General features: G+C 60.9%; 189 protein-coding genes, 2 tRNA genes, 4 pseudogenes and 1 riboswitch (2 of these 196 only partly in view). Of the genes and pseudogenes, 91 read left to right on the forward strand and 104 right to left on the reverse strand.

What is annotated here, in order from left to right:
- The 5 genes from HF257_RS03865 to HF257_RS03885 all read right to left on the reverse strand — a co-directional run.
- Positions 1-229 carry the start of an alpha/beta hydrolase gene (locus HF257_RS03865; RefSeq protein ID WP_185705256.1) on the reverse strand. Its footprint begins 665 nt before the window's first position, so the window shows 229 of its 894 coding nt (coding positions 1-229); it begins with the start codon at positions 227-229; its stop codon lies off the left edge, out of view.
- Between the two features lie 94 nt (positions 230-323).
- Positions 324-2,237, reverse strand: coding sequence for an arginine decarboxylase (gene speA / locus HF257_RS03870; RefSeq protein WP_185705254.1), 1,914 nt, complete (start codon positions 2,235-2,237; stop codon positions 324-326).
- Positions 2,238-2,381: 144 nt separating this feature from the next.
- Entirely contained in the window at positions 2,382-2,753 is a 372-nt protein-coding gene (locus tag HF257_RS03875; protein WP_005784408.1) for a translation initiation factor Sui1, read from the reverse strand.
- Between the two features lie 194 nt (positions 2,754-2,947).
- Positions 2,948-3,484, reverse strand: coding sequence for an NUDIX hydrolase (locus tag HF257_RS03880; protein ID WP_185705252.1), 537 nt, complete (start codon positions 3,482-3,484; stop codon positions 2,948-2,950).
- A 2-nt stretch (positions 3,485-3,486) separates the two neighbouring features.
- Positions 3,487-4,464 carry a DUF2333 family protein gene (locus tag HF257_RS03885; protein WP_376750077.1) on the reverse strand — a complete coding sequence of 326 codons (978 nt, stop codon included), beginning with the start codon at positions 4,462-4,464 and terminating at the stop codon, positions 3,487-3,489.
- 390 nt (positions 4,465-4,854) lie between these two features.
- Between HF257_RS03885 and HF257_RS03890 the strand changes: the two genes are divergently transcribed.
- The 13 genes from HF257_RS03890 to HF257_RS03950 all read left to right on the forward strand — a co-directional run bounded on the left by HF257_RS03890 (position 4,855) and on the right by HF257_RS03950 (position 21,837).
- Entirely contained in the window at positions 4,855-6,525 is a 1,671-nt protein-coding gene (locus HF257_RS03890; protein WP_185705248.1) for a diguanylate cyclase, read from the forward strand.
- 971 nt (positions 6,526-7,496) lie between these two features.
- Positions 7,497-8,540, forward strand: a complete 1,044-nt coding sequence (locus HF257_RS33505; protein ID WP_408635608.1) for a methyl-accepting chemotaxis protein — start codon at positions 7,497-7,499, stop codon at positions 8,538-8,540.
- A 297-nt stretch (positions 8,541-8,837) separates the two neighbouring features.
- Positions 8,838-9,293, forward strand: a complete 456-nt coding sequence (gene aroQ / locus HF257_RS03900) for a type II 3-dehydroquinate dehydratase (protein ID WP_056860456.1) — start codon at positions 8,838-8,840, stop codon at positions 9,291-9,293.
- A 24-nt stretch (positions 9,294-9,317) separates the two neighbouring features.
- Entirely contained in the window at positions 9,318-9,779 is a 462-nt protein-coding gene (accB, locus tag HF257_RS03905; RefSeq protein WP_185705244.1) for an acetyl-CoA carboxylase biotin carboxyl carrier protein, read from the forward strand.
- A gap of 17 nt (positions 9,780-9,796) precedes the next feature.
- A complete protein-coding gene (gene accC / locus HF257_RS03910; protein ID WP_135291444.1) occupies positions 9,797-11,158 on the forward strand; it encodes an acetyl-CoA carboxylase biotin carboxylase subunit in 1,362 nt (453 codons plus the stop codon).
- A 273-nt stretch (positions 11,159-11,431) separates the two neighbouring features.
- On the forward strand, positions 11,432-12,310 hold the full coding sequence (gene prmA / locus HF257_RS03915) for a 50S ribosomal protein L11 methyltransferase (protein WP_185712021.1): 879 nt from the start codon (positions 11,432-11,434) through the stop codon (positions 12,308-12,310).
- Positions 12,311-12,340: 30 nt separating this feature from the next.
- Positions 12,341-13,579 carry a DUF3426 domain-containing protein gene (locus tag HF257_RS03920; protein WP_185705240.1) on the forward strand — a complete coding sequence of 413 codons (1,239 nt, stop codon included), beginning with the start codon at positions 12,341-12,343 and terminating at the stop codon, positions 13,577-13,579.
- A 185-nt stretch (positions 13,580-13,764) separates the two neighbouring features.
- A complete protein-coding gene (gene dusB, locus HF257_RS03925; RefSeq protein ID WP_185705238.1) occupies positions 13,765-14,778 on the forward strand; it encodes a tRNA dihydrouridine synthase DusB in 1,014 nt (337 codons plus the stop codon).
- Positions 14,775-15,095: a DNA-binding transcriptional regulator Fis gene (gene fis, locus HF257_RS03930; protein ID WP_002555375.1), complete on the forward strand. Its 321-nt coding sequence runs from the start codon at positions 14,775-14,777 to the stop codon at positions 15,093-15,095. The genes dusB and fis overlap by 4 nt, the downstream gene beginning before the upstream one ends.
- Before the next feature lie 82 nt (positions 15,096-15,177).
- Positions 15,178-16,785 carry a bifunctional phosphoribosylaminoimidazolecarboxamide formyltransferase/IMP cyclohydrolase gene (purH, locus tag HF257_RS03935; RefSeq protein ID WP_185705236.1) on the forward strand — a complete coding sequence of 536 codons (1,608 nt, stop codon included), beginning with the start codon at positions 15,178-15,180 and terminating at the stop codon, positions 16,783-16,785.
- A gap of 171 nt (positions 16,786-16,956) precedes the next feature.
- Positions 16,957-18,249 carry a phosphoribosylamine--glycine ligase gene (gene purD / locus HF257_RS03940; protein ID WP_185705234.1) on the forward strand — a complete coding sequence of 431 codons (1,293 nt, stop codon included), beginning with the start codon at positions 16,957-16,959 and terminating at the stop codon, positions 18,247-18,249.
- Positions 18,250-18,363: 114 nt separating this feature from the next.
- Positions 18,364-21,138, forward strand: a complete 2,775-nt coding sequence (locus HF257_RS03945) for a hybrid sensor histidine kinase/response regulator (protein ID WP_185705232.1) — start codon at positions 18,364-18,366, stop codon at positions 21,136-21,138.
- Between the two features lie 102 nt (positions 21,139-21,240).
- On the forward strand, positions 21,241-21,837 hold the full coding sequence (locus HF257_RS03950) for a MarC family protein (protein ID WP_185705230.1): 597 nt from the start codon (positions 21,241-21,243) through the stop codon (positions 21,835-21,837).
- Here HF257_RS03950 and HF257_RS03955 read toward each other — a convergent pair.
- The 5 genes from HF257_RS03955 to cobG form a co-directional block, all read right to left on the reverse strand.
- Positions 21,834-22,613 (reverse strand): hypothetical protein, encoded by a 780-nt coding sequence (locus tag HF257_RS03955; RefSeq protein ID WP_185705228.1) that lies wholly within the window; start codon positions 22,611-22,613, stop codon positions 21,834-21,836. The two genes, HF257_RS03950 and HF257_RS03955, sit on opposite strands and share 4 nt — an antisense overlap.
- A gap of 236 nt (positions 22,614-22,849) precedes the next feature.
- Positions 22,850-24,487 carry a precorrin-3B C(17)-methyltransferase gene (cobJ, locus tag HF257_RS03960; RefSeq protein WP_185705226.1) on the reverse strand — a complete coding sequence of 546 codons (1,638 nt, stop codon included), beginning with the start codon at positions 24,485-24,487 and terminating at the stop codon, positions 22,850-22,852.
- Positions 24,487-25,218 carry a precorrin-2 C(20)-methyltransferase gene (locus HF257_RS03965; protein WP_185705224.1) on the reverse strand — a complete coding sequence of 244 codons (732 nt, stop codon included), beginning with the start codon at positions 25,216-25,218 and terminating at the stop codon, positions 24,487-24,489. The genes cobJ and HF257_RS03965 overlap by 1 nt, the downstream gene beginning before the upstream one ends.
- The gene (locus HF257_RS03970; protein WP_176997058.1) at positions 25,218-25,844 is read right to left on the reverse strand and encodes a precorrin-8X methylmutase; all 627 of its coding nucleotides are present in this window, start codon (positions 25,842-25,844) and stop codon (positions 25,218-25,220) included. The genes HF257_RS03965 and HF257_RS03970 overlap by 1 nt, the downstream gene beginning before the upstream one ends.
- Complete coding sequence (gene cobG, locus HF257_RS03975) at positions 25,837-27,183, reverse strand: precorrin-3B synthase (protein WP_185705222.1); 1,347 nt, start codon at positions 27,181-27,183, stop codon at positions 25,837-25,839. Before cobG ends, HF257_RS03970 begins: the two co-directional genes overlap by 8 nt.
- 38 nt (positions 27,184-27,221) lie before the next feature.
- Between cobG and cbiE the strand changes: the two genes are divergently transcribed.
- Complete coding sequence (cbiE, locus tag HF257_RS03980; protein ID WP_185705219.1) at positions 27,222-28,427, forward strand: precorrin-6y C5,15-methyltransferase (decarboxylating) subunit CbiE; 1,206 nt, start codon at positions 27,222-27,224, stop codon at positions 28,425-28,427.
- A complete protein-coding gene (locus HF257_RS03985) occupies positions 28,424-29,143 on the forward strand; it encodes a cobalt-precorrin-6A reductase (protein ID WP_185705216.1) in 720 nt (239 codons plus the stop codon). The genes cbiE and HF257_RS03985 overlap by 4 nt, the downstream gene beginning before the upstream one ends.
- Before the next feature lie 119 nt (positions 29,144-29,262).
- Here HF257_RS03985 and HF257_RS03990 read toward each other — a convergent pair whose 3' ends face one another.
- Positions 29,263-29,511 (reverse strand): DUF6124 family protein, encoded by a 249-nt coding sequence (locus tag HF257_RS03990; protein ID WP_185705214.1) that lies wholly within the window; start codon positions 29,509-29,511, stop codon positions 29,263-29,265.
- 522 nt (positions 29,512-30,033) lie between these two features.
- On the opposite strand from HF257_RS03990, the gene HF257_RS03995 reads away from it, so the two are divergent.
- From HF257_RS03995 to HF257_RS04045, 11 genes are all read left to right on the forward strand, one after another.
- Positions 30,034-30,342, forward strand: a complete 309-nt coding sequence (locus HF257_RS03995) for a type II toxin-antitoxin system RelE/ParE family toxin (protein WP_185705212.1) — start codon at positions 30,034-30,036, stop codon at positions 30,340-30,342.
- Entirely contained in the window at positions 30,339-30,626 is a 288-nt protein-coding gene (locus HF257_RS04000) for an addiction module antidote protein (protein WP_185705210.1), read from the forward strand. Before HF257_RS03995 ends, HF257_RS04000 begins: the two co-directional genes overlap by 4 nt.
- A gap of 97 nt (positions 30,627-30,723) precedes the next feature.
- A complete protein-coding gene (locus tag HF257_RS04005) occupies positions 30,724-31,119 on the forward strand; it encodes a DUF2946 domain-containing protein (RefSeq protein WP_185705208.1) in 396 nt (131 codons plus the stop codon).
- Between the two features lie 46 nt (positions 31,120-31,165).
- The gene (locus HF257_RS04010; protein ID WP_185705206.1) at positions 31,166-31,648 is read left to right on the forward strand and encodes a copper chaperone PCu(A)C; all 483 of its coding nucleotides are present in this window, start codon (positions 31,166-31,168) and stop codon (positions 31,646-31,648) included.
- An 11-nt stretch (positions 31,649-31,659) separates the two neighbouring features.
- Positions 31,660-32,049, forward strand: coding sequence for a DUF2946 domain-containing protein (locus tag HF257_RS04015; RefSeq protein ID WP_185705204.1), 390 nt, complete (start codon positions 31,660-31,662; stop codon positions 32,047-32,049).
- 93 nt (positions 32,050-32,142) lie between these two features.
- Positions 32,143-34,161 (forward strand): TonB-dependent copper receptor, encoded by a 2,019-nt coding sequence (locus HF257_RS04020; RefSeq protein ID WP_185705202.1) that lies wholly within the window; start codon positions 32,143-32,145, stop codon positions 34,159-34,161.
- A gap of 115 nt (positions 34,162-34,276) precedes the next feature.
- Complete coding sequence (locus HF257_RS04025; protein ID WP_185705200.1) at positions 34,277-35,659, forward strand: PepSY-associated TM helix domain-containing protein; 1,383 nt, start codon at positions 34,277-34,279, stop codon at positions 35,657-35,659.
- 149 nt (positions 35,660-35,808) lie between these two features.
- Entirely contained in the window at positions 35,809-37,917 is a 2,109-nt protein-coding gene (locus tag HF257_RS04030; RefSeq protein ID WP_185705198.1) for a TonB-dependent receptor, read from the forward strand.
- A gap of 140 nt (positions 37,918-38,057) precedes the next feature.
- Entirely contained in the window at positions 38,058-38,840 is a 783-nt protein-coding gene (locus tag HF257_RS04035; protein WP_185705196.1) for an ABC transporter ATP-binding protein, read from the forward strand.
- On the forward strand, positions 38,837-39,784 hold the full coding sequence (locus HF257_RS04040) for an ABC transporter substrate-binding protein (RefSeq protein WP_185705194.1): 948 nt from the start codon (positions 38,837-38,839) through the stop codon (positions 39,782-39,784). Before HF257_RS04035 ends, HF257_RS04040 begins: the two co-directional genes overlap by 4 nt.
- The gene (locus HF257_RS04045; RefSeq protein ID WP_185705192.1) at positions 39,781-40,791 is read left to right on the forward strand and encodes a FecCD family ABC transporter permease; all 1,011 of its coding nucleotides are present in this window, start codon (positions 39,781-39,783) and stop codon (positions 40,789-40,791) included. Before HF257_RS04040 ends, HF257_RS04045 begins: the two co-directional genes overlap by 4 nt.
- 2 nt (positions 40,792-40,793) lie before the next feature.
- Here the strand turns inward: HF257_RS04045 and HF257_RS04050 are convergent, their stop codons facing one another.
- Positions 40,794-45,395 carry a DUF4329 domain-containing protein gene (locus tag HF257_RS04050; RefSeq protein ID WP_185705190.1) on the reverse strand — a complete coding sequence of 1,534 codons (4,602 nt, stop codon included), beginning with the start codon at positions 45,393-45,395 and terminating at the stop codon, positions 40,794-40,796.
- A gap of 312 nt (positions 45,396-45,707) precedes the next feature.
- Between HF257_RS04050 and urtA the strand changes: the two genes are divergently transcribed.
- The 11 genes from urtA to ureC all read left to right on the forward strand — a co-directional run bounded on the left by urtA (position 45,708) and on the right by ureC (position 55,857).
- Positions 45,708-46,973, forward strand: coding sequence for an urea ABC transporter substrate-binding protein (urtA, locus tag HF257_RS04055; protein WP_185705187.1), 1,266 nt, complete (start codon positions 45,708-45,710; stop codon positions 46,971-46,973).
- Positions 46,974-47,117: 144 nt separating this feature from the next.
- The gene (gene urtB, locus HF257_RS04060; RefSeq protein WP_185705185.1) at positions 47,118-48,620 is read left to right on the forward strand and encodes an urea ABC transporter permease subunit UrtB; all 1,503 of its coding nucleotides are present in this window, start codon (positions 47,118-47,120) and stop codon (positions 48,618-48,620) included.
- Complete coding sequence (gene urtC, locus HF257_RS04065) at positions 48,620-49,687, forward strand: urea ABC transporter permease subunit UrtC (protein ID WP_185705183.1); 1,068 nt, start codon at positions 48,620-48,622, stop codon at positions 49,685-49,687. The genes urtB and urtC overlap by 1 nt, the downstream gene beginning before the upstream one ends.
- A complete protein-coding gene (gene urtD / locus HF257_RS04070) occupies positions 49,684-50,517 on the forward strand; it encodes an urea ABC transporter ATP-binding protein UrtD (protein WP_185705181.1) in 834 nt (277 codons plus the stop codon). Before urtC ends, urtD begins: the two co-directional genes overlap by 4 nt.
- A gap of 148 nt (positions 50,518-50,665) precedes the next feature.
- Entirely contained in the window at positions 50,666-51,364 is a 699-nt protein-coding gene (gene urtE / locus HF257_RS04075) for an urea ABC transporter ATP-binding subunit UrtE (protein ID WP_185705179.1), read from the forward strand.
- Positions 51,365-51,394: 30 nt separating this feature from the next.
- A complete protein-coding gene (locus tag HF257_RS04080; RefSeq protein WP_185705177.1) occupies positions 51,395-52,234 on the forward strand; it encodes an urease accessory protein UreD in 840 nt (279 codons plus the stop codon).
- Positions 52,235-52,379: 145 nt separating this feature from the next.
- Positions 52,380-52,682 carry an urease subunit gamma gene (locus tag HF257_RS04085; protein ID WP_010213535.1) on the forward strand — a complete coding sequence of 101 codons (303 nt, stop codon included), beginning with the start codon at positions 52,380-52,382 and terminating at the stop codon, positions 52,680-52,682.
- Between the two features lie 9 nt (positions 52,683-52,691).
- Positions 52,692-53,204 carry a GNAT family N-acetyltransferase gene (locus tag HF257_RS04090; RefSeq protein WP_269835748.1) on the forward strand — a complete coding sequence of 171 codons (513 nt, stop codon included), beginning with the start codon at positions 52,692-52,694 and terminating at the stop codon, positions 53,202-53,204.
- Positions 53,205-53,209: 5 nt separating this feature from the next.
- Positions 53,210-53,743 (forward strand): GNAT family N-acetyltransferase, encoded by a 534-nt coding sequence (locus HF257_RS04095; RefSeq protein ID WP_185705173.1) that lies wholly within the window; start codon positions 53,210-53,212, stop codon positions 53,741-53,743.
- A complete protein-coding gene (locus HF257_RS04100) occupies positions 53,740-54,045 on the forward strand; it encodes an urease subunit beta (RefSeq protein WP_185705172.1) in 306 nt (101 codons plus the stop codon). The genes HF257_RS04095 and HF257_RS04100 overlap by 4 nt, the downstream gene beginning before the upstream one ends.
- Positions 54,046-54,156: 111 nt before the next feature.
- Positions 54,157-55,857 (forward strand): urease subunit alpha, encoded by a 1,701-nt coding sequence (gene ureC / locus HF257_RS04105; protein ID WP_185705170.1) that lies wholly within the window; start codon positions 54,157-54,159, stop codon positions 55,855-55,857.
- A 62-nt stretch (positions 55,858-55,919) separates the two neighbouring features.
- Here ureC and HF257_RS04110 read toward each other — a convergent pair whose 3' ends face one another.
- Both HF257_RS04110 and HF257_RS04115 read right to left on the reverse strand, forming a co-directional pair.
- Positions 55,920-62,768 (reverse strand): NEL-type E3 ubiquitin ligase domain-containing protein, encoded by a 6,849-nt coding sequence (locus HF257_RS04110; RefSeq protein ID WP_185705167.1) that lies wholly within the window; start codon positions 62,766-62,768, stop codon positions 55,920-55,922.
- Between the two features lie 85 nt (positions 62,769-62,853).
- Complete coding sequence (locus HF257_RS04115; RefSeq protein ID WP_185705165.1) at positions 62,854-63,792, reverse strand: DnaJ C-terminal domain-containing protein; 939 nt, start codon at positions 63,790-63,792, stop codon at positions 62,854-62,856.
- A 238-nt stretch (positions 63,793-64,030) separates the two neighbouring features.
- On the opposite strand from HF257_RS04115, the gene HF257_RS04120 reads away from it, so the two are divergent.
- Complete coding sequence (locus tag HF257_RS04120) at positions 64,031-65,299, forward strand: Hsp70 family protein (protein ID WP_185705162.1); 1,269 nt, start codon at positions 64,031-64,033, stop codon at positions 65,297-65,299.
- A 143-nt stretch (positions 65,300-65,442) separates the two neighbouring features.
- Here HF257_RS04120 and HF257_RS04125 read toward each other — a convergent pair whose 3' ends face one another.
- The 3 genes from HF257_RS04125 to HF257_RS04135 form a co-directional block, all read right to left on the reverse strand.
- On the reverse strand, positions 65,443-66,456 hold the full coding sequence (locus HF257_RS04125; protein WP_025857321.1) for an AI-2E family transporter: 1,014 nt from the start codon (positions 66,454-66,456) through the stop codon (positions 65,443-65,445).
- A 176-nt stretch (positions 66,457-66,632) separates the two neighbouring features.
- Entirely contained in the window at positions 66,633-66,923 is a 291-nt protein-coding gene (locus HF257_RS04130) for a PsiF family protein (RefSeq protein ID WP_185705160.1), read from the reverse strand.
- A 72-nt stretch (positions 66,924-66,995) separates the two neighbouring features.
- Positions 66,996-67,784, reverse strand: a complete 789-nt coding sequence (locus HF257_RS04135) for an AraC family transcriptional regulator (RefSeq protein WP_185705158.1) — start codon at positions 67,782-67,784, stop codon at positions 66,996-66,998.
- Between the two features lie 97 nt (positions 67,785-67,881).
- On the opposite strand from HF257_RS04135, the gene HF257_RS04140 reads away from it, so the two are divergent.
- The gene (locus HF257_RS04140; RefSeq protein ID WP_185705156.1) at positions 67,882-68,757 is read left to right on the forward strand and encodes a DMT family transporter; all 876 of its coding nucleotides are present in this window, start codon (positions 67,882-67,884) and stop codon (positions 68,755-68,757) included.
- Positions 68,758-68,875: 118 nt separating this feature from the next.
- Here HF257_RS04140 and HF257_RS04145 read toward each other — a convergent pair whose 3' ends face one another.
- Positions 68,876-69,766 (reverse strand): esterase/lipase family protein, encoded by an 891-nt coding sequence (locus HF257_RS04145; protein ID WP_185705154.1) that lies wholly within the window; start codon positions 69,764-69,766, stop codon positions 68,876-68,878.
- Positions 69,767-69,933: 167 nt separating this feature from the next.
- On the opposite strand from HF257_RS04145, the gene HF257_RS04150 reads away from it, so the two are divergent.
- Positions 69,934-70,464 (forward strand): ferritin-like domain-containing protein, encoded by a 531-nt coding sequence (locus tag HF257_RS04150; RefSeq protein ID WP_185705152.1) that lies wholly within the window; start codon positions 69,934-69,936, stop codon positions 70,462-70,464.
- A gap of 133 nt (positions 70,465-70,597) precedes the next feature.
- Here HF257_RS04150 and HF257_RS04155 read toward each other — a convergent pair whose 3' ends face one another.
- Positions 70,598-72,667 (reverse strand): AsmA family protein, encoded by a 2,070-nt coding sequence (locus HF257_RS04155; protein ID WP_185705150.1) that lies wholly within the window; start codon positions 72,665-72,667, stop codon positions 70,598-70,600.
- Positions 72,668-73,017: 350 nt separating this feature from the next.
- Between HF257_RS04155 and HF257_RS04160 the strand changes: the two genes are divergently transcribed.
- Together HF257_RS04160 and HF257_RS04165 are read left to right on the forward strand one after the other, a co-directional pair.
- Positions 73,018-73,389 (forward strand): hypothetical protein, encoded by a 372-nt coding sequence (locus tag HF257_RS04160; RefSeq protein WP_185705148.1) that lies wholly within the window; start codon positions 73,018-73,020, stop codon positions 73,387-73,389.
- A gap of 151 nt (positions 73,390-73,540) precedes the next feature.
- Positions 73,541-74,173, forward strand: coding sequence for a TetR family transcriptional regulator (locus tag HF257_RS04165; protein WP_065900186.1), 633 nt, complete (start codon positions 73,541-73,543; stop codon positions 74,171-74,173).
- A 5-nt stretch (positions 74,174-74,178) separates the two neighbouring features.
- On the opposite strand, the gene HF257_RS04170 is transcribed toward HF257_RS04165, so the two are convergent.
- On the reverse strand, positions 74,179-74,688 hold the full coding sequence (locus HF257_RS04170) for a C40 family peptidase (protein ID WP_185705146.1): 510 nt from the start codon (positions 74,686-74,688) through the stop codon (positions 74,179-74,181).
- Positions 74,689-74,965: 277 nt separating this feature from the next.
- Between HF257_RS04170 and ureE the strand changes: the two genes are divergently transcribed.
- The 5 genes from ureE to HF257_RS04195 all read left to right on the forward strand — a co-directional run bounded on the left by ureE (position 74,966) and on the right by HF257_RS04195 (position 78,652).
- Complete coding sequence (gene ureE / locus HF257_RS04175) at positions 74,966-75,466, forward strand: urease accessory protein UreE (protein WP_185705144.1); 501 nt, start codon at positions 74,966-74,968, stop codon at positions 75,464-75,466.
- Positions 75,463-76,137 carry an urease accessory protein UreF gene (locus tag HF257_RS04180; protein WP_185705142.1) on the forward strand — a complete coding sequence of 225 codons (675 nt, stop codon included), beginning with the start codon at positions 75,463-75,465 and terminating at the stop codon, positions 76,135-76,137. The genes ureE and HF257_RS04180 overlap by 4 nt, the downstream gene beginning before the upstream one ends.
- 12 nt (positions 76,138-76,149) lie before the next feature.
- Positions 76,150-76,764 (forward strand): urease accessory protein UreG, encoded by a 615-nt coding sequence (ureG, locus tag HF257_RS04185; RefSeq protein ID WP_017136796.1) that lies wholly within the window; start codon positions 76,150-76,152, stop codon positions 76,762-76,764.
- A 22-nt stretch (positions 76,765-76,786) separates the two neighbouring features.
- Positions 76,787-77,359, forward strand: coding sequence for a HupE/UreJ family protein (locus HF257_RS04190; protein ID WP_185705140.1), 573 nt, complete (start codon positions 76,787-76,789; stop codon positions 77,357-77,359).
- Positions 77,360-77,542: 183 nt separating this feature from the next.
- Positions 77,543-78,652, forward strand: a complete 1,110-nt coding sequence (locus HF257_RS04195; protein ID WP_185705138.1) for an AGE family epimerase/isomerase — start codon at positions 77,543-77,545, stop codon at positions 78,650-78,652.
- Positions 78,653-78,772: 120 nt separating this feature from the next.
- On the opposite strand, the gene HF257_RS04200 is transcribed toward HF257_RS04195, so the two are convergent.
- The 9 genes from HF257_RS04200 to amaB form a co-directional block, all read right to left on the reverse strand.
- Entirely contained in the window at positions 78,773-79,678 is a 906-nt protein-coding gene (locus HF257_RS04200; RefSeq protein ID WP_185705135.1) for a cation diffusion facilitator family transporter, read from the reverse strand.
- Between the two features lie 197 nt (positions 79,679-79,875).
- Positions 79,876-80,640: an SDR family oxidoreductase gene (locus tag HF257_RS04205; RefSeq protein WP_185705133.1), complete on the reverse strand. Its 765-nt coding sequence runs from the start codon at positions 80,638-80,640 to the stop codon at positions 79,876-79,878.
- A 787-nt stretch (positions 80,641-81,427) separates the two neighbouring features.
- On the reverse strand, positions 81,428-82,144 hold the full coding sequence (locus HF257_RS04210) for an ABC transporter ATP-binding protein (RefSeq protein WP_185705131.1): 717 nt from the start codon (positions 82,142-82,144) through the stop codon (positions 81,428-81,430).
- A complete protein-coding gene (locus tag HF257_RS04215; protein WP_124525577.1) occupies positions 82,141-83,016 on the reverse strand; it encodes an ABC transporter ATP-binding protein in 876 nt (291 codons plus the stop codon). Before HF257_RS04215 ends, HF257_RS04210 begins: the two co-directional genes overlap by 4 nt.
- Complete coding sequence (livM, locus tag HF257_RS04220; protein ID WP_185705129.1) at positions 83,013-84,290, reverse strand: high-affinity branched-chain amino acid ABC transporter permease LivM; 1,278 nt, start codon at positions 84,288-84,290, stop codon at positions 83,013-83,015. Before livM ends, HF257_RS04215 begins: the two co-directional genes overlap by 4 nt.
- 2 nt (positions 84,291-84,292) lie before the next feature.
- Complete coding sequence (locus HF257_RS04225; protein ID WP_010213575.1) at positions 84,293-85,207, reverse strand: ABC transporter permease subunit; 915 nt, start codon at positions 85,205-85,207, stop codon at positions 84,293-84,295.
- A 201-nt stretch (positions 85,208-85,408) separates the two neighbouring features.
- Positions 85,409-86,545, reverse strand: coding sequence for a branched-chain amino acid ABC transporter substrate-binding protein (locus tag HF257_RS04230; RefSeq protein ID WP_185705127.1), 1,137 nt, complete (start codon positions 86,543-86,545; stop codon positions 85,409-85,411).
- A gap of 374 nt (positions 86,546-86,919) precedes the next feature.
- A complete protein-coding gene (gene amaA / locus HF257_RS04235) occupies positions 86,920-88,203 on the reverse strand; it encodes an L-pipecolate oxidase (protein ID WP_185705125.1) in 1,284 nt (427 codons plus the stop codon).
- 158 nt (positions 88,204-88,361) lie between these two features.
- Positions 88,362-89,852, reverse strand: a complete 1,491-nt coding sequence (amaB, locus tag HF257_RS04240) for an L-piperidine-6-carboxylate dehydrogenase (protein ID WP_185705123.1) — start codon at positions 89,850-89,852, stop codon at positions 88,362-88,364.
- A 154-nt stretch (positions 89,853-90,006) separates the two neighbouring features.
- Here amaB and HF257_RS04245 point away from each other — a divergent pair, with 154 nt between their 5' ends.
- The 3 genes from HF257_RS04245 (at position 90,007) to nadE (ending at position 93,151) form a co-directional block, all read left to right on the forward strand.
- Positions 90,007-90,897 carry a LysR family transcriptional regulator gene (locus HF257_RS04245; protein ID WP_185705121.1) on the forward strand — a complete coding sequence of 297 codons (891 nt, stop codon included), beginning with the start codon at positions 90,007-90,009 and terminating at the stop codon, positions 90,895-90,897.
- A gap of 208 nt (positions 90,898-91,105) precedes the next feature.
- Positions 91,106-92,320 carry a nicotinate phosphoribosyltransferase gene (pncB, locus tag HF257_RS04250; protein ID WP_185705119.1) on the forward strand — a complete coding sequence of 405 codons (1,215 nt, stop codon included), beginning with the start codon at positions 91,106-91,108 and terminating at the stop codon, positions 92,318-92,320.
- Positions 92,321-92,323: 3 nt separating this feature from the next.
- On the forward strand, positions 92,324-93,151 hold the full coding sequence (nadE, locus tag HF257_RS04255; RefSeq protein ID WP_185705117.1) for an ammonia-dependent NAD(+) synthetase: 828 nt from the start codon (positions 92,324-92,326) through the stop codon (positions 93,149-93,151).
- A gap of 137 nt (positions 93,152-93,288) precedes the next feature.
- On the opposite strand, the gene azu is transcribed toward nadE, so the two are convergent.
- Complete coding sequence (azu, locus tag HF257_RS04260; RefSeq protein ID WP_185705114.1) at positions 93,289-93,735, reverse strand: azurin; 447 nt, start codon at positions 93,733-93,735, stop codon at positions 93,289-93,291.
- A 332-nt stretch (positions 93,736-94,067) separates the two neighbouring features.
- On the opposite strand from azu, the gene HF257_RS04265 reads away from it, so the two are divergent.
- Positions 94,068-94,250 (forward strand): hypothetical protein, encoded by a 183-nt coding sequence (locus tag HF257_RS04265; protein WP_016976924.1) that lies wholly within the window; start codon positions 94,068-94,070, stop codon positions 94,248-94,250.
- A gap of 46 nt (positions 94,251-94,296) precedes the next feature.
- Here HF257_RS04265 and HF257_RS04270 read toward each other — a convergent pair whose 3' ends face one another.
- From HF257_RS04270 to rnr, 11 genes are all read right to left on the reverse strand, one after another.
- A complete protein-coding gene (locus HF257_RS04270; RefSeq protein WP_185705112.1) occupies positions 94,297-95,187 on the reverse strand; it encodes a transglutaminase family protein in 891 nt (296 codons plus the stop codon).
- Positions 95,187-97,673, reverse strand: a complete 2,487-nt coding sequence (locus HF257_RS04275; RefSeq protein WP_185705110.1) for a circularly permuted type 2 ATP-grasp protein — start codon at positions 97,671-97,673, stop codon at positions 95,187-95,189. The genes HF257_RS04270 and HF257_RS04275 overlap by 1 nt, the downstream gene beginning before the upstream one ends.
- Positions 97,674-97,760: 87 nt before the next feature.
- Positions 97,761-101,051, reverse strand: a complete 3,291-nt coding sequence (locus HF257_RS04280; protein ID WP_185705108.1) for a transglutaminase family protein — start codon at positions 101,049-101,051, stop codon at positions 97,761-97,763.
- 289 nt (positions 101,052-101,340) lie between these two features.
- Positions 101,341-103,644: a YgiQ family radical SAM protein gene (locus HF257_RS04285; RefSeq protein ID WP_185705106.1), complete on the reverse strand. Its 2,304-nt coding sequence runs from the start codon at positions 103,642-103,644 to the stop codon at positions 101,341-101,343.
- A 99-nt stretch (positions 103,645-103,743) separates the two neighbouring features.
- Positions 103,744-105,141: a replicative DNA helicase gene (dnaB, locus tag HF257_RS04290; protein ID WP_065900140.1), complete on the reverse strand. Its 1,398-nt coding sequence runs from the start codon at positions 105,139-105,141 to the stop codon at positions 103,744-103,746.
- Positions 105,142-105,251: 110 nt separating this feature from the next.
- A complete protein-coding gene (gene rplI, locus HF257_RS04295; protein ID WP_003171376.1) occupies positions 105,252-105,698 on the reverse strand; it encodes a 50S ribosomal protein L9 in 447 nt (148 codons plus the stop codon).
- Between the two features lie 18 nt (positions 105,699-105,716).
- The gene (locus HF257_RS04300; RefSeq protein ID WP_185705104.1) at positions 105,717-106,610 is read right to left on the reverse strand and encodes a YybS family protein; all 894 of its coding nucleotides are present in this window, start codon (positions 106,608-106,610) and stop codon (positions 105,717-105,719) included.
- Positions 106,611-106,646: 36 nt separating this feature from the next.
- Positions 106,647-106,877: a 30S ribosomal protein S18 gene (gene rpsR, locus HF257_RS04305; protein ID WP_002551829.1), complete on the reverse strand. Its 231-nt coding sequence runs from the start codon at positions 106,875-106,877 to the stop codon at positions 106,647-106,649.
- Positions 106,878-106,905: 28 nt separating this feature from the next.
- Positions 106,906-107,328 (reverse strand): 30S ribosomal protein S6, encoded by a 423-nt coding sequence (gene rpsF / locus HF257_RS04310; RefSeq protein WP_008035342.1) that lies wholly within the window; start codon positions 107,326-107,328, stop codon positions 106,906-106,908.
- Between the two features lie 251 nt (positions 107,329-107,579).
- The gene (gene rlmB / locus HF257_RS04315; protein ID WP_003188074.1) at positions 107,580-108,341 is read right to left on the reverse strand and encodes a 23S rRNA (guanosine(2251)-2'-O)-methyltransferase RlmB; all 762 of its coding nucleotides are present in this window, start codon (positions 108,339-108,341) and stop codon (positions 107,580-107,582) included.
- A complete protein-coding gene (rnr, locus tag HF257_RS04320) occupies positions 108,338-110,968 on the reverse strand; it encodes a ribonuclease R (RefSeq protein ID WP_185705102.1) in 2,631 nt (876 codons plus the stop codon). Before rnr ends, rlmB begins: the two co-directional genes overlap by 4 nt.
- A 224-nt stretch (positions 110,969-111,192) precedes the next feature.
- Here rnr and HF257_RS04325 point away from each other — a divergent pair.
- The 4 genes from HF257_RS04325 (at position 111,193) to HF257_RS04340 (ending at position 114,254) form a co-directional block, all read left to right on the forward strand.
- Positions 111,193-111,279, forward strand: a tRNA-Leu gene (locus tag HF257_RS04325).
- 153 nt (positions 111,280-111,432) lie between these two features.
- Positions 111,433-111,519, forward strand: a tRNA-Leu gene (locus tag HF257_RS04330).
- Positions 111,520-111,663: 144 nt separating this feature from the next.
- A complete protein-coding gene (locus HF257_RS04335) occupies positions 111,664-112,689 on the forward strand; it encodes an iron ABC transporter substrate-binding protein (protein ID WP_185705101.1) in 1,026 nt (341 codons plus the stop codon).
- A complete protein-coding gene (locus tag HF257_RS04340; protein ID WP_185705099.1) occupies positions 112,689-114,254 on the forward strand; it encodes an ABC transporter permease in 1,566 nt (521 codons plus the stop codon). Before HF257_RS04335 ends, HF257_RS04340 begins: the two co-directional genes overlap by 1 nt.
- A gap of 110 nt (positions 114,255-114,364) precedes the next feature.
- On the opposite strand, the pseudogene HF257_RS33510 reads toward HF257_RS04340, so the two are convergent.
- The 13 genes and pseudogenes from HF257_RS33510 to HF257_RS04400 all read right to left on the reverse strand — a co-directional run.
- A pseudogene (locus HF257_RS33510) lies at positions 114,365-114,880 on the reverse strand (methyl-accepting chemotaxis protein); the annotation flags it as partial.
- A 390-nt stretch (positions 114,881-115,270) separates the two neighbouring features.
- A pseudogene (locus HF257_RS33515) lies at positions 115,271-116,326 on the reverse strand (methyl-accepting chemotaxis protein); the annotation flags it as partial.
- A gap of 112 nt (positions 116,327-116,438) precedes the next feature.
- On the reverse strand, positions 116,439-117,728 hold the full coding sequence (locus tag HF257_RS04350) for an adenylosuccinate synthase (RefSeq protein ID WP_010213605.1): 1,290 nt from the start codon (positions 117,726-117,728) through the stop codon (positions 116,439-116,441).
- 54 nt (positions 117,729-117,782) lie between these two features.
- Positions 117,783-118,970 carry an ATP phosphoribosyltransferase regulatory subunit gene (locus HF257_RS04355; protein WP_185705095.1) on the reverse strand — a complete coding sequence of 396 codons (1,188 nt, stop codon included), beginning with the start codon at positions 118,968-118,970 and terminating at the stop codon, positions 117,783-117,785.
- A 293-nt stretch (positions 118,971-119,263) separates the two neighbouring features.
- Complete coding sequence (gene hflC, locus HF257_RS04360) at positions 119,264-120,130, reverse strand: protease modulator HflC (RefSeq protein WP_065900122.1); 867 nt, start codon at positions 120,128-120,130, stop codon at positions 119,264-119,266.
- A complete protein-coding gene (gene hflK / locus HF257_RS04365) occupies positions 120,130-121,305 on the reverse strand; it encodes an FtsH protease activity modulator HflK (RefSeq protein WP_185705093.1) in 1,176 nt (391 codons plus the stop codon). The genes hflC and hflK overlap by 1 nt, the downstream gene beginning before the upstream one ends.
- A 96-nt stretch (positions 121,306-121,401) precedes the next feature.
- Positions 121,402-122,703 carry a ribosome rescue GTPase HflX gene (gene hflX / locus HF257_RS04370; RefSeq protein WP_185705091.1) on the reverse strand — a complete coding sequence of 434 codons (1,302 nt, stop codon included), beginning with the start codon at positions 122,701-122,703 and terminating at the stop codon, positions 121,402-121,404.
- Positions 122,704-122,715: 12 nt separating this feature from the next.
- Entirely contained in the window at positions 122,716-122,976 is a 261-nt protein-coding gene (gene hfq / locus HF257_RS04375; RefSeq protein ID WP_071482778.1) for an RNA chaperone Hfq, read from the reverse strand.
- Between the two features lie 94 nt (positions 122,977-123,070).
- Complete coding sequence (gene miaA / locus HF257_RS04380) at positions 123,071-124,042, reverse strand: tRNA (adenosine(37)-N6)-dimethylallyltransferase MiaA (protein WP_185705089.1); 972 nt, start codon at positions 124,040-124,042, stop codon at positions 123,071-123,073.
- A complete protein-coding gene (mutL, locus tag HF257_RS04385) occupies positions 124,042-125,955 on the reverse strand; it encodes a DNA mismatch repair endonuclease MutL (RefSeq protein ID WP_408635594.1) in 1,914 nt (637 codons plus the stop codon). The genes miaA and mutL overlap by 1 nt, the downstream gene beginning before the upstream one ends.
- Positions 125,955-127,376, reverse strand: coding sequence for an N-acetylmuramoyl-L-alanine amidase (locus HF257_RS04390; protein WP_185705087.1), 1,422 nt, complete (start codon positions 127,374-127,376; stop codon positions 125,955-125,957). The genes mutL and HF257_RS04390 overlap by 1 nt, the downstream gene beginning before the upstream one ends.
- A gap of 15 nt (positions 127,377-127,391) precedes the next feature.
- Entirely contained in the window at positions 127,392-127,862 is a 471-nt protein-coding gene (gene tsaE / locus HF257_RS04395) for a tRNA (adenosine(37)-N6)-threonylcarbamoyltransferase complex ATPase subunit type 1 TsaE (protein WP_185705085.1), read from the reverse strand.
- A complete protein-coding gene (locus tag HF257_RS04400) occupies positions 127,850-128,710 on the reverse strand; it encodes an NAD(P)H-hydrate dehydratase (RefSeq protein WP_185705083.1) in 861 nt (286 codons plus the stop codon). The genes tsaE and HF257_RS04400 overlap by 13 nt, the downstream gene beginning before the upstream one ends.
- Before the next feature lie 63 nt (positions 128,711-128,773).
- Between HF257_RS04400 and queG the strand changes: the two genes are divergently transcribed.
- Positions 128,774-129,838, forward strand: a complete 1,065-nt coding sequence (queG, locus tag HF257_RS04405; RefSeq protein WP_185705081.1) for a tRNA epoxyqueuosine(34) reductase QueG — start codon at positions 128,774-128,776, stop codon at positions 129,836-129,838.
- On the opposite strand, the gene HF257_RS04410 is transcribed toward queG, so the two are convergent.
- On the reverse strand, positions 129,835-130,452 hold the full coding sequence (locus tag HF257_RS04410) for a trimeric intracellular cation channel family protein (protein ID WP_185705381.1): 618 nt from the start codon (positions 130,450-130,452) through the stop codon (positions 129,835-129,837). The two genes, queG and HF257_RS04410, sit on opposite strands and share 4 nt — an antisense overlap.
- Positions 130,453-130,644: 192 nt before the next feature.
- On the reverse strand, positions 130,645-131,187 hold the full coding sequence (gene orn / locus HF257_RS04415) for an oligoribonuclease (protein ID WP_185705079.1): 543 nt from the start codon (positions 131,185-131,187) through the stop codon (positions 130,645-130,647).
- Between the two features lie 108 nt (positions 131,188-131,295).
- Here orn and rsgA point away from each other — a divergent pair, with 108 nt between their 5' ends.
- On the forward strand, positions 131,296-132,327 hold the full coding sequence (gene rsgA / locus HF257_RS04420) for a small ribosomal subunit biogenesis GTPase RsgA (RefSeq protein ID WP_033898469.1): 1,032 nt from the start codon (positions 131,296-131,298) through the stop codon (positions 132,325-132,327).
- A 92-nt stretch (positions 132,328-132,419) separates the two neighbouring features.
- Here rsgA and motB read toward each other — a convergent pair whose 3' ends face one another.
- On the reverse strand, positions 132,420-133,436 hold the full coding sequence (gene motB / locus HF257_RS04425; RefSeq protein WP_185705077.1) for a flagellar motor protein MotB: 1,017 nt from the start codon (positions 133,434-133,436) through the stop codon (positions 132,420-132,422).
- A 3-nt stretch (positions 133,437-133,439) separates the two neighbouring features.
- A complete protein-coding gene (gene motA, locus HF257_RS04430; protein WP_010213623.1) occupies positions 133,440-134,291 on the reverse strand; it encodes a flagellar motor stator protein MotA in 852 nt (283 codons plus the stop codon).
- A gap of 167 nt (positions 134,292-134,458) precedes the next feature.
- On the opposite strand from motA, the gene HF257_RS04435 reads away from it, so the two are divergent.
- From HF257_RS04435 to asd, 3 genes are read left to right on the forward strand one after another with little or no spacing between them, the layout of a single operon-like run.
- Positions 134,459-135,994: an HDOD domain-containing protein gene (locus tag HF257_RS04435; protein ID WP_185705075.1), complete on the forward strand. Its 1,536-nt coding sequence runs from the start codon at positions 134,459-134,461 to the stop codon at positions 135,992-135,994.
- A 57-nt stretch (positions 135,995-136,051) separates the two neighbouring features.
- Complete coding sequence (gene rhdA / locus HF257_RS04440) at positions 136,052-136,867, forward strand: thiosulfate sulfurtransferase (RefSeq protein WP_185705073.1); 816 nt, start codon at positions 136,052-136,054, stop codon at positions 136,865-136,867.
- 17 nt (positions 136,868-136,884) lie between these two features.
- Positions 136,885-137,745: an archaetidylserine decarboxylase gene (asd, locus tag HF257_RS04445; protein WP_185705071.1), complete on the forward strand. Its 861-nt coding sequence runs from the start codon at positions 136,885-136,887 to the stop codon at positions 137,743-137,745.
- Positions 137,746-137,870: 125 nt separating this feature from the next.
- Here the strand turns inward: asd and serB are convergent, their stop codons facing one another.
- Positions 137,871-139,085 carry a phosphoserine phosphatase SerB gene (gene serB / locus HF257_RS04450; protein WP_185705069.1) on the reverse strand — a complete coding sequence of 405 codons (1,215 nt, stop codon included), beginning with the start codon at positions 139,083-139,085 and terminating at the stop codon, positions 137,871-137,873.
- Between the two features lie 133 nt (positions 139,086-139,218).
- Between serB and HF257_RS04455 the strand changes: the two genes are divergently transcribed.
- On the forward strand, positions 139,219-140,757 hold the full coding sequence (locus tag HF257_RS04455; RefSeq protein ID WP_185705067.1) for an AhpA/YtjB family protein: 1,539 nt from the start codon (positions 139,219-139,221) through the stop codon (positions 140,755-140,757).
- A 203-nt stretch (positions 140,758-140,960) separates the two neighbouring features.
- Here HF257_RS04455 and HF257_RS04460 read toward each other — a convergent pair whose 3' ends face one another.
- From HF257_RS04460 to HF257_RS04495, 8 genes are all read right to left on the reverse strand, one after another.
- On the reverse strand, positions 140,961-141,668 hold the full coding sequence (locus HF257_RS04460) for a PqiC family protein (RefSeq protein WP_185705063.1): 708 nt from the start codon (positions 141,666-141,668) through the stop codon (positions 140,961-140,963).
- A 176-nt stretch (positions 141,669-141,844) separates the two neighbouring features.
- Positions 141,845-144,109, reverse strand: coding sequence for a DNA topoisomerase IV subunit A (gene parC / locus HF257_RS04465; RefSeq protein WP_038844463.1), 2,265 nt, complete (start codon positions 144,107-144,109; stop codon positions 141,845-141,847).
- Between the two features lie 73 nt (positions 144,110-144,182).
- Entirely contained in the window at positions 144,183-145,178 is a 996-nt protein-coding gene (locus tag HF257_RS04470) for an esterase-like activity of phytase family protein (protein WP_185705061.1), read from the reverse strand.
- Positions 145,178-147,082, reverse strand: coding sequence for a DNA topoisomerase IV subunit B (gene parE / locus HF257_RS04475; protein ID WP_135291879.1), 1,905 nt, complete (start codon positions 147,080-147,082; stop codon positions 145,178-145,180). Before parE ends, HF257_RS04470 begins: the two co-directional genes overlap by 1 nt.
- Positions 147,083-147,127: 45 nt before the next feature.
- The gene (locus HF257_RS04480; RefSeq protein WP_185705059.1) at positions 147,128-147,736 is read right to left on the reverse strand and encodes a YqiA/YcfP family alpha/beta fold hydrolase; all 609 of its coding nucleotides are present in this window, start codon (positions 147,734-147,736) and stop codon (positions 147,128-147,130) included.
- 205 nt (positions 147,737-147,941) lie between these two features.
- Complete coding sequence (cpdA, locus tag HF257_RS04485) at positions 147,942-148,757, reverse strand: 3',5'-cyclic-AMP phosphodiesterase (protein WP_185705058.1); 816 nt, start codon at positions 148,755-148,757, stop codon at positions 147,942-147,944.
- Positions 148,758-148,855: 98 nt separating this feature from the next.
- Complete coding sequence (locus HF257_RS04490; RefSeq protein ID WP_105695145.1) at positions 148,856-149,305, reverse strand: DUF1249 domain-containing protein; 450 nt, start codon at positions 149,303-149,305, stop codon at positions 148,856-148,858.
- On the reverse strand, positions 149,296-149,913 hold the full coding sequence (locus HF257_RS04495; RefSeq protein ID WP_185705056.1) for an NUDIX domain-containing protein: 618 nt from the start codon (positions 149,911-149,913) through the stop codon (positions 149,296-149,298). Before HF257_RS04495 ends, HF257_RS04490 begins: the two co-directional genes overlap by 10 nt.
- A gap of 193 nt (positions 149,914-150,106) precedes the next feature.
- Between HF257_RS04495 and HF257_RS04500 the strand changes: the two genes are divergently transcribed.
- A complete protein-coding gene (locus tag HF257_RS04500) occupies positions 150,107-150,853 on the forward strand; it encodes an RsiV family protein (protein WP_185705054.1) in 747 nt (248 codons plus the stop codon).
- On the opposite strand, the gene cytX is transcribed toward HF257_RS04500, so the two are convergent.
- Together cytX and thiC are read right to left on the reverse strand one after the other, a co-directional pair.
- On the reverse strand, positions 150,822-152,111 hold the full coding sequence (cytX, locus tag HF257_RS04505; protein ID WP_185705052.1) for a putative hydroxymethylpyrimidine transporter CytX: 1,290 nt from the start codon (positions 152,109-152,111) through the stop codon (positions 150,822-150,824). The genes HF257_RS04500 and cytX overlap by 32 nt on opposite strands.
- Before the next feature lie 139 nt (positions 152,112-152,250).
- A complete protein-coding gene (gene thiC, locus HF257_RS04510; RefSeq protein WP_185705050.1) occupies positions 152,251-154,140 on the reverse strand; it encodes a phosphomethylpyrimidine synthase ThiC in 1,890 nt (629 codons plus the stop codon).
- Positions 154,141-154,289: 149 nt separating this feature from the next.
- Positions 154,290-154,395, reverse strand: a riboswitch (TPP riboswitch).
- Between the two features lie 196 nt (positions 154,396-154,591).
- Here thiC and HF257_RS04515 point away from each other — a divergent pair.
- A complete protein-coding gene (locus HF257_RS04515; protein ID WP_185705048.1) occupies positions 154,592-156,031 on the forward strand; it encodes a TolC family outer membrane protein in 1,440 nt (479 codons plus the stop codon).
- A gap of 112 nt (positions 156,032-156,143) precedes the next feature.
- Here the strand turns inward: HF257_RS04515 and waaA are convergent, their stop codons facing one another.
- Together waaA and HF257_RS04525 are read right to left on the reverse strand one after the other, a co-directional pair.
- Positions 156,144-157,424, reverse strand: coding sequence for a lipid IV(A) 3-deoxy-D-manno-octulosonic acid transferase (waaA, locus tag HF257_RS04520; RefSeq protein WP_185705046.1), 1,281 nt, complete (start codon positions 157,422-157,424; stop codon positions 156,144-156,146).
- A 23-nt stretch (positions 157,425-157,447) separates the two neighbouring features.
- Positions 157,448-158,338: a LysR family transcriptional regulator gene (locus HF257_RS04525; protein ID WP_185705044.1), complete on the reverse strand. Its 891-nt coding sequence runs from the start codon at positions 158,336-158,338 to the stop codon at positions 157,448-157,450.
- Positions 158,339-158,441: 103 nt separating this feature from the next.
- On the opposite strand from HF257_RS04525, the gene HF257_RS04530 reads away from it, so the two are divergent.
- From HF257_RS04530 to HF257_RS04545, 4 genes are read left to right on the forward strand one after another with little or no spacing between them, the layout of a single operon-like run.
- The gene (locus tag HF257_RS04530) at positions 158,442-158,777 is read left to right on the forward strand and encodes a DMT family transporter (RefSeq protein ID WP_185705042.1); all 336 of its coding nucleotides are present in this window, start codon (positions 158,442-158,444) and stop codon (positions 158,775-158,777) included.
- Between the two features lie 55 nt (positions 158,778-158,832).
- Positions 158,833-160,008, forward strand: coding sequence for an NAD(P)/FAD-dependent oxidoreductase (locus tag HF257_RS04535; RefSeq protein ID WP_185705040.1), 1,176 nt, complete (start codon positions 158,833-158,835; stop codon positions 160,006-160,008).
- Positions 160,005-160,817: an aldo/keto reductase gene (locus tag HF257_RS04540; RefSeq protein WP_185705038.1), complete on the forward strand. Its 813-nt coding sequence runs from the start codon at positions 160,005-160,007 to the stop codon at positions 160,815-160,817. The genes HF257_RS04535 and HF257_RS04540 overlap by 4 nt, the downstream gene beginning before the upstream one ends.
- 41 nt (positions 160,818-160,858) lie before the next feature.
- Positions 160,859-161,818, forward strand: a complete 960-nt coding sequence (locus tag HF257_RS04545) for a metal ABC transporter ATPase (protein WP_185705036.1) — start codon at positions 160,859-160,861, stop codon at positions 161,816-161,818.
- Between the two features lie 44 nt (positions 161,819-161,862).
- Here HF257_RS04545 and HF257_RS04550 read toward each other — a convergent pair whose 3' ends face one another.
- The 6 genes from HF257_RS04550 to HF257_RS04575 form a co-directional block, all read right to left on the reverse strand.
- A complete protein-coding gene (locus tag HF257_RS04550; RefSeq protein WP_185705034.1) occupies positions 161,863-162,789 on the reverse strand; it encodes an NAD-dependent epimerase/dehydratase family protein in 927 nt (308 codons plus the stop codon).
- A complete protein-coding gene (gene hldE, locus HF257_RS04555) occupies positions 162,782-164,206 on the reverse strand; it encodes a bifunctional D-glycero-beta-D-manno-heptose-7-phosphate kinase/D-glycero-beta-D-manno-heptose 1-phosphate adenylyltransferase HldE (RefSeq protein ID WP_185705032.1) in 1,425 nt (474 codons plus the stop codon). The genes HF257_RS04550 and hldE overlap by 8 nt, the downstream gene beginning before the upstream one ends.
- A gap of 103 nt (positions 164,207-164,309) precedes the next feature.
- On the reverse strand, positions 164,310-164,918 hold the full coding sequence (cysC, locus tag HF257_RS04560; protein WP_185705030.1) for an adenylyl-sulfate kinase: 609 nt from the start codon (positions 164,916-164,918) through the stop codon (positions 164,310-164,312).
- Positions 164,911-165,615, reverse strand: a complete 705-nt coding sequence (locus HF257_RS04565) for a sulfotransferase family 2 domain-containing protein (protein WP_185705028.1) — start codon at positions 165,613-165,615, stop codon at positions 164,911-164,913. The genes cysC and HF257_RS04565 overlap by 8 nt, the downstream gene beginning before the upstream one ends.
- 152 nt (positions 165,616-165,767) lie before the next feature.
- Complete coding sequence (gene msbA / locus HF257_RS04570) at positions 165,768-167,576, reverse strand: lipid A export permease/ATP-binding protein MsbA (protein ID WP_185705026.1); 1,809 nt, start codon at positions 167,574-167,576, stop codon at positions 165,768-165,770.
- Between the two features lie 8 nt (positions 167,577-167,584).
- Positions 167,585-168,763: an O-antigen ligase family protein gene (locus HF257_RS04575; RefSeq protein WP_185705024.1), complete on the reverse strand. Its 1,179-nt coding sequence runs from the start codon at positions 168,761-168,763 to the stop codon at positions 167,585-167,587.
- Positions 168,764-168,911: 148 nt separating this feature from the next.
- Between HF257_RS04575 and HF257_RS04580 the strand changes: the two genes are divergently transcribed.
- Positions 168,912-169,478, forward strand: a complete 567-nt coding sequence (locus HF257_RS04580; RefSeq protein ID WP_185705022.1) for a BUD32 family EKC/KEOPS complex subunit — start codon at positions 168,912-168,914, stop codon at positions 169,476-169,478.
- On the opposite strand, the gene HF257_RS04585 is transcribed toward HF257_RS04580, so the two are convergent.
- The 8 genes from HF257_RS04585 to HF257_RS04620 form a co-directional block, all read right to left on the reverse strand.
- Positions 169,467-170,552 (reverse strand): glycosyltransferase, encoded by a 1,086-nt coding sequence (locus tag HF257_RS04585; RefSeq protein WP_185705020.1) that lies wholly within the window; start codon positions 170,550-170,552, stop codon positions 169,467-169,469. The two genes, HF257_RS04580 and HF257_RS04585, sit on opposite strands and share 12 nt — an antisense overlap.
- Positions 170,553-170,601: 49 nt before the next feature.
- On the reverse strand, positions 170,602-171,363 hold the full coding sequence (locus HF257_RS04590; protein WP_185705018.1) for a glycosyltransferase family 2 protein: 762 nt from the start codon (positions 171,361-171,363) through the stop codon (positions 170,602-170,604).
- 48 nt (positions 171,364-171,411) lie between these two features.
- Positions 171,412-172,368, reverse strand: a complete 957-nt coding sequence (locus tag HF257_RS04595) for a glycosyltransferase family protein (RefSeq protein WP_185705016.1) — start codon at positions 172,366-172,368, stop codon at positions 171,412-171,414.
- A gap of 17 nt (positions 172,369-172,385) precedes the next feature.
- Positions 172,386-173,759, reverse strand: coding sequence for a PIG-L deacetylase family protein (locus HF257_RS04600; RefSeq protein ID WP_185705014.1), 1,374 nt, complete (start codon positions 173,757-173,759; stop codon positions 172,386-172,388).
- Positions 173,756-174,652 (reverse strand): GNAT family N-acetyltransferase, encoded by an 897-nt coding sequence (locus tag HF257_RS04605; protein ID WP_185705012.1) that lies wholly within the window; start codon positions 174,650-174,652, stop codon positions 173,756-173,758. Before HF257_RS04605 ends, HF257_RS04600 begins: the two co-directional genes overlap by 4 nt.
- On the reverse strand, positions 174,652-175,782 hold the full coding sequence (locus HF257_RS04610) for a glycosyltransferase (protein ID WP_185705010.1): 1,131 nt from the start codon (positions 175,780-175,782) through the stop codon (positions 174,652-174,654). The genes HF257_RS04605 and HF257_RS04610 overlap by 1 nt, the downstream gene beginning before the upstream one ends.
- Positions 175,766-177,523 (reverse strand): carbamoyltransferase family protein, encoded by a 1,758-nt coding sequence (locus tag HF257_RS04615; RefSeq protein ID WP_185705008.1) that lies wholly within the window; start codon positions 177,521-177,523, stop codon positions 175,766-175,768. Before HF257_RS04615 ends, HF257_RS04610 begins: the two co-directional genes overlap by 17 nt.
- A 142-nt stretch (positions 177,524-177,665) precedes the next feature.
- Positions 177,666-177,983: a YceK/YidQ family lipoprotein gene (locus HF257_RS04620; RefSeq protein ID WP_185705379.1), complete on the reverse strand. Its 318-nt coding sequence runs from the start codon at positions 177,981-177,983 to the stop codon at positions 177,666-177,668.
- 235 nt (positions 177,984-178,218) lie between these two features.
- Between HF257_RS04620 and HF257_RS04625 the strand changes: the two genes are divergently transcribed.
- Positions 178,219-180,324 (forward strand): TonB-dependent receptor family protein, encoded by a 2,106-nt coding sequence (locus HF257_RS04625; protein ID WP_185705006.1) that lies wholly within the window; start codon positions 178,219-178,221, stop codon positions 180,322-180,324.
- A gap of 80 nt (positions 180,325-180,404) precedes the next feature.
- Here HF257_RS04625 and HF257_RS04630 read toward each other — a convergent pair whose 3' ends face one another.
- The 8 genes from HF257_RS04630 to glnE are packed head-to-tail and all read right to left on the reverse strand — an operon-like array spanning position 180,405 to position 190,342.
- Positions 180,405-181,841 carry a lipopolysaccharide kinase InaA family protein gene (locus tag HF257_RS04630; protein WP_185705004.1) on the reverse strand — a complete coding sequence of 479 codons (1,437 nt, stop codon included), beginning with the start codon at positions 181,839-181,841 and terminating at the stop codon, positions 180,405-180,407.
- Positions 181,841-182,593 carry a lipopolysaccharide kinase InaA family protein gene (locus HF257_RS04635; RefSeq protein WP_185705002.1) on the reverse strand — a complete coding sequence of 251 codons (753 nt, stop codon included), beginning with the start codon at positions 182,591-182,593 and terminating at the stop codon, positions 181,841-181,843. Before HF257_RS04635 ends, HF257_RS04630 begins: the two co-directional genes overlap by 1 nt.
- Positions 182,590-183,324 carry a lipopolysaccharide kinase InaA family protein gene (locus HF257_RS04640; protein ID WP_185705000.1) on the reverse strand — a complete coding sequence of 245 codons (735 nt, stop codon included), beginning with the start codon at positions 183,322-183,324 and terminating at the stop codon, positions 182,590-182,592. Before HF257_RS04640 ends, HF257_RS04635 begins: the two co-directional genes overlap by 4 nt.
- Positions 183,324-184,130, reverse strand: a complete 807-nt coding sequence (rfaP, locus tag HF257_RS04645) for a lipopolysaccharide core heptose(I) kinase RfaP (protein WP_185704998.1) — start codon at positions 184,128-184,130, stop codon at positions 183,324-183,326. The genes HF257_RS04640 and rfaP overlap by 1 nt, the downstream gene beginning before the upstream one ends.
- Positions 184,127-185,251: a glycosyltransferase family 4 protein gene (locus tag HF257_RS04650; protein ID WP_185704996.1), complete on the reverse strand. Its 1,125-nt coding sequence runs from the start codon at positions 185,249-185,251 to the stop codon at positions 184,127-184,129. The genes rfaP and HF257_RS04650 overlap by 4 nt, the downstream gene beginning before the upstream one ends.
- Positions 185,251-186,312 carry a lipopolysaccharide heptosyltransferase I gene (gene waaC / locus HF257_RS04655; RefSeq protein ID WP_185704993.1) on the reverse strand — a complete coding sequence of 354 codons (1,062 nt, stop codon included), beginning with the start codon at positions 186,310-186,312 and terminating at the stop codon, positions 185,251-185,253. Before waaC ends, HF257_RS04650 begins: the two co-directional genes overlap by 1 nt.
- A 1-nt stretch (position 186,313) precedes the next feature.
- On the reverse strand, positions 186,314-187,348 hold the full coding sequence (gene waaF / locus HF257_RS04660) for a lipopolysaccharide heptosyltransferase II (protein WP_185704991.1): 1,035 nt from the start codon (positions 187,346-187,348) through the stop codon (positions 186,314-186,316).
- Positions 187,349-187,402: 54 nt separating this feature from the next.
- The gene (glnE, locus tag HF257_RS04665; protein WP_185704989.1) at positions 187,403-190,342 is read right to left on the reverse strand and encodes a bifunctional [glutamate--ammonia ligase]-adenylyl-L-tyrosine phosphorylase/[glutamate--ammonia-ligase] adenylyltransferase; all 2,940 of its coding nucleotides are present in this window, start codon (positions 190,340-190,342) and stop codon (positions 187,403-187,405) included.
- A 383-nt stretch (positions 190,343-190,725) separates the two neighbouring features.
- On the opposite strand from glnE, the gene aceE reads away from it, so the two are divergent.
- From aceE to msrA, 4 genes are all read left to right on the forward strand, one after another.
- Positions 190,726-193,371, forward strand: coding sequence for a pyruvate dehydrogenase (acetyl-transferring), homodimeric type (aceE, locus tag HF257_RS04670; RefSeq protein WP_185704987.1), 2,646 nt, complete (start codon positions 190,726-190,728; stop codon positions 193,369-193,371).
- Positions 193,372-193,382: 11 nt separating this feature from the next.
- A complete protein-coding gene (aceF, locus tag HF257_RS04675; protein ID WP_185704985.1) occupies positions 193,383-195,023 on the forward strand; it encodes a dihydrolipoyllysine-residue acetyltransferase in 1,641 nt (546 codons plus the stop codon).
- 317 nt (positions 195,024-195,340) lie between these two features.
- Positions 195,341-198,034: a putative bifunctional diguanylate cyclase/phosphodiesterase gene (locus tag HF257_RS04680; protein ID WP_185704983.1), complete on the forward strand. Its 2,694-nt coding sequence runs from the start codon at positions 195,341-195,343 to the stop codon at positions 198,032-198,034.
- A gap of 73 nt (positions 198,035-198,107) precedes the next feature.
- A complete protein-coding gene (gene msrA, locus HF257_RS04685) occupies positions 198,108-198,755 on the forward strand; it encodes a peptide-methionine (S)-S-oxide reductase MsrA (RefSeq protein ID WP_185704981.1) in 648 nt (215 codons plus the stop codon).
- Between the two features lie 155 nt (positions 198,756-198,910).
- Here msrA and HF257_RS04690 read toward each other — a convergent pair whose 3' ends face one another.
- Entirely contained in the window at positions 198,911-199,747 is an 837-nt protein-coding gene (locus HF257_RS04690; RefSeq protein WP_185704979.1) for a 23S rRNA (adenine(2030)-N(6))-methyltransferase RlmJ, read from the reverse strand.
- Positions 199,748-199,921: 174 nt separating this feature from the next.
- Between HF257_RS04690 and HF257_RS04695 the strand changes: the two genes are divergently transcribed.
- The gene (locus HF257_RS04695; RefSeq protein ID WP_185704977.1) at positions 199,922-201,199 is read left to right on the forward strand and encodes an O-acetylhomoserine aminocarboxypropyltransferase/cysteine synthase family protein; all 1,278 of its coding nucleotides are present in this window, start codon (positions 199,922-199,924) and stop codon (positions 201,197-201,199) included.
- Here the strand turns inward: HF257_RS04695 and HF257_RS04700 are convergent.
- The 4 genes from HF257_RS04700 to HF257_RS04715 form a co-directional block, all read right to left on the reverse strand.
- Entirely contained in the window at positions 201,185-201,868 is a 684-nt protein-coding gene (locus tag HF257_RS04700; protein WP_185704975.1) for a DUF4123 domain-containing protein, read from the reverse strand. The genes HF257_RS04695 and HF257_RS04700 overlap by 15 nt on opposite strands.
- A gap of 28 nt (positions 201,869-201,896) precedes the next feature.
- Positions 201,897-203,729 (reverse strand): type VI secretion system Vgr family protein, encoded by a 1,833-nt coding sequence (locus HF257_RS04705; RefSeq protein ID WP_185704973.1) that lies wholly within the window; start codon positions 203,727-203,729, stop codon positions 201,897-201,899.
- A 204-nt stretch (positions 203,730-203,933) separates the two neighbouring features.
- Entirely contained in the window at positions 203,934-205,418 is a 1,485-nt protein-coding gene (gene putP / locus HF257_RS04710; RefSeq protein WP_185704971.1) for a sodium/proline symporter PutP, read from the reverse strand.
- Between the two features lie 122 nt (positions 205,419-205,540).
- Positions 205,541-205,849: a hypothetical protein gene (locus tag HF257_RS04715; RefSeq protein WP_185704969.1), complete on the reverse strand. Its 309-nt coding sequence runs from the start codon at positions 205,847-205,849 to the stop codon at positions 205,541-205,543.
- A 29-nt stretch (positions 205,850-205,878) separates the two neighbouring features.
- On the opposite strand from HF257_RS04715, the gene putA reads away from it, so the two are divergent.
- Both putA and HF257_RS04725 read left to right on the forward strand, forming a co-directional pair.
- On the forward strand, positions 205,879-209,832 hold the full coding sequence (gene putA / locus HF257_RS04720) for a trifunctional transcriptional regulator/proline dehydrogenase/L-glutamate gamma-semialdehyde dehydrogenase (RefSeq protein WP_185704967.1): 3,954 nt from the start codon (positions 205,879-205,881) through the stop codon (positions 209,830-209,832).
- Positions 209,833-210,063: 231 nt separating this feature from the next.
- The gene (locus HF257_RS04725; protein WP_185704965.1) at positions 210,064-211,866 is read left to right on the forward strand and encodes an acyl-CoA dehydrogenase; all 1,803 of its coding nucleotides are present in this window, start codon (positions 210,064-210,066) and stop codon (positions 211,864-211,866) included.
- On the opposite strand, the gene HF257_RS04730 is transcribed toward HF257_RS04725, so the two are convergent.
- Positions 211,863-212,156, reverse strand: coding sequence for a cell division protein ZapA (locus tag HF257_RS04730; RefSeq protein WP_185704963.1), 294 nt, complete (start codon positions 212,154-212,156; stop codon positions 211,863-211,865). The genes HF257_RS04725 and HF257_RS04730 overlap by 4 nt on opposite strands.
- Entirely contained in the window at positions 212,153-212,383 is a 231-nt protein-coding gene (locus HF257_RS04735) for a hypothetical protein (protein WP_034136607.1), read from the reverse strand. Before HF257_RS04735 ends, HF257_RS04730 begins: the two co-directional genes overlap by 4 nt.
- Positions 212,384-212,726: 343 nt before the next feature.
- On the opposite strand from HF257_RS04735, the pseudogene HF257_RS33520 reads away from it, so the two are divergent.
- The 5 genes and pseudogenes from HF257_RS33520 to selO all read left to right on the forward strand — a co-directional run.
- Positions 212,727-213,383, forward strand: a pseudogene (locus HF257_RS33520) (MCP four helix bundle domain-containing protein); the annotation flags it as partial.
- 303 nt (positions 213,384-213,686) lie between these two features.
- Positions 213,687-214,286 (forward strand): annotated as a pseudogene (locus HF257_RS33525) (methyl-accepting chemotaxis protein); the annotation flags it as partial.
- 233 nt (positions 214,287-214,519) lie between these two features.
- Complete coding sequence (locus tag HF257_RS04745) at positions 214,520-216,262, forward strand: potassium/proton antiporter (RefSeq protein WP_058423526.1); 1,743 nt, start codon at positions 214,520-214,522, stop codon at positions 216,260-216,262.
- 49 nt (positions 216,263-216,311) lie between these two features.
- A complete protein-coding gene (gene mscK, locus HF257_RS04750; RefSeq protein WP_185704959.1) occupies positions 216,312-219,650 on the forward strand; it encodes a mechanosensitive channel MscK in 3,339 nt (1,112 codons plus the stop codon).
- Between the two features lie 48 nt (positions 219,651-219,698).
- Positions 219,699-221,162, forward strand: a complete 1,464-nt coding sequence (selO, locus tag HF257_RS04755) for a protein adenylyltransferase SelO (protein ID WP_185704957.1) — start codon at positions 219,699-219,701, stop codon at positions 221,160-221,162.
- A gap of 30 nt (positions 221,163-221,192) precedes the next feature.
- Here the strand turns inward: selO and HF257_RS04760 are convergent, their stop codons facing one another.
- Positions 221,193-221,594, reverse strand: coding sequence for a helix-turn-helix domain-containing protein (locus HF257_RS04760; RefSeq protein ID WP_185704955.1), 402 nt, complete (start codon positions 221,592-221,594; stop codon positions 221,193-221,195).
- A gap of 5 nt (positions 221,595-221,599) precedes the next feature.
- Positions 221,600-221,887 (reverse strand): type II toxin-antitoxin system HigB family toxin, encoded by a 288-nt coding sequence (locus HF257_RS04765; RefSeq protein WP_185704953.1) that lies wholly within the window; start codon positions 221,885-221,887, stop codon positions 221,600-221,602.
- Between the two features lie 234 nt (positions 221,888-222,121).
- Here HF257_RS04765 and trxC point away from each other — a divergent pair, with 234 nt between their 5' ends.
- On the forward strand, positions 222,122-222,556 hold the full coding sequence (gene trxC / locus HF257_RS04770; protein WP_185704951.1) for a thioredoxin TrxC: 435 nt from the start codon (positions 222,122-222,124) through the stop codon (positions 222,554-222,556).
- Positions 222,557-222,654: 98 nt separating this feature from the next.
- On the opposite strand, the gene HF257_RS04775 is transcribed toward trxC, so the two are convergent.
- Complete coding sequence (locus HF257_RS04775) at positions 222,655-222,864, reverse strand: DUF6124 family protein (protein WP_185704949.1); 210 nt, start codon at positions 222,862-222,864, stop codon at positions 222,655-222,657.
- Positions 222,865-223,327: 463 nt separating this feature from the next.
- A complete protein-coding gene (locus HF257_RS04780; protein WP_185704947.1) occupies positions 223,328-224,098 on the reverse strand; it encodes a ParA family protein in 771 nt (256 codons plus the stop codon).
- A 348-nt stretch (positions 224,099-224,446) separates the two neighbouring features.
- Between HF257_RS04780 and HF257_RS04785 the strand changes: the two genes are divergently transcribed.
- The 9 genes in view from HF257_RS04785 to HF257_RS04825 are tightly spaced (at most 9 nt apart) and all read left to right on the forward strand, a layout consistent with a single transcriptional unit that may run on beyond the window.
- Positions 224,447-225,166 carry a beta-ketoacyl synthase chain length factor gene (locus HF257_RS04785; protein WP_185704945.1) on the forward strand — a complete coding sequence of 240 codons (720 nt, stop codon included), beginning with the start codon at positions 224,447-224,449 and terminating at the stop codon, positions 225,164-225,166.
- Positions 225,142-225,954, forward strand: a complete 813-nt coding sequence (locus HF257_RS04790) for a lysophospholipid acyltransferase family protein (protein WP_185704943.1) — start codon at positions 225,142-225,144, stop codon at positions 225,952-225,954. The genes HF257_RS04785 and HF257_RS04790 overlap by 25 nt, the downstream gene beginning before the upstream one ends.
- Positions 225,932-226,201, forward strand: a complete 270-nt coding sequence (locus HF257_RS04795) for a phosphopantetheine-binding protein (protein ID WP_185704941.1) — start codon at positions 225,932-225,934, stop codon at positions 226,199-226,201. Before HF257_RS04790 ends, HF257_RS04795 begins: the two co-directional genes overlap by 23 nt.
- 9 nt (positions 226,202-226,210) lie before the next feature.
- Positions 226,211-226,465, forward strand: coding sequence for an acyl carrier protein (locus HF257_RS04800; RefSeq protein ID WP_016979215.1), 255 nt, complete (start codon positions 226,211-226,213; stop codon positions 226,463-226,465).
- A complete protein-coding gene (locus HF257_RS04805) occupies positions 226,462-227,007 on the forward strand; it encodes a COG4648 family protein (RefSeq protein WP_185704939.1) in 546 nt (181 codons plus the stop codon). The genes HF257_RS04800 and HF257_RS04805 overlap by 4 nt, the downstream gene beginning before the upstream one ends.
- Positions 227,004-228,674: an ApeI family dehydratase gene (locus HF257_RS04810; RefSeq protein ID WP_185704937.1), complete on the forward strand. Its 1,671-nt coding sequence runs from the start codon at positions 227,004-227,006 to the stop codon at positions 228,672-228,674. Before HF257_RS04805 ends, HF257_RS04810 begins: the two co-directional genes overlap by 4 nt.
- Positions 228,667-229,401: a glycosyltransferase family 2 protein gene (locus tag HF257_RS04815; RefSeq protein WP_185704936.1), complete on the forward strand. Its 735-nt coding sequence runs from the start codon at positions 228,667-228,669 to the stop codon at positions 229,399-229,401. Before HF257_RS04810 ends, HF257_RS04815 begins: the two co-directional genes overlap by 8 nt.
- Positions 229,398-230,333 (forward strand): LpxL/LpxP family acyltransferase, encoded by a 936-nt coding sequence (locus HF257_RS04820; protein ID WP_185704933.1) that lies wholly within the window; start codon positions 229,398-229,400, stop codon positions 230,331-230,333. Before HF257_RS04815 ends, HF257_RS04820 begins: the two co-directional genes overlap by 4 nt.
- Positions 230,317-230,686 carry the 5' portion of an HAL/PAL/TAL family ammonia-lyase gene (locus tag HF257_RS04825; RefSeq protein ID WP_185704931.1) on the forward strand. 1,172 nt of this gene lie beyond the right edge of the window, so only the first 370 of its 1,542 coding nucleotides appear in the window; it begins with the start codon at positions 230,317-230,319; its stop codon lies off the right edge, out of view. The genes HF257_RS04820 and HF257_RS04825 overlap by 17 nt, the downstream gene beginning before the upstream one ends.

Genomic DNA, 230,686 nt, shown 5'->3' on the forward strand with positions numbered 1-230,686 from the left:
CTGAGTTCCAACTGCCACCGTAGAAAAACACCACCACGGGCGCATTGGAGATAGCCGGTACAGGGCGGTAGATATCGAGTTTCTGGCGAGGATCATCGCCGTAAGCGATGGCCGAGGTTTTGGTGAAGGTGCTGGAGGGGGTGAGTGCGTTGAGCACTTTGATGGGGGAGCAGGCCGCAAGGAGTGCGGCGATTGCCAGGGTGAATGCTTGTAAGAGTTTGCTCGACATCTCTCAGCCCCCACACAGAAGGTACTACCAAGATGGAGATCCAAATGTGGGAGCGGGCTTGCTCGCTCCCACATTGGATTACCGTCAGCTCAGGTTATGAGGACAGGTACGAAGACCGCGTCAGGCCCAGGCGCAATGCATCCAGGAACTGGGTACGCTCCGACGCACTGATCTTCGCGCTCGCGCACTTGTCACGGTAGTGAGTCATCAACTCCTCCGGCGACAAGTGCACATAGCGCAGCATGTCTTCGATGGTGTCGTGGGTCTCGATACCGGCGCTGTACACCGAACCGTCTTCACGCTGGTAAATGTTCACCGAGTCGGTGTCACCGAACAGGTTATGCATGTCGCCGAGGATTTCCTGGTAGGCACCCACCAGGAAGATACCCAGCAAGTAGTCTTCGCCTTCGTTCAAGGCGTGCACCGGCAAGCTGGTCTCGATGGACTGCTCGTCGACGTACTGCTTGATCTTGCCGTCGGAGTCGCAGGTCAGATCCTGCAATACCGCACGACGCAACGGCTCTTCATCCAGGCGGTGCAGCGGCAGGATCGGCAAGACCTGGCCGATGGCCCAGGTGTCGGGCAGGCTCTGGAAAACCGAGAAGTTGCAGATGTACTTGTCGGCCAGCTTGTCGTTGAGTTCGTCCAGCACTTGGCGGTGCGAACGCTGGCGGGCTTTCAACGAGTTGTGCAGGCGACGGCACACCGCGAAGTAGCATTGCTCGGCCAGGGCTTTTTCCGCCAGGGTCAGCTTGCCATCGGCGTATTGGGTGGCCACGTCACTCATGTAGTGGGTGGCGCGCCAGTAGGTTTCGGTAACCATCTCGATGTCGGTCGGGCCCAGCAGGTCCACCAGCCATTGCACGGTTTCCGGCAGGGCTTCCTTGTTCTCGATCAACGGCACGTCGTCGTTGTGCTTCTCGACGTCGGTGACTTGCACCACCAGCATGGCGTGGTGGGCGGTCAGCGAACGGCCACTTTCGGAGAAGATGTGCGGGTGCGGCAGGCTCTGCGCGTCGCAGAATTCCTTGAGCATGCCCACCACCACGCCGGCGTAGTCGTCCATGTCGTAGTTGATGGAGCTGGCGTTACGCGAGTGAGTACCGTCGTAGTCCACGCCCAGGCCGCCACCGACGTCGATGTGGTCCACCGGCAAGCCGAGGTTGCGCAGTTCGCCGTAGTAACGAATGGCTTCCTTGAAACCGTGCTGGTAGTCGGCCAGGTTGGCGATCTGCGAGCCCATGTGGAAGTGCAGCAGGCGAATGCCCTGGTCCAGGCCCGCAGCGCGGAAGCGCTCGACCACCGACAGCAGTTGCGCCGCCGACAAACCGAACTTGGACTTCTCGCCACCGGTGTCCGCCCACTTGCTCGACGCCAGCGACGACAAACGCACGCGCAGCCCGACCTGCGGCTTGACCTTGAGGCTGGCAGCCTCTTCGATCACCAGGCCGACTTCGGATTCTTTCTCGATCACGATGAACACGTTATGGCCCAGCTTCTGGCCCATCAGCGCCAGGCGGATGAACTCACGGTCCTTGTAACCGTTGCAGACGATGGTGCCGCCCTTCGGTGCCAGCGCCAGCACGGCCAGCAGCTCGGGCTTGGAACCGGCTTCGAGGCCGATGGACACGTTCTGGGTGGCGATGATGTTCTCGATCACCGCTTCCTGCTGGTTCACCTTGATCGGGTACAGCGCGGTGTACTTGCTCTGGTATTCCAGGCGTTCGATGTTCGCATCGAACGCGCCGGTCAGCTGGCGTACACGGTCTTGCAGGATATCGGGGAAGCGCACCAGCAATGGCAGCGACAGACCGCTTTTGCGCAGTTCGTCGACTTGCTCGTACAAATCAACGGGCGTGCTGTTCGGGCCGTTCGGACGGACTTCAACGCGACCGGCATCATTGATCGCGAAATACCCGGCCCCCCAATGGCGAATCCCGTAAACACTGCGGCTGTCCGCAACTGTCCATTGGCTGCCATCGTCTTTGCGTGTGCGTCGTACGGACATCGAAGTCCCCTATAAATGAAGTCGAAGGCACCGCCCCCTATCAGAGGCTGGCGCAGTCTAAAGAATGAAAATGACGATTTGCCTGCGTGCAAGGTAGGACCCCACGCGCAGGACAGAGTTTAGACACAGGTCGGGAAGAGGCTTTCAGCCGCCGGACTTCTTGGCCTTGTACCCGAGCTTGATCAGCTCGGCCAACAGCAACTCGACGTGATCGCCCTGGATCTCGATGACGCCGTCTTTCAACGCGCCACCGGTGCCACAACGTTTTTTCAGCGTGGTGGCCAGCTCCTTCAGGGCATCTTCGGCCAACGGCACGCCGGTGATGGTGGTCACCGTCTTGCCGCCACGGCCTTTGCTCTCGCGTCGCACGCGGGCAATACCGTCGCCTTCAGGGATCAGGGTCTGTTTGCAGGTACACGAATCCACGGGCTGACGACAGTCCGGGCAGTGTCGACCTGCGTCGGTGGAAAATACCAGGCCACCAAGGGCGGCGAAGGATGCGGCTTTTTTGGCCACCGGCAATCCTCTTGGGAGGACAAAGACTGATCGGCACCCGCGAAGGGGAACACCGACCGCGAAGCCCCACTCAGGCAGGGGCAGCGCTACCGGACCGGCCTGCTCCATAGCAGGACGGCTCGGGTGAAAAGTCGCGCAGTGTAACGGCAAAAAGCCGACTTGCTAAGGGCCAAATGGCGCCAATTTATGCAACTTTAGCGACGCGAGGCCAGATAGCGGCGCAAGCCCTCTTGGGCGTCGGGGCAGTAAGGCTTTTGCTCCGCTTCTTGCAGAACGCTTTCGATGGGCAAAAAGCGCGCTTCCATGACTTCTTCGGGCTGTAAATGCAGGGCGCCGTCCCACACGGCCGAGTAGGACGTACACCAGAGCCGGCTGTCGCCATCCTCAAAGTAGAAGTGGTCATGTTCGACCAGCTCCACCCCGCCAACCCCCAGCTCCTCTTCCAGCTCACGGGCTGCCGAATCGGCATAACTCTCCCCCGCCGCCACCATGCCTCCCGCCGCCGTGTCCCAAAAACCGGGGTACATGGCTTTGCTCAGGGTGCGCCGATGCACGCACAGCTCGCCGGCCGAGTTGAACAGGAAGATAAAGGTGCAGCGGCCGATCAAGCCGCGCTGGCGCAAGTCCGACCGGACCAGGGCGCCGAGCAGGTTGTCCTGTTCGTCTACCCAGCAGATCAGTTCAGCATCGGAGGCCGCACGGTGTGCGGCCTCTTTTTGAGTAGCGTCCATCATCAACCCTGGTTGAGGAGCTGACGCAAGTCGATCACTGCAGCGTTTGCCCGGGAAATATAGTTGGCCATCACCAGCGAATGGTTCGCCAGTACGCCGAAGCCACTGCCGTTAAGAATCATAGGACTCCATACCGGTTCCTGCGATGCTTCCAGCTCACGAATGATCTGGCGCACGCTGACGGTCGCGTTCTTTTTCGCCAGTACATCGGCGAAGTCGACTTCAATGGCGCGCAACAGGTGGGACAAGGCCCACGCCTGGCCACGGGCTTCGTAGAACACGTTGTCGATCTGCATCCATGGGGTTTCCACCACTTCTTCATCGACCTGCGGCACTTCACCCGGCGCCAGGGCTTCGGTTTTCAGCGCGGTGTTCAGCTTCACCCGGCCCACGCTGGCCGATAGGCGTTGCGACAGCGAACCCAAACGGGTGGCGACGTCGCCCAGCCAGTTGTTCAGGTTGTCGGCGCGGGCATAGAACAGCGCGCCTTTCTGGTTCGGATCAGACAGGCGCGCTTCATAGCGGCTCAGGGAATTGATGCCTTCCTGATACTCCGATTCGCTGGACGGCAACACCCAGCTTTTATTATCGAAGTTGAAACGCGGCTCGGCCTTGGCCAGATCGGCGTCTTCGGCCGACTGCGACTGCGAACGTGCGAAGTCTTTACGCAGGGCACGGGTCAAGTCTCGCACCTGTACCAGCACGCCGTACTCCCAGCTCGGCATGTTGTCCATCCACAGGCCCGGCGGGAAACGGTCGTTGGAAATGTAGCCACCCGGCTTGTTCAGCAAGGTGCCGACCACGGTCTTGAGGGTTTCGACGGTGGTAAAGCCCACCACCATTTGCTTGCCGTCTTTCTCGGCAGCAATCTGCGCATTTTGCTGGACCGGAAACAGCGCCGGTTCTTCGCTCCAGTACCAACCCAGGGCACCGGTGACCAACAGGTACAAACCCAACACGCTGAGCAAGGCTTTGCTCATCAGCAGGTTGCGAAAGTAGCCACGGTTGGCCGACTTGGGCTCAGGGGCGGGGCCTTTGGCACTGCCTGCACGGTTTTTCCAGTCCAGCATGGCGATATCCTTTCAATCACTTGAGTTCATGCACATCAATTGTCCGGGTGCGTTCAAACACTCCGACCACAACCCTACCCCATCGTGCCCACAGGTGCGGGGCTTTTATAACGAAACGGGCCAGCGTTGGCGTTCGACTATAAAGGATGCAGGTTTTTTACGCAGTTCGACCAGCCAGTCACTAACTGAATTAGGCTGACACGCAGTTTATTGACGTACGACACTCATCCTTTGGAAAAGAGGTGCTAGCATAGAGCCATCAGTTCGACCTCAGCATGCACCCTAACTAGTAGTCAGGATATGACCGAGCCAGAAGACCCCAGCCGTGAGCGCCTCAAGCACCATTTTGCCCAGCGGGTAATTCATCAGGCACGTCAAATTCTTGAGATCTGGCAGCGCCTGCAACGCAGTGAATGGTCCAACACCGACCTCGCCGAACTCAGCGAAGCCAACTTGCGCCTGCTGCGCTTTGCCGAGCGCTTCGAACAACCGGAACATGGCCAGTTGGCACGCAATATCGGTGAATCGCTCAAAGCGGTGGACGAAAACCGCGGGCGCCTCAGCAGCCACCTGATCACCGAACTCAATCGCTTGATGCAACGCCTGTCCCGCACCGGCCTGCGCCAGGGCGACCAGCTTGAGCAAACCTTCCTGCCGCCTATGCGCAAGCCGATCTACGTGATGCTGGCCGATCACGATCGCGCCGAACGCCTGGCCAAGCAGCTGGAATTTTTTGGCATGAGCGCCCAATCCCTCGACAGTGTTCAGGCGTTTCAGGCTTCCATGGCTGAGCGGCTACCGTCAGCAATTGTCATGGATGTGGACTTCTGCGGCGCTGGCCTGGGCCTCAAGCTTGCAGCGCAAGCCCAGGAAGGCCTGGAGCAAAGGCTACCGCTGCTGTTTTTCAGCCTGCATGAAACCGATACTCCGACCCGTCTGGCCGCCGTGCGCGCCGGGGGTCAGGAATTTCTGACCGGTACGTTGGAAGCTTCCAGCCTGCTGGAAAAAATCGAAGTACTGACCTGCGTCGCCCAGTACGACCCCTACAAAGTGCTGATCATCGACGACTCGCGCGCCCAGGCGCTGCACACCGAGCGGCTGCTCAACAGCGCCGGCATCGTCACACGTACCTTGATCGAACCGATCCAGGCCATGGCCGAGCTGGCGGATTTCCAGCCCGACCTGATCATTCTCGACATGTACATGCCGGCCTGCACCGGTACCGAACTGGCCAAGGTGATTCGCCATAACGACCGCTACGTCAGTGTGCCCATCATCTACCTGTCAGCCGAAGACGACCTGGACAAGCAACTGGACGCCATGAGCGAAGGCGGCGACGACTTCCTCACCAAGCCGATCAAGCCACGTCACCTGATCACCACCGTGCGCAACCGTGCCGCCCGTGCGCGCCACCTCAAGGCACGGATGGTGCGCGACAGCCTGACCGGGCTGTACAACCACACCCATATCCTGCAATTGCTCGAAGACTGCAGCTTCCGCGCACGCCGCGAGAAAAAGCCATTGAGCTTTGCCATGCTCGACATCGACCATTTCAAGCGGGTCAATGACAGCCACGGCCACCCCATGGGCGATCGCGTGATCAAGAGCCTCGCGCTGTTCCTCAAGCAACGCTTGCGCAAGACCGACTATATCGGGCGCTACGGCGGTGAAGAGTTCGCCATCGTGATGCCCGACACGGACCTGGACGCAGCCTGCAAAGTGCTGGATGAAATTCGCGGGCGCTTTGCCGAGATTCACTACCCCGCGCAGCCTCAGGATTTGTGGTGCACCTTCAGCGCTGGGTTGGTAGAGCTGTGCGACGGTTCCGACAGCCTGATGATGGCCGCCCAAGCCGACGAGGCGCTGTACCGCGCCAAGGATGCCGGACGCAACCGCGTACAAGCCGCACGCACGTCAAAGCAAAGTGCCACCTTTTCACCGGAATCCACTGATTCCGTCATAACTCTGTAACGGAAACGCAATAACTTCAGGCACTTATCTTTTGCTGTCGGTTGAAACCACGCATGCGCCTGAAGCTGCTGACCAATCTCAACACCCTTCTTCTGGTGGCCGTGTGCCTGGCACTTGGGGCGACGCTCTGGTGGTCGCAACAAGCGCTGGAACGGCCGTATCTGCTGATGGAGCGTTACCTGGGCCTGTCCCAGTCCTTCCAGAACCAAGCCGCGCGTAACATCGACGATTACCTGGCCAGCGGCGACGCCCTGCGTTTGAGCAGTGCCAGCCAGAGCCTGGAAAGCCTGCTGCAACACTTGGACGATCTGCCCGCCGAGCTGGCGCAAAACCTGCGCCCGAGCCTGGTGGACCTGGATACCTTCAGCAAGACCGACCTGCTGGCCGCCGGCAAGCTGGCCGGCGACCCGCAAGCGCTGCTGTTGCAGGCCGAGCGCGAGTTGGGCGCGAACCTGGAGCAACTGAGTCAGTACGCCCTAGGCGTGAATTCCGCTGATGCGGCACGTTATCTGCCGCCACTGCTGGCCGCCTCTCAACACTTGGGCAAGCTGTCCCTGGCCCGCGACAAACTGGTGAGCAGCGGCCGCGCGGAACTGGCCGACGATGTGGAACGCGAAGTCAGCAATATCCGCAGCCAGGCCGACCTGCTGGAACACCTGCCGCTGCTCGGCGTGAAGGCCAGCGCCGAATCCAGCGCCGATGATTTCTCCGCCCTGATGGGCCTGGAAAACAGCGAAAAAGCTGAAACCCAGGACACCGCCGTCGACCTCAAGCGCGAACTCAACAGCCTGCTGACCCGCTACCCCGCCGAACTCAAGCGCACCCGCGAGCAGATCCAGCAACGCGCCGACCTGGCCAACGCCACCCACCTGAAAATCAACGCTGTGCAACACGCCATCGCCGGCCTGGAGCCGGTGGTGCGCGCCCAGCACGGAAAGATCCAGGGCGAAGTGCGGGTAATGCAAGGGGTGATGATCGGCCTGATCCTGCTGATCGCGCTGCTCATCGACACCTTGCAACGCCGCCTGGCCCGCGTGCTGACCAACCTGGCACCCGCCCTGTCGACCTGGGCCGAAGGCGACTTCAGCCAGCCGATTGCCTTGGGCAAGACCAACCGTGAACTGCACGATATCGAAGCCTCCCTGAATCGCCTGCGCGCCTACCTGGTGGACTTGGTTGGGACCATTCGCGGCAACGCCGAGGAAGTCGCCGGCAGTAGCCGCGCATTGGCCGAACTGAGCAGCGGCCTGCACGACGGTGCCGAGCGCCAGGCTGGGGACACTGCGCAGATCCGCGATTCACTCGGCGAACTGGAGGCGACCATCCAACAAGTAGCGGGCGATGCCAGCCAAGCCGCCGATGCCAGCCGCAGCGCGGGTGAAGCGGTTGAACAAGGCCAACGCGTGATAGGCCTGAGCCTGACCGGACTGCACGCACTGGTGGGTGAAGTTCAGCAAAATGCGCAGATGATCGAAAAGCTCGCCGAAGAATCCGCCACCATCGGCGGCGTGCTCACGGTGATTCGTTCGATTGCCGACCAGACCAACCTGCTGGCCCTCAACGCGGCGATTGAAGCCGCCCGCGCAGGCGAGGCAGGACGAGGGTTTGCAGTGGTTGCCGACGAGGTACGCTCGCTGGCGCAGCGCACTGCCGGTGCCACAGCGGAAATTCAGACGCTGATCGCCGGCCTGCAAAGCGCGGCGCACCAATCGGTGCAAGGCATGCGCGCGCAAGTCGAACACGCCGAAGCCACCGCCCAGCAGGCCCAGGCGGCGGACGGTGCGCTGGATGAGATCGTCGGTGCGATCCAGACCATCTCCGACACAGCAGTGCGGATTGCCGATGTGACCGCACAGCAAAGTGGCGCCGTCAGTGAGATTCGCGACAACAGCGAGCGGATTCATCGGCTGGGTGAGGACAACCTGCTACGTATTGGCCAGGGGCGAAACCAGGGGGAACACCTATTGGTGCTCGGCGGCCAGCTCAATACGGCGGTGCAGGCGTTTCGCGTTTAGCCAGATCCATTGCCAAGTGAAGATCAAAATGTGGGAGCGGGCTTGCTCGCGAATGCGGTGGGTCAGTGATGGATGTGTTGACTGATACACCGCATTCGCGAGCAAGCCCGCTCCCACATTTGATCTCCTGCATGTTCAGAACCGTGTTGCCAATGACCGGATCGAGGGCCGTAGTCACAAATTTTGCGCTATCCTCGCTAATCGTGCTGCCTACTGCATAGAACTGGACAGTCACAAAGGCTTTGCGGCATAGTCGCCGGGTTCTGCCGTACCCACATCAATAACAAGGAACAGCCGATGGCGACCTTTCTGGTTCTACACGGACCCAACCTGAACCTGCTCGGCACCCGCGAACCGGGCGTCTACGGGGCAGTGACCCTGGAACAGATCAACCTCGATCTGGAACGCAGGGCCCGTGAAGCCGGCCACCATCTGCTCTACCTGCAAAGCAATGCCGAGTACGAATTGATTGATCGCATCCATGCCGCGCGCGGCGAAGGTGTGGACTTTATTCTGATCAATCCCGCCGCTTTTACGCACACAAGCGTTGCATTACGTGACGCGCTGCTGGCGGTGAGCATCCCATTCATCGAAGTGCATTTGTCGAACGTGCACAAACGCGAAGCTTTCCGCCATCACTCCTACTTCTCCGACGTAGCGGTAGGTGTGATCTGCGGCCTTGGCGCCAGCGGTTACCGACTGGCCCTGGAGGCCGCCCTGGAACAACTTGAACAACCGGCCAAGCGCCCCTGACCGACCCTTGGGAGTTGATGATTCATGGATATCCGTAAAGTTAAGAAACTGATCGAACTGCTGGAAGAATCCGGTATCGACGAGCTGGAAATCAAGGAAGGCGAAGAGTCCGTACGGATCAGCCGCCACAGCAAGACCCCGGCCCAGCAGTTCTACGCGCCGCAAATGCAAGCTCCGGCGCCTGCTGCTGCCCCGGCCGCTGCACCTGCCGCCGCCGCTGCTCCAGCCGTACCAGCCGCTCCAGTGCTGAACGGTTTCGTGGTCAAGTCGCCAATGGTCGGTACCTTCTACCGTACCCCGGCACCGACCTCGCCAGCCTTCGTAGAAGTTGGCCAGACCGTGAAAGTGGGCGACACCATCTGCATCGTTGAAGCGATGAAGATGATGAACCACATCACTGCTGAAAAAGCCGGCGTCATCGAATCCATCCTGGTAGAAAACGGTCAGCCGGTTGAGTACGACCAGCCGCTGTTCACCATCGTTTGAACCGCGGAGCGCCTTCGATGTTGAAACCTGCGAAGAAACTGCAAAAAGTCCTGATCGCCAACCGCGGCGAGATCGCGCTGCGTATCCTGCGCGCCTGTAAGGAAGAGGGCATCAAGACCGTCGCTGTTTACTCGACGGCCGATACCGAATTGATGCACGTGAAACTGGCGGACGAAAGCATCTGCATCGGCCCGCCACTGGCGACGAACTCGTACCTGAAAGTCTCGAACATCATCGCGGCCGCGGAAGTGACCGGCGCTGATGGCATCCACCCTGGCTACGGCTTCCTTGCGGAAAACGCCGATTTCGCCGAACAGGTGGAAAAATCCGGTTTTGCCTTCATCGGCCCGAAAGCCGAGACCATTCGCCTGATGGGCGACAAGGTATCGGCCAAGGACGCGATGATCGCAGCCGGCGTGCCAACCGTTCCTGGTTCCGACGGCCCGCTGCCGGAAGACGAGGAAACCGCTCTGCGCATTGGTCGTGAAGTCGGTTACCCGGTGATCATCAAGGCCGCCGGTGGCGGTGGTGGTCGCGGCATGCGCGTTGTGCACAAGGAAGAAGACCTGATCGAAGCGGCCAAGCAGACGCGCTCCGAAGCGGGTGCCTGGTTTGGCAACCCGATGGTCTACCTGGAAAAGTACCTGACCAACCCACGTCACGTGGAAGTGCAAGTACTGTCCGACGGCCAAGGCCACGCCATCCACCTGGGCGACCGCGATTGCTCGCTGCAACGTCGTCACCAGAAGGTACTGGAAGAAGCACCGGCACCGGGCCTGGACGAAAAAGCACGCGCCGAAGTACTGGCTCGCTGCGTCAAGGCGTGCATCGACATCAACTACCGTGGCGCCGGTACCTTTGAGTTCCTCTACGAGAACGGTCGTTTCTACTTCATCGAGATGAACACTCGCGTGCAAGTAGAGCACCCGGTTTCGGAGATGGTCACCGGTATCGACATCGTCAAGGAGATGCTGAGCATCGCCGCTGGCAACCCGCTGTCCTTCACCCAGGACGACGTGAAGATGCATGGCCACTCCCTGGAGTGCCGCATCAACGCCGAAGACCCGAAAACCTTCATACCAAGTCCAGGCCTGGTCAAGCATTTCCATGCTCCGGGCGGCAACGGCGTTCGCGTCGATTCGCACCTGTACAGCGGCTACAAGGTTCCGTCCAACTACGACTCGCTGATCGGCAAGCTGATCACCTGGGGCGCTACCCGTGACGAGGCCATGGCCCGCATGCGTAACGCCCTGGACGAAATCGTGGTCGACGGCATCAAGACCAACATCCCGCTGCACCGGGACCTGGTCCGTGATGAAGGCTTCTGCGAAGGTGGTGTGAACATTCACTACCTGGAACACAAGCTGGCCAACCAGTAAGTGCTCCACCCGACAAAGCCGCCTTCGGGCGGTTTTGTTGTTTGTAGAGCAGTAAAAAACACCGCTGCCCCCCTGTGGGAGCGGGCTTGCTCGCGAATGCGGTGGGTCAGTGATGGATGTGTTGACTGACACACCGCATTCGCGAGCAAGCCCGCTCCCACATTTGATCGGTGTACTCCCGCTGGACGGTCGTCTTCTTCCTTGCTCTCGCGTAAACTTGCGCGCTTTCGCGACTCACCCGTCGCACATTCAATTTTTTCAAAGGTGCCCGCCATGCCTTGGCTGCAAGTCCGTCTCGCCATCAGCCCAGAACAAGCCGAAACCTACGAAGACGCTTTCCTCGAAGTGGGTGCTGTGTCGGTGACCTTCATGGACGCCGAAGACCAGCCGATCTTCGAACCCGAACTCAACACCACCCCGCTGTGGTCCCACACCCATTTGCTGGCCCTGTTCGAAGACGGCACCGATGCCGCCAGCGTCCTGGCCCATATGGAACTGCTTACAGGCGGCCCGCTGCCGGAGCATCACAGCGAAGTGATCGAAGACCAGGACTGGGAACGCAGCTGGATGGACAACTTCCAACCAATGCGTTTTGGCCAACGCCTGTGGATCGTGCCGAGCTGGCACGCAGCGCCCGAGCCTGACGCGGTCAACCTGTTGCTGGACCCGGGCCTGGCGTTCGGCACCGGCACCCACCCCACCACCGCCCTGTGCCTGGAATGGCTGGACGGCCAGGACCTGACCGACAGCCACGTGCTGGACTTCGGTTGCGGCTCTGGGATCCTCGCGATTGCTGCCCTGCTGCTAGGCGCCAAAGAAGCGGTCGGTACCGATATCGATGTGCAAGCCCTGGAAGCCTCACGCGATAACGCCGGACGCAACAACATTCCTGAAGCCAAATTCCCACTCTACCTGCCGGAGCAACTGCCCCAGGTGCAGGCCGACGTGCTGGTGGCGAACATCCTCGCCGGGCCGCTGGTGTCCCTGGCACCGCAGCTGTCGAGCCTGGTCAAGCCGGGCGGCCGCCTGGCGCTGTCGGGCATCCTCGCCGAGCAAGGTGAAGACGTGGCCGCTGCCTACGCGAAGGATTTCGAGCTGGACCCGATCGCCAACCGCGATGGTTGGGTACGCATCAGCGGTCGTCGGCGCTAGAATGAGCGCTTGCCTGAATCGGATGGCCGCATGACCGACAGTTTCGTCACCCAGTGCCCGCATTGCCAAACCCGCTTCCGCGTCAGCCACGGTCAATTGAACGTGGCCCGTGGCGTGGTGCGCTGCGGCTCGTGCCTGCAAGTCTTCAATGCCGTTCGCCAGTTGATGGAGCAACGTGCTGGCGAAGCAACAGCGCCGGAGCCTGAGCTGCCGCCAGCGATTGAGCCTGAGCCGCCACGGGCAATCAGCCAGAAGCAGTGGACAGCGCAAGAGCTGGACCTGGACAACCTGGACCTGGACGAAGAACTGGCCAAGCTGGAACGCCGCGAGATTCAGCACACGCTACCGGCAGGCGCGGAACGCCGCCAACCCGGCGCCGACCGTCGGCAAAAAGAAGAGTCCTTCAGCGCCAGCCGCGACACGGTCAAGGCCGAAGAGGAAAAGTGGGCCGCCAGCCTCTTCAGCGAACCGCCTGAAGAGCGCGACCACATCGTCGCGGATGAACCCGAGTCGACGAAAGCCCCTGCGACCAAGCAGCGCACCGAACCCTCGATGTCATTCCACATCGACGACATCGATGACGAACCGCCCCTGCGCTCAACGCTGGAAGATGAAGAGATCGACCCGCCGTTCACGCCGCTGACCCAGGCGGCGCAAGAAGCCGAGCCTCAAGAACGCCCCCAACCCCGCCGCAAGCGCGCCCGCGTCGAAGCCAACATTCACGACGATGTACTCCAGGACCTGGAAGACGACCCGCTGCACCTCTACGCGCAAAAACGCCCGTCGAGCTGGGGCCGTCGCCTGATCTGGCTCCTGCTGGTGCTGATCGCTGCCGCGGGTCTCGCCGGCCAGTACATCGCCTATCAATTCGATGACCTGGCCCGCCAGGACGCCTATCGCCCGTGGTTCCAGCAACTGTGCCCGACACTAGGCTGCACCGTGCCATCACGGGTGGATATCGCGCACATCAAGAGCAGCAACCTGGTGGTGCGCAGCCACCCGGATTTCGCCGGGGCGCTGGTAGTGGATGCAATCATCTATAACCGCGCGACATTCTCCCAGCCATTTCCGCTGCTGGAGCTACGCTTTGCCGATCTGAACGGCAACCTGATCGCCAGTCGTCGCTTCAAACCCGCTGAATACCTCAGCGGCGAACTGGCCGGTGTGAGCGAAATGCCATCGCAAACGCCGATCCATATCTCGCTGGATATCCTCGATCCGGGCAATAAAGCCGTGAATTACAGCCTGAGCTTTCACTCGCCCGAGTGAATCGGCTGATGCATCAAGGTTTGACGGCAGATTCTTGACTGGGTCCCGCGCAACCAAACCGGCGGCGATAAAGAAATAACTGTTCAGATTTTATCCAATTCAGCCTTTATCCAGTCATCGAGAGCGGGTATCATGCCAACCCTTTTTCGAACTCTAATGATCCGGCCCCACAACAGGGAAGTCCTATGTCGGCGGTACGCATCGGCCCATACACATTGCAAAACGGCTTGATTCTCGCCCCGATGGCGGGCGTCACCGACCAGCCCTTTCGTCAGCTGTGCAAGCGTTTGGGCGCAGGTCTTGTAGTCTCGGAAATGGTCACCAGCGACATGAGCTTGTGGAACACCCGCAAATCGCGGATGCGCATGATCCACGAAGGTGATCCCGAGCCCCGCTCGGTACAGATCGCCGGGGGTGATGCACAGATGCTGGCGGATGCGGCCCGGGCCAACGTGGAGTTGGGGGCGCAGATCATCGACATCAACATGGGCTGCCCGGCCAAGAAGGTCTGCAACAAGGCCGCCGGTTCCGCCCTGCTGAAAGATGAGCAGTTGGTTGCCGAGATCCTGCAGGCCGTTGTCGCCGCAGTCGATGTGCCGGTCACCCTGAAGATCCGTACCGGTTGGGACCGGGACAACAAGAACGGCCTGACGGTGGCGAAGATCGCTGAGCAGGCAGGAATTACAGCGCTGGCAGTGCATGGCCGCACCCGCGCCGACCTTTATACCGGTGAAGCCGAGTACGACACCATTGCTGCGATCAAGCAGGCAGTGTCGATGCCGGTGTTTGCCAATGGCGACATCGATTCAGCCGAGAAAGCCCGGCGCGTGCTGCACGCCACCGGTGCCGATGGCTTGTTGATTGGCCGGGCCGCCCAGGGGCGGCCGTGGATTTTCCGTGAGATCGAGCATTTTCTGCGTACCGGTGAAGTCATGCCGGCACCGGAGCTGATCGAGGTGGAACGTATTCTGCTAGAGCATCTGGCCGCCCTGCACGCTTTCTACGGAGACGTGATGGGAGTACGCATTGCTCGCAAGCATGTCGGCTGGTATCTCGCAACCCTGCCGGGCGCCAGGGAGTTTCGCGCCCACTTCAATCGTTTGGATGATACGGAAGCACAGTGCGCCAACGTTCGTGAGTTCTTCAGCGAGCGTTACAAGAGCCTGGGGACAGGGGACGGAGAGGGGGTGGCCGCATGACGATGATGACCGAGACTTTAGTGAGTGGAACAACACCCGTGAGCGACAACGTCAATTTGAAACAGCACCTCAACACGCCGAGCGAAGAAGGCCAGACCCTTCGCGGGAGTGTCGAGAAGGCGCTGCACAATTATTTCGCCCACCTAGAGGGCGCTTCCGTCACGGACGTGTACAACCTGGTGCTCTCCGAAGTCGAGGCGCCCTTGCTCGAAAGCGTGATGAACTACGTCAAGGGCAACCAGACCAAAGCCAGTGAGCTGCTGGGCCTCAACCGTGGCACCTTGCGCAAAAAGCTCAAGCAGTACGATTTGTTGTAAGCATTCAATCAAACCAGAAAGGCGCCCGCGTAAAAAACGGTCGCCTTTTTTGCTGACTCCTTTGCTTTTGATGGAAATTGAAATGACCGACCAGACTACCCGCCTGCCGATCCGCCGCGCCTTGATCAGCGTCTCCGACAAGACCGGCATCCTCGAATTTGCCCGGGAGCTGGAAGCCCTGGGCGTGGAAATCCTCTCCACAGGCGGGACCTTCAAACTGCTGCAGGACAACGGCGTGGCCGCAGTGGAAGTGGCGGACTACACCGGTTTCGCAGAAATGATGGACGGTCGGGTCAAGACCCTGCACCCGAAAATCCACGGCGGCATCCTTGGCCGTCGCGGTACCGACGACGCGATCATGGCCGAGCACGGCATCAAGCCAATCGACCTGGTAGCCGTTAACCTCTACCCGTTCGAAGCCACCATCAACAAGCCAGGCTGCGACCTGCCGACCGCCATCGAAAACATCGATATCGGCGGCCCGACCATGGTTCGCTCGGCAGCCAAAAACCACAAAGACGTGGCCATCGTGGTTAACGCCAGCGACTACGCCAACGTGCTGGAAGGCCTGAAAGCCGGCGGCCTGACCTACGCACAGCGTTTCGACCTGATGCTCAAGGCGTTCGAACACACCGCCGCCTACGACGGCATGATCGCCAACTACATGGGCACCGTTAACCAAACGGCTGAAACCTTGAGCACCGAAGGCCGCAGCCAGTTCCCGCGCACCTTCAACAGCCAGTTCATCAAGGCCCAGGAAATGCGCTACGGCGAGAACCCGCACCAGAGCGCGGCGTTCTACGTAGAAGCCAAGCCCGCCGAAGTGGGCATCGCCACCGCGACCCAACTGCAAGGCAAGGAACTGTCCTACAACAACGTGGCCGACACCGACGCCGCGCTGGAATGTGTGAAGAGCTTCGTCAAGCCGGCCTGCGTGATCGTCAAGCACGCCAACCCATGCGGCGTGGCCGTGAGCCCGGACGCTGAAGGCGGTATCCGCCAGGCGTACGAACTGGCCTACGCAACTGACACTGAATCGGCCTTTGGCGGCATCATCGCCTTCAACCGTGAACTGGATGCCGAGACCGCCAAGGCGATCGTCGAGCGTCAGTTCGTTGAAGTGATCATCGCGCCATCCGTAAGCGAGGAGGCTCGCGCCATCGTGGCGGCCAAGGCCAACGTGCGCCTGCTGGCCTGCGGCGAGTGGTCGGCTGACCGCGCTGCTGCCTGGGACTACAAGCGCGTCAATGGCGGCTTGCTGGTACAGAGCCGCGACATCGGCATGATCAGCAGCGAAGACCTGAAAGTGGTGACCAAGCGCGCCCCGACCGAGCAAGAGATCAACGACCTGATCTTCGCCTGGAAAGTGGCCAAGTACGTTAAGTCCAACGCTATCGTCTACGCCAAGAACCGCCAAACCATCGGTGTCGGCGCCGGCCAGATGAGCCGCGTGAACTCGGCACGTATCGCCGCGATCAAGGCTGAGCACGCTGGCTTGCAGGTAGTGGGTTCGGTGATGGCTTCCGATGCGTTCTTCCCGTTCCGTGATGGTTTGGATAACGCCGCCAAAGCCGGTGTGACCGCCGTGATCCAACCGGGTGGTTCGATGCGCGACGCTGAAGTCATCGCTGCTGCTGATGAAGCCGGCATCGCCATGGTCTTCACCGGCATGCGCCACTTCCGCCACTGATCCAAATGTGGGAGTGGCTTTTTGTAGTGAGCGGGCTTGCCCCGCGCTGGGCTGCGCAGCAGCCCCGCTGGATCTCCAGTGAACCTGGCGGGGGACAAGCCCCCTCACTACAAAGAACCTCCCACATTTAAAAGCGCTCCAGCAGCGCCAACAGAATTTGAGGTTTTTGAAATGAATGTTTTGATCATTGGCAGCGGTGGCCGTGAACACGCCCTGGCCTGGAAAGTTGCCCAGGACCCACGCGTCCAGAAAGTTTTCGTAGCACCCGGCAACGCCGGTACCGCCATTGAAGCCAAGTGCGAGAACGTCGCTATCGACGTGCTGGCCCTTGAGCAACTGGCCGATTTTGCTGAAAAGAATGTATCCCTGACCATCGTCGGCCCGGAAGTCCCACTGGTTGCCGGCGTCGTGGACCTGTTCCGCAGCCGTGGTCTGGACTGCTTCGGCCCAACCGCAGGCGCTGCCCAGCTGGAAGGTTCCAAAGCGTTCACCAAGGACTTCCTGGCACGCCACAAGATTCCGACCGCCGACTACCAGAACTTCACCGAGATCGAGCCGGCCCTGGCTTACCTGCGTGAAAAAGGTGCGCCGATCGTGATCAAGGCCGATGGCCTGGCCGCCGGTAAAGGCGTGATCGTGGCGATGACCTTGCAGGAAGCCGAAGACGCCGTGCGCGACATGCTCGCCGGCAACGCCTTTGGTGACGCAGGCTCGCGCGTTGTGATCGAAGAGTTCCTCGACGGCGAAGAAGCCAGCTTTATCGTGATGGTCGACGGCAAGAACGTACTGCCGATGGCCACCAGCCAAGACCACAAACGCGTCGGCGACGCTGACACTGGCCCGAACACCGGCGGCATGGGTGCCTACTCCCCTGCCCCGGTCGTCACCAGCGACGTGCACAAGCGCGTGATGGACCTGGTGATCTGGCCGACCGTGCGGGGCATGGCCGACGAAGGCAATGTGTACACCGGTTTCCTGTACGCCGGCCTGATGATCGACAAAGCGGGTAACCCGAAAGTCATCGAATTCAACTGCCGCTTCGGCGACCCGGAAACCCAACCGGTGATGCTGCGTCTGCAGTCGAGCCTGGTACTGCTAGTGGAAGCCGCCCTGGCCCAGGCCCTGGACAAGGTTGAAGCTCAATGGGACCCGCGTCCGAGCGTCGGCGTGGTGCTGGCAGCCGGTGGTTACCCTGCCGATTACGCCAAGGGCGATGTGATTGAAGGCCTGGACGCGGCTGCTACGCTGGAAGGCAAGGTGTTCCATGCAGGCACCGCGTTGAAGGATGGCAAGGTTGTGACCGCAGGTGGCCGTGTGCTGTGTGCCACCGCGATGGGTGCCAGTGTCGACGCCGCGCAACAACAGGCGTACAAGCTGGCCGCAAAAATCAACTGGAATGGCTGTTTCTACCGCAAGGACATCGGCTACCGCGCCATCGCCCGTGAACGTGGCGAGAACCAGTAAGTAGCAGGCGTCAGTAGCTATCCGTTCGGCTAGGCAAGGGCCTTGGGCCCTTGCCGTACACAAGCCTCCCCGCGCATAGTTAACCCGTGCATCAACCTACGAAGGGATTTCGCCGTGCGCTGGCTCAGGATCGCCATAGGTTTTACTGTCAGTCTGCTGACGCTGCTCTGCCTGTTCCCGGCCCAGGCCGCCGCGCAAGGCAGTGGCTGGGCAGTATTGCTTGATGAGCAGGCCGACCTGCAACTGAGCGACATCCGCTCCCCCCGCTACACCAATCAATTCAGCCCCATCGAACTGGACCGGATTACCGCCGCGCAACCGGACGGAGCGTTGTGGGTACGTTTCAAGCTGCAACCCGGCAAGCACGAACAAGTGTTGCGCGTGTTCGCCCCGGACCTGTCCAACCTGAGCCTGTACGTTCTGGACGGCGACATGCTGGTGGAGCAACAAACCACCGGTACCCACCAGCCCCAGGCTGAACGCCCGTTACCCAGCAGCGACTTCATGCTGCCGATGCCTCAGAGCCAGAGACCCCTTGAGGTCTACCTGCGCCTTGTTTCGGAACACGAGCTGCGCCCCTATATCACCCTGGAGCCGGCGGTACTGGCGGCCGCCGACCAGACCCAGACGCTGATCTACGGCCTGCTGTTTGGCGTCTTGCTGATGCTGATCCTGCATAACCTCACACGCTTCGCCTACCATCGCTCGCGCAGCAGCCTGTGGCTGGCAGCCTGCGAGGTGCTGTTGATGCTCAGCCTGGCGCTGCTGCTCAACCTGGTGGGCCCGTGGTTGCCGAACTGGCACGCGATCCAGACCCCTGGCGCCTACCTGGCCCTGCTGCTCACCGCGCCATGCGGGCTGATGTTTGCCTATCGTTTCTTCATGCCCCTGGGCCCGCACCCGCTGAACAAGCTGTTGATGGCCGATATCTTGGTTACCGTGCTGTGTGGCCTGCTGCTGTTGTTCGTCAACACCTTGCCGCTGAACATCATCACTTACGCCCTGGTGGCATTGGCCGGCCTGAGCATGTTGTTTGTCTCGGCCTATCACTGGCAGAAGGGCTACCGCCCGGCGCGCTTGTTCGTGGCGGCGATGGTGGTGTTCAACATCGGTACCTTGATCATCCTGCCCGCCCTGCTCGGCCTTACGCTGTTGGCGCCACAAGGTTTGATCATGACCCTGCTGGGCTTTATCTGCCTCAGCGGCCTGTTGATGAGCCTGGCCCTGGGCGAGCGTCAGCGCGCGATTGTCGAGGCGCGTTTCAGCCTGAGTCGCGACCTGGCTGCCAGCAATGCCGAGATCGCGGCCAAGGCCGAGTTCCTGGCCAAGATCAGCCACGAAATCCGCACCCCCATGAACGGCGTACTGGGCATGACCGAGTTGCTGCTGGGCACGCCGCTTTCGGTGAAACAACGCGACTATGTGCAGACCATCCACAGCGCCGGCAATGAATTGCTCACGCTGATCAACGAAATCCTCGATATCTCCAAGCTCGAGTCCGGGCAGATCGAACTGGACGACGTGCAGTTCGACCTCAATGCACTGATCGAAGACTGCCTGAGCATCTTCCGCGCCAAGGCCGAGCAACAGAACGTCGAACTGATCAGCTTTATCCAGCCGCAGGTGCCACGCGTCATCAGTGGCGACCCGACCCGTCTGCGTCAGGCGCTGCTGAGCCTGCTGGAAAACGCCCTGCAAAAAACCGATGAAGGCGAAGTGCTGATCGTGGTTGCCCTGGACGACCGCAGCAATAAGCCGCGCCTGCGCATCGCCGTACAAGACAGCGGCCTGCCGATGGAAGCGGCCGAACGTGACGCGTTGCTGCACAGCGAACTGCACAGCAAGAACTTCCTCTCGGCCACCCGCTTGAGCGGTCACCTGGGCCTGGTCATCGCCCGGCAGTTGATCCTGTTGATGAACGGCGAGTTCGGCATCAAGAGCGGCAGCCATCAGGGCAGCACGTTATGGCTGACCTTACCGCTGGACCCGGAACGCCTGGAGCACCCGACCTCCGACCTCGACGGCCCGCTCAAGGATGCGCGCGTGTTGGTGGTGGACGACAACGACACCTGCCGCAAAGTGCTGGTGCAGCAATGCACCGCCTGGGGCCTGAATGTGAGTGCCGTGCCTTCGGGCAAGGAAGCCCTGGCGCTGCTGCGCACCAAGGCGCACCTGCGCGACTACTTCGACGTGGTGCTGCTGGACCAGAACATGCCCGGCATGACCGGCATGCAGCTGGCGGCGAAGATCAAGGAAGACCCGAGCCTGAACCACGACATCCTGCTGATCATGCTCACCGGCATCAGCAATGCGCCGAGCAAGATCATCGCGCGCAACTGCGGGATCAAGCGCATCCTTGCCAAGCCGGTGGCCGGGTATACGCTCAAGACCACCCTGGCCGACGAGTTGACCCAGCGCAGCAAGGGCGGCGCCCCGCAACGTCCGGTCCTCACCGCACCGGCGGCCGTTGCCGTGCCGGCGGACTTCCGCATCCTGGTGGCTGAAGACAACAGCATCTCCACCAAAGTGATTCGCGGCATGCTCGGCAAGCTCAACCTCAACCCGGACACCGCCAGCAACGGCGAGGAAGCGTTGGAGGCGATGAAGGCCCAGCGTTACGACCTGGTATTGATGGACTGCGAAATGCCGATCCTCGATGGTTTCTCGGCAACCCAGCAACTGCGGGCGTGGGAAGTCAGCCACCAGCGTATCCGCACGCCGATCGTGGCGCTGACGGCGCACATCCTCTCGGAACATAAAGAACGCGCGCGCCAGGCCGGGATGGACGGGCATATGGCCAAGCCGGTGGAGTTGTCGCAGTTGCGTGAGCTGGTGGAGTTTTGGGTGGCGCAGCGCCAACAGAAACAAGAGCACAGCCCCGTCTCCTGACCCGAAATATAAATCCCCTGTGGGAGCTGGCTTGCCTGCTCCCACATTTGATCGGTTTCGCCTGATAGACTCTCCACACTTATCCCCCAACGAGCCGTCCCCATGCTCCACGTGTTATTCAGCGTCTACCTGAAAATGCTGGTGCTCTACAGCCCGTTCTTCGTGCTGTCCTGCTTTATCAGCCTCACCCGTGGCTACTCCAACAAAGAGCGGCGGCGGTTGGCCTGGAAGGTGGCATTGGCAACGCTGGTATCGAGCGTATTGCTCTATCTGTTTGGGCGAGTGATTTTCAGTGTGTTCGGCATCACGGTGGATGCCTTCCGCATCGGCGCCGGCAGCGTGCTGTTCATTTCCGCCCTGGGCATGGCCCAGGGCAAGTCGGCGGTGCAGTCCGACAACGTGCAGCAGGATGTGACCATCGTGCCGCTGACCATCCCCCTCACCGTTGGCCCCGGTACCATCGGCGCGCTGTTGGTGATGGGCGTAAGCCAGCCACACTGGGATGACAAGCTTACTGCCATCCTTAGCATCGCCCTGGCCAGCTTTACGGTTGGCGTAGTGTTGTACTTGTCCAACCGTATCGAACGCATTCTCGGTGACCAGGGCTTGCAGATTGTCAGCCGCTTGATGGGCCTGTTCGTGTGCGCCCTCGCCGCGCAAATCATCTTCACTGGGGTGCGCGGTTACCTGGTCCCTTAGATCCGGTACTTGGCGATTGCCAACTGCACCTTGTCGCCGGCGCTCTCACGCATCAGCTGGATGGTTTTCTCGTTGACCACCGAGGTATTCAACACCAGGCAGGTTTGCCCGCTGAAGGCCTCGGAGGACGAGCTGTCCCACTCAAGAAACGGCAGGCCAACTTGCTTGCTCACTCCGTAGGAGCTGTAAGTCACCAGCACCATGGTGACCTCACCCGCGCTTTCAACACAGGAGGCCAGGCCAAAATCCCCGCCCTGATGCACCGTGCTATTACGCTTGAATAACTCAAACGACGCAGGCTGCTGCTTCATGGTCTCCAGCGCGTCCGCCGCCAGCTTGGGCAGCGCCGCGAGCACGGGCCCGGCCAGTGATGTCGAGGCGAGCATTGCTGTAATCATGTTCAGCACCGCCAATTGCACGGTCAGGCCCTTGCCGGAGCGCGAGACCCGCTCAAAACTGCTGCGCATTGGCAGCCAGCCCAGGCTGACCATGACCTTGATAAACTCGTCATACCACGCCTCGGTCCCTCGATGGATCTTCAGCACATCGCTGACGTAACTGCTCGCCAACAAATAACTCTTGCGAATGTATTCCCGGTTCAACGCCGACATGCCCTCGACGAAGGAAATCACGCCGTTGTTGACCACCGCCGCATTAGAGTCATCCGCCATGTCCATCGGCATTGCGCTATTCACTCCCCGTGACCCTGGCAGCTTGTAGGCGGCAATCAACTTGCGCCGTTTCGCACTGATGATCCTTTTGTGATGTCGCTCCATTTTCAGTTCTCCACAAGCACCCCACATGGGGCTTGCTTCCACACTAGTCCAGTGGCCGCCGGGCTTTCCACGCGACAAACATGTCTTGACCGACCTTGCCAGAACCCGGCACCCAGCAATCTCGCAGCACATCCGTGGGCCTTCCGGTTTTCCTTGTACAAAAAAGAAAAAGCCCCGAATAACCACAGGTAAATCCCTGGGCCATTCGGAGCTTTCCGACTGCTGCGAGGCGGTTTTCAGGAGGCTGGTTTTTCGCCATACCAGCGCGGTGTGTACACCCACTCGCCACCACCGGCGCGCGGGAACACGCAGGTCGTGGACGAGCCGATCAATACCATGGTGCGCATGTCCACTTGGTCCGGGGTGAGCAACCCCAAGGTAGTGACACGCAAGGTCTGGCCTGGACGACCGACATCACGGCCCAGTACTACCGGCGTTTCCGGCGTGCGGTGCAGCGCGACAATTTCCAGCGCGCGGCCCAACTGCCAGGGCCGCGAACGGGAGATCGGGTTATAGAACGCCAACGCCAGGTCCGCCTGGGACGCGAGGTCCAGGCGCTTTTCGATGATCGACCACGGCTTGAGGTTGTCCGACAGCGACATCACGCAGAAGTCATGCCCCAACGGTGCCCCCGCCTGGGCGGCGGTGGCCAGCGAAGCCGAGACACCCGGCAGGATCTCCAGGTCAACCTGATGCCAGGCCGGATCGCCGGACTCATGCAGCGCTTCGATCACCGCAGCAGCCATGGCAAACACACCCGGATCGCCGGACGACACCACCACCACCGAACGGCCCTGGGCCGCCAGCTCAAAGGCGTGGCGTGCCCGCTGCATTTCTTCGCGGTTATCCGTGCAGTGTTGCACTTGATCATCGCGAAACGGCCCGGCCATGCGCACATAGGTTTCGTAACCCAACACGTCGGTGCAGCGCGCCAGCTCGGCCTTCACCGCCGGCACCATCAGCTCGGCAGCGCCGGGCCCCAGGCCGATCACGGCGAGACGGCCACGCACACGCCCGACTTGGGACAGGTCCAACGGCTGCTCGGCCACATCGATGACGAGATCTGCTTCCTGATTGACCTCGGTGAAACGCAGCGGCACACCCAGTGCCAACGCGGCTTCATGCAACGACGCTTCGGCCATTTGCGCATCACTGGCCAGCAGGCACGCCAGTGATTGCACGGCGATACCCGCCTCATGCAGCGCCGTACGTACACGCTCAGCCAAGTGCGCACCTGGTTTGCAGGTCACGCTCACATTTTTTGGGTAGATCAGCAATTCATTGGCCGCAGGCGCGCGTTCGGCACTGCCCACGTGAATCGCCAGGCGTGCCTGCTGATCCTGCGGCAGATTGGCCTGGTCCAGCCACGGCGCGGCCCCTTCAATGCGCACGCTTTCGCCAGCCAGCAGGTCGGAGACAAAGCGCTTGCCCAGTTCCAGATCCGCCAATTCATAACCATTCGGCGGGTTGAGCAAGCAAGTGCCAAAACGCAGTTCGCCACTGGTAGTGATGGCAGCCGCCACGTCCAAGGCCGCAGCGATTTCCCGCGCCATGACGTTCACACCGCCCAGACCGCCGAGCAGAGGCACCACGGCACTGCCGTCTTCGGCAACGGCCAACACAGCGGGTTCTTCGCCTTTCTCCAACAGCAGCGGCGCCAGCGTGCGAATGACGATGCCTGCCGCGCACAGGGCAATCAGCGGCGTGCCTTGTTGATACAGCTGACGCAGGGTCGCACCGAATTCGTTGTAGGCCTGGTCCGCACCTTCGACACGGCCCACCAGGCCATGGATCAACGCACCAGGGTAAACCTGCTGGATCCTGCGCGCAGTGGCCAGGCTGCCCTGGCCGAGGATGACAATCGCCGGGCTCATCAACCTTGCCACCGTTCACCGGGCACGATGATCAGCGAGAAGTACGGCGACGACGAAGGATCCACCTGATCCAGCGGCACGATTTTCTGGTTGGCCATGGTCGCGCGCTCCACATACAGCGCGCGTTCGGCCAGGCCAAGTTCTTCAAGTACCTGGCGCACCTTCGGGAAGTTGCGACCCAGCTTCATGATCACTGCCGCATCGGCATCCGCCAGGCGACGCTTGAGATCAACATGGGGCAACACGCCCGAGAGCACCGACAAGCTCTGGTTGCGGTACACCAGCGGTGCGCCGAGTACCGAAGCGCCGCCGAGCATCGAGCACACGCCCGGAATCACTTGGGCTTCGTAGCGCTCGGCCAGACGGTCATGCAGGTACATGTAGGAGCCGTAGAAGAACGGGTCACCTTCGCAGATCACCGCCACATCGCGGCCAGCATCCAGGTGCGCGGCAACATCGACACTGGCGGCGTCGTAGAAGTCGCTGATCACTTGCTCATAGGACATCGGCGCCGGCAATACCTCGGTGGTCACCGGGTACACCAGCGGCATCAAGGTCTGCTGCGGCACCAAGTGGTCTTCGATGATGCCGAACGCGTTGCCCTTCTTGCCCTTGGCCACGAAGTACGCCACTACCGGCGACTCACGCAGCAGGCGCAGGGCCTTGAGGGTGATCAACTCCGGGTCGCCGGGGCCTACGCCCAGGCCAATCAAACGTCCGCGAGCCTGCATTATTCGACCTCCGTGGCCAAGGCATTCACCGCAGCAGCGGCCATCGCACTGCCGCCCAGGCGGCCCTGCATGATCACGAACGGCACGCCACGGCTGTCGGCGGCCAGCATCGCCTTGGACTCGGCGGCGCCGACAAAACCGACCGGGAAACCGAGGATCAGCGCAGGTTTCGGCGCGCCCGCGTCGAGCATTTCCAGCAGGTAAAAAAGTGCAGTCGGCGCGTTGCCGATCACCACCACGCTGCCTTCCAAGTGCGGGCGCCACAGTTCCAGTGCGGCGGCGGAACGGGTGTTGCCCAGTTCACGTGCCAACTCCGGCACGCTGTCGTCGCGCAGGGTGCAGATCACCTCGTTATTGGCCGGCAGGCGTGCGCGGGTCACGCCTTCGGAAACCATCCGCGCATCGCACAGGATCGGCGCGCCAGCAGCCAGCGCATCACGCCCGGCCTTGCCTGCGCCTTCGGAGAATTGCAGGCCGTCGATGGCCTCGACCATGCCACAAGCATGAATCACCCGCACCGCGAGTTTTTCCAAGTCAGCCGGAATACGGTCCAACTTGGCTTCCGCGCGAATAATGGCGAAGGAGTTGCGATAGATCTCCTGACCGTCGCGGATGTAATCAATCATCGGTGTTGCTCCGTGGGCGAGCCCGCAGCAAGGCGCCCGTCGCTTCAATAGAAAGGGTGCGCGCGTGCAGCCGGCCAAAACCTGGGTAGGCTGCATCGCGAAAATAGAGGTCGTAGTGGCCGGGGCTCACCGCCAGTAACGTGACCGGAGCGGTGTGTGCGGCGGCGCAGGAACGCGGGCAGCCCGATAAATGCACGTCTTCACCGGGTTGCAACGCGGCCAGTTGCACGGCGTCGGTCTTGGTGTCGGCCAGGGCCTTGCCGCAGCCGCTGGAACCGGTGCAGGCGGTCATGCGCGCCAGGGGTTGGTCGACTGAACAAAGAAAACCAAGCTGCGCCAGGCGCTCGGTCACCGCGTGAGGTTTTTCGACGTTGGGCAGCAGCACGCCCTGCCAAGGTGTGAAACGCAGCGTACCGTCGCCGTACTCGCTGGCGAGGTGCGCGGCGCCATTGAGCATCGTCGAATCCAAGCGGCCCAAGGGAACAACAGCGGCGACGTAGAACTGATTTTTCTGGACCTGTGGATAAGTTCCCAGGTGCAGCAAAGCGCCGCTGGGCGGACGTTTGAAGCCGTCGATCGGCAGCAGCGGCAGGTCTAAACGGCTCAGTAACTTATCCACAGGCAGCTGGCGCATGCGGGTCTGTTGCGGGGTAGCGACGTCTAGAAACGCCTCCAGCACCGCTACTACCAGTGCATGGCCTTGGTCCAGCGGTACAGACGCCAACGGCGCATCCAGCCCCGGACAACCGGCCAAGCCGAACGCGAGGAGCGTCTGGCCATTGCGTAGGAACGCCGACAGCCACAGGTCATGGTGATGTTCGAGCATCGCCAGGGCCTCGCCGCCATCCAGTTGCACGGCGAACTTGGCCGACAACTCGTGAAAACGCGGGTGGTTTTGCAGGGTGGCCAGGATCTGGTCCGCCAGCGGGCGGGTGTCGAACAGCATCTGCGGGTCGATGCCGGCGCTGGGGCTGAGCATCAGGTTGCGCACGTCGTCACCGGCGGCGTTGCTGGGGCCGAGGCCTGCGGCCAGCAGCATCGCAATCAGGGCATGTTCTTCAGCGCCGATCCCGCGAATCTGCAGGTTGGCCCGGTTGGTCGCCTCGATCACGCCGCCCGCATAGGCCTGGGCTGCGTCTGCGACCGCATGGGCCTGCACGGCGGTGATCGAACCACCGGCCAATTTGATCCGGCAAATCCCGCCATCCAACGCCTGGACAATACGCAGCAACCCCGGACAAGCCGAGGGGCGCAAGGTATTCACAGCGGGCGTTGGGTTCACAGGGCTACCGGTTGACGGGTAAAGGCGCGGTATTATGCCTGCTTTGTCCGGCGGCATGAAAAGCCTGCCCGTCGGATGTCGTTCAAGGAATCTTTATGTCGCCCTGGCTGACGGTTGTAGGCATCGGTGAAGACGGCTTCAAGGGGCTGGGCAAAAATGCCCGGCATGCCCTGTTGCGCGCCACGCGGATTATAGGTGCTCAGCGCCAGTTGGACCTGTTGCCGGTGTGTATTCGTGGCGAACGCGAGTTGTGGCCGAGCCCGTTTTCGCTGGAGGCGGTGCTGTCGCGGCACGGGGAGCCTGTGTGTGTGCTGGCCAGCGGCGATCCGATGTTCTATGGCGTGGGCGCCAGTTTGGCGCGGAAGGTGGCAGCGGATGAGTTGCTGATCTTGCCTGCGCCGTCGTCGGTGTCGTTGGCGGCGGCGCGGTTGGGGTGGCCGTTGCAGGAGGTAGTGACGCTGTCCGTGGTAGCTCGACCGTTGGCGGCGTTGATTGCGCATCTGGCCAGTGGGGTGCGGTTGTTGGTGTTGAGTAATGACGGCGCAAGCCCGGCGTTGATTGCTGCGTTGTTGGCTGAAGCCGGGTTTGGGCCGAGCCGGTTGAGTGTGTTTGAACATCTAGGCGGCACGGACGAGCGGCGCATCGACGGGCTGGCTGTTGATTGGCAACACGCATCAGTCGCCGATTTGAATCTGGTTGCCATCGACTGCGTGGCCGACTCGCAAACTCAGCGTCTGTCACGTCTGGCGGGGATGCCCGACTCAGCCTTCAAACACGACGGCCAACTGACCAAACGCGATGTACGCGCCATGACCCTCGCCCGCCTCGCCCCCATGCCCGGCGAACTGCTGTGGGACGTGGGCGCGGGCAGCGGCTCCATCGGTATCGAGTGGATGCGTGCTCATCCAAGTTGCCGTGCGTTGGCGATTGAAGCCGATGAAGGTCGCCAAGGCCTGATCGAACACAACCGTGATGCGCTCGGCGTGCCTGGGCTGCAACTGATTCGTGGCAAGGCGCCGGACGCGTTGCAGGGTTTGGAAGCGCCAGACGCCATCTTCATCGGCGGCGGCGTTACCCGCGACGGCGTGCTCGACACCTGCTGGCAACACCTGAAGCCGGGCGGCCGGTTGGTCGCCAACGCCGTGACCCTGCAAAGCGAAATGACCTTGATGGACTGGCGGGTGCGTTATGGCGGCGAACTGACGCGCATTCACGTGGCCCAGGCGCAGCCGCTGGGGGAGTTTGATACGTGGCGGCAGGCGTTGCCGATCACGTTGCTGGAAGTGGTCAAGCCGCTATGAAGCGCATCCTGCTGCTGGGCGGCGTGACCGAAGCCCTGGCCATCGCCCGCACCTTGGGCCCGGAACATATCTACAGCCTGGCTGGCGTTGGGCGGGTGCCGACTGACCTGACGTGCCAGTTGCGAGTGGGTGGTTATGGTGGGGCTGAGGGGTTGGCGCAGTTTGTTCGGGATGAAGGGATTGGCCTGATTCTCGACGCAACCCATCCGTATGCCGCGCAGATCAGTCGCAATGCGGCCGAGGCTGCGCAATTGAGCGGCGTGCCGTGTTGGGCATTGCGCCGACCGGCGTGGCAACCGCAGGCGGGAGATGATTGGCGCGAGGTCAGCGATTGGACCTCGTTGATTGAAGCGCTCAAACCCTTCAAGCGTCCGCTGTTCACGTTGGGGCGTGAGCCGTTGCAGCACCTGGATGAAATCCCACCGGAGCAATTCTGGACGCTGCGCGCGCTGGATGTGTATCCGGGGAATGAGCGTTGCGAAGTGATCGGCGCGCGTGGGCCGTTCTTGATTGAGGATGAACGGGCATTGTTTGCACGGCGTGGCATTGATGTGTTGATCAGCAAGAACAGTGGCAGCACCGCGACGGAACCTAAGCTTGAAGTGGCGCGGGAGCTTGGGGTGCCGGTGTTGGTGTTGAAGCGGCCAGTGTTGGCGGCGGTGGAGCGGGAGTTCACCAGCGTGGCTGCGGTGCTACAGGCAATCACCGTTTTCTGAACGACGACTATCCCCTGTGGGAGCGGGCTTGCTCGCGAATGCGCTGTATCAGTCACCTGATGTATTGGCTGACACACCGCTTTCGCGAGCAAGCCCGCTCCCACATTTGACCTGTGTTGTCAGGCTGCGGTTGTCGCCGGTCCGAAACCCGTGTGCACACGATCCGCGAGCAACTGCGCCAGCTCAATCAATTGCGCAACGCCCAGCAACTCCTCTCGTTTCGAGCTTTCCAGGTTGAATGCGAGATCGCAGCTCAGAGCATTGGCCGAGGCAAGGGTTTCGCTGAGGTTGACCAGTAGGTCTTCGGTGCTGATGCCGTTGGCTACGGTGAATAGCCGCTGGGGGGGATTGGGGGTGGGTTTGATCATTGTGAAGCTCCTTAGGAAAGTGGAGCTGCCACTGATTCGCCGCGACGCGATAGGTGGTGGCAGCTGTACGCAGGTTCGCGGACCGGTCCTAAGGAAACCCGGCATACCCGAAGGTATCCCGCGCACAGCCGCCATAGCGCCGCACAGTAGACGATAAAAAAGCGCCAACTGAAAGCAGACGATGACGCTTGGCGTCCATAGGAACCCGGGCCGCGACGCCCGACCGCTGAGTTTGCAGCGGTGTACGGAGACTAGAGATCAAGTGTCCTAGGGACAACCTCAAAGACTTGTCGGAAATTTCTGCTTATTCAATTAACCCGCCTAACCGACACCCACTTGGCCTCGCCTCGAAAAGCCGAATTCCCCTACAAACCCTTCCGAACTAGCTGGCTAGCTCAGCCAAAAGCCCTCGCCCTAACCTCCCCGCTCGCGGTTTTGAGTCAACCAGCCGCAGTGGGGATGCCTGTTTTTTTGCAGCGCGTCGCAACTTGCCATCGTGTATCCCAAGGAATACGATCAAAGATGATTCATTTCAAGAAATCCAAGGAGTTTCAGGAGTGGCTCGTTTCATTACGCAGAAATCCTGCCCGCGCCCGCGTGATGACAAGGTTAGATAACGCAACGTATGGCAATTTCGGCGACTGCGTTTCAGTAGGCAACGGCGTATCAGAAATGCGCATCCACTATGGTCCTGGGTATCGGATTTACTTCACGCGTAAGGGCGATGTGGTTTACCTACTGCTGATAGGAGGCGATAAATCAACACAGAAGCGCGACATCCAACACGCGAAAAAAATTGCTGAAGACTTTGAAAAAAGGAGTAACCCATGACCGAATTTACTGATTTCGACGTCGCGGAATACCTCAAGACCCCCGAAGACATGGCCGAGTATCTTGAAGCCGCTTTCGAAGAGGATTGCGGGGATGGACTGCTGATTCGTACGGCCCTGAACAACATCGCCCGCGCCCAAGGCATGACCCAAGTAGCCCGCGACGCCGGCCTCGGACGAGAAAGCCTATACAAAGCCCTATCCACCACTGGCAATCCCGAGTTCGCGACTATCATGAAAGTCATGAAAGCTTTGGGCCTCAAGCTCCACGCCACAGCGATCTGATAGCACTGCGACACCAAACCACATCACCCCTTTTTACTTATCCCCTACGATCAGGCTAAATACCCCCCTGATCGTTTAACCCTACGGATTGTCCGCCATGGCCCGTCAACGCTTTGCAATCGTCTGGATCGCCTGCTTTGCAGTGCTGTTCAACGCCTTTGCCATGCCGATGGCCGGTGCGATGCAACAGTCCCAGGACCCGGTGCAGCAATTGCTGTGGGGCAGTTTCTGCTCCTCTAATGGCGCCAGCCTGAAGACGATTGCGCTGGGCAAGCTGGATATTCCGGCGCCGCAGCAGGACGACCATTCGGCCATGCAGCATTGCTGGTGTTGCTCAGGTTCGGCGCCGTTGGTGGCGTTGCCGGGGCATGTGCCGCAGTTGTATGTCACGCGGTTCGAAGCCCTGCAGAGCTTGCCGCCCCCCTCACTGCAAAACCCTACACCGCGCCAGCAATGGCCAAGCCTCAACCCCCGCGCCTCTCCTACGGTCTGATTTCTTCGCAAGTGAACTGCGTTTAGAACCGTTCTGGAGAACTGCCATGCTCAAATCTTCCCTGCTTCTGGCCGCGTTGTTGCTGCCGGTGTGCGTTGCTGCCAATGCCGATGACTACAAGGCCGGCGACCTGCTGGTCAGCGATCCCTGGTCCCAGGAGTTGCCGCCGAATGCGCCCACCGTCGCGGCGTATTTCGTGATTCACAACACCGGCGAAACGCCGGATCGCCTACTTAGCGTCGACACGCCCGTGGCCGACAAGGCCGAGCTGCATGAGCATGTGATGCAGGGCGACCTGATGAAGATGCAGCAAGTGCCCAGCGTGACTGTACCGGCCAAGGGAGAGCTGACGTTTGCGCCCATGGCTTATCACGTGATGCTGCTGGGTCTTAAAGACCGCAGCCTGCTGGCCGATGGCAAGCAATTCCCGCTGACCCTCACCTTCGAAAAAGCCGGCAAGGTCGAGGTCGAAGTGTCGGTGCAAAAGGTGCCGCCAATGGCCAGCCACGAGCACAAGCACCCGCAATAGACTGACACTCGATGGGCGCCCCTCGCGCCAGGTTCTCTCCACACGCCCGCTTGAGACGCGGCAGTTGGATCAGCCTGTTCGCCATGTTGATGATCTTTATCGGTCCGCTGATTTCCCAAGCGATGCCGATGGACCATCACGCCGGTATGTCGATGGACATGCCGATGGAGCACTGCGAACCGCATACCCCAAAAGCGCCTGACGAACACCACGCGCTCTGGTCCAAGTGCGGCTATTGCGACCTGCTCTACAGTTGCCCTGCCCTGCCTGGCGGCATTTCAACGTTCACCCTGAGCAGCCCACCGCCGGCCAACGCCCTCACCCCTGCCACACGCCTGGGCCATGCCCGGCAGAGCATCTTCCCCGGCGCCCGCAGCCGCGCGCCGCCCATCATCGCGTAAGCACTTCACAGCGTTACTTCACCCCGGCCGACTCTAGACAGACAGCCGCAGGCTGCTGGCCGTGTTGTTTACGATTGATTGATGGAATTTTTCATGTCCAGGTTTTCTGCTGACACCCGTTTAGCCGTACTGTGCGGCGCACTGTTGGTCCCTTTGGCCCACGCTGACGAGCACGACGAGCATGAACTGAGCCCCACAGTGATCACCGCGATCGCCCCCAGTTCACCGCTGACCGTGATCACCAACCCCAAAGACCCGCGCCAACCGGTGCCCGCCAGCGATGGCGGCGACTACCTCAAGACCATCCCCGGCTTTGCCCTGGTGCGAAACGGCGGCACCAATGGCGACCCGGTGCTGCGCGGCATGTTCGGCTCGCGCCTGAACATCCTCACCAACGGCAGCATGATGCTCGGCGCCTGCCCCGGCCGCATGGATGCGCCTACCTCATACATTTCCCCGGAAACCTACGACAAGCTCACCGTGATCAAAGGCCCGCAAACCGTGCTCTGGGGGCCGGGTGCATCGGCCGGCACGATTCTGTTCGAACGCGAGCCTGAGCAGTTCGGCGAGTTGGGCACACGCCTCAACGCCAGTGTGCTGGCCGGCTCGAACGGGCGCTTCGACAAAGTCATCGACGCCGCCGCCGGCGGGCCATTGGGCTACGTGCGCGTGATCGGCAACCAGGCCCATGCCGACGACTACAAGGACGGCAACAACGACACCGTGGCCTCGCGCTACGACAAGTGGAACGGCGACGTGGCCGTCGGCTTCACCCCCGACGCCGACACCCTGCTGGAGCTCACCGCCGGCCGTGGCGATGGCGAAGCGCGCTATGCCGGACGCGGCATGGACGGCTCGCAGTTCCTGCGCGAAAGCCTCGGCCTGCGTTTCGAGAAATCCAACATCGGCGAAGTACTGGACAAGGTCGAAGCCCAGGTCTACTACAACTACGCCGACCACGTGATGGACAACTACAGCCTGCGCACGCCGTCCGGCACCGGGATGATGGCCGGGCCCATGGCCTCCAACGTCGACCGTCGTACCCTTGGCGCACGGGTCAAGGCCACCTGGCGATGGGAGGATGTGCAACTGATCGGCGGCCTGGATGCCCAGACCAACGAACACCGCCAGCGCAGCAGCATGGGCATCGACACTTACAAGGACCTGCCCCGGGTCAAGGACGCCAACTTCCATAACTACGGCGTGTTCGGCGAACTCACCTGGTACGCCGCCGACCGCGAGCGCCTGATTACTGGCGCCCGTTTGGACCGCGCCTCGGCCAAAGACTTTCGGCAAACCAGCGCCACCGTCGACAAGACCCGTGCCGATACGCTGCCCTCAGGCTTTGTGCGCTATGAGCACGATATCGACAACACCACCCTCTACGCCGGTCTCGGCCACTCCGAACGTTTCCCCGACTACTGGGAGCTGTTTTCGCCAAACACTGGCGCAGTCGGCTCGGTGAATGCCTTCGACGGTGTAAAGCCGGAGAAGACCACCCAACTCGACTTCGGCGCGCAGTACAAAGCTGACGACCTCGAAGCCTGGGCTTCGGGCTATATCGGCCGGGTGCAGGACTTCATCCTGTTCGACTATAAGCCCGGGATGATGGGCACCACCTCCCAAGCCCGCAACGTCGACGCCCGCATCATGGGCGGCGAATTGGGCGCCGCGTACAAGCTGACGCGCAACTGGAAAACCGACGCCACCCTCGCCTACGCCTGGGGCAAGAACAGCAGCGACGGCAAGGCCCTGCCACAAATCCCGCCGCTTGATGCTCGCCTGGGCCTCACCTACAGCGAAGACGACTGGAGTGCCGGCGCCTTGTGGCGGCTGGTCGCGGCGCAAAACCGCATCGACCAGAACAAGGGCAACGTCGTCGGCAAGGACTTCGACAAGAGCGCGGGCTTTGGCGTGTTCTCGCTGAACGCGGCGTACCGCATCAACAAAAATTTCAAGGTCAGCACCGGCGTCGACAACCTGTTCGGCAAGGCCTACGCCGAGCACTTGAACCTGGCCGGCAACGCCGGGTTCGGCTACCCGGCCAACGACCCGCAGTCCATCAAAGAGCCCGGGCGAACCCTGTGGACCAAAGTTGATATGAGCTTCTAAAAGCTTCGCGAGCAAGCCCGCTCCCACAGTTGGAATGCATTTCAACTGTGGGAGCGGGCTTGCTCGCGAAGGCGGCATAACAGACAAAAATTCTTAAAGCCTTGCGGAGCCCCTGATGAACACTCAAAAAGTCTCTTTCTACAACCTGGCCTGGCGCTGGCACTTCTACGCCGGGCTCTTCGTCGCCCCTTTCATGGTGCTGCTGGCCCTGACCGGCATCATCTACCTGTTCAAACCTCAACTCGATCCGCTGATGTACGGCGACTTGCTCACCGTCCCGGCAGCCGAACACTCATTCACCGCCGACGAGCTGTTGCAACGCGCCCAGGCCGCCTACCCCCAAGGCGCGATCAGCAAATACCTGCCACCGGCCACCGCCACCAGCAGTGCGCAATTCGTGATGCATAACGAAGGCCGCGAAGTGACGGTATTCGTCGACCCGTATCGCGGCACCGTGCTCGGCGAGCAAGACGCCAAATACAACCTGCAAGCCATCGCCCGCGCCCTGCACGGTGAGCTGATGATCGGCACCGTGGGCGACCGCCTGGTAGAACTCGCCGCCGGTTGGGGCGTGATGCTGGTGGTGTCCGGCGTGTACCTGTGGTGGCCGCGCGGCAAGTCATCGGCGGGAGTGTTGTGGCCACGCTTCAACACGCGTGGCCGGGTGTTCTGGCGTGACCTGCACGCCGTCACCGGTTTCTGGGGCGCAGCCTTGCTGTTGGTGATGCTGCTCAGCGGCATGACCTGGACCGGCTTCTGGGGCAAGCAGTACGCCGAGTTGTGGAATAAATTCCCAGCCGCCATGTGGAACGACGTGCCGCAGTCTGACCAACAGGCGCGCGTGCTCAACACGGCGAGCCAACAGACCGTGCCGTGGGCCATGGAAAACACGCCCATGCCGATGTCCGGCGACCATGCCGAGCACATGAATCACGGCGCCATGCACGCGGGCCCCGCCGCGCCCAACGTGCGCCTGCAACAGGTGGTGGACCTGGCCACCGCGCGCAACGTCGAACCCGGCTACAGCATCACCTTCCCCACCACCGCCACCGGCGTGTTCACCATCGCCGTGTTCGCCGACGACCCGCGCAATGACGCCACCCTGCATGTCGACCAATACACCGGCAAGGTCCTCGCCGATGTACGTTGGGAGCACTACAACCTCGTGGCGCGGGCCACCGAGACCGGCGTGATGCTGCACGAGGGCAAGATGTTCGGCGTGGTTAACCAGATCATCGTGTTGCTGATTTGCCTGATGATTTTGCTCAGCGCCGTCAGCGGCGTGGTGATCTGGTGGAAGCGCCGCCCCCAAGGCGCACTTGGTGTTCCGCCGTTGCGCCATGACCTGCCGAAGTGGAAAACCGCCATGGTGATCATGCTCGGCCTGGCGATCATTTTCCCTCTGGTGGGCGCGTCGCTGATTGCGGTGTGGGCGTTGGATCGCCTGATCCTGTCGCGTTTTTTCCGCCAACATGAATCTGCCTCAGGTTCGGCATGAACGCAGTGAGATGCCCGAGACAGAGCACTTCTGTAGCCTTGCGCGACTTTCGCCGCGCAGCGAATAAGTGTTAACTTATAACACTTTCTGCGTTATCGTTGCTCGCCGCCATCAGCGGCGAGCATCCCTCCAAGAAGACTGATTGCCCCATGAACAAGTACCTCGCGTCCGGGCTGTGCCTGCTCGCCTTGCATAACAACGCCCAGGCCCTGACCCTGCCCGCCAGCTCCGTCAACGCAGTGGCCGTGGATGACGAACGCGTCGACCCCAAGACCCCGACCACTGCGGGTTCACGCCTGAACCTCACCGCCCTGCAAACCCCGGGCAGCGTCGAAAGCCTGACCGGTACGCAGATCCGCGAGCGTGGCGACGCCAGCGTGCAGGACGCGATTTCCCGCGCCACCGGCATCAGCCGCACCGGCACACCGGGCGATGGCGGTACCTCGTTGTCGGCCCGTGGTTTCACCGGCCAAGGCTCGGTGATGCAGTTGTATGACGGCAACCGCATGTACATGGGCATGGGCACCTCGACCTTCCCGGTGGACACCTGGTCGGTGGAACGCGTCGATGTGTTGCGCGGCCCAGCGTCGGTTCTGTACGGCGAAGGCGCCACCGGTGCGGTGGTCAATACGTTGCCGAAAAAGCCGTTTGAAGGCGAAATCGAAAACCACATCCGCCTGGGCTACGGCTCTTATGACCGCCAGCAACAGGCTCTGGACAGCGGCGGCTCGCTGACCGACACCCTGAGCTATCGCCTGAACCTCAATCGCCTGCGCAGCAACGGTTTCATCGACCATGGCGACTCCAGCAGTGATTTCGTCAGCGGCGCCCTGCGCTGGCAAGCGGCCGATAACCTGAGTTTCACGTTGGCCAGTGACTACGGTGACCAGCGACCGCAAAACTACTTCGGCACACCGTTGATCAACGGCCAATTGCACAAGGGCCTGCGCGACAAGAACTACAACGTCAGCGACGACATCCAGCACTACAACGATCAATGGACACGCTTGACCAGCGAGTGGCAGATCAACGATAGCGTCAGCGCTACCAACGAGTTGTTCTACCTGAAAAACCAGCGCCGCTGGCAGAACGCCGAGAACTACAACTTCACCGACGGCCAGCTCACCCGCAGTGGCAACTTCGGCATCAAGCACAACCAGGAACAAGTGGGCGACCGCCAGACCTTCACCTTCAAGCACGCCCTGTTTGGCCTCGACAGCCAGACGGTGGCCGGCGTGGAATACAACCGTATCCGCTTCCGCCTGGCCAGCAACACGCCGTTCAAGGATGTGCTGGAAGATGGCCAACCCATCGATATCAACCACCCGGCGCCCGCCGCGTTCGACAGCCAAAGTGCGTTCAGTCCGGTCTTCGCCACCACCACCAAAACCGTCGCCGGCTTCGCGGAAAACCGTCTGCAACTCACCGACCAGTTGTCGTTGATCACCGGTATCCGCCGCGACTACGCCCACGTCGACCGCGATGATTTGCGCACTGGCGCCCAGTCCGACAAGACCCTCACCGGCAATAACTGGAAGGCTGGACTGGTTTACGCGATTACCCCGGACACCTCGATCTACGGGCAATACTCCACCAGCACCGACGGTGTCGGCGGCCTGATTTCCCTGAGCCCGAGCCAGCAACAGTTCGACCTGTCGACTGCCAAGCAGACCGAAATCGGTATCAAGCAAGCGTTCTGGAACCAGCGTGGCGAATGGACGTTAGCTGCGTATCACATCGTCAAGAAGAAGCTGCTCACCGACATACCGGGCGACCCGATCCATCAGCAGCAAGTCGGCCAACAATCGTCTCGCGGCCTGGAAGCCAGCCTCGACCTGCAACTGCCGGATGCCTGGCAGTTGCAAGCCAACGCGGCCATCGTTCACGCGCAGTACGACGACTTCAATCAGGACGTCGACGGCGTGCAAGTCTCTCGCGATGGCAACCGCCCAGTCGACGTTCCGCGCCGTACCGCCAACCTGTGGCTGAGCAAGGCCGTGACCGACGACATCCGCGCCGGTGCCGGCGTGCGTTATGTGGATGCGCGTTACGCCGACATGGCCAACCAGAACGAGCTGCCGAGCTACACCGTGGTCGACGCGACGGTATCGTGGAAGGCGATGCGCAACACCACGTTGGGCCTGCAACTGAACAACCTGTTTGACCGCACGTACGCGGTAAGCCAATACAATGACGGCCAACAGTGGATCCTGGGCGAACCGCGCTCGTTCTTTGTGACGGCGGACTACACCTTCTAACCAAACAAAACACAGACCCCATGTGGGAGCGGGCTTGCTCGCGAATGCGGTGGATCAGTGACGAATGTATTGGCTGACACACCGCATTCGCGAGCAAGCCCGCTCCCACATTTTGATCGGTGTTGAACCTGAGAGTATTGATGACTTCACTCACCCTAAGCGACCTCAACTGGTCCCCCGTGGAGCACTGCCATCACCAGTTCCACTTGCGTGACGCCAGCCTGCAGGTCGGAGCGGGTGAGTTCGTCGGGCTGATCGGGCCCAACGGCAGCGGCAAGACCAGCCTGTTGCGCTGCGCCTATCGCTTCACCAAACCCGAAAAAGGCGACGTGCTGCTCGACCATCAGAACGTGTGGAAGCAAAGCGCCAAATGGTGCGCGCAACGCATCGCCGTGGTGCTGCAGGAATTCCCCGATGCCTTCGGCCTGCGGGTGGATGAAGTCGTCGCCATGGGCCGTACGCCGCACAAGGGCTTGTTCGACAGCGACACCTTGCACGACCAGCAACTGATCCAGCAGGCGCTGGAGTCGGTGGGCATGCAGGGCTTCGAAGACCACGCTTTCGCCACCCTCTCCGGCGGTGAGAAACAACGCGTCATCCTCGCCCGCGCCCTGGCCCAACAACCGCAGTTGCTGATCCTCGACGAACCCACCAACCACCTCGACCCGCACTATCAGCTGGAGTTGTTGCGGCTGGTCAAGCGCCTGAATATCGGCACCCTCGCCAGCATCCACGATCTCAACCTGGCCGCCGCGTTCTGTGATCGCCTGTACGTGATCAACCACGGGCGCATCGTCGCCAGCGGCACGCCCCATGACGTGCTCACTGCTGAGCTGCTGCGCGATGTGTTCGGCGTCGAAGCACTGATCGACACTCACCCCCTTTCCGGCTACCCCCGAATCACCTGGATAACCCAACCATGATCCTGCGCGCCCTGTTGTCCCTGACGTTGCTGCTCGGTACGGCGCAAGCCTTCGCCGAAGCGACTCATTACCCGGTCACTATCAAAAGCTGCAACCGTAACGTGACCTTCCAGGAAGCGCCCAAACACGCGGTCAGCCACGACATCAACATGACCCAAATGATGCTCGCCCTGGGCCTCAAGCCACGCATGGCCGGCTACAGCGGTGTGACGGGTTGGAAGTCGGTGTCCCCGGAAATGGCCAGCACCCTCGACGGCCTGCCGGAGCTGGCGAGCAAGTATCCCTCGCCGGAAACCCTGCTCAACGCCAACGTGGATTTCTTCTTCGCAGGCTGGGACTACGGCATGCGCGTAGGCGGCGACCTCACGCCTGCCACCCTGCAACCCTTGGGCATCAACGTGTACGAGTTGACCGAATCGTGCGCCTTCGTCATGAAGCGTCCGGCGGCAACGCTGGAAGACACCTATAACGACCTGCGCAACCTGGGCAAGATCTTCGACGTGCAAGACCGCGCCAACGCCCTGATCGCGCAGATGCAGGCGAAAATTGCCGAGGTGCAAAAGGACCTGCCCGCCGACAAGCCACGGGTGTTCCTCTACGACAGCGGTGAAGACCGCGCGATGACATCAGGTCGGCTGGGCATGCCGCAAGCGCTGATCGAGGCAGCCGGAGGGCACAATATTCTCGATGACGTGGATGCCAGCTGGACCCGCGTCAACTGGGAGACGGTGGTGGAGCGCAACCCGCAGGTGATCGTGATTGTCGACTACAGCGAGATCACCGCCGAGCAGAAGCAGGCATTCCTGATGAACAACCCGGCGCTGCAAGCCGTGGATGCCATTAAGAACCAACGCTTCATCGTGATCCCTTACGTGCAAGCCACGCCGGGCATCGACAACGTGTTGGCGGTCGAGACCCTGGCCAAGGGGTTCCACGGCGAATGATCACGCGTCGCTATGCCTTGCTGCTGGCCGCCCTGGCTGCGGTGTTGCTGGTCTCTTGCGTCATCTCGCTGGGCTTCGGCCCTGCGCGGGTGCCGGTGGATGTGGTGTGGCGGATCGTGCTGTACAAGGCCTTTGGGATTGGCGAGGTGAACTGGCCGGCCGGGCAGGAACATATCGTCTGGCTTATTCGTGTGCCGCGCATGTTGCTCGGCGCGCTGGTGGGGGCCGGGCTGGCGCTGATCGGCGCAGTGTTGCAGGCAGTCACGCGCAACCCGCTGGCGGATCCACACCTGCTCGGCGTCACGTCCGGCGCCACATTGGGCGCGGTGATCGTGGTGCTGCATGTGGGTGAAATCGTCGGCCTGCTGACCTTGCCCATCGCCGCCTTTATTGGCGCCTTGATGAGCATGCTGGTAGTGCTGGCGGTGGCCAGTCGTAATGGTCGGCTGGAGAGTGATCGCCTGTTGCTATGCGGCGTGGCGGTGTCGTTCGTGATGATGGCGGCGGCCAATCTGTTGCTGTTCATGGGCGATCATCGCGCAGCGTCGGCGGTGATGTTCTGGATGCTCGGCGGCCTGGGCCTGGCGCGTTGGGAACTGCTGGCGATTCCCGCCGCCACAGTGCTGCTGGGCCTGTTGGTGCTGCTGGGCATGGCCCGCCCGCTGAATGCACTGATGGCCGGCGAACAGACCGCCGTGACCCTGGGCCTGAATGCGCGCAACGTGCGGCTGAAGGTATTTTTGGTGGCCTCGCTGATGACCGGTGTGCTGGTCTCCATCAGCGGTTCCATCGGCTTTGTCGGCCTGATGATCCCGCACATTGCCCGGCGCCTGGTGGGCGCCGAGCATCGGCGGTTACTGCCGGTGTGCGGGCTGCTCGGCAGCCTGTTCTTGGTCTGGGTCGATGTGGCTGCGCGCACGCTGATCGCCCCCGAAGACCTGCCCATCGGCGTGGCCACGGCAGCGATCGGCGGGCTGTTTTTTATCGGGCTGATGCGCAGGCACTGAGATTAGAGTTCGTCTTTTGCACGCCCATACCAGGGCTCGCCGACCTCCCCACTGACCGTTGCCCATTCGACCCCCAGCACCCCTCGCCTTTTCCAGAACGTGTCAGTGATCAATACCGACAAGCTGCCCACACGGCACAGATGACTGACCAATGCACTGGGCGCAGGCTCCGGCCGAGCGCTAAGCAGTGTCGACTCCGCGCTCGACACTGCGGGTACGTACTTGAGCAGGCCACCCCCCCGGCAAGACAGGTAGATGCATTGGGCATCAGGGAGATTGCTGATGACCACCGACAGGTAGTTGTTCAGATCCTGCGTGGAGACAAAATTGGGTAGCAGGCTGATGTCCAGTGGTTTGAGACTGCTGGTGTACGGGATTGATTTGAAGAACGCATGCACCGCAGCAATTTTGTAGTCATGCAGGTCGTGACTCGCCGGTACGTCGAACCCGGCATGCCCAGGCCAGAAGAACCACTCCAGCGAACTGTTGCCAAGCCCGGGCCGATCTTCCACCGGCTCAATCGCAACAAACCCCGATAGGCGCGGGGGCACCAGCAAGGCCCCCAGATACGTCTTGGCCTGAAACGGTGCGATCAACTGCTGGGCATAACGCGCGGCGTCGTCGGCAAAGAAAAACAGCGGCCCGCAGAACGAATGGAAATAGGGATCGCTGGTAAACGTGTGGGCCACCCGCTTGGGCTGCCACTGCGTAGTGACGCGCTCCTTGCGCCCCCATATTTCACTGGTGAGCCTGACTTGCAACTCACCCAGTTCAGCCAACTTGACGACATAGTCACGCACCGTCAGCGTGCCATCTCGCAGTTGCGTGGCGTCCTGACTCACCTTGCTCAGGCGTTCCGACACGGACGCCGTCTTGGGCACCGTATACCAAAGCAGTGCGCCGTCAGCACATAGCAGGTACAACGGCAACGTGTTCCCGTTGCGAGGCGTGGTCATGAACTGCAGCGCTTGGGCAATCCTCGCTGGTGCGAAAAAATGCTGGGCCATTGCATCGTCAGCCGTCGCGATCGTTTCGGTCGACGCACACAAATACACGCCAGTAATCGAATAACCCTGAGGTACTTTTCCTTCGAGGAAAATCGCCCTCAAATTCTCATAGCTATCTCTGAGCAGGGGCTGGGTTGCCATGTAAAACTCCCGCCCGAAGGCCTTGAGTACATAACCGATAGCAACACGCGCCTGTGGCTGCCAATGGCGCTGAATATGCCGCACAGCATCCAAGGCACGGGTAAAAATCGGACCGCACGGCGCATCAGCAACTGCCGAGATAACCTCCCATGGCTTGGCCTGATATTGATTCAGTGCAAACCTGGATCTTAATAGCCTGGGGCTACCCCACAAGGTATCGCCCTGCACCACGCGCAACTCGCCGGCGCGGACCACACTCTCGACGAAGTCCTGAGGCAGCAGGGCTTGGGTACGCATTTTCTGTTCGGCGAAATTGTCAACGAAGTCGCCGGTGTAGCGGCCATTCAGATTCAGGCTTTTTTTGAGCTGCGCCTCATCAATAGTGTCTGACAACTGATAGCTGAGTATCGAACCGGTGGGGCCGAATACGTATTGACGTTTGATCTTAGTGGTCTGGCGCAGTAGATGAGCCAGTACCTCAGTGGGCATCATGCTTTGGTAAACGGCCTTTTGCGTCGGCGACAGCAGTATGGGCACCTCTCGCTCCGGCAAAGACCGGTAGTTGGCAACGAGGGTACTGCCGCCAGGGTAAAGCCCGGTAGCAATCGTAGCATCGGGGTAGACCCAACTCAGTGTCGCGCCCTGAGAAGGAATCAGCAGGGGCTCTGTCGCTACAAACAGCCCATTGACCAACTGCAGGACGACGCCGCCATACGTGCGTTTGTGCCCATTACCGACCAATGTCTGGGCGTGGCGCACGGCATCATCGGCAAACGCGAAACACGGGGTCAAACGGCGCGGCGCAATGTGCTCATAGCCGTTCCACTCAGTACCGACCAGCCCGACCTTGTCCCAGTAAAGGCTGACACGCACCACATGCAGGTCGCCCCTGGCCGCCCAGTCCTGGATAAACGCCTGCGGTGTCTTCGCACCGGAAGCCAGTTGGGTTTTTGCCTCCCCCAGTAACCGGTCGGCCTCGCCACCCTTTTCCAGGTTTATAGGTGAGGGTCTGTACCGTAACAGCGCGCCGTCAAGTGTGGAAAAGTAAATCGCCATGCGTGCATTTTCATCCTCCAGGGCGCGAGTGAGCGCGGCCATCAATACGTCGGGCATGACGAAATGTTGTGTTAACCAGCCAGAGGCGCCGGACAGCCAGTGAGGCGACCATTGCTGCGAGCGGAATAAGGAATGCAGCCTAAACCCCTCGGGCAGTTGGTAGAGGTCCCGCCGGTGTACACGGGGAAACAGACGGTTCAGTTTGAACAGATGTTCTACAGTGCGCGCGCCAACCACTTCGGTGGCGATGAACTGTGGCCGGCTTTCATGCTTGAGCACAAAGGCAAAGCACGCCTCTTGCGGCAACCGACGCCCCTGCACGCGCGCTTGCAGGTCTCGAGCCGCTTCATCGGCGCTGGTAAAGATACCGCCATAGGTTATGTAATCAGGCGGGCCGGATGGTGGAGCATAGGTAAAATTGGGCGACCAATCGCTGTAGACCACCGAGCGTGGACCCCACAATGCATTGCCCTGAACGATCTTGAACTCCCCAGCCACGGCCAGGCGCCGCACCCAATCGCCCGGCCGGATCTCGCCGCGATCGAGGCGCCGCCCCAGGCTGTTCTCCCCGGCACCAGGCGCGATATTGGCCAGCAGCAACGCTTCTTCAGGCGACTGATTCGGCGTGTACTCCAACAGGCAGTCCTCAGCCCCGGACACGTACGCCACCCGTCGATCCTGAATGATCGAGTACATCTCATCGGTGGAAAACACCTGCAAGTTAATCAAGGCTTCGTCCCGTGACCAGCCCCGCTGTTTGACCCACTCGGGGTCGACCATCGACAGCGCCGTGTGGGAGCCGTAGCGAGCATGCAATTCGTAAGGCTCTGGCGGAATCAGCGGGCCGGGTTCGTTCACTGGGAAAAACAGCGTGGACGCAAAAGGATGCACCACACTTTCCAGCGGTTGGGTGATCACAAAACGGCCATCCGTGCCCTTTAGTACATAGCCTCCGTAGTAGAAGCTGCGTTGATGACCGACTTGCTCATGGGCATACACCGCCGCATCACGGGCGGAGAAAAACGAGTGACTCAGTGTGGCCGAGTAAAGTGGGCTCAACAACGCCGAGCGATTGTCCACCCTGCCCACTTCATGCCACAGCCCTCCGGACTGCACCACCCACAGCGGCGTGGCGTCGATCACCCTGCGCACATAGTTGCGTGGGCTCAAGGTGCCTGCGGTCAGCGCCGCCTGGGCGCCGTTGTCATTGATCGTGCCGTCACTCCCGCGCTTGAACAACTCGGTAGACAACGCCGCCGAAGGAACCTTGAGTTGAAGTAGGGTGTGGTCCAAGGCTCGCATGTACAGGTCCAGCCCGCGGCTGGGAGCGTGCAACTTCTCAGTGCTTTGCCCCTGTTGAATCGCCGCGACCACCTGTGCCGGGGAGAAAAACACACTGGCGAGCCAGTCTTCCCGGGCCGACACCTCCTCTTGGGCATACCAGTCGCTGAAGTAAATGGCTTCCAGGCGATAGTCGATCGGCATTTGCGGTGTACCGTCAGGGCCTTTTGGGAACACGGCATCCAGCGCAAACAACGGCGCATGCCTGGGGGCTGCCACGGTAGCCACGTAGCGTTCCTGGGTGAGGTGCTTGAGCACAAAACCCACCTGAGCCTCTGGCGCCGGCGAAGGTAGCGCCCTCATCACCGCCAGCTTCGCCTGATCAAAGACACTTGAACACAACGGCTGCTCGGTGACGTCGGAGGAGGTAAAGGGTTCGAACACCACCCAATCCGCCGGTACGCGCCCGACGGAGCCGCCCCACCACTCGGTTGACACGATAAAGCTCAGCGAACCGAAGCTGGAAACCTTCTTGATGAATTCATCAAAAGGACCATAAACCCCGACAGGGTTGTTGGCTGGTTTACCGGCCTGCACCCACAATGCAAAACTGAATTCCGCCGGCGAACCGCTGGGGGTGTGACGAATCAGGGAACCGTCCGGGCCGGACAAATAAGCAGAGGGAAAAAAATTGCGCTCATACACATCCGAGTAAAAGTCCGTACCGGAGAAAAACCCAAGAAATGCCTTGGTCATGCGCTCATCGAAACTGGGGTTTCGACTGCTGATATGCGCATGTTGAGCAGGATGGGAGTGGTAACTGGCCACACAGGTATAGCCCGGCGGCTGTAGAAAGAGGCCATCGTCTCCCAACGCCAATATATCGCGCAGATCAAACTGCATGGTCCCACCTTGGAACGGGTAACTCGCGAAATACAGGCCGGCTGAATCGCGCACGATCACCCCGCCGTACTCCACATCACGGCGTTCGCCGATGTGCATATGCGCCCAGTAGGCCGCATCGGTTTCCTTGATAAACGCCGGGCTTAGCGTGGGCAACTTTGCAGCCCCACGGTTCGAGCTGGCTGCCCGCTCTTCGCGTGACAATCTGATAGCCATGACCACTCCTTGAGATGATGCCAGGACACAATGTCCTGGCGCTTCATTCTCGGCACGGGCGCGACGTTAAATCGGTAGATAAGTAGTCCGGTTGTTCGTGGGGCTGCTGGCGTGCGCTACACAACGCCAGCAGGCACCACAACAGCCCATCGCCATGCACACGAGCGTTCAACAGGCTCCACAATGGTGCGCACCATGGTCCTTCCCGCCCCTCTCTGCCCCTCACCTGCCAGGCTTTGACAACTTCGGCACAGCCTTTGCTATCTCCTCTGTAACAGCCATCCAAGAAAAATCGGTCACGGAGATCGCACCATGAAGCGTCGCAGCTTGATCAAGGCTTTCACTCTTTCGGCATCCATTGCCGCCATGGGCATGACCTGGTCGATCCAGGCCGCCGAGACCATCAAGGTCGGCATCCTGCACTCGCTGTCGGGCACCATGGCCATCTCCGAAACGTCGCTCAAAGACATGGCGCTGATGACCATCGACGAGATCAACGCCAAGGGCGGGGTGAACGGCAAGATGCTTGAACCAGTGGTGGTCGACCCTGCCTCGAACTGGCCGCTGTTCGCCGAAAAAGGCCGCCAGTTGCTGACCCAGGACAAGGTCGCCGTGGTGTTCGGTTGCTGGACATCGGTGTCGCGCAAATCCGTGCTTCCCGTGTTCGAAGAACTCAACGGCCTGCTGTTCTACCCGGTGCAATACGAAGGTGAAGAGATGTCGCCGAACGTGTTCTATACCGGTGCAGCGCCGAACCAGCAGGCGATCCCTGCCGTTGAATACCTGATGAGCGAAGAAGGCGGTGCAGCCAAGCGTTTCTTCCTGTTGGGCACCGACTACGTGTACCCGCGCACCACCAACAAGATCCTGCGTTCGTTCCTGCACTCCAAGGGCGTAGCCGATAAAGACATCGAAGAGGTCTACACCCCGTTCGGCCATGCCGACTACCAGACCATCGTGGCCAACATCAAAAAGTTCTCGGCCGGCGGCAAGACAGCCGTGATCTCCACTGTGAACGGAGACTCCAACGTACCGTTCTACAAAGAGCTGGCCAACCAAGGCTTGAAGGCCACCGACGTGCCGGTGGTGGCGTTCTCGGTGGGTGAAGAAGAGCTGCGTGGCATCGACACCAAGCCGCTGGTAGGCAACCTCGCCGCCTGGAACTACTTCCAGTCGGTAGAGAACCCGGTGAACAAGAAATTCGTCGCCGACTGGAAAGCCTACGCCAAGAAACACAACCTGCCGGGCGCCGACAAAGCCGTGACCAACGACCCGATGGAAGCCACCTATGTGGGCATCCATATGTGGGCGCAGGCGGCGGAGAAAGCCAAGTCCACTGACGTCGACAAAGTGCGTGAAGCGCTGGCCGGGCAGACCTTCGCTGCGCCGTCAGGCTTTACCTTGACCATGGACAAGACCAACCACCACCTGCACAAGCCGGTGATGATTGGCGAGATCCAGGCCGACGGGCAGTTCTCGGTGGTGTGGCAGACAGACGAGCCGATCCGTGCACAGCCGTGGAGCCCGTACATTCCGGGCAATGACAAGAAGCCGGATTACGCCGTCAAGAGCAACTAAGCCCGACCCGGTTTAAAAAATGTGGGAGCGGGCTTGCTCGCGAATGCAGTGTGTCAGCCAATGCATCTGTCACTGAGCCACCGCATTCGCGAGCAAGCCCGCTCCCACATAAAGCCAGTCCGCGCATGATCAGGACACTTTGTTATGCCCACTGCCCTGTACCGTTTCATCCTCACGGCCTTGCTGTTGCTGCCCTTGGCCGCACACGCCAGCGACGCCGAAGACTTCCTGGCCGCCAACCCGAGCCAACAAGCCAAGCTGCTGCAAGACTGGGCCGCCCAGCCAGATCCTGCACGCATCGAGTTGGTAGACGCCCTGCAACAAGGTCAGCTCACGGTCAACGGTGAGACCAAGACCGTGCGCCTGAACAACCGCCTGCGCAGCCTGATCGACAACGTCCAGGCCAGCCAACAACTGCTCGCCGCCGACCCCAAGGTACGCCTGGCCGCAGCGCAAACCCTGCAAAAAAGCGCACAACCTGCGCAGCTCAAATTCCTCGACCAACAGGTTGCCAGTGAGACCAACGAGGACGTACACACCGCCCTAAGCCTGGCCTTGGCAAACCTGCAATTGGTGGACCCCGACCCGGCGGTGCGCCTCGCCGCCGTGCGCTTGCTGGGCAGTACCGGCGACCCATTGGCCCGCACACGCCTCGAAGCGCTGCTCGCCCCCGGCGTCGAATCAGACGCTGCCGTGCACACCGCCGCCGAAACCAGCCTGGCCCAGGTAAAACGTAAACTGATGCTGGGTGAAATCCTCGGCCAAGCCTTCAGCGGCATGTCCCTGGGTTCTATCCTGCTGCTGGCGGCGTTGGGCCTGGCGATCACCTTTGGCCTGCTCGGCGTGATCAACATGGCCCATGGGGAGATGCTGATGCTCGGCGCGTACTCCACTTACGTGGTGCAGTTATTGATGCAGCGTTATGTGCCGCTGGCCATCGAGCTCTACCCGCTGGTCGCGCTGCCGGTGGCGTTTTTTGTCACCGCCGCCATCGGCATGGCGTTGGAACGTACGGTGATCCGCCACTTGTATGGCCGACCGCTGGAGACCCTGCTCGCCACCTGGGGCATCAGCTTGATGCTGATCCAGCTGGTGCGCCTGGTGTTCGGCGCGCAGAACGTCGAAGTGTCCAACCCAGCGTGGTTGTCTGGCGGCATTCAAGTGCTGCCCAACCTGGTGCTGCCATACAACCGCATCGTGATCATCGCCTTCGCGCTGTGCGTGGTGGTGCTCACCTGGCTGCTGCTGAACAAGACGCGCTTGGGACTCAACGTGCGCGCCGTCACCCAAAACCGCAACATGGCGGCCTGCTGCGGCGTGCCCACCGGGCGTGTGGACATGCTCGCGTTTGGCCTCGGTTCCGGCATCGCCGGTTTAGGCGGCGTGGCGCTGAGCCAAATCGGCAACGTCGGCCCAGACCTGGGCCAGAGCTACATCATCGACTCGTTCCTGGTCGTGGTGCTTGGCGGCGTCGGCCAACTGGCCGGTAGCGTCATGGCCGCCTTTGGCTTGGGCATCGCCAACAAAATCCTCGAACCGCAGATCGGTGCCGTGCTCGGCAAGATCCTGATCCTCGCGCTGATCATTCTGTTTATCCAGAAACGCCCGCAGGGACTCTTCGCACTGAAAGGACGGGTGATCGACTGATGAACCAACCATTGATGCTGACGGCCGCGCAAAAGGCCGGCCCCAAGGTGACGATTGCAGTGGGCGCGGTGATCCTGATCCTGCTGCTGGTGCTGCCATTGTTTTCGTTGTTGTCGCCGGATAATCCGCTGCATGTGTCGGCCTACACGCTGACGCTGGTGGGCAAGATCCTCTGCTACGCCATCGTCGCCCTCGCGTTGGACCTGGTGTGGGGGTATGCGGGGATGTTGTCCCTCGGCCACGGTTTGTTCTTCGCCCTCGGCGGCTATGCGATGGGCATGTACCTGATGCGCCAGGCCTCGGGCGATGAGTTGCCGGCGTTCATGACCTTTTTATCGTGGACCGAATTGCCCTGGTACTGGGTGGGCACCGAGCACTTCCTCTGGGCGATGTGCCTGGTGGTGTTGGCGCCGGGATTGCTGGCGTTAGTGTTCGGCTTCTTCGCTTTCCGCTCGCGAATCAAGGGCGTGTATTTCTCGATCATGACCCAGGCCCTGACGTTTGCCGGGATGTTGTTGTTTTTTCGCAACGAGACCGGTTTTGGCGGCAATAACGGCTTCACTAACTTTCGCAGCATCCTCGGCTTTGGCATCACTGAGCCGGGCACGAGGGCGGTGCTGTTCGTGGCCACGGTATTACTGTTGGTGGCGAGCTTGTACATCGGCTGGCGTCTGGCCCAGAGCAAATTCGGCCGCGTGCTGACGGCGCTGCGCGATGCAGAAAACCGCCTGATGTTCTGCGGTTACGACCCGCGCGGCTTCAAGCTGTTCGTGTGGGTGTTGAGCGCAGTGTTGTGCGGCTTGGCCGGGGCGTTGTATGTGCCGCAGGTGGGCATTATCAACCCCAGCGAAATGTCGCCGACCAATTCGATCGAAGCGGCTGTGTGGGTCGCGCTCGGCGGGCGCGGCACCTTGATCGGCCCGCTGCTCGGCGCTGGCGTAGTCAATGGCATGAAGAGCTGGTTCACCGTGGCCTTCCCGGAATACTGGCTGTTCTTCCTTGGGGCGCTGTTCATCATCGTCACGCTGTACCTGCCCAAGGGCGTTATCGGCCTGCTGAAGAAATGAGGAACGTCATGCTTGAACCTATTTTCGACGCAGGTACTGGCCGCGATGCCATCGGTATTGGCCAGGCGGCGGGCAAGGGCCTCAATACCCGCCACGGCACCATCCTGACCCTGGAAGACATCAGCGTCAGCTTCGACGGCTTCAAGGCGCTCAACAACCTGAACCTGTACATCGGCGTCGGCGAACTGCGCTGCATCATCGGCCCCAACGGCGCGGGCAAGACCACGCTGATGGACGTGATCACCGGCAAGACCCGGCCCAGCCACGGCAGCGCCTGGTTTGGTGAAAGCCTCGACCTCACAAGCATGAGTGAAGTGCAGATCGCCCAGGCCGGCATTGGTCGCAAGTTCCAAAAACCCACGGTGTTCGAAGCCCTCAGCGTGTTCGAAAACCTGGAGCTGGCGCAGAAGACCGACAAGTCCGTATTGGCCAGCCTGCGCGCACGCCTGAGCGGCGAGCAGAAGGACCGTATCGACGAGGTACTCGACACCATCCGCCTGACGGCCTCGGTGCAGCGCCCGGCCGGGCTGCTGTCCCACGGGCAAAAACAGTTCCTGGAAATCGGCATGCTGCTGATGCAAGACCCACAGCTGTTGCTGCTGGACGAACCGGTGGCAGGCATGACCGACGCCGAAACCGAATTTACCGCCGAACTGTTCAAGGGCCTGGCGGGCAAGCATTCGCTGATGGTGGTGGAGCACGACATGGGGTTTGTCGGCTCGATTGCCGACCATGTGACCGTGTTGCACCAGGGCAGTGTGCTGGCCGAAGGGTCGTTGGAGCAGGTGCAGGACAATGAGCGGGTGATCGAGGTTTACCTTGGTCGCTGACCCAGACACGCACTTGCTTTATGTGGGAGCGGGCTTGCTCGCGAATGCGGTCGGTCAGTAACAGATGTATGAACTGACACACCGCATTCGCGAGCAAGTCGAATCGTCGCACCGCCGCTCCCACAAGGGAATTGAGGAGAATTTGGAAATGCTGCAAGTCGACAAGCTGCACCAGTACTACGGCGGTAGCCACATCCTGCGTGGGCTGTCTTTTGACGTGAAGGTCGGCGAAGTCACCTGTCTGCTCGGCCGTAACGGCGTGGGTAAGACCACCCTGCTCAAATGCCTGATGGGCTTGCTGCCCTCCAAGGAAGGTGTGGTGAATTGGGAGGGCAAGGCCATTACCGGTTACAAGCCGCACCAACGGGTGCACGCCGGTATTGCCTATGTGCCCCAGGGCCGGGAGATTTTCGGGCGGCTCACCGTTGAAGAAAACCTGCTGATGGGCCTGGCCCGCTTCCCCGGCTCCGAAGCTAAGGAAGTGCCTGCATTCATCTACGAACTGTTCCCGGTGCTGCTGCAAATGAAACACCGGCGCGGCGGCGACTTGTCCGGCGGCCAGCAACAACAATTGGCGATTGGCCGCGCCCTGGCCAGCCGCCCACGCTTGCTGATCCTCGATGAGCCCACCGAAGGCATCCAGCCCTCGGTGATCAAGGAGATCGGCGCGGTGATCAAGAAGCTCGCCGCCCGTGGCGACATGGCGATCCTGCTGGTGGAGCAGTTCTACGATTTTGCCGCCGAACTGGCCGACCAGTACCTGGTGATGTCACGTGGCGAGATCGTGCAGCAGGGCCGTGGAGAAAATATGGAAAGCGAAGGTGTACGCGGCCTCGTAACGATCTAATCTGTAGCGTCCTAACGATAAGCACAAACCATGAACCTGCCCGTTACCCCTGCCCTGTTCACCCCCAGCTGGCACGCCGAGCTGGAACTCGGCTACGCGCGTTTCGGCGACACCACACGCCCGGTGATGCGCCGTCACCTGGGCCCGCTGCGGGTGCAAAAGCACCTGTACGCCGAAGGCCCCGAGGTGTGCCAGCACATCATCGTGCACCCGCCTGGCGGCATTGCCGGTGGTGATCGCCTGGACATCCGCGCCCATGTCGGTTGCGGCGCCTGGGCCCAATTGACCAGCCCCGGCGCGGCCAAGTGGTACCGCGCCAGCGGCCCGGCGTATCAGCAACTGGACCTCAAGGTGGAAGCCGGCGCCACGCTGGAATGGCTGCCCCAGGAGACCATCGTGTTCAGCGCAGCCCAAGCCGAACTCAGCACACGCATCGAGCTGCAAGGCGATGCGCGACTGTTCTACTGGGACGTGATCGCCCTCGGCCGCCCCGCCAGTGGCGAGCGTTTTAACCTGGGCCACTTTCAATCCCACTTGGATATCCGCCGCGACGGCCAATTGCTCTGGCATGAACGCCAGCGCATTGTGGGTGCCGATGGCTTGCTCGACTCGCCCATCGGCCTGGACGGACAGCCGGTGTTTGCCACCTTGCTGCTGACCGGCGATATCGACCCTGAGCTGCTCGAACAATGCCGCGCCCTGCCCCATGCGGTGCGTGGCGACCTGAGCCAATTGCCAGGTTTGCTGGTGGCCCGTTGTCTGGCAGGTGAAGCGCTGTTGGCGAGGGCTTGGTTGATTGCTTTATGGAAACTGCTACGCCCTGCCGTACTGGGCCGAGAAGCGGTACCACCCCGAATCTGGAGCACATGAAGATCAAAATGTGGGAGCGGGCTTGCTCGCGAATGCGGTGGGTCAGCAACAGATGTATCGCCTGATACACCGCGTTCGCGAGCAAGCCCGCTCCCACATTGGATCTCCAGTGTTTTTATGAATGTTGTTTGAAGGATCTTGAACCATGGACCTGACCCCACGGGAAAAAGACAAACTGCTGATCTTCACCGCTGGCCTGGTGGCCGAGCGTCGCCTTGCGCGGGGCGTGAAGCTTAATTACCCGGAAACCATCGCCTACATCTCCGCCGCGCTGATGGAAGGCGCTCGCGATGGCCGCACCGTGGCCGACCTGATGCACTTCGGCACCACCCTGCTCAGCCGCGAGCAAGTGATGGAAGGCATCCCGGAGATGATCCCGGACATCCAAGTGGAAGCCACCTTCCCCGACGGCACCAAGCTGGTCACCGTCCACCAGCCGATTGCGTGAGGTTTGATGATGATTCGTGACGCAACCCAAAACGACTTGCCGGCGATCCGGGCGATCTACAACGACGCGGTGCTCAACACCACGGCGATCTGGAACGAGCAGCCGGTCGACCTGGGCAACCGCCAGGCCTGGTTCAGCGCGCGGCATGCCCAGGGTTATCCGATCCTGGTCTCAGTGGAAAACGATGAAGTCACCGGCTACGCCTCGTTCGGCGATTGGCGCCCCTTCGAAGGCTTCCGCTACAGCGTCGAGCACTCGGTGTACGTGCGCAGCGACCAACGTGGCAAGGGTGTAGGACCGCGCCTGATGGAAGCCTTGATCGAACGTGCACGCACCTGTGGCAAACACGTGATGGTCGCGGCCATCGAAAGCGGTAACCACGCCTCGATCCGCCTGCATGAACGCCAAGGTTTCATCACCACCGGGCAGATGCCGCAGGTTGGCATCAAGTTTGGCCGCTGGCTGGACCTGACCTTTATGCAACTGACCTTGAACCCGGGCGCCGAACCGCCCAAGGAGTGACGTTGATGAACACCGCGCAACTGCGTCGAGTCAATGCTGAAAGTTTTGCCCACTACCGCGTGGGCTTGATCGAGCTGTTGCTGGACGCGGTCAAGCACGGCGCCTCTGTCGGCTTCATGGCCGACTTCGACGAGGCCCAGGCCCGCGCGTACTTGGCGGGCGTGCAGGCGAGCATCGAAGACACCAGCCTGTTGCTGTGGGTGGTGGTGCGCGATGAGCAGGTGATCGCCAGCGTGCAATTGGCGCTGTGCCAGAAAGCCAACGGCCTGAACCGCGCCGAGGTGCAAAAGCTGCTGGTCCACACCCGCGCACGCCGCCATGGCCTGGGCCAGCAATTGATGAATACCCTGGAACTCGCCGCACGCCAGCACAAACGCGGCCTGCTGTACCTGGACACCGAAGCCGGCTCACCCGCCGAAGCCTTCTACCAGTCGCTGCGCTACACCAAGATTGGTGAGCTGCCTGACTACTGCCAAAGCCCGGACGGGCGCTACACCCCGACCGCCATTTACTTCAAGACCCTGGGGCAACCCTCATGATTCCTGGTGAATATCAGATCCAGCCTGGCGACATCGAGCTCAATGTGGGCCGTCGCACCATCAGCCTGAGCGTGGCCAACAGCGGCGACCGGCCAATCCAGGTGGGCTCGCATTATCATTTTTTCGAGACCAATGACGCGCTGACGTTTGATCGTGCGGCGAGCCGAGGCATGCGTTTGAATATCCCGGCGGGGACGGCGGTGCGGTTTGAGCCGGGGCAGAGCCGGGAGGTTGAGTTGGTGGATTTGAGTGGGGGCAGGCGGGTGTTTGGGTTTGCCGGCCGAATCATGGGTGATCTTTAGGGCCTCATCGCAGGCAAGCCAGCTCCCACAGGTGAACGCATTCCAAATGTGGGAGCGGGCTTGCTCGCGAAAGCGGTCTCACATTCAACACAAATTTCTCAGGGCAAACACATGAAAATCAGCCGCCAAGCCTACGCCGACATGTACGGCCCCACCGTCGGTGACAAGGTCCGCCTGGCCGATACCGAGCTGTTCGTCGAAGTCGAACAGGATTTCACCGTCTACGGAGAAGAAGTCAAATTCGGCGGCGGCAAGGTCATCCGCGACGGCCAGGGCCAAAGCCAATTGCTTGCCCATGAAGTAGTCGACACCCTGATCACTAACGCACTGATCATCGACCACTGGGGCATCGTCAAAGCCGACGTCGGCCTCAAGAATGGTCGCATCCACGCCATCGGCAAGGCCGGCAACCCAGACATCCAGCCCGGCGTGACCATGGCCATCGGCGCCAGCACCGAAGTGATCGCCGGCGAAGGCATGATCCTCACCGCCGGCGGTATCGACAGCCACGTGCACTTCATCTGCCCGCAACAAATCGAAGAAGCGTTGACTAGCGGCGTCACCACCATGATCGGCGGTGGCACCGGCCCGGCAACCGGCACTAACGCCACCACCTGCACCTCCGGACCGTGGCACCTGGCGCGCATGCTCCAGGCCAGCGACTCGTTCCCGATGAACATCGGTTTCACCGGCAAGGGCAACGCCAGCTTGCCGGAGCCGTTGATCGAGCAGGTCAAGGCCGGCGCTATCGGTTTGAAGCTGCATGAAGACTGGGGCACTACCCCGGCGAGCATCGACAACTGCCTCAGCGTCGCCGACGAATACGACGTGCAGGTGGCGATCCACAGCGACACCCTCAACGAATCGGGCTTCGTCGAAACCACCCTCGCCGCCCTCAAGGGCCGCACCATCCACACCTACCACACCGAAGGTGCTGGTGGCGGCCATGCGCCAGACATTATCAAGGCCTGCGGCTTTGCGAACGTGCTGCCCAGCTCGACCAACCCGACGCGGCCGTTCACCCGCAACACCATCGACGAACACCTCGACATGTTGATGGTCTGCCATCACCTGGACCCGAGCATTGCCGAGGACGTAGCCTTCGCCGAAAGCCGCATCCGCCGCGAGACCATCGCTGCCGAAGATATTCTGCACGACCTCGGCGCGTTCTCGATGATCAGCTCCGACAGCCAGGCCATGGGCCGCGTGGGCGAGGTGATTACGCGCACCTGGCAGACCGCCGACAAGATGAAAAAACAGCGCGGCGCCCTACCCGGCGACGGCCCTGGCAACGACAATTTCCGCGCAAAGCGCTACATCGCCAAGTACACCATCAACCCTGCGATCACGCACGGCGTGAGCCATATCGTCGGTTCAATCGAGGTGGGTAAATGGGCCGACCTGGTGCTGTGGCGCCCGGCATTTTTTGGCATCAAACCGACCCTGATCCTCAAGGGCGGCGCCATTGCTTCAAGCCTGATGGGCGATGCCAACGCGTCGATCCCGACGCCACAGCCGGTGCATTACCGCCCGATGTTCGCCAGCTTCGGCAGCTCACTGCACGCCACCAGCCTGACCTTTATCAGCCAGGCGGCGCAGGACGCCGGACTGCCCGCAGCCCTGGGTTTGAAAAAGCAGATCGCCGTGGTCAAGGGTTGCCGCAACGTGCAGAAAACCGACTTGATCCACAACGATTACCTGCCAGACATTGAGGTCGACCCACAGACCTACCAGGTCAAGGCCGACGGGGTATTGCTGTGGTGTGAGCCGGCCGAGGTGCTGCCGATGGCGCAGCGGTATTTCCTGTTTTAACCCCCGTGCCCGCTCGCCGAAAGACCGGGCTGGAGATAGTCATCCAGCTCGGTCGTCGCCAACTACCCGACAAAACTTGTGCTCGGCTGGTTGGGGTCTAGCGCGGCCGGATTTAACGCTGCGTCCGCCCTGCGCGAAAGGGCCATCAGGGTTTGGGTTTCATCCGCCAGCAATTGCACATTGAGGGTCTCCAGCCCCGTGACATAGCCCGGCTCGTTGACACTGTCATAAGCGTCTTCAAGGGCATCGCGTCTCTGCGCGTTGCGTTGCTCCAGCGCGACAAAATCCTCTGGGTATTGCTCCTTGAGGTAGTCCACCCAGTAGTCACGACTGATCAGGTTTTCATGAAACACATCGGTCTTTTCCATGGCCTCGATGGCGCGCGCCTCGGTTTCCATGGCGGCGCCGCTGATGGGAATGGCAAAGCGCATTTTTTCCGGCACGCCTTGCAGGTCAAGGCGCCGTCGCAGGCCGATCAGGTATTGCAGACGCACCTCGGCGGCATCGGACTGAGGTCTGATGTGCCTGGCCGCGAGCTTTTCAACCTGCTCCAGACGGAACAGGTTACGCGATAACGACAACAGTGCCGGCCCCTTGCGCGAGAGGTCAGCCGGGTCAATTCCGCTCAAGGTATCGAACTCCAGCACCTTGATCTCGAGGGCACTGAACGTCAGGATCCGCCCGTCACTGCAGGTGCCATGCGTATTGGACATGCCGAACAGCGTCTCACGCAATGAGGTATCGCTGGCCGCTGCTTCAACCACCCGCCATACCCGCGTGGTCAGCGAGGCACGGGCCAGATCGAAGTCTTTGGTCTGGGGCAACAACGACAGAAGGTTGAAGAACGCCGCATTGTCCGGCTCTCTCGCCAATGCGTCCCATAGAATGGCCAACCGCACCTGCTCGTCAGACGACAGGTTCTGCAACCAGGGCGCGCGCGCGCCAGCGTCGGAGGATGCGCTCCCAAGTACCTCATCGGGCAACGCCAGGGCAACGTCATCGTCCTCACTGGCGCTGTCGCTATCACCGCTGGAAGGCTGTTCAAGTTCGTTGATTTGCTGCTGCATGTCCGCGCGGCTCATACCCAGCGCCGCATCAGTTTCAAGGCGTCGCGAATACGCCTGCAGCCGACGGAGGTCTTCAAGAGACAGGCCGAAGTTATCGGAAAGATCCGTACCGGCCATCAGTGCATCATGCTCACCCTCCAACGCTTGCGGCGGGATCGATTCAAGCTGGTTGCTGCTCGGGTCAAGGGTACGCAGCGTCCTCGCCTCCAGCACACCGTCGGGCCACTGGGTCAGCTCATTGTTGTTCAGGTTCAGGGATTCAAGGTTACTCAGGGCGTCGACCCGGAAAGTCTCCAGGCTGCAATAGCTCACGTCCAGCCAGCGCAAATGCTCGATGCGTGCCAGCGTCGGGTACAACCGCTCAGGGTCACTGATGCCTACCGCCGATAAGTCCAGCCTCTTCAGAAGGTACATGTCCTCAAGTGCCGCAGGCAGTGACTCAAGGCCGTTGCTGCTGAGGGTCAGGGTTTCCACCTCGGGGAAAGCTCGCAAAAAAGCGTCGGAGCCCGGCCCTGTGAGCTGAACCCCACTGAGATTCAAGCGCTCGACGTGCCTCAAGACGACCGGCAGCGCCGGCATTTCGCCCAGTGTCAGGCCATGGAAGCTCAGCTCTCTGGCAGCGGCTCCCGGCGGCACGGTCAAGCCCGCCCGCCAGGTGTCGAGAATGCGTTGAGCTGCGATATGACGCGTGCTGGCCGTCACTTTCACGTCACGACGCGGGGTGAACTCACGAATAAACAGCCAACTGTTCAAACGCCGAGTCAACACTACTTCGGTGGGGTCGGTGGAAGTCAGCGGCAACAGTTCACGAGCGATGGTGCTGCCACTTCCGTAGGCCGGAAACACGTCACTCGGCGGTTGCTGTTCGAAACGGCTCAACGTGCCGTCCTCCAGCCCCATGCTCTGCTCAACGCGTTGGCGCGCGGCGATCAGCTCAGCTTGCGCCTGCGGTGTCAGGGGCAAGCCCGCCAATTGGCTGTCGAGCAGCAGGCGGTCGTCGGCCAAAGCCGACGCTGGCAGTTGGATTATGCGCGTGTCGCGCAGATCCAGCCAGGTCAAATGCGGCAATTGCTCTGCTCCTGTTGGCCAGGCGCGCAAAGGGGTACCGCGAAGGTTGATGGCCTGCAGTTGGCTAAGTCCGCTGATATCCAGCGATGTCAGCGCGGTGCTACCCAGGTTCAGCACTTCAAGTTCCGGCCATTCGCCGGGCGCCAGAGCGAGCTCGGTCAGGCCGCTGCCATGTACATCCAGGCTGCGCAGCCCCCTGAAGCCACGAACAAAACGGCCCAGTTGCGACGATGGCACCGTGGTGTTGGGCATACGCAGCTCCATCACATGGTCGAACGCGCCAGCAGGCAGTTGAGGCAATTCGCTGACCACCAGGCTGGGCAAGCTCAAGGAGGTAGATCCGGCCCCCCCGTAACGCTGCATCAGCCCTTCGTTCCACCCTCTGCGCAGCGCAACGGCAAGCTCGGTGCGGGCAAAAAACTCCTGATGACGGGTGTCACGGATGAACCAGCTGTCGAGGCTTTGAGTCAACTCGGCATACTCGTCGCTCAGAGCCTCAATGGCGTCGTACTGTGCCTGGGCAGTGGTAAAACGCCCGAAAAACAGATTTTTGAGCGGTCCGCTAAGCGGTGTATTGAAGGTGAGCGTGCGGCCAAGCCCCTCATTGAGCAGCCCGGTGCAGTATTCGCGCACCATTTGATCCTGGTCCACCAGGTGTTCCGGCTGGCTGCGCACGTAGTCGTAAGCCGCCCTGAAGCGTTCGCGGCTAAAGCGCGACCAACTCATCGACAGCCCGGACCACACGCGCTCATGGCCTGGCGCAAACAGCTGCGCCGGCAACTGGTCGATGGACGATGCTTGCAGGTCCAGGCGGTTCAACTCGGGAAGATCAAGCATACCCAGCGGGAAATCCCGTTGCCCGCCACCCGACAGCCTCAGGCTGCGCAACGCGGTCAAGCGGCTGAGGTCCAGCGGGCGAGTGGACGAGAGGGATGAATGTACCTGCAGCTCCTCGAGGCCGGTCAAGCCCTCCAACCGGGTCAGCTCTTCGGGGGTCAATTCAGTGCCGGAGACCAGTTTCAGACGCCTCAGCCCACCCATCCTTTCCAGCGCTTGAGGGACGCTGGACGATGGCCGGTCGGCGCCTGCCAATGTCAGTTCCTGCACCTCTGGGAAGTACCCCAAGACCTGCTCGATATGCCCTTCGATCATCCCGCGCCCACTGACACTCAACGTACGCACATGTGAAAAGTCTGCACTCAATGGCGGTAACGGCACCTCCCCCGCCAAGCGTAGTTCAGCGCGTCCGGGCAATTCAGCTAAAGGTGCGTTGCGCCAACAGGCCTTGAGCGCATGCACGATGCCTGGGCGTGAATCCAACTCTGGATAGCGGCGGATAAACGGATCTGCCAGCTCAGTCATCATCCAGCCGTTGAGCGTCGACTCCAACGCCTGCCACTCCCTCAGCCGATTGTTGAGCAAGCTGAAGATCTGTGTATCCGTCCTGTCTGCAAGTATTTGCTTGAAAATAAAACCGTTGGCCTGGTCGTCAGTCATTTGTGGGTAGACGTCCCGCACACGACTGACCAGCGAGGGCGACACCCCCTCGCCGCGACCACTGGCCGGATAGCCCAGCAATTTCGGTGTAATGCGTTGCGGCGGCTTGAACCAACGCGCTGGAGATACACGCTGCTCAACGATTCGCGCTGACGCTTGGCGATGTTCGGTGGCGTAATCGATGATTGCGCGGCGTAGGTCAAGGCTCTGCCCCACATGGGGAATACCGAGTGCCTGGCGTGTTTCGTCGGGCATCGCGTGCATCAGCGATGCGTAGAAGTTGTCGCCGTCGCGCGGCAGGTTGTTCAGTGCCTCGCCACGCTCGTTGAACGCCTGGTACTGCGGGCCACGCTTGACCAGGTATTTGCGCGGGGTAGCTGTTTCGTTGCCAATGCCGTCAAGCAGCTCGCCGCTGATACCGCCCTCGCGCACTTCCAGGCGCAGTTGATCCGACCAGCCGGGCAGTTTGCTCAGCGACTGCAGGGCCAGGCACTTGCTGTCGGCCGAGGTGAGGCTTTCCATATGCAGGCCAGCATAGGCGCGCGCCAAGCGGCCCTGACTGACGTGCCAGCGAGCGTGTTCCTGCATGGCCAGCGGCACGCGGCCGGTGGCGCGCAGACGGCCGAGCTGCTCGGCATCGGCCTCGGCGAGCAATTGTTGCGCGGAGTACTCACTCAGGCCGGGATACAGGCGTTGCAGCTTGGCAACCAAGGCACCGGTCACCTCCGTGCCCTTGTAGAGGCTGTCAAACAATGCCGGCTGACGGGTTCGAGCATAGTCGGCCAGTTGCAGGCGTAACTCCTGGGGGCGATTTTCACGCACGCGCGCCGGCTCCCCACCGAGCATCGCAACGATTTCCGATTCATCCAGCGCCGCCAGAACCTGCGCTGGCAACTGGCTGCTCAGCACATCGGCGCGGCTGACACGGATCGGCGCCCTAAGTTTGACCCCGTGATACAGGCGTTCGGTGCCATAGCGCTGTACGCGGCCGGTGAGACCCGGCCCCTCAAAGACTTCCAATACCCGGCCCACAGGCCAACGCGGCATTTCCGTCAGCAACGGCAAGGCGTAAAAGTAACGACCATCTACCGCTTTGCCGGAGCTGACTTGCTCGAGTACCTGCGCCACCTCCTGGTCGGCTTTGAACAACCGCAGCGTGTCGGCCAATGCAGGCGGTGGCGGTGCGTCGTCGAGGTGCATCTGGCGCAAGGTGCCATCTTGGACGCCGCTGATATCGGCTATTTTCAGTAATTGGGTATCGTCGAACGTATCCGTCACCGGCCCCAAACGACGCATCAAAGTCGGGCGGTCCCAGGCTTGCGGTCGCTCCAGGGTGAGGCGCCAGGCACCCATGCCGTTATGGCTCAGCGGTGGCTGGTAGGCGCCGGGGTCGGTGGGATGGCGGATACGCCAACGACCAAGGGCTTCGTCGTAAGTTTTTTCATAGAACTTGCCAGATTGACGAATGTAGGTTTTGCCGGCGTGCAGGTATTGACCCTGGGTATTCGGTGCAGCACTCGTCGGCAGGCTATCGGGGCTTTCGTAGCCGCTGAGGTCGGGCTTCCATAAACGGGTTTGGCCATTGGGCAACGTGACGGGGTCAAGGGCTTCAATCAGCGGCTCAGGCTTGGCAGCCGCCAGCGTTGACAGGCCTTTGCCCACACCCGCCATCACCGCCAGGAACGCCAGGTTCTCGGCAACGTCCAGCAGATGCCCTTTGGCCGCACGGCGGTCGCCTTCGGCCCATTCAAGGCTGCCTTCTAAGGTTTCGTACAACAACTGGCCAGCCATCACCACCATCATCACCTCGCCCAGCACCGGGACAAACATCGACGCTACGTTCAATATCAGCAGGCCGATACCCAGCAGCCTGGCGATTTTTTCGGAACGCACCCGCGCGTCCACTTCGGCGGTGGGCACCGCATGGCTGCTGGCGTCGGCAATTAGCTTGTCGCGATGCCGCTCAAAGTGGTAATCCCACAGGTCAAGGTTATCTTCCCAGCCGATTCGCCCTTTTTGATTCATCGTGCTCGGGTGCAGGAATGGGTCCGGGTTAAGCCGCTTGATCGGTGCAGGGTCGGGTGGCAGGTCACGGACAACCGCGAACATCGAAAATGGATTCAAGCCCCTGAGAAAATCATCCAACAACGGAAAATAAGGCTTCATTCCGGCAACGGATCCAGGCGCTGGAGTGACGGTGGTAAGCTCAGTGAAATACCCAGGCAAGTCACCGTACCTGACGAATCTGCTGAAAAAGCGCTGGTACGCCGTCGGGCGGCCATCATCAGGAGCCGAGGTATCGCGCGCGGCGAAACGCGCTTTGAAGATCGCCTGCATCTCGTCCCAGGTGACACGTTTCAACGGGTGATGCGGGTCTTGGGGAATGTAAAGGATCAGGTCGTTACTGTAGCGATACTTCTCGCAAATTACGAAGGCCATGCATCCGGTCATGCGCTTCCTCATCAGCCCGAGATCGCGGAACCACACCTGCCGTTTGCCCATCCACGGATGATTTTCGCCATTGATCACCGAGACAATCATCTGGTAATCGTCAGGCCCAATATCCTTTGTCAGCAATGCCTGCTCCGCCGCCGCCGCCAGGTCGGCTTTGCGTGCCGCAATGAATGTGTGTCGTAGCGCCTGCTCGGTCGCCGAGTCGGCGGGGTGCACGAAGTCTTTGAGATAGCGTTGATACTGCGCGCCAATATCCAGCGAGCGACATAGCCCGGTGAATTGCGCAATGGTCAGTGAGGTCTTGACCGCCTCAAAGGTATCCGCCTGCGATGTCTCAATAACAAACCCCGACGACGAATCAAACGCCCCGTCTTTGCATTCCCACTCTTCAAAGTTGTGCAACGCCGCCTGCAGCAGAGGCAGGCGTACGACATCAAAGGTGCGAAAAGTAACAGCCGGCAGCCGGACTTCGACCCGCGTGCGCAGTTGCAGGATCGTCTTGTTGACATCCAACTGCACCTTGAATTGTTCCCGCAGCGCTTTGACCAGCAACGGTTCGGCGAAGGCGTCGATGTCTTGCAGCGATGCAAAAGCCTTGTCGAGCGCCGTTTGGGCGGTGAGGCTGGCGGTGTACTTCTCAGCCAGCACTTTTTGCTGTGTCGGTGATGCGCGCAGGTACCAGTCCGGCATCTGCGAAGGAGCCGCCTTGAGTTGCTGACGCCGAGACGACGTTGCGCTGACCAGCCAAGACGGGCTGGAACGTTCGAGAAACTCTCGGTGAATACTCTGCGTTGCCGCCGGGATGGCGGAGGGAAGATCGGCCATGATGTCGCTCCTGTCAAAGGGAGCGTCAGCACATCATGACCGATGCGGGCAGCCGCGCTAGATAGTTAGCGCAGGGCCGCTATTTTCAGAAGCTTTCGCGTGGGTTGAACGCGGCTTTTTTCGCCAGCTCCTGCCACAGGGCGATGGTTTCGTCATCGGCTTGCTTGGGCATCACAGCCTTGAGCTGGATGTACAAGAACCCTCGCTCGCCAGCTTTGTTCAGCAAGCCGTGACCCTTGGCGCGCATGCGCTGGCCGTTCTGGCTACCGGCGGGCACCTTGAGGTTGATCTTGCCGGTCAGGGTCGGCACTGCCACTTCTGCGCCCAACGCCAATTCCCACGGTGCCAGCGGCAACGTGATCACCAGGTTCTCGCCTTCTACTTCGAACTTAGAATGCGGCGCAAACTTGATGATCAGATACAGGTCGCCATTGGCCCCACCGCCAATGCCCGGCGCACCCTGGCCTTTGAGTCGGATGCGCTCACCGTCGGCCACGCCGGCGGGGATCTTCACGTTCAGGCTCTTGGTTGTGTTGCTCACGTGTCGGCCCGACGCGTCGTATTGCGGCACCTGGAAGCTGATCTGCTTGGACTCGGTAGACAGCGTCTCTTCAAGCGACACGGTCAGCTGCATCTCCACGTCCTGGCCCTTACGCCCGGTTGGACGACGCTGGCCGCCACCAAAGGCATCGCCACGCGAGCCGAAGATCGAGCTGAAGAAGTCCGAGAAGTCGCCCGCGTCCTGACCGCCGCCAAAGCCGCCACGGCTCTGCCAGCCCGGTGGCCCCTGGAACGGTTGGCCATGCTGGCCGTATTTGCGCAGTTCGTCGTATTCGGCGCGCTTGTCGGCACTTTTGAGCGCCTCGTAGGCTTCGGACGCGTCCTTGAATTTCTCTTCGGCGTCTTTTTCCTTGCTGACATCCGGGTGATATTTACGCGCGAGCTTGCGGTAAGCCGCCTTGATTTCCTTGTCATCGGCGCTCGGCTCAACACCCAATATCTTGTAGTAGTCTTTGAAATCCATCGGCGGTTCACCATCCTTAATCGAGATCGCACAGCCCAGGGCACAACGTGCGCTGCTTTGCACCTGTTGAGTGGTGTGGCCTGGGGGTGCGTCAAAGTGTTATCGGCACTTGCCGTATGCATCAGATGTGGGGGCGAATCGCCAGGTTTCAAGCAAGATTTAACGGATGGTCGGCCTACGCATCCGCTCTCGACTGGAATACACTGCGCGGCCGTTTTTCAACCGGAACCTGATTGTCATGGAAAACCCATCCCCAGCCCGTGCCTGCGGCATCGACTTTGGCACGTCCAACTCCACCGTCGGCTGGATCCGCCCCGGCGAGGAGACGCTTATTGCGCTGGAGGACGACAAAATCACGCTGCCGTCGGTGGTGTTCTTCAACTTCGAGGAACGCCGCCCGGTGTACGGTCGCCTAGCGCTGCACGAGTACCTGGAAAACTACGAAGGCCGGCTGATGCGCTCGCTCAAGAGCCTGCTGGGTTCCAAGCTGATCAAGCACGACACCAGCGTGCTCGGCACGGCGATGCCGTTCACTGACCTGCTGGCGCTGTTTATCGGCCAACTCAAGAGCCGTGCCGAAGCCAACGCCGGCCGCGAGTTCGAAGAGGTGGTACTGGGCCGCCCGGTGTTTTTCGTCGATGACGACCCGCTGGCCGACCAGGAAGCCGAGAACACCCTGGTCGACGTAGCCCGCAAGATCGGCTTCAAGGACATCTCGTTCCAATACGAGCCGATTGCGGCGGCATTCGACTACGAGTCGACCATCGAGAAGGAAGAACTGGTACTGATCGTCGACATCGGCGGCGGTACCTCCGACTTCTCCCTGGTGCGCCTGTCCCCGGACCGTCGTCACAACGACAACCGCCACGATGACATCCTCGCCACTGGCGGCGTGCACATCGGCGGGACCGACTTCGACAAACAGCTCTCGCTGGCCGGCATGATGCCGCTGTTCGGCTACGGCAGCCGCATGAAAAGCGGCGCCTACATGCCCACCAGCCACCACATGAACCTGGCCACCTGGCACACCATCAACTCGGTGTACTCGCAAAAATCCCAGCTGGCCCTGGGCAGCATGCGCTACGACATCGAAGACACTGGCGGTATCGATCGCCTGTTCAAGCTGATTGAAGAGCGCGCCGGGCACTGGTTGGCCATGGAAGTGGAAGAAACCAAGATCCAGCTGACCCACGAAGACAGCCGCCATGTACCACTGGACCGGATTGAAGCAGGCCTGAGCGTAGACCTCAGCCGGTCGCTGTTCGAGTCGTCCATCGATAACTTGCTGGAGCGTGTGCGCGGCAGTGTCACGCAGTTGCTCAACGACGCCTCGGTGAGCGTGGAGCAGGTGGACACGGTGTTCTTTACTGGGGGCTCCAGCGGGATCCCGGCCCTGCGCCACAGCATTTCGGCGATGCTGCCCAAGGCTCGGCATGTGGAAGGGAATATCTTTGGCAGTATCGGCAGTGGTCTGGCGATTGAGGCCAGCAAGCGGTATGGCTACTGAGTTTTAACTCAAACACCGCGGCGCCCCTATCGCGGGCAAGCCCGGCTCCCACACTGACTGCGTTCACAAATCCAAATGTGTAAACCCAGTCAATGTGGGAGCCGGGCTTGCCCGCGATGGCGTCAGCCGAGGCAACACAAGCCTTAAACCATCCCGCCGAGCTTCAGCTCACTCTTGAGATACGCATAATAAATCGGCCCCGCCACTACACCGGGCAGCCCGAATGCCGCCTCAAACACCAGCATCGCCAACAACAACTCCCACGATTTGGCACTGATCTGCCCGCCCACGATCCGCGCGTTGAGGAAGTACTCGACCTTGTGGATAACAATCAAATACCCCAGTGCCGCCACCGCCACCCAGATCGACAGCGACAGCGCGACGATGGTGATCAGCGTGTTGGACATCAGGTTGCCGATCACCGGCAGCAGGCCGAGCAGGAAGGTCAGCACGATCAGGGTTTTGGTCAACGGCAAGTGAATCCCGCACAGCGGCAGCACCACGGCGAGGAACACGGCGGTGAAGGCCGTGTTGAGCGCGGCGATCTTGATCTGGGCGAAGACGATGTTGCGAAAGGCTTGGACCAGCAGGTGCAGGCGGTCGAACAGCGCGGCGGCCAGGGGTTTGCGTTTGGTCAGGTCGGGCACGCGCTGCAGGGCGATGATCGCGCCCAGCACCATGCCGATCAGCAGGGTGACGAACATGTGGGCGGCATCTTTGCCCACCAGTTGCAGTTCGCTCAGGTGCTTGCTCAGCCAGTCGCCAATGGCCACGCGGAACTCGGCAGCGCTGGCGGGCAGGTAGGCGTCGAGGAACGGCGGCAATTGGCCGCGCGCGCGGTCGACCACGCCCATGAATTTGTCGAGGGAAGCCCCGGGGTTTTCCGCTTCGTGGAGCAGGAAGCTGATGGCACCGGCGAAGATCAGCGTCAGCACGCTGACGATCAAGGTGCCGAGCAAGGCCACCGCCAGCCAACGCGCGCGCCGGCCTTCGATCAGCCGTTGCAGTTGGGGAGTGAGCATGTTGACCAGCTCAAAGACCAACAGGCCGGCCAGCAGGCTGGGCAGCAACTTGAGCGGCAGCACCAGCAGCAGTCCGCCGAAAATGATGATGTAGCTGGCCAGCAATATCACGTGACGCTGAGAAAACGTTGGCATACAGCCTCAAAACGAACGGCGTTAAAGGATGTGTAGGAGCGAGCTTGCTCGCGAAAAACGCAAGAACGCCGCGATTTAGTCTGAGTACACGCGTTATCGTTCAGGTTTTTCGCGAGCAAGCTCGCTCCTACAGGCGGCTGTGTGCGAGTGTCGCAGCCTTCTATGGCCTGGGGCTATTATTTCTTCAGGCAAGTGCTCATAAAGGTTTTACGCGCGTCGCCCGCCAATGCTTTGGTCTTGGCGTCGGCATTGCAGTCTTTCATCTTCTGCTGCTGCGGCGTCAGGGTCTTGGCGGGAGCCGCCTTGAGGCACGTACTCATGAAGGCTTTGCGTTCATCGCCTTTGAGGGCCTTGGTGGTGGCGTCGGCATTGCAGGTGGTCATTTTATTTTGCTGGGCGGTGTCAGCGAAGCTTTGGGAACACAGCAGCAGGCCGACCATCAACAGCGGAATACGCAGCATCTTCATGGAGTTTTCTCCCTGTTACCGTGCCGAAGGGGCACGGCCTGCCCAGAAGTGTAGTCAAAGCCTGTTACATCTTCACCGCCCGCGAATATTCGACCGGCGGTATTGCTCCGGCGTGCAGCCGGCGTGGCGTTGGAACATGGCGATAAAGGCCGAGGCGGTGCTGTAGCCCAGGTCGAACGCCACGTGTTGCACGCTGTGCTCACTGTCCAGCGCTTCGATGGCCGCGAGGTAGCGCAGGCGCTGGCGCCATTCGCCGAAGCTCATGCCCAACTCCCGCACGAACTGGCGTGCGAGGGTGCGCTCACTCACATGAACCTGCTCGGCCCAGTGCGCCAACGGGCGGTTGTCGGCTGGATCCGCCTGCATGCCTTCCAGCACACCGAGCAGACCGGGGTGGCGTGCGTAAGGCAAAAAGCAATCGTGGATCGGCGCCTGTTTGAGTTGGTCCACCAGCACGTGGGCCAGGCGGATATCGGCTTCGGTCTGCGGGATATTCACGTCACGCTTGGCAAAGTCGCTGAGGATGGCCTTGAGGATGTCACTGATGGCCAGGGTGCAGGGCTGCGGTGGCAGTTGCTCACACAGCTCCGGCGCCAGTCCTACCGAGTGGTAGACGATTGCCTCGGCGTTATACGAACTGTGTTCCGTATGGGGAGGCACCCACACTGCATACTGCGGCGGCGACATGAAGCGGTTGCCGGCCACTTCCATGCGCATGACACCGCTGGCGGAATAATCCAGCGAGCCCCAGAAATGCTGGTGCGGCGTGCACTCGGTGTCGGGGGCAAAATCCGAATAACGAAAGTACACCGGGCTTGGCAGCTGGCGGAAATCCGGGAGGCGTACGTTGTGCTTGGCCATATTGTCTGGATACAACGGTCGTTTGTCTGGATCGCAGTATAGGCTTCGATCCAGACAATGGATAATCCTGCCTCAACAACACACCTGGTTCCTTGCGATGCAATACGCTTATCCCCTGCTGGCCATTCTTATCTGGGCTGGCAACACCGTCGTCAACAAGTTGGCCGTGGGGTCGATCTTCCCTGCAGAGATCGGCTTTTACCGCTGGCTGCTGGCGGCGCTGCTGTTTACGCCGTTCATGCTCAAGCCGGTGATCGCCAACTGGGCGCTGATTCGCCCGAACCTGGGCAAGATCACCCTCCTGGGTGTGCTGGGCATGGCGGTTTACCAAAGCCTGGCGTACTACGCCGCGTCACTGACCACCGCCACCAACATGGGCATCATCCTGTCGCTGATGCCGCTGATGGCGCTGACGGCCGCAATCATCAGCCTCGGCCAGCGCCTGACCTACGGCGCCCTCACGGGTGCGGTGCTGTCGTTTGGCGGCGTGGTTGTGGTGGTGTCCGCCGGCAGCCTGGATGCGCTGTTGCAACACGGGGTCAACCTCGGCGACGGCATGATGCTGGTGGCCACCCTGGCCTACGCCGTCTACAGCACCCTGTTGAAAAAATGGCAGCTGCGCCTGCCGCCGTTGGTGTTGCTGTATTTGCAGATACTAGTGGCGGTGGTGGTGCTGTTTCCGCTGTACCTGTTTTCGTCGAAGGCTGGCCTGGGTTGGGCGAATATCCCGCTGGTGTTATATGCGTGCTTGCTGGCGTCGATGTTGGCACCGTTGGCGTGGATGCATTCGGTGAAAACGTTGGGCCCGAGCCGGACCACGCTGTTTTTCAACTTGCTGCCGCTGATTACGGCACTGATTGCCGCCGCGGTGTTGAAGGAAGAATTGGCGCTGTATCACCTGGTGGGCGGTTTGCTGACGTTGGGCGGGGTAATTCTTTCGGAGCGTTGGACTACACCCGTACGTGCGGGCTGAATGCAGTCCCTGTGGGAGCGGGCTTGCTCGCGAATGCGGTGGTTCAGCGAGCTCATTCGTTATTGACACACCGCATTCGCGAGCAAGCCCGCTCCCACAATTGGACCGCACCCGCCTCCTAAACACCTGCCGCCTTCAGCCTTTGCGCATGCTCGACAAACAGCCTGATCGGCTCAGCGCCCTTGCCCACCAGTCCCAGGGACTGGTTGACGATATCGAAGTGATCCAGCGGATAGTCATCACCGATCACCACCCCCAAGTGCGAGCTATAGCGCCCGACCATCCCGTCGCACTGGCCTTTCTCACGCACAAAGCTGCGGGCGAACAGGCGACAGCTGCGGTTCGTGCCGTCGAACAGGTTGCGGCCCCGGTCGGTAATGCCCGGCTGCAACGTGCCGGACCACGAGTAGTAGCGCACGCCATTGACCTCTTCTGCGCCCTGCCCGCCCCACGTCTGCGGCAAGCCCTGCGGATAATCGCGATTGAACAGCGCAACCCCTTCGCTGGTCAGCGAGCGGTGGGAGGCATGCAAATCAGCCTTGAATCGCGGCCCGCGATAGCCGGTTTCCAGCAGCCCCATCACCCAGGCCGACAGGTAAAACACCGCACTCAGGATCCGGCCTTTCACACTGTGAGTCGGGTAGTGGGTGTGGATATGGTCGGCCAGCTCCGAGCCATGGTTGGGCCCGGCCACGGAGGTCACCGAGGCCACCCACTCCGGGCGTTTTGCCGCCGCGTATCGCGCAGTGAGCGAGCCCTGGCTATGGCCGATCAGGTTGACCTTGTCGGCACCGGTCTCGCGGCGAATCCGTTCGATCTGCACCAGCAACTGCTCGCCGCGCACCTCACTGGAATCCAGCGGCGCCACCTGCACCGGAAATACCTGCGCCCCGCCTTTGCGCAGCGCAGGGACAATACCGTACCAATAGGGGAACCACCCCAGCCGCACAAAACCGAGCATGCCGGGCACCAGGACCAGGGGGTAACGCGTGGCTAATGACTGCGGCATGGGCCGAACGTCCTTGTTCAAGAAGGATCCCTGGAGGCTAGCGCAGTCCCGCGACGAGCTTGTGACATAAATCCGATAAAACTTTTTGCGTTGCGCGGGACTCACAACTTGGAGCGATCACGCCGGCAGAGCGTGGCGTAAAACCGGATTAGCACCAGGAGATTGAGATGACTGAAGCACACCTGACTGACGTTGCAACCCTGCGCAGCCGCGCCCGCCAGAACGTCGAAAATGGCGCCGTGACCGAAGGTTATGACGCTGACCGAGAAGAAATCATCCGCTTGCTCAACGAGTCGCTGGCCACTGAGTTGGTCTGCGTGCTGCGCTACAAGCGTCACTACTTCATGGCTAGCGGCATCAAAGCCTCCGTTGCCGCCGATGAGTTCCTCGAACACGCCACCCAAGAGGCCGAGCACGCCGACAAGCTTGCCGAGCGCATTGTGCAGTTGGGTGGTGAACCAGAGTTCAACCCGGACCTGCTGACAAAAAACTCCCACGCTCAATACGTAGCGGGCAAAGATCTAAAGGAAATGGTCTACGAAGACCTGGTGGCCGAACGGATTGCGGTAGACAGCTATCGCGAGATCATCCAGTACATCGGTGATAAAGACCCGACTACCCGCCGTCTCTTTGAAGAAATCCTGGCCCAGGAAGAAGAACACGCCGACGACATGGCGGACATCCTGGAAAGCCTGTAACTAACAACACTGCGAGCCCCCTGTGGGAGCGGGCTTGCTCGCGAAAGTGGAGTTTCAGTCAACACATTCATCGACTGATCCACCATTTTCGCGAGCAAGCCCGCTCCCACATTTCAGGCCCTGGTTTATTCAGTTAGCCTTTCACAGTTTTCGGCGCCTTGCCCTCACGCATCTGCTGCAACAACGGCGCACACTGGTTCGGCTCATCGCCACTTGGGGCCACCAACGCCAGCAATCCGGCTGCAGGCCCTGCTATCACACCCAGCGCCACCATCCCCGCACCTCGCAGCATCAACGGCACGGCTTTCACGCCCGCATTGGGCTTGATAAACGGCCCGTTGACGTACAACGGTGAACGCAGGGAGAACAACCGAAAGCCTTTCGATTCTGGCGTGATGGTCAGGTCCAATTGCTCCGTGGCCATGTTCGCCGTGCCATCGATGTAGATAATCGCGTTCTCGGTGTCGAACACAAACAACCGCGTCGTGGCCAAGCCGGTCTTGATCCCGAAGTCGGCCGCCGCGCAGTTGATCTTCACTTCCTTGTCGCCAAACAGGCGACCCACCACGTAGTTACCCACATTGAGCCCGGCGATTTCCATCAGGCCACGGCTGATGGCGCCGTCATTGATCAGCATCTTCAAGTCGCCGTTGGAGGTGCCCAGCAGTGCCGCCACAGAGTTGCCGCGACCGGAAATATCGGCATCGCCATTGAGCTCACCGAAGCTGGTTTTCATCGGTTCGAAGGTCGGGAACAGCTGTTTGAGCTTGAAGTTGCGCGCCGTCAGTTTGGCGCGGCCTTCCATCGGCGTGGTGCGACCGTTCAGGCGAATTTGCGCATCCAGCTTGCCACCCGCCACGCCAAATCGCAGGGGCTCAAGGCTCAGCTCGCCGTCGTTGAGCACCAGGTGGGTGTAAAGGTCGGTAAAGGGCAACTCGGCGCTGTGCACGATGCGTTTGCCGGTGAATTCCACATCGGCATCCATGTCACGCCAGCGCTCGGTACGAAACTCTTCCACCGGCAGCACTTTGGTCGCCGGCTGTTTGCTTTCACCGCCCCGCGCCTTTTGCTTGGCATTGGAGTCGGCGCCGATCAGCGGTGCGAGGTCGGTCATCAGCAGTTGGTTGGACACCAGCGCGCCGGTGAGCTTGGGCCGAGGCTGGCTGGCGACGTAACCCAGGTTGCCGTGGATATCACTGTTGCCGATCTTGCCGTTGAAGTTTTCATAGCTGAATGATGCGCCAGTGGGCTCGTGCAGCTTGGCGATCAAGTGACCATCGGTAGAGTAGGCCGGCGAATCCGGCAGGGTCACGCCGGTGAGCGGATACAGGTTGCCAAGGCTGCTACCCGCAAGTTTCAGGCGCAGGTCGAGGGCGCCAAGATTAAGCGGATCGGTGAGGGTACCGGCGAGCGCAATGCTGGTGTCGGCGATCTTGACCTGGGCCTGCAACGGAAACGGCTTGGCCGCGTCCTGCAGGGCCAGCAGGCCGCCGATCTTGCCAGTGCCATCAAGCTTCTGTCCGTGGTATTGGCCTTTGACCTTGAGACCAAACGCGTAGTCCTGCGGCGCCGAACCTTTTTCCAGGGCCTTCTTGGCATCGGCGTCGCCGACGATTTCACCAAACGGGATCGGTTTGCCGAGCGGATCGATGATCACGTCCAGCTGTGTCTTGAGGGTCTGGTCGTCGAGGGTCACGTGGCCTTTGTCGAAGCCAATGGCGCCAATGTCCACGACCCAGTTGGAAGGCTCGGCATTCGGGTCCTTGGGGTCGAACTTGAAGGTCCAGTTGGCGCGCCCATCCGCCAGACGCTGCAACTGTGCACTCGGTTCGGTGAGGTCGATACGCGGGATCACCACGCGCTGCACCAGCAAGGCCAGCGGCGAGATGCGCAGCTCCACTTTCTTGAGCGTGACCATTTGCGGGGTTTTCGACCAATCCGGATTGCCCAGTGTCAGGTCTTCGGCAATCACATGGGGCCACGGCACCCAGGCGCGCCAGCCACCTTCATCGGGCTCCCGCGCCCACACCACGGCCAGGTTGCCATTGATGGCAAACGGGCGATGCAGTTCTTCGGAGACCTTGGCGTTGAGGGGCGGCTTGATGCGGTTCCAGTCAAAGAACACCAGGACCAGCACCACCACGGCGATTAACAGAACGAAGCTGGCGCAGCTCCAAGCGACAATTTTACGAGTGCGCGTCATTGCACAGGACTCCTGAATACGACTACGTAGCTGAACTACAGCTCATATGGGTACGACTGGCAAACCGCCTGGGGGTTTAACCCGATCACCGATTTAACCGCAAAAATCTATTTTCCTGACCATCTAGACAGGTTAAAGCCATCGACGGCGCACCATTGTTACCCAGCTCCGTGTCGAAAATACCCACCACGGTGCAAAACCGCGGGCTTGAGAGGCGCGTGCTAGAGCCTCCGCAGCGAACAATCAATTCTGTTGATTATTACCATTGTATTTATGAACTTTTATATCGACTTATCGAGAGTAGCATTAGCCCTGTACCCACTTTATCGCCCTCCCAAGGAGCAACCATCATGAAACGCCAATTACTCGCTACCGTCCTCTTGTCTGTCCTGGCTTCCAGCGCTTTTGCCCTGCCAGCCGCAGAACAAGCGACCCCACAGAATAAAGCCCAAGCCGTTCAATCCAGCCAAACCCTGGCTCGCAGCGGTTCGCAAGAAGAAGAGAACCGTGACTACGCCAAAGGCGGCGTTGCTGAAAACGGCTCGGAACAAGCCAACAAACGCGCTTACACCGAAGGCGTTGCTGAAGGTGGCCGTGATCGCCTGGAACAGAAAGGCCTGGTTGAAGGCGGTGCTGAACAAGCCAACAAACGCGCCTACACCGAAGGTGTTGCCGAAGGTGGTGCTGACCGCCTGAAAGAACTGCACGAAGCACAGAGCTAAGCCTGTGGAGGCCGATAAAAAAGCCCGATCTACCGATCGGGCTTTTGCTTAGCTGTAGACCCACTCACGCACATCCCCCGCCAAGTTCGACGCCGATGAAGCTGTTTTGCTAGAGTGCGTCGCTGTACTTGTCGACTAAGCCTGCCCGCCAATGCTGCCCCGTGCCGAACAGAAGCAACAGACCCGCCTCGCCCTGATGGACGCAGCCCGCCATCTGATGGAGTGTGGCCGAGGGTTTGGCAGCTTGAGCCTGCGGGAAGTGGCAAAGACTGCGGGTATCGTACCCACCGGTTTCTATCGTCATTTTGCCGACATGGACCAGTTGGGCCTGGTGCTGGTGAGTGAAGTCGGCCAGACCTTCCGCGCCACGATTCGCCTGGTACGCCACAACGAATTCGTGATGGGCGGCATCATCGATGCCTCGGTGCGGATCTTTCTCGATGTGGTCTCGGCCAACCGCTCACAATTCCTGTTCCTGGCTCGCGAGCAATACGGCGGCTGCCTCGCGGTGCGTCAGGCCATCGGCGCCCTGCGCGAAGACATCACCCGCGACCTGGCGGCCGACCTGACATTGATGCCAAAGCTGCAGCACCTGGATGCCGAAGGCCTGCACGTCATGGCCGACCTGATCGTCAAAAGCGTGTTTGCCACCCTCCCCGACATCATCGACCCTCCGGCTCAGGCCCTGCCTGCCCACCTTACGCCCCAGGCGAAAATCACCCAGCAACTGCGCTTTATCTTTATCGGATTGAAACACTGGCAAGGCCTGGGTAGCACCGAATAGGCCAATCAGCCCGCCGAATGGAAGCGCTTGGCGGTGGTGTAGTTTTTGTTCCAGTAAGTGTTGTTCAACGAGTCGATGCGCACGTTCTTGCCGGTACGCGGCGAGTGAATGAATTTGCCCTCGCCGATATAGAGCCCCACATGGCTGACCTGGCCGCGACCATTGCCCTTGAAAAACACCGCGTCGCCAGGTTTCAGAGCGTTGCGCTTGATCGTTGCGGCCTTGGAGCGATGCATCGCCACCGTGATGCGCGGGAGGTGGATGTTGGCTTCGGTCTTGAACAGATAAACCAGGAAACTGCTGCAATCAAAGCCCTGGTCCTCCGAGGTCCCTCCCCATTTATAAGGTGTGCCCAGCAACTCGTGGGCGCGGTCGACCACATTGTCGATCACATCGGTGATCGCAGGCTCGTTTAGCGACTCGATGAACATAGGACGGGGTTGCAGACTGGCCGAAGCCGATGAAATAACCAAAGACAGGCTGACAATGACTAAACAATAAAATGACTTGAGCATGATGAACGTCGCAGTGAATTGAACACGGCGCAAAGCCTACTTTTCCTGCACGTAACGTAATGAACGGCGAATCCTCAGGTCGCGTAGGACAAATCCGAAAACGCTCGCCGCGAGTGCAACGAACGGAACCGCGCACCATGTTGACGCACGAAAACAGACCTCCCGCGCCCTATTTAGTGGCGCTTGCACAAAGACCTACAGGCAATTCCTACTCTCCCGCGGGGTTGGCAAGCCCCTTGCTCTAGCACTTGCATCGCTCATCGCTGGAAGCTTCCTCATGCTGGTGATCCATCGCCGAATCGCCCCCCAAGCCCTCTGGGCCGCCGAGCTGCTGCTGAATTTCGAAGCACGCAGCAAAAGCCGCCTGCGCTGTTTCAGTGCTGACGGTGAAGACGTCGGCCTTTTCCTGGAGCGCGGTCAACCACCGTTGCACGATGGTGAATTCCTACAAGCGGAAGACGGACGTGTCGTACGCGTCTGTGCCCGTCCTGAACAGTTGCTGCACGTCACCTGCAACAGCGCGTTTGAACTGACCCGCGCCGCCTATCACCTGGGCAATCGTCACGTCGCCTTGCAAGTCGGGGATGGCTGGCTACGCCTGCTCGATGACTACGTACTCAAGGCCATGCTGGATCAGTTGGGCGCCACCACAGAGACCCTTGAAGCGCCGTTCCAACCGGAACACGGTGCCTATGGGGGCGGCCATCATCATTCACGGCATGGCGACGAGGATTTCAACTACCCACCCAAGCTGCATCAGTTCGGCGTGCGCCCATGAACCCAGCCTGGGCGCTGCTGCGTCTGGCCAGTCCGCAATTGCCGATTGGCGGCTACAGCTATTCCCAGGGCCTGGAGATGGCCGTGGAAAATGGTCGCGTTAACGACGCAGCCACTGCCCGCCGCTGGATCAGCGATCAGTTGCTGCTCAACCTCGCCCGCTTCGAAGCACCGCTACTGCTCGCCCATTGCCGCGCTGCCGCTGATGAGGACTGGTCGTGCCTGGCGCAATTGTGCGAAGAGCACCGCGCCAGCCGTGAGACCCGTGAGCTGTATCAAGAGAGCCGGCAAATGGGCTACTCGTTGCAACAATTGCTCAACGGTCTGCCGGAATTGGACGGCGCCGCCCGCGCCCTTCTTGAGCAGTGCAGCGAACCCCACCTTGCGCTGGGCTGGGCCCTCGCCGCACGCGCCTGGAACATCAAGCCCGACGATGCGCTAGCCGCTTGGCTGTGGAGTTGGCTGGAGAATCAACTCGCGGTGCTGATGAAAACCCTGCCCCTGGGCCAGCAAGCCGCCCAGCGCCTGACCAGCGAACTGCTGCCACTGCTGCAACAAGCCCAGCAGGACGCCGCTCGCATCGACCTCAACCATTTAGGCAGCGCCGCGTTTGGCCTGTCGCTGGCGTGCATGGCCCATGAGCGCCAGTACAGCCGCCTGTTCCGTTCCTAGGAGAAGAAGCACATGAACACTCAACCTCTGCGCGTAGGCATCGGCGGCCCGGTGGGTTCGGGCAAGACCGCCCTGACCCTGGCCCTGTGCCTCGCCCTGCGCGACCGCTACAACCTCGCCGTGGTCACCAACGACATTTACACCCGCGAAGATGCCGACTTCCTGGTGCGCAACCAGGCCCTCGCGCCCGAACGAATCATTGGTGTGGAAACCGGTGGCTGCCCGCACACCGCGATCCGCGAAGACGCCTCGATCAACCTCGAAGCGGTGGACCAACTCAACCGCCGCTTCCCCGGCCTGGACCTGATCCTGGTGGAGTCCGGCGGCGACAACCTGTCGGCAACCTTCAGCCCGGAACTCTCGGACCTGACCATCTACGTGATCGATGTCTCCGCCGGCGACAAGCTGCCGCGCAAGGGTGGGCCCGGCATTTGCAAATCCGACTTGCTGGTGATCAACAAGATCGACCTCGCGCCACTGGTGGGCGCCTCGCTGGAACTGATGAACAGCGACACCACCCGCATGCGCAACGGCAAACCCTTTGTGTTCAGCAACCAGAAAACCGGGATCGGCCTGGATGAGATCGTCGCTTTCATCGAACGCCAAGGCCTGCTGACCGCTGCCTGATCAACCCATAAGGAACCTGTCCATGAGCCTCAAGAAACTCTTCGCCGCCGCCACCCTATTGCTCGCCCCGGCCCTGGCCTTCGCGCATCCGGGCCATGGCGACAACGGCCTGGTGGCCGGTATCAGCCACCCACTCAGCGGCATCGACCACTTGCTAGCGATGATTGCCGTCGGTTTGTGGGCTGCACAACAGAAAGGCTCTGCCCGCTGGGCGCTGCCGTGCACGTTCGTCGGCACCATGCTGATTGGCGGTGTGCTCGGTTTTGAAGGGATGCAATTGCCAGCGATGGAAAGCGGCATCGCTGCATCGGTATTGGCCCTGGGCCTGGCAGTGGCACTGGCGGTGCGGCCGCCGTTGTTCGTGGCGGTGGGTGCGACCGCATTGTTCGCGCTGTTCCACGGTGTGGCGCATGGTTTGGAGCTGCCGGACATGTCCAGCCCTTGGGCGTATGCGGCTGGGTTTGTGGCGGCAACGGCGGTGTTGCACGCGGCCGGTTATGCAGTGGTGCGCTTTCTGCCGGCGGCGGCAGCACCGTTGGTGCGGATTGCCGGGGCAGCTTCGGCGGCGACTGGGGTTTGGTTGCTGGCGGGCTGAGTATTGCAGCGCTTGTGAGGGCCTCTTCGCGAGCAAGCCCGCTCCCACAGTTGACCGAGTACATCCTTGGAATACGGTCAAACTGTGGCAGCGGGCTTGCTCGCGAAAGCGCTCGACCAGACACCACAGTTCCCAAGCCTGCTACCATGCGCGCCTACACCCCTGCCGTGACGACGCCAGCCAATGCCCACCGCTCCAAACTCCGCCCTGAACGCCGTGCTCACGCACTTCCACAGCCTTATCGTGCCGCTCTGGCAGGGCCCGGGCTGGAACGCCGAACTGGCGTTGCCTTATGAAGCACTGGACGCCGATCACCGTCCATTGCCCCCACAACGTTACCGCGCCATGGCTTGCGCCCGGCAGTTGTACCTGTTCGCCAGCCTGATCGGCGAGCCCGGTGCAGCCTTCGCCGAAGAGCGCGCAGCCGCGCTGTTCCGCTCCCTGCAACGGCACTTCCACGACGCCGAGCACGGCGGCTGGTTCTACAGCATCGACCCGGCCGGGCAGCCGCTGGACAAGCGCAAAGACCTCTATACCCACGCTTTCATCATCTTCGCCTGCGCCCATTACTGGGCCAAAGTGCGCGAGCCGTTGGTGGAGTCGGTGCTCAACGCCGCCCTTGAAGTGGTCGCCCAACGCTTTTCCACAGGCGACGGCCTGTTTGAGGCGGAGTTGGAGCGCAATTGGTCATCCTTGAAGTCCGGCCCGCTGCAAAACCCGTTGATGCACCTGGCCGAAGGCTTCCTCGCCACCCTCGCGGTGCGTGAAGACGCTGACGTACAAGCGGCCCTGCTGGCCTTGGCGAAGGCGATGCAGCAGCGCTTCATCGACCGCCAGCAAGGCGTGATGATGGAAAAACCGCTAGGTGCTGTGGATAACTGGTTTGAACCGGGGCACCAGTTTGAGTGGTTCTTTTTGCTGGAGTCTTCGGATGTGCTGCGTGGCACGCCGCTGCATGCTTCGCTGACGCGGGCGTTTGCCTATGCCGAGCAAACCGGTGTGGATAAGTCGAGCGGCGCGGTCAGCGGCATGCTGGCGTTGGACGGCAGCGTACGCGACGGCACCCAGCGGATCTGGGCCCAGGCGGAATACCTGCGAGCACTGACCTTGCGGCCCAATAGCGAAGCCGTGTTGCAGCGCCAATTGCTGGCGCTGCAACGGCACTTCTTGCATGAGAAAGGCTGGAATGAATGCCTGGATGCCAAGGGTGTGGTGAGCCGTCGGGATATGCCGTCGACTACGCCTTATCACTTGGCGACTTGCTATCAGGGTCTGATCCAGCATCTCGGGTGACTTCAAGGGCCTCTTCGCGAGCAAGCCCGCTCCCACAGTTGACCGCATTCCAAGGATGTACTCGGTCGAAATGTAGGAGCGGGCTTGCTCGCGAACGCCTCACCTCGGTCTAACTGCCTGTCACGCAATCCACTTACGATCCCCGGTAAAGCTGATCGTCAGCCACCTCGCCGCATCCGCTTTGCCCAGCCCTGTGGATATCTCCTCGCGCAACCCATCCAGGGTCGCAACGCTGTCCACCGGGTAATCCGCCGGCAGCACCACGTGAATCTCGATAAACCGCGCCCGTCCGTGCTTTTGCACGTAGGACACATAATCGTCAAACCCATGCTTGGCCTGGGCCGCATCCATCACTTCGCGCACCTTGTCGTCCAACTGGTCCGGAGCAATCCCCAACACCTCGCGCAACGCCGGGCGCAGGATCTTGAACGCCGGCGCCAGCATGCTCAGGGCCAACAGGATCAGGATCAATGGGTCGACATACACCGCCCACTCACCGTAGCCCTGGGACTTGAGCAACAGTGCCGCCAGAAAGCTGATCAGCAAGCCCACCGACAACATCGCATCCACCAGCCAACTGATGTTGTCGAACTGGATCAGCGATGACTTGAGCGTGCGATTGCGATAACGCACGTAGAAGAAGTAGGCGAACTCGACGACGGTAAACACCGCCGCATAAATGATCACCAGCCCCAACTCGATCTCGCGTCCGCCATTGATAATGCCGAACACACCGTTGAGGAACGCATAGATGGCAATCAGCAACAGGAAGCTGCCTTCGATCAGCAGCACCATGGGCTCCAGGTGCCAATAACCGAACTGGAAACGCTCGTTGCTTTTCTTGGCGATCAGCTTGGCCGTGATCAGCATCAACACCTTGATGGCGGTGGCGATCAGCGAGAAAAAGCCATCGAACAGAATGGATTGGGCGCCGGATATCACACCCGTGACAATCCCGGCGATCGCGACTGCGAACATCAGGATGGTCGATTGTTTGAGCAGGGACTGCTCACCTCGGTTACTCACATTTCCTCCCGTCAAAACCTTAAAACCGCACAGTGCGGAGGGGTTTTCAGGAGGAGAGTGTACCTTATGGCCTGTTTTGGCCGATCTGACGCCTTCGCGAGCAAGCCCGCTCCCACATTTTGACCGAGTACATCCTTGAAATGCGGCCAAATGTGGGAGCGGGCTTGCTCGCGAAGCAGGCGACGCGGTTTAAAGCCTTACTTCGCGCCACGCTCAATCGCAAACCCAGCCCAGGTCTGGCTCACCGGCATCAGCTCCAGGCGGTTGATGTTCACATGCGCCGGGGTGTTCATGACCCAGAAGATCGTGTCCGCAATGTCCTGCGGCTGGATCGGCTCGGCACCGGCATACGTCGCGTCGTAACGCGCCTGGTCACCACCAAAGCGCACCAGCGAGAACTCGCTCTCACACAAGCCTGGCTCGATGTTGGTCACACGCACGCCGGTACCTTGCAGGTCGCAACGCAGGTTCAGCGAGAACTGCTTCACGAACGCCTTGGAGCCGCCGTACACGTGGCTGCCCGGGTACGGGTAGTTACCGGCGATGGAGCCCAGGTTGATGATGCCCGCGCCACGGCCGTGTGCAATAAGGCGTGGCAGCAGCAAGTTGGTGGTGGTCAGCAGGCCCTTGATGTTGGTGTCGACCATGGTTTCCCAATCGTCGAGGTTGCACTTGGGTGCTGGGTCGGTGCCTACGGCCAGGCCCGCGTTGTTGATCAGCCCGCGCAGCTTGGCAAACGATGGCGGCAGGTTGGCAATGGCCTCTTCCATGCCTTTGCGATCACGCACGTCCACTACCAGGCCGTGCACTTCGGTCTGCTTGGAGAGTTCTTCGACCAACGCATTCAGGCGGTCGGCACGACGGCCAGTGAGCACCAGTTTCCAGCCGGCTTCGGCAAAACGACGGGCGCAGGCTTCGCCGAAACCTGAGGTTGCGCCAGTAATAAACAGCGTGTCGGACATGGTGTTCTCCTTGCGGGCATCGGGAAAAAAATCAGCCAGCAGAATGCCCGTACGCCGCGGTTGCGGCAACCGCTATGCGCAGAACTTCATGTGTTGCTGATCAGTTTTTAACCATATCTCGCAAAGCCTTACAGAACGTGGTCTGCAGCCATGTGCGCGCAGGTTATCCACAACTGCGCCCACAGTCTTTGGGGGCAAGTGCGAAACACCTGAAGCCTCTGTATACGGGGCTTGCAGGCGATTTTAGAAAGTTTTTTGCTTGACCTGCAGAGGGGCGTATGTAGCCCCATGGGCAAGAGGTAAATCCGAACGATGGCTACAGGCCAGACATTCCGGCCTCTGCGGCAGTCTTTCCAGAGTTTAATCACAGACTTATCCACAGGCTCAAGCGACATAAATCAGTCATATACCTGTGTCTTTAAACAGGTTGACAAACCCCTTCGCCGGTCGCGTAAAACCCACTGATCAAAAAACAACCACGCTGCTGGAGGCCACGGTTTTAAAGGCGTTCAGCCAGCTACTACCACGTTACCCACAGCCGGTTCCACAGTGGATGGGGACAAGTCAAAACTGTGACAAAACAGGGATTTGCGGCGGCTATATGTCGCGCTTTGGGAGGTGGCTGGATTTGTTTTCCACAATTTGGTATCGGCCTTATGAACACCGTAAAACAAGTGTGGGAGCGGGCTTGCTCGCGAAAGCGGTGGGTCAGCTGCAGATGTACTGACTGACACATCGCTTTCGCGAGCAAGCCCGCTCCCACAGGGGTTTTGCGTCAAGCTTTAGATCAGTGCCCGCCGAGGTAGGCGTTGCGCACTTCCTCGTTCACCAACAGCTCTTTACCGGTACCGGTGAGGCGAATCTCCCCGTTAACCATCACATACGCCCGGTCCGACAGGCGCAACGCATGGTTGGCGTTCTGCTCCACCAGGAAGATGGTCATCCCGGTAGCCGCCAGCTCACGCAAGGTCGAGAAGATCTGCTTCACCACAATCGGCGCCAAGCCCAGGCTGGGTTCGTCCAACAGCAACAGCTTGGGCCGGCTCATCAGCGCACGAGCGATGGCGAGCATTTGCTGCTCGCCACCGGACATGGTCATGGCCCGCTGGGTGCGCCGTTCCTTGAGCCGTGGGAACAGCTCGAACATGCGCTGCATGTCTTCCTGCGCAAACTTGTCGCCAATGGGGATAGTGCCCATCAGCAGGTTTTCCTCAACCGTCATGTCGGGGAACACCCGTCGCCCTTCCGGCGACTGCGCAATGCCGTTGGAGGCGATGTAGTGGGAGGATTTGTGGGTAATGTCGACGCCGTTGTACAGAATCTGCCCCGACTCGGCCCGTGGCTGGCCGAAGATCGACATCAGCAACGTGGATTTACCCGCGCCGTTGGAGCCGATCAGGCTCACCGTTTCGCCTTCGTTGATGTGCAGCGAGACTTTTTTCAGGGCCTGGATCGGGCCGTAGTACACGTCCAGGTCCTTCATTTCGAGGATAGGTGCACTCATACCAGCTCCTCTTCGTCTGCGCCCAGGTAGGCAGCAATCACTTTCGGGTCGTTGCGGATCGCGTCCGGCCCACCCTCGGCAATCACGTTGCCGTGGTCCAGCACCACAATGTGGTCGGAAATACTCATCACCATGCCCATGTCGTGTTCGATCAGCACGACCGTGAGGTCGTGTTCGTCGCGCAGCAGGCGAATCATCGCGCTGAGCGCTTCGGTTTCCTGGGGGTTGAGGCCGGCTGCCGGTTCGTCCAGGCAGATGATCTGCGGACGGGTGCACATGGCGCGGGCGATTTCCAGACGGCGCTGTTGGCCGTACGAGAGTTCACCGGCCAGGCGGTTGGCGCAGTCCACCAGGTCCACTACTTCCAGCCAGTAGAAGGCGTGGTCGAGGGCGTCGCTTTCGGCCTTGCGGTAGCCCTTGGTGTTGAGGATGCCTGCAAGCATGTTGCGGTTGACCCACATGTGTTGGGCCACCAGCAGGTTTTCCACCACGGACATTTCCTTGAACAGGCGAATGTTCTGGAACGTACGGGCCAAGCCTGCGCGGTTGACCAGGTGGGTGCCGCCGAACATCTTGTAGTACACCCGGCTGAGGAAGCTTTTGGGCGAGACAAAGTCGGTGGGCTGGAAACGCTCGCCGAGCAATTGGATCACGTCGGTCTGCTTGCCGCGTACGTTGAGATTGATCTTGCCGCCGCTGGCTTTGTAGAAGCCGGTGAGGCAGTTGAACACGGTGGTCTTGCCGGCGCCGTTGGGGCCGATCAGGGCGAAGATCGAGTTGCGTTCGACCTTGAGGCTCACATCGCTCAAAGCCTTGATGCCACCGAAGTGCATCATCAGGTGTTCCACAGAGAGCACGACTTCCTTGCTCATGGCGCCACTCCTTTACGTGGGGTCACACCGGTACGGCTGATGCGGATCAGGCCGCGTGGGCGCCAGATCATCATCACCACCATCAACACGCCAAACAGCAGCACGCGGTACTCGGAGAAGCTGCGCAGCAGTTCCGGCGCAACGGTCAACACGAACGCCGCGATCACCACGCCCACCGTCGAGCCCATGCCGCCCAAGACCACGATGGCCAGGATTAGCGCCGACTCGAAGAACGTGAATGACGACGGGTTGACGAACCCTTGGTAACTGGCAAAGAACACCCCGGCCAAACCGGCGGTGGAGGCACCGATGGTGAACGCCGAGAGCTTGACCAGCACGTGGTTCAGGCCCATGGAGCGGCAGGCGATTTCATCTTCGCGCAAGGCTTCCCAGGCACGGCCCACCGGCATGCGGGTCAGGCGATGCTTGATGTACAACACGGCCAGCACCACCAGGAACAGCACGATGTAGATGAACATGAACTTGATGTTGGGGTTGTAATCAATGCCGAAGAACTCGTGGAACGGAATCCCGCCGTCCTTGGCCTTGCGCCCGAATTCCAGGCCGAGGAAGGTCGGTGAAGGCACCGGCATACCGTTCGGGCCGCCGGTAAACGACAGCCAGTTATTGAGCACCAGGCGGATGATTTCACCGAAACCCAGGGTCACGATGGCCAGGTAGTCACCGTGCATTCGCAACACCGGGAACCCGAGTATGCACCCCGCCAACGCCGCCGCGATGGCCGCCAGTGGCAGCACGGTCCAGAAGCCCAGGCCGAGGTATTGATAACCCAGCGCCAGGCCGTAGGCGCCGATGGCGTAGAACGCCACGTAACCCAGGTCGAGCAGGCCCGCCAGGCCGACCACGATGTTGAGGCCCAGGCCGAGCAATACGTAGATCAGCCCGAGGATCACCACGGTCAGCAGGTACTTGTTGGCGAAGATCGGGAACACGATGGCGATCACGATCAGTGCCGGGATGATCCAGCGCAGGCGCGACTTGTAGTCCGGCGCCAGCACGTGCACACCCGAGCCACTGCTCTCGAAGCCCTGCAGAATCTTCAGGCCTTTGGGGGTTTGCAGGAACAGGCTCATGGCGAAGCGGCCGACCATCACGATGGCCACCAGCAGGCCCACACGGGCCGGTTCCAGGTTGAAGCTGTAGCCGTCGAGGACCACGCCGACGATCGGACCGAACACGATCAGCGAAATCAGCCCGGCGAGGACCGTATCGACCACACTTTTCTTGATATCGATGGGTTTGGCAGCAGACATGTTTACACCTTAGCCACGAGTGGGCGACCCAGCAGGCCCTGGGGACGGAAAATCAGAATCACCACCAGCAGGGAGAAACTGAACACGTCTTTGTAGTCAGAGTTGATCAACCCCGAGAACAGCGACTCGGAGATGCCGAGGATGATCCCGCCGAGCATCGCCCCAGGCAGGGAACCGATGCCACCGAGTACCGCCGCGGTAAATGCCTTGATGCCAATGATGAAGCCGGCATAGAAGTCGAAAGTGCCGTAGTTGAGGGTGATGAGCACGCCGGCCAATGCCGCCATGGCCGCACCGATGACGAATACATAGGAGATCACCCGGTCGGTGTTGATACCGAGGATCGACGCCATCTTGCGGTCTTGTTGGGTCGCGCGGCACATGCGGCCGAGCTTGGTGTACTTGATCACGTAGGTCAGCAGGGCCATGCCCGCGAAGGCGGCGACCAGGATGAACACCTTGGTGTACGTCAACTGCACGAAGCCGCTGCCGATGTCGACACGCCAGGCCCCGGCCAGCAGGGTGGGAATACCTTGTTGCTTGGCGCCCTGGGCGATCTGCGCGTAGTTCTGCAGGATCAGCGAGATGCCGATGGCGCTGATCAGCGGTGCCAAGCGGGTGGAGTTGCGCAGCGGTTTGTAGGCGACACGCTCGATGACCCAACCGTATACGCCGGTGACGACCACGGTGAAGATCAAGGTGCCGAGAATGAGCAGCGGGAAGGATTCGATGCCGAAGTAAGCCAGCAGTGCCAGACTGATCGCCGCGAGGTAAGCGGAAATCATATAAACCTCGCCGTGGGCGAAGTTGATCATGCCGATGATGCCATAGACCATTGTGTAGCCGATGGCGATCAGGCCATAGACCGACCCGAGGGTCAGGCCGTTGACCAGTTGCTGCAGGAAAATACCATCCATAACGCAATCTCACGCGGTGAGCACCTGCACACCTGTGGGTGTGCGGCGCTTCTGGAGGAAAAGACAGATCTCGATCACAGCACAGTCCCCCTGTGGGAGCGGGCTTGCTCGCGAATGCGGTGTGTCAGAAACACATTCAGAGACTGACACTCCGCTTTCGCGAGCAAGCCCGCTCCCACATTGGGTCCGTGGTGCTTGTAATTACTTCTGTTTTTCCAGCTGATGGTATTTACCGTCTTTGTCCCACTGGTAAACCACGTAGTCGGAGACTTTCAGGTCGCCCTTGCCGTCCCAGGCTTTTTCACCCATGACGGTTTTCACCGGGTGAGCCTTGAGCCACTTGGCGGCGTCTTCGCCCTTGTTGGACTTGGCACCGTTGAAACCAGCGGCCAGGGCCTGGATCGAGGCGTAGGCGTACAGGGTGTAGCCTTCCGGCTCGACGCCCGCCTTGCGGAATTGCTCAACGACGGCCTTGCTGTCTGGCAGCAGGCGCGGGTCGGCGCCGAAGGTCATGTAGACGCCGTCGACGTACTGCGCGCCGCCAGCGGTGGCAACCAGTTCGTCGGTGACAACGCCGTCATCGGACATGAACTTGACGTCTTTCAAACCGGCTTCACGGATCTGGCGAACCAGTGGACCGGCTTCTGGGTGCAGGCCGCCGAAGTACACGACGTCAGCACCGGTGGAGCGGATCTTGGTGACCAGGGCGCTGAAGTCTTTTTCGCCACGGGTCAGGCCTTCTTCCAGCACCGGCTTCACGCCGCGCTTGGTCAACTGGGCAGCGGTAGCGTCGGCCAGGCCTTTGCCGTAGGTGTCCTTGTCATTGATGACTGCGACTTTCTTGCCCTTGAGCACGTCGACGATGTAGTCGCCGGCGACGATGCCTTGCTGGTCGTCACGCCCGCACATACGGAACACAGCGCCCAGGCCACGCTCGGTCACCTGTGGGTTGGTGGAGCCCGGGGTGATCATGATGATGCCCGCTTCGTCGTACACCTCGGAAGCCGGGATGGTGTTCGACGAGCAGAAGTGCCCGACCACGCCGATCACTTTGTCCTGGTCAGCCAGGCGGTTGGCCACGGCCACCGCTTGCTTGGGTTCGCAGGCATCGTCACCGGCAACCAGCTTGATCTGCTCGCCGTTGACGCCACCGGCCTTGTTGATTACATCGGCTGCCGCCTGGGCACCCTTCATGTACTGCTCACCGAAAGCAGCGTTGGCACCCGTCATGGGCCCCGCGACGCCAATCTTCACATCAGCTTGAACAAACGTAGAAACACCCAGTGCCGCTGCAACGGCGAGGGCCAGAAAACCTTTCTTGTAAAACGTCTGGGACATGAGTGGTGCTCCGATATTTTTGATTTTAGGCACTACAACTTGCGTTCAAACTTTCCACTGAAAGCCCAGAGCAAGCCTCGTGCCATTACGTTTTTATTCTTCAAAAAGACACGGTGTCATTGTTATTACGGGCGTTTCGGCTCCGCTTGCCAGGACGTGCAACCCTCTAGCCTCAGGAGGTGCAACCGACAAGCCAAAAAAGTACAACCCTGACAGGTCGCACCTGCAACCAGACGGAGAAACGACAGTTCCTACAGCTGTAACAGACTGCGTAACGGAACTGCACATTTACAGTGCGTGATTGCTACGACTTGCACCAATACAGATTAGTAGCCTGCTAAGAAAATGCAGGCTTTTGAAGGGTATTTCGCTGATCAGATCACGATCCTCAGGCATTGCCCGGCGTGATAGAGCGAGAATCCAGCCTCATAAAGACAGCTGCGCAGGCCAACGCCGGCCAACGGCTGCATCGGCGCGAAGGGAATCGGCAAGGCCTGGGGATTCTGGTGACACAAGTAGTCGGCAAACGCCTTGCCGACCACACTGCCGGTGGTGACGCCGCGCCCGTTATAGCCCGTAACGGCCACGAGGCCCGGCGCCGGTTCGAACAGACGCATGAGGTGATCGGGGGTAAAGGCGATGCAGCCAGTCCAGGTGTATTCCCATTGCACCGATTTGAGGTACGGGAAGTAATGCTGCTGCACCCGATCGGCCCACGCCTTGAGGAACCACGCCGGTTTCTGGTTGCCATTGCCCAGGCTGCCGAGCAACAGGCGGCCATCGGCGTCGCGGCGAATACTGCTCAACACTTGGCGTGTATCCCAAGAGCCTTGACCGCCAGGCAGGATCTGCTGGGCGGCGTCATCTGTCAGCGGGGCCGACGCGACTTGGTAGTAGTAACCGGGGAAGAAATTGCGCCGAAGCTCGGTCCACTCTCCTTCGGTGTAGGCGTTGGAGGCGATTACCACTTGTGCAGCCTGCACCGAACCCTGAGCAGTTTGCACCGACCACTGCGCGCCTTGGCGCTCCAACTGAGTCACCGGGGAATGGTCAAACAGCTGCCCGCCAAGGCCTGCGGCAGCGTTGGCCAAACCACTGGTATAGGCCATCGGGTTTAGGGTGCCAGCACGCCGATCCAGCAAGGCCGCTGCAATTTTTTTTGTGCCCGTGGCGTGCTCGCATGCCTGGCCGGTGAGCAATTCTACCGGCGCGCCACGGCGCTTCCATTGTTCTTCACGGCTGCGTAAATCCGCCTCGCCACGCGCGTTGTGCGCCATGTGCAAGGTGCCCTCGCGGCGCAATTGGCAATCGATGCTGTATTTGTCGATCAGGCTGAACACCAACGAGGGTGCCGCGCCCAACATGCGGTTGAGCTGACTGCCCACCTCTGTGCCGAAACCGGCTTCGATGTCATCCGGCGGGATCCACAGGCCGGCGTTCACCAAGCCGACATTGCGCCCCGAACCACCGTGGCCGGTACGATGCGCTTCCAGCACGGCGACGCTTTTGCCCTGCTCCAGCAGATGAATGGCCGCCGACAAGCCGGTGATGCCGGCGCCGATCACGCACACATCCACCTTGAGTTCGCCCTTGAGTGCGGCGCGATCAGGCCGACTGGGGGTGAGGTGTTCCCATAAACATGTTTCGCGTAATGCCATTGCCAGACTCCGATGAGACCTAACAAACATCTATTCCGAACGGTAAATGCAATCAAATGTGGGAGCGGGCTTGCTCGCGAACGCGGTGTGTCAGTCAACAGATGTACAACTGATCTACCGCATTCGCGAGCAAGCCCGCTCCCACATTTTTAACCGCGTTAGTCGAACGTGATGCCCTGCGCCAGCGGCAACTCCAGCGAGTAGTTCACGGTATTGGTCTGGCGACGCATATACCCACGCCATGCATCCGACCCCGATTCGCGCCCGCCACCGGTCTCTTTCTCGCCACCAAACGCGCCGCCGATTTCCGCACCGCTTGGGCCGATATTGACGTTGGCGATGCCGCAGTCACTGCCCACCGCCGACATGAACTGCTCGGCTTCACGCACATCGGTGGTGAAGATGCACGACGACAAACCTTGAGGCACCGCGTTGTTCAGGCGCAGGGCTTCGGCGAAGTCGGTGTACCCGACCACGTACAGGATCGGCGCGAAGGTTTCGGTACAAACCACGTCGCTTTGCTCGGGCATTTCCACGATGGCCGGCGACACGTAGTAGGCATTCGGGAACTTGTCTTCCAGTTGGCGCTTGCCGCCGAACACCTTGCCGCCTTCGCTCAAGGCTTGCTCCAAGGCATCCTGCATGTTTTCGAAACCATGCTTGTCAATCAGCGGGCCGATCAGGTTGCCTTCCAGCGGATGGCCAATGCGCACTTTGGAATAGGCGGCCTTGAGGCGGGTAACGATCTCCTCCTTCACCGACTCATGGGCGATCAGGCGACGCAGGGTGGTGCAGCGCTGGCCGGCGGTGCCGACCGCACTGAACAGGATGGCGCGCACGGCCATGTCCAGGTCAGCGCTTGGGCCGAGGATCATCGCGTTGTTGCCGCCCAGTTCGAGGATGCTGCGGGCAAAACGTGCAGCGACCTTCGGCGCGACTTCGCGGCCCATACGAGTACTGCCGGTGGCGCTGATCAGGGCCACACGCGGGTCATCGACCAACGCGGCGCCGGCATCGCGGCCGCCGATGATGACTTGACTGAGGTATTGCGGGGCATCGTTGAAATTCTTCAGCACACGTTCGAACAGCGCCTGGCAGGCCAGGGCGGTGAGCGGGGTCTTTTCCGAGGGTTTCCAGATCACGGCGTTGCCGCACACCAGCGCCAGGGTGGTGTTCCACGCCCACACGGCCACCGGAAAGTTGAAGGCGCTGATCACGCCGACCACGCCCAACGGGTGCCAGGTTTCACGCATGTGGTGGCCTGGACGCTCGGAGGCGATGGTCAAGCCGTAGAGCTGGCGGGACAGGCCGACGGCGAAGTCGCAGATGTCGATCATTTCCTGCACTTCGCCCAGGCCTTCCTGGGTGATCTTGCCGGCTTCCCACGACACCAGTTCGCCGAGATCAGCCTTGTATTCGCGCAGCACGTCGCCGAACTGGCGCACCAGCTCACCGCGACGCGGGGCCGGCACTTTGCGCCAGGCGTCGAATGCATGCTCAGCGCGACTGACCTGTTGCTCCACTTCGGCGGCACCCTCCCACTGCACACTGCCGATACGGCTGCCGTCAATCGGCGAATGCACGGGGTGTTTGCCCGACTGGTACAACGCTGGGTTTACCCCGAGACGATCAAGCAATGCGGCAACCATGGGTCACTCCTTCAATCTGCAAACAGAAAATTCGCGCCGCGGCCCGCACGGCGATCCAGACCTTATTTGTAGCTGGCCCAAGACTTGCCAACAAACGACGATTAGGCGAGATATCATTCCGTTTATTCATGCAAAGCATAAAAAGAGGCACGCCGTGCTGAACAAAAGACATTTGCCCTCGATCACCGCCCTGCAGTGCTTCGAAGCCGCCACCCGCCACCTGAGCTTCACCCGCGCCGCCGAGGAGCTGAACCTCACGCAGAGCGCGGTGAGCAAGCAGGTGGCGCAGTTGGAAGAATTACTCCAGCACCTGCTGTTTCGCCGCGTGCGTCGCCGCTTGCAGATGACCCCTGCGGGCGATTTGTACTTGGTGGAAGTGAGAAAAATCCTCACGCAGGTGGAGATGTCCACCCACTACCTGCGCTCCTACGGTGGCGAGACCGAAGTGCTGCGCGTCTCTACGCCCTACACCTTCGGCGCACGCTGGCTGGTGCCGCGCCTCAAAGGCTGGCGGCTGCGTCACCCGCAAATCCACCTAGACCTGTGCAACGAACAGGAACCGGACGAACTGCTGCAAGGCAAGGCCGACATGGCCTTCTACTTTGGCCAGGGCTCACGCCCCGGTACCGAGAGCCTCAAGCTGTTCAGCGAAGAGCTGGTGCCGGTGTGTGCGCCGGAGAGCCTGCCTGCGCGGCCATTTACGGACCCAACGCAACTGAGCGACCTGGTGCTGCTGCAAAATGCCTCACGGCCTCAGGGCTGGCATGACTGGTTTGCCAGCCAGGGTTACCAGACCGAGCACAGTTACCACGGGCCGCGTTTCGATACGTTCTATATGTGCATTCGTGCGGCGCAGGTGGGCTGTGGCGTGGCGTTGTTGCCACGATTCCTGGTGGAAGAGGAATTGGCGGACGGCAAGCTGGTGATCCCGTGGCAGCATGCGATGCCGAGCCAGGATGCGTATTACTTGGCTTACCCCGAGCATTCGGCGGAGGTGCCCAAGGTGCGCGAATTTGTGAAGTGGATGATGGAGCAAGTGATTTAGCGCCTGAAATATCGCCTTCGCGAGCAAGCCCGCTCCCACACTTGGAATGCATTCCAAAATGTGGGAGCGGGCTTGCTCGCGAAAGCGTCAGCAGCCACAACGCAAAAAATCACTGGCAAAACCCTACAGGTCTATGCGCCACTAGCCCCCTTCCTTAATTGTGCGTAAAGGTCGGCGCCCATCGCCGACTCGTCTGGAGATTCCCGTTATGAGCGAGAGTGTGTTTGCCGATCGCATCGTGCAGAACCTGCTCGACACCGACTTCTACAAGCTGACCATGATGCAGGCGGTGCTGCACAACTACCCGAACGTGGAAGTTGAATGGGAGTTTCGTTGCCGCAACAGTGAGGACCTGCGCCCGTACCTGGCGGAAATCCGCTACCAGATCGAGCGCCTCGCCGAGTTGAGCCTGAGCCCCGATCAACTGGGTTTCCTGGAGCGCATCAGCTTCATGAAGCCGGACTTTCTGCGCTTCCTCGGGCTGTTCCGTTTCAACCTTCGTTATGTGCAGACCGGCATCGAGAACGGCGAATTATTTATCCGCCTGCGCGGGCCGTGGCTGCATGTGATCCTGTTTGAAGTGCCGATGCTGGCCATCGTCAGCGAAGTGCGTAACCGCTACCGCTACCAGACCGTGATCCTCGAACAAGCCCGCGAGCAGCTGTACCGCAAGTTCGATTGGCTGACGGCCAATGCCAGCAGCGAAGAACTGTCCGAGCTGCAAGTAGCCGACTTCGGCACCCGCCGACGCTTCTCGTACCGGGTGCAGGAAGAAGTGGTCAGCGTGCTCAAGCACGATTTCCCCGGGCGTTTTGTCGGCACCAGCAACGTGCACCTGGCACGAGAGCTGGACATGAAGCCGCTCGGCACCATGGCCCACGAGTGGATCATGGCCCACCAGCAATTGGGCCCACGCCTGATCGACAGCCAGATCGCCGCCCTCGACTGCTGGGTCCGCGAATACCGTGGCCTGCTGGGCATCGCCCTGACCGACTGCATCACCACCGACGCGTTCCTCGGCGACTTCGACCTGTACTTCGCCAAGCTGTTCGACGGCCTGCGCCACGACTCCGGTGATCCGGTGCAGTGGGCAGAAAAAGCCATCGCCCACTACCATAAGCTCGGCATCGAGCCGATGAGCAAGACGTTGGTGTTCTCCGACAGCCTGTCGCTGCCCAAGGCCTTGGAGATCTTCCGGGCGCTGCGCGGGCGCATCAATGTGAGCTTCGGCATCGGCACCAACCTGACCTGCGATATTCCAGGTGTGGAGCCCATGAGCATCGTGCTTAAAATGACTGCCTGCAATGGCCAGCCTGTCGCCAAGATCTCCGACGAAGCGGGCAAGACCCATTGCACCGACCCGAATTTTGTCGCCTATTTGCGGCACGTTTTCAAAGTACCTGCCCTTTCCAGCAAGGAGTGAATCATGCAAGCCGTACAGCGTGAAATTGCGCAGCAGCTCAAGGTTCAAGCACCGTTCCAGGACCAGGCCGCCCTCGAGGCCGAGGTTGCCCGGCGCATCACCTTTATCCAGGATTGCCTGCGCAATTCCGGGCTCAAGACCTTGGTGCTGGGCATCAGCGGCGGCGTCGACTCCCTGACCGCAGGCCTGTTGGCCCAACGCGCGATGCAGGAACTGCGCGCCAGCACCGGTGATGAGGCCTACCGTTTTATCGCGGTACGCCTGCCTTACGAAACCCAGTTCGATGAGATAGATGCCCAGGCCTCGGTGGACTTTATCGAGCCGGACGAGCGCCACACCGTGAATATCGGCCCGGCGGTAAAAGCCCTGGCCAGTGAAGTGGCGGCGTTTGAAGGCAAGGCGGCGGTGTCCCGTGATTTCGTGCTGGGCAACACCAAGGCACGCATGCGCATGGTCGCGCAGTACACCATCGCGGGCGCGGCCAGCGGCCTGGTGATTGGTACTGACCATGCGGCGGAAGCGGTGATGGGCTTTTTCACCAAGTTCGGTGATGGCGCGTGCGATCTGGCGCCGTTGAGCGGGCTGGTGAAGAACCAGGTGCGGTCGATTGCACGGCACTTTGGTGCACCGGAATCGCTGGTGGAGAAGGTGCCAACGGCGGATTTGGAAGACCTGTCGCCGGGCAAGCCGGACGAAGCGTCACATGGGGTGACCTATGCCGAGATCGATGCGTTTTTGCATGGGGAACCGGTGCGCGAGGAAGCGTTCCGGATTATCTGTGAGACGTATCGCAAGACTGAGCACAAGCGGGTCATGCCGTTCGCGCCGTGAGGTGAGCCTGGTAGTTATGCGTTGATTGCCAGGCCGTCTTCGCGAGCAAGCCCGCTCCCACATTTTGACCGCATTCTCATGTTGGAACTCGGTCGAATGTGGGAGCGGGCTTGCTCGCGAAGAACGATAACGCGGTCTTACTTCAGAACCACCGCGCCTTTCATCATCGAGTTGTGGCCTGGGAACGAGCAGAAGAACTCGTATTCAGTGCCCGCCGCCAGCTTGGACACATCGAAGGTCACCGAATCTTTCTCACCAGCACCAATGATCTTGGTGTGGGCAATCACGCGGGTGTCGCCTTCCTTCAGGTAGTTCTTGTCGATGCCAGCGGCCATGCCGTCGGTGGCAACGCCAGCCATGTCGGCTTTGGTGGTCAGCACCCAGTTATGGCCCATGACGTTTTTCGGCAAGCTGCCCGAGTGTTCCAGGTTCACGGTGAAGGTCTTGCAGCTCTTGTCGATCGTGATTTCCTTGGTGTTGAAGGACATCTGGTCGGTGGAGTCGACGGTGACTGCGCACTCTGCAGCAAGCAACTGGCCGCTAGCCAGAGTCAGCAGGGAAACAGCAACGAGTTTGGCGAACATGTGAATCTCCAAGGCAGGGTTTAGAAAACGCGTATTGCGACAAGGGTGCCCGATACGGGCGTGAATTCTTATGATCTGAGTCAACGGATTGTATACAACTTTAGGCTATCAGACTTATCAACACAATCTAACAGCCAAAGTAGTACGACCTTCCTATGATCGGCCCATCCCCCACTGGAGTCCGAGCCATGCACCTCGACCAACTGTTCAACGGCCTGCTGGCCGCGTACGCCTGCGGTAAGTGAAGGCCAAGCGCGCTGCTAAGCTGCTACCATAGCGACCCAAGGCAGCTGCGCGCCGCCACCCTCACCTTCGACCCTAGAGGATCGCCCATGGCCAAACCTAATTACTCCTTCGCCAAACGTCAGAGAGACTTGGCCAAGGAGCAGAAGAAAGAGGAAAAACTGCAACGCAAGAAAGCCGCTGCAGAAGAAGAGGCCAATGGGCTGAACGCAGATGTTGATGGTGAAGAAACGAGCGACGAGACCGAAACACCAAAAGATCCGGCTGAATAATTTCCTTTGTGGTGAACCGGCTTGCCCGGTTCGCCACAATCTGCCGTTATTGCAGCGGCATCACCGTCACCCGAACCTCCGGGTCATGGTTCCCTCCCCCCAGAATCACCCCCCGCAACGGCGACACATCAGAGAAATCCCGGCCCCAGGCCAAGGTGATGTGCTCCAGTGCCGGCTGCACATTATTCGTCGGATCAAAATCCACCCAACCCGACACCGGGCAATACACCGAGACCCACGCATGGGATGCATCGGCACCGATCAGCCGTGGCTGGCCGGGCGGTGGCTGGGTGAGCAGGTAGCCGCTGATGTAACGCGCCGCCAGCCCGCGTGAGCGCAGGCAGGCGAGCATCAGGTGAGCGAAGTCCTGGCACACGCCACGACGGCGCTCCAGCACTTCCACCAACGGTGTGGCGACCTGGGTGGCCTCGGCATCAAAGGTGAACTCGTCAAAGATTTTCTCCATCAATGCCTGCACACCCAACAACAGCGGGCGTCCCGGCGGGAAGCAGCTTTCGGAGAATTCGACGAAGGTTTTTTTCAGGTGTACGTAGGGCGACTCGAAGCGGTAGCGACAGGCTTCGATCAGCTCATCGGTCATCGGCTGGCTGCTGTAGGTCAGGCGGTCACGGGTCTGGTCCCAGGCTGGCGACTGTTGGAAGTCCAGCGCAGGCCGAGCCAGCACTTCAACGGTCAGGCCCGCATTCACCAATAATTCATCGTGGGGCCGTTCGAACGCCAGCCGCGTGATCGGGTTGCCAAACACGTCCAGCTCATCCCGCCGAGAGGACGGCTGCGGGCTGATATCCAGTTGCTGCGCGCTGCAACGCTGCCAGGCACACGGCCGTGGCCACAGGTGCGCCAACTGCTGCGCCAGGGACACCGGGCTGTCGTAGTGGTAATGGGTATCGTGGAAAATCTGGTAGCGCGCACTCATCACACCGACACCGTTTGCTGGCTGACATCATCCACATGGGCAAAATGGCGCAGCGCCAGGCGATCCGACACTTGCCCACTCTCATCGGCCACCGCTTGCAGCAGGTCGGCCAGACCGTCCAACGCGGCACGCACGCTGGACTCGCCAAACAGCGGGTTCTCCAGGCAACCGAGGTCGAACCGCGCCAAGCGCTCCACCAACGGCCCAAGACCGGTTTCCCGGGGCACGCCAAAATCATCGTTGAGACGGCGCAACGTACGGCTCACCAGTTTCAACTGGAACAACACCGCATGGGGGTTCTGCTCGTCCAACAGCAACAGGTCGAGCACCGGGATCAACTGCGGCACCGCCAAGTAGCGCGAGCGATAGGTGATGCTGCTGTTGCCCAGTTCCAGCAACCACTCCAGCCCCGCCTGATCGAACACCGCCACGCCACGCAGGAACGCTGCGAGGCTGCTGCTGAGGAATTGCAGGCGCTCGATGCGCCGCCCCATCATCAAAAAGCGCCAGCCTTCATCGCGGGTCATGTCGTCCAGGGCAAACCCGGACAACGCCGCCAGGGACATCACCAGGCGGTTGAGGAAGTCCAGCAACTCGCCAAAATCCGGGGTTTCACTTTCCAGCTCCATGGCTTCGCGTTGCAACTCCACCAGGGCCTGCCAGTTCTCGCGGGACAACTTGCCGCGCACTTGGGAAGCCGCCCACTGCAAGCGCTGCAGGTTGGCGCGCAGGCTCGACGGCCAGTCATCGCCCAGCAGCGCTGCCAACAGACGCTCGGGCAACTCGCCCTCCTCCGGCAGCAAGCGCAGGGTTTCGCCCAGTTCGACAGCGGCCTGCAACGCCAATGGGTCATCACCATCCACATAGCGTGCCAGCACGATACGCAGCCAGCGCGCGCTGTCATCGCAGCGCTCGCAATAACGACCAAACCAGAACAGGTTCTCCACCACGCGGGATGGCAAGTACGGATCGCGGCGCACCAGGTCATGGGCGCCAATCGCGCGTTGCGCACGCCAATGCTCGCCACCGGTGGCGCGTTCGCCGAGCACCCAAGTGTCTTTGCTGGCCCCGCCGCGCTGCATCGACACCACTTCGGCATCGGCTTCTGCGGCTACGCGGGTGAGCCCACCGGGCAGCACGCGATACCCTTCATCGCTGGCCACGGCGTACACCCGCATGCCAATGGCGCGGTGTTGCAGATGATCTTCCACGGTGTGCCACACCGGCGCCTGGGACAACTGCGCCAGCTCCTGGGCAACATAGGCGTAAGGCCGTGCGCGCATGCGTTCAGCCAGGGCCTCGCGTTGTTTTTCGTCCAGGTCGCGACCGAACACCGGGCTAAAGCTCTGCGACGGAAACGCTGGCTTGATCAGCAGTTCGGGCAGTTTTTCCAAGGCTTCGGCAAGCACCGGCGCTTCACCGCACCACCAGGTGGCGATGGACGGCAGGATCAGTTCCTCGCCGAACAAAAATTCGTTGATCTTGGGAAGAAAACCAAGCAAACCGGGGGACTCCAGCACGCCGCTGCCCAAAGCATTGGCCACTAGCACGTTGCCCTGGCGCACGGCATCCAGCAGCCCCGGCACGCCGAGGGCTGAGTCAGTGCGCAGCTCCAGAGGGTCGCAGAAATCGTCGTCGAGGCGCCGCATGATCGCGTGCACGCGGCGCAGCCCGCTGAGGGTTTTCAGGAACACGCAGCTGTCGCGCACCGTGAGGTCGCCCCCTTCTACCAACGGGTAGCCGAGTTGGCGGGCGAGGTAGAGGTGTTCGAAATAGCTTTCGTTGAAACGCCCCGGTGTGAGCAACACGATCAACGGCGGCTGGTCATCGACGGGCGCCTGGCGGGCCAGGGTTTCCTGCAAGGTACGGAAGAAACCCGTGAGGTGCTGCACCTGCAAGTCACGGTACAGGTCCGGGAACGCGCGGGACACGATGGTACGGTTTTCCAACGCGTAACCGGCACCCGACGGGGCCTGGGTACGGTCGGCGGTGACCCACCAGCGACCATCCGGCGTGCGCGCGAGGTCCACGGCGTAGAGGTGCAAAAACGCTCCATCCGGCGGCTGGATGCCCTGACACGGCCACAGGAAATTGTTGTGACCGAACACCAGCTCAGCCGGCAACAGGCCTTCCTTGATCAAGCGTTGCGGGCCATACAGATCGGCCAACACGGCATTGAGCAAGCGCGCGCGCTGGGCGATCCCCGCCGACAGCTGCTGCCATTCTTCGGCCGCCAGCACGTGGGGCAGCAAATCCAGCTCCCATGGGCGGTCGGCGCCCTTTGGGTCGGCGTAGACGTTGTAGGTCACGCCGTTTTCCTGGATCTGCCGGGTCAGCAGCGCTTGGCGCTGGGCCAGTTGCGCGGGAGTGCTGCGTTGCAGGTGGTCAAGCAGGCGCTGCCAATGGGCACGCACCGCACCGCTGTCATCGAGCAGTTCGTGATAAGTGCCCGCGGTCAGCGGGTAACGGTCGAGCAAGTCGGACATGGAACGCTCGGCAGAGGCAAAGAAGGTCAAGGTCAGCACAGTCTAATGTGGGAGCTGGCTTGCCAGCTCCCACATTTTGGATCGTGTTCAATCATTTTTATGGGGGAAACGCCGCAAGTCTAATGTCATCGGCAACTCATCATTGATGACAACCTGTGGCACCGGCTGCTTGCCGGGCGTATGCCCCAACCGGAAAAACCGCGCCATCCGCCGGCTCTCCGCTTCATTGGCATTCACCGGCAAGCTGTTGTAATTACGACCACCTGGATGGGCAACGTGGTACTGGCAACCACCCAAAGAGCGCTGCATCCAGGTATCCAACAGATCAAATACCAACGGCGCATGCACCGGGATGGTCGGTTGCAGGCAGTTGGCCGGCTGCCAGGCGCGGTAGCGCACACCAGCGACAAACTCGCCCACCCGGCCAGTGGCTTGCAGCGGCACGGGGACGCCATTGCACGTCAGCAGATAGCGTTGCGGTGCCAACCCGGTCAACTTCACTTGCAGGCGCTCCAGGGACGAGTCCACGTAGCGCACCGTGCCGCCCACTGCGCCCTCCTCGCCCAGTACGTGCCAGGGCTCCAAGGCCTGGCGCAGTTCCAGTTCGATGCCGCTGACGGCGTAGTCGCCCACCTTGGGGAAACGGAACTCCAGGTGCGCAGCAAACCATTCGGCGCGCAATGGGTAGCCAGCGGCATTGAGTTCGACGATCACGTCGGCAAAGTCCTGCTCGATGAAGTGCGGCAACAGGAAACGGTCATGCAACTCAGTGCCCCAACGCGCCAGTTTCTGCGGCGCATAGGGTTCGCGCCAGAACCGCGCGACCAGGGAACGCAGCAACAATTGTTGGGTAAGGCTCATGCGCGCATGCGGCGGCATTTCAAACGCGCGCAGTTCCAGCAGGCCCAGTCGGCCCGTGGCGCCATCCGGTGAGTAGAGCTTGTCGATGCAGAACTCGGCGCGGTGGGTGTTGCCCGTCACGTCGATCAGCAGGTTGCGCAGCAAACGGTCCACCAACCACGGCGGGCATTCCTCGCCCGGCTCGGGCATTTGTGCGAAGGCGATTTCCAGCTCGTACAGCGCGTCGTTGCGGGCTTCGTCCACCCGCGGTGCCTGGGAAGTCGGGCCGATAAACAGACCGGAAAACAGGTACGACAGCGAGGGATGGTTGTGCCAGTAACTGATCAAACTGCGCAGCAAATCCGGGCGGCGCAAAAACGGTGAATCCTTGGGCGTCGCCCCCCCGAGTACAAAGTGGTTGCCGCCGCCGGTGCCCGTATGGCGCCCGTCGATCATGAATTTTTCAGTGGTGAGGCGGGTTTGCCGCGCTTCTTCGTAAAGAAACTCGGTGCGTTCGACCAACTCATCCCAGGTGGCGGACGGCTGCACATTCACCTCGATCACACCGGGGTCCGGCGTGACACGGAAGTTGCTCAACCGCGTATCGGCCGGTGGCTCGTAGCCTTCCAGCAACACCGGGCAGTGCAGTTCTTCGGCGGTGCCTTCGATAGCAGCGACCAGCTCAAGATAATCCTCGACCCGCTCCAGCGGCGGCATAAACAGGTACAGCCGGCCTTCCCGCGCTTCGGCACACAGGGCGGTGCGGGTGAGCCAATCGGCGGACTGGTCCACCTTCGGCACACGCTCATCGACGGGCGCGGCTTCATCATGGCGCTGCAGTTGTGCGGTGGTCGGCAGTTCCGGCTGATCCTGGTTAGGATCGGTGGGGTGCACAAACGGATATTCCGCCGCCGTCACCCAAGGCTGCGACGCCAATGGCAAGCGATAGCCTAGCGGCGAATCGCCGGGCACCAAGCGGCAGTGATTGTCGCGCAGGTACCAGCGCCCGCTCTGCCAGCGGTCATTGGCGGCAGTACGCGCCAGCGGCAGCACCTGACCGATGATTTTATCCAAGCCCTGGCTGAATACTTTGCGCAGGCGCTCGCGCTCCAGCTCATCGCTCAGGCGCGGGTCCTGGGCGGTGACGTTTTGCGGCAGTGCGCCCTCACGCCACAGATAGTAAAAATTGTCTTCGAAGGCCGGGAATACAAAGCGTGCCGGTAGCTTCAAGCGTTCAGCAACGCTCGCCAGGAAACGCCCGGCCATCGTGCCGTCCGCGCCATAGTCTTCTCGCTCGTCGGCGATCAGCGCGCTGTTATGCCAGATCGGCACACCGTCGCGGCGCCAGTAGCAATTAAGCGACCATCGCGGCAATTGCTCGCCGGGGTACCACTTGCCCTGGCCGAAGTGCACCAAGCCTTTTGGCGCGTAGTGCTTGCGCATACGCTGGAACAGCTCGGCGGACAGGCGACGTTTATCCGGCCCAAGCGCCGCGGTGTTCCATTCGGCGCCATCAGGGTCGTCAATGGACACGAAGGTGGGCTCGCCGCCCATGGTCAGGCGCACGTCATCCTTGAGCAGGTCGCCGTCGATCTGCCGGCCCAGGGCCTGGATCGCCAGCCATTGTTCTTCGGTGTAGGGCTTGGTGACGCGTGGCGCTTCCCAAATCCGCTCTACCGACATTTCGTGGGTGAATTCACACTCGCAAGGCTCCACCAGCCCACTGATTGGCGCAGCAGACGATGGATCGGGACTACAGGCCAATGGGATGTGGCCTTCACCGGCAAACAGACCGGACGTGGCGTCCAGGCCGATCCAGCCGGCACCGGGTAGATACACCTCACACCAGGCGTGCAGGTCGGTGAAGTCCACCTCGGTACCGGACGGACCGTCGAGGGCTTCGACATCAGCGGTGAGCTGGATCAGGTAACCCGACACAAACCGTGCCGCCAGCCCCAGATTGCGCAGAATCTGCACCAACAGCCAAGCCGAGTCGCGGCACGAACCGGAAGCGTTTTCCAGGGTGAATTCCGGGGTCTGCACGCCCGGCTCCATGCGGATCAGGTAACCGATATCGGCGGCCAGGCGCTGGTTGAGACCCACCAGGAAATCCACCGCCGGCAGTGGCGTACGGTCGATACCCGCCAGGTAGGCGGCAAACTTTGGCGTGAGCGGCAAGGTTTCCAGGTAGGGCGCCAGCTCACGCTGTTCATCGGCGGCGTAGCTGAAGGGGATTTTTTCAGCGTACGGTTCCAGGAAAAAGTCAAACGGATTGAACACCGCCATCTCGGCGACCAGGTCAACTTCGATACGCAGCTCGTCGGTCTTTTCCGGGAATACCAACCGCGCCAGATAATTGCCCTGGGGGTCCTGCTGCCAGTTGATGAAATGCTGTTCGGGCAGCACTTTCAACGCGTAGGACAAAATCCGCGTGCGGCTATGGGCCGCCGGGCGCAAGCGCACGATCTGTGGGCCGAGCTCAACGGCGCGGTCGTAGCGGTAATGCGTAACGTGGTGCAACGCGACATGAATCGACACGGCGGCCTCCTGCGAGCCAGGGCATGGGCTTGACGCGCGCAAGACTTATGCCAGAGCGGCAGTCATTGCGCTTTATCGTAAGACCCGGTGCAGTACAGCACCAAAACGGCGCGAACGGTGGCGCCATGGTGCAAGCGTCGCACCTATTTGTACCGTCTGTGTGACGGCGGGTGGTGAATCTACCCAACCACATGCGTGGGTAGCCTGGCGCAACCGACGCACTGTCACTGGAAAGCACGCCAAAAAAAAACGCCAGCATCAGGCTGGCGTTTTTTTGTTCAGGCTGCGATCAACGCGGCACCACGGGCTTGCGCGCAGGTTTGCCGCCCTTGCCCTTCGCGGCATCGCTACGTTCCTTGGCAGCCTGCTTGTTACGTGCCTGGGCCGCAGCCTTGGCTTGCTCACGCTTGTCCCATGGGTTGCTGCCATCGCTACCGCGCGGAGGCAAACCGGTGTGCTGAGTGAGGATCTTGGTGGTGGTTTCCTTGGCGACCTTATGGCTGCCAGCCGGCGTCGAGTTCTTGCGACGGGCGCTCTGGTAGCTGTCGGTGGACGGCTGGTGCAGCGGGATCAACTGGTCCTTGCCCGGGCCGATCAGATCACCGCGCCCCATGCGGGTCAACGCTTCACGCAGCATCGGCCAGCCTTTCGGGTCGTGGTAGCGCAGGAACGCCTTGTGCAGACGGCGCTGCTCTTCGCTCTTGACGATGGTCACCGCGTCGCTCTTGTAGGTGACCTTGCGCAACGGGTTCTTGCCCGAGTGGTACATCGCGGTGGCAGTGGCCATTGGCGACGGGTAGAACGCTTGCACCTGGTCGGCGCGGAAGCCGTTGCCCTTGAGCCACAGGGCCAGGTTCATCATGTCTTCATCGGTGGTGCCTGGGTGGGCGGCGATGAAGTACGGGATCAGGTACTGCTCCTTGCCCGCTTCCTTGGTGTACTTCTCGAACATGCGCTTGAACTTGTCATAGCTGCCAATGCCCGGCTTCATCATCTGGTTGAGCGGACCTTCCTCGGTGTGTTCCGGGGCGATCTTGAGGTAACCACCGACGTGGTGGGTGACCAGTTCCTTGACGTATTCCGGCGACTCGACGGCGAGGTCATAGCGCAGGCCGGACGCGATCAGGATTTTCTTCACCCCCGGCAATGCACGGGCGCTACGGTACAGCTGGATCAACGAGGAGTGGTCGGTGTTCAGGTTCGGGCAAATGCCCGGGAACACGCACGATGGCTTGCGGCACGCGGATTCGATTTCCGGGCTCTTGCAGGCGATGCGGTACATGTTCGCGGTCGGGCCGCCGAGGTCGGAGATCACACCGGTAAAGCCCGGGACTTTGTCGCGAATCTCTTCGATTTCGCGAATGATCGACTCTTCGGAACGGTTCTGGATGATGCGACCTTCGTGCTCGGTGATGGAGCAGAAGGTACAGCCGCCAAAGCAGCCACGCATGATGTTCACCGAGAAACGGATCATGTCGTAGGCCGGGATCTTTTCCTTGCCGTACGCCGGGTGCGGGATACGTGCGTAAGGCATACCAAACACGTAGTCCATTTCTTCGGTAGTCATCGGGATGGGCGGCGGGTTGAACCACACGTCCACTTCACCGTGTTTTTGCACCAGGGCGCGGGCGTTGCCTGGGTTGGTTTCCAGGTGCAACACGCGGTTGGCGTGGGCGTAGAGCACGGCGTCGCCGCGGACTTTTTCCACCGATGGCAGGCGGATCACGGTCTTGTCGCGGGTCATTTTCGGGCTGGCCAGGATCTGTACGACCTTGGCTTCTTCCGGGTCATCCACCGGGCCTTTCTCTTGCTCGATGGCGCAGGCCTGGGTGTCCTGGGTGTTGACGTACGGGTTGATGATCTTGTCGATCTTGCCCGGGCGGTCGATACGGGTGGAGTCCACTTCGTACCAGCCCGCCGGAGTATCGCGGCGAATGAACGCGGTGCCGCGCACATCGGTAATGTCTTCGATCTTGTGGCCCCACGACAGGCGTTGGGCAACCTCGACGATAGCCCGCTCGGCGTTGCCGTACAGCAGGATATCGGCGCTGGCGTCGATCAGGATCGAGTTGCGCACGCGGTCCTGCCAGTAGTCGTAGTGGGCGATACGGCGCAGGGAGGCTTCGATGCCGCCGAGTACGATCGGCACGTGCTTGTAGGCTTCCTTGCAACGCTGGCTGTACACCAGGCTCGCGCGGTCCGGGCGTTTGCCGGCCATGCCGCCAGGGGTGTAGGCGTCGTCGGAGCGAATCTTTTTGTCGGCGGTGTAGCGGTTGATCATCGAGTCCATGTTGCCGGCCGCGACGCCGAAGAACAGGTTCGGCTCGCCGAGCTTCATGAAGTCGTCTTTGGACTGCCAGTTCGGCTGGGCAATGATCCCGACGCGAAAGCCCTGGGACTCCAGCAGCCGGCCGATAATCGCCATGCCGAACGACGGATGGTCAACGTAGGCATCACCGGTAACGATGATGATGTCGCAGGAATCCCAGCCAAGCTGATCCATCTCCTCCCTGCTCATCGGCAGGAATGGCGCAGGACCGAAACATTCGGCCCAGTACTTGGGATAGTCAAATAACGGCTTGGCTGTTTGCATGACGGTGACCGGTGTTGAGATGAAAAATCGCGGGCGCGGAATATAGCACAATTTTTGACCAATTCCGACGGTAGTAGTCGGAATTATGGAGAGCTAAAACTACTCGTCGTCGTCGAAGTTGTAGCTGCCCGGCGCGAGGTTTTCGAAACGTGTGTACTTACCGATGAACGCCAGGCGGATAAAGCCGATCGGCCCGTTCCGCTGCTTGCCGATGATGATCTCGGCAATGCCTTTGTGTTCCGTTTCGGGGTGATAAACCTCGTCGCGGTACACGAACATGATGACGTCGGCGTCCTGCTCGATCGCACCCGACTCCCGCAAGTCGGAGTTCACCGGGCGCTTGTTGGGACGTTGTTCCAGGGAACGGTTGAGCTGGGACAGCGCCACTACCGGACAGTTGAATTCCTTGGCCAGGGCCTTGAGGGACCGGGAAATCTCGGAAATTTCGTTGGTGCGGTTGTCACCGCTGGAACCCGGAATCTGCATCAACTGCAGGTAGTCGATCATGATCAGGGCGATGTCGCCATGCTCACGCACCAGGCGGCGGGTACGCGCGCGCATCTCCGACGGGCTGATGCCAGCTGTGTCATCGATGAACAACTTGCGGTCGTTGAGCAGGTTGACCGCGGAGGTCAGGCGCGGCCAATCGTCGTCTTCCAGGCGGCCGGCACGGACCTTGGTCTGGTCGATTCGACCGAGGGACGAGAGCATCCGCATGACCAGCGATTCACCTGGCATCTCCAGGGAGTACACCAGAACGGTCTTGTCGCTGCGCAGTACAGCGTTTTCCACCAGGTTCATCGCAAAGGTGGTCTTACCCATGGATGGACGGCCGGCGACGATGATCAGGTCAGCCGGCTGCAGGCCACTGGTCTTCTCGTCGAGGTCGGTGTAGCCGGTGGAAATACCGGTGATGGCGTTGTCGGTGTTGAACAGGGTGTCGATACGGTCGATAGCCTTGGTCAACAACTCGTTGACGCCCACCGGGCCGCCGGTTTTCGGACGGGCTTCGGCAATCTGGAAGATCTGGCGCTCGGCTTCGTCAAGGATCTCGGCAGCGGTGCGGCCTTCGGGGTTGAAGGCGCTGTCGGCGATTTCGGTGCTGATGCCGATCAATTGGCGCAGGGTGGCCCGCTCGCGGACGATCTGCGCATACGCCTTGATGTTGGCCACGGACGGCGTGTTTTTTGCCAGCTCACCGAGGTAACCCAGGCCGCCGACTTGGGAGGTCTGGCCTTCCTTATCGAGCTGCTCGGCCAGGGTCACCACGTCGATCGGTGAGTTCTGGTCGGCCAGCTTGGCAATGGCGCGGAAGATCAGGCGATGGTCATGGCGATAGAAATCACCGTCCGAGACTTGATCCAGCACGCGTTCCCAGGCGTTGTTGTCCAGCATCAGGCCACCGAGCACGGCCTGTTCGGCCTCGATGGAATGCGGCGGCACCTTCAGGGCAGCGGTTTGCAGATCGTATTGCTCAGGAGCTGAAATATCGTTCATGGCCACTTGGAATTAGGGATTTGTAGAAAAACAAAAGGCACGACCTGTAAACAGGATCGTGCCCGATGTTAACCGCCTGGCACGCGAGGTGCCAGTCAGTTAGGTGTTGCTTAAGCTGCTACCACGACAACGCGTACGGTGGCTTCAACTTCGGCGTGCAGGTGCACGGCTACGTCGAATTCGCCTACGTTGCGGATGGTGCCGTTCGGCAGACGAACTTCGCTCTTCTGCACTTCAACGCCGGAGGCGGTCAGTGCATCAGCGATGTCGTGAGTACCGATCGAACCGAACAGCTTGCCTTCGTCACCGGCGGTGGCAGTGATAGTCACTTCCAGCTCAGCCAGTTGGGCAGCGCGAGTTTCGGCCGAAGCTTTTTTGTCTGCTGCTGCTTTTTCCAGCTCAGCACGACGCTCTTCAAACGCAGCCAGGTTGGCAGCGGTTGCAGCGGTGGCTTTGCCGTATGGCAGCAGGTAGTTACGACCGTAACCGGCCTTAACGTTCACTTTGTCGCCCAGGTTGCCCAGGTTGGCGACTTTTTCCAGAAGGATCAGTTGCATGTGAAAATCCTCTAACTTTTAACCTTCACCGTTCGCGTTATCGGCGTCTTTCGACGCCAGACGACCGCGAAAATCAATCAGGCCGTCGACAATGGCCAAAACCACGAGTAACGGATAGATCAGCTGCATGAACAGCAACAGCGTGACGTACAACCCCACCAGCCAAAATTTGGCCAGGCGCTTTCGCGCAACGAGCCCATGAATCAGGGCCAACCCGGCAAACACCAGCGGTACGCTGCAAATCGGCGCCAGCAAGGCCATCTGAGGGCCGAAGTTCGGCCCGACAACCATGCACGCCAGCAGCAACATCGCCGGCCCCGCGGGGATTCTGATACTGCGAAACTCGCGACCAAAACCACCCGGGTTGTACAACAACGCCTGCCAATAACGCCCAAGAATCAGGCTCAGCACGCTGACGACCTGCAACAATGCCGCAATCAGGCCGGTCAAGACCGGGGCAATCAGTGACGCAAACCGCGCTCGCTCATCTACCGTCAACTGCTGGTAGAGATCCCCGAGAGCCAGCGGCAGGATCTTGACGATCTCTTGCGCCAGCGCCTCGATTTGCGGGCGGAAAGCCGCGCCAAGCATCACTGAGTACACCAACCCCAATGCCACGCTGACCAGCAGCGTGCGGACCCAGGACTCACTTGCGCGTAAAACCAACGCAAGGCTCGATGACCCCAGCAGTACCAGAAGTACCCGTGGATCACCCAATTGCAGCCACCAGATCAAGGCCGGCAACAATCCCAGGGCAAGAACGCCAAGAGCGTCCTTCAAACCGCGCCGCAGCAGCACAAGGCAACCTGCGGCAGCACCCAACCAATAAAGCAACGGCAATGCCGCACATCCAGCCACTACCAGAGTGGCCTGCACACGACCGCGCATGATGAACTCAGCTAAGGCGCGCATGCATTCAATCCCTTACTACTTGTCGACTGCCCGGTCTCAGCGGCCGTGGCTGTCGGTGTAGGCCAGCAGGGCCAGGAAGCGGGCGCGCTTGATAGCGGTGGCCAGCTGACGCTGATAACGTGCTTTGGTACCGGTGATACGGCTTGGAACGATTTTGCCGGTCTCGGATACGTAGGCTTTCAGAGTGTTGAGATCTTTGTAATCGATCTCTTTCACGTCTTCAGCGGTGAAGCGGCAGAATTTACGACGACGGAAGAAACGTGCCATTTGATAGGCTCCTTAAAAGGTCCGTGGATTACTCGTCAGCGTTATCGCTGTTGTCGCTGTCATCACCATCAACGCCTTCGGCGTCGGAGTGCTCAGGACGGTCGCGACGCTCACGGCGCTCACTGCGGTTTTCTTCAGCCTTGAGCATCTCGGATTGGCCGGTAACGGCTTCTTCGCGACGGATGACCAGGTTACGGATCACTGCATCGTTGTAGCGGAAGTTGTCTTCCAGCTCGGCCAGGGCCTTGCCAGTGCACTCAACGTTCAGCATCACGTAGTGAGCCTTGTGAACATTGTTGATTGCGTAGGCCAGTTGACGACGGCCCCAATCTTCCAGACGGTGGATTTTGCCGCCGTCTTCTTCGATCAGCTTGGTGTAACGCTCAACCATGCCGCCGACTTGCTCGCTTTGATCCGGGTGGACCAAAAAGATGATTTCGTAATGACGCATGAATGCTCCTTACGGGTTGTAGCCTGCCGCTCAAAAACGGTCAGACAAGGAGTGAATGACACTTATGGATCTTGCCGCAGGGAGGCACATCAGTGCCTGCCAGGAAGGCAAGGGGCGCAATTGTAGAGAAGGGGGAGGATGCGTGCAAGGTGATTGGTGATTATTTGAACAATCACCCTATCTGGCTAAACACAAAACCAATGTGGGAGCGAGCAAGCCCGCTCCCACATTTTGAACTGCGCCAGACGTTGTTACTTCTTCGGCTTGGCCTTGGCCTTTGCGCCACGCTGACGCTGGGCCTCAAACAGGCACACGCCGGTGGCAACCGACACGTTCAAGCTGCTGACGCTACCGGCCATCGGCAAATGCACCAGGTAATCGCAATGCTCGCGGGTCAGACGACGCATGCCCTTGCCCTCAGCACCCATGATCAGAATGGTCGGGCCGGTGAGGTCCTGGTCATAAATGCTGACCTCGGCCTCCCCCGCCGTGCCCACGACCCACAGGCCGCGCTGCTGGAGTTTCTCCAGGGTGCGCGCCAGGTTGGTCACGGCCACCAGCGGAATCACTTCCGCCGCGCCGCAGGCGACTTTACGCACCACAGGCGTCAAGGTAGCCGACTTGTCTTTAGGCACGATCACCGCCAGCGCGCCGGCAGCATCCGCCGAACGCAGGCAGGCGCCTAGGTTGTGCGGGTCGGTCACGCCGTCGAGTACCAGCAGCAACGGCGCGCCCTCAGTACGGTCGAGCAGCTCGTCAAGCATTGCCTCGCCCCAGACCTGGCTCGGACTTACGTCCGCCACCACGCCCTGGTGAACGCCTTCAACCCATACGTCCATTTCACGACGCTCAGCCTGGCCGATGGCAACCTTGTTTTGGGTGGCCAGCTCAACCAGCGCTTGTACACGCGGCTCGCTGCGACCTTCTGCCAACCACACCTGCTTGACGCGTTTCGGGTGGTGACGCAGCAGTGCTTCTACGGCGTGCACGCCGTAGATTTTTTCCAGACTCATGACTTGGCCTTAGGTTTGCGCGACCCACCGCTTTTCGCGGGAGCCGAACCCGCTTTTGGCGGGCCTTTACGGTGTTTACTGGGCTTGCTCGACGGTTTTTCCGCCCCGTGGGACTTTCCCCCAGACGCCGCTTTACCACCGCTTTTGGCTTCGTTGAGCAGCTGCTGCTTCAACTCACGGCTCTTGCGCAGCTCGGCGTTTTTCGCCGCAGCGTCGCTTGGGCGGTAGGCTTCGGGGGCCTTGTCCTTGGCAGACGAGCGACGACCCGCCTTGGCTGGCTCGGGCTCAGCCGCTTTCGCGGGAGCGCCCTTGCCTTTGCTGGCAGGTGCGGTCGGTGTGCTGCCACGCTTCTTACGGTTGCCCGGCGACTCAGCAGGTTTGTCGGACATACCGAAATCGATCTTGCGCTCGTCGAGGTCGACGCGCATGACCTGCACTTCCACGGTGTCGCCCAAACGGAAGCTGCGACCGGTGCGCTCGCCCGCCAAGCGGTGATGCACAGGGTCGAAGTGGTAGTAGTCACCCGGCAAAGCGGTAACGTGCACCAGACCTTCGACGTAGATATCGGTCAGTTCGACGAACAGACCAAAACCAGTCACCGCAGTGATCACACCAGGGAACGACTCGCCCACGCGATCCTTCATGAACTCGCACTTGAGCCAGTTCACCACATCGCGGGTGGCCTCATCGGCACGGCGCTCGCTCATGGAGCACTGTTCGCCCAGCTGTTCCAGGGCCGCTTCGTCGTACGGATAGATCCGCGCCTTCGGAATGGTCATGGCACCGGCGCGCTTGACGTGCGGGGTGTTCTGCTTGGAATGGATCACGCTGCGGATCGCCCGGTGCGTGAGCAGGTCCGGGTAACGGCGAATTGGCGAGGTGAAGTGGGTGTACGCCTCGTAATTCAGGCCGAAGTGGCCCTGGTTGTCGGCGCTGTACACCGCCTGGCTCAGCGAGCGCAGCATGACGGTCTGGATCACGTGGTAATCCGGACGGTCCTTGATGCTCGCCAGCAATGCCTGGTAGTCCTTCGGCGTCGGGCCGTCCTTGCCTTTGTGCAGGGACAGACCCAGCTCGCCGAGGAACGCGCGCAGCTTCTCCAGACGCTCCGGCGGCGGGCCATCGTGCACCCGGTACAACGCAGGAATTTCGTGCTTTTTCAGGAATTCAGCGGTGGCCACGTTGGCCGCCAGCATGCATTCCTCGATCAGCTTGTGTGCATCGTTACGCGTGGTCGGGGTGATTGCGGCGATCTTGCGCTCGGAACCGAAGACAATCCGGGTTTCCTGAGTTTCAAAATCGATCGCGCCACGGGTGTGACGTGCGCCCAGCAACACCTTGTACAGCGAGTAAAGCTGCTTGAGGTGCGGCACCACGCCAGCGTATTCAGTACGCAAGGCCTTGGCCTCGCTGGTCTTCGGCGTTTCCAGGATGGTGCTGACCTTGTTGTAGGTCAGACGTGCCTGGGAGTGGATCACCGCTTCGTAGAACTGGTAGTCGGTCATTTCGCCGGTTTTCGAGATGGTCATCTCGCACACCATGGCCAAACGGTCGACTTTCGGGTTCAGGGAGCACAGGCCGTTGGACAGCTGCTCAGGCAGCATCGGAATCACGCGCTCAGGGAAGTACACCGAGTTGCCGCGCACCTGGGCTTCGTTGTCCAGGGCCGAACCGATCTTCACGTAGCTGGACACGTCGGCAATCGCGACGAACAACTTCCAGCCGCCGGAGAACAGGCGCAACTTGCCAGGCTTGGCTTCGCAGTAGACCGCATCGTCGAAGTCGCGTGCATCTTCACCGTCGATGGTGACGAACGGCAGATGGCGCAGGTCGATGCGTTTTTCTTTGTCTTTCTCTTCCACTTCCGGCTTGAGCTTGCCGGCTTCCTTGAGCACGGCTTCAGGCCAGACGTGAGGAATATCGTAGGTGCGCAGTGCAACGTCGATTTCCATGCCTGGCGCCATGTAGTTGCCGACCACTTCGACGATATCGCCCTGTGGCTGGAAACGCGCGGTTGGCCAGTGGGTGATCTTCACCTCGACGAACTGACCGACCTTGGCGGCGCCATTGCGGCCCGGGGTGATCAGCACTTCTTGCTGGACCTTCGGGTTATCCGGCACAACAAAGCCGATGCCGCCCTCTTCGAAGTATCGACCGACGATGGACTCGTGAGCACGGGAAACGACTTCGACGATCACGCCTTCACGGCGACCACGACGGTCGAGGCCGGAAACGCGCGCCAGGGCACGGTCGCCATCGAACACCAGGCGCATTTGCGCCGGGCTCATGAACAGGTCGTCGCTGCCGTCGTCCGGGATCAGGAAACCGAAGCCGTCACGGTGACCGGCGATGCGGCCCAGGATCAGGTCAAGTTTATCCACAGGCGCGTAGGTGCCACGGCGGGTGTAGATCAGTTGAGCGTCGCGCTCCATGGCACGCAGACGGCGGCGCAGGGCTTCGAGCTGGTCTTCGGTGGTCAGACCGAATTCTTCAACCAGCTGCTCACGGCTAGCAGGCGAACCCCGATCGGCGAGATGCGCCAGGATCAGTTCACGGCTAGGAATAGGGTTTTCATATTTTTCCGCTTCACGAGCGGCCTCGGGATCGAGGGACTGCCAATCGGCCATTAGAGAGTTTTCACCTTGTCTATATGCGGGTTAGTTTGGCATACGCGTATTGAAACGGGAAATTTCAGACGTCAACAAGCCTTTAAAAGCCCTTTGCAGCCCCCGATGAACACCTTGCACGACCATTGGCGAAATTTTCCAGGATTTTTTCATGGCGGGGGTTTACAGCTTAATATGCCCTCCGTATAGTGCGCGCCATCGACGACAGCAACGTTGTTGATGTTGCCCAGGTGGTGAAATTGGTAGACACGCCAGCTTCAGGTGCTGGTGATCGCAAGGTCGTGGAAGTTCGAGTCTTCTCCTGGGCACCAAATTCAGATCAAACCCGCGAAAGCGGGTTTTTTCGTTTCAGGCCTTTGATTTATAACGCGAAACTCGATTTATTTTTTTGAATCAGGGGTTTACAGATCAAAAAGGCCTCCGTATAGTTCGTCCCATCAACAGCGGCAACGTTGCTTGATAATGCCCAGGTGGTGAAATTGGTAGACACGCCAGCTTCAGGTGCTGGTGATCGCAAGGTCGTGGAAGTTCGAGTCTTCTCCTGGGCACCAAATTCAGATCAAACCCGCGAAAGCGGGTTTTTTCGTTTCCGGGGTTTAAAAACTTCCCCATCGATTTCCCCCTCGTCCGCACCTGAGAAACTTTATCGTTTATCCTTGCAATGATTTGTTGCACTCAAGTGAGGAAAACCCCGGATGATGATCCGCGATACCCGTCTCAAGACATCCCTTCTGCGTGGCTTGACCATCACCCTGCTCGGCCTGACCCTGCTCTCGCCCGCCGCTTATTCCGCCGACAAGATCTCCCTGACCTTGTACAACGGCCAACACAAAGAAGTCGGCGACGAACTCGCCAAGGCCTTCGAAGCCAAGACCGGCATCCACGTCAACGTACGTAAAGGCAGCAGCAACCAGCTCGCGAGCCAAGTCGTGGAAGAAGGCGACCGCTCCCCGGCCGATGTGATCTACACCGAAGAATCGCCGCCGCTGAACAAACTTGGCGAACAAGGCCTGCTGGCCAAGATTGACGCCAGCACCCTCGACGTACTGCCCAAGGATTATGTCGGCAGCAACGGCGACTGGATGGGCGTGACCGCCCGCACCCGCGTCGTAGCCTTCAACCCGAAATTGATCGCCGAGAAAGACCTGCCCAAGTCGGTACTCGATTTCGCCAACCCCGAGTGGCAAGGCAAGGTCGGCTTCGTGCCCACCAGCGGCGCGTTCCAGGAACAAGCCGTGGCGATCATCAAGCTGCACGGTCGCGAAGCTGCCGAAGAATGGCTAACCGGCCTGCGCGCATTCGGCAAGGTGTACAGCAACAACATGGTCGCCCTCAAAGCCGTCGAGAATGGTGAAGTGGCCACGGTGCTGGTGAACAACTACTACTGGTTCGCACTGAAGAAAGAAAAAACCAACCTGGACTCCCAGCTGCATTACTTCACCGACGGCGATGTCGGCGGCCTGATCACCGTGTCTTCGGCTGCCGCACTGAAATCCAGCAAGCACCCGAAAGAAGCCCAGCAACTGCTGGCGTTCATGGCCAGCGAAGAAGGCCAACGCGTGATCACCAATACCTCAGCTGAATACCCACTGCGCAAAGGCATGGAATCGAATCGAGGCCTCAAGCCATTCAGCGAGCTGCAACCACCGAAAGTCACCCCCGCCGACCTGGGCAACGCCGAAGAAGCCCTGGACCTGGAACGTGACGTTGGCTTGAACTGATGAACCCATCGCTACCCGCCCCCGCCCTGCGCGGGGGTTTCAGCCCGAGGCGCAAACGGCCTTCGATCTGGCTGCTGCTTCCCGTCCTTTTCCTGGTGGGCTTGAGCCTGCTGCCGTTGGCGTATGTCGCCACTAAAGCCTGGCAAGCGGGCTGGGCCGAAGCGGTGCACCTGCTATGGCGGCCTTACGTGTTCGGGCTGCTGCGCAACACGTTGGCGTTGATGGTCGGCGTAACGGTGGCGTGCGGCGTGATCGGCCTGTCGCTGGCCTGGCTGCTGGAACGCAGCAACCTGCCGGGACGACGCATTTGGGGCGTGATCCTGTGCCTGCCGTTTGCGGTGCCTGCGTTCGTAAGTAGCTTTACCTGGGTCTCGCTGAGCGCCAATTTCGAAGGGCTCGGCGGGGCGATCCTGGTGATGACCCTGTCCAAATACCCCTTAGTGTTTTTGCCAGTGGCAGCAACCCTGCGCAATCTCGACCCCTCCCTTGAAGAGTCGGCCCGCACGCTGGGCCTGAATCGTTGGGGTGTTTTTTTCCGCATCACCTTGCCGCTTTTATGGCCGTCGCTGCTGGCCGGGGCATTGCTGATCGCACTGCATATGCTGGTGGAATTCGGCGCACTGTCGATCATCGGCCTGCAGACGTTTACCACGGCGATCTATCAACAATTCGAACTGGAGTTCAGCAACGCGAATGCCGCGATGCTTTCGGCGGTGCTGCTGGTGATGTGCTTGACCCTGTTATGGCTGGAGCTGCGCGCACGCGGCAAAGGTCGACACGTACGCATCGGCCAGGGCGCGGCGCGGCATGCCGAGCAGGTTCGCCTGGGCAAGTGGACCCCGCTCGGCCAGGCGTATTGCCTGGTGTTGGCGATCATCGGCAGCGGGATTCCGCTGGGGATGCTCGGCTACTGGCTGGCAGTGGGCTCGTCGGCAGCATTCCCGGTGGCCGAGATTGGTGAGGCGCTGCTGTCTTCCCTGGCGCTGTCCTTGGGCGGCGCAGCACTGTGCCTGGTACTGGCGGTGCCAGTCGGGCTGCTGGTCGTGCGCTACAAGGGCCAGCTGGCGATCTGGGCCGAACGCCTGCCTTACCTGCTGCACGCCCTGCCCGGCCTGGTGATTGCGCTGACCTTGGTGTATTTCGCCCTGCACTACGTACCAGCGCTGTACCAGACCTCCGCTTTGTTGCTGATCGCTTATGCATTGCTGTTTTTGCCGCTGGCCCAGGCGCCGATCCGCACGGCGCTGAACAAGGCGGCACCGCAGCTGGAAGAGGCTGCGCGCACGCTGGGCGCGTCGTCTTTCAGCGCGTTTTGCCGGGTCACGTTGCCGATTATCTTCCCGGCATTGGGGGCGGCGTTTGCGCTGGTGTTCCTGGATGCGATGAAGGAGTTGACGGCGACGTTGCTGCTCAGCCCGACGGGGTTGAATACCTTGGCGACGGCCGTGTGGGCGCACACCTCGAATGTGGAGTTCGCGGCGGCCGCGCCTTATGCGGCGTTGTTGATTTTGGTGTCGGGGTTGCCGGTGTATCTGCTTACGACTCGGATGTATCTGAGCCGCTGAGACCGTCTTCGCGAGCAAGCCCGCTCCCACATTTTGACTGCATTCCATAGTTGGAACTCGGTCAAAATGTGGGAGCGGGCTTGCTCGCGAAGGGGCCGGCACAAACGACGCTAAGCCCTAAACTGCCCCAAGCTCGCCTTCAACTGCGCCGCCAACCCGTCCAGCACTTTGCCACTGGCGGTCGTCTCCACCACTGCCTGCGCTGCACGCTCGGCCTGTGCATGGATCACCTCGACCCGGCCACGCACCGCATGCGCGCCTTGCGCTTGATGCTCGGCAGCGCGAGTCGCCAAACCAATCGCCGCGTGCACCTGCTCAACCGAGGCCTGCACCGTCTGCTGCAAGCGCACGCTGTCGCGCAGCACCAGCAAACCTTCATTGGCCTGGCGCCCGGCCTTGCCAATGGTTTCCACGGCTTCACGCGCGCCCTGCTGCAACGCCACGATATGCGCCTGGATATCACCGGTGGAGCTTTGGGTTTTGCTGGCCAGGGCGCGCACCTCATCCGCCACCACCGCAAAACCACGCCCGGTCTCACCTGCGCGTGCCGCCTCGATAGCGGCGTTCAGCGCGAGCAAGTTGGTTTGCTCGGCAATGCCGTGGATGACCGTCAGCACCACCTCAATCTGCTCGCTTTGCTGGGCCAACCGCTCGATGACCTTGGATCCCGCCTGCACCTGCCCCGCCAACGCCTCGATCAAGCCACCGACTTCCGCCGAGGTGCGCGAGTTCTCATCCGTGGCCTGGCGAATATCCACCACCTGCTGTAACGCTGCCTGCATGGCATGACTTTCGGCCTGAGCCTCATCGGCCATCTGCGATAACGCACGCAAGCTCTCTGCAACCTCGTCGCGCTGCAAGCCTGCCGCCGCATCCGCGCCGGCGTTGCGCAAGGTCATCGCGCCGATTTCCACGCCAGTGCGCTGGGCCACATCGCCCGCCTCACGCACGATGGGCTGCAACTTATCCACAAAGCGATTGACCGCCGAGGCCATGTCGCCGATTTCGTCCTTGCTGTTGATCTGCACGCGCTTGGTGAGGTCGCCCTCGCCCGCTGCCAGGTCATCCATGGCTGCAATCAGCAACTTCAGGCGATTGACCACGCGGCGCCCCAGCACGATGGCGATCAGCAGCAATACGCCAAACCCGACGACAGCGAGCCCCATGCCGATACGCCAGCGCAGCGTGCCGGCGGCTTCCTGTACGGCGCCGGTGGTATTGGCGGTCATCTGGGTCGCTGTCGCTTGGGCCGACTGCAGGCGCGCGCCCATGGCCGTCGCGCTGTCTGCGGCGGCGCCCTTGAGGCTGTCGCCGACCAACTGATCACTGCTGGCGATGAGTGCCGCAAAACGCTTGTCCAACTCGACCAGGTCGGCCTCTACCGAGGCCGTCGACACCCCCATGATCACTTTGCCGATTTCCACGCCATTGGGGCTGATGGACGCTTCGACGTAGTACACCGACGGATCGCTCTTGGCCGCGCTCAAGACTTTGTCCAGGGCGCGGTCGCCCTGGCCTTTTTCCAACAGGGCCTTGTTGATCGGATTTTCGCGGTTCAGGTAGCGGGTCAAATGCTCGCCCGCCGCATCGTCATAGACCACGAACAACACATTGGGATTGCGCTGCGCGCGCCGGGCAAACTCCGACAGAGTCGGCACATCGCTGTCCCACATGGCACGCGGCGCCACTGAAGCCAGCAGTTGAGCCATGTCATTGGCGGAGTCTTTCAGGTCTTTTTCCAGGGTTGCACGCAGCTGCTTCTGCTCGTCCTGCAAACGGGCCGAAAGCCCCGCCGTCAAACGCTGACGGGTGCTGGTGGAAAGACTATCCAGGCTCGACGTGACTTCCTTGCCCGCTTGCGCCAACTCGCCAGACAGCCTCTGGCTATCAACGCCCAGGCGATTGCCCAAATCAGCCTCCAGTGCAGTCACTGTGCTCCGCGTCAGAGCGACCGCAACCAACACCTGCACCAAAAGGGCGATACCTAGGGTAACGAACACCGGCCGCAACAGACGGCTTTGTAACAATGAGAGAACGGCAGACATCGGGAATCCCTCCACCACGGGTGCCATTAATTTGATAGCACCGCGAAAGAGAGAACCCAAGCAAGGGGCGTGCCGCTTGGCAAGCGAAAACGACAAAGGGCTCCCGAAGGAGCCCTTTGCTTTTTACATCAACAGCTTATTAAGCGAACGGGTGACGCAAGACGATGGTTTCGTTGCGGTCCGGACCTGTCGAAATAATGTCGATCGGCGCGCCGATCAGTTCTTCAACACGCTTGATGTAGGCACGAGCGTTAGCTGGCAGTTCTTCCAGGGTCTTGGCACCCACGGTCGATTCAGTCCAGCCCGGCACTTCTTCGTACACAGGCTGTAGGCCTACGTAGCTGTCCGCGTCAGTCGGAGCGACGTCCTTACCTTCTGCATCTTTGTAGCCGATGCAGATATTGATGGTTTCCAGGCCGTCGAGTACGTCCAGCTTGGTCAGGCAGATGCCCGAGATGCTGTTCACATCGATAGCGCGACGCAGGATAACGGCGTCAAACCAGCCGCAACGACGCGCACGGCCGGTGGTTGCACCGAACTCGTGACCTTGCTTGGCCAGGTGAGCACCCACTTCGTCGAACAGTTCAGTCGGGAATGGACCCGAACCTACACGAGTGGTGTAGGCCTTGGTGATGCCCAGGATGTAGTCCAGGAACATCGGGCCAACGCCCGAACCCGTTGCAACGCCGCCAGCGGTGGTGTTGGAGCTGGTCACGTACGGGTAGGTACCGTGGTCGATGTCCAGCAGGGAGCCTTGGGCGCCTTCGAACATGATGTCCTTGCCAGCGCGACGCAGGTCGTGCAGCTCGGCCGTCACGTCCAGCATCAACGGCTTGAGCAGCTCAGCGTATTCCTTGCACTCGGCCAGGGTCTTTTCGAACTCGATGGCCGGCTCTTTGTAGTAACCCACCAGCATGAAGTTGTGGTAATCCACCAGCTCACGCAGCTTGTCTTCAAAGCGCGGCATGTTGAGCAGGTCGCCCACACGCAGGCCACGACGTGCAACCTTGTCTTCGTAGGCCGGGCCGATACCGCGACCGGTGGTGCCGATCTTCAGCTCGCCACGGGCCTTTTCACGAGCCTGGTCCAGCGCAACGTGGAAGGACAGGATCAGCGGGCAGGACGGGCTGATACGCAGGCGCTCACGCACCGGTACGCCTTTCTCTTCCAGCTTGGTGATCTCGCGCAGCAGGGCGTCAGGTGCGACCACCACGCCGTTGCCGATCAGGCACTGCACGCCTTCGCGCAGTACGCCCGACGGGATCAGGTGCAAGACGGTTTTTTCGCCATCGATGACCAGGGTGTGGCCAGCGTTGTGGCCACCTTGGTAGCGCACTACGGCAGCGGCATGTTCGGTCAGCAGATCAACGATCTTGCCTTTGCCCTCATCACCCCATTGGGTGCCCAGGACTACGACATTCTTACCCATAACACTTGTCCTCATTCGCGCAAACTTGGTGCCGGCGATGGCCGGCAGGAAAACTCAAGAAGCCAGTGGCGATACTTGCCAAAGCCCGTTCTGCAGAATCAATTGCTGGTCGCAGTCCGCTTCACGGGCGGCGGCCAATGGCTGTCCAGGCAAGGCCTGGACGACACGCTGACCCTCACTGCGCAACTGGCAAACCTGCTGCCAGAGTGCTGCGTCCGTACTGTCGGGCATCCAGATGCCACCAGACGGCAGCTCGACCTCAGCACGCCCCAGGGTCACCAGGGTTTTCAAATCGGTGGAAAAACCGGTGGCCGGACGCGCACGACCGAAGTCGGCGCCGATGTCGTCGTAACGACCACCTTGGGCGATGGCTTGGCCAACACCCGGCACAAACACGGCGAACACCACACCCGTGTGGTAGTGGTACCCGCGCAATTCACCCAGGTCAAAATACAGCGGCAACTGCGGGAAACGCGCCGACAACTGCTCGGCAATCGCCAGCACGTCGTCCAATGCAGCCAGAACCGGGGCCGGTGCATTCGCCAGGCGCTCACGCGCAGCCACCAGCACTTCACGGCCGCCGCACAGGTTCACCAGCGCACGCAGCATGCCGGCGAGATCCGCAGGCACGCCTTCGGTCAGGGCGATGACTTCGTCGATGGCCTTACGCTGCAGGGCATCGAACAACTGTTGCTCCACTTCTCCGGACAAACCAGCCGCACGGGCCAGGCCGCGGTAGATACCCACGTGGCCCAGGTCCATGTGCACATCCGGCACATCAGCCAATTGCAGCATGGCCAGCATCAAGCTGATCACTTCAACGTCACTGCTCGGGCTGGCATCGCCGTACAACTCGGCGCCCAACTGGATCGGGCTACGGGAAGACGACAACGCGCGCGGCTGTGCATGCAGCACGCTGCCGGCGTAGCAAAGGCGGCTCGGGCCTTCGCGACGCAAGGTGTGCGCATCGATGCGCGCCACTTGCGGCGTGATGTCAGCACGGAAACCCATTTGCCGGCCCGATTGCGGGTCGATGACCTTGAAGGTGCGCAGATCCAGGTCCTGGCCCGCGCCGGTCAGCAGGGATTCCAGGTACTCGATATGGGGGGTCACGACAAACTCGTAACCCCAGCTCTGGAACAGATCCAACACCTGGCGGCGCGCTACTTCAATGCGCGCAGCTTCTGGTGGCAGTACTTCTTCGATGCCATCTGGCAGCAGCCAGCGGTCTACCGTTGCCATTACGCCATTCCCCTTTGATCCGGGCGGCCAGCCCTCGGCCGAGCCTTGAGTGAAGCAGAAAATGCCCGCCCCCTGCATAAACCACGCGCAAGAGCGACGTGACGAACGGCCTGCTAGCGGCCTCGTCGGGCACTTTCCTCGAAAAACCTGTCACGCCTGCCGAATCAAACATGCAGACGCAAAAAAGCCGGGAATTTCCCGGCTGCCGCATCATACACCCGTTTTCTGAAAGGATCACCCCGCCAGGCGTTTTAGCCGCCCGACGGAGTGCGTCCTACAGAGTCACAGGCTGGTTACTTGGACTTTTCCAGGTAGCGGAAGAAGTCGCTGCTTGGGTCCAGCACCATGACGTCGGTTTTGTTCGCGAAGCTTTCACGGTAGGCACGCAGGCTACGGTAGAACGCGTAGAACTCCTGGTCCTGGCCATAAGCCTTGGCGTAGATCGCCGCAGCCTGGGCATCACCATCACCACGGGCCTCTTCAGACTCGCGATAGGCTTCTGCCAGCAGTACACGACGCTGACGGTCGGCATCCGCACGGATACCTTCAGCCAACTCGTTACCCTTGGCGCGGTGCTCACGGGCCTCACGTTCACGCTCGGTGCTCATACGTTCGAACACGCTGCGGTTCACTTCCTTCGGCAGGTCGATGGCCTTGACCCGAACATCGATCACTTCGATGCCCAGCTCTTTTTCTGCCATGGCGTTCAATGAACGCGTGATGTCAGCCATCAGCGCGTCACGCTCGCCAGAGACCACCTCGTGCAGGGTGCGCTTACCAAACTGGTCGCGCAGACCCGATTCCAGACGGCGCGACAAACGCTCGTCGGCAATCTGCTTGAGGCCGGAGGTCGCGGTGTAGAAGCGCTCGGCATCCTTGACGCGCCACTTGGCGTAGGCGTCAACCATCACGGCTTTCTTTTCCAGGGTCAGGAAGCGTTGTGTCGGTGCATCCAGGGTCATCAGGCGGCCATCGAACTTGCGCACCTGGTTGACGTAGGGGACTTTCACATGCAAACCCGGCTGGACATCCGCCTGGACCACACGACCGAATTGCAGCAACACCGCGCGCTCGGTCTGAGACACGATGTAGAAGCAGTTCCAGGCAGCGATGACCACGACGACACCCACAATCAGGGCTGTCAGCGATTTATTGCTCATCAACGACTCTCCCTGGTACGTGTTTGCTGTTGCAGCAAGTCAGCGGCCGCACGTGCGCTCGCTTCATTGGCAGCGGCATTCGAACTGGTCGACGGCGCACTGGTGCTGCTACGACCACCTTCGATCATCTTGTCCAGCGGCAGGTACAGCAGGTTGTTCTGCCCACCTTTGCTGCCGGTCACGAGAACCTTGCTGGTGTTGCTGAAGACTTCCTGCATGGTGTCCAGGTACAGACGCTCACGGGTAACTTCAGGTGCCTTGCGGTACTCGGCAACCAGTTTGGTAAAGCGGTCCGCCTCACCCTTGGCGCGGGAGACCACTTCGTCACGATAACCGTTGGCATCCTCAAGGATACGCTGGGCCTGACCACGAGCTTCCGGCACAACACCGTTGGCGTAGGTTTCAGCCTGGTTACGCGAACGCTGCTCGTCTTCACGGGCGCGGATCACGTCATCGAAGGCTTCCTGTACTTCGCGCGGTGCAGCTGCGCTCTGTACGTTGACCTGGGTCACGGTGATACCGGTGCGATAAGTGTCGAGGAACCGTTGCAGGCGCTCCTTGATCTCGCTGGCCATCAACTCACGACCTTCGGTCAGCACCTGGTCCATGGCGGTAGAACCCACCACGTGGCGCAAGGCGCTTTCGGTTGCGTGTTGCAGGCTGATTTCCGGCTGATCAACATTCAGCACGAAGTCCTGCAGGTTGCTGATCTTGTACTGCACGGTCAGCGGCACTTCGACGATGTTCTCGTCTTCGGTCAGCATCTGGCCCTGCTTGGTGTAGGCACGCTCACGCGTGACGTTTTCCATGTACTTCTTGTCGATCGGCGGGAAGTAGATATTCAGGCCCGGGCCGACAGTCTCGTAGTACTTGCCGAAGCGCAGCACCACGGCTTGCTCCTGCTCGTCCACCACGTATACGGCGCTGTACAGCCAGACCGCCGCCAGTACCACAAGACCAAGACCCAGCAGGCCGTAGCCGCCGCCCTTGCTTGTGCGACCGCCGTCGTCACCACCACGTTTTTTTCCACCACCGAACAACCCATTCAGGCTTTCCTGCAGCTTTCGGAAGGCCTCGTCGAGATCTGGTGGCCCCTTGCGGTCGCCATTATTGCGGCGTTTACCACCCCAAGGATCCTGATTATTCGAGTTGCCACCCGGCTCATTCCAAGCCATAGCGCTCTCCATCTGATAAAGCAAAGACGCACCCACGGCGCGCCGACCAATGCTACAGAATGCCTGCTACTGCGGCACAACCGCTTTCGGAGGCTTTTATTGCAAAGTGTGTTGTTCGATGAACTCTGTCGGTACAACGCCTTCACGGCTAACCAGCCGATTCAGCTCCGAGCGCGGCAATCGAACGGCCAGCAAGCTGACACCTTCTTCGTCATGTTCTTCTTTCTGTACCGCGCCTAACTCGAAAAACTGTGCACGCAGTCGAGCAAAACGCTGGGGCAAGCGCAAGGTGCCGACGAACAAATCGCTGCCAAGCAACTCGGCAATGGCTTGTTCAAGCAGCTCCAAACCACTGCCATCACGCGCCGACAACCAAACCCGCTGGGGCTTGCCGTTCTCGTCACGCTGGATTTGTGGCTCAACGCCTTCAAGCAAATCGAGTTTGTTATAGACCTCAAGGATCGGCAAGTCCTGGGCACCAATCTCGCCCAACACCAACATCACCTGCTCAATCTGCAACATGCGATCCGGTTCGGCCGCATCGATCACGTGCAACAGCAAGTCGGAATTGCTCGACTCTTCGAGCGTAGACCGAAATGCCTCGACCAGCTTGTGCGGCAAGTGACGAATGAAGCCCACGGTGTCCGCCAGGACTATCGGCCCCAGATCGGCCAGGTCCAGGCGGCGCAAGGTCGGGTCGAGGGTGGCGAACAGTTGGTCGGCCGCGTACACGTCGGACTTGGTCACGTTGTTGAACAGCGTGGATTTGCCGGCGTTGGTATAGCCCACCAGAGACACGGTCGGGATATCCGCACGGGAACGGCCACGTCGCGATTGCTCGCGCTGGCTGCGGACTTTTTCCAGGCGGCCCTTGATCTGGCGCAGGCGAACCCGCAGCAGGCGCCGGTCGGTTTCGAGCTGGGTTTCACCCGGACCACGCATGCCGATACCGCCACCCTGACGCTCAAGGTGAGTCCAGCCGCGGACCAGCCGGGTGCTCATGTGGTCAAGCTGGGCCAGTTCGACCTGGAGCTTGCCTTCATGGGTACGGGCGCGCTGGGCGAAAATATCGAGAATCAGGCCGGTACGGTCGATCACGCGACACTCGAAAACACGTTCGAGGTTACGTTCCTGACTGGGCGTGAGGATGTGATTGAAGATCACCAGATCGGCTTCTTCGGCGTGGACCAGGTCGCGAAGCTCCTCGACCTTGCCGCTGCCAATCAGGAATTTGGCGGTTGGCCGATGACGCGGTACGTTAAAAAACGCAACGGTCTCGGCGCCGGCCGAATTTGCCAACTCCTGAAACTCCTGCGGATCTTCGCGCGCCTCAGGGTCCTGTCCATCCAAGTGAACGAGGATTACCCGCTCACCACCACCGTGGCGCTCAAAGAACAAAGGAGACTCCTATCAGGCGTTACCTGGCTCAGCGTCACCCACTTCGTCACCGGCTGCGCTAGGCAGGCGAATCGGACGAACTGGAACCACTGTCGAGATAGCGTGCTTGTAAACCATCTGGCTGACGGTGTTTTTCAGCAGGATCACGAACTGGTCGAACGACTCGATCGTGCCTTGCAGCTTGATACCGTTGACCAGGTAGATGGAAACCCCCACTTTCTCTTTACGTAAAGTATTCAAGTAAGGGTCTTGTAGCGAATGCCCTTTTGACATGTGCCGCACTCCTTTAAGGATCAATAATAAAAAATCGGAAAATAGATAGCTTATGACCGTCACACCCCCAAGGATAGACGGCAATTGCAAGGACTCAGCTCAATATGGAGACCGTTCCCAAGTATTTCAAGGCGCGTGACAGATTGTCGCTGTCCAGGCTGTCCAACCAGTGCAAATCGCTCCAGCTGCGCAGCCAGGTGAACTGGCGCTTCGCCAATTGGCGCGTGGCGATGATGCCGCGCTCCTGCATCTCGGCTGACGACAGCTTGCCATCCAGATGATCCCAGACTTGGCGATAGCCTACAGCACGTATCGAAGGCAACCCTGGGTGCAGGTCACCTCTGGAACGCAGTGCTACGACCTCGTCCACGAACCCCTGTTCCAACATAATTGTGAATCTTTGTGCAATTCGGTCATGCAGCACCTGGCGATTTGCCGGGGCAATGGCCAGATTCGCCACAGTATAGGGCAATTGTGACTGTCCAGATGCGCCTGCGTCGGCACTTTGCGCAGTTTGTTTCAGCCTATGTTCAGTCATCGTCTGGCCACTTACACGCCAGACTTCCAACGCGCGCGTGAGGCGCTGGGGGTCATTGGGATGAATTCGCGCAGCCGACACCGGGTCCACGGCGGCCAACTGGTCGTGCAGGGCTTGCCAGCCAAGGCGCGCAGCCTCTTCTTCAAGCTCGGCACGTACCTGTGCATCGGCTGGCGGCATGTCCGCCAGACCTTCCTGCAAAGCCTTGTAGTAGAGCATCGTACCGCCCACCAGCAGCGGAATATTGCCGCGTGCGGTGATCTCGGCCATGGCGGCCAAGGCATCGGTACGGAAATCGGCCGCCGAATAGCTCTCGGACGGGTCGATGATATCGATCAGCTTGTGCGGATACTGCGCCAACAACGCTTTGGAAGGCTTGGCCGTACCAATATCCATGCCCCGGTAAACCAGGGCAGAATCGACACTGATCAGCTCGCACGGCAGCACCTTGGTCAGCTCGATGGCCAGGTCGGTCTTGCCAGCGGCCGTAGGGCCCATCAAGAAAATCGCGGGGGGCAAGGCACTCATCAGCGACCGCGCAAGAACAGTTTGTCCAGATCGTCCAGGCCCATCTGGGTCCAGGTCGGCCGGCCATGGTTGCATTGACCGCTGCGTTCGGTGTTCTCCATGTCGCGTAGCAGGCCGTTCATTTCTGGCAAGGCCAGCCGGCGATTGGCGCGGATTGCACCGTGGCAGGCCATGGTGCCGAGCAGCTCGTTGATATGGGCCTGGACGCGGTCACTGGTGCCGTACTCCATCAGGTCGGCCAGTACGTCGGCAACGAGCCGGTTGGCCTCGGCCTGCTTGAGCAGCGCGGGAATCTGGCGGATGGCCAGGGTTTCCGGGCCCAGGCGCTGCAATTCAAAGCCAAGGCTCTGGAATACGCCGGCATGCTCTTCGGCGCAATCGGCTTCACGCTGGCTGACCGCCAGGGATTCGGGCACCAGCAGCGGCTGGCCGCTGAGACCTTCGCTGGCCATAGCGATCTTGAGTCGCTCGTACATAATCCGCTCGTGGGCGGCGTGCATATCTACCAGCACCAGGCCGTGGGCGTTTTCGGCCAGGATGTAGATACCCTTGAGCTGCGCCAGCGCATAGCCCAGCGGCGGAATATCACCGCCGCCTTCCGGCAACGCCACCGCACCAGGCTCGGCACCCGGCAGCGGCGCGAAAAACTCGCGATAGGCCGCCTGGGCCTCCGCCACCGGAACCGCCGATTGCGGACGCGGCGTGTATTGATACTGGTAGCCGGCCCCCGAACCCGAACCCGGTGCTGTATACGCAGGCTGTGGCTGCGGCGACTGCAACAGGTTGCCCGCCAGGCTCATCTCGCCCTGAGGCCCGAACTCGCCAGCCTCCGGGCCGCTTGGCCGCACCACTGCCGTCACAATCGGCGCAGACAGCTGGTCATCAGGGCGCACATCGCCCAAGGCGCGGTGCAAGGTGCCGTAGAGGAAGTCGTGCACCATGCGCCCATCACGGAAGCGCACTTCGTGCTTGGTCGGGTGCACATTGACGTCGACCACCGACGGGTCAACCTCGAAAAACAGCACAAACGTGGGATGACGACCGTTGAACAGCACATCGCGATACGCCTGGCGTACCGCGTGCGCCACCAGTTTGTCGCGCACCGCACGGCCATTCACAAAGAAGTACTGCAAGTCCGCCTGGCTGCGGGAGAAGGTCGGCAAACCAACCCAACCCCATAAACGCAGGCCATTGCGCTCGATTTCGATCGGCAGCGCCTGCTCCAGGAAACCCGAGCCACAGATAGCCGAGACACGGCGCGCGCGCGCGGCATCATCATGGGCTTCGTGCAGGCTGAGGATGGTCTTGCCGTTGTGACGCAGATGAAACGCCACGTCAAAACGCGCCAAGGCCAGGCGCTTGATGACTTCTTGCAGGTGATCGAATTCGGTTTTTTCAGCCTTGAGGAATTTGCGCCGCGCCGGGGTGTTGAAGAACAGGTCGCGCACTTCCACCGAAGTGCCCACCGGGTGGGCGGCCGGCTGGACCCGAGGCGCCATATCGCGGCCTTCGGTTTCCACTTGCCAGGCCTGTTCGGCGCTGCGGGTGCGCGAGGTAAGAGTCAGGCGTGCCACGGAGCTGATGGAGGCCAGGGCCTCACCGCGAAAACCGAGGCTCATTACCCGCTCAAGGTCTTCCAGGTCGCGAATCTTGCTGGTGGCGTGACGGGCCAAGGCCAGCGGCAGATCATCGGAGGAGATGCCGCTGCCGTCGTCACGCACCCGCAGCAGCTTGACGCCGCCCTGCTCCACATCCACGTCAATGCGCTTGGCGCCGGAGTCGATGCTGTTTTCCAGCAACTCCTTGATCACCGATGCCGGGCGCTCAACCACCTCGCCTGCAGCGATCTGGTTGGCAAGGCGCGGGCTGAGCAGCTCAATGCGCGAGCCGTTGTTCAATACGGATTCGCTCATTACTGCGCCGCCAGTTCAGTGCCAGGGATGGTCAGCACCTGACCCACTTTCAACTCATCGGTTTTCAAGTTGTTGGCGCTGCGCAAGGTAGCCGCCGAGACCTGGAAACGCACCGCCAGCATGGCCAGTGTGTCGCCGGGCTGCACGCGATGGTCACGCGGGCCCTGGGCAATCTTGCCGGAGTCGCGCAGCCAGGCGATATACGTGCCTGGCGGTGGGTTCTGCTGGAAGAACTGCCGGACACCGGCGCTGATGGAGCGCGCCAGGGCCTGCTGGTGGCTGGCACTGGCCAGCTTGGACGCTTCGTTGGCGTTGGAAATAAACCCGGTTTCCACCAGGATCGACGGGATGTCCGGCGACTTCAACACCATGAACCCGGCCTGTTCCACACGCTGCTTGTGCAGCGAGGTCACGCGACCGATATTGCTCAGGACCTTCTGGCCCACGTTGAGGCTGGAGGTCAGCGAAGCAGTCATCGACAGGTCGAGCAGTACGCCAGCCAGCATCTTGTCCTTGTCATCCAACGATACGTTGCCGGCCCCGCCGATCAAGTCTGAACGGTTTTCGCTGTCGGCCAACCAACGAGCGGTCTCGGAGGTAGCACCGCGATCCGACAGGGCAAACACCGAGGCACCAAATGCAGCGGTGGACGGTGCCGCGTCGGCGTGGATCGAGACGAACAGGTCGGCGCCCTTCTTCCGGGCGATTTCGGTACGGCCGCGCAACGGGATGAAGTAGTCACCGGTACGCGTCAGCTCGGCGCGATAGCCTTTCATGGCGTTGACCTGGCGTTGCAGCTCACGGGCAATCGCCAGCACCACGTCTTTTTCGTGCTGGCCACGGGAGCCGGAGGCGCCTGGGTCTTCACCGCCGTGGCCGGCGTCGATCACCACGATAATGTCGCGCTTGCCTGCCGGAGCTGGTGGCGGCGGAGGCAATTTGACCTGCGGCTGCGATGGGTTGACCGGCACCGCTGGCACCGTCGCGACGCTCGGGGGCGGTGCTGGCGGCGGGTTGGCATCGGCGGCGTTGTCGAACAGATCGACCACCAGGCGGTTGCCGTACTGGGCGTTCGGCGCCAGCACAAAGCTTTTCGGGGTCACGGTCTTTTTCAGGTCGATCACGACGCGCAGGTCGGTCGGCGTACGTTGGGCCGAGCGCATGGCGGTAATCGGCGTGTTAGCGGTGGACACTTTGAGCGGCGCGGCCAGGGTCGCACCGTTGATGTCGATCACCAGGCGATCAGGCGCCGTCAGGGTAAAGACACTGTGCTGGACCGGGCCAGACAGGTCGAACACCAGTCGCGTGTTATCCGGCGCTCGCCACAGGCGAACACTCTTCACCTGTGAAGCAGCCAGAGCATTGACAGTCATTGCCGCAAGCAACACCCCTACGACAGCAACCAACGCGCGAAAGCGCATACCTAACCCCACCAATTATTTGAATTCCAATGCCAAAGCGGCGCACCACGACTGGCCTCGCGCGCCCTGGGGCAACAACTTCAGCTGACGTCCTGATTCATGCGGCGTAATGGTAATGGTCAGGTCCGGCTTTGGCAAAAAGCCTGTGCCTTTATCTGGCCACTCGATCAGGCACAACGCATCTTCATCGAAGTAATCACGGATGCCCATGTACTCCAGCTCTTCGGGGTCTACCAAGCGATAGAGATCGAAGTGAAAGGCGCGAACGTCGCCAATCTCGTAGGGCTCTACCAGGGTGAACGTCGGGCTTTTTACCGCGCCTGAGTGGCCCAATCCGCGAATGATTCCCCGGGACAACGTGGTCTTGCCCGCCCCCAGGTCACCTTCGAGAAAGATCAGCCCCGTTCCGGCCGTGACCTGAGCGATGCGATGACCGAACGCCACCATGGCCTCTTCATCGGCCAGGAATAGGATTACTTCAGGCACGGCGACTGCTCCTCCAATAATTGACGAATGGCAGGTATCAGGTCACTGGCCGCCAGCCCGCGACCAAAGGTGCCCTGGCGATCCCCGGCGGTGGCGTGCAACCACACGGCCAGACAGCTGGCCTCGTAAGCCGGCATGCCTTGGGCCAGCAAGGCACCCACCAGGCCGGCCAGGACATCCCCCAGACCTGCCGTTGCCATCGCCGGATGACCTTGGTCGCATCGCGAAACACGCCCGTCCGGGCTGGCGATCAAACTGCCAGCACCCTTGAGGATAGCCACTGCATTGAATTTCTGGCTGAGCGCGCGCGCAACCTTAAGGCGATCGGCCTGAACTTCGGCTGTCGAGATGCCCATCAAACGGGCGGCTTCGCCTGGATGCGGCGTAATCACCGAGTTGGCCGGCAGGCTGATACCGCCCTTGGCCAGTTGATTCAGCGCGTCGGCATCCCACACTTGCGGCTGCCCGGCGTTGGCGGCGGCGGATAACAGGCTTTTGCCCCAGGAGGCCTCACCGAGCCCTGGGCCGATGACAATCACCGAGATTTTTTCGAGCAACCCCATTAACTGGTTGGCCGAGCTCACGCCCACGGTCATGACCTCTGGCAAACGGGCCAGCGCAGCGGGCACATGCTCAGCTCGCGTCGCCAGGGAAACCATGCCGGCCCCACTGCGCAAGGCGCTCTCGGCGCTCAGCAGCGCGGCGCCGCCAAAGCCGCGATCACCGCCGATGACCAATAGGTGGCCGAACTGGCCTTTGTGAGCGTCTGGGGAACGGGCAACCAGCTGCGGCAGATGGCCGTGCAACAACGGTTGAACGTCGGGAATTTCGTGTTTTGTGTGCGGCATGCGTCTTCAAGCTCCGATGTCTGGCAGAATTATACGCATCTAACCTGTGGTTTCCCGTGTCTCATGCCTGCTATTACGTCCGATCTGCCCGCCCTCGCCCAATCGATCAAAGACTGGGGTCGCGAACTGGGTTTTCAACAAGTCGGCATCAGCGGCCTGGACCTGGCTGAGCATGAACAGCACCTGCAACGCTGGCTCGACGCGGGCTACCACGGCGAGATGGAATACATGGGCGCCCACGGCAGCAAACGTTCGCACCCGGATGAACTGGTGCCAGGCACCTTGCGCGTGGTCTCGCTGCGCATGGACTACCTGCCGGGTGACACGCAAATGGCCCAGTTGCTGGCCAAGCCGGAGAAGGCCTACATCTCGCGCTACGCCCTGGGCCGCGACTATCACAAACTGATCCGCAAGCGCGTGCAGCAACTGGCCGACCGCATCCAGGCACAGATCGGCCCATTCGGCTTTCGCGCGTTTGTCGACAGTGCACCGGTGCTGGAAAAAGCCATCGCCGAACAGGCCGGCCTGGGTTGGATCGGCAAAAATACCCTGGTGCTCAATCGCAAGGCTGGCAGCTATTTCTTTTTGAGTGAGCTGTTTGTCGACTTGCCACTGCCGGTGGACGCCCCCCACAGCACCGAACACTGCGGCCGCTGCACCGCGTGCCTGGACATCTGCCCCACCAATGCCTTCGTCGGCCCTTATGTGCTGGACGCCCGGCGCTGCATTTCGTACCTGACCATCGAACTCAAGAGCGCGATCCCGGAAGACTTGCGCCCACTCATCGGCAACCGCGTATTCGGCTGCGATGACTGTCAGATCGTGTGCCCGTGGAATCGTTTCGCTCGCGCTACCGCCGAAAGCGATTTCAAGCCACGGCACAACCTGGACAACGCCGAGCTGGCCGAGCTGTTCATGTGGGACGAAGATAAATTCCTCAGCAGCACCGAAGGCTCGCCCCTGCGTCGCGCCGGTTATGAGCGCTGGCTGCGCAACCTGGCGGTCGGCCTGGGCAACGCGCCGTCAAGCATACCCGTGCTGGAAGCCTTGAAGGCGCGCAGGGATTACCCTTCTGAACTGGTACGCGAACACGTCGAGTGGGCACTGAACCAGCACGCCACGCGCTAGTGCACGTCGTCGCTGTAGACAAACTTGGGCATTTCCCAGTGAAAGCGGATCGCCAGCAAACGCAATAGAAAGCCGCTGAACAGGGTCAGCAGAATCGATTGCTCACTGGGCAATTCGAGGTAGAGACACAGCATGTAGAACCAGGCGGCGAGGAACGACACGCTGGCGTAGAGCTCACGGCGGAAGATCAGCGGAATATCGTTGCAGAAGATATCCCGCAGGATGCCGCCAAACACCCCAGTGATCACCCCACTGACCGAGGCCACCAGCATGCCGTGGCCCATCTCTAGCGCGGTCATGCAGCCGATCAGGGTGAATGCCACCAGTCCCACGGCATCGAGCGCCAGGAACAGCGAGCGCAAGCGGCGCATCAACGGGGCAATAAAGATCGTCACCAGCGCCGCGATAGAGGTCAACACCAGGTATTCCGGGTGTTTGACCCAGGTCAACGGGTAGTGCCCCAGCAGTACATCGCGCACCGAACCGCCGCCCAGTGCCGTCACGCAGGCAATCAGCACTACGCCAAACCAGTCCATGCCGCGCCGCCCAGCAGACAGCGCGCCCGTCATGGCTTCGGCGGTGATGGCGATGAGGTAGAGCATCAACAGCATGATGGCGATCCTTGCGATTAGGCCGGCAGTCTAATCATTTGGTGAGGGCACCAAAAGGGGGCGCTAGGCGAAAGACCGAGTAGCGCCCTTCGCGAGCAAGCCCGCTCCCACACTTGACCGCGTTTATCCTGGCGAAACGTGGTCAAGTGTGGGAGCGGGCTTGCTCGCGAAGGCGTAAGGCCAGGCGCCGCTCAATCAAGCCTTGATGAAGTGCTTGCGGTAATGCTGCAACTCGGCGATCGACTCACGAATATCATCCAGCGCCAAATGCGTGCTGCCTTTATGGAAGCTGTCTTTGATTTCCGGCGCCCAACGCGCAGCCAACTCCTTGAGCGTGGACACATCCAGGTTGCGGTAGTGGAAGTAGCTTTCCAGCCCCTTCATATGGGTATAGAGGAAGCGGCGATCCTGGCAGATGCTGTTACCACAGATCGGCGACTTGCCCTTTGGCACCCATTTTTCCAGGAAAGCGATGGTTTCGGCCTCGGCCTCGGCCATGCTGATACGGCTGTCGCGCACGCGCTGGGTCAGGCCGGAATTACCGTGGGTGCGGGTGTTCCACTCATCCATGGTGGCGAGCACGGCGTCGTTGTGGTGGATCGCGATCACTGGACCTTCGGCCAAGGTATTGAGGTTGCTGTCGGTGACAATCGTGGCCATCTCAATGATGACGTCGGTGTCAGGGTTCAGACCGGTCATTTCCAGATCGATCCAAATCAGGTTCTGTGGGTTTTGCATGGTTTGATTCTCTTGGCACCTTGGCGTAGCTGCGCAGTTTAGCAGGCAGGGGCGTGCTAGACTCGCGACCGTTTTACCTAACCTTTGCATTATCGACACGGAACACCAATGGCCAAACGCCAGCTCAATCGTCGCCAAAACTGGCGCATCGAAAAGATTCAGGGTGAACGCGCCGCTCGCGCCGCCAAACGTGAATCCTCCGCCGTGGAAGCGCTTGAAGGCGGCGACCTGGGGCCTGAACAAACGGGCCTGGTAATCGCGCACTTTGGCGTGCAGGTTGAAGTCGAGGCGCTGGAAGGCGAACTCGCAGGCCAGGTGTTCCGCTGCCACCTACGTGCCAACCTGCCGGCGCTGGTCACCGGCGACCAAGTGGTATGGCGTGCCGGCAACCAAGGCATCGGCGTGATCGTCGCCCAGCTACCGCGCACCACCGAACTGCGCCGCCCGGACAGCCGGGGCCAGCTCAAGCCAGTGGCGGCCAACGTCGACATGATCGTGATCGTGTTCGCGCCGCTGCCCGAGCCTCATGCCAACCTGATCGACCGCTACCTGGTGGCAGCCGAACATGCTGGCATTCGCCCGTTGTTGCTGCTGAACAAATTCGACCTGATCGACGAGCAGAACGCCCCGGCGCTCAACGCGTTGCTGGCGGTGTATCGCACCTTGGGTTATCCGGTGCTGGAAGTGTCGGCCCATCACGGTAATGGCATGGAACAACTGCAACAGCAGTTGGACGGACGCATCAGCGTATTTGTCGGCCAGTCCGGCGTGGGCAAGTCCTCGCTGGTCAACAGCCTGCTACCGGAAGTCGAAACCCGCGTGGGCCCACTGTCGGAACTGTCCGGCCAGGGCACCCACACCACCACCACCGCGCGGCTGTTCCACTTCCCCGGCGGCGGCGAGCTGATCGACTCCCCGGGCATTCGTGAATTCGGCCTCGGCCACGTCAGCCGCAGCGATGTGGAAGCGGGCTTTATCGAGTTCAACGACCTGATCGGCACCTGCCGTTTCCGCGACTGCAAACACGACCGCGAGCCGGGTTGTGCATTGCTCAAGGCCTTGGAAGATGGGCGCGTGCAGCAGCAACGGATGAACAGCTATCGGTCGATTATTGCGAGCTTGCCAGAGAGCAGTTACTGAGCCTTGTGGCGAGGGAGCAAGCTCCCTCGCCACAAAAAGCTCACTCACAAACAGCAAGGCCGCGATGATCGCGGCCTTGTTGTTTGTGTGGCTTAGGAACCCGTCTTAGGCGCCGTAGGATCCTTCACCCCACCATCATCAAACAGGTTCAGCTTCTGCCGCAGCTCATGAGCCGGCAGCGGTTCCTGGCCTGGCGGAATGGCGTTCGGGTCGGCTGGCACTTCACCTGGCGCGCCTGCACCTGGTGTCGGCGCCGGCGGCGGTTGATCACCCTCGATGGCACGCTGGGCCTTTTTGGTCAGCACTACGATATCGATTCGACGGTTGACCGGGTTGTAAGGGTCCGCATGATCAAACAGCTGCGAGGACGCAAACCCCACCACCCGCGCCACTTGCGGATCAGGATAGCTGCCCGCTACCAGCGCGCGGCGTGCGGCGTTGGCGCGGTTGGCCGAGAGTTCCCAGTTGCCGAAGTCGCCCTGACCCGCATAAGGCTTGGCGTCGGTGTGGCCACTGATGCTGATCTTGTTCGGCACCGCCTTGATGGTGTCGGCCATGGCCAGCAGGATGTCTTCGAAGTACGGCTTCAGGCGCGCACTGCCAGAATCGAACATCGGCCGGTTGGCGGCGTCGGTGATCTGAATGCGCAAGCCTTCAGGCGTGATTTCGAAGGAGATCTGATCCTTGAACTTCAGCAGTTGCGGGTTTTCCTCAACCTTGGTCTGCAGCTCTTGTAGCAGCAGCTCAAGGCGCTCCTGCTCGACTTGCTCGGCCATGGCCTCGACGGTGTCGCGCTCGATCGGGATTTTTTCCTGGGGCGCTTCGGTCTTGATTTCCGGGTTGATGGTGCGCTCAGGCGACAACTGCGGGGAACCGCCGAGGTCGATCACAAAGGGTGTACCGCTCTCCGAGAAACCAATCGGGTCTTTGAAGTAGCCGGCGATGGCGATCTTCTGTTCCGGAGTGGCGGTGGACATCAGCCACAACACCAGGAAGAACGCCATCATCGCCGTCGCAAAGTCGGCGAAGGCGATTTTCCAGGCGCCACCATGGTGCCCCGCAGCGAAGCGCTTGACGCGCTTGATGATTATCGGCTGGTTGTTTTCCATGGCTTAGCGACCGCGAACCGCTTGTTCCAGCTCGGCGAAGCTTGGGCGATGTTTCGGGTATAGCACCTTGCGACCGAACTCCACCGCCAACGACGGTGGCATGCCGGAAGCGGAGGCTACCAGACTGGCCTTGATCGATTCATACAGGTTGATTTCTTCCTTGGCGTCATGCGCCAGGGAGGTCGCCAGCGGACCGAAGAAGCCGTAGGCCGCGAGAATACCGAAGAAGGTACCCACCAGTGCCGCACCTACGTGCATACCGATGGCTGCCTGGTCGCCCTCACCCAGGGAGGCCATGGTCACCACAATACCGAGTACCGCCGCCACGATACCGAAGCCGGGCATGCCGTCGGCAATACCAGTGACGGCGTGGGACGGGTGCTCCAGTTCTTCTTTTAGGCTGAACAGTTCCATGTCGAACAAGCCTTCCAGCTCATGGGGGGCCATGTTGCCGGAGGACATGATGCGCAGGTAGTCACAGATGTAGGCGGTCATGCGCTCATCTTTGAGCACGGCCGGGTACTTGGCGAAAATCGGGCTGGCGGCGGCGTCTTCAATATCAGCCTCAATGGCCATCATGCCTTCGCGGCGGCTCTTGTTGAGGATCTCGTAGACCAGGCCCAGCACCTCTAGATAGAAGGTGTGGGTGAAGCGTGAGCCGAACATGCCCAGCGACTTCTTGATCACGTGCATGGTCATGTAGCCGGGGTTCGCCTGCAGGAACGCACCCAGTGCCGCGCCACCGATGATCATCACCTCGAAGGGCTGGATCAGCGCAGCAATTTTGCCGTGGGACAGGACGTACCCGCCGAGCACGCTTGCGAAGACGACGATGATGCCGATAATTTTAGCCATAGGAGATGAGTACTTGCGCCGTCGGGTTCATGGACATATTTGGGGGAACTGAAAAACTCTTGTTCTACTTATCGGCAAAACTGCGCCAGACTATAGCCCGTTAAGGCGAAAAGCCAGTTCGGCCCGTTCCGGGCGTGTTGACCGCAAGTGATGATCGCGCCCCTACCATGGCTAATGAAACGACAGTCCTATCTGTAAGACCTTTCTCTCTCGCCGCTTGGATCAAGCGCCTGGACGACGTGTTGCTGCCTGTGCCGCAGGCAAGCCACGACCGCGTAAGCAAAGCCATCCGCGATAACCGCAGCTCATTACGAGATATTGCCGAGCTGATGCAAAGTAGCCCGGCGCTGGTGCTCAGCGTGATGCGTGAGGCCAACAGCCACACTCAAGGCAGCCTGGCGGAGCCAGCGGAAAACCTTGAAGTAGCGCTCAATCGACTGGGCCTAAAGCGGGCCGAAGAACTGCTGGCGCGCCTGCCCTCAGTGCCAGCCCAAGAAATTCCCGTTGCGCTGCGCCAGCTATTGCTGGTGAGCCAGCATGCCTCGCAGCAAGCCAACGGCTTGTTCGGTAGTCGCCTGGCGCGACTGTGGCAAGACATTCACTGGGGCAGCCTCCTGTTCTTGTCGCCACTGTGGCCGATGGCGGTGGCCTATCCCAAGCTCCTCGAAGAGTGGGAGTTGCGGGTTATCCACAAGGGCCAGTCGGCGCGCGAGGTCGAGCAAGAACTGTTCGGCGTACGCCTGCTGGACCTGTGCGTGGGCCTGACCGAGGCCTGGCACCTGCCGATCTGGGTTTCCCAGGGCTATAACCTGTTGCTGAACGAACAGCGCTTGCTGGTCAAGGCGCTGCATATCGCTCGCGAAGACGACCCACTGCGCCACCAGCAATTGCTCGATGCCGAACCCAACCTGCGCCGCTGGCTGAACCAGCCCGCCAATACAGTGCTGCTGGCAAACGGCTTGGCAATGTCAGCCCAGGAGTCCTGGACCTGCCCGCACACCGAACGCTGGCAATACCTGACCGCCCTGTACCTGCAACAGCCACTGGGTGAAGTGCAGCAACAGGTTCACCAGCAAGCCGTGACCAGCGCGCGCACCACCGTGATGCCCGACCTTTGGCACCCCGCGCTGTCGCTGATCTGGCCGTGGCATGTGCAAAAGATTCATCGCGGCCTGCTGCCTGCACCGCCGCCCACCGCCGAAGCCTTGGCCATCTGGCGCAAACGCTGCACCGAGCTGCTGGTAGAACCCAGCCGCTTCGCCAACGCCATGCACCTGACCACCTGCGCCAAGGAAGCCCTGGTGGCCAGCGGCATGCAGCGAGTCATGCTGCTGATGACCGATCGCGCCCAGAGCACCTTGCGCGTGCATCAGGTAGACGGGCTGCCGAAGGACGCTGCCAACCTGAGCCTGGATGTGGTCCACAGCACGCTATTGCAGCGCTTGCTGGAAAAGTCCGCCCAAGTGCGCCTCAACCCCGACAACCACGCGCAGTTCTCCGCACTGCTGCCGCCGATCCTGCGACGCCTATTCAACGGCGAACACCTGCTACTGCGCTCCCTGAGCTGCAACGGCAAAGTCGTGATGCTGATGGTGGCCGACCAAGGTGGCGGGCCGTTCTCGGAAACCACCGTGCAGGCCTTCGGCAAAACCGCCCAATGCATCGAAAAAGCCCTGCACTGCTTTACCAACCGCAGCGCCTGATGCTTGCGCTACAATCGCGGTCCTTTATCGCCAACATTTGTGCCCAGGAGACCTCACATGCCTGACTTCTCTGGCTTGCCGCTGGTGATCGAATCCAGCGACCTGGTCGGTCGCCTCGATGCCGAACACCTGATTCTGGTGGACCTCACCAGTGCCGCCCGCTACGCCGAAGGGCATATCCCCGGCGCGCATTTCGTTGACCCCAAGCGCACCCAACTGGGCCAGCCGCCGGCCCCCGGCCTGCTGCCGCACAAGGCTGACCTGGAAAAACTCTTCGGCGAACTGGGCCACACACCCGACGCGACCTACGTGGTCTACGACGACGAAGGCGGCGGCTGGGCCGGCCGTTTTATCTGGATGCTCGACGTGATCGGCCACCAGAAATATCACTACCTCGACGGCGGCCTGTTGGCTTGGCTGGAAGAAAAGCACCCGGTCTCCACCGAGGTGCCCGCTCCGGTCGGTGGCCCGGTCAGCCTCACGCTGCATGACGGCCCAACGGCTACCCGCGAATACCTGCAAAGCCGCCTCGGCGCTGCTGACCTGGGTATCTGGGACGCACGCGGCCCACTGGAATATTCCGGTGAAAAGGTGCTCGCAGCCAAAGGCGGGCACATCCCCGGCGCCGTGAACTTCGAATGGACCGCTGGCATGGACAAGGCACGCAACCTGCGCATCCGCCGTGACATGCAGCAGATCCTCGAAGACCTCGGGCTGACCAAAGACAAAGAAATCATCACCCACTGCCAGACTCACCACCGCTCTGGCTTCACCTACCTGGTGGCCAAGGCGCTCGGTTATCCGCGAGTCAAAGGTTATGCCGGTTCCTGGGGCGAATGGGGCAACCACCCCGACACCCCCGTTGAGATTTAAGGTTTAAAGGACAGTCAATGAAAAAGCAGTTGTTCATCCTCAGCCAGTACTTGCTGCCACACCACTTGCTATCGCGCCTGGCCGGCTGCGTTGCCGAGTGCCGTGTGCGTTGGTTCAAGAACGCCTTCACCACGTGGTTCGCCAAACGCTATCAAGTGGATATGTCCCAGGCCCTGGTTGAAGACGTGACCGCCTACGAGCACTTCAATGCGTTCTTCACCCGTGCCCTGAAAGACGGCGCCCGCCCGCTGGACCAAACCCCTGGCGCGGTGTTGAGCCCTGCCGATGGCGCGGTCAGCCAACTGGGCCCGATCGAACATGGTCGCGTGTTCCAGGCCAAGGGCCACAGTTTCAGCGTGCTGGAACTGCTGGGTGGTGATACCGCCGTGGCAGCACCGTTCATGGGCGGCGACTTCGCAACAGTTTACTTGTCGCCGAAGGACTACCACCGCGTGCATATGCCACTGGCCGGTACCCTGCGCGAGATGATCTACATTCCGGGGCGCATCTTCTCGGTGAACCAGACCACTGCGGAAAACGTACCGGAGCTGTTCGCACGCAACGAACGTGTTGCCTGCATTTTCGACACCGAACGCGGCCCGATGGCCGTAGTGTTGGTGGGCGCGATGATTGTCGCCTCGATTGAGACCGTGTGGGCTGGCTTGGTGACGCCGCCCAAGCGTGAGCTGAAAACCTTCCGCTATGACGAAGCCGCGCGTGCGCCGATCCATTTGGAGAAAGGTGCAGAGCTGGGTCGCTTCAAGCTGGGTTCGACCGCGATTGTGCTGTTTGGGCCGGATCAGGTTAAGTGGGCCGAAGAACTGGCGGCGGGCACTGCGGTGCAGATGGGTCAGGGTATCGCTGCACCTAAAGCCTGACGCAAAACCCAATGTGGGAGCGGGCTTGCTCGCGAAAGCGGAGTATCAGTCGACACATCTGTGACTGAACCACCGTATTCGCGAGCAAGCCCGCTCCCACATTTTTTTCCGCGTTTCTTCAGTGACTAAAGCTGACCATCCCGGTCGCGAAAGCCCAGCAGATACAACACCCCATCCAACCCCAACGTCGAAATCGCCTGCTTGGCCGACTGCTTCACCAACGGCTTGGCGCGGAACGCCACACCCAGCCCGGCAATCGCCAGCATCGGCAAGTCATTCGCGCCGTCACCGACCGCAATGGTCTGCTCCAGACGCAAGCCTTCCTTGTGGGCCAATTCCTTTAGCAAATCGGCTTTACGCTGTGCGTCGACAATCGGCTCCACCGCCACGCCCGTCACTTTGCCATCCACCACTTCCAGTTCGTTGGCGAACACATAGTCGATGCCCAACTTGGCCTGCAATTGCTTGGCGAAGTAGGTGAAGCCGCCAGACAGGATGGCGGTCTTGTAGCCCAGGCGCTTGAGTTCGGCGAACAGGGTTTCGGCGCCTTCGGTCAGGCGCAGCGAGGCGCCAATGGAGTCCAGTACGCTGACGTCCAGCCCCTTGAGCAGCGCCAGGCGCTCCTTGAAACTGGCGCGGAAGTCCAGCTCACCGGCCATGGCGCGCTCGGTAATCTCGGAGACTTGCTCGCCCACACCGGCGGCCTTGGCCAACTCGTCGATGACCTCGGCCTCGATCAGCGTGGAGTCCATGTCGAACACCGCCAGGCGGCGGTTGCGACGGAACAGCGAGTCTTCCTGGAAGGCGATGTCGACATTCAGCTCCTGGGCCACGCTGAGAAACTCGGCGCGCAGGGCCTGTGGGTCAGCGGGCTCGCCGCGCACGGAGAACTCGATGCAACCCTTGCCTTTGTCGGCTGGCGTATCCAACGGCATGCGACCCGACAGACGGTCGATATGGTCGATATTCAAACCGTATTGCGCGGTAATCGAGCTGACTCGCTGCAACTGCTCGGCCGTGACCTTGCGGGTCAACAGCGTCACGATGTGGCGTTTCTTGCCTTGGCCGGCGACCCATTGCTGGTAATCGGCTTCGGACACCGGGGTGAACCGCACCTGTTGATCCAGCTTGTACGCCGTAAACAGGATGTCCTTGAGGACCGAGGACGCCTGTTCATTGCTCGGGATCTCGACCAGGATGCCGAACGACAGCGTGTCGTGGATCACCGCCTGGCCAATGTCGAGAATGTTCACACCACCTTGGGCCAGAACGCCGGTAATGGCGGCGGTGAGACCCGGGCGATCTTCACCGGTGATGTTAATCAGGACAATTTCGCGCAAGGCGCACCCCCAGGCTGGAAAAAAACCGCATTCTACCCACTTTCAGTGACCATCGGGCACAGCCAGCGCTTTGCCGGTTCTAGGGCTGTCGCTATACTGCGCGTCAACTTCACGGACCAAGAGCCGAGCGCAAGTGAACCGGCCCACGCCAGTAAAAACCGATAACTTCTTCCTGCTGATCTTCCGGGCACTGCGCCACCGCCGTGTACCGATCGCATTACGCATCGCCAGCCATAACGTGATCCTGGTCGCCTTGGCCCTGGTGATCTATGCCTGCGTGATGGGCTTGCAGTTCAAACAGGCCATGCACGAGCAAGCCGACGCCCTGGGCGAGAGCCTGACCACGCAAACTGCCACCTCGGCGACCGAGCTGTTGGTGTCCAACGACATCCTCAGCCTCAACGTGCTGCTCAACAACCTGACCAAGAACCCGCTGGTGGCCCACGCCGCCATCTACAGCGTGGACAACCGGATCATGGCCGAAGCCGGGCAGCGCCCGAAGAACGGCCTGCTGGGTGAAGCGGAAGGGTTGTATCAGAGCAACATCACGTTCCAGGACGTGAAGGCCGGCCAACTGCGCATCAGCCTCGACATGCAGCAATTCCAGCAGCCAATGACCATCAGCCTACAAAGCATGGGCATTCTCAGTGCAATCCTGCTGGCATTGGCCCTGGCGTTGAGCCTGCGCCTGGGTCGACATATCTCCACGCCATTGATGCAATTGCGCATCTGGCTGCGGGACATCGACGAACACACCCCGGCCACCGACCGCCAGGATGAGATCGGCGACCTCGCCCGCCAGCTTCACGCCAGCTTTGCCCCAGAGCCTGTGGTGCGCGAGGTTGAGCCCGAGCCTGAGTTCGACGACACCGACTACGACGACGAGCCCGAGTTTGAAGTGCGCGACCTGCGCGAGCCGGGTTTCGACGAAGCCCCTCCTGTGGCGGGCCTCAAGCCAGCAACCCGCAAGGCGATCCAGGCCGAAGAAGACGAATTAGACGACGAAGACCCGTTCGCCGATTTGCGCGACACCTCGGACGGCAACCCTGCCACCGCCCCCAAAGCCGCGCCGGTACCGGTGAGGAACGCCGAGCCCCAGCACAGCGCCGTGCTGGCCGTGCAACTGGGCGCTCAGGACCAACTGCGCCGCCTGCCGCGCGCACGCCTGACCGAGTTGCTGGAGCGCTACCGTGACTGCCTCGACCAGGCCGCCTCGCTCTACCAGAGCGAACTGCACACCCTGAACGACGGCAGCACGCTGATGCTGTTCCACAGCGAAGACAGCGGCGAAGATTACCTGACCAATGCCATCTGCTGCGGCGAGCTATTGCGCGCCTTGGGCCATGCCCTGCAGATCGAAGTAGCGGACAGCGGCATCACCCTACAACTGCAACTCGGGCTGACGGTGAGTGATGACCTGTTCGGCATGAGCCAGATCGACCTGCTGCTCACCGAGAGTGCACAGGACGCCCTGGCCCTGTCCCAGCACAGCCGCAACCTGTTGTTGGTGGAGCGCAAGATCAGTGAAGACTCGCTGATCCGCCAGCGCGCCCGTATCCGCCCGATTGCCAGCCCCGAGGGTGCAAGCTGTGTGGAGCGGTTGATGGAGCCTTATCCGTCGATGCTGGAACGACAGCTGGCACGGATGCACGAGACCCGCACAAAAAGTTAACTATGCGGGCTCTGTAGTGAGCGGGCTTGCCCCGCGCTGGGTGGCGCAGCCGCCCTAAAACCTGACACCTGGTTCTAGCGGGACAAACTCAGTGCCCGGATTGGGGCGACTGCGCCACCCAGCGCGGGGCAAGCCCGCTCACTACACCCCCCAACAAAAAGGCCCGCTGAGTCAGCGGGCCTTTTTTGTATCTGCGGTTCGGCTTAGAACCTGAACACTTCCATATCCGTACGGATCGGCGTGGCCATCGGCATCTTCGGCTTCTGTGGTTCAGCCGGCTTGGCCTGGACCGGAGCCTGCTTGCGTGGCGCCTCGGCAATCGGCGGTTGGTTGGCCAATGGCTTGAGAGCCACCGACAACTGCTGCGCCAAGTGCTGCAACAACACGCCCTGGGCCTGGACCTGGGACGCAGTGGTGCCGGTGTGTTCTTCCTGCAAGTGTACGATGCGGTTATCGCGCACCTGGCCACGGCGGTCGATCAAGCGCCATTGCGCATCGAGGATCGCTGGCTGCGACGTGCCGGAGTCGAGCCTGGTAATGGTCAACAAGACCTGCACATCCGGCGTAAAACCCGCTGGCGCAGGCGACAGGACCACACGCTGGCTGTCCAGTTGACCAGCCACCTGACGCAACATCAATTGGTTGATGTCGGACGATAAGCTGCCCGCCCAACGACCATCAGTGGAACCTTGCAGGCTGCCGTCGTTCTGACGTTGCAGCAGGGTTTCGCGTTGCAGGTAGTCAGCAACGACCACCGGACCCAGCAAGACAGCCATGCCAGCTGTTTGTGCTGGCTGAGCCGGACTTCCGCTGTCCAACTGGTACAGCGACACCGGTTGGTGTGTGCTGCAACCCGCCAGCCCCAGAAGGCCAGCGAGCATAAAAATTAAAGGAAGGCGTGGAGCAGTCATCATCCCATCCAGGTGGCTGCCACAAGGCGAACCACAATGTAATACTAAAAATAACCTAAACACGCTCGGCCACGCCGGCGCTGGAAAGGCCATATCATCCGTGAATATGCGCCATGACTCCAGCGCCAAAGCGCCGATCTACGCGTTAAATCGTAGATCGGGGGCTCTAATACGCCTTAAACCGGCGTTTCCACTAACAACGCATCCACTCGTTGGAAACCACGTGGCAATTTGTTACCACGTCGACCGCGCTCGCCCTTGTAGTGCTCCAGGTCGTCCGGCCGCAGCGAGAGCGTGCGTTTACCGGCTTGCAGCACCAGGGTGGCGCCCTCTGGGATCACCGCAATGTCAGTCACATACTCCTCGCGACTGGCCACCCGCTCCCCGGGAATACCAATAATCTTGTTGCCCTTGCCTTTGCCCAACTGCGGCAGGTCGCTGATCTTGAACACCAACAAACGCCCTTCGGTGGTGACCGATGCCAGCCAGTTGCTCTCGCGGTCGTCTACCGGACGCGGCAGGATGACCTTGGCGTTATTCGGCAGGCTCAACAGCGCCTTGCCTGCCTTGTTCTTGGCCTGCAGGTCCTCGCCCTTGACCACAAAGCCGTAACCCGCATCAGAGGCAATCACGTACAGCGCGTCATCGTCCGGCAGCAGCACGCACTCGAAGTTCGCCCCCGGAGGTGGCGTAAGGCGTCCGGTCAACGGCTCGCCCTGCCCCCGTGCGGAAGGCAAGGTGTGTGCCGGCACCGAATAGCTACGCCCGGTGGAGTCAATAAACACCGCAAACTGGTTGGAACGCCCGGCCGCAGCGGTTTTAAAGCCGTCGCCCGCCTTGTACGACAAGCCAGTGGCGTCAATATCATGCCCCTTGGCGGAACGAACCCAACCCTTTTCCGACAGAACGACGGTAATTTTCTCGTTTGGCAGCAGCTCGGTTTCTGTCAGCGCTTTCGCTTCCGCGCGCTGGACGATCGGCGACCGACGGTCATCGCCGTAGGTTTCGGCGTCTTTGATCAGCTCACTGCGTACCAGCTTCTTGAGCTTGGCTTCGCTGCCCAACAGGGCTTGCAGCTTGGCTTGTTCCTTGAGCAGCGCGTCTTGTTCGTCGCGCAACTTCATTTCTTCCAGTCGCGCCAACTGGCGCAAGCGCGTGTCGAGGATGTAGTCAGCCTGGATCTCGCTCAGCTCGAAACGCGCGATCAGCTCGGCTTTCGGGTGCTCGGCGGTACGGATGATGTGAATCACTTCATCCAGGTTGAGGTAGGCGATCAACAAACCGTCCAACAGGTGCAGACGACGCTCGACCTTGTCCAGCCGGAATTGCAGGCGGCGGCGTACGGTTTGTACGCGGAACTCCAGCCACTCCACCAGCAGGTTGCGCAGGTTTTTCAACTGCGGCTTGCCGTCCAGGCCAATGATGTTGACGTTGACCCGGTAGCTCGACTCAAGGTCGGTACTGGCAAAAAGGTGCTGCATCAGCACTTCGTGGTCAACCCGGCTGTTGGTCGGGATGATCACGATGCGGCAGGGGTTTTCGTGGTCGGACTCGTCACGCAGGTCGGCGACTTGCGGCAATTTCGACGGCTTGGCCTGCATCAACGCGGCGATCTGCTCCAGCACCTTGGCGCCAGACACCTGGTGCGGCAGTGCGGTGACGATAATGTCGCCATCTTCAACGTGGTACACGGCGCGCATGCGCACCGAGCCCTTGCCGGTTTCGTACATTTTCAACAGGTCGGCGCGCGGCGTGATGATTTCCGCTTCGGTCGGGTAGTCCGGGCCCTGGATATGCTCGCAGAGCTGTTCCACCGTGGCCTTGGGCTCATCGAGCAAACGCACGCAGGCCGTGGCGACTTCCCGCAGGTTGTGCGGCGGTACGTCAGTGGCCATGCCCACGGCGATACCGGTGGTGCCATTGAGCAGGATATTCGGCAAACGTGCTGGCAATACCAGCGGCTCATCGAGGGTGCCGTCGAAGTTCGGACCCCAGTCCGCAGTGCCCTGCCCCAGTTCGCTCAGCAAGACTTCCGAGTAACGCGACAGGCGCGCCTCGGTGTATCGCATGGCGGCGAAGGACTTGGGATCATCCGGCGCACCCCAGTTACCCTGGCCGTCCACCAGTGTGTAGCGGTAGCTGAACGGCTGCGCCATCAGCACCATGGCTTCGTAGCAGGCTGAGTCGCCGTGGGGGTGGAACTTACCGAGCACGTCGCCGACGGTACGCGCCGACTTCTTGTGCTTGGAATCGGCGTCCAGGCCCAACTCACTCATGGCGTAGATGATGCGCCGCTGTACCGGCTTCAGGCCGTCGCCGATATGCGGCAAGGCACGGTCCATGATCACGTACATGGAGTAGTTGAGGTAGGCATTTTCGGTGAAGTCAGCCAGCGACCGGCGTTCTACGCCATCTAAGCTGTCTGCGAGGATGTCACTCATGCGGGCCTCATCATTGTTTGGTAAGACGCAGCGCAAATGTCGCGGCGTCGGGTCAATTCAAGAAATTCAAACGTCATGGCCGGGCACTCCAGCCACCGGCCGGGGCGGCGAAACGATAGACCACCGGACGCTTTTCACCATCGGCACGCGGGCCGAAGTTGTTGTCGATACCCAGCCAGGCACCGTCTGCGTCTACCACCAGGGCTTCGGCCAAGCCATAAGGCTGGGGATACCTGCGTTCAGGCGTCAGGGTCTCGTCGGCAAACGACCAGCACAGCTCGACCTTGGCCGTGACCGCATCACGCCGGCAAATCTGGAACGCATTGCGCTCCAGGGTAAACAGCTTGCCGTTGAACAGCGCCAAGTCGGCAAAATCCTTGGATACGGCCTTGGCGTTGGGAAACTGGGCCGGTTGCATTTCCTGGCCGGCCTCGCTTAACAACACACAGGGGCCATCGCAATTCCACAGGCTTTGCCCGCGCTTGATCGAAACAAGCCCGCGCCGCTCACGCTCCGCTGCCAGCCATATCTGATTGCCCTCGGGGTTGATCGCCAAGCCTTCGAACAGGGCATTGAAGTGCAGCAACATGCCACTGGCGCGCGCTTCACGCACCATGCCCGGAGCAATCTTCAACCACTCGGGTGCGCCACTCACCGGCACTTGCAGCACCGCCGCGTGGGCTTCGCTGACAATGTAGCGATTACCGGCGGCATCGCAGGTGATGCCTTCAAAATCCAGGTCGCCACCGCGAATGAACGAAGCGGCCTTGGTGCGCGAACGCAGCCCCCAGGGCAGCCCGGACTCCGGCACCGGTGGTACCTCGATTTTCACCGTTTCGGCCTGCCAGGTCGGCGCACTGATATCCAGGCGATAGATCTGGTCGTCATCGCGGTCAGAAACCGTCCACAACGCCTTGCCACATTGTGCAAGGCCTGACAGGTTCCCGCCGCGCATGCCGTCCACCGGGTGTTCGGACACCAGTTTCAACTCAGCCACGGGCGCGGCGGCCACCTCGGTGGCCGCCAACACGCTGAACATCAGGATCGCCAGGGCGAAACCTGTGCGCATCAGCCCAGAACCTCGGCCAGGTTGCCTTTGGATTCCAGCCAGGACTTGCGGTCCGGCGCGCGCTTCTTCGCCAGCAGCATGTCCATCATTTCCGACGTTGCGGCGTAGTCTTCCAAGGTCAGCTGTACCAGGCGCCGGGTGTTCGGGTCCATGGTGGTTTCGCGCAGTTGCGGCGGGTTCATTTCACCCAGGCCTTTGAATCGCGTGACCTGTGGCTTGCCGCGTTTCTTCTCGGCCACCAGGCGGTCGAGGATGCCATCGCGCTCGGCTTCATCGAGGGCGTAGAAAATCTCCTTGCCCAAGTCGATGCGGTACAGCGGCGGCATGGCGACGTAGACGTGACCGGCATCCACCAACGGGCGGAAGTGCTGGACGAACAGCGCGCAGAGCAAGGTGGCGATGTGCAAACCGTCGGAGTCGGCGTCGGCGAGGATGCAGATCTTGCCGTAACGCAGCTGGCTCATGTCCGCTGCGCCCGGGTCAACACCAATGGCAACGGCGATGTTGTGCACTTCCTGGCTGGCCAGGACTTCGCTGCCATCGACTTCCCAGGTGTTGAGGATCTTGCCGCGCAACGGCAGGATCGCCTGGAACTCCTTGTCCCGCGCTTGCTTGGCGGAACCACCGGCGGAGTCACCCTCTACCAGGAACAGTTCGGAGCGCATCGGGTCTTGCCCGGCGCAATCGGCCAGCTTGCCAGGCAATGCCGGACCCTGGGTGATGCGCTTGCGCTCGACCTTCTTGCTGGCCTTCAGGCGACGGCCGGCGTTGTTGATCGCCAGCTCTGCCAGAGCCAGGCCCAATTCAGGGTGCTCGTTGAGCCACAGGCTGAACGCGTCCTTGACCACACCGGAAACAAACGCCGCGGCCTCGCGAGACGACAGGCGCTCTTTGGTCTGACCGGAAAATTGCGGCTCCTGCATCTTCATCGACAGCACGAACGCAATGCGCTCCCACACGTCTTCCGGCGCCAGCTTCACACCGCGCGGCAACAGGCTGCGGTATTCGCAGAATTCGCGCATGGCATCCAGCAAACCCTGGCGCAAACCGTTGACGTGGGTGCCACCCTGAGCTGTCGGGATCAGGTTGACGTAGCTTTCCTGCACGCTGTCGCCGCCTTCGGGCAGCCACAGCAGCGCCCAGTCGACGGCTTCTTTATTACCCGCCAGGCTGCCGCAGAACGGCTCGTTGGGCAGGCGTTCAAAGTCGCTGACGGAGTCTTCCAGGTAGGAGCGCAGGCCGTCTTCGTAGTGCCACTCAACCTTCTCGCCGGTGCCTTTGTCTTCAAAGGTCACCAGCAGGCCTGGGCACAACACAGCCTTGGCCTTGAGCACGTGCTTGAGGCGACTAATGGAGAATTTCGGCGAATCGAAGTATTTCGGGTCCGGCGCGAAGTACACGCTGGTGCCGGTATTGCGCTTGCCAACGGTGCCGATCACCTCCAGGTCGGTGGCTTTGTAGCCATCGGCGAAGGTCATCTGATACTCGTTGCCGTCGCGCTTGACCTTCACCCGTACCAGTGTGGACAGGGCGTTGACCACCGAGATACCCACCCCGTGCAAACCACCGGAGAACTGGTAGTTCTTGTTCGAGAACTTACCGCCGGCGTGAAGTTTGGTGAGGATCAGCTCGACGCCCGGCACACCCTCTTCCGGGTGGATGTCCACCGGCATGCCGCGACCATCGTCGGACACTTCCAGGGAATGGTCAGCGTGAAGAATGACATGCACCGACTTGGCGTGGCCCGCCAGGGCTTCGTCGACGCTGTTGTCGATGACTTCCTGGGCAAGGTGGTTCGGCCGGCTGGTATCGGTGTACATGCCGGGGCGTTTGCGCACCGGGTCGAGGCCCGAGAGGACTTCGATGGCGTCGGCGTTATAAGAGCTAGCGCTGGGAGTGGCCATGGGGTCTCGTCGTGAGTCGTTCGATTAAAAAGTGACCTGCGATTTTTACAGTGACGAAAAATCGAAGGATTGATACTGATCTGCGCCAATGCCGGCAAAGCTGAGCAGCGCCGGCAGTTGCTGGGCGAACCCTTGGTAACCATGGTCGCCACCGGCCTGGATGCGCAACGCGCAGGCCCGGTAATACTGCTGGGCGAGGCGATAGTCCAGCGTTTCATCGCCGGTCTGCAGCCACACCTGATAACGCGCCGCATCCTGGGGCGCCGCCACTTCCAGCTCGGCCAATGCCGTGACGTGGTCGTGGGTCAATTCCCAGGTTTCATCGGTGTAGAGGTTCTTCTGGGTGCCCAGGTAACCGTCGAACATCCGATGAGGGCTGACCGCCGGGTTGACCAGCAGCGCCTTGAGGCCATGGCGTTCGGCAAGATGGGTTGCATAGTAGCCGCCGAGTGAGCTGCCGACCAGCAGTGGCCGCCCCAGTTCAGCGATAGCCGCCTCCAACTGAGGAATTGCCTGACGGGGATGGTGATGCAGGGCCGGCACGCGCAGCTGGTCGGCCAGGCCGAGGGTGTCCATCACCGTGATCAACTGGCAGGCCTTGTTGGACGCAGGCGCACTGTTGAAGCCGTGGATATACAGGATCGAAGCGGACATGCCGGGCTCTCCGTGCTTCAGCCAAAGAGGCGCAGTTTACAGGGATCGAGGTTGAGTGTGAGCACCCTATCGTCCAGCCAAAACAGAACCCATGTGGGAGCGGACTTGCTCGCGAAAGCGGTGGGTCAGCCAGCACATCTGTCAACTGTTACACCGCATTCGCGAGCAAGCCCGCTCCCACATTTTTGATCAGTGTTTACGCAGGTTAATAACCGTTGCTACCGTAATCCACGGTAAAGGCGAAGCCCTGGACCCGCTCTACCCCTGTCTCCAACCGTCCGTCGGCATGCAGGCGCAGCCAGCGATAGCCCGGCGCCTGTTCGCTGACTTTGAAGTCCTCGCTGCCCGGCGCGAACTGGATGCAGGTGGACGGCGACGCCAATAAACGCACGCCGTTACGCTCGCGGTCGATTTCCTGGTGCACGTGCCCCCAGAGTACCGCCCGCACCTGCGGAAAACGGTCGAGCACGGCAAACAGAGCCTCAGGGTTGCGCAGGCCGATGGGTTCCATCCACGCACACCCGATAGGCACCGGGTGATGGTGAAAACACACCAGATGATGACGACTTGGCGCTTCGCTGAGCGCCTGGGCGAGCAATTGCAGTTGCTGGTCTTGCAGATAACCCGGCACCGAACCCGGCACGGCGGAATCCAGCAAAGTGATGCGCCAGTTACCAATATCGACCACCGGCTCCAAAAAATCACTGTGCATAGCAGCGAGGGCCATGACCTGCGGTTCGTCGTGATTGCCAGGAATCCAGCGTGCCGGCACGCCGATTTGCTGGGTCATATCGCGAAATTGCTGATACGACTCCAGCGTACCGTCCTGGGACAGGTCCCCTGTGGCCAGCATCAAGTCGATCTGCGGCTGCTGCGCACGCACCAAGTCGATCACCCGTTGCAGGCTTTCATGGGTGTTCATGCCCAGCAGCGTGCCGTCGGCCTCGGCAAACAGGTGGCTGTCGGACAGTTGCACCAGCAACGCCGGCGCATCGGGGGTCACGGTGGATACGCTCGGCAAGGCGCTCTCCCAAGGCAATCACAGGAATGGACGTGTGGCGTGATTATGCTGGGCAGCACACCAAAGAGGAAATACAAGGAATCAGATGCAGTTCACATCTACCGCACGACTTCGAACTCATGGCCCAAGGCCAAGCAATGGCTCAACCATTCACCGAGGAACACATTGAGCTGTGCTTTCTCATCGGGCTGGTGCATGAACACGTTCGGGTAAGGATAGATGCTGCGAAAGCGTCGTGCATGCTCGGCGCTGATCACTTCGGCCATCCGCGCGTCGTGGTACACCTGCACTTCCAGTTGCGGCACCGGCAGCCATGGCAGGCTGTGTTCCTGGCGCACGCGCAGGGTCGTGGTGTACGGGCAGTTGACGATCACTTCCAGGGTCAGCACGCCGAGCATCTGGTCGCCATGGGTCACGCCAATACGCCGCGCCGCAGGGGCATGGCGCATGTCCGGCAGCAGACGCATCAGCCGTGCATAGTTGGCCTCGCAGGCCGCTTGCAACCCAATGAGGTCAACTCGATAACGTTCCCGTGCCTTTACTGCCATAACCCCCTCACTTCCGCGCGATTAAGCGCAAGCCATTGCAGGGCGATAATGCTGGCTGCGTTGGAAATTCTGCCGTCGCGCACCGCTTGCAGGGCATCTTCGAACGCCCAGGTGGTTACGCGGATATCTTCTGCCTCTTCTTCCAGTCCATGGACGCCACCCACCCCTGTGCTGTCGCAACGGCCCAGGTACAAGTGCACATATTCGGTACTGCCGCCCGGCGATGGGAAATACTTGGTGATCGGCCACAGCGCGGAGAACGTCAGCCCAGCTTCCTCCTCGGCTTCGCGGTGCGCAACCTCCTCCGGTTCTTCATCCCTGTCGATCAGGCCGGCAACCATTTCGATCAACCAAGGGTTGTCGGTACGGCCCATGGCGCCAACGCGAAACTGCTCGTTCAACACCACTTCGTCGCGTTGCGGGTCGTAGGGCAATACGCATACGGCATCATGACGAACGAAGACTTCGCGGTTGATCACCCGACTCATGCCGCCCACGAATTTTTCGTGGCGCAGTTGCACGCGATCAAGCTTGTAGAAGCCTGTGTAAGCATTGTCGCGCTGAACGATTTCAATCTTGCTCGGCGTCGATTTTGCGAAATCCGTCATGTCCCTTCCTCGTTGTGCCTGCGCATTTGGCGCCATCCTAACGCGCTCGCACCCGTTGGTGCAGCCCCTTTCCGGTTGCCGGGATAGACGGCGGGCGTCAAACTCACTCTAATCAGCTTAGTGGCGAACTGACTGCTTTGTTGATAGTCGAAGCTCCACAAATTTCGCTCTTATCGCTAGACGAAGGACATCCATGTCGCTTTTAAAAATCGCCTCCGTGGCCTGTGTTGCCTTGACCCTGGGTGCTTGCCAGAGCCTGTTCCAACCCAGCTACCTCAAGCCGCTGGACACCCAGCCGGATGCCTCGGAGCAGATCAAGCCCGGCTGCGACAGCCCTGACTGCCCGCTGGTGAACATCGACACCGTGCACTTCCCCTCCGAGCCGCAACTGGACACCCTGGTGGAGCAGCGCCTGCTGCAAATGACCCGCACCACGCCAGGCGCCAGCGTACCGGCCACCTTGAATGCCTATCGGGACAAGTTCTTGCGTGAGTCGGCCGACCGCAACAGCATGTACTTGCAGGCCAAGGTACGTGAGCAGCATGACGGACTGGTGATCGTTGAAGTCTCCAGCTACCTGGACACCGGTGCCGCCCATGGCGAGCCTGGCCGGGGATTCATCAATTATTCACGCATCTTGCACAAAGAGCTAAGCCTGACCGACATGTTGCTGCCGGGCCAGGAGCAAGCCTTTTGGAATACCGCCAAAGTCGCCCACAACAGTTGGCTGATCAACTCGCAGATGGACCGCGACCCGGAGTTCGTGAAGAACTGGCCATTCCAGAAAACCCCTAACGTGGCCCTGACCAGCAACGGCGTGGTGCTCAAGTACAACGTCGCGACCATCGCACCGTATGCATTGGGGCTGATCGAGATGACCATCCCCTATGCGCGCCTCACCGGTGTGCTCAAGCCTGAGCTGGCGCCCGCGCGGCACTGAAAACCCGGCCAAGGATGAACTGCAACAGCCCTGCCAGCACAAGCGCCGGCAGGGTCGCGCCAACATCCGGGTACAGGTTGGCCAGCAGGTGGTAGGTTGCGATGCCACCCAGCCAGGCCAACAGCGCCGACCAATGCAGGTTCGCGACCAAGCCCTGGCCACGGCGACGCAGGATGAAATGATCCACCAGCACCACGCCAAACAATGGCGCGAACACCGAGCCGATCAGCAGCAGGAAGTTCTGGTACTGGGCCAACGGCGCAAAGCAGGCAATCAGGGTGCAGATCACACCGATAGCCAGGGCCAGGTGCTCGACCTTCAGGCGCAACAGAATGCCGCTGGACACTGCCGCCGAGTGAATATCGGCAAAGGCATTTTCCGACTCGTCCAACAGGATCAGCAACAGCGGAATTCCCAGGCCCGCACCGGCCAACGCCAGCAACAGCGCATTCACTTCACCGCTTGGCGCAAATGCCAGGGTGTAGGCCACGCCCAGGCTCATCAGCCAGAAGTTACCGATAAAGAAGCCCAATGCGGTCCCGCCGAACACGCTTTTTGCACGTTTGCCGAAACGCGAGTAATCGGCGATCAGCGGCAGCCACGACAGCGGCATCGCGATGGCAATATCAAAACCCACTGCAAACGGCATCGAACCGTCACCGGCCTGGGCCCAGAGCGTAGCGAGGTCAGCTTTGGCAAACAGGTTCCAGGTCAGCCATAGGCAAGCGGCGAGCAGCAACCAGATACCCCATTTGCGCAGGATCTGGCGCACGAAGGTCAGCGGACCACTCACGGCCAGCAGTGTGGCCAAACCACCAAAAAACAGTGTCCACAGCAACGGGCTGGCCAGCAGGCTACCGTCGCTGAACGCGCGTGCGCCCAACAAGCTGGCGGCGTCGCGCATCACGATGATCTCGAACGAACCCCAGCCGACCAGTTGCAGCAGGTTCAACAGCGCCGGCAGGCTCGCGCCTTTGGCGCCTAGGCTGAGTTTCAGGGCAGCCATGGCAGACAGGCCGGTGTCGCTGCCGATCACACCGACGGCGGCCAACAGCAATACGCCGACCAGCGTACCGAGGAAGATGGCCAGCAACGAGCCCGACAAGCCCAGGCCCGGCGCGAGCAAGGCACCGGTTTGCAGGACCATCAGGCCGATGCCGAGGGAGAACCACAGGGAGAACAGGTCGCGGGCGCCGAAGACTCGTTTGTCACTCGGCACTGCAATGTCGGGGGAGTAGGTACTCGGTTGAATGCTCAAGGGGGTCATCTCTGATGGGACATGTGTTGTTTGGGAGATTGCTTTCGCGAGCAAGCCCGCTCCCACATTTGGAATGCGTTTCAAATGTGGGAGCGGGCTTGCTCGCGAAGAGGCCGGTACAGGGGCCGACAATCCCGGGTCAGACCTTTTTGTACAGCTGGCTCCCTTCCTGCTTGAACCGCTCCGCCTGCTCCGCCAAGCCCTTGGCCACATCCACATCCACCGCCTCAATGCGCTGGTTGGCCGCGTACTCACGCACTTCCTGGGTGATCTTCATCGAGCAGAACTTCGGCCCGCACATCGAGCAGAAATGCGCGACCTTGGCCGAATCTTTCGGCAGGGTTTCATCGTGGTATGAACGCGCCGTGTCCGGGTCCAGGCCGAGGTTGAACTGGTCTTCCCAACGGAACTCGAAGCGCGCCTTGCTCAAGGCGTTATCGCGAATCTGTGCGCCCGGATGCCCCTTGGCCAAGTCCGCCGCGTGGGCCGCAATCTTGTAGGTGATGATCCCGGTCTTCACGTCATCCTTGTTCGGCAGCCCCAAGTGCTCCTTCGGCGTCACGTAGCAAAGCATCGCGCAGCCGAACCAGCCGATCATCGCCGCACCGATACCGGAGGTGATGTGGTCGTAGCCCGGTGCAATGTCGGTGGTCAGCGGGCCGAGGGTGTAGAACGGCGCCTCGTCGCAGCACTCCAACTGCTTGTCCATGTTCTCCTTGATCAACTGCATCGGCACGTGGCCCGGGCCTTCGATCATGGTTTGCACGTCGTGCTTCCAGGCGGTCTTGGTCAGCTCGCCGAGGGTTTCCAGCTCGCCGAATTGCGCGGCGTCGTTGGCGTCGGCAATCGAGCCCGGGCGCAGGCCGTCACCGAGGGAGAAGCTGACGTCATAGGCCTTCATGATTTCGCAGATTTCGTCGAAATGCGTGTAGGTGAAGTTCTCTTTGTGGTGCGCCAGGCACCACTTGGCCATGATCGAACCGCCACGGGAAACAATGCCGGTCACGCGCTTGGCGGTCAGCGGCACATAGCGCAGCAAGACGCCGGCGTGGATGGTGAAGTAGTCGACGCCCTGCTCAGCCTGCTCCACCAGCGTGTCGCGGAACAGCTCCCAGGTCAGGTCTTCGGCCGCGCCGCCGACTTTTTCCAGTGCCTGGTAAATCGGTACGGTGCCGATCGGCACCGGCGAGTTGCGGATGATCCACTCGCGGGTTTCGTGGATGTGCTTGCCGGTGGACAAGTCCATCACGGTATCCGAACCCCAGCGGATGCCCCAGGTCAGTTTCGCCACTTCTTCTTCGATGGACGAGCCCAAGGCGCTGTTGCCGATGTTGCCGTTGATCTTCACCAGGAAGTTACGGCCGATGATCATCGGTTCCAGTTCGGTGTGGTTGATGTTGGCCGGGATAATCGCGCGGCCGCGGGCGATTTCTTCGCGCACGAATTCCGGCGTGATGATCTTCGGCACGCTGGCGCCAAAGCTGTGGCCGGCATGTTGCTGGTCCAGAAGGCCGGTGGCGCGGGCTTCTTCGAGCTTCATGTTTTCGCGGATGGCGACGTATTCCATCTCGGCGGTGATGATGCCTTTGCGCGCGTAGTGCATCTGCGTGACGTTGGCGCCGGCCTTGGCACGGCGCGGGTTCTTCACGTGGGCAAAACGCAGTGCGGTCAGTTCAGCATCGCTGAGACGCTGCTGGCCGAAGTGCGAGCTGAGGCCCGGCAGGCGCTCGGTGTCGTTGCGCACTTCGATCCACGGCGAGCGCACGTCGGCCAAGCCTTTGCGCACATCGATGATCACATTGGGGTCGGTGTAGGGGCCGGAGGTGTCGTACACAGTGACCGGCGCGTTGATTTCACCGCCGAAATCGGTGGGAGTCACGTCCAGGCTGATTTCTCGCATGGGCACGCGGATGTCCGGGCGAGTGCCCTGCACGTAGACTTTTTGCGAACGGGTAAACGGCTGCACGGAACCGGAGTCGACCTTGGCCGATTCACTCAAATGCACGGTATTTTTTAGTTTTGTCGTCATCACGGGCTCTCCAACTTATCCAGGCGGTGGATTTTTGTCGGAGCGAACCTGTGACGGATGGACGCACTGAAACCAGTGCTGTGCTTGGCGCACGAGGGCTGTTCATTTTTTGAACAGCATCCCGGACGAAGCACAAGAGGACTCGCCGGGTGACGAGAAATCTTGTTCCCTACGCAGGCGCTAACCTGATCAGGTTCAACGGGATCCGGTATTTACCGATCTCAGCCTTCCAACAAGGCACCCCGACAAGAACGCGGCCAGTCTAGACCATGCCGTGGGCAAATTGCCAATAGCGGTGCATTCAGCGTGATGAATGGCGTGATTGCGGGATTGTTGCGCAGGGTCAGCGCCACTACACTCGGGCACTGCCACAATGCTTGACGCCAGGAATGGCCAGCCTTAGCCTTGGGCGCTAAATTATCGCCGTAATATTAAAACTAGGGATCGACTCATGCTGCGCAAACTCTCACTGGCGCTCGCCGTGTCTTGTGCGACCAACGGAATGGTCTGGGCAGCAGAAGCGCCCTTGTCCGCCAAAACTGACCTGGTCAGCGTCTATCAGGAAGCAGTAGACAACAACGCCGACCTGGCCGCCGCCCGCGCCCAATACGGCGCGCAAAAAGAAGTGGTGCCCCAGGCCCGCGCCGGTTTGCTGCCGAATTTGTCGGCAGGCGCTGACAGCAACAACGTACGTACCCAGATCTCGCAGCCTGCGGCCACGGCCAATCGCGATGCCCACTCGTGGCGCGCAACCTTGAGCCAGCCGCTGTTTCGCGCCGACCGCTGGTTCCAATTGCAAGCAGCCGAAGCTGTCAACGAACAGGCGGCCCTGCAACTGTCGGCCACCGAGCAGAACCTGATCCTGCAGAGCGCCGAAAACTACTTCGCCGTGCTGCGTGCCCAGGACAACTTGGCGTCGACCAAGGCCGAAGAAAACGCTTTCAAGCGTCAGCTCGATCAGTCCAATGAGCGCTTTGACGTTGGCCTTTCGGACAAGACCGACGTGCTGCAATCCCAGGCCAGCTATGACACCGCCCGCGCCAACCGGATCCTGGCGCAGCGCCAGGTGGAAGACGCCTTTGAAGCGCTGATCACCCTGACCAACCGCCAGTACAACTCGATCCAGGGCATCGTCCACACCTTGCCGGTGCTACCGCCGGCGCCGAACGACGCCAAGGCGTGGGTCGAAACTGCCGGTCGCCAGAATCTCAACCTGTTGGCCAGTAACTATGCGGTAACCGCCGCCGAAGAAACCCTGAAACAGCGCAAGGCCGGCCACGCACCGACCCTCGACGCCGTGGCGCAGTACGAAAAAGGTGACAACGACGCCCTCGGTTTCAGCAACCCGAACCAGTTGCCGGTGCCCTACGGCGGTGATGTGTCCCAACGCACCATCGGCTTGCGCCTGAGCATCCCGATCTACAGTGGCGGCCTCACCAGCTCGCAAGTGCGCGAATCCTATTCGCGCCTGGACCAGACCGAACAGCAACGCGAAGGCCTGCGCCGCCAGGTGGTGGAAAACACCCGTAACCTGCACCGCGCGGTGAACACCGATGTGGAACAGGTACAGGCGCGCCGCCAGTCGATCATCTCCAACCAGAGCGCGGTGGAAGCTACGGAAATCGGTTATCAGGTGGGCACGCGCAATATCGTCGATGTGCTGGATTCACAGCGCCAGCTGTACTCGTCGGTGCGCAACTACAACAACAGCCGTTATGACTACATCCTCGACAACCTGCGTTTGAAGCAGGCGGCGGGCACGTTGAACCCGGGGGATCTGCAGGATCTGGCGCGATATCTGAAGGCGGACTACAACCCGGATCGGGACTTCCTGCCGCCGGACCTGGCCAAGGCTGCGGCTGAGCAACTTAAAGCCCGCCCAAGCTATTAAGTACAACGCATAACCCATGTGGGAGCGGGCTTGCTCGCGAACGCGGTGTATCAGCACCCGATGTACTGGCTGACACACTGAATTCGCGAGCAAGCCCGCTCCCACATTTGTTTCAGTGTGGCTTCAGGAGTTTGCCCAAGCCATCCAGTAAACGCTTGAGCGCCCCCTGGTTGGCTTGCATCACCTTCAACCCCGCCTGCCCCATCTTGCGTGCATCCTGCGGCAGTTCGAACAATTGCCGCACCGCCTCGGCCAGCCCTTCGGCGTCATCCACGGCTCGCAATGCCCCGGCTTCGCGCATCATCGCGGTGATTTCGAGGAAGTTGAACACGTGCGGCCCCATGATCACCGGCAAGGCCAATGCCGCCGGTTCCAGCGGGTTGTGCCCTCCGGTGGGCACCAGGCTACCGCCGACAAAAGCGCTGTCGGCCAGGGCATAGAGGAACAGCAATTCGCCCATGGTGTCGCCGAGCAACACCGAGGTAAGCGCGGTCACCGGCTCACCACTGGAGCGGCGCACAGTCGCAAAACCTTCCCGCTCGCTCAGCTCGAACATCGGACCGAATCGCTCCTGATGCCGTGGCACCAGGATCAGCAATGCGTTGGGGTAGCTGTCGAGCAATTGGCGATGGGCCGCCAACACCACTTGATCTTCGCCTTCATGGGTACTGGCCGCGATCCACACCGGGCGCTCGCTGGCGCCCCACTGTTCGCGCAGCGCTGCGGCGCGTAAGGGCAATTGAGGGTCGATGGTCAGGTCGAACTTGATCGAACCGGTGACGTCCACGGCTTCCGGGCGGGCGCCCAGGCTGAGGAAGCGTTGGGCTTCAGTTTGCGTCTGCACGGCAAGCAGGCTCATCTCTGCCAGCATCGGCGCGGTCAGTTTGGCAAAACGCCCGTAGCCCTTGGCCGAACGTGCCGACAACCGCCCATTGGCCAGTGCCACGGGAATCCCGCGCTGAGCGCAAGCGTGGATATGGTTGGGCCACAGCTCGGTTTCCATGATCACCGCCAACTTCGGTTGCACGCGATCAAGAAAGCGCTTGGCGGCGCACGGCAAGTCATACGGCAAATAGCAGTGCTGGATGCGCGGCTCGTTGGCGAACAACGCCTGGATCCGCTCGGAACCGGTGGGTGTCATGCAAGTGACGGTGATGGGTAGGGTCGGATAACGCTCCAGCAACCCGCGCACCATCGGTGCGGCGGCGATGCTTTCGCCCACCGACACAGCGTGCACCCAGATCCCGCCCGGCTGCAGCACCGGCAAGCCATAGGAAAACCGCTCGCCGACGCGCTTGGCGTAGGCCGGCGCCTTGCGTGCGCGCAGCCAAAGACGTAAAGCCACCAACGGCAGCGCCAGGTAAAACAGACAGCTGTAGAGTGTTCTATTCATGGCGGCGGAGTTTATCGGCTTTTTCAGTCAATCGCGCGCAAGCACTCGGCAAAACGTTCGGCCAGGAAGCGCGCAGCCGGGCCCAGATGCTCGTCGCGCCGCCAAACCAGCTCCACCACCAGGGCCGGAGGGGTCCACTCGCTGTCCAGTTCGATCATTTGTTGTTGGTAAGTCGGGTACTGCACGATATGCCGGGGAAGCCAGGCCCAGCCCAGGCCACTCATCAGCCATTCGGCCAACACGTAGAAACTGTCGGCACGCCACACCAAGGGGCTGGCGGCTTCGCTGCCGGGGTAGACACTGGTCTGGGTCGACATCAACAACTGGCGAAACTGCGCCAAGCGTTTGCAGTCCACATATGTCTCCTTGGCCAGCGGGTGATTCACCCCGCACACCGTGACCATTTCCACACTGCCGACCACCCGTCGCTCAAGGGCTTCGGGGATCTGGTCGTGATAGAACAACAGCCCCAGATCGGCCTTGCGCTCCACCAGCTTGCGCGCCACATCGCCCTGGGCGGCGCTGGAAAGCTGTACTTCCAGATGGGGAAATTGACCAGCAAGCGCTTCAAGGCTGTCGAGCACCGGCTGGAACAGCATGGCTTCATCTTGGGCCAGGCGCAGGCAGGCTTCTTCGCCGCGAGTCAGTGACAAGGCCCGGCCATTAAGCCGCTCACACTGGCGCAACACCTCACGCGCCTCCTCCAGCAGCACGCTGCCGGCTTCGGTCAGGCGCGGCTGACGGCCGCTGCTACGCTCAAACAGGCTCAGGCCCAGGTCAGCTTCCAGCAAGGCAATGCCAGTGCTGACCGCCGACTGCGCCTTGCGCTGTTCCCGCGCTACCGCCGAAAACGAACGCTGCTCAGCGACGCTGACAAATAGGCGCATCTGCTCCAGATTCCACTGCACGCTCATGGTTCAACCCATCTTCAATCCAGATAGGTAATGACTTTATCCCATCTTCTGAAGCGTTAGAATGGCGACCTTATTAAGCACGACCCACACCGAGGATTACCCCATGAATGCCGCCTACCTCTATCTGGCCATTGCCATCTGCTCGGAAGTGATCGCGACCGTCTCCATGAAAGCCATCAAGGGCTGGAGCACGCCGATCCCGCTGTTGCTGGTGATCGTCGGGTATGCCACGGCCTTTTGGATGCTGACCCTGGTGGTGCGCACCATTCCCGTAGGCGTGGCGTATGCGGTGTGGGCCGGGATGGGGATCGTGATGGTCAGCATCGCCGCGCTGTTTATCTACGGGCAGAAGCTCGACACTCCGGCGATCATGGGCATGGGCCTGATCGTGCTGGGCGTCGTGGTGATTCAACTGTTCTCGAAAACCGCCGGGCACTGACCGCCACTCAACAGCCTGTATACTGCGCCTCTTGTCTTGAACACTGAGGTCGCCCATGCCATCCGTTATTTCCACCGACGTCCTGATTGTCGGCGCCGGGGTTGCTGGCCTTTGGCTGAACGCGCGCTTGCGTCGCCAGGGGTTTTCCACGGTACTGGTGGAAAACGCCACCTTGGGCGGCGGGCAAAGCGTGAAGTCCCAGGGGATCATTCACGGCGGGGCGAAGTACGCCCTGCATGGCGCCCTCACCGGCGCATCCGAAGCCATTGCCGACATGCCGCGCCGCTGGCGTGAAGCGTTGGCGGGCACCGGAGAACTGGACCTGGCCGGCGTGCGCGTATTGTCCCAAGCCCATTACCTGTGGTCGCCCGGCACCCTCGCCGGCAACCTCACCAGCTTCTTTGCGAGCAAGGCCGTGCGCGGTCGCGTCGACCAGGTCAAGGGCGATGACCTGCCCCCTGCCCTGCAAGACCGGCGCTTCAAGGGCAAGGTCTATCGGCTGGCGGAACTGGTGGTGGACGTGCCCAGCGTGATCGAACGCCTCGCACAACTGGCTGGCGACGGCCTGCTTGCCGGTCAGCGCATCGAACCGCTGCTGGAAGGCAACAAGCTAGTGGGCTTGAAGGCGGATGGCCGCGAGATCCGCGCCCAACGCATTGTGCTGAGCGCCGGGGGTGGCACCGCCGATTTGCTCAGCGACCTGGGCCTGAGCAAGCCGGCCATGCAAAAACGCCCGCTGCACATGATCATCGCCAAGGGCCCCGGCCTTAAACCGCTGTACGCACACTGCCTGGGCGGCGGTACCAAACCACGTATCACCGTCACCACCCATCCGGCCGCCGATGGCAATTGGGTGTGGTACATGGGTGGCGACATTGCCGAGGCTGATGGCGTGGCACGCACGCCAGCAGAACAGATCGCCACTGCGCAGAAAGAGTTGGCGCAGTTGCTGCCATGGATCGACATGAGCCAGACCCAATGGGCCACCCTGCGCGTGGACCGCGCCGAGCCCCTGCAATCGGGCCTGACGCGTCCCGACAATGCCTTCGTCTTTGAAGAAGGCCGCCTATTGGTGGGATGGCCTACCAAACTGGCCTTGGCACCGGATTTCGCCGATCGCGTGATCAACAGCCTGGAACGTGACGGCATTCGCCCAAGCGTCGCCGAGCCGTTGCCGGAGCTGCCAAAACCCGCCATTGGCGTACCGGCCTGGGAGCAATTGCTTCCATGAGCCTGCCAACCTTGCACGACCTACATCGCCCCCTGGGCAGCACTGGCCTGTTGGTATCACCGCTGGGCCTCGGCACCGTCAAACTGGGCCGTGATCAGGGGGTTAAATACCCCAATGGCTTCCAGATTCCCGATGATGACGCCGCACGCATGCTGTTGCGCCAGGCTCGCGAGCTGGGCATCAACCTGATCGACACTGCGCCGGCCTATGGCATGAGTGAAGAACGCCTGGGGCCGCTGCTGCGCGACCAACGCAAGGATTGGGTGATCGTCAGCAAAGTGGGCGAAGAGTTCGAGAATGGCGTGTCCAGCCACGATTTCAGCGCCGCCCATACCCGGATGTCGATTGAACGCAGCTTGAAACGACTTGAAACTGATTTTATCGATCTGGTGCTGGTGCACTCCGACGGCAACGACCTGCACATCCTCAACGACTGCGAGGTCTACCAGACCCTGGCGGCATTGAAACAGGAAGGCAAAATCCGTGGCTTCGGCTTCTCCGGCAAAACCGTCGAAGGCGGCGTGAAGGCTCTAGAACAGGGCGATTGCGCGATGGTGACCTACAATTTGAACGAACAGGCCGAGAAAGCCGTCATTGACTATGCAGCGGCGAACGGCAAGGGCATCCTAGTGAAAAAGGCGCTGGCCAGTGGCCACGTTTGCCTGGAGCCCGGGGTGGATCCAATACACGCCAGTTTCATGTTGTTGTTTGCGCAAACAGGTGTCGCCAGTGCTATTGTCGGGACCATTAATCCGCTGCACCTGGCCCACAACGTGGCGACTGCTGCCAAGGTCATTCGTCAACTCTGATGCCGCCGACGCGGCCGACCCCGTCGCAAGAAGGAGCCGACATGCCGCGAACGCTCATAAGAAAAAACCCCAGTAACTTTAAAACACTGCCGCTGCACGTCGAAGCCACCCCCGAAGGCCTGAGTTACCAGAGCGTCGGCATGCCGCTCAACTTTGCCCAGACCCTGCAACGGCGCAAGCCGGTGGAGGTGGCCGACCCCGAGCGTTTCGCACTGGAGTTGGCGAACCTGGGCGTGTCGGTACGACTGACCCTGCATTGGCAAAACAAGGATTACTGGGTGCTGGTGCGCCAACGTCGCCAGGACCGTGGCGACGTAGTGCTCAAGCTGATCTCCGGCTACGTCCCCGCCCACGAACTGAACCTGCCACTGCACACCGCCATCCAGGAAATCGCCGAAGAATGCCTGCTGGAGACGCCTGAGGGCTGGCTCAGCGGGCGCTTCAACGACACTTGGCTGCCCGCGCCCTATTCCGCCGCGTTGCATTACCGCGAAGCCCTGCCATTTCGCCTGAGCCCGCTGTCCGGCGCCGCGCGCCCGGTGCGTTGCGCCACCACTCAATTGATCGAGCGCCCACGGGCCTACGTGCACCTGCCCACGGCGTCGTTGCAGTTGATCTATGACCTGCGCCTGGAGGTGCCCAAGGAAGCCAAATCCTTGAGCCTGTTCCATGTGGACGAGCGCCTGGAAGGCGACCAACTGGTCGCGCGCCTGGACCGCCAGCGTCCGGACCTGTACCTGATGCCACTTAAGGACGGCCAACCGCTGGCTGAGCTGTACACCGTCAAGAAAGACCAACTGTACCCAGCCAGCACACGGGGTTTGTACCTGGCGGAAAGCTTCGCCCAACAGGAAGGCTGGCTGGTGCGTGAGGAGCGGATTCGCTGGAAGGATTGGCTGCGCCAGCAAGGCTTGGCGGAGCCGGAGAAAGAGTCGAAATTGAAGCGCCTGGCACAGCGGGTGCTGCGCAAGATCGTGCCGAAGAAAAAAGCCAGTCGCTAAAACCAATGTGGAAGCTGGCTTGCCTGCTCCCACATTCGATTGCATCAACCCTTGAGCAAGCGCTCCAGGCCGACCTTTAGAGGTGTCGGCTCGGGCAACGTGAAACTTGCCAACAGCCGCTGGTTATTCGCCCGCGAATGCTTGATGTCTCCCGAACGTGGCGGGCCGTAAGTCACGGTGGGCAAGCTGCCGACCGCTTCTTCCAGCGCCTGCAATACCTGCTTGAGGGTAGTCGTGCGGTTCCAGCCCACGTTGATCGCCCCCAAAGGCGCTTCTTGCGCTTCGATGGCCTGCACCAACACCTTCACCAAGTCCTCCACATACATGAAGTCTCGGGTTTGCTCGCCATCGCCAAACACGGTGATCGGCAGGCCCTGTTGCGCACGCTCGCTGAAGATACTGATCACGCCGGAGTACGGCGATGACGGATCCTGGCGCGGGCCAAATATATTGAAGAAGCGGAAAATCACCGGCTCCAGGCCATGCTGGCGGCGGTAGAAATCAAAGTAGTGCTCACCGGCCAACTTGTCGGACGCATAGGGCGTCAACGGTGCCTTGGTGGTCGCTTCATCAATCGAAGCGCCTTCACCGTTGTTGCCGTACACCGCCGCGCTGGAGGCGTACACCACGCGCTTGACGCCGGCTTTGCGCATGGCTTCGCAGAGGTTCAAGGTGCCAATGAAGTTGCTCTGGTGCGTGCTGACCGGATCGTCCACCGAAGCCTGCACCGACGCCACCGCGGCCAAGTGCACGACCGCGGTCATACCCACGGCAGCACGCGCCACCCGCTCGGCATCGGCCACGTCACCTTCCAGCAACTCGACGCGAGGATTGTCCAACGGCAGGTTGCTGCGCTTGCCGGTGGAAAGATTATCCAGCACCCGCACTTCATAACCCAAGGCGAGCAACGCATCCACCAGGTGCGAGCCGATAAAGCCCGCACCACCGGTGATGAGCACCCGCTTAGTCATTACCGCGGATCTTCTCGACAATTGCCGTGGTCGAGCTGTTTTCAACCAGCCCCAGCACTTTGACCTTGCCGCCATAGGCGCTGACGATATCGGCACCGACCACTTGGTCGACGGAATAGTCACCGCCCTTGACCAGTACGTCCGGCTTGACCTGGGCCAGCAGGTTTTCCGGGGTCGCTTCAGGGAAGCTGATCACCCAGTCCACCGCGCCCAGGCCTGCCAGCACCGCCATGCGTCGGTCGACGCTGTTGATCGGACGACCCGGCCCTTTCAGGCGGCTGACCGACGCATCGTCGTTGACCGCAACGATCAGGCGATCGCCTTGGGCGCGCGCTTGCTCCAGGTAGGTCACGTGACCGGCGTGCAGAATGTCGAAGCAGCCGTTGGTGAACACAATGCTTTCGTTGTGGGCACGCGCATCGTCAATGGCCAGCAACAATTGTTCGATGGTCAGTACACCGCGCTCCGAGCCTTCGGAACGCTGGATAGCCCGGCGCAATTCAGGCGCGCTGATCGCAGCGGTACCCAACTTGCCGACCACGATACCCGCCGCCAAATTGGCCAGGGCCACGGCGTGGGGCAGCTCTTCGCCGGCCGCAATCGAGGCGGCCAGGGTGGAGATTACGGTATCACCGGCACCGGTGACGTCGAACACTTCACGGGCCCGCGCTGGCAGGTGCATCGCCGGGTGGCCGGGACGCAGCAGGGTCATGCCGTGCTCGCCACGGGTTACCAGCAAGGCGCCAAGGTCGAGATCGGCCATCAGTGCCGCGCCCTTGCTCACCAGTTCATGCTCGTCGGCGCAACCGCCAACGATGGCTTCGAACTCACTGAGGTTCGGGGTGATCAGGCTGGCTCCGCGATAAATCGAGAAGTCCTTGCCCTTGGGATCGGCCAGCACAGGAATACCCTTGGCCTTGGCGGCCTGGATCAACACCTGGTGGTTCCTCAAGGCGCCTTTGCCGTAGTCGGACAAGACCAGCACCTTGATGCCTTCGAGCAGCTCGTCGACCTGGCCACTGAGGGCCAGGGCGTCGGTGGCGAAGGGTTCTTCGAAATCGATACGCAGCAATTGCTGGTGACGGCTCATGACCCGCAGCTTGACGATGGTCGGCTGATGGGCGATGCGCTGGAACAGCGCGCGCACACCAGCACCGCGCAGGCTGTTGGCCAGGCTGTCGGCGGCTTCGTCGTCGCCGGTCACACCCACCAGGGAAGCCGGGGCGCCGAGCGCGGCAATGTTAAGGGCAACGTTGGCAGCGCCACCTGGACGGTCTTCGATTTGCTCGACCTTGACTACCGGTACCGGTGCCTCAGGGGAAATCCGTGAGGTACCGCCATGCCAGTAACGGTCGAGCATGACATCGCCGACCACCAAGACAGGGGCTTGATCGAATCGCGGCATGGACAACTTCATGGAGCAACCCACATACAAAATGAACAGGGGCGCGATATTAGCACAGGGTGAGCGCCGCCTAGTTCGAGAGCTTTATCTGTAAAGCATCGGGCGGCGCAACTGATCATTTTTTAAACAAGGTCGCCAGAATATGCTCCACGGCGTCGGCCAGTTCGACCTCGTCAGTGTTGACCTCGCAGTCGGCCTTGATCGGCGCCTCATAGGGGCTGTCCAGGCCGGTAAACGCTTTGATGCGCCCTTCCAGTGCCAAGCGGTACAGGCCCTTGGGGTCGCGCCGTGCGCACACCTCGAACGGCGTGCTGATGTAGACCTCGTGGAATTGCCCCGGTCCGAACAATGCCTTGGCGGTCGCCCGGTCGGCGCTGAACGGCGAGATGGCCGAGACGATCACGATCAGCCCCGCATCCACCATCAGCCGTGCGACTTCGCCAATACGCCGGATATTTTCCTTGCGCGCGGCATCGGTCATGCCCAGGTCATTGCACAAACCAGTGCGCAAATTATCGCCGTCGAGCACAAAGGTGTGACGCCCCTGCTCGTTAAGTTGCACCTCCAGGGCATTGGCCAGTGTCGACTTGCCGGACCCGGACAACCCAGTTAGCCACAGGCAGCAAGGTTGCTGGTGCTTGAGCGCCGCCCGTGCAGCCACCGACAACGACAAGGCAAAAGGACGGATGGAAGCAGACCCCAAGGAAAGCGACTGACTATTCATAACCCAGGACCTCGTAGTCACGTTGATAGGCACGCCTGACCAGACGGCGCGTACGCAGGGTGCAAAAATCCCTGACCGGCTCGTTGCGACGCGCCAGGGAAACATTCAAATGTGGCAGGGAGCCGTCCACGCCAAGGCGCTCGCACAGGTGTTGGAAGTCCTGTTGCAAGGACTCCTGGCGCCCAAGGAAATCCATGGCCATCTGGCCCATGTGATCGACCAGGAAGTCGGTCTGGGGTGCGAAGTGCAATTGGCGGCGCAGGTTGTCCGGGTGCAGCCAACCTGCAACAAAATGGTCGAAATCACGGTAATGGGAAACCAGCGCCTGGGCTTGCAGGTCGCGCTCGCCCATGCGGTTGTTGCGCAAGTAGGTGTACGCCGAATAGGCACGCTCAAGCGGATCACGCACGAAGGCAAACTTGAAACTGCGTGCGCAGTGCTCGGGGAATTGTTGCTGGTACCAGTAGTACGGCAGGTGCCCCGGCCAGCGCCCGTCCATCAACACCGAACACACGCTGCTGCCGGCGCATTTGGGCACGTGGATAAACACGCATTTGTGCCGCTCGAAAGCCGCGGGAAGTGTGGTGACTGCCGACAGGGATTTGTTCACCGCCTGCCGATCCACCACCGACAAACGCCCCAGCAGGAACACCCTCTGATGTTTGGGAAGCAGTTTCCAGAACAGACGTTGCAACATTCCATTACCCACGCAAGAAGGTTAACCCTCTCGTTCGTCATTCGAATCGAGAAGGCCAACATAACAAACGATAGGCAGCGAACTATTTAGCTTTGGTCAAGGCTGTAAGGGTTTGGATACAAAAAACGGGGCGCATTGCGCGCCCCGTCTTGTCAGGTGATGTTGGCCGTTGCCGGCTCGTCCAGCCCCATGGCGTGCAGGCGGGAGTAGTAGCCTCCCATGGCCAGCAGTTCGACATGCGTACCACGCTCGACAATTTCGCCGTGATCCATCACCAGAATCAGGTCGGCTTTCTCGATGGTGGACAGTCGGTGCGCGATGACCAGGGTAGTCCGGCCCTTCATGACCTTGTCCAAGGCCGCCTGGATATGCCGCTCGGACTCGGTGTCCAGCGCCGACGTCGCTTCGTCCAGGATCAGCAACGGGGCATTTTTCAGCAGTGCCCGTGCGATCGCCAAGCGTTGGCGCTGCCCGCCAGACAGCAGCACGCCGTTTTCACCGACCTCTGTGTCCAGACCGTTAGGCAGCTCGGAAATGAAGTCCATCGCGTAAGCGTCCGTGGCCGCTTTTTCGACGTCTGCACGCGGCGCATCGGCCAGGTCGCCATAGGCGATGTTGTTGGCAACGGTGTCGTTGAACAATGTTACGTGCTGGGTTACCTGGGCCACGTGCCGACGCAGGTTGCGCAGGCGGTAGTCTTCGATTTCCACTTCATCAAGCAGAATCTCGCCGTGCTCGTGGTGATAGAACCGTGGGATCAGCGCGGCCAGGGTGGACTTGCCACTGCCCGAACGCCCGACCAACGCCACCATCTGACCCGGTGCGGCCGTGAAGCTGATGTTCTTGAGCACTTCACGGTCAGTGCCGGGGTAGGTGAAGCTCAGGTTACGTACGTCCAAGCGGCCGTTAACCCGGTCTTTCTCCACGGTGCCGGTGTCTACTTCCGGCTCGACATCCAGTTGCTCGAAGATGCTCTCGGCACCGGCGACGCCCTTCTGGATAGTCGAACTGACTTCCGACAACTGCCGAATCGGCTTGGGCAGCAAGCCCGCTGCGGTGATGTAGGCCACCAGGTCGCCGGCGGTTGCATCGCCACGCAGGAACAGCACCAGGAACATCAGCGCCGCCATCGCGGTGTAGATCACCAGTTGCAGCATGGGGGTGTAGACCGCGCCGGTCTTGGTCATGCGCATCTGTTTTTCGGTGTTGCTCATGCTCGCCTTGGCAAAGCGCTGTTCTTCGTAGGTTTCCCCGCCGAAACTGCGCACCACGCGGTAGCCCTGGATCGTTTCAGAGGCTACGTGGGTCACGTCGCCCATCGCCACCTGGATTTTCTTGCTCTGCTTGCGAAACTTCTTGCTGGTGCTGCCGACCATCATGGCAATCACCGGCAGGATCGCCAGCATCACCAGGGTCAGCTTCCAGTTCATCCACAGCAGGTAGCCGAACAGGAACACCACCGTCAGCCCTTCGCGGATCACCACCTTGATCGCATCCGTGGCGGCGCCGGTGACCATGGTCACGTTGAAGGTGATACGGGAGATCAGGTGCCCTGAGCTATGGGTGTCGAAATAGCGGTTGGGCAGCACCAGCAACTTGTTGAACAACTGCACCCGCAAATCGTGGACCAACCCCAGGGAGACCTTGGCCAGGTAGTAGTTACCCAGGAACGAGCCCAGCCCCTGCCACGCCGCGATCAGTACGATCAGCAGCGGCACGGCCATCAGCAGTTTCAAGTCCTTGAGGTACGGGACATTGGGGAAAAACACCACGTCCGGGTTGCTCAAGCCATCCACGAAGTATTTGAGAATCCCGGCCAGCATGGGCTGGGTGGACGCGAAAATCACGAAACCGATGATGCTCACCAGGAACATGCCGATATACGGTTTCACATAGCCCAGCAGCCTGAAATAGATTTTCAGGCTGGATTCCTGTTCCGCTTTAGGCGGTGCGTCACTCATTGTTGAGCTCACTGATTAGGTAGGGCGGCAACTTTATCACAAGCGCCAGGTTTGGCCCGAGCCCAGACCAACACACTGGCCAGCGCAATCGGTAGCCACGAGATGAACCACTCGGCCCGTGGGGTGCCCGTCAGGCTGGCCGCGTCGAACTGCATGGCCAGGAACGAAAACACCCACATGCCGATGATGCCCTTGCCGTAGAGCGTGTCGCGGGCTTTCCAGGCTTGCCACAGTACGCCGAACCACAACCCGCACCAAAGCAGCAGACCCGGCAGGCCGAGCTCGATACCGACATGGGTAAACAGGTTATGGGAGTGATCAAAATAAAGATCATCGGCAAATACCCGGTAGTCACCGCCCAATCCCAGGCCGGTCCACGGATGCTCGGAAATCATCTGCACAGCGGCCATGAAGATCTGCGGCCGGTAGGAAACACCCCGAGCCAACATCAGCGACTCCATGGCAAAGAACACCGCCAACGCAGCAACGACTGCTCCAATGGCAGTTACCACGGTGCGCCGGTCACGACACCAGAGCGGCATTGCCACGATAGTCAGCAACAACGCAAGGGCTGCACCCCGGCTTTGGCTCAATACCACGAAAAGCCCAAGGAAACCGACGGACAGCACCCATGCCGCTTGCATCCAACGGCCACGTGGCAGCCAGTGCAGCAGCCAGACAGCCGCCAGGCCAATCACGTAGGCACCGAGAATCGGATGCCCCAACTGGCCCAACCCGCCCAGGCGGGCGTACCAGGCATTATGCTCAAGACCGTAGAACTTGATCATTGCCAACAGCGACGACAAGGCCAGCCCAAAGCCGCCCCATTGCAGTACGCGAATCACGCGCTCGCTGTGACCACAAGCGAACACCGGGAAAAACAGCAGGAACATGCCGATATACAGCAGGCGCTTGGCCTCCCGCGATGGGTCTTCGGCATTGGTCCACAACAAACTGATTACGCCCCAGGTGGCGAGCAGGCCGATCATCAGGCAAATCCAGCGTTGCTCGCGCCAGACTTCCTTGAAGCGCTCACGGGCCGACCAGGCAAACACCACTGCCGGCAACCAGAAAAACAGCATCAAGCCCTGCTGGTAAATCTTGTTGGTTGGCGCAAAGGCAATTGCCAGCAAAAACCAAAGTAACCCAAAAATCATCCATACCTGTGCCCAACGACTTGCCTGCATCACCCGCTCCTGAATACGCCCAACCCGCCAACCCGGCATGGTTAAAACTTAAAACTTTCGGCATTATTGCCGATCACTGTGCCCGCGACTCCTACAAGGCTTTCCGACGATGCAATGTTCAAGGCTTCCCCAAGCCGATTTAACCGCAATGATTGAAGGTGCCCGAATCCTGGAGAAGGACAGCTACGGCCCCAAAGTCTACCTGCTGACCGACGGGAATATCCTTAAACTGTTTCGACGCAAACGCCTGCTTTCGTCAGCGCTGTTTCGCCCCTACTCCAAGCGGTTCATCGACAATGCAGTCGAGCTGCAAAAACGTGGCATCCCCACCCTGACCGTACTCGCGTTCTACCAGCTCGCGGCTCCCGGCATGACAGCCGTGCTGTATCGCCCCCTGCCAGGTGAAACCCTGCGTCAGATTTCCAACCAGGAAGGCTTTGACTGGCAATCGAACCTTGGCCCGTTGGTGGCCCTTATCCGCCGCCTGCATGGCGCCGGTATCTACTTCCGGTCCTTGCACCTGGGCAATATTGTCGTGACACCCGACAATGAACTGGGGTTGATCGACGTCGCCGACATGCGTTTTCTTCGCGCGCCCCTGAACCCTGGGCTCGCTCGGCGCAACCTGCAGCATTTCGCCCGCTATATTGCGCGCGAGAAGCTGAACGAACGCTTTCCAATGCAAGCGCTGGAACAAGCCCTCTTACCGGGCTGAAAGCAGTCGGCACGCCGTTGCGGTGAAGTCCTGCCAGGCCTGCTCCGGCGCAAGGGCCTGCAATTGAGCCGCCACGGCCGCTTGCGGCCCAGCGGTAAAGGCGCGCTCCATCAGGCGCGTCCAAGCGTCTACATCCTCAACCTCTGCGTACCAGCCAGCGTCAGCCAACTGCTCGCGAAAAACCGGTAACTCGCTGGTCAATACCGGAACACCGGCCATCACCGCCTCTTGCAACACCAGCCCCAACCCCTCCGATGACGAAGGAATCGCCACCCAATCGAACGCACGGTACAAGCATGCCGCTTGCGCCAGGTGCCCGGGCAGGAGGACTTTTTCACGCAAGCCAAGATGCTCGACCTGCGCCTCAAGGGCCTCCCGTGCGGCGCCCTCGCCAATAATCACCAAGCGCGCACCCGGTCGTTGCGCCGACACACTGGCGAACGCGTCCAGCAAACAGGCGAACCCCTTGCTGTCCACCAGCCGGCCAACGGCGCCCAACACCGGTTCACTGTCCAGCGACAGGCCAAGCTGCGCGCGCGCCTGGTCACGGGGAAGCGTGGCCGTGCGAAAAGCCTCAGGGTCGAAAGCGCTGCGCAGCACCGCCACAGGGCGCTGCAAATCGCGCTGCAACGAAGCGGCCAGGGTCTGCGACACGGCCGCCACCGTCAGTCGAGATTCTGAAAACTGCCCGAACAGTTTTTGATCGGCAGGCCGCAGGCGCGTCACACCATGGAACAGCACCACTGCACGCACGTGGGGCAACATCTTGAGCACCGGCAACAGCACCCGCGCAACGCCGATACCATCGAGCAGCACAACCTTCACATCCTCAGGCAACGCCTGTCGGAAACGTGCATGCATGCGCGGGATCAGCAACTTCCAGAAGTGTCGCCCTTTGAGTTGAGCGGATGAGTAATTCCACTCGACAGCCGCCTCGCCCGCTTGCGCACCGCCCTGCAGCAACCAGGTATGAATCGGTGCATCACAGTCGACACTGGCAAGCACCTGCTCATGAACTTTCTGCACGGAGGAAAATGCAGAGCCACCGGCCCACATAATGTTGAGGATGCTCATTGAATGATAAGGACCTTCTGCGACGTTCTAGAGGCGTGTTGTACGTAATTCAAGCGATCAACCAGCCGAGGCCGAGGCCCAGCAACAACATCAACACCAGTTTGACCCGCTCGCGCCGCTTGCGCCGTGCCTTGTTCAAGCGCTCGGCCGAGGTCGACACATGCAAGCCAAAACCGGTGTGCAGCACCGCATCCCCCTCAAGGCTCACAGCTGTCAGGTTCAACTCGGCATAACGCCGGGACAACCCCTTCTCACCCTCGAACCCCGCGTATGGCGCGCACAACGCGTACTCCCTGAGACGCCGCAAACCGGGGTTCAGGGAAAATGCCTGCCACTCCGGTTTATCGGAAATCAGCGGATAACACGGCACCGAGCCTATCAACTCACGCGGCCCCCGGCGGATATAGGGGCTGTGTACCTGCAAGTCATAGACAAAGTTGCGCAGCCACACCTGAAGAATATCCGGGCGCAACTCCAGGATTGTCTTGGAGTCTTCGACGAAACTTGGGCGATAGAACTCCCAGTCATCTTCGCAATGGAAAATGTAGGGTGTCTTTACCGACGTATAGGCCAGGTCGATGGATGCCAGTTGCCCCAACTTCGGGCGGTTGACAAAGAAAGTGCAATGTTCCTGCCAGTGAGCAGGAATCGCCTGGCGCACGGCTTCGTCACCGGAGTCTTCAGTAATGAAGACTTCACGAATCGCCGCCGTATTGAACAGGTCGAAGCTCTCGAGTGTGCGCTTCAACAAATCGAAGCGACCGCAACTGGTCACTACGAGTGTTATGTCGCTTTGATCGGAGAATTGCATTCCAGTCTCGATAATATCACATGGCCACCATTCGCGACCCGACCGATTTCAAACGCCCAGTTTCAGGCGCAACCTTTCCACAACACTCAACGGCGCGCGTGGCCGCAACGGCGGCTGGAGCGCTTCGACAATACGCTGGCCAATGCGCGCAAAACTGAACTGACTGACGGCCAACGCCTGCCCACGACGTGCAATATCTGCTGCCAACTCGGGGTTGGCTCTCAACACGACCAGTTTTTCCTGCAACTGGGGTATGTCCTTGTAGAACACCACATTGACCATGTCTTCAAAACCAAGGGCTGCATTTTCCGCAGCCCCCTGATCAAACGCCAACAATACACAGCCACAGGCCATGGCTTCGAAATTCTTGATCATGTATTCGCCCATGCCCACGTCGGCACTGACGAAAAAGCGTATGCGGTTGAGGGTCGCACAGTACTCCTCACCGGACTTGGTGCGCGTGACCACCAGCGGCTCAACCTGTGCCAGCTCATCGAGCAACGCCTTGCGCCCACTGTAGGCAACGCTGTTGGTACTGCCGACGAACGCCAGTTCGATATCACGCTCGCGCGCTTGCGGCTGCAACAGCGCCTGATCGTAGCCCTTGGGCACGAATACCGCATCAAAGCCTTCCGCACGCAGGCGCTCGGTGACCATATAACCCGAACTGATGACCCGTGCCCACGGCAAGCGGCGGTAATGCGCACTGAATTTCCCCGTGTACTTGCAGGGAATGTAGTTCTGGTACGCGTCGTGTTCGAGGATCACCAGGTTGGGGATCGTGCGGATAAAACCGACCTGGCGGATTTCCTGCTTGAAGCGCAGGAAGAACACGATACGGTCATAGCGGGTAACGTCGACCTCGCGCCGGAAATAACCACGCAGGTTGCGCTGCTCATCGCTGCTCAACCAACGGATATCGCACTCGCAATGTTCGGCCACACCGTCGTACAGCCGATCGAGGATGGCGCGCTGTTCTTTCTGCACCAGAAATAAAACTTTCATGCTCTTCCTTTCACAGGTCACAAACGCCAGAACAATTCGTGTCGCCGTACCGCCTTGCGGAAAAATTCGTTCTCCCCATAGGGCGAGCGCGTCCGGCCGGCCAATGCTCGCTGCAACCAGCGACGCACGCGCCGCTTGAAGGGCGGCGCCGGTTGCAGGTCATGCATCATGCCCAGCGCCATGGCCTTGTCGAGCTGTTGCGCCAATGTCAGCGGCAGGCTGCAGGGGTGCAGCTCCTGAGTCGCGTCGAACAACGGCGGCAAGGCGATACCGGTGCCAGCATCGCCCATTGGCCAGCGGTCATTGTCGTGCAAATGATTGGCGTAGCCGAGCACGGTGGCCGGCTGCCATTCCAGGCCTTGCAAGGCTTGCAAAACGGCTTGCTGCGCACACACGTGATCGGGGTGTGGGTCCAGGACCGGATGGGGCAGCACAATGACCTCGGGGCGCGCCATCAACAACACGTGGCGCAGGTCGGCCAACAGGTTGTTCCACGTCGGCTGGCCATCGGCATCCGACGGCAACGGGAATGGATTGAACTGACGGAACGGTCGAACATCCGTCAGCTCGGCTTCGCGGGAAGCAAAGGGCAAGTCCGGTGCAGCTTGCATCGCCTGCAATTGCAGGCAGAAGTAGCCCAGTTGCACGCAGTGCGCTTGCGGCACACCGGCCCAAAGCGGCACGGCAATGCTGTCCCAGGCGCGCAGGCGGCCTTTGATACGTGCGGCTTCCACCTCGCTCAGGCCCATCTGCTGGTAATGCTCGGCTTCAATTTCGCCAGCGGTGAGGGTCACGATCCACGGTTTTTCCGCCTGGCTGTAAAGGCCGAAAGCTGCCAACTCTGCATCGTCGGCATGGGGCGCGATGACCATCACCCGCTGCTCGCGATAGTCCGGCTGGGTCCAGGCCCAGAGGCGAGGCGTTCCGAGCAGGCGGCAATGGCGACCCCGCAACTGCAGCCCACTCAGTTCCAAACCGCTGAGGTTCAGGTAACGCAGCCCGTTGACGCCACGCTCAAAGGTTTGGCGGTCGCCCCCAAACGCCACGCTCGGGTCGAGAAAACGCCCCAGCCAGTTGCTCTTGAGCTTGATCGCCAGCACCAGCGTTGCGTCCGGCGCCGGCAACGGGTCAAGCAGCAAACGCCCGCCTTCAAAGCGCACGCCGGTAAGCTCGGCATCCGCCGAGAAACGGTATTGATAATCTTCGTTGGGCGCATAAAACAGGTGGTCGGCAAACCAGGCCTCATGGGCAACCCAGGCCAGCACCGCGAACACCAGCGGCAACCACCAGGCCACCAGGATGCCAACCAGCACCAGCAACAACACACCAATCATCAGCGCCGCGCGCTTGTTACGCCGATGGCGCTTGAGCAATTGCTGCTTGCGGGTCATACGCACAATACCTGCACGGGGTTGCACCAACGGTCCTTGTATTCGCGATCGGCGCGGCCAAAGGAAAAACGTAGCGGCTTGCCAACTTCGCGTGCCTGCTCCCAAGCGCTTTGCGTATTGAGAAAACTCAGCACGCTGCCAGGGCTGAACGCACGGGTTTCAGGATCAACTCCGCCGTTGACGTACTCCACGCTGATCCATTCTGGCGACTCGACGCGGTACACCAACTGAATCGCGATCGGCGCATCGTTAAGGAAAATCACCGAGCCGATCAGCCACTCGCGCAGCAGTTCGATCACCTCGGCCAGACGCTCGGCCCCTGTGGCCACAAAGCCCCAACGGCGCAAAAACAAATCGCAGTAGATACGCGCCAGTTCAGCGCTGGAAAACTCGCTGACCGGCCGCACCACGCCGCCCGCCTCTTCCAGCAAGCGCAGCTCGCGGCGTTGGTTGTAGCGGAATTTCTTCGACAGTTCTTCCGGCGTGCGCGCCATGGCCAATTGCTCGGCCTGAGGCTTGAGACCGCTGAAACGGCCTTCGTTGAGTACCGACAAGTAACGCGCACGCTGGCGCAGGGGGGCTTGTGCATCGGCGGCGGCAGGCAGGATCACCTCGGCATTGCCCAGGTCGAACAGGCCTTTCTTGCCGCTGCGCTTGAGCACGTCCTTGGACAGGGCCAGGTCGCGCCCCCAAGTGGCGATGCATGCCTTGAGTTCACCGGCCTGCTCCCAGGCCAGGTAACGCACCGGGATCTGCGCCAGCCCAGCCAGGCGCTCAATCACTTGCGGATGCGTTGCGACGCTGCCGCCAAAACGCTGCCAGGCCTCACTGTAGGCGGGCGCATCGACGACGGACCAGCCACGCTCGCGCCAGCCTTGGAATCGATTGAGCATCAAGCCCTCGCGGTCAGTTCAATAACGTGTGGCAATTGCCAGAAAGTATCGCGTACCGCCTGATCCGAGAAACGCGCGTGCAAACGCTCCAGCATCAGCTCGGCGCACTGGCGCTGCTGGTGTTGATCCATCGCGGCCAGGTGCCCCAAGCCTTGGGCCAGGTGCTCGGCATCGCCGAAGGGGAACAGGATGCCCACGCCTTCGACCACTTCCCGTGCGCCGCCACAAGCGGTAGCCAGCAACGGTACGCCAGCGGCCATGGCTTCCAGCAGCACCATGCCGAAAGGTTCGTGGTCGGAGCTCAGCGCAAACACGTCAAAGGCACGGAAGTAGCGGCGTGCATCCGGGACTTGGCCGAGGAACAGCACCTTGTCGGCAACCCCTAGCTCGCGGGCCAGTTCCTTGAGGTCCTGCTCCAGACGCCCGGTACCGAGGATGACCAGGCGGCTGTCGGCGGGCAACTGCGGCAAGGCCAGGGCAAAACCCTTGAGCAGCGTGGCCTGGTCCTTGTCCGGGTGCAGGCGACCGACATTGCCGACCACCCATTCGTCCGGCGAAAGCCCCAGGGCATCGCGCGCGTCGTCCTTCGACACTTGCAGGGCCTGCATGGCCTCGACATCGATGCGGTTGTACAAGGTCTGGATAGGCGCCGCCGGCCAGTTTGGCAGGCAACGACGAATGTCATCGCGCACGGCGTCGGAAACGCCCAAAAGGCTCAGGCGCTTGCGAAAAATCGAGGCAAACAGGCGGCGGCCTCGACGCTGGTAATCACCAAAGGCATGGTGCACGCCGATCACCTGCAAGCGCGTGGCGAGCAAAGCCACGTAGATCGGCTTGGCGCGGTGCGCAATGCAAAAGCTGAAGTTGCGCGATGCGGCAATCTTGCGCATCTCGGCGATGGCACCCAGCTTCAGGCCACGAATGGCCTTGGAACTGAATTCCATGAACAACACTTCATCGCTGGCACAGCCGGCGGCCACCTCGGGGTCGGCGACCCCGGTGAGGAACACCGTGGTCACCTTGTAGCCAGAACCGGCAAACAGGCTGGCGTACTGCCGCGCGCAGTCAAGGAACGGCCCGTCATAGCCGTGGCAGAACTGCAGGACGTGGCGTTCAGCCGATCGCGTCATAAGGGTCCACGCCGTCTTTGACGACCAGGATGTCTTCCATGATCAGGTACTGCAGGTCGGAGCCGAAGAACATGTTCAACGCGTCGGTCGGCGAGCAGATCATCGCTTCGCCACGACGGTTGAGCGAGGTGTTCAGCGACACGCCGTTGCCGGTCAACACTTCCAGCTCTTTCATCATGTCGTAGTAGCGCGGGTTGTACTCGCGCTTGAGTACCTGGGCGCGGGAGGTGCCATCTTCATGGACCACTTCCGGCACACGGGTCTTCCACTCTTCCGACACTTCGAAGGTGAAGGTCATGAACGGCGCCGGGTGATCGACCTTGATCATCTGCGGGGCCACGGTGTCGAGCATCGATGGGCAGAAAGGCCTCCAGCGCTCGCGGAACTTGATCTGGTGGTTGATGCGGTCAGCCACGCCGGTGGCACTTGGGCAACCGATGATCGAACGACCGCCCAACGCACGCGGGCCAAACTCCATGCGGCCCTGGAACCAGGCCACCGGGTTGCCGTCGACCATGATCTTGGCGATGCGCTTGGGCATGTTCTCGATCTTGCGCCAGTTCGGCTTGCTCTCGTGCTTGGCGCACGCAGCGATCACGTCTTCGTTGCTGTAGGACGGGCCGAGGTAGACGTGTTCCATTTTCTCGACCGGTACGCCACGGGCGTGGGACACGTAGGCTGCAGCGCCCACTGCGGTGCCGGCATCGCCGGAAGCCGGCTGCACGAACAGCTCTTTGACGTCATCGCGGGCAATGATCTTCTGGTTCAGCTTCACGTTCAACGCGCAGCCACCGGCGAAGGCCAGCTTGCCGGTGTCCTTGAGGATGTCGCCCAGGTAGTGGTCGATCATCTGCAAGGCCAGTTTCTCGAACAGCGCTTGCATGCTGGCGGCGTAGTGGATGTACGGCTCGTCGGCGATGTCGCCTTCGCGTTTCGGGCCCAGCCACTCGATCAGTTTTGGCGAGAAGTAGAACCCTTTGCCCTTCTCTTTATAACGACGCAGGCCGATAACGTTGGCGTAGTCGGTGTTGATCACCAACTCGCCGTTTTCAAAGGAGGCCAGGCGCGAGAAATCGTATTTGCTGGCGTCGCCGTAAGGCGCCATGCCCATGACCTTGAACTCGCCGTCGAGCATCTCGAAACCGAGGAACTCGGTGATGGCACCGTACAGGCCACCCAGGGAGTCTGGATCGTAGAATTCCTTGATCTTGTGGATCTTGCCGTTCTCGCCGTAGCCGAAGAACGTAGTGGCATACTCACCTTTACCGTCGATGCCGAGGATCGCGGTTTTCTCCTGGAAGCCGGAGCAGTGGTAGGCGCTGGAAGCGTGGGCCAAGTGGTGTTCAACCGGTTCGATCTTGATTTTCTTCGGATCGAAGCCCAGTTGCTCCAGGCACCAGACGATCTTGTTGCGATAGCGTTTGTAACGACGGTTGCCCATCAGGATCGCGTCGAGGGCGCGGTCCGGGGCATACCAGTAACGCTTGGCGTAGTGCCAGCGCGCCTCGCCGAACAGGCTGATCGGGGCGAACGGGATCGCCACAACGTCAACGTCGGAAGGCTTGATACCGGCCTGTTCCAGGCAGAACTTCGCCGATTCGTAGGGCATGCGGTTCTTTGCATGTTTGTCGCGTACGAAGCGCTCTTCTTCGGCGGCCGCGATCAGCTTGCCGTCGATATACAAGGCTGCGGAAGGATCATGGCTAAGGGCGCCGGACAGGCCAAGAATCGTCAATGCCACAGGGGTCTAGCCTCTTTTAGTCTGCATGCAGGCGGGTCGCGCCTGAAAAAAGTGTGCTTCCTGCCTGGGCAGGAAACAGCTAAAGGGCGGGATTATAGCGTAAAAGCGGTGGGAAGCTGTTAGCGGCAAGCGCCAAGAGCGGTCAGCGGTAGATCTCGATACTGCCGTCCCTGCTCTGGCGATAGATCGTATAGGGCAGGACCAGCGTGTCCAACACGCCAGAGGCGACGAACTCGATGGCGACCACCGGCAGGAGGCTACCCGCATGGTCCGATAGGCTGATGTTGCTCAGGCTTTTTTCAGGTTGGGGTTCGCCATTGAGGGTACAAAAACCGTAAACCACCCCGCTATAGATACGTGGCACGTTTTCGCAGTGACTGCGTGAGTCCTTGAGGTTCTGGCTGGTCACGGCGTCAGGGCGAAATACCGTATTGACCGTGCCGCAACCGGCGAGTGACATAAACGCTACGACCCATAGGACTTTCGAGGTAACCCTCACGAACCACTCCTTTTGACACTTTGGCCATTGTCGTCGACAGGGCTTGCCACGCTACCATCGACGACCAAGACAACCCAGGGTACGTAAGCCGATTTGCAGCGTAGGGCGATTCTCAAATGATTAAAATCACCCAAATCATTAAACTCGCGCCTTTTTTGCGCGTTTAACTCCAAACGCCACGGATTCTGGCTGACTCATGAAAACCCTCGCTCACTTCACACTGTTGCTGCCCGGCTTGCTCGCCCTGAGCAATACCGCGCGGGCTGACGACACCGCCTTGATCCTGGACCCCAGCGTGGTCACCGGCTCACGCAGCGCCAGCCCGACCTTCGACCTGCCCTACTCGGTCGACAGCATCAGCCGCGAACAGATCAGCGATGGTCAACTCGGCATCAACGCCTCCGAAGCGCTGTCCCGCGTGCCAGGCCTGGTGGTGCAGAACCGCCAGAACTATGCCCAGGACTTGCAGATTTCCTCCCGTGGCTTCGGCGCCCGTTCGGCCTTTGGCGTACGCGGTATCAAGCTGATTGCCGACGGCATCCCCGCCAGCACCCCGGACGGCCAAGGCCAGGCGGCCACGTTCAACCTCGACACCGCCGAGCGCATCGAAGTACTGCGCGGCCCGGCCGCCACCTTGTATGGCAGCAACGCGGGCGGCGTAATCCAGATGTTCTCCCGCGACGGCGAAGGCCCGCCGCGTATCGGCGCCGAAACGCTGGTGGGCAGCGATGGCATGAGCAAGAACCACCTGACCGCCGAAGGTGCCGCCAATGGCACGGGCTTCGTGCTCGATGCCTCGCGCATGGACACCGACGGCTATCGCGACCACAGCAGTGCACGTCGCGACCAGACCTTCGCCAAGCTCAACTTCCAACCGGATGAAGACAGCAAGCTGGCGCTGATCTACAGCAGCCTGGAGCAGAACGGCACGCAGGATCCGCTGGGGCAGACGTGGAGTGCGTACAAGGCTGACCCGCGCTCGGTGAGCAGTAGCGCCCTGACGTACAACACGCGCAAAAGCATCGATCACCAACAACTGGGGACGAATTACGAGCGGTACTTCGGCGATGCAACGTTGCAAGTGAATGCGTATACGGGGCGGCGGAGCGTGATTCAGTACTTGTCGATTCCCGACAAGTTCCCCAGTGGTGTCACCAACCCGGCCAACGCGCGCGGTGGCGTGGTGGCCTTCGACCGCAAGTTCTACGGCGGCTCCGTGCATTGGCTGCAGCCCATCAGCAGCGCTCCGGGCGACCTGACCCTGATCGCCGGCCTCGACTACGACCGCAGCGAGGATGATCGCCAAGGCTACTCCAACACCGTCAACGGTGTGCACGGCGTCAAAGGCGCGTTGGGACGCGATGAAATCGATACTGCCACCAGCCTCGACCCGTTCCTACAAGCCAACTGGCTGTTGGGCGACTGGACCCTGCAAGCTGGCCTGCGCCACAGCACCATGAAGATGGACGTGGACGACCACTTCATCACCAACGTCGACGGCGACGACAGCGGCAGCAAGACCTACCAGAAGAACACCCCGTCTGTCAGCGTGATGTACGCGTTCACGCCCGACTTGCATGGCTATGTGAGCGCGGGTAAAGGCTTCGAGACCCCGACGCAAGCAGAATCGGCGTACTCCAGCACAAGCAATGGTTTCAACTTCGCGCTCAAACCATCGGTCAGCACACAATATGAAGTGGGCTTGAAAGCCCGTGTCGGCCAGGACACTCGCATCAATGCAGCAGTATTCCAGATCACCACCGAAGACGAATTAGTGGTCAGCCAATCCAACGGTGGTCGCACCACCTACCAAAACGCCGGCCGCACGCTGCGTCGCGGCTTCGAACTGGGCATCGAAAGCCAACTCAGCGAACAGTGGAGCACGAACCTCGCTTACACCCGCCTGCAAGCCACCTACGATAGCGACTTCACCAACAGTGGAAAGGCTATCGAGAAGGGCAACTACCTCCCCGGCGTACCGCAAACCACCCTGTTCGCCGAACTCAACTGGAAACCCCGCGACTGGGTCAGCACCGCCATCGAGGGCATGTACCGCAGCAAGGTTTATGTCGAAGACACCAACAGCGAACGTGCCGCACCGGCCTACAGCGTGTTCAATTGGCGCGCGCGCTTCGAACAGAAAGTCGAGCACTGGACCTTCCACCAGACCCTGCGCCTGGATAACCTGCTGGACCGCCAGTACGTCGGCTCGGTAATCGTCGGCGACAGCAACTTCCGCTACTACGAAGCCGCCCCCGGCCGCTCGTGGTATGCCGGCGCCGGTGCCGAGTACCAGTTCTAACCCCCTACGGTGGGGCCATGTAGCGAGCGGGCTTGTCCCGCGCTGGGTGACGATTCGACAAGCCCGCTCACTACAAAAGTCTATGCGGCTGGCAAGCGCTGATCGATGAGTTTGTACAACGCACTCTCCGGCGACCAATTACGCATGAACCGCGCCCGGTCCTTGGCATACGCCAAGGCGAAACTGGCGTCGGAACTGTGTTGGCACATGGCATCAAGGTCGATCATCGACCAGCGATCCTTGTCCCAGAACAGGTTGTGCCCCTTGAAGTCGCCATGGCTGATACGTTCACGGATCAGTTCGGCGAACAAGTGGTCAAGCGCCAGCAACTCTGCTTCCGGCGCATCGCCGTTTTCGACGTAGGGCGCAAAACGCTCGATGATGTCCGGGCCCGGCAGGCACTCAGTGATCAGGTACGCACGGCTGCGCAGCCAAAAGAAGCGCTTTTCCAGCACGGCCAGCGGCTTGGGCGTGGCAATGCCGAGGAACGCCAGGCGGTTGCCTTCGCGCCAGGAGTGCCAGGCGCGGCTCGGACGCCAGAAGCGTTTGAGCCAATGGGCGAAACCCTTGATGTTGTAGCGCTTGATCACCAAAGGGCGGCCTGCCACCTCGGTACGGGCTACCGTCGCCGCACCGCCAGTCTTGTAAAGGTGGCCTTGGCCCAGCAAGGTGTCGGCCTGCGCCAGTACCGGCAGCATCTCGGCTTCTTCTTCACGCCGGATCGCACGCAGGGCGAACGGCCCTCGCAACACGCTGAACAAAGTGCACTCGCGGCCAACTTTGTTAAGAAAGTCCTTCAACCGCCAGGCGCTGACTTTACGTACCTGCTTTTCCAGGGCCTCCAGAGGCAAGGCGTGCTCGCCATTGCCCAGCAGGTAATACACCAGCAATTCTTCGGTGAAAGGCTCGAGGTTTTTAGGCAACTGGGCGAAGAACACGCCGAGGTTTTCCAGCACGCGATTACGCGACAGCGGCTTACCGGCCTCTTCGACGCGAATCCCGGCGCCGTCAATCAAATACAGTTTGCCGTCCTGGCGCAGCAGGTTGTCCAAGTGCAGATCTTCCTGCCACAGGCCTTTGGTGTGCATTTGAGCGATCGCACCCAACGCTTCGGCCAGTACGGCGGTTTGCTCGTCCGCCAACGGCGGCAATGCTTCGACGGCGTGCCAGGCATCGCCCAGGCTTTCGGCGCCTTCGATAAATTCGAAAAGCAACCAACCACCCTCGCCTTCCCGCAGGCCGTCTGCCAGCAACAGTGGCGTGGTCAGGCCTTGCTCGGCCAGCAGGCGTACGCCCGCCAGTTCACGCTGAAAATGCCGCGCTGCCTTGTTGCCGACCAACAATTTGGCCAACACCGGTCGACCGCGCCATACCGCTGCACCAACGTAGCGTTCGCCCGGCAGTACCCGCAGCAGGCTCAGCAGTTGCAACTGGCCTGGGCCCGCCGCATCGGCAAGCTCAACGGTCAAGGGCAAGTCGGGTGTACGACCGGCAGTTTTCAGCTCGGACAAACGCATCAGCGGTTTTCCTTGTGGCTACGACGGGCGCTCAGGCGCTGATACCAAGTGTCGACCAACGCACTGCCTTCAGGCTGATCCAGATACGCCGCCAACAGTTGGCGCACCTGAGCATCTGACCATTGCGGCGCGCGGCGCAGCAGCGGCTCCAGATCCTTCACCCGATCACGCCAGCCGAACAACAGTGGGCGGGTTTTCTCCAGGTCGATCAACTGCGCGGCGTAGCCGTCGCCGGCGGCCTGCAAGAAAATATGTTTGGGATAAAAACAGCCGTGCACCTGCCCAACGCTGTGCAATTGACGAGCAAGCTGCCCACACGCCAACAGGATCGCGCGGTGCTGGGCATCACTCAGTTGTGGCCATTCTTCGAGCAGTGAGTCCAGGTCATTCCAACCGTCCAGGGCGCGCGTCAGCAGCATGGCTCGGTGCTCGCCATCCACTTTGCGCTCACCGTAGAACGCGGCCTGCAACGCGGGAATGCCGAGATTGCGGTAACGGCTGATATTGCGAAACTCGCGGGAAAAACTCGGCTCGCCAAACGGCCGATGCAGGCTGCGCGTCAAGTAGTTGCTCTGGCGCTTGAGGTAGTAACCCTGGCCGTCGAGCTCCAGGCGAAACACGCTGCTCCAGCCGCCCCGACTGGTATTGGGTTCGTCCACCGCGTCCAATTGCTTGGCCCACAGCGAGTCGAATGTGGCGAGGCCATGGCGCTCTAACAGCGCACGGTCCTCAGCCGCCAGAAAATCACTCATTCGCGCCCCTCAAAAAACTTCACGACATGACGAATACGCTGCTTGTCCGACGCAGTCAGGTGCCGGCGCTGGCGATACTGCATGTAAAAGCGCAGGCGCTGGGTGGCCGACAAATGATACTTGGCCACCTTGTCCAGGCAGGCCAGGTCTTTGGTGATGCGATATTTAAGCCAGAAGCCGCGCCAGAAATCACCGTTCGGGCAGTCGATCAGGTACAGGGTCGACTGGTCATCCACCAGCAGGTTGCGCCACTTCAAGTCGTTGTGGGTGAAACGGTGATCGTGCATGGTGCGCGTGTATTCGGCGAGCTGACGGCTTACCGCGTCGACCCACTTGGGGTTGCGCAGGCGCGCATCGTTACGCTCGGCCAACACCGACAGGTCTTCGGTCCTGGGCAACTCGCGTGTGATCATCGCGCCACGGTCATAGGCCAAGCCATTGCGCTCCAGCCCCCAGGCAACTACGTCAGCGGTAGGAATGCCCCACTTGGCGAAGCGCTTGAGGTTCTGCCATTCGGACTTCACTCGCGGCTTGCCCAAATAGCGTCGCAACCCTTTGCCGGCGCCGGTGTAGCGCTTGACGTAATAATTGATACCGCCACGCTCCACACGGATCACTTCGGACAACGGATCATGGGTCAGCTGTACACCTTGTAGGGCAAACACAGCTTCAAGGCTGCCAAAGTCATCTGCCAGGTTGGCGTAGGCAGGTTCCAGGTTCCAACCCGCCATCAGATCGCATCCCCCAAGCGCTGCTTGCGCGCGTAAAGCTTGTCGGCCTTGCGCTGCAACAGGCTCAACGACGCCGATTGCTCCGCCAGGATCTGGCGCAACGGCTGACGGAAGTAACCCTTGAGGAAGCGCAGCTTGTCACGACGAGTGAGGCCAATGTCCAGGGCCGAGTAGTACAGCGCGGAGAGGTCCTTGTCGCGCCAGCGCAGCGGCAAATGGGCACGCAGTTGGGCGCGATGCAGGTCGATCACCGACAGCTTTATGTTCTTCGCGTCGATGGGCTGCGCGGTGTCCAGCAGGAAGTGGCACAGGTAGCAGTCGCGATGATTTACGCCGCCACGGTGCATGTCGCCGACCATGCGCGCCAACTCGGCAGTCAGGGCATGACGCAACGCAGGGGTTGGCGGTTCGGCCACCCAGTTGATTGTCAGGTCTTCAAGGCTGACGGTCGGCGCCAGCTCTTCGGTGATGATGAACGAATGCTGGTCTGCCGGGTTGCTGCCCTTTTCGCCGAAGGCTACGCCAGTCATGGTCGGCACGCCGAGATCCTGCAGGCGATGGATCGCCGCCCACTCAAGGCCTGCGCCCAGTACCGGCAGCTTGGCGGTGATCAGGTTCTTGAAGATCTCTCCCCAGCCAATGCCACGGTGGATCTTCACGAAATACGGACGCCCAGCCACCACGGTACGCAAGGTGCGACGCGCCGCCAGCTCACGGAATACTTCGCCTTGCAGTTTCTCGACTTCGGCAAAGGCATCAAGCCCGGCCCATAACGTCTTGAACGGTTCGGCAAGAATCAACTTCATCGTTTTGGCTCCGCCAGAATCACATCCGCAGCGTGCTGCGGCATGCTGTAGAGGTCGGCCGTCTCGGCGAAGGCCAACCCATTGCGGCCCCAGGCCGCGCGCTGTGCAGTGTCGGTGAGCATCTGTGTCAGGTACTGGTTGAGCTGGTTCTGCTCGAACGGCTCGTCCAGCACCAGGCCGCAATCGGCTTCGGCGATGTAGTGGGCATAACCACACACGGCCGAGACCAGCACCGGCAACCCGGCCACCAGGGCTTCAAGCAGCACAGTGCCGGTGTTTTCGTTGTACGCCGGGTGGATCAACAGGTCGGCGCCCAACAGGAAACGCGGGATATCGCTACGCCCCTTGAGGAACTGCACGTTATCCCCCAGGCCCAGCGTGGCGCTTTGCAGTTGGAATACTTTGGGGTCGTCCTGGCCGATTACAAACAGGCGCGTGCGCTTTTTCAGCTCCGCCGGCAACGCGGCCACGGCCTTGAGGCTGCGGTCGACGCCCTTGGTCTTGAAGCCCGAGCCGATTTGCACCAGCAACAAGTCGTCGTCGCCCAAGTTGAATTCCTTGCGGAACCCTTCGCGGATTTCAGCCGCATTCGGCGGCGCGCGGCGGTCCTGAGCAATGCCCGGCGGCAGCAGGTGGAAACGCTCGAGCGGCGTGTCGTAATGCTTGATGAACAGCGGCTGCTGCACTTCAGAGATCATCAAGACTTCGGTCTTGGCGTCCTTGGCGAACACCGCGCGCTCATAGTCGGCAAAGTGTTTGTAGCGACCAAAATAACGGTACAGACCGTGGCGCAGGTTTTGCGCCTTGTCTTCAAAGCAGCCATCGGCGGCGTAATACACGTCCAGGCCGGGCATTTTGTTGAAGCCGATCAAGCGGTCCACCGGGCGTTTGGCCAGGTCGGCCTCCATCCAAGCGCTGAGTTTTTCATTGCGCCGATGATTGAAGAACGCCTTGACCGGCGCCACCAACACCTCAAAACCGGGCGGAATGTCACCTTCCCAGATCAGCGTGTAGACACGAATTTGATGGCCGCGCTGCTGGCACTCCAGGGCGATGCGCATGAAGTCGCGCTGCAAGCCACCGAAGGGGAAGTATTTGTACAGAACAAAAGCCAGTTGCATCAGTGCAGCTCCTCAGCCAGTAACAACGTGCTCAGTCGGCTTGCCACACGCTCAGGGTTCAAGCGCGTGAAGCACAGGGGCGACTCGCGCTTGATGTCGAACCGACGCAGGTCGTCGGCCGTCGGTTGATAGGTACATTGCTTTTGCAGGCACGGTGCGCAGGCGAAGTCGCTGGCCAAGTGAATCTGGCCCTTGCCATAGGCACCCGTGAGACCAGGGTTGGTTGGGCCAAACAGCGAGATAGTCGGCACATCCAGCGCGGCGGCGAGGTGACCAAGACCGGTGTCCACCGCCACGCAGGCACGCGCACCGGCCAATACGCGAGCCACACCGGCCAGGTTCAACTTGGGCAGCACTTCGGCGTTTTTCAGGCCTTGGGCCAGGCGCTCGGCACGGGCTTTTTCGACGGCATTGCCCCAGGGCAGTTTCACGTCCACGCCCAGGCGACCCATGCGCTCGGCCAGCTCGCGCCAGTAGGCTTCGGGCCAGTGCTTGGTGTCCCAGGTGGTGCCGTGCAATAGCAAAACGAAAGGCTTTTTCGGCGGTAGACCGATCAGTTTGTCGACACTCAGACCGTAATCGCCCAAGGCCTTGGGCAGGTCATAGCCAAGAGCCACCGCGAACAATTGGCGCAGACGCTCCACCGCGTGCTGCCCACGGGCCACGGCCAAGCGGCGCGAGTAGAAACGCGCGGCGATGGGTTCACGGGCGGAGTTTTTGTCAAAGCCGGCCACCGGAGCACGCACGTAGCGGGTCAGCCAGGCGCTCTTGAACAGGCCCTGGGCATCGATCACCAGATCATATTTGGTCGATTGGACTTGCTGCTTGAAGCGCCGCCATTCGCCGCTCTTGATGGTCTGCCAGATATTTTTGCGCCAGCGACGAATCGCTACCGGGATCACCTTATCGACCGCCGGGTGCCAGGTCGGGATTTCGGCAAAGCCTTCTTCCACCACCCAGTCGAATCGAATGCCGGGGATCGCCCGCGCCGCGTCGGTCAATGCCGGCAAGGCGTGGATCACGTCGCCCAGGGATGAGGTCTTGATTACCAGAACGCGCAAACTATCGGACCTCGTCCGCAGGACCTTGCAGCCGCTGCAAGGCTTCGTTCACCGGCTGCGGCAGCAACTGGCGCATGCAGTTGTAGTGGCCGAAACGGCAGGTGCGCTCGAAACACGGGCTGCACTCCAGCCCCAGGCGCACCACTTCAACCTTGTCGGCCAGTGGCGGCGTGAAGCCTGGTGAAGTAGAGCCATACACGGCCACCAGCGGGCGGTTCAGCGCAGCGGCTACGTGCATCAGGCCGGAGTCGTTGGACACCACCGAATCGGCACAGGACAGCAGGTCGATCGCTTCGGCGAGGGATGTATCACCACTCAGGTTGACGGCTTCCTCGCGCAGGCCTGGTATCAGGCGCTGGCGAATATCTTCACCGACCGGGTGATCCTTTTTCGAACCGAACAGCCACACCTGCCAACCTTCGCGGATCTTGGCCTCGGCAACTTTTGCGTAATGCTCCGACGGCCAGCGCTTGGACTCGCCAAACTCGGCGCCTGGGCACAGCGCCAATACCGGACGATCCAGGGTCAGGCCGAACTTGGCCAACGCCGCGTCGCGGCTCACCGGGTCGATCTGCAAGCTCGGGCGCGGGTACGGCTGCGGCAACTCGGCGCCCGGCGCGTAGGCCAGAGCCATGAAGCGCTCGATCATCAGTGGGTAGCGGGCCTTGTCCAACGTGCGCACATCGTTAAGCAGCACATAGCGAAACTCGCCGCGCCAGCCGGTGCGCTTGGGGATGCCGGCAAAGTAAGGCACCAATGCGGACTTGAGCGAGTTGGGCAGCAGTATTGCTTGGTCGTACTGGCCGGCCAGGGATTTGCCGATGCGACGACGCGTAGCAAGCTCAAGGGCACCGTGGCCGAGCGGAAAGCTCAAGGCCGCGCGCACTTGCGGCATACGCTCAAGGATCGGGCGGCTCCACTCAGGGGCGAGCACGTCGATCTGGCAGTCGGGATGACGCTGTTTCAGGCACTGGAACAGTGTCTGCGCCATCACCATGTCACCGACCCAACTGGGCCCAACGATCAGAATATTCATGTAGTTTCCACAAACGATGCGGGGAGGCTTATGCCTCCCCGCCCTAATAGTGTTTCAGCTCAACCCCAGCTCCTGCCAGATTCGCATCACCTGGCGCCGTTCGTCGGCGAACTGATCCCCGGCCACCGTACCGGCCTCGTTTTGCAAGGCTTGGCGGTGCGCGGCGGAACGGTAGGCCTTATACACCTCGCGCAGCAGGTGGGCATCGGCGGCGGGCATCAAGCCCACCTGCTCCAGGCCTTCCAGAATGCGGATATTATCGGTGTAGCGCAGCAACGATGGATGTTGCGCAGACCACGCCAAAGCCGCGTATTGCACCATAAATTCAATATCGACGATACCTCCGGCGTCCTGCTTGAGGTCGAACGCCGCCGTGGCCTCGAAGGCATTGGCGCCGGTGCCGGCCGCCGTGGTCTTGGTGCCCAGGTTATCGCGCATCTTGGCGCGCATCTCGCTGACCTCTTGGCGCAGCTTGGCCAGGTCGCGCTCACGGCCTAACACGTTTGCCCGCACCTGCTCGAACGCATGGCCCACATCCTGGCTCCCCACCAGCACCCGCGCGCGGATCAGGGCCTGATGCTCCCAGGTCCAGGCTTCATTTTGTTGATAGCGATCAAACGCCCCCAGCGAACTGACCAAAAGCCCGGAAGCACCGGAAGGTCGCAAGCGCATGTCCACTTCATACAACTGGCCGGAGTTGGTCTGGGTGGTCAGCAAGTGAATGATCCGCTGGCCCAGGCGCGTGAAGAACTGCGCACCATCAATCGGCTTGGCGCCATCGGTTTCCGCCTGCGGGTCACCATCGTGGATAAACACCAGGTCCAGGTCCGAACCATGCCCCAATTCGATGCCGCCGACTTTCCCGTAACCGACAATGATGAACCCAGGGTCGCACAAGGTGCCGTCCAACCGCTGCGGCGAGCCATGGCGCGCCACGGTCTGGCGCCAGGCCAGGGCCAGCACTTGTTCGAGGATGGCTTCGGCGAGCCAGGTCAGGTAGTCGCTGACTTTCATCAGCGGCAGGCTGCCGGCGATTTCCGAAGCGGCCACGCGCAGGCGGTGGGCCAGCTTGAAGTGACGCAGGGCTTCCATTTGCTGCTCAAGGTCATCCTCAGGGATGCGCGTAAGGCGTTCGCGCAACTCGGCGGCCAACTCCGGCGCCAGTGGCGGCTTGAATAGGCGCCCCTCGTTGAGCAATTCGTCCAGCAGCAGCGGGAAGCGGGTGATCTGCTCGGCGATCCACGGGCTGGCAGCGCACAGGGTCAGCAGTCGGCGCAGGGCGTCGGGGTTTTCCGTGAGCAGGACGAGGTAGGCGGAACGTCGGGCCACGGCTTCCACCAGTGGCAATACGCGCTCCAACACCAGGTCCGGGTTGGCGTGTTCGACAGCCTGGGCCAGCAGGCGCGGTATGAACGCATCCAGGCGCTCACGTCCGAGGCGCTGCATGGCGCGCAATTGCGGGCTGTTGCGCAGACCGGCCAGGGCCTTGAGGGCCTTGGTGGCATCGGTAAAGCCGCCTTCGGCCAGTTGGCGGCAAGCGGCCTCTTCATCTTGAGATTCTTCCCACAACGGCAGCCACTCACCGCCTACCACCAGCTCGCTTTCCTCGCCTTCCTCTTCATCCGGGTCGGCGATGACTTGGCGGAAATGCCAGTCCACTCGGCCACGCCAGTACATCAATCGCTCGTGGAACGCAGCCCAATCGTCAAAGCCCAGCATAAAGGCAATGCGCGCCTGGTCTTCCGGACTGTCTGGGAGCATCTGGGTCTGGCGGTCGGCAATCGCCTGGATGGCGTGCTCGGTGTAACGCAGGAATTCATAGCCATCGCGCAGTTCAGCGATCACTGCCGGCGGCAGGTAACCCTGGCCTTCCAGGGTGCCGAGCACCTTGAGCAGTGGGCGTTGTTGCAGGCTGAGGTCGCGACCGCCGTGGATCAGTTGGAAGGCCTGGGCAATAAACTCGACTTCACGAATACCGCCCGAGCCCAGCTTGATGTTGCCGGCCATGCCTTTGCGCCGCACTTCCTGCTGGATCAGCTGCTTCATGGTGCGCAGCGCTTCGATAGCGGAAAAATCCAGGTAACGCCGGTAAACAAACGGTCGCAACATGTCGAGCAACTGCGCGCCGGCCACCTGATCACCCGCCACCACCCGCGCCTTGATCATGGCGTAGCGTTCCCAGTCGCGGCCCTGATCCTGGTAGTACTGCTCCAGCGCGTTGAAACTGAGCACCAGTGCACCGGCCGAACCGTAGGGACGCAGGCGCATATCGACACGAAACACGAAACCATCGACGGTCATCGGGTCGAGGGCCTTGATCAGTTTTTGACCAAGACGGATAAAAAACTCCTGGTTGTCCAGGGAGCGCTTCACGCCCACGGTTTCGCCGCCCTCGGGGTAGGCGAAGATCAGGTCGATATCAGATGACAGGTTCAACTCGACCGCGCCGAGCTTGCCCATACCCAGGATGACCATGTGCTGCGGCTCACCGCTACGCCGACCGGTAGGCGTGCCGAACTGCACGCAGTGGCGCTGGTACAACCATTGATAGGCCTGGTCGATGCTGGCGTCGGCCATATCGGAGAGATCGCGACAGGTTTGCACCAGATCTGCCTGGCGCGTCAGGTCGCGCCAGATGATGCGAACCTGTTGACGCGTGCGCTGGCGGCGCAGCACACGGCCCAACTCATCTTCTGTTTCGGCTTGTTGCACAGCGCCGGCAATTTGCCCGCACAGCTCGCCGGGGGCAAAACCTCGGTCCAGCTCGCCCCAGGCCACCAGCTCCAGCAACATCAAAGGGTCACGAACACTCTGTTCAATGACGAAATCACTGGCGGCGCACACGCGGGCGAAATCGGCCCAGCGTTGCGGCGTCCAGGTAGAAAGTCCATGATCGTCGTCCAGCGCGGCCACTGCGTCACGAAATGACTGCTCGGCCCGCTGGGCTTTTGGCAAGAGAATGGCCGGCAGTTCGGCCAGTGTTGGAAGGCTCATGGTCTATCCTTGATCGGCGTGTAATTGGCGACTTGTTGTGAACGCAAGAACCACGCTCGGTGAAGGACTGTCGAACAAAGGTTAGAAATAGCTGAAATTAATTTCATTTTGGCAGCCAACATCAAGCTTTCACCTTTTCTTGTTCGCAAAAGATCAACAATAACGATTATGCTCACCAGCCAGACCGAGCCATACGCTCGGTCTTGTGTAGTTTTACTACTCGTATATACATTCGAAAGGCTGAAATGGCCGACGATTTGTAGTAAAACTACAGGACGCCGAAGCAACCTTCGGCCATCCAAGAATTTATGTCGTCTGCCCACAAGGCCAGTCGCAAACTTCAGGCAACCGATTCTGGTAGCCTTTCCGCCCTGGAGCAAGCCATGCAAGACCTCGATCCCGTCGAAACCCAGGAATGGCTGGACGCCCTGGAATCGGTTCTCGACAAAGAAGGCGAAGACCGTGCTCACTACCTGATGACCCGTATGGGTGAACTCGCAACCCGCAGCGGTTCGCAACTGCCCTACGCCATCACCACGCCATACCGCAACACCATCCCCGTTACCCACGAAGCACGCATGCCTGGCGACCTGTTCATGGAACGCCGCATTCGCTCGCTGGTACGTTGGAACGCCATGGCGATGGTAATGCGCACGAACTTGAAAGATTCGGACCTGGGCGGTCACATCTCCAGCTTCGCATCCAGCGCAACCCTGTATGACATCGGCTTCAACTACTTCTTCCAGGCCCCGACCGACGAACACGGCGGCGACCTGATCTACTTCCAGGGTCACACCTCGCCAGGCGTCTACGCCCGTGCGTTCATGGAAGGCCGCATCAGCGAAGAACAAATGAACAACTTCCGCCAGGAAGTCGACGGTCAGGGCCTGTCGTCCTACCCGCACCCTTGGCTGATGCCTGACTTCTGGCAGTTCCCGACTGTATCCATGGGCTTGGGCCCGATCCAGGCGATCTACCAGGCACGCTTCATGAAGTACCTGGAAGCGCGTGGCTTCATCCCTGAAGGCAAGCAGAAAGTCTGGTGCTTCCTGGGCGACGGCGAGTGTGACGAGCCGGAATCCCTGGGCGCCATCTCCCTGGCTGGCCGCGAGAAGTTGGACAACCTGATCTTCGTCATCAACTGCAACCTGCAGCGCCTCGACGGCCCGGTTCGCGGCAACGGCAAGATCATCCAGGAACTCGAAGGCGTGTTCCGCGGTGCTCAGTGGAACGTGACCAAAGTCATCTGGGGCCGTTTCTGGGACCCACTGCTGGCCAAGGACGTCGACGGTATCCTGCAACGTCGCATGGACGAAGTCATCGACGGCGAGTACCAGAACTACAAAGCCAAAGACGGCGCGTTCGTACGTGAACATTTCTTCAACACGCCTGAACTCAAGGCGATGGTTGCAGACCTGTCCGACGACGAGATCTGGAAACTCAACCGTGGCGGCCACGACCCGTACAAGGTCTACGCGGCGTACCACGAAGCGGTGAACCACAAAGAACAACCCACCGTCATCCTGGCCAAGACCATCAAGGGTTATGGCACCGGTGCCGGCGAAGCGAAGAACACTGCGCACAACACCAAGAAAGTGGATGTTGAAAGCCTGAAACTGTTCCGCGACCGTTTCGACATCCCGGTCAAGGACGAAGAGCTGGAAGACCTGCCGTTCTTCAAGCCAGAGCCAAACAGCGCCGAAGCCCGCTACCTCAGCGAGCGTCGCACTGCACTGGGCGGTTTCGTGCCACAGCGCCGCGCCAACAGCTTTGCCGTACCGACCCCGGACCTGAGCACGCTCAAGGCAATCCTGGACGGTTCGGGCGACCGTGAAATCTCCACCACCATGGCTTTCGTGCGCATCCTGGCGCAGCTGGTCAAGGACAAGGACATCGGCCCGCGCATCGTCCCGATCATCCCGGACGAAGCCCGTACCTTCGGTATGGAAGGCATGTTCCGTCAGTTGGGCATCTACTCCTCCGTCGGCCAGCTCTACGAGCCAGTCGATAAAGACCAGGTGATGTTCTACAAGGAAGACAAGAAGGGCCAGATCCTCGAAGAAGGCATCAACGAAGCGGGCGCCATGAGCTCCTTCATCGCTGCCGGTACTTCGTACTCCAGCCACAACCAGCCGATGCTGCCGTTCTACATCTTCTACTCGATGTTCGGCTTCCAGCGTATTGGCGACCTGGCTTGGGCCGCAGGCGACAGCCGTACCCGTGGCTTCCTGATCGGCGGTACCGCTGGTCGTACCACGCTGAACGGCGAAGGCCTGCAACACGAAGACGGTCACAGCCACATCCTGGCTGCCACCATTCCGAACTGCCGCACTTTTGATCCAACCTACGGCTATGAGCTGGCGGTGATCATCCAGGACGGCATGAAGAAGATGACCGAAGAGCAGCAGGACGTTTTCTACTACATCACCGTGATGAACGAGTCCTACCAGCAGCCAGCCATGCCGGCTGGCGTGGAAGAAGGCATCATCAAGGGCATGTACCTGCTCGAAGAAGACACCAAGGAAGCAGCGCACCACGTACAGCTGATGGGCTCCGGCACCATCCTGCGCGAAGTGCGTGAAGCGGCGAAGATCCTGCGTGAAGAGTTCAACGTCGGCGCCGACGTGTGGAGCGTCACCAGCTTCAACGAACTGCGTCGCGACGGCCTGGCCGTAGAGCGCAGCAACCGCCTCAAGCCTGGTCAGAAACCTGCGAAGAGCTACGTCGAAGAGTGCCTGGCCGGCCGTAAGGGTCCAGTCATTGCCTCTACCGACTACATGAAGCTGTTCGCCGAACAAATTCGCCAGTGGATCCCGTCCAAGGAATTCAAAGTCCTGGGCACCGACGGTTTCGGCCGCAGTGACAGCCGCAAGAAGCTGCGTCACTTCTTCGAAGTCGACCGTCACTTCGTGGTGTTGGCAGCCCTGGAAGCCTTGGCTGACCGTGGTGAGATCGAACCCAAGGTGGTAGCAGACGCTATCGTCAAGTTCGGGATCAACCCGGAAAAACGCAACCCACTGGACTGCTGAGGAGACTTTTTGTGAGCGAACTCATTCGCGTACCTGACATCGGCAGCGGTGAAGGTGAAGTAATCGAGCTGTTTGTGAAGGTCGGCGACACAGTCGAAGCCGACCAGAGCATCCTGACCCTGGAATCGGACAAGGCGAGCATGGAAATTCCTGCTCCCAAGGCCGGCGTGGTCAAGAGCCTGAAAGTGAAGCTGGGCGACCGCCTGAAAGAAGGCGACGAACTGCTGGAACTGGAAATCGAAGGTGCCGCTGATGCGGCCCCTGCGCCAGCGGCTGCTCCGGCTGCCGCTGCTGCACCCGCTGCTGCCGAGAAGCCAGCCGAGGCCCCTGCGGCCCCGGCTGCTGCTCCTGCTGCGGCCTCTGTTCAGGACATTCACGTCCCGGACATCGGCTCGTCGGGCAAGGCCAAGATCATCGAGCTGCTGGTTAAAGTCGGCGACACCGTCGAAGCCGACCAGTCGCTGATCACCCTGGAGTCCGACAAGGCCTCCATGGAAATCCCTTCGCCGGCTGCCGGCGTGGTGGAAAGCATTGCGGTCAAGCTGGAAGACGAAGTCGGCACTGGCGATTTCATCCTCAAGTTGAAAGTACAAGGTGCTGCACCAGCTGCCGCTCCAGCACCTGCGGCGGCTCCGGCTGCCAAGGCTGAAGCTGCTCCTGCTGCCGCTCCTGCGCCTGCTGCAAAAGCTGAGGCCGCTCCGGCTCCAGTCGCTGCTGCACCAGCACCAAGCGGTGCCAAGGTTCATGCCGGCCCTGCCGTGCGTCAGTTGGCCCGTGAGTTCGGCGTTGAGCTGAGCGCCGTCGCAGCCAGCGGTCCTCACGGCCGTGTGCTGAAGGAAGACGTGCAGGTTTACGTCAAGAACATGATGCAGAAGGCCAAGGAAGCTCCGGCTGCCGGCGGCGCTACCGGTGGTTCGGGCATTCCGCCGATCCGCACCGTGGACTTCAGCCGCTTCGGCGAGACCGAAGAAGTGCCGATGACCCGCCTGATGCAAATCGGCGCGGCAGGTCTGCACGCCAGCTGGCTGAACATCCCGCACGTGACCCAGTTCGACCAGGCCGACATCACCGACCTGGAAGCTTTCCGCGTTGCGCAGAAAGCCGTGGCCGAGAAAGCCGGCGTGAAACTGACTGTGCTGCCACTGCTGCTTAAAGCCTGTGCGCACCTGCTCAAGGAACTGCCGGACTTCAACAGTTCGCTGGCACCAAGCGGCAAGGCGATCATTCGCAAGAAGTACGTGAACATCGGCTTCGCGGTAGACACTCCTGACGGCCTGCTGGTACCGGTCATCAAGAACGTCGACCAGAAGAGCCTGCTGCAACTGGCTGCCGAAGCCGCTGCGCTGGCTGCCAAGGCCCGCGACAAGAAGCTCACCCCGGACGACATGCAGGGCGCGTGCTTCACCATCTCCAGCCTCGGTCACATTGGCGGTACTGGCTTCACGCCAATCGTCAACGCGCCGGAAGTGGCGATCCTGGGTGTGTCCAAGGCCACTATCCAGCCAGTGTGGGACGGTAAAGCGTTCCAGCCGAAGCTGATGCTGCCGCTGTCGTTGTCCTACGATCACCGTGTGATCAACGGCGCTGCCGCTGCACGCTTCACACAGCGTCTGAGCCAACTGCTGAACGACATCCGCACCATCTTGCTGTAAGTCTCCACGGGCCGCCTTTTCACCGAGGCGGCCCTGCTGCACCGATTTCCGAGCGCCACGCTCGTACCTCAACCCCGCCACTTGGCGGGGCTTTTTTTGCGCACTTTTCGGACAGGAAATTGGACAGGTAAAACAGGTTTGTACACCTTCCATCACCTCGACTGTAGAAATCCCTCGCGCGGCCGATAACACCCTTATAGCACTTAGCCTTCATCCTCTCTTGTCAGCCCGCGCCGCATGATGCAACCTTGCCGCAGGCAACAGAAAAGAGGGCGTGAGCCCGGCGCCGTGCGCGTTATTTCAAGTGAGTTCCCCCCATGAAAAGCCAACCCGATGTCGCCCGTATGGCGGCCGAGGTAGTGACGCAATTACCGGTGCCTTCGCGCCTCGGTATGCTGCGTTTCGAGCGGCTTAATGAGGCGAGCTGGGCCCTGCTCTACCTCGACCCCAATTGCGAGCGCCAATTCGGCCTGCCAGCGGTCGAGCTGTGTGCCCTGCTCGGCACCCCCTACGCTAGCCTGATGGAGCCCCAGGCGCGCTATCAATTGCACGACACTATCCAGCAGCAACTGACGCAGAGCCCTCACTACCTGGTGCGCTACACCCTGCACACCAGCGACGGCCCGCTGAGCCTGCTGGAAATGGGCGAAGCCTACAAACAACATAATCGTCACCTGCTGCGCGGCTACCTCATGGTGGTCGACGGACTGTTCAGCGAAATTCCCGCGCCTGCCCCGACGGCAGACCTGGAGAGCCAGAACAGCCGCCTGCAGATCGCCCTGGAGCTCAACCAGCGCGCACAACAGGAACAGCTGCAGCATCTGGAGCGGGTGCGCGCCCAGCAAGAGCTGATTCTGCTGCTGGCCCGCCAGCGCTACACCACCCACAATTCGCTGCAAGAAGCCGCTGAGCTGATCACCCGTAGCGCGTGCGATATCTACCAGATCGACTGCGCCAGTATCTGGAACCTCGAAGGCCAGCGCCTGGTGCCGATCTCGGCCTACCACCGCGACGACCAGCAGCACCACTTGCCCGAGCCCATCGATGCCAGTTGCTTCCCGGACTACCTGGAAGCCTTGCACAGCAGTCGGGCCATCGACGCCACCAACGCCATGCGCGACCCGCGCACCCGGGAAATGGCCGACAACCTGCGCGCCAAAGACATCCACGCCATGCTCGACGCCAGCATCCGCGTCGATGGCCAGGTAGTGGGCGTACTGTGCCTGGAACAGGGCGGCAGCTCACGGGCATGGCAGGCTGACGAGATCGCCTTTGCCGGTGAACTGGCGGACCAGTTTGCGCAGGTCATCAACAACCACAACCGCCGCACGGCGACCAGCGCCCTGCACCTGTTCCAACGTGCCGTGGAGCAAAGTGCCAACGCCTTTCTGCTGGTCAATTGCGACGGGGTGGTGGAGTACGTCAACCCCAGCTTTACCGCGATTACCCAGTACAGCGCCGAGGAAGTCCACGGCCATCGCCTGGCCCAACTACCGGCACTGGAGAACCTCAGCGAGTTGCTGTTCGATGCGCCATCGAGCCTGGCCAAGAGCAACAGCTGGCAGGGTGAATTCAAGAGTCGCCGCAAGAACCTAGAACCCTACTGGGGCCAGCTGTCGATTTCCAAGGTGTATGGCGACAACCGCGAGTTGACCCACTACATCGGCATTTACGAAGACATCACCCAGACCAAACTGGCTCAGCAGCGCATCGAGCGTTTGGCGTACACCGACAACCTGACCAACCTGGGCAACCGTCCGGCGTTCATCCGCAACCTCGACGAACGCTTTGCCCGCGACAGCGACAGCCCGATCAGCCTGCTACTGGTGGACATCGACAACTTCAAGCGGATCAACGACAGCCTTGGCCACCAGACCGGCGACAAGTTGTTGATCAGCCTCGCGCGGCGCCTGCGCAACAGCTTGAGTGCCGGCGGGAGCCTGGCGCGGTTTGCCAGTAACGAATTTGCGGTGCTGCTGGACGATACCGACCTGGAAAGCGGCCAACAGGTCGCCAGCCAACTGCTGACCACCCTCGACAAACCGATGTTCGTCGACAACCAATTGATCAGCGTCACCGGCTCGGTCGGCCTGGCGTGTGCGCCACTGCATGGGCGTGACCCGCAGACGCTGATGCGCAACGCCGGTTTGGCGCTGCACAAGGCCAAGGCCAACGGCAAACACCAGGTACAGGTGTTTACCGAAGCGCTTAACGCCGAAGCCAGTTACAAGCTGTTCGTGGAAAATAACCTGCGCCGCGCCCTGACCCAGAATGAACTGGATGTGTTCTACCAGCCCAAGCTGTGCCTGCGCAGCGGTCGCCTGCTGGGCATGGAAGCGCTGTTGCGCTGGAACCACCCGGAAAAGGGCATGATCCGTCCAGACCAGTTCATCAGCGTGGCTGAAGAGACCGGGCTGATCATCCCCATCGGCAAGTGGATCGCACGCCAGGCGTGCCGCATGAGCAAGCAATTGAGCGCCGGCGGCATGGGTAACCTGCAGGTGGCGATCAACTTGTCACCCAAGCAGTTCTCCGACCCGGACCTGGTGGCCTCGATTGCCACCATCCTCAAAGAAGAAGACCTACCGGCCAACCTGCTGGAACTGGAGCTGACTGAGGGATTGCTGCTGGAAGCCACCGAAGACACCCGCCTGCAACTGGATCAACTGAAAAGCTTTGGCCTGACCCTGGCCATGGACGACTTCGGCACCGGCTACTCGTCGCTGAGCTACTTGAAAAAATTCCCCATCGACATCATTAAGATCGATCGCAGCTTTATCCACGAAATCCCGGATAACCAGGACGACATGGAAATCACCTCGGCGGTGATCGCGATGGCTCACAACCTCAAGCTCAAGGTGGTCGCCGAAGGCATTGAGACCGCCGAGCAACTGGCGTTCCTGCGCCGGCACCGTTGCGATGTGGGCCAGGGTTACCTGTTTGACCGGCCAATCCCCGGGGCAGAGCTGCTGGCGATGCTCAAACGTTATCCGCGCGGGCCAATCGCCTGACAGCGCTGTAACACTCGGGCACACTGGCTGTCTGAATCTTTACCGCTAACTCAACCTGACGAGAGGACTGATCATGGTCTTGCGCTCGGAAATTCTGGTGAACAAAAACGTGCTGCCTACTCAAGAACAAGCTTTGCCTGGCCGTGAAACCCCGATGGCGCTGCCGGAGACTCACTTCGTCAACGGCAACCCGCTGCTGGGCCCCTTCCTCGATGACGTCGGCTTTGCGATCTTTGGCCTGGGTTGCTTCTGGGGCGCCGAGCGCAAATTCTGGCAGCGTGATGGCGTGGTCAGCACCGTGGTCGGCTACGCCGGCGGCTTCACGCCGAACCCGACCTATGAAGAGGTCTGCTCGGGCCTGACCGGCCACAGCGAAGTGGTGCTGGTGGTGTACGACCAAGCCAAGGTGAAATACGAAGACCTGCTGAAAATGTTCTGGGAATTGCACAACCCAACCCAGGGCATGCGCCAGGGCAATGACATTGGCAGCCAGTACCGTTCGGTAATCTATGCAACCACGCCGGAGCAATTGGCCGCGGCGCAGGCCAGTGCCGATGCCTATCAGGGCGAGTTGACCAAGGCGGGCCTGGGCACGATCACAACGGAAATCGATCAAGCGCCAACCGTATTCTTCGCCGAAGCGTACCACCAGCAGTACCTGGCAAAGAATCCGCAGGGATATTGCGGCATCGGCGGCACGGGCGTGACCTGCCCGATCTAAGAGAGCGCCGCGAATCACAATGTGGGAGCGGGCTTGTGTGGGAGCGGGCTTGCTAGCGAAAGCGGTGGGTCAGTCACCTGATTCTGTGACTGACACTGCGTATTCGCGAGCAAGCCCGCTCCCACATTTGGTTCTGTGTCTGGCCGTCGAGCTGATTACTCGGCGATGAGCCAATCCATCTGCCACCCACCCTGGGTTTGCCCAAGCTTCTTGGACAACCACGGCAGCAGCTCACGCAATTCCTCTTCCAGGCCCCATGGCGGGTTGGCAATCGCCAGGCCCGAGCCGGTCAATGTGTTCGGCGTGTCCAATGGATGCACCAGCAATTCCACCCGCAACAGCTTCGGCGCGCCGGTGCCGGCCAGGTCCTGGTAGAAGCGGCGCAACAGGCGCTGATCCTTCACTGGGTACCAGATGGCGGCGACCGTCTGACGCATGCGGCTCACGGCCTCTTTGAGGGACGCGGCACAGCGCTGCATCTCGTCGAGCTTCTCGAACGGCGGGTCGATCAGCATCAGCGCGCGCTTCTCCGGCACCGGCAGCAAGGCACGCGGCACATGCCAGCCTTCGCCCAGGTGCACTTTGACGCGGCGATCACCTTTCATGTTGTCCTTGAGCAGCACGCCGTCTTCCGGATGCTTTTCATTGAGCAACACACGATCCTGAGGCCGTTTGAGACGTCGCGCCAGTTCCGGCGAACCAGGGTAGTAACGCAACTGGCCGTCCGGGTTCATCTCGTGCAGCACCCGCATGTAGTCGGCGGTCAATGGCGGCAGGTCGTTCTCGCCCCACAGGCGTGCAATGCCTTCCAGGTATTCACCGGTGCGGTTGGCCTGGTCGCCCTGCAGGTCGTACAGACCGATACCGGCGTGGGTGTCGAGGTAGGCGAACGGCTGCTCCTTGCGCGACATCAGGGCGATGAGGCGGGTCAAGGTCAGGTGTTTGAAGACATCGGCGTGGTTGCCGGCGTGAAAGGCGTGACGATAATTCATGGTTGCTCCTGCGCAGGGGGCGAAGTTTACCTTTTACGCAGGCTTAGGTGCAGTGCGGCGTGCCGGGCGGCGCTTATGTCGAAAATGTCGGGTGAAGGCTGAAAAAAATCTAAATGCCCGGATTGGAGCAGATTTATTGTGGCGATCCACTATCCAGGGAGGTCTACAACAATCATGAAAGACGCCACCATCGCATTGCACCACGGCTTCAAGTCGGACCCGACCACCAAGGCCGTCGCCGTGCCGATCTATCAGAACGTCGCCTTCGAATTCGATAACGCCCAACACGGTGCCGATCTGTTCAACCTGGACGTGCCCGGCAATATCTACACGCGCATCATGAACCCCACCAACGACGTGCTCGAGCAGCGCATCGCCGCCCTTGAAGGCGGTATCGCGGCGCTTGCAGTCTCAGCGGGCAGCGCAGCGATTCATTACGCGATCCAGACCCTCACCCGAGCCGGTGACAATATCGTCACCACGCCGCAACTATACGGTGGCACCTACACCCTGTTCGCCCATTTGCTGCCGAGCTTCGGTGTAGACGTGCGCTTTGCCCGCGACGACAGCGCCGAGGCCATCGCCGAATTGATCGACGACAACACCAAGCTGGTGTACTGCGAAAGCATCGGCAACCCGGCGGGCAATATCGTCGACCTGGAGGCGTTGGCCAACGTTGCGCATGCCCGTGGCGTGCCATTGATGGTGGACAACACCGTGGCTACCCCGATCCTGTGCAAGCCGATCCAGTTCGGCGCCGATATCGTGGTGCATTCGGTGACCAAATACATCGGCGGCCACGGCAACTCCCTGGGCGGTGTGATCGTCGACAGCGGCACCTTCCCATGGACCGATTACCCGGAGAAATTCCCCGGCCTCAATAATCCTGAGCCTGCCTATCACGGCGTGGTCTACACCGAAAAATTCGGCCCTGCCGCCTTCATTGCCCGTGCCCGCACCGTGCCATTGCGCAATACCGGCGCGGCACTGGCACCGATGAACGCTTTCCTGCTGCTGCAAGGCCTGGAAACCCTGGCGCTGCGCATGGAACGCCATACCGAGAACGCCTTGAAGGTTGCGCAATTCCTGCAAGGCCATGCCGATGTGGAGTGGGTCAGCTATGCAGGTCTGCCGGATCACCCGCACCACGAACTGGCGCAGAAGTACCTGCAAGGCAAGCCATCAGCGATCCTGTCGTTCGGCTTGAAGGGCGGCTACGAAGCCGGTGTGCGTTTCTATGACGCGCTACAAATTTTCAAGCGCCTGGTGAACATCGGCGACGCCAAGTCCCTGGCCTGCCACCCGGCATCCACCACCCATCGGCAGATGAACGAGCAGGAACAAGCCAAGGCCGGCGTGAAGCCGGAAATGATCCGCCTGTCAGTGGGCATCGAGGCGATCGAAGACCTGATCGAGGACCTGCAGCAGGCGTTGGGTTCAACTCAGCTCTGAGGCCAGGTAATCAGCCAGCGCCTCATGGCTGATAGCCGGGTTGCGCGCGAAGTAGGCGACCTTGTGCTGCAAGGTCGTCGGCGTGAAGGCAGCGTGCAGGTCGGGGCGTTGTTCTTCCAGCCCTTGCACCAGGTTGTCGATGAGGGTGTGTGGGGATTGCCCGGCCAGGTGCTCCAGTAACGCTGCAGGGACTCGCCACCAGGGGCTGGCTTTGGCGGCTGTGACTGGGCTGCTCGTAACGCTCAACGGCTGGCCATTGATCAGGTAACGCCGGAACACCGGCAATATCTCACCCCCCGCCTGCTGGAGGATCGGTAGAAACTGCGCACCGTCCCAGAAGCGCAGGAACACCTGCTTGCCATCGGGCAGGTACACTTTGGTCAGGCCTTGCAGATGCCCAACCACGGTTTCCAGTGGACAGGAAGAGACGGCCAGCCAACCCCAATCCAACGCTTGCGTGGACAGCGCCCAACCCAGGAAGGGGCTTCCCGGTTCGACGATGCCCACATAAGGCATCACCTCATCCCACCCCGCGTAAGCCGTGCCCGCCCACAGAGGATGCAGCGGCGCGCCGGCCGCCATCGCCTGCCAAGCCTCCAATGGCTTAGCGTCACTGGCGGCGCCCAGCACAGCAAAGATCTGTTCACCAGCAATCAAAGGTTGCAGCATCGACATAACGTCCTTTTAAAGTAAAAGATCAGGCGATCTCGCACTGGCCATTCCTGCAGCGTTCGCACTCTTCGCAAAACGGTGCACTGCGTTTGAAGGAATTCACTTGCACGCGACTCAACGGCGCAAGCAACGACTGCGGCAGTCCAGTCACCAAGGGCACAGCGGCGCCGGCAAGTTTGATCGGTATGCTGCTGAAAATGCCGGCCGCAGAAATGGAAATCGAGTGACCTCCGGCCTGGATCGTCACGCTGGCGCCAGCGTCGATCACCACGCTTTGTCCCGCCCCCATCTGAATGGCTCGCCCGGCGTTCACCCGATGGTCATGCAACACGTCCTGGGTCCAATCCCGCTGAGCGCGCAGGTAGATCTCCTCGGCACCCTGCCGGTCTTCGATGCGCAGCTCGTTGTAGCCACCACCACCGGGGCTGCTCTGGCTGCGGAAGATACTGCGGGTCTTGTCCGCCGGTAGGTCCAGCGGCACGGGCGTTGCCGCGTTGGGCAGACAGCCCACCACCACCGGCATATCCATATCGCCGTTGACGAAGCCCACCAACACCTCCATGCCGACACGCGGGATCAGCACCGCGCCATAGCGGTCATGGGCCCACCCGCTCGCTACACGTAGCCAGCAACTGGAATGGTCATTGTGTTCGCCGCTGCGGTCCCAGGCCATTTGCACCTTGACCCGGCCGTACTCATCACAGTGAACTTCACTGCCTTCGGGGCCGGTGACCACTGCATTCTGGTAGCCCGCAATGCTTGGTCGCAGCTGTGTTGGCATGGCCGGGCGGAAAATCACATCCCACGGTGCAGCACGGAACTCGTTGCGGTAACCCTGGCGCAAATCCCCTCCGGCGGACTCGGTCACGGCCTCTTCCAACACCTGGGGTTGCTGGCCTTCATGAGTGACATGCGTCACCAGCCACAAGTCATTCCAGTCTTCACGAGGATGACCCGACAATTGGAGAAAGCGGCCACTGAGCAAAGCCGTCTCGTCACCGCTGCCATGGGCGATTCGATAATCGCTGCGGTGGCGCTCCAAACCGCGCTGCGCAAGGTATTTGCCATGGGCTCGGTCGCTGAAACAACCCGGGTAACCCTGCTCTTCCAGGCGTGGCACATGCTCGTCAGACACCGCGCTTTCCAGTGCCAAGCGCGGCTTGCGCAAGTCGTAATCACGCAAGTTCACGGCTGTCGTGCGGGCTTCCAGTTGCACCGTAAAGCGCTTGATCGCAGGCGCGTCCGCAACCATTCCGGAACCCGGCGAGTAAGGGGTGGGCTGCTCCGCCTGAGCGAACACCGTCTGGTCATCCCCAAACACCAGCAGGTGCCGCTCGGCCGAGTGCTGGAAGTGATAGTGGATCCCCAACTCAGCACACAGCCGCTGAATGAACGCCAGGTCGGTCTCACCAAATTGCACGCAATACTCGCGCTTGGGATAAGCGCCACTGAGGCGGAACTCAAAGCAATCGCTCTGGATACCCTGCCCCACCAATACCTGCGCAACGATCTGCGGCACCGTCAGATGCTGAAAAATACGCTGGTGGCTGCTGTGTTTCAGATAGGCCAACTGCGGCACAAGGCTGATCTGGTAGCGCGTCAGGCGCCGCCCGGAATCACCTTGCGCCACACGATGAACCAAGCCGTGCACGCCCCGATCCTGATCATCGAAGCCTAAATACACCGGGCGGTGCAGCAGGCTTTCCAAGTCAAGATCGGGCTGTTCGCCGACCAGTTCAAGGTCGAAGCAGTAAGGCTGGCTGAGCGCCTCGGTCCCCTTGAAGCTGTAGACCTTGAGATCACTGGCAACCCCATCCAGGGTCAGGTTGAAAGCACTTTGATTGGCAGGAGCGAACATCCGGTGTTTCTCTGCGAGGGGTGGGTGAGGGATTCTGCATCACGGCTAACCCCTGCTGAACACACCCCAGACAAATCAGTAAAACCCTACGCCGCGGCGCGTGAATCTTCTTCGAAGCGACTCAAATCAAACGCAAAAAAAGGCCCGCAATCCGTAGGATGCGGGCCTTTCTTTCTATTCATCGAGCGCCAAACGCCCGGCGAATTACTTGTTGAGGTTGTAGTCCTTCTCCGCCGCATCAAAGCGCTCGACCATACCCGCAGTCGGTGCGCCCATCTTGCTCACGAAGTAGATCGCCAGGCTGGCGAAGATAAAGCCTGGGATGATTTCGTACAGACCCAGCAGCTCGAAGTGTTTCCAAACGATCACCGTGATCGCACCCACCAGGATGCCGGCCAGTGCGCCGTTACGAGTCATGCCTTTCCAGATCACCGAGATCAGCACCACAGGCCCGAATGCAGCACCGAAGCCGGCCCAGGCGTAGCTCACCAGGCCCAACACGCGGTTGTTCGGGTTGGCGGCCATGGCGATGGCGATCAGGGCAACCACCAGCACCATGGCGCGGCCGACCCACACCAGCTCAAGCTGGGAGGCGTTTTTGCGCAAGAAGGTCTTGTAGAAGTCTTCGGTCAGGGCGCTGGAGCACACCAGCAATTGGCAGCTCAGGGTGCTCATCACCGCCGCCAGGATGGCCGACAGCAGCACGCCAGCGATCCACGGGTTGAACAGCAGCTTGGCCAGTTCGATGAACACACGCTCGTGGTTCTCGTTGACCGGGCCCGCGACTTCCGGGTGCGCCGAGAAGTACGCGATACCGAAGAAGCCCACCGCCACGGTGCCGCCCAGGCACAGGATCATCCAGGTCATGGAGATACGACGCGCGTTGGCAATCGACTTCACCGAATCCGCCGCCATGAAGCGCGCCAGGATATGCGGCTGGCCGAAGTAACCCAGGCCCCAACCCATCAGCGAAATGATGCCGATGAAGGTGGTGTTTTTCAGCATGTTGAAGTTGTCGGGGTTCTTGGCTTCGATGGCCAGGAAGGTGGTGTCGACGCCACCCGTGGCCAGCAGCACGATGATCGGCGTGAGGATCAACGCAAAGATCATCAGGGTGGCTTGTACGGTATCGGTCCAGCTTACTGCCAGGAAACCACCGACGAAGGTGTAGGCAATGGTCGCCGCAGCACCGGCCCACAGCGCAGTCTCGTAGGACATGCCGAAGGTGCTTTCGAACAGGCGGGCACCGGCCACGATGCCGGAGGCGCAGTAGATGGTGAAGAACACCAGGATCACGACGGCGGAGATAATCCGCAGCAGGCCGCTTTTATCTTCGAAACGGCTGGAGAAGTAATCCGGCAGGGTCAGGGCGTCGCCGTTGTGTTCGGTCTGGACCCGCAAGCGACCGGCCACGAACAGCCAGTTGAGGTAGGCACCGACGATCAGGCCGATGGCGATCCAGCTTTCCGACAAGCCGGACATGTAGATGGCACCTGGCAGGCCCATCAACAACCAGCCGCTCATGTCGGAAGCACCAGCCGACAAGGCTGTGACCACGCTGCCGAGGCTGCGACCGCCGAGGATGTAATCGGAAAGGTTGTTGGTGGAGCGATAGGCCATGAAGCCGATCAGCACCATTGCTGCGATGTAGATCACAAACGTGATCAGGGTTGGATTACTAACGCTCATAAGAGTGACGCCCTGGCTTTGTTTTTATGTAGCAGCGGTCTGTCAGACGGCCATCCACTGTGAAGTAGGTAGACGTAACTGCGTGCCGCGCATTTATGACTGACGTTTCCCCAGGAAAGCCGTCAGCCGATGAACCGACTCGTTGAGGTGGTTGCACCTTGGGCGCGAATGCTATTCAACAAAGCAAATAGGGTGCAACCAGTTTCTTGAGAATAAGTTGCACCTTGATGTGAATTGCAGAAAACACCGCGTTTTTGCTCCTTTTCGGAGCAAGAACAGCCGAACTCATAAGCAAACGCACCACCGTAAAGCAGATTCTGCTGAGGCTGCGTTTTTTCATGCACCCCTCTGAAAATTTCATGGATAAAAAGGGTTGCACCCGGTTGCACCTCTTCATGGGCAAAGCTAATCTTGCCGCCAGCTGATGCCACTCGGTAGTGGCACCCATGAGGATAAGAAAATGGCTACGACCACCCTTGGGGTCAAACTCGACGACCCGACCCGTGAACGCCTGAAGGCGGCCGCGACCTCCATTGATCGCACGCCGCACTGGCTGATCAAGCAGGCGATTTTCAATTACCTGGAGAAACTGGAGGGTGGTGCAACCCTGAATGAGCTCAATGGCTTGAGCACCAAGGACGCTGACGACGCAGGCGAGGTCCAGACCGACCACGCTCACCAGTGCTTCCTGGAGTTCGCCGAGAGCATCCTGCCGCAATCCGTGCTGCGCGCCTCGATCACCGCCGCTTACCGTCGCCCAGAGCCGGAAGTGGTGCCGATGCTGATCGAACAGGCCCGCCTGCCGGCGCCAATGGCCGAAGCTACCAACAAGCTGGCCGCTTCGATTGCCGAAAAATTGCGTAACCAGAAGAGTGCTGGCGGCCGCGCCGGTATTGTTCAGGGCCTGCTGCAAGAGTTTTCCCTGTCGTCCCAGGAAGGCGTGGCGCTGATGTGCCTGGCCGAAGCGCTGCTGCGCATCCCGGACAAGGGCACCCGCGACGCGCTGATCCGCGACAAGATCAGCACCGGTAACTGGCAGCCGCACCTGGGCAACAGCCCGTCACTGTTCGTCAACGCCGCCACCTGGGGCCTGCTGCTAACCGGCAAACTGGTCGCTACCCACAACGAAGCAGGCCTGACTTCGTCCCTGAGCCGCATCATCGGCAAAAGCGGCGAGCCGATGATCCGCAAGGGCGTCGACATGGCCATGCGCCTGATGGGCGAGCAGTTCGTGACCGGCGAAACCATCGCCGAAGCCCTGGCCAACGCGAGCAAATTCGAAGCCAAGGGCTTCCGTTATTCCTACGACATGCTCGGTGAAGCCGCACTCACCGAACACGATGCGCAGAAATACCTGGCCTCGTACGAACAAGCCATTCACTCCATCGGCAAGGCGTCTCATGGCCGTGGGATCTATGAAGGCCCAGGCATCTCCATCAAGCTCTCGGCCCTGCACCCGCGCTACAGCCGTGCGCAGTACGAGCGTGTGATGGATGAGCTGTACCCGCGCCTGCTGTCCCTGACCCTGCTGGCCAAGCAATACGACATCGGTTTGAACATCGATGCCGAGGAAGCCGACCGCCTGGAGCTGTCGCTGGACCTGCTCGAACGCCTGTGCTTCGAGCCGCAGCTGACTGGCTGGAACGGCATCGGTTTCGTGATCCAGGCTTACCAGAAGCGCTGCCCGTATGTGATCGACTACGTCATCGACCTGGCGCGCCGCAGCCGCCATCGCCTGATGATCCGCCTGGTAAAAGGCGCGTACTGGGACAGCGAGATCAAACGCGCCCAGGTCGAAGGCCTGGAAGGCTACCCGGTGTACACCCGCAAGGTGTACACCGACGTTTCCTACATCGCCTGTGCACGCAAACTGCTGTCGGTACCGGAAGTCATCTACCCGCAGTTTGCCACGCACAACGCCCACACCCTGTCGGCCATCTACCATATCGCCGGTCAGAACTATTACCCCGGCCAGTACGAGTTCCAATGCCTGCACGGCATGGGTGAGCCGCTGTACGAGCAAGTTGTAGGCAAAGTCTCCGATGGCAAGCTGAACCGTCCGTGCCGTGTGTACGCGCCGGTTGGCACCCACGAAACACTGCTGGCTTACCTGGTACGTCGCCTGCTGGAAAACGGCGCCAACACTTCGTTCGTCAACCGTATTGCCGACCAGTCCATCTCGATTCAGGAACTGGTGGCTGATCCAGTGGCCAGCATCGAGCAAATGGCCACGCTGGAAGGCGGCTTCGGCCTGCCGCACCCGCGCATCCCTTTGCCGCGTGACCTGTATGGCAGCGAGCGCGCCAACTCGGCCGGTATCGACCTGGCCAACGAACACCGCCTGGCGTCGTTGTCATGCGCCCTGTTGGCCACCGCACACAACAACTGGAAAGCTGCGCCGATGCTCGGTTGCGCCTCCAGCGAACAGCCAGCGGCGCCGGTGCTGAATCCGTCCGACCTGCGTGACGTGGTTGGCCATGTGCAAGAAGCCACCGTTCAAGACGTAGACAACGCCATCCAGTGCGCCATCAGCGCCGGCCCGATCTGGCAGGCCACCCCGCCCGCCGAGCGCGCCGCGATCCTGGAACGCGCTGCCGACCTGATGGAAAGCGAGATCCAGCCGCTGATGGGCCTGCTGGCCCGCGAAGCTGGCAAGACCTTCGCCAACGCCATCGCCGAAGTGCGGGAAGCCGTGGACTTCCTGCGTTACTACGCTGTGCAGGCACGCAACGACTTCACCAATGACGCCCACCGCCCGTTGGGCCCAGTGGTGTGCATCAGCCCGTGGAACTTCCCGCTGGCGATTTTCAGCGGTCAAGTCGCTGCTGCATTGGCCGCCGGCAACCCGGTATTGGCCAAGCCTGCCGAGCAAACCCCGCTCGTCGCCGCCCAAGCCGTGCGCATCCTGCTAGAAGCCGGTATTCCGCAAGGCGTGCTGCAACTGCTGCCGGGCCAAGGCGAAACCGTGGGTGCCCGCCTGGTGGGCGATGATCGCGTCAAAGGCGTGATGTTCACCGGCTCGACCGAAGTAGCGCGCCTGCTGCAACGCAACATCGCCGGTCGCCTGGATGCCCAGGGCCGCCCGATCCCGCTGATCGCCGAAACCGGTGGCCAGAACGCGATGATCGTCGACTCCTCGGCACTCACCGAACAAGTGGTGATCGACGTGGTGTCCTCGGCCTTCGACAGCGCCGGCCAACGGTGCTCGGCCCTGCGCGTACTGTGCTTGCAGGAAGATTCGGCAGACCGCGTCATCGAAATGCTCAAGGGCGCCATGGCGGAATGCCGCCTGGGCAACCCGGAGCGCCTGTCGGTCGACATCGGCCCGGTGATCGACGCCGAAGCCAAGGCCGGCATCGAGAAGCACATCCAGGCGATGCGGGACAAAGGCCGCAACGTTTACCAGGTGGCGATTGCCGACGGCGAAGAAATCAAACGCGGCACCTTCGTGATGCCAACTCTGATCGAACTCGAAAGCTTCGACGAACTGCAACGGGAGATCTTCGGCCCGGTGCTGCACGTGGTGCGCTACAAGCGTAAAGAAATCGACCAGCTTATCGGCCAGATCAACGCTTCCGGCTACGGCCTGACGCTGGGCGTGCACACCCGCATCGACGAAACCATCGCCAAGGTGATCGACAACGTCCATGCCGGTAACGTCTACGTGAACCGCAACATCGTCGGCGCCGTGGTCGGCGTGCAGCCGTTCGGCGGCGAAGGCCTGTCGGGTACTGGTCCGAAAGCCGGTGGCCCGCTGTACCTGTACCGCCTGCTGTCGACGCGCCCTACGGATGCCATCGAGCAATCCTTCGCACGGAACGACAAGTTGGCCGCACCGGATGTACGCCTGCGGGATGCCATGAGCCAGCCGCTGACCGCCCTCAAAACCTGGGCCGACAGCAACCAGTTCAGCGACCTGAGCGCCCTGTGCAGCCAGTTCGCCGCGCAATCGCAAAGCGGTGTCACCCGCCAGTTGGCCGGCCCGACCGGCGAGCGCAACAGCTACGCCATTCTGCCCCGCGAGCACGTGTTGTGCCTGGCGGAAGTAGAGGGCGATCTGCTGACTCAGCTGGCGGCGGTGTTGGCGGTAGGTGGCTCGGCGGTATGGCCGGAAACTGACCTGACCAAAGCTGTGTTCCCACGCCTGCCTAAAGAGATTCAGGCGAAGATCAAGCGCGTGGCCGACTGGACCAAGGACGAGGTGGTGTTTGATGCAGTCCTGCACCACGGCGATTCCGACCAATTGCGTGCGGTGTGCCAGCAAGTGGCGCAACGTGGCGGAGCGATTGTTGGGGTACATGGTTTGTCACAAGGTGAAACGGCGATTGCGCTGGAACGCCTGGTGATTGAGCGAGCGTTGAGTGTTAACACGGCAGCCGCAGGTGGTAACGCCAGCCTGATGACGATCGGCTAACTGACACAACGCGGTCAGACATGTGGGAGCGGGCTTGCTCGCGAATGCGCAGTGTCAGTCACTGAATGAGTTGACTGACCCAACGCTTTCGCGAGCAAGCCCGCTCCCACATTTGGGCCGCGCTTTTCTCCCCCATCCGCGTTTTGCAGCTCCATCACCCAGATCAATCTTGCTATCCACCCTCCATTTGCGCACTTAGACTCGGCCCTATTCCCACCTAGGTAAGCCGCCATGTCCGAGACGCTGCTCAGTTCCCGCAATCTGGCTTTCGAGCTGTACGAAGTCCTCGATGCCGAGGGCCTGACCCAGCGCGAGCGGTTTGCCGAGCACAATCGGGAAACCTTCGATGCCGCCATCAGTACGGCGCGCAACATCGCGGAAAAGTACTTCGCCCCCCACAACCGCAAGAACGACGAGAACGAGCCGCGCTTTGAGAATGGTAAGGCGATCCTGATCCCGGAAGTGAAACCCGCCGTGGACGCTTTCCTTGAAGCCGGCTTCCTCAACGCGGCACGCAGTTTCGAAGCGGGCGGCATGCAATTGCCGACGCTGTTGTCCCAAGCCTGTTTTGCACATTTCCAGTCGGCGAACGCAGCCTCCACGTCCTACCCGTTCCTGACCATGGGCGCCGCCAACCTGATTGAAAGCTTCGGCACCGAGGAACAAAAACAACGCTTCCTGCAGCCGATGATCGACGGTCGTTTCTTCGGCACCATGGCGCTGACCGAGCCTCATGCCGGCTCGTCACTGTCGGATATTCGTACGCGTGCGGAGCCGGCGGCTGACGGCACCTATCGACTCAAGGGCAACAAGATCTTCATCTCCGGCGGCGACCACCCCCTGTCGGAAAACATCGTGCACATGGTGCTGGCCAAGTTGCCGGACGCACCCGCCGGGGTGAAGGGCATTTCGCTGTTTATCGTGCCCAAGTTCCTGGTCAACGACGATGGCAGCCTGGGCGAGCGCAACGATGTGCTGCTGGCCGGGCTGTTCCACAAGATGGGCTGGCGCGGCACCACGTCTACTGCGTTGAACTTCGGCGATAACGGTAACTGTGTCGGCTATCTGGTGGGCAAGCCGCACCAGGGCTTGAGCTGCATGTTCCAGATGATGAACGAGGCGCGCATCGGCGTGGGCATGGGGGCGGTGATGCTCGGCTATGCCGGTTACCTGTACTCACTGGAATACGCTCGCGAGCGCCCACAGGGCCGTCTGCCCGATAGCAAAGACCCCACAACGGCACCGGTCTCGATCATTCAGCACGCCGACATAAAACGCATGTTGCTCACGCAAAAAGCCTACGTCGAAGGCGCCTTCGACCTGGGCCTGTACGCCGCGCGCCTGTTCGATGACACCACGACGCTGGGAACCGAGACCGAGCGCAAACAGGCCCACGAACTGCTGGACTTGCTCACGCCCATCGTCAAATCCTGGCCTTCGGAGTTCTGCCTCAAGGCCAACGAACTGGCGATCCAGATCCTCGGCGGTCACGGTTATACCCGCGAATACCCGGTGGAGCAGTACTACCGCGACAACCGCCTGAACCCGATTCATGAAGGCACTCATGGCATCCAGTCCCTGGATTTGCTCGGGCGCAAGCTGGCGCAGAACGGTGGCGCAGGGCTCAAGCAACTGATCCGCCTTATCGCAGAGACCGGTGCCCGCGCCCAAGAGTACCCATCACTCACCACCTTGAGAGAACCGCTGGAACAACTGGTAGCCCGCCTGCAACAGGTCACCCTGGGCCTGCTGACGGATCTCGCCCAGGGCAAAGTCAACAGCAGCCTGGCGAACTCGGCGCTGTACCTGAAAGTATTCGGGCATACCGTGATTGGCTGGCGCTGGCTGGAACAAGCGATTCGCGCAGAAGAGGGCTTGGCCAAGGGCAATGCGGCCGATGTGGCCTTCTATAAAGGCAAGCTCCAGGCCGCCCGTTACTTCCTGACGTGGGAAATACCGGGCTGCCATCATGAACTGGCGATTCTGGAAGCACGCGATGATACGTGCCTCGCGATGCAGGACGAGTGGTTCTAAGGCTGTCCGATCGCCTTGGAAATCACATCAACCGTGGCGCTGACTTGCTCTTGGTAACGGTCGAGTTCTTCTTGATGCGCCTGCTGCAATTCGATTTGCTCGGCGCACAGGTTCAGCGCCGCCAGCACCAGCAATTTGTCCCCAATCAGCGTCGGGTACTTTTTCTTGGTGGTGGCCAGTGAGGCCTTGAGCATGGTCACGGCGTGCATCAGGGTTTTGTCTTCCCCGGCTGGCGCCTTGATCGAGTAATCCTCTCCGAGAATTGAAACGACCTTTATCCCTTCATTCATGCGCCGACAGGACCTGCGCTCACACGCTCAACCAGCGCTTGAATGCGAGCGGCGGTGGCGCCGTGCTTTTCTTCCTGCTCCATCAGGTTCAGTTGCAGGCTGTCGTTCTCATCCTTGGCGCGGGCCAGTTCGGCCTTGAGGGATTCGTTGCTGCCCAGTAGCTCCTGATTCTGCTGTACCAGGTCGCTGACCAGTTGTTCCAGTTGGCTGAGGGATGCTTCTAACATTTTGATTTCTCGGGCTTTTTCAAAGGGCGGTGACGATAAAGAAAATTCACCTCGGATGCCAGGGTTATCCCCGGCGCGCAGCCCGATTTTTAGGGGCCGGGCCGCACTTTCGAGCCTTAGTGACTGCAATTACCCGATCTGGTTCCTGAATCGGCCAAACCCCTCGTCAGATGCGACAAAAGCGCACGCCCCTTTAAGACTTTAGTCGTATGGCCGATACGCGATGCATACCCCGTATCACGGCCGCACGGATCGCGCTTCTCCCCAGGATTCCAAGATGTCCCTTCGTAATATGAATATCGCGCCGCGCGCCTTTTTAGGCTTCGCATTGATCGGCGCACTCATGTTGTTTCTCGGTGTGTTCGCCTTGAACCAGATGAGCAAGATTCGCGGCGCCGCTGAAGAGATCACGCTGTCCAGCGTGCCAAGCATTCGTGCCCTCGACGAGTTCACCCAACTGACCCTGCGCCTGCGCGTGCTGTCCTACCGTTTGCTGACCAACCGCGAGCCGGATGTGCAGCAAAAGACCCTGGAAACCTTTGAACTGCGCGACCAGCAAATCCGCGCCGCCCAAGGCATCTATGAAAAACTCATCGATACCCGCGAAGAACGCGCCACGTATGACGAATACGTCAATCTGCTCGGCCAGTACCGCCAGATCGAAGCACGTATGAAGAGCCTGTCGCGGGCCAACCAAGTGGAAGACCTGCGTACGCTGATCAACACCGAACTGCTGAGCAATTCCGAGAAGGTCAACGCGGTATTGGCGCGCCTGCTGGAGATCAACAACCAGATGGCATTGGTCACCAACCAACAAGCCAAAGACCAATATGACTTGGCCTTCAACCTGGTGGTTGGACTGTTGGCACTCGCCACGGCACTGACCGTGCTGTTCGCCTGGCTGCTGACCCGCAGCATCACCGTGCCCATCGCCCAGGCCCTGGAAGCGGCCGAAGAAGTTGCCGAAGGCAACCTGACGCGACCGATCAAGATCGACGGCAACGACGAAGCCGGGCGTCTGCTGGCGGCCATGGCCAAGATGCAGGACAAACTGCGCGACACGCTGCAACGCATCGCCGGCTCCGCCACCCAGCTTGCGTCTGCGGCGGAAGAACTGAACGCCGTCACCGACGAAAGCGCCCGTGGCCTGACCCAGCAGAACAACGAAATCGAACAGGCCGCTACCGCCGTCAACGAGATGACCAGCGCGGTGGAAGAAGTCGCACGTAACGCGGTGAGCACTTCCGAAGCTTCGCGCAATGCCACCACCTCCGCCGGCGACGGGCGTGACTTGGTGCAGGAAACCGTCAGCGCCATCGAGCGCATGAGCGGCGATGTGCAAGCCACCGCGACGTTGATTGGCGACCTGGCGAATGAATCCCGCGATATCGGCAAGGTGCTGGATGTGATTCGCGGCCTGGCCGACCAGACCAACTTGCTGGCCTTGAACGCCGCTATTGAAGCGGCGCGTGCGGGTGAAGCCGGGCGTGGTTTCGCCGTGGTGGCCGATGAAGTGCGGGCCCTGGCCCATCGCACCCAGCAATCCACCAGTGAGATCGAGCGGATGATCGGCAGCATCCAGGCCGGCACCGAGCACGCGGTGGATTCGATGCGCAACAGCACCGAGCGGGCGGAATCGACGTTGAATATCGCCAAAGGCGCGGGGATTTCGCTGGACACCATCAATACCGCGATTGTCGAGATCAACGAACGCAACCTGGTCATCGCCAGCGCGGCGGAAGAACAGGCGCAGGTGGCGCGGGAAGTGGACCGTAACCTGGTGAATATCCGGGATCTGTCGGTGCAATCGGCGACAGGGGCCAGCCAGACGAGTGCCGCTAGCAGTGAGTTGTCGCGGTTGGCGGTGGATCTGAATGGAATGGTCGGACGCTTCAGGCTCTGACTGACACACCTCGGTCAAAATGTGGGAGAGGGCTTGCTCGCGAATGCAGTGGATCAGTCGCCAGATGTATTAACTGGCACACCGCTTTCGCGAGCAAGCCCGCTCCCACATTGGACCTATGCCAACTTGCAAAAGCTTTTTGACAGCGCAGCAATTCAACAGGTTAGAATCGCTGGCACGCAGACTGCATGGTCAGTTTGCGCCCCGTCTTGTTTACTCATGGAGTACTGCCTTTGAATGCGACGACCATCAACAGCCTGTTCTTGATCGGCGCGTTGCTGGTGAGTGCGAGCATTCTGGTGAGTTCTCTTTCGTCCCGCCTGGGGATCCCGATCCTGGTGATCATCCTGGCCGTGGGCATGGTCGCCGGCGTCGATGGCGGCGGCATCATCTTCGATAACTACCCGACCGCCTACCTGGTGGGCAACCTCGCGCTCGCGGTGATCCTGCTGGACGGCGGCTTGCGCACACGCGTGGCGAGTTTCCGCGTGGCACTCTGGCCGGCGTTGTCGCTGGCCACGGTGGGGGTGTTGATCACCACCGGCCTGACCGGCATGGCCGCCGCCTGGCTGTTTGACCTCAACATCATCCAAGGCTTGCTGATCGGCGCCATCGTCGGCTCCACGGACGCCGCCGCGGTGTTCTCGCTGCTAGGCGGCAAGGGCCTGAACGAACGGGTCACCGCCAGCCTGGAAATCGAATCCGGCAGCAACGACCCGATGGCGGTGTTCCTCACCGTAACCCTGATCGACATGCTCGCCAGCGGCCAGACCGGCCTGCATTGGAGCCTGCTGACGCACTTGGTGCGGGAGTTCGGCATCGGCGGCATCGTCGGCCTGGGCGGCGGCTGGCTGATGCTGCAGATGGTCAACCGCATCAACCTGGCCACCGGCCTGTACCCGATCCTGGTGATCGCCGGCGGCCTGTTCGTCTTCGCCGTGACCAACGCCCTGCACGGCAGCGGCTTCCTCGCCGTGTACCTGTGCGGCCTGGTGATCGGCAACCGCCCGGTGCGCAGCCGTCATGGCATTTTGCATATGCTCGACGGCATGGCCTGGCTGGCACAAATCGGCATGTTTTTGGTGCTGGGCCTGCTGGTCACGCCCCATGATCTGTTGCCGATTGCCCTGCCAGCCCTGGGCCTGGCGCTGTGGATGATCCTGTTTGCGCGGCCGCTGTCGGTGATGGTCGGCCTGCTGCCGTTCAAGGCTTTCCACGGGCGCGAAAAAGCCTTTATCGCCTGGGTTGGCTTGCGCGGCGCGGTACCGATCATCCTGGCGGTGTTCCCGCTGATGGCCGGCCTGCCCCATGCGCAGCTGTACTTCAACCTGGCGTTCTTTATCGTGCTGGTCTCGCTGCTGGTACAGGGTACGAGCCTGCCGTGGGTGGCCAAATTGCTCAAGGTGACCGTACCGCCAGACCCTGCGCCCATCTCCCGCGCGGCCCTGGAAGTGCACGTCACCAGCGAGTGGGAGCTGTTCGTCTACCGTCTGGGCGCCGAAAAGTGGTGCATTGGCGCCGCCCTGCGCGAGCTGAAAATGCCCGAAGGCACGCGGATCGCCGCACTGTTCCGAGGCCAGCAACTGCTCCATCCGTCGGGTAGTACGGTGCTTGAAGTCGGCGATCTGCTCTGTGTGATCGGCCACGAACACAACCTGCCGGCCCTGGGCAAGCTGTTCAGCCAGGCGCCACAGCGCGGCCTGGATTTGCGCTTCTTCGGCGACTTCGTACTGGAAGGCGACGCCCAGCTGGGCGCAGTCTCGGCCCTGTATGGCCTGAAGCTGGAAGGTATCGACCCGGATATGCCACTGAGCAGCTTCATCACCCAGAAAGTCGGTGGCGCGCCTATCGTCGGCGACCAGGTGGAATGGAACAACACCATCTGGACCGTCGCGGTCATGGACGGGAACAAGATCGGCAAAGTGGGCGTCAGATTCCCCGAAGGAAGTCGCCCGGGCCCCGGACTCTTCCTCTAAACTGCGGGGCGACAACGCCCCGATTCTTCACCTTGCTCGACCGGTCTCTATGCCAATCCTGCGCACGTTCCTCGCCACTGCCCTGCTGGGCCTGACCCTTTGTGTCGGCACCGTACACGCGGCCGACCCGCCCAGCGCCGACGCCATCCAGCAATCCCTGGACAAGCTGCCCGACCGCAAACTGCCCGACGCCGACATGAAGGCGCTGCAAACCATCCTGCAGCAGACCCTGACGTACCTGGGCAACAAGCAGGATTACGAGCAGCGCCTCGTCGACCTCAAGCGCCAGCTGGAAGACGCGCCGCGCCAAACCGTCGAAAACCAACGCGAACTGGCGCGGCTCAAGGCCACCAAGGTCATCCCGGTGGCACAACGCTACGCCACCCTGCCGGTGCCGCAGCTTGAGCAACTGCTGGTGCAGCGCACCACCCAGCAAGGCGACCTGCAAAAAGACCTGGCCGATGCCAACAGCCTGACCATTGCCGCACAAACCCGCCCCGAGCGCGCCCAGACCGAGATCAGCAGCAGCCAGACGCGCATCCTGCAGATCAATTCGATCCTCAAGAACGGCAAGGACAATGGCAAAACCCTCAGCAGCGACCAGCGCAACCAACTGAACGCCGAACTCGCCGCCCTTAACGCACTGATCCCGCTGCGCCGCCAGGAACTGGCCGGCAACAGCCAACTGCAAGACCTGGGCAACAGCCAGCACGACCTGGTGCTGGAAAAAACCGCGCGCCTGGAGCAAGAGATCCAGGACCTGCAAACCCTGATCAACCAGAAACGCCTGGCCCAGTCACAGCAGACCGTGACGCAGCAGTCCATCGAGGCGCAAAAAGCCGGCGGCAGCAGCCTGCTGGCCACCGAAAGCGCGGCCAACCTGAAGCTCTCCGACTACCTGCTCAAAAGCACCGACCGCCTCAACGACCTGACCCAGAAGAACCTGCAAACCAAGCAGCAACTGGACACCGTGACCCAGAGCGACGCCGCGCTGGACGAGCAGATCAATGTGCTCAAGGGCAGCCTGCTGCTGTCCAAGATTCTCTATAAACAAAAGCAGGCCTTGCCACGCCTGACGGTGGACCGCGACCTGGCAGACGACATCGCCAACATTCGCCTGTACCAGTTCGAGGTCAACCAACAGCGCGAGCTGATCAGTTCCCCCAGTACCTATGTGGATAACCTGCTGGCCAACCAGCCGCCGGACGATGTCACTCCGCAACTGCGCCGCACCCTGCTGGAGCTGGCGATTACCCGCAGCGACTTGCTGGAGCGCCTGAGCCGCGAGCTGAGTGCGCTGCTCAATGAATCCATCACCTTGCAACTCAACCAGAAACAACTGCTGAGCACCGCTACCACGCTGCGGTCGACGCTGGACGAGCAGATGTTCTGGATCCCCAGCAATAAGCCGCTGGACACCGAATGGCTGGAAACCGTCCCGGCGCACCTGAGCAAGCAAGTCACCACCCTGCCGTGGGCGTCCAGCGTCAGCGAACTGTACGACGGCCTGACCCAACGTCCGCTGCTGTTCCTGCCGCTGCTGTTGTTGATCGGCGCGTTGCTGTGGCGGCGCAAGAACCTGTATCAGCGCCTGAACAAAGTCCACCAGGACATCGGCCACTTCAAGCGCGACAGCCAGTGGCATACGCCCCAGGCCATTTTGATCAATATCCTGCTGGCAATGCCAGTCGCGCTGGGCCTGGCGCTGTGTGGCTACGCGTTGCAGATCGACGCCCGCGGGCAAAACGCCAACCTGGGCGCCGCGCTGCTACAGATCGCGCAGGCGTGGATGGTGTTCTACACCGCCTACCGCATCCTCGCGCCGGGTGGCGTGGCCGAGTTGCACTTCCGCTGGGAAAAGCCCCAGGTCGAGTTCCTGCAAGGCTGGGTGCGTAAACTCGGGCTGGTGGTGCTGGCGCTGGTGGCGGTGGTGGCCATTGCCGAGCATCAACCGGCGGCGCTGGCCGACGATGTACTGGGCATCGGCGTGGTGCTGCTGTGCTACGCGCTGATGGCCTGGCTGTTGGGCCGCCTGCTGCTCAATAGCCCCACCCACGAAAAGGCTTCGCTGTTTCGCAAAGCGGTGGGCCTGGTATTTACCGCCCTGCCCATCGCGCTGTTTATCGCCGTGTGTTTCGGCTACTACTACACCGCCCTCAAACTCAGCGACCGCTTGATCAACACCCTGTACCTGCTGATGTTCTGGCTGGTGATCGAAGCCACCTTCGTGCGCGGCCTGGGCGTTGCCGCACGGCGCCTGGCCTATGCGCGTGCCCTGGCCAAACGCCAGGCCGCCAAGGAAGCCGGTGAAGGCGAGGTGGTGATCGAAGAACCGACCCTGGACATCGAACAGGTCAACGAGCAGTCCATGCGCCTGATCCGCCTGGCCTTGCTCGGCGGTTTTATCGCGGCGCTGTACTGGGTCTGGAAGGACCTGATCACCGTGTTCTCGTACCTCGACAACGTGACCCTCTACGAATACACCAGCGGCACTGGCGCCAATATCAGCATGGTGCCCATCAGCATCGGCGACTTGCTGGGGGCCTCGATCATCGTCGGCATCACCTTTGCCCTGGCGCGCAACTTGCCCGGCTTGCTTGAAGTGCTGGTGCTGTCGAAACTCGACCTGGCCCAGGGCAGCGCGTATGCGACCACCACGCTGCTGTCCTATGTGATTGCCGGCGTGGGCTTCGTCTCCACCCTGTCCACCCTCGGCGTGAGCTGGGACAAGTTGCAATGGCTGGTGGCGGCGCTGTCGGTGGGGTTGGGCTTCGGGATGCAGGAGATCTTCGCCAACTTTATCTCCGGCATCATGATCCTGTTCGAGCGCCCGGTGCGGATTGGCGACACCATCACCATCGGCAACCTGTCGGGCACGGTGAGCAAGATCCGCATCCGCGCCACCACGATCACCGACTTTGACCGCAAGGACATCATCGTCCCGAACAAGACGTTTATTACCGGGCAACTGATCAACTGGTCGCTGACCGACACCATCACCCGAGTCACCCTGAAATTGGGCGTGGACTACGGCTCCGACCTGGACCTGGTGAAGGAGCTGTTACTCAAGGCCGCCCGAGACAACCCGCGAGTGCTGAAGGAACCCGAGCCTCATGTGTACTTCCTCAATTTCGGCGAAAGCACTCTCGACCACGAACTGCGCATGCACGTGCGCGACCTCGGTGACCGCAACCCGGTAATCGATGAGGTGAACCGCTTTATCAACCGCGAATTCAAGAACCACCACATCAACATCTCGTTCCGCCAGATGGAGGTCTACCTCAAGAACCTCCACGGCCAGGAATACAAACTGGTGGAAGTCGAAAGCCCGGCCAAGCCCGCCAACGACGGTGGCGTACAAGAACCGCCACCGAGCAAACTCGACTAACCGCGCTATCCCCAGCAGAATGCTCGGACATTCTGCTGGAGATGGCCGGTGAAAGCCCTCGACGAACTGACCTTCGACAACCGCTTCGCACGTTTGGGCGACGCGTTCTCAACCCACGTTTTGCCCGAACCCCTCGACGCACCGCGCCTGGTAGTGGCCAGCGATGCCGCCATGGCGTTGCTCGACCTCGACCCGGCCGTGGCCGAAACACCGGTGTTTGCCGAGCTGTTTGGCGGGCACAAGCTGTGGGCGGAAGCGGAGCCGCGGGCGATGGTCTATTCCGGGCATCAGTTTGGTGGCTACACCCCCCAATTGGGTGATGGCCGGGGGTTGTTGCTGGGCGAGGTCTACAACGAAGCAGGCGAGCATTGGGACCTGCACCTCAAGGGCGCGGGGATGACACCTTACTCGCGCATGGGCGACGGCCGCGCGGTGTTGCGCTCTTCGATCCGCGAGTTCCTCGCCTCCGAAGCCCTGCATGCGCTGGGCATCCCGAGCAGTCGGGCACTGTGCGTGATCGGCTCCGACACCCCGGTATGGCGTGAGAAACAAGAACGCGGCGCCATGGTGCTGCGCATGGCGCCGAGCCATATCCGCTTCGGGCATTTCGAATATTTCTACTACACCAAGAAGCCCGAGCAGCAGGCTATTTTGGCCGAGCACGTACTGAACCTTCACTACCCTGAATGCCGTGAGCAACCCGAACCGTACCTGGCGATGTTCCGTGAAATCGTCGAGCGCAACGCCGAATTGATTGCCAAGTGGCAAGCTTATGGCTTCTGTCATGGGGTGATGAATACCGACAACATGTCGATCCTGTGCATCACCTTCGACTTCGGGCCGTTTGCGTTTCTGGATGATTTTGACGCGCATTTCATCTGCAACCATTCGGACCATGAAGGGCGTTACTCCTTCAGTAATCAGGTGCCGATCGGGCAGTGGAACCTCAGTGCGTTGGCGCAAGCGCTGACGCCGTTTATCAGCGTGGATGCTTTAAAAGAAGCGCTGGGCTTGTACTTGCCGCTATATCAGGCCAATTACCTCGACTTAATGCGTCGACGGTTGGGGCTGACCACCGCTGAAGACGACGACCAGAAATTGGTGGAGCAGTTGCTCAAGCTGATGCAGAACAGCGGCGTGGATTACACCTTGTTCTTCCGTCGCCTGGGGGATGAGTCGGCGGCGCTGGCCGTGACGAAGCTGCGCGATGATTTTGTCGACATGGCCGGGTTTGATGCCTGGGCTGAGCTGTACAAGGCCCGGGTTGAACGAGACGGCGATTACAGCCAGGAACATCGTCGTGAGCGCATGCACGCGGTGAACCCGCTGTACATCCTGCGCAACTACTTGGCACAGAACGCCATCACTGCTGCCGAGTCAGGGGATTACAGTGAAGTGCGGCGGCTGCATGAGGTGCTGAGCAAACCGTTTGAGGAACAACCGGGGATGGAGCAGTACGCGCAGCGGCCGCCGGATTGGGGCAAGCATTTGGAGATTAGTTGTTCGTCCTAAGAAGTCGCTCACCCAGGGCCTTGATCGCAGTCAGATGAACATGTCCACCGGCACCTTGAAGAACTCCGCCAGCCAACGAATCTGCCGAACGTTGAGCTGGCGTTTTCCACTCAGTATTTCCGAGACAACCGATTGAGCGCCGACTCCAGGCAAGTCACTTTGTGTCAAACCATGCTCCTGCATCATTGACCGTAATACGTCGACACCGCTCACCTCGGGCATTGGCCAATGCTCTAAGTCATAGGCCTCAACCCAATCACCGATGATATCGACCAGCCCCATCAGCGGATGAGCTTCGTCCTCGCCAACGATGTCCAACAATTCATCCAGCGCCGCCACCAGAACATCGTAGTCAGCCTCGGTTTTAGGCTTGCGCAGCAGAGGCGCCACGAATTGCCAATGCTCAGCTACTTGCTCGATCAATGCTGTCACTGCACTCACTCCTTCCATTTACCCTTGTCATATTCCCGATGGTCCAACACATGCCGAATATAGAGGCGTTGCATTCGATAACGCACAACCGCAATAAGCCGCAACTTGTTGCCACCTATATTGAAGACGTGCAACGCGCCCACCTTATCCACTGCGGGGAAAACCGATCTCAACGCTGCAAAATCTTCAGGGCTGATGACCTTGACCTTCCGATACCACTCATCTAATGCACTGGCTGAATATGGCCATTTTTCCTTGGCATTTCGGATTTGCTTCGCACTGATTACTCGCATGCAACGTCCTTATCGCATCCTGCTATGAAGGTTAAACCCGAACGCCAACTATCGCAATTTGCTATAGCCTCGAACGGACCAATGGTGCTTTGTCGAACACGCCTTCACAGCCTAGATAGACAGGCGCAATCTCCACCGAAAAATCTGTGAGCATATGCAACGCCAACTTGAACTTGATAACGCTCGAAAACGACTCCAAATAAGACCTTTATGGTCTGTTTTTTGGAGCCCACCATGTCCGACCCTCTCGTCATTCCTTGCCCACGCTGCAACGGCCTAAACCGCATTCCCGGCGAACGCCTGGGCGATGCGCCCAAGTGCGGGCGCTGCAAGCAGCCGGTGTTGTTGAACAAGCCTTTCGAACTGAAACAAGGCGACTACGCCTGCCAGATCAAGGGCGACCTGCCGTTGCTGGTGGATGTATGGGCTGACTGGTGCGGACCGTGCAAATCGTTTGCGCCGGTGTTTGAGCAGGCGGCTGGGCAGTTGGAAGGTAAGTGCCGGCTGGCCAAGCTGGACAGTGAGGCCAATCAGCAGTTGTCGGCGCAGTTGGGGATTCGCTCGATCCCCAGTTTGATTCTGTTCAAGAATGGCCGCGAAGTGGCGCGCCAGAGCGGGGCGTTCCCGTTGCCGCAGTTGATGGCGTGGCTGGGCAGCCAGGGCGTGTAACTCGGTCAAATGTGGGAGCTGGCTTGCCTGCGATAGCTATGGTGAATTCACCACTGCCATCGCAGGCAGCCAGCTCCCACACTGATTGCATTGCAGGTTTAGGCCAGCGGCGCTTCGCGGTCCATCATCTGGCCGACCAACATGACGCCCAGCTCACTCAATTGATGGATCGCCAGGGCCACGTCGCGGTGTTCGCCGGTGAGGTCGTCGGACAGGTTGAGTAACAGGGTGCGCACGGAAGAGAAGGTTTCGTAGCTGTTGAGCACGAGGGTTTCGGTGGGGAGATTGGGCGTGACGGTAAATAGCATGCTTTTCGTTCTCTGATAGGGCCATCACCTACTCGCTACTAAACGAGGGCGGCAGCTGTACGCAGGTTAGTAGACCGGGAACGAAAGCAAAAACCGGCGCACCCGAAGGTGCCCTGCGCACAACTGCCATGATGATGGAGCGGCGCACATTCTTTCGTCTGATTGGGCTACTAAACCCGATCACTGAACATTCAGCGACCGGCGAACCTTAAGAGACACCCCTCCAGACGCACAAGCCGGCGGATTCTGGCTTACCTGTAGGCAACGATACAAGGCACAACTCCTATTGCCAGACCCGTCCTACAGCCTCTGTGGGATAAATCCAGATTTTCCAGCTGGAATGCAAAAAAATGTGGGAGCGGGCTTGCTCGCGAATGCGGTGTGTCAGTAGTAGATGTGCTGACTGACACACCGCATTCGCGAGCAAGCCCGCTCCCACAGGGGATTTCAGTTGCCTGTCAGATCAGGCGTTTTCCAGCAGGTTATGCAGCTCCACAAACTGCAACGTCAGCTTGTGCCGTGGGTCCAGGTGGATCAGCGGTTTGCTCTCCTGGTGCGACTCACGCATACGCACGGAGCTTGCCAAGTACACCGGCAACACTGGCAAACCCTCGGCAATCAACTCATCGAGCATCTGCTGCGGCAGGCTCGCCCGGGCCTGGAACTGGTTGACCACGATGCCTTCCACCTCGAGGCCTTCGTTGTGGTCGTCCTTCAACTCTTCGATTTCACGCAACAGGCCATACAACGCCTGGCGCGAGAAGCTGTCGCAATCGAACGGGATCAACACACGATCAGCGGCAATCAGCGCCGAAACAGCATAAAAATTCAATGCCGGAGGGGTATCCAGGTATATACGGTCGTAATCTTCACTCAGATCGTCCAGCAGCTTTCGCAGCTTGTTGATCTTGTGCTTGGCCTCAAGCTTGGGCTGCAGGTCCGCCAGCTCTGGGGTCGCGGTGATGACATGCAGGTTGTCGAAGGGTGTTTCGTAGATATCCACCTTGTTCTTCTTGGAAAACGGCCCGGAAGACAGGGTTTGCTTGAAAAAATCCGCGATACCCATCGGGATATCATCGCCGGTCAACCCAGTGAGGTATTGGGTTGAATTGGCTTGTGCATCGAGGTCGACCAACAGGGTTCGATAGCCTTCGCTGGCACTGACCGCCGCCAGGTTGCAGGCGATGCTGGACTTGCCAACGCCGCCTTTCTGATTGAACACCACACGCCGCATGGAAAAACCTCCGTGTATCAATGAATGTCCGAGTGTAGAGGGCAAAAGCGCCTGTTAGCTACCTCGTTCATCCATGCATTACTGCATCAAAGGCCTTTGGCGCTTTGGCTGTCATACGCCACCGACAAATTAAACAGAACAGTCCGACAATCCAACTCGGCTTCAGGTAAAGGACAATCTGTAAATCTTTCCAACCAAATTGTAATCAGCCTTGAACAAATCTTTACCAAAGTTTGCTAGAAGCCCACGGCACCGGGATAATGCGCGCCATTCGGCTATTGCTCCCTGTCCCGGTATTCGGGGCCAACAGCCGCACATGGAAGCCCGCAGGGGCGGGATAACTTCTCAGTGATCACTTTCAACATCGCCCAATGGCGCGCATGGGCTCCTGGGCTCGAAAGCGCGGCCGCCTGGCAGGCTTGGTGGCAGGCCCCGGTGTTGCTGCCTGCAAGCGAAGCTGCCCCCGACGTGTCATTTCTGCCAGCCATGCAACGTCGTCGCCTCAGCCGCCTGGCGCGCATGGCGTTCAGCGTGGGCTGGCCGCTGGCCGAAGGCCTGCAGGACCTGCCACTGGTGTTCATCTCCCGGCATGGCGAAACCCCGCGCACCCTCGACATCCTCAGCGACCTGGCCAATGACCAGCCGCTGTCGCCGACCCAGTTCAGCCTGTCAGTGCATAACGCAGTCATCGGCCTGTGGTCGATCCTGCGCAATGAGACCGCCGAAATGACCGCCCTCGCTGCCGCCGGTGACGGCCTGGAACACGGCATCCTCGAAGCCGCCGCGCTGCTCGATGAAGGTGCCCCAGCGGTTTTGCTAGTGATCACCGAGGAACAGCCCCCCGAGGCCTATGCCAGTTGGATCGTCGATGTGCCATTTCCCTATGCCCTCGGCCTGTTGCTGACACCGGGCGACGAGTGGCAACTGGAACTGAGCGCGGGCACTGTCCAACCCACTCAAACCCAGTGGCCCCACGCCCTGAACCTGCTGCGCACCCTGCTCACCGAGCAGGCCACCTGCCAACATGCCTGGAAGAACCGTGTATGGAACTGGCAACGCAAGCCGTAACCGACAAGCCAAGGGACGCCTACTACTGGCGCCTGTTCGCCACCGCCGCCAGCTTCTTCCTGTTTGGCGTCGGGGGCCTGTGCCTGCGCTTGCTCGTGTTCCCGCTGCTCAGTTGCCTGCCAGGCAGTGCCGAACAGCACCGTCGCCGCGCCCGCCACACCATCAGCAAGCTGTTCTGGCTGTTTATCCGTCTGATGCAACGCGCAGGCGTGCTCACCTACAGTGTTGAAGGCGCGGAAAAGCTCGGACGCCCTGGCCAGATGATCATCGCCAACCACCCGTCGCTGATCGACGTGGTGTTCCTGATCGGCCTGGTGCGCCAGGCCAATTGCGTGGTCAAGCAGAGCCTGTGGCAAAACCCCTTCACCCGTGGGCCGGTGCGTGACGCCGGCTACATCAGCAACGACGGCAGTGCCGAGATGCTCGACGCCGCCGCCGGCGCCCTGCAAGCGGGCCAGACCCTGATCATCTTTCCCGAGGGCACGCGCACCACACCGGGCGCGGCGCCTGCCTTTCATCGCGGGGGCGCCGCCATTGCGCTGCGCGGTGCGACAATCATCACCCCCGTGGTGATCAAGGTCAGCCCTACCACGCTGACCAAGGCCGAACCCTGGTATCGCATCCCAAAATGCCGCGTGCACTTCAGTTTGCGGGTGGGTGCCGATATAGAACCACAGGCGTTCGCAACACTGGGGCCCGCGCCCCAGGCCTCACGCAAGCTCAACGATTACCTGCACCACTATTTTATTAAGGAGCTCGCCGAAGATGAGCGACAGACACCGCCTTGAGCACGACATAAAGGCACTGATCATCGAGGCCCTGGGCCTGGAAGACATCAGTGTCGACGACATCGGCAGCGACCAGACCCTGTTTGGCGAAGGCCTTGGCCTGGACTCGGTAGACGCCCTGGAATTGGGCCTGGCGATCCAGAAAAAATACGGCATCAAGATCGATGCCGACGCCAAGGACACCCGCAATCACTTCACCAACGTGGCCAGCCTTGCGGCGTTCGTCACGGCCAGACAGGCAGCTTGAGACCGGACCATGCAAACTCGTGACGATATTTTCAACACCCTGCGCGATGCCTTGGTGGAACTGTTTGAACTGCCGCCGGAACGCGTCACCCTGGATGCCAACCTGTACCAGGACCTGGAAATCGACAGCATCGATGCCGTCGACTTGATCGACCACATCAAGCGCCAGACCGGCAAAAAGATCGCCGCCGAGGAATTCAAGGCAGTGCGCACCGTAAACGACGTGGTTGAGGCGGTGTACCGTCTGGTCACGCCTGCCGCATGAGTCGGCTGATCGGCCTTGGCCTGTTGTTGGCGGGGCTGCTGTACCCCTTTGCGGTGTATTACGGCACTGAACACTTTGCCCCGTGGCAATTCGGTCTGCTGCTCGGCAGCCTGTGGTTATTGCGCGCGCTCACCGGCGCTCGCCGTCCCGGCAGCCGCTGGATGGCGTTGGCGGTGATTGTGTTCTGCCTGCTGTTGGCCTGGTTCGATAACCCGCACTTGCTGCGCTGGTACCCGAGCCTGGTCAGTGCGTTCATGTTGTCGCTGTTTGGCTTGAGCCTCAAATACGGCCCGCCGATGGTGGAGCGCCTGGCACGCATGACCGATCCGGTGCTGCCACCCCACGCGGTTGTGTATACCCGCCGGGTCACCGTGGTGTGGAGTGTGTTTTTTCTCTGTAATGGCCTGCTCGCCGCTGCCCTCACCTTATGGGCGCCGCTGAGCTGGTGGACGTTGTACAACGGCCTCATCGCCTACGGGTTGATGGGGCTGTTGTTTGCCGTGGAATGGCTGGTACGACAAAGGGTTCGAGGCCGCGTATGAAAGGGTTGAAACTTGAGCACTTGCTGCTTGAGCCGTTGGAACAGCGCTGGGTCACCACCGAACCTGCGATGAATCATGCACAACTGTGGGAGCAATCCCTCAGCCTCGCGGCAGGCCTGCAAGCGCGCGGCATCCAGCGCCTGGCCGTGCACCTGGAAGACGCAGGCCTGCTGGCGGTTGCCCTGCTCGGTGCCTGGCGGGCCGGCGTCGGCGTGCTGCTGCCTGCGGACCTGCAACCCCAGACCCGCCAACGTTGGGATGGCGCGGTTGACGCCTGGTTGACCGAAGCCAGCGACCTCGACGCGCTGTATCAGGCGCCGCTGAGCCCTGCCTCGCTCGATCTGGATACCTGCCAGCTGAGCCTGTGCACCTCCGGTTCCAGCGGCGAGCCCAAGCGCATCGACAAAACCCTGCGCCAACTGGCCAACGAAGTCGACGCCCTGGAAACCTTATGGGGCCCGGACCTGAAAGACGCGTGCATCATCGGCAGCGTCGCCACCCAGCATATCTACGGCTTGTTATTCCGCGTGCTGTGGCCGCTGTGCGCCGGTCGCACCTTTGTGCGCAAGCAGTTGGCCTTCCCCGAAGACGTGCAACGCGCCAGCCGTGAACATGCACAGTTCGCCTGGGTCGCCAGCCCGGCGCTGCTCAAGCGCATGGGCGACAACCTCGACTGGCCGGCGCTGAGCCAGGTGTCGCGGGTATTTTCCTCCGGTGGCGCCTTGCCCATCGAGGCCGCCGGCGAGCTATACGACCGCTTGCAACAGTGGCCGACGGAAATCCTCGGCAGCTCGGAAACCGGCGGGATCGCCTGGCGTCAGGGCGCGCAGCCGTGGCAGCCGTTTGCCGACGTGGTGCTGAGCCAGGACGCTGACGGCGCATTGCGCATCGCCTCGCCCTACCTACCTGCCGGACACATCGAGCAGACTGCCGACGCCGCGCGTATCCACGCCGATGGCCGCTTCGAACTGCTTGGCCGGCTGGACCGAATCGTCAAGCTGGAAGAAAAACGCATCTCCCTGCCCATGCTTGAACAGGCATTGATGGCCCACCCGTGGGTCGCCGAAACACGCCTGGGCGTGGTGCAGGAAAACCGCGCCTCCCTTGGCGCCCTGGTGGTGCTGAGCGCCGACGGCCTGCATGCCCTGCGCAATCAGGGCCGTCGTTCCCTCACTCAAACCCTGCGCCAACACCTGAGCCAACACTGCGAAGCGCTGGCCCTGCCCCGTCGCTGGCGTTTGCTGCGCCAATTGCCCCTGACCAGCCAGGGCAAACTGCCCCAGGCGCACGTCGAGGCATTGCTGCTGGCGTCACGCCCCAAGGCGCCGGAAGTCTTGGAACAGGCCGAAGTCAATGGCGAATTGACCTTGCAACTGAGCATCCCGCCGGACCTGGCCTATTTCAGCGGCCACTTCCCAGTAACACCGGTGCTGCCGGGCGTGGTGCAGGTGGAATGGGCGTTCAACCTCGGCCAGCAGCTGCTCAACCTGCCGGCCCGCTTTGCCGGCATGGAAGTGCTCAAGTTCCAGCAGTTGGTGCGCCCAGGCGACCGGATCGAACTGCACCTGCGTTTCGACCAGGAGCGCGGCAAGCTGTACTTCGCCTATCGCAATGGCGTCGCTGCGTGCTCCAGCGGTCGCATTCTGTTGGAGGCCGCGCATGCATAACCCCTGCGCCCTGATCCCGGTCTACAACCACGAAGCGGCCGTACCCTCCGTGGTCCAGAGCCTGTTGAACAGCGGCCTGCCCTGCCTGTTGGTAGACGATGGCAGCAGTGCGGCCTGCGCGGCGGTGTTGGCGCAATTGGCCACCCTGGATAACGTCACCTTGCTCACCCTGCCAAGCAACCAGGGCAAGGGCGGCGCCGTGATGGCGGGTTTTCGCGAAGCCGCTCGCCTGGGTTTTACCCACGCCCTGCAAGTGGATGCCGACGGCCAGCACGACCTGCGCGACGTCATCGGCTTCCTCGATGCCTCGCGTACCCACCCCAACGCGATCATCTGCGGCTACCCGGAATACGACGACAGCGTGCCCAAGGGCCGTTTGTACGCGCGCTACCTGACCCACGTATGGGTGTGGATCAACACCCTGTCGCTGCAAATTCGCGACTCGATGTGCGGCTTTCGCGTGTACCCGCTGGCTCCCGTGCTGGCGCTGATGGACTCGGCCTACATCGGCACGCGCATGGATTTCGACTCCGACATCCTCGTGCGCCTGGCCTGGCGCAACCAACCCATGCGTTGGCTGCCGACGCGGGTGCATTACCCCGCCGACGGTTTGTCGCACTTCCGTTTGTTCCGCGACAACGTGCGCATCTCGGCCATGCACACCCGGTTGTTCTTCGGCATGCTGGTGCGTGCGCCGATGATCCTGTGGCGACGGTGGCAGGCATGAGCGACAGCACCAAGCACTGGGCCGACCGCGAGGAGCGCGGCAGCTACTGGCTGATGAAACTCACCGCCTTCGCCGCCAAGGTCCTCGGCCGGCGCCTGTTGAGCCCGGTGCTGTACGGCATCGTGTTGTACTTTTTCCTGTTTGGTCGCACCGCGCGCCAGAGCGCCTGGCAATACCAACAGCGCCTGGCGGACTGGAGCGGGCGTGATGAACTGCGCCCTACTCATCGGAGGGTCTTCGGCCAGTTCATGGCCTTCGCCGACTCCCTGCTCGACAAGCTCGACGTGTGGAACGGCAAGCTGCGCCTGGAACAGATCGAGATCAACGACCCCGCGAAATTGCGCGGGCAACTGCGAGGCGAGCGCGGGCAGATGCTGGTGGGTGCGCACCTGGGCAATCTGGAAGTGTGTCGTGCGCTGGCCGAGATTGGTGAGCAAGTCACCATGAACGTGTTGGTACACACCAAGCACGCCGAGCAATTCAACCGGTTGCTGGGCGAAGCCGGCGCGACCCATTTGCGCCTGATCCAGGTCAGCGAGCTAGACCCCGCCACCATGTTGCTGCTGAGCCAGCGCCTGGACGACGGCGAGTGGCTGGCCATCGCCGGCGACCGCGTGCCGCTGCACGGCGGGCGCACGGTGCGCGTGGACTTTCTCGGCCACGACGCCGCGTTCCCCCAAGGCCCCTGGCTATTGGCCGGTTTGCTCAAATGCCCGGTCAACCTGCTGATGTGCCTCAAGCACAAGAACCGCTACCGACTGACCATCGAGCCTTTCGCGCAATTGATCGAATGGAAACGTAACACCCGCGAGCAGGTCATAGCCCTGTGGACCGCGCGCTACGCCGCACGCCTGGGCCAGTTCTGCCTGGAAGCGCCCCAACAATGGTTCAACTTTTACCCTTTCTGGAAGACCGATGACGACGCATCTTGAGCCGGTAACCTTTGGCGAACGCCCTTTGCGCATCGAAGACGTGCTGGCCCTGGCCAACCGTCAGGCGCCTACCCAATTGCAGAGCGATGCCGCGTACCGCCAGCGCATTGCCAAGGGCGCGCAGTTCCTCGACTCGCTGCTGGACAAGGAAGGCGTGATCTATGGCGTGACCACCGGCTACGGCGATTCGTGCGTGGTGGCGGTGCCGTTGCAGCACGTCGAGGCGTTGCCGCGTCACCTGTACACCTTCCACGGTTGCGGCCTGGGTAAATTGCTCGACGCCCAAGCCACCCGCGCCGTGCTGGCCGCGCGTTTGCAGTCACTGTGCCACGGCGTGTCCGGCGTACGGGTAG

The sequence above is a fragment of the Pseudomonas cremoris genome (genome assembly GCF_014230465.1).

What these genes read in the sequence shown, in the direction of transcription:
- urtC (WP_185705183.1), top strand. Translation starts at nt 48,620, where the DNA reads ATGAACCAACCATTGATGCTGACGGCCGCGCAAAAGGCCGGCCCCAAG.
- HF257_RS04300 (WP_185705104.1), bottom strand. Translation starts at nt 106,610, where the DNA reads ATGCGCGCCTTAGCTGAGTTCATCATGCGCGGTCGTGTGCAGGCCACT.
- hldE (WP_185705032.1), bottom strand. Translation starts at nt 164,206, where the DNA reads ATGAAGTTGTCCATGCCGCGATTCGATCAAGCCCCTGTCTTGGTGGTC.
- HF257_RS04100 (WP_185705172.1), top strand. Translation starts at nt 53,740, where the DNA reads ATGATTCCTGGTGAATATCAGATCCAGCCTGGCGACATCGAGCTCAAT.
- HF257_RS04490 (WP_105695145.1), bottom strand. Translation starts at nt 149,305, where the DNA reads ATGGCAGTAAAGGCACGGGAACGTTATCGAGTTGACCTCATTGGGTTG.
- HF257_RS04140 (WP_185705156.1), top strand. Translation starts at nt 67,882, where the DNA reads ATGCAATACGCTTATCCCCTGCTGGCCATTCTTATCTGGGCTGGCAAC.
- urtD (WP_185705181.1), top strand. Translation starts at nt 49,684, where the DNA reads ATGAGGAACGTCATGCTTGAACCTATTTTCGACGCAGGTACTGGCCGC.
- HF257_RS04225 (WP_010213575.1), bottom strand. Translation starts at nt 85,207, where the DNA reads ATGGATGGTATTTTCCTGCAGCAACTGGTCAACGGCCTGACCCTCGGG.
- HF257_RS04460 (WP_185705063.1), bottom strand. Translation starts at nt 141,668, where the DNA reads ATGACTGCTCCACGCCTTCCTTTAATTTTTATGCTCGCTGGCCTTCTG.
- HF257_RS03990 (WP_185705214.1), bottom strand. Translation starts at nt 29,511, where the DNA reads ATGATCAAACCCACCCCCAATCCCCCCCAGCGGCTATTCACCGTAGCC.
- HF257_RS04000 (WP_185705210.1), top strand. Translation starts at nt 30,339, where the DNA reads ATGACCGAATTTACTGATTTCGACGTCGCGGAATACCTCAAGACCCCC.
- dusB (WP_185705238.1), top strand. Translation starts at nt 13,765, where the DNA reads ATGTCGGCGGTACGCATCGGCCCATACACATTGCAAAACGGCTTGATT.
- HF257_RS04630 (WP_185705004.1), bottom strand. Translation starts at nt 181,841, where the DNA reads ATGCGTTTGTCCGAGCTGAAAACTGCCGGTCGTACACCCGACTTGCCC.
- HF257_RS04815 (WP_185704936.1), top strand. Translation starts at nt 228,667, where the DNA reads ATGCATAACCCCTGCGCCCTGATCCCGGTCTACAACCACGAAGCGGCC.
- parE (WP_135291879.1), bottom strand. Translation starts at nt 147,082, where the DNA reads ATGGCCACTCCCAGCGCTAGCTCTTATAACGCCGACGCCATCGAAGTC.
- HF257_RS04085 (WP_010213535.1), top strand. Translation starts at nt 52,380, where the DNA reads ATGGACCTGACCCCACGGGAAAAAGACAAACTGCTGATCTTCACCGCT.
- HF257_RS04650 (WP_185704996.1), bottom strand. Translation starts at nt 185,251, where the DNA reads ATGCAACTGGCTTTTGTTCTGTACAAATACTTCCCCTTCGGTGGCTTG.
- glnE (WP_185704989.1), bottom strand. Translation starts at nt 190,342, where the DNA reads ATGAGCCTTCCAACACTGGCCGAACTGCCGGCCATTCTCTTGCCAAAA.
- HF257_RS04030 (WP_185705198.1), top strand. Translation starts at nt 35,809, where the DNA reads ATGAACAAGTACCTCGCGTCCGGGCTGTGCCTGCTCGCCTTGCATAAC.
- HF257_RS04515 (WP_185705048.1), top strand. Translation starts at nt 154,592, where the DNA reads ATGCTGCGCAAACTCTCACTGGCGCTCGCCGTGTCTTGTGCGACCAAC.
- HF257_RS04550 (WP_185705034.1), bottom strand. Translation starts at nt 162,789, where the DNA reads ATGACTAAGCGGGTGCTCATCACCGGTGGTGCGGGCTTTATCGGCTCG.
- HF257_RS03955 (WP_185705228.1), bottom strand. Translation starts at nt 22,613, where the DNA reads ATGGAGCGACATCACAAAAGGATCATCAGTGCGAAACGGCGCAAGTTG.
- cysC (WP_185705030.1), bottom strand. Translation starts at nt 164,918, where the DNA reads ATGAATAGTCAGTCGCTTTCCTTGGGGTCTGCTTCCATCCGTCCTTTT.
- HF257_RS04170 (WP_185705146.1), bottom strand. Translation starts at nt 74,688, where the DNA reads ATGCTCAAGTCATTTTATTGTTTAGTCATTGTCAGCCTGTCTTTGGTT.
- HF257_RS04600 (WP_185705014.1), bottom strand. Translation starts at nt 173,759, where the DNA reads ATGACCCGCAAGCAGCAATTGCTCAAGCGCCATCGGCGTAACAAGCGC.
- rplI (WP_003171376.1), bottom strand. Translation starts at nt 105,698, where the DNA reads ATGCAACTGATCCTTCTGGAAAAAGTCGCCAACCTGGGCAACCTGGGC.
- pncB (WP_185705119.1), top strand. Translation starts at nt 91,106, where the DNA reads ATGAGCGAGAGTGTGTTTGCCGATCGCATCGTGCAGAACCTGCTCGAC.
- msrA (WP_185704981.1), top strand. Translation starts at nt 198,108, where the DNA reads ATGGTCTTGCGCTCGGAAATTCTGGTGAACAAAAACGTGCTGCCTACT.
- HF257_RS04700 (WP_185704975.1), bottom strand. Translation starts at nt 201,868, where the DNA reads ATGCTGCAACCTTTGATTGCTGGTGAACAGATCTTTGCTGTGCTGGGC.
- HF257_RS04270 (WP_185705112.1), bottom strand. Translation starts at nt 95,187, where the DNA reads ATGAGTGCGCGCTACCAGATTTTCCACGATACCCATTACCACTACGAC.
- orn (WP_185705079.1), bottom strand. Translation starts at nt 131,187, where the DNA reads ATGCAAAACCCACAGAACCTGATTTGGATCGATCTGGAAATGACCGGT.
- HF257_RS04165 (WP_065900186.1), top strand. Translation starts at nt 73,541, where the DNA reads ATGCTGCCCCGTGCCGAACAGAAGCAACAGACCCGCCTCGCCCTGATG.
- HF257_RS04020 (WP_185705202.1), top strand. Translation starts at nt 32,143, where the DNA reads ATGTCCAGGTTTTCTGCTGACACCCGTTTAGCCGTACTGTGCGGCGCA.
- HF257_RS04435 (WP_185705075.1), top strand. Translation starts at nt 134,459, where the DNA reads ATGGCTAATGAAACGACAGTCCTATCTGTAAGACCTTTCTCTCTCGCC.
- HF257_RS04680 (WP_185704983.1), top strand. Translation starts at nt 195,341, where the DNA reads ATGAAAAGCCAACCCGATGTCGCCCGTATGGCGGCCGAGGTAGTGACG.
- purH (WP_185705236.1), top strand. Translation starts at nt 15,178, where the DNA reads ATGACCGACCAGACTACCCGCCTGCCGATCCGCCGCGCCTTGATCAGC.
- HF257_RS04335 (WP_185705101.1), top strand. Translation starts at nt 111,664, where the DNA reads ATGATGATCCGCGATACCCGTCTCAAGACATCCCTTCTGCGTGGCTTG.
- mscK (WP_185704959.1), top strand. Translation starts at nt 216,312, where the DNA reads ATGCCAATCCTGCGCACGTTCCTCGCCACTGCCCTGCTGGGCCTGACC.
- HF257_RS04130 (WP_185705160.1), bottom strand. Translation starts at nt 66,923, where the DNA reads ATGAAGATGCTGCGTATTCCGCTGTTGATGGTCGGCCTGCTGCTGTGT.
- HF257_RS04810 (WP_185704937.1), top strand. Translation starts at nt 227,004, where the DNA reads ATGAAAGGGTTGAAACTTGAGCACTTGCTGCTTGAGCCGTTGGAACAG.
- HF257_RS04805 (WP_185704939.1), top strand. Translation starts at nt 226,462, where the DNA reads ATGAGTCGGCTGATCGGCCTTGGCCTGTTGTTGGCGGGGCTGCTGTAC.
- HF257_RS04160 (WP_185705148.1), top strand. Translation starts at nt 73,018, where the DNA reads ATGAAACGCCAATTACTCGCTACCGTCCTCTTGTCTGTCCTGGCTTCC.
- HF257_RS04150 (WP_185705152.1), top strand. Translation starts at nt 69,934, where the DNA reads ATGACTGAAGCACACCTGACTGACGTTGCAACCCTGCGCAGCCGCGCC.
- HF257_RS04585 (WP_185705020.1), bottom strand. Translation starts at nt 170,552, where the DNA reads ATGAGCATCCTCAACATTATGTGGGCCGGTGGCTCTGCATTTTCCTCC.
- HF257_RS04155 (WP_185705150.1), bottom strand. Translation starts at nt 72,667, where the DNA reads ATGACGCGCACTCGTAAAATTGTCGCTTGGAGCTGCGCCAGCTTCGTT.
- HF257_RS04095 (WP_185705173.1), top strand. Translation starts at nt 53,210, where the DNA reads ATGAACACCGCGCAACTGCGTCGAGTCAATGCTGAAAGTTTTGCCCAC.
- HF257_RS04340 (WP_185705099.1), top strand. Translation starts at nt 112,689, where the DNA reads ATGAACCCATCGCTACCCGCCCCCGCCCTGCGCGGGGGTTTCAGCCCG.
- HF257_RS04590 (WP_185705018.1), bottom strand. Translation starts at nt 171,363, where the DNA reads ATGCAATTCTCCGATCAAAGCGACATAACACTCGTAGTGACCAGTTGC.
- HF257_RS04620 (WP_185705379.1), bottom strand. Translation starts at nt 177,983, where the DNA reads ATGTCACTCGCCGGTTGCGGCACGGTCAATACGGTATTTCGCCCTGAC.
- HF257_RS04500 (WP_185705054.1), top strand. Translation starts at nt 150,107, where the DNA reads ATGTCGCTTTTAAAAATCGCCTCCGTGGCCTGTGTTGCCTTGACCCTG.
- rpsF (WP_008035342.1), bottom strand. Translation starts at nt 107,328, where the DNA reads ATGCGTCATTACGAAATCATCTTTTTGGTCCACCCGGATCAAAGCGAG.
- urtB (WP_185705185.1), top strand. Translation starts at nt 47,118, where the DNA reads ATGCCCACTGCCCTGTACCGTTTCATCCTCACGGCCTTGCTGTTGCTG.
- thiC (WP_185705050.1), bottom strand. Translation starts at nt 154,140, where the DNA reads ATGACGACAAAACTAAAAAATACCGTGCATTTGAGTGAATCGGCCAAG.
- HF257_RS04480 (WP_185705059.1), bottom strand. Translation starts at nt 147,736, where the DNA reads ATGTCCGCTTCGATCCTGTATATCCACGGCTTCAACAGTGCGCCTGCG.
- HF257_RS04735 (WP_034136607.1), bottom strand. Translation starts at nt 212,383, where the DNA reads ATGTTAGAAGCATCCCTCAGCCAACTGGAACAACTGGTCAGCGACCTG.
- amaB (WP_185705123.1), bottom strand. Translation starts at nt 89,852, where the DNA reads ATGGTTGCCGCATTGCTTGATCGTCTCGGGGTAAACCCAGCGTTGTAC.
- HF257_RS04695 (WP_185704977.1), top strand. Translation starts at nt 199,922, where the DNA reads ATGAAAGACGCCACCATCGCATTGCACCACGGCTTCAAGTCGGACCCG.
- HF257_RS04790 (WP_185704943.1), top strand. Translation starts at nt 225,142, where the DNA reads ATGGAACTGGCAACGCAAGCCGTAACCGACAAGCCAAGGGACGCCTAC.
- nadE (WP_185705117.1), top strand. Translation starts at nt 92,324, where the DNA reads ATGCAAGCCGTACAGCGTGAAATTGCGCAGCAGCTCAAGGTTCAAGCA.
- cbiE (WP_185705219.1), top strand. Translation starts at nt 27,222, where the DNA reads ATGTCGCCCTGGCTGACGGTTGTAGGCATCGGTGAAGACGGCTTCAAG.
- ureC (WP_185705170.1), top strand. Translation starts at nt 54,157, where the DNA reads ATGAAAATCAGCCGCCAAGCCTACGCCGACATGTACGGCCCCACCGTC.
- HF257_RS04730 (WP_185704963.1), bottom strand. Translation starts at nt 212,156, where the DNA reads ATGAATGAAGGGATAAAGGTCGTTTCAATTCTCGGAGAGGATTACTCG.
- rfaP (WP_185704998.1), bottom strand. Translation starts at nt 184,130, where the DNA reads ATGAAGTTGATTCTTGCCGAACCGTTCAAGACGTTATGGGCCGGGCTT.
- putP (WP_185704971.1), bottom strand. Translation starts at nt 205,418, where the DNA reads ATGAGCGTTAGTAATCCAACCCTGATCACGTTTGTGATCTACATCGCA.
- HF257_RS04045 (WP_185705192.1), top strand. Translation starts at nt 39,781, where the DNA reads ATGATCACGCGTCGCTATGCCTTGCTGCTGGCCGCCCTGGCTGCGGTG.
- HF257_RS04035 (WP_185705196.1), top strand. Translation starts at nt 38,058, where the DNA reads ATGACTTCACTCACCCTAAGCGACCTCAACTGGTCCCCCGTGGAGCAC.
- aceE (WP_185704987.1), top strand. Translation starts at nt 190,726, where the DNA reads ATGCAAGACCTCGATCCCGTCGAAACCCAGGAATGGCTGGACGCCCTG.
- HF257_RS04545 (WP_185705036.1), top strand. Translation starts at nt 160,859, where the DNA reads ATGCCGCGAACGCTCATAAGAAAAAACCCCAGTAACTTTAAAACACTG.
- HF257_RS04135 (WP_185705158.1), bottom strand. Translation starts at nt 67,784, where the DNA reads ATGGCCAAGCACAACGTACGCCTCCCGGATTTCCGCCAGCTGCCAAGC.
- rpsR (WP_002551829.1), bottom strand. Translation starts at nt 106,877, where the DNA reads ATGGCACGTTTCTTCCGTCGTCGTAAATTCTGCCGCTTCACCGCTGAA.
- HF257_RS04125 (WP_025857321.1), bottom strand. Translation starts at nt 66,456, where the DNA reads ATGCCAACGTTTTCTCAGCGTCACGTGATATTGCTGGCCAGCTACATC.
- HF257_RS04780 (WP_185704947.1), bottom strand. Translation starts at nt 224,098, where the DNA reads ATGCGGCGTGTGGTGTTCAATCAGAAAGGCGGCGTTGGCAAGTCCAGC.
- HF257_RS04355 (WP_185705095.1), bottom strand. Translation starts at nt 118,970, where the DNA reads ATGGCAACGGTAGACCGCTGGCTGCTGCCAGATGGCATCGAAGAAGTA.
- cobG (WP_185705222.1), bottom strand. Translation starts at nt 27,183, where the DNA reads ATGCCGCCGGACAAAGCAGGCATAATACCGCGCCTTTACCCGTCAACC.
- HF257_RS04115 (WP_185705165.1), bottom strand. Translation starts at nt 63,792, where the DNA reads ATGGATTTCAAAGACTACTACAAGATATTGGGTGTTGAGCCGAGCGCC.
- ureE (WP_185705144.1), top strand. Translation starts at nt 74,966, where the DNA reads ATGCTGGTGATCCATCGCCGAATCGCCCCCCAAGCCCTCTGGGCCGCC.
- HF257_RS04005 (WP_185705208.1), top strand. Translation starts at nt 30,724, where the DNA reads ATGGCCCGTCAACGCTTTGCAATCGTCTGGATCGCCTGCTTTGCAGTG.
- rhdA (WP_185705073.1), top strand. Translation starts at nt 136,052, where the DNA reads ATGCCTGACTTCTCTGGCTTGCCGCTGGTGATCGAATCCAGCGACCTG.
- HF257_RS03970 (WP_176997058.1), bottom strand. Translation starts at nt 25,844, where the DNA reads ATGATTGATTACATCCGCGACGGTCAGGAGATCTATCGCAACTCCTTC.
- HF257_RS04605 (WP_185705012.1), bottom strand. Translation starts at nt 174,652, where the DNA reads ATGCTCAATCGATTCCAAGGCTGGCGCGAGCGTGGCTGGTCCGTCGTC.
- HF257_RS04595 (WP_185705016.1), bottom strand. Translation starts at nt 172,368, where the DNA reads ATGAAAGTTTTATTTCTGGTGCAGAAAGAACAGCGCGCCATCCTCGAT.
- rlmB (WP_003188074.1), bottom strand. Translation starts at nt 108,341, where the DNA reads ATGAGTCTGGAAAAAATCTACGGCGTGCACGCCGTAGAAGCACTGCTG.
- HF257_RS04180 (WP_185705142.1), top strand. Translation starts at nt 75,463, where the DNA reads ATGAACCCAGCCTGGGCGCTGCTGCGTCTGGCCAGTCCGCAATTGCCG.
- HF257_RS04400 (WP_185705083.1), bottom strand. Translation starts at nt 128,710, where the DNA reads ATGCCGCACACAAAACACGAAATTCCCGACGTTCAACCGTTGTTGCAC.
- HF257_RS04010 (WP_185705206.1), top strand. Translation starts at nt 31,166, where the DNA reads ATGCTCAAATCTTCCCTGCTTCTGGCCGCGTTGTTGCTGCCGGTGTGC.
- HF257_RS04265 (WP_016976924.1), top strand. Translation starts at nt 94,068, where the DNA reads ATGGCCAAACCTAATTACTCCTTCGCCAAACGTCAGAGAGACTTGGCC.
- HF257_RS03950 (WP_185705230.1), top strand. Translation starts at nt 21,241, where the DNA reads ATGCTCCACGTGTTATTCAGCGTCTACCTGAAAATGCTGGTGCTCTAC.
- HF257_RS03920 (WP_185705240.1), top strand. Translation starts at nt 12,341, where the DNA reads ATGACCGACAGTTTCGTCACCCAGTGCCCGCATTGCCAAACCCGCTTC.
- HF257_RS04050 (WP_185705190.1), bottom strand. Translation starts at nt 45,395, where the DNA reads ATGGCTATCAGATTGTCACGCGAAGAGCGGGCAGCCAGCTCGAACCGT.
- HF257_RS04820 (WP_185704933.1), top strand. Translation starts at nt 229,398, where the DNA reads ATGAGCGACAGCACCAAGCACTGGGCCGACCGCGAGGAGCGCGGCAGC.
- aroQ (WP_056860456.1), top strand. Translation starts at nt 8,838, where the DNA reads ATGGCGACCTTTCTGGTTCTACACGGACCCAACCTGAACCTGCTCGGC.
- HF257_RS04795 (WP_185704941.1), top strand. Translation starts at nt 225,932, where the DNA reads ATGAGCGACAGACACCGCCTTGAGCACGACATAAAGGCACTGATCATC.
- motB (WP_185705077.1), bottom strand. Translation starts at nt 133,436, where the DNA reads ATGGAAAACAACCAGCCGATAATCATCAAGCGCGTCAAGCGCTTCGCT.
- HF257_RS04495 (WP_185705056.1), bottom strand. Translation starts at nt 149,913, where the DNA reads ATGACGGATTTCGCAAAATCGACGCCGAGCAAGATTGAAATCGTTCAG.
- amaA (WP_185705125.1), bottom strand. Translation starts at nt 88,203, where the DNA reads ATGGCATTACGCGAAACATGTTTATGGGAACACCTCACCCCCAGTCGG.
- HF257_RS04540 (WP_185705038.1), top strand. Translation starts at nt 160,005, where the DNA reads ATGAGCCTGCCAACCTTGCACGACCTACATCGCCCCCTGGGCAGCACT.
- HF257_RS04110 (WP_185705167.1), bottom strand. Translation starts at nt 62,768, where the DNA reads ATGGCCGATCTTCCCTCCGCCATCCCGGCGGCAACGCAGAGTATTCAC.
- HF257_RS04015 (WP_185705204.1), top strand. Translation starts at nt 31,660, where the DNA reads ATGGGCGCCCCTCGCGCCAGGTTCTCTCCACACGCCCGCTTGAGACGC.
- asd (WP_185705071.1), top strand. Translation starts at nt 136,885, where the DNA reads ATGAAAAAGCAGTTGTTCATCCTCAGCCAGTACTTGCTGCCACACCAC.
- urtA (WP_185705187.1), top strand. Translation starts at nt 45,708, where the DNA reads ATGAAGCGTCGCAGCTTGATCAAGGCTTTCACTCTTTCGGCATCCATT.
- hflK (WP_185705093.1), bottom strand. Translation starts at nt 121,305, where the DNA reads ATGGCTTGGAATGAGCCGGGTGGCAACTCGAATAATCAGGATCCTTGG.
- HF257_RS04725 (WP_185704965.1), top strand. Translation starts at nt 210,064, where the DNA reads ATGTCCGAGACGCTGCTCAGTTCCCGCAATCTGGCTTTCGAGCTGTAC.
- HF257_RS04580 (WP_185705022.1), top strand. Translation starts at nt 168,912, where the DNA reads ATGATTGAAGGTGCCCGAATCCTGGAGAAGGACAGCTACGGCCCCAAA.
- queG (WP_185705081.1), top strand. Translation starts at nt 128,774, where the DNA reads ATGCCTGCTATTACGTCCGATCTGCCCGCCCTCGCCCAATCGATCAAA.
- fis (WP_002555375.1), top strand. Translation starts at nt 14,775, where the DNA reads ATGACGATGATGACCGAGACTTTAGTGAGTGGAACAACACCCGTGAGC.
- HF257_RS04765 (WP_185704953.1), bottom strand. Translation starts at nt 221,887, where the DNA reads ATGCGAGTAATCAGTGCGAAGCAAATCCGAAATGCCAAGGAAAAATGG.
- HF257_RS04120 (WP_185705162.1), top strand. Translation starts at nt 64,031, where the DNA reads ATGGAAAACCCATCCCCAGCCCGTGCCTGCGGCATCGACTTTGGCACG.
- motA (WP_010213623.1), bottom strand. Translation starts at nt 134,291, where the DNA reads ATGGCTAAAATTATCGGCATCATCGTCGTCTTCGCAAGCGTGCTCGGC.
- HF257_RS04195 (WP_185705138.1), top strand. Translation starts at nt 77,543, where the DNA reads ATGCCCACCGCTCCAAACTCCGCCCTGAACGCCGTGCTCACGCACTTC.
- HF257_RS04575 (WP_185705024.1), bottom strand. Translation starts at nt 168,763, where the DNA reads ATGCAGGCAAGTCGTTGGGCACAGGTATGGATGATTTTTGGGTTACTT.
- HF257_RS04535 (WP_185705040.1), top strand. Translation starts at nt 158,833, where the DNA reads ATGCCATCCGTTATTTCCACCGACGTCCTGATTGTCGGCGCCGGGGTT.
- rnr (WP_185705102.1), bottom strand. Translation starts at nt 110,968, where the DNA reads ATGGCCGATTGGCAGTCCCTCGATCCCGAGGCCGCTCGTGAAGCGGAA.
- HF257_RS03965 (WP_185705224.1), bottom strand. Translation starts at nt 25,218, where the DNA reads ATGCAGGCTCGCGGACGTTTGATTGGCCTGGGCGTAGGCCCCGGCGAC.
- HF257_RS04525 (WP_185705044.1), bottom strand. Translation starts at nt 158,338, where the DNA reads ATGAGCGTGCAGTGGAATCTGGAGCAGATGCGCCTATTTGTCAGCGTC.
- accB (WP_185705244.1), top strand. Translation starts at nt 9,318, where the DNA reads ATGGATATCCGTAAAGTTAAGAAACTGATCGAACTGCTGGAAGAATCC.
- livM (WP_185705129.1), bottom strand. Translation starts at nt 84,290, where the DNA reads ATGTCTGCTGCCAAACCCATCGATATCAAGAAAAGTGTGGTCGATACG.
- waaA (WP_185705046.1), bottom strand. Translation starts at nt 157,424, where the DNA reads ATGAATAGAACACTCTACAGCTGTCTGTTTTACCTGGCGCTGCCGTTG.
- HF257_RS04145 (WP_185705154.1), bottom strand. Translation starts at nt 69,766, where the DNA reads ATGCCGCAGTCATTAGCCACGCGTTACCCCCTGGTCCTGGTGCCCGGC.
- HF257_RS04690 (WP_185704979.1), bottom strand. Translation starts at nt 199,747, where the DNA reads ATGAATTATCGTCACGCCTTTCACGCCGGCAACCACGCCGATGTCTTC.
- HF257_RS04350 (WP_010213605.1), bottom strand. Translation starts at nt 117,728, where the DNA reads ATGGGTAAGAATGTCGTAGTCCTGGGCACCCAATGGGGTGATGAGGGC.
- HF257_RS04285 (WP_185705106.1), bottom strand. Translation starts at nt 103,644, where the DNA reads ATGCAAACAGCCAAGCCGTTATTTGACTATCCCAAGTACTGGGCCGAA.
- mutL (WP_408635594.1), bottom strand. Translation starts at nt 125,955, where the DNA reads ATGAGCGAATCCGTATTGAACAACGGCTCGCGCATTGAGCTGCTCAGC.
- HF257_RS04625 (WP_185705006.1), top strand. Translation starts at nt 178,219, where the DNA reads ATGAAAACCCTCGCTCACTTCACACTGTTGCTGCCCGGCTTGCTCGCC.
- HF257_RS04635 (WP_185705002.1), bottom strand. Translation starts at nt 182,593, where the DNA reads ATGAGTGATTTTCTGGCGGCTGAGGACCGTGCGCTGTTAGAGCGCCAT.
- hflC (WP_065900122.1), bottom strand. Translation starts at nt 120,130, where the DNA reads ATGAGCAATAAATCGCTGACAGCCCTGATTGTGGGTGTCGTCGTGGTC.
- cobJ (WP_185705226.1), bottom strand. Translation starts at nt 24,487, where the DNA reads ATGAGCCCGGCGATTGTCATCCTCGGCCAGGGCAGCCTGGCCACTGCG.
- msbA (WP_185705026.1), bottom strand. Translation starts at nt 167,576, where the DNA reads ATGAGTGACGCACCGCCTAAAGCGGAACAGGAATCCAGCCTGAAAATC.
- HF257_RS04210 (WP_185705131.1), bottom strand. Translation starts at nt 82,144, where the DNA reads ATGAGTGCACCTATCCTCGAAATGAAGGACCTGGACGTGTACTACGGC.
- ureG (WP_017136796.1), top strand. Translation starts at nt 76,150, where the DNA reads ATGAACACTCAACCTCTGCGCGTAGGCATCGGCGGCCCGGTGGGTTCG.
- HF257_RS04090 (WP_269835748.1), top strand. Translation starts at nt 52,692, where the DNA reads ATGATTCGTGACGCAACCCAAAACGACTTGCCGGCGATCCGGGCGATC.
- dnaB (WP_065900140.1), bottom strand. Translation starts at nt 105,141, where the DNA reads ATGAACGATATTTCAGCTCCTGAGCAATACGATCTGCAAACCGCTGCC.
- speA (WP_185705254.1), bottom strand. Translation starts at nt 2,237, where the DNA reads ATGTCCGTACGACGCACACGCAAAGACGATGGCAGCCAATGGACAGTT.
- HF257_RS04390 (WP_185705087.1), bottom strand. Translation starts at nt 127,376, where the DNA reads ATGCGCTTTCGCGCGTTGGTTGCTGTCGTAGGGGTGTTGCTTGCGGCA.
- HF257_RS04705 (WP_185704973.1), bottom strand. Translation starts at nt 203,729, where the DNA reads ATGTTCGCTCCTGCCAATCAAAGTGCTTTCAACCTGACCCTGGATGGG.
- HF257_RS04775 (WP_185704949.1), bottom strand. Translation starts at nt 222,864, where the DNA reads ATGCTATTTACCGTCACGCCCAATCTCCCCACCGAAACCCTCGTGCTC.
- parC (WP_038844463.1), bottom strand. Translation starts at nt 144,109, where the DNA reads ATGAGTGACATCCTCGCAGACAGCTTAGATGGCGTAGAACGCCGGTCG.
- HF257_RS04530 (WP_185705042.1), top strand. Translation starts at nt 158,442, where the DNA reads ATGAATGCCGCCTACCTCTATCTGGCCATTGCCATCTGCTCGGAAGTG.
- HF257_RS04040 (WP_185705194.1), top strand. Translation starts at nt 38,837, where the DNA reads ATGATCCTGCGCGCCCTGTTGTCCCTGACGTTGCTGCTCGGTACGGCG.
- putA (WP_185704967.1), top strand. Translation starts at nt 205,879, where the DNA reads ATGGCTACGACCACCCTTGGGGTCAAACTCGACGACCCGACCCGTGAA.
- hfq (WP_071482778.1), bottom strand. Translation starts at nt 122,976, where the DNA reads ATGTCAAAAGGGCATTCGCTACAAGACCCTTACTTGAATACTTTACGT.
- accC (WP_135291444.1), top strand. Translation starts at nt 9,797, where the DNA reads ATGTTGAAACCTGCGAAGAAACTGCAAAAAGTCCTGATCGCCAACCGC.
- HF257_RS03995 (WP_185705212.1), top strand. Translation starts at nt 30,034, where the DNA reads ATGATTCATTTCAAGAAATCCAAGGAGTTTCAGGAGTGGCTCGTTTCA.
- HF257_RS04205 (WP_185705133.1), bottom strand. Translation starts at nt 80,640, where the DNA reads ATGTCCGACACGCTGTTTATTACTGGCGCAACCTCAGGTTTCGGCGAA.
- HF257_RS33505 (WP_408635608.1), top strand. Translation starts at nt 7,497, where the DNA reads ATGATCGGCCTGATCCTGCTGATCGCGCTGCTCATCGACACCTTGCAA.
- trxC (WP_185704951.1), top strand. Translation starts at nt 222,122, where the DNA reads ATGTCCGACCCTCTCGTCATTCCTTGCCCACGCTGCAACGGCCTAAAC.
- miaA (WP_185705089.1), bottom strand. Translation starts at nt 124,042, where the DNA reads ATGAGTGCCTTGCCCCCCGCGATTTTCTTGATGGGCCCTACGGCCGCT.
- HF257_RS03880 (WP_185705252.1), bottom strand. Translation starts at nt 3,484, where the DNA reads ATGGACGCTACTCAAAAAGAGGCCGCACACCGTGCGGCCTCCGATGCT.
- purD (WP_185705234.1), top strand. Translation starts at nt 16,957, where the DNA reads ATGAATGTTTTGATCATTGGCAGCGGTGGCCGTGAACACGCCCTGGCC.
- HF257_RS04080 (WP_185705177.1), top strand. Translation starts at nt 51,395, where the DNA reads ATGAACCTGCCCGTTACCCCTGCCCTGTTCACCCCCAGCTGGCACGCC.
- waaF (WP_185704991.1), bottom strand. Translation starts at nt 187,348, where the DNA reads ATGAATATTCTGATCGTTGGGCCCAGTTGGGTCGGTGACATGGTGATG.
- HF257_RS04640 (WP_185705000.1), bottom strand. Translation starts at nt 183,324, where the DNA reads ATGGCGGGTTGGAACCTGGAACCTGCCTACGCCAACCTGGCAGATGAC.
- HF257_RS04800 (WP_016979215.1), top strand. Translation starts at nt 226,211, where the DNA reads ATGCAAACTCGTGACGATATTTTCAACACCCTGCGCGATGCCTTGGTG.
- HF257_RS03890 (WP_185705248.1), top strand. Translation starts at nt 4,855, where the DNA reads ATGACCGAGCCAGAAGACCCCAGCCGTGAGCGCCTCAAGCACCATTTT.
- HF257_RS03985 (WP_185705216.1), top strand. Translation starts at nt 28,424, where the DNA reads ATGAAGCGCATCCTGCTGCTGGGCGGCGTGACCGAAGCCCTGGCCATC.
- HF257_RS04230 (WP_185705127.1), bottom strand. Translation starts at nt 86,545, where the DNA reads ATGTCCCAGACGTTTTACAAGAAAGGTTTTCTGGCCCTCGCCGTTGCA.
- azu (WP_185705114.1), bottom strand. Translation starts at nt 93,735, where the DNA reads ATGTTCGCCAAACTCGTTGCTGTTTCCCTGCTGACTCTGGCTAGCGGC.
- rsgA (WP_033898469.1), top strand. Translation starts at nt 131,296, where the DNA reads ATGGCCAAACGCCAGCTCAATCGTCGCCAAAACTGGCGCATCGAAAAG.
- HF257_RS04190 (WP_185705140.1), top strand. Translation starts at nt 76,787, where the DNA reads ATGAGCCTCAAGAAACTCTTCGCCGCCGCCACCCTATTGCTCGCCCCG.
- HF257_RS03885 (WP_376750077.1), bottom strand. Translation starts at nt 4,464, where the DNA reads ATGAGCAAAGCCTTGCTCAGCGTGTTGGGTTTGTACCTGTTGGTCACC.
- HF257_RS04565 (WP_185705028.1), bottom strand. Translation starts at nt 165,615, where the DNA reads ATGTTGCAACGTCTGTTCTGGAAACTGCTTCCCAAACATCAGAGGGTG.
- HF257_RS04215 (WP_124525577.1), bottom strand. Translation starts at nt 83,016, where the DNA reads ATGAGCAAGGAAGTCGTGCTCTCTGTGGAACACCTGATGATGCACTTC.
- HF257_RS04610 (WP_185705010.1), bottom strand. Translation starts at nt 175,782, where the DNA reads ATGACGCGATCGGCTGAACGCCACGTCCTGCAGTTCTGCCACGGCTAT.
- urtE (WP_185705179.1), top strand. Translation starts at nt 50,666, where the DNA reads ATGCTGCAAGTCGACAAGCTGCACCAGTACTACGGCGGTAGCCACATC.
- HF257_RS04025 (WP_185705200.1), top strand. Translation starts at nt 34,277, where the DNA reads ATGAACACTCAAAAAGTCTCTTTCTACAACCTGGCCTGGCGCTGGCAC.
- HF257_RS04470 (WP_185705061.1), bottom strand. Translation starts at nt 145,178, where the DNA reads ATGCGCACAGGTTTCGCCCTGGCGATCCTGATGTTCAGCGTGTTGGCG.
- prmA (WP_185712021.1), top strand. Translation starts at nt 11,432, where the DNA reads ATGCCTTGGCTGCAAGTCCGTCTCGCCATCAGCCCAGAACAAGCCGAA.
- HF257_RS04275 (WP_185705110.1), bottom strand. Translation starts at nt 97,673, where the DNA reads ATGTCCGACTTGCTCGACCGTTACCCGCTGACCGCGGGCACTTATCAC.